We start from the raw sequence: 229,261 nt of genomic DNA on the forward strand, positions 1-229,261 counted from the left end.
CCCAACGCACTGGCGCTCAACGCCATGCTGATCAATGCAGCGCGTTTCGTGGGTCCGCCGCTGGCAGGAGCGCTCATCGCATACAGCGGCGAAGCAGTGTGTTTCCTGGTCACTGCATTTGCATTTTCCCTGTTGTTGTTTGCCTTGATGAAGGTCAAGGGGATGCCCACTGCCCGGGTCGCTGGCAAGACCGGACAGATCTTTCGTGCGGGCCTCACCTACATGTGGGACACGCTGGAAGTGCGTCGGTTGTTGATGGGCGTGGTCGTGGTCAATCTGCTGTCATCCATCTATGCGGTGTTACTGCCTGTGATCACCCGTGAGTCCTATCAAGGCGATGCCACCACCCTTGGCTGGTTGTGGGGCGCGGCCGGAGCAGGGGCGTTCGTGGCCTCGTTCTGTCTGGCGCTGGGCGGTTCGTTGCCTCGACTTGCACGCTTCATCGTGGTCGCTGCCGTGTGCTGCGCATGCGGCCTTGCGGGCTTGGCGCTGAACATGCCGCTGGGTTGGGCCATGGCGGCTCTGGCGATTCTGGGGTTTGGGATCACTGCAAGCAACGTCAGTAGCAACATGCTCTTGCAGAGCCAGGCACCGGCCGAGTTGCGAGGTCGCGTGGTCGCGTTCTACCTCTCCATGCGTTTCGGATTCGAAGCGATTGGCGGTCTGTTTGCGGGGTTGGTGTCGGTCGTCTGGGGAGCCCCGGCGACACTGGGGGCCGCCGGGGTATTGCTGCTGGGCTACATGCTGTTCGATCACTTCTACTGGCGGGCACGCGCGACGCCGCCGACTAGCACTCAGTAGCAGGTTTTGACACAGAGTCGGACTTCGCCTGCTGCCTGGCTGGATCGCCCAGCCACAGCATCAGACAGGTGCCTAGCATCAGAATTGAAGCCACCGCATAGAACGGTCCCGAGTAGGACTGCGTGGCATCCTTGATCAGACCGATCATGAAGGGGCCGACGAACCCGCCGAGGTTACCGATCGAGACGATCAGTGCCAGACCGCCCGCAGCCGCGCGCCCGGTCAGGAACGACGACGGTATTGCCCAGAACGTCGCCTGGAACGACAAAATGCTGGCAACGGCCAGGGCCAGGCTGGCGATCTTCAATACCGGTTGATCGATCAATGCGGCCGCGACCAGTGAAAGCGCGGCTAACCCCAGCGCTCCCACCACGTACGGCAGACGGTGCTTGCTGCCGTTGGCCAGCCGAGCCCAGACAGTCATGGAGACGGCGCCCAGCACATAAGGTAAGGCCGCAACCAGCCCGACAGTGCTGTTCTCCATGCCAAGACTTTTGATGATCTGTGGCATCCAGATGCCGATGCCGATCGAACCGACGATGCAGCAGAAGTTGATGGCCGCCAGCACGAAGACTTTCGGATTGGTCAGTGCGCCGCGCAAGGTGTTGCCATGGCTGGCGCTGATCGAGGCCTGCTCGCTGCTCAATTTGTTTTGCAGCCAGGCCTTTTCGCGCTCACTCAGCCAGCGCGCCTTGGCGGGGGTGTCCACCATGACGAACAGGCAGGCGATACCCAGCAGTACAGCAGGGATCGCTTCGGCGACCAGCAAGAATTGCCAGTTTTTCAGGCCCAGAATCCCGTGCATGTCCAGCAGCCATCCCGAAAGCGGGGAGCCGAAGATATTGGCAGTGGGAATGCCCAGCAGGAACGTTGCCGTGGCTTTCGCCCGCCATTTGCCGGGAAACCAGTAGGTGAAATACAGGTATACCCCCGGCGTAAAGCCTGCCTCGGCAAGCCCCAGCAGGAAACGCATGATGCTGAAGCTGACGGGGCCCGTGGCGAACGCCGTCCCCACCGATATCAGGCCCCAGGTGATCATGATCCGCGCGATCCAGATGCGTGCGCCGAATCGCTGCATCAGCAGGTTGCTGGGGATTTCGAAAATGAAGTACCCGAAGAAGAACAGACCCGCCGCCCAGCCGAACATGGTGGCGGTCAGGCCAAGGTCTTTGTTCATACTGATGGCCGCAAAGCCGACGTTGGTCCTGTCCAGATAGCTGATCACGTAACAGACAAAGATGAATGGAACGATGCGCAACAGAACACGGCGCAGCAGCTTTTCACCTTCAGCATCGGAGAGCGGGGCGGTGGTCATTTTTTCCGGAGTCATGGCGTCACTTCTTTTATCGTTGTTGTAGAGGACTTGTGTGTGGTCTCACATCCGCTTCAGCTATGTGAATACATCTGCAGGCCTTTCACAGGTGCGCGAACCTGCAGGATGGAGCCTGATTCCGATTCGGTGATGAACAGTGTGCGGCCGTCTGGCCCTCCGAAAGCGAGGTTGGTGTTGCTGATGCCCTCGCAAGAGACATAACGCTGGATCGGTTCGCCGACCCTTGAGAGTCGCCAGACCGATCCGAAACCTGTATGAGCGATATACAAATTGCTTTCGTCATCGAGCGCCAGGCCGTCCGGGCCGCCGAGCCCGCCGTGTAACTGCGCGAACACGCCGACCTTGCTGATGATTGAGCCGTTGCCCAGCGGAATGCGCCAAATCTGCTGCGCGCGTGTAACCGCAATCAGCAGGTGGTTGAGTTTAGGGTCGAAGACGATTCCGTTCGGGCTGGGAATGGTATTGATCAGGCAAGTGAGGTTGCCGGCAGCATCCAGTTTGTAGACGCGCCCGGTGGGGTCTTGCAGGCCGGTCTGGCCTTGATCCGTGAAGTACATGTCGCCTGCTGGCGAGAAAACCAGATCGTTCACCCCCTTGAAGCCTTCTGAGCCCGCCGATTCCAGAAACGGTTCGATCTTCCCTGTATGCGGGTCAAGCAACATGATGCCGCGCTTGTAGTCGGTAATGAAAATCCGGCCGTCCTGGTGAATTTTCAGACCGTTCGGCCAGCCGTCGTATTCACTCACCAAAGTCCATTCACCGGTGGGGGAAATTTTGAAAATACGGCCGTAGGGAATGTCCGTGACATAGAGATTGCCCTCTCTGTCGAAAGAAGGGCCCTCCAGGAATGAATCGATAGATTTCCCCTGGCGATTGGCGTCGGCCCATGCCGTGCGGCGTGGGTTGCGAAAGCGCTCAGGCAGGCGAGTGAAAACAGTTGTTTCGGTGGCGGCGGGGGCGGGAAAGAAGCTCATGAGTGCTCCTGAAGCGATCCGGCAGTGAGGGCGCGGAATATTGTTAAAATAGAATTGCATTCCAAAAATAAAGCATTTTTGGAGCGTGCGCGAGCGCTTTTGCAAGCACGTCGTCGCTTGGCACGTTAGGGAAGCCGCTGCGAAGAGGCTCGTCAGATGAAGGTGTTTTTGGAATCTTATTTTGGTAATGCCCTTTGCAGCACCTTCAACCCTGCAAAAGGCGAGACACCTGATCCCAGCCATGGCCTCCACTGAGGAAGCGGAGTTTGATGCGCTCAGTCGTCTCCACTGAAAAATGAGGACGGGTATCGGTCAGCTGTCGTGAACGAACGAGCGGTCCGTGCAGGTCTGCCTGTCGATATGTTCAGCGTCGCCTTCAGGCAGGTAGGGGGCGCAAACGAGTCTGTTCGTGCCTGTCGCATCGTTGATGAGTGACCGGAACGACAGGCTGTGTCGAACGTGCGCGGCGGAATAGTTTTTCTTTAGTGATCGCCAAGTTCTTGTGGTTTGTTGCCGGATTCTGATTTTCGGATAGTGAATTCACGCCAGATCACTGGCATGAACCCACCAGCGAAACTGAGGAAAAACCATGACTTATTCCATTCGCAATTTCGACGACAAAGTCGTTTTGATCACCGGTGGTACGTCCGGTATCGGGCTGGAAACTGCTCGTCAATTCGTCGCGCAGGGTGCGCAGGTGATTGTCACGGGCGTCACCGCTCAGCGCCTGGATGAGGCGCGTCTGGAGTTGGGTGAAAACGCGCTCGTTCTAACAGCCGATCTGCGGCAACCCGAGTCACTGGATGCTGTCATCAGCGAAATCTCCCGACGATTCGGCCGTCTCGATGTCGTTTTCGCCAACGCGGGTGCTGGCAATGCTTCCCCTCTTGAAGACGTGACCGCCGCCCAAATCCACGAGCAGTTCGGATTGAACTTCAGCGGCGCATTTTTCACCGTACAGAAAGCGGCTCCACTCTTGAGCAAGGGCGGCAGCGTGATCTTGACCACGTCCTTTCTCAATGCCGTTGGCACGCCCGGCCTGTCGATATTGTCAGCGACGAAAGCGGCTGTTCGTTCACTGGCCCGCACTCTGGGCGCCGAACTGGCACCCCGTGGCATCCGGGTCAACGCCGTCAGCCCAGGCCCTATCAGCACCCCATTTCACAGCAAGCTGGGGTTGTCTGATTCTCAGCTGAAGGAAGTGGCTGCAGGTATCGAAGCATCCGTACCGCTGGGTCGCTTCGGCGAAGTCGGTGAAGTGGCCAAGGTCGTTCTGTTTCTGGCCAGTGACCAAGCCTCTTTCATCACCGGCGAAGAGATCGTTGTGGATGGAGGGTTGTCACAGTTTTGATCGATGGGACCACCGGTGAAAAAGTCGGTGGTCCCGTCCTATGTGGATATGGAGCCAGGTGCGATGAAGTACACGATAAAAAATGCTTACGCCGGTTTTCCCTCTGTCGATCTTTTGGGCGGGCCGACGCCGCTGCAGCGCGCCGAGAACCTTGAGGCCGTCCTGCGGCGCGAGGGAATCAACGTCGGGATTTATCTGAAACGCGATGACCTGATGCCAATCGGAGGGGGAGGAAACAAGTTAAGGAAGCTTCAATACCATATGGCGTCCATATTGAATAACGGCCAGGACACCGTGATCACTTTTGGCGGCGTACAGTCCAACCACGCGCGACTTACCGCAGCGGTTTGCGCAAGGCTCGGTCTAGAGTGCCATTTGATCCTGTCTCAGCAGGTCGACATCCAGACTGAGGACTATCAGGCGAATGGAAACCTGTGGCTCAACCGCATTTTCGGCGCAAACAGCCATTTATTGAATAAAGGAGAGTCGGCGCCGCTTTTCGCGCAGTCTTTGAGGGACAGGCTGGAACAGCAGGGGAAAAAGGTGGCGGTAATCCCCACTGGAGGATCAACATCGCTTGGAGCCTTGGGTTACGCCGAGTGCGCTGCTGAAATAGCGCGGCAGGCTGAAGCTGACGGCTTGAACGTCAGGAACATTTCCCTGGCCAATGGCAGCAGTGGTACACAGGCAGGCCTCTTGGCGGGCTGGATTGCGCAGGGGAAATCGCCGGATATCATCACTGGCTACGCGGTCATGGCGAACAAGCAAATCACTGCTGACACGACCAGGGAATTGACGCTGTCGACGCTGGACTTGATCGGCCGTGCTCGTTCGTCTGAACCCCTTGTCGTCAACGTTGACGACAATCAGCTGGGGCCTGCCTATGGCCAGGTCACCGAAAGCATGGTCGAGGCGGTGGCGCTGTTAGCCAGAAGTGAAGGCGTTTTGCTGGACCCGGTCTATTCCGGCAAAGCGTTCGCAGGATTGCTTGAGCAGTTACGCGCCGGGGTATACGGCCCTGGCGACGATGTCATTTTTCTGATGACCGGTGGAGTCCCGGGTTTATACGCCTATCAGAGCCTTCTTGATGAGAGATTTACCACCACTGGAGTTCGATGATGCGCGCGCCTCGCCATCTCAATGCACTGCGCGCGTTTGAGGCTGCTGCCAGGCACCTGAGTTTTGTGGGTGCCGCTCACGAGCTGAATGTCACGCCGGCGGCGGTAGGCCAGTTGGTCCGCACCCTGGAAGACAGCTACGGCATACCGCTCTTTCACAGGTATCGAGGAGGGCCGGCGCGGCTGGAACTGACAGCGCCTGCAGTCAAGGCGCTCGCTCAACTTCAGGAAGCGTTCGACATGATGACGAAAGGCGTTGAGGGGCTGCGCAAGGGGGCAGCACCGGCGAATATCACTGTCACGATCACGCCTGCCTTTGCGGACAAATGGCTGCTGAGCCGCGTCGAGCAATTTCAATCGCTGTATCCACAGTTCGAACTGATACTGCACACCGATGGACGCCTGGTCGATCTCGCAGCGCAACGGATCGACCTGGGTATTCGCTTCGGGCATGGGCGATGGACCGGCCTGAAGGCCACGCACTTGATGGAAGACACCTTTTTTCCCGTCTGCAGCCCCGCACTGCTGGAAGGGGATCATCCGCTGACGTCCGCCGAGATGTTGCGCCATCACGTGATCATCCATGACTTTTCCATGAAAGGGACCGCTGCATTTCCCACTTGGGAAAGCTGGCTTGAGTCCGCAGGGCATGAAGTATCTCTTGGGACCCGAGTGCTGAAGATCAATGATTCCGCAGCAGGGCTGCAGGCAGCGATGGCGGGGAGCGGAGTGGCGCTTGGCAGGAGCAGCCTGGTGATGGGAGACCTCAATGCCGGGCGCCTGATCAGACCTTTCGGCCAAGCCCAGTCCAGTCCCTTGGCTTACTACATTGTGCAGATCTCCAGATCCGAGCTTTCGGTGGCTGCCCAGGCTTTCAAGGAGTGGCTGATGGAAACGGCGCGAGATCCATGTCGCAGCGGTCACTTGACCACCAGGCTCAACCCGACAACGACCAGTAACGCGATGTAGATGCGGGCATGCAGTCTGTCGGGGATCTTTCCCGCGAGTGGCAGTGCCAGCCCCACGCCTAGCACGGAACCGACGCTGAGCAATACGAACGCCGGAAGATAGATGTAGCCCAAAAAACCACTGTGTATGCCTGGCGTCTGGAGTTGCCCCATGATGCCGTACATCAACGTGCCTGCCAGCGCCACGGGCAGGCTCAGAGGGTTCGCCAGCGTTGACGCCTGAGCCATGCTCAGGCCGGACCTGCGCAGCATCGGCACCGTCATGACACTGCCACCGACACCCAGCAACGCGGCCACGGCGCCAATGCCGATGCCTTTCAAGGGCACGCCATGCAGTCGCCGCGCGTTAGGGTTTGACGTGTGCAGAAATCCCTTCCGGAACATACAGTCCGCTATGGTCACCGCCAGATAAGCGACAAACCCTGCACGGATTGCGTCACTGGTCATTGCACTGGCCAGCATTGCCCCGGCGACTGCGCCGAGTGCGATGTAACCGCCAAGTGGCCAGATGTAGCCGCCGACCAGTCGACCTGCGCGCCGCTGTCTGACCGTGGCCACCCATGCGCTGACCACCATGACGGCCGTCGATGTAGCGACCGCGATCTGCATGGCGTTGTCACACCCGGCTTCGCCAGGGGCATGGCTGGACATCACCAGGTGGTAGACCAGCGGCACCACGACGAAGCCGCCACCGAATCCAAACAGCACTGTCGTGACTCCGGTCATGCAACCCAGCACTGCCAACAACAAAAGGCTCATCCCGTATCATCCATTGCTCAATGTGAATCGAGCGGGCATCTTATTGCCGCGGTACGAAATGGACTTTCGCGAACGCGCCGACCGTGTTCGCGTTCCGGCCAAGCTTCTGGATCTTGACGATGCGCAACGCTTCTATCTCGCTTCTCGATGCCACCCCACGTCCCGCCGTTGCGATCTGCACCGAGTATGAGTACGGCCATCGCTTGCCGATGCATACTCACCGACGCTCGCAGTTGCTGTACGGATCGAAGGGGGTGATGCAGGTGACAACGAGCCTCGGAACCTGGATCGTGCCTCCGCAGCGTGCGGTATGGATCCCTCGGGAAGTGCCACATGAAGTGCTTTTTCTGGGTGTGACGACCCACAGTCTTTACATCGAACACGCTGAATCCGTGATCGCCGAGGCGCGATGCCGGGTGATCGACGTCAGTGTATTGTTGCGCAATCTGCTTCAGGAGGCGGTGGACATGCCGCTGGAGTATGACGAGGAGGGCAGGGACGGCGCCCTGATCAAGCTGCTGCTGCATGAAATCGAGCGCGCAAATCAGCTGGCTCTGCAGATTACGATGCCGTCGCACGAGCGGTTGCTGGGCATCTGCAAGACCTTCCTGCTGACACCGGACATCAACACCTCGGCGCAGGCATGGGCTGAAGCACTGTTCATCAGTGTACGGACGTTCAATCGGCTCTTCCGGGAACAGACTGGCTTGAGCTTCGGGCAATGGCGGCAACGCGCCTGCGCGATCCTGGCCCTTGCACGGCTGGCCGAGGGGCACAGTGTGACCACCATTGCCATGGAGATGGGGTATGACAGCCCCGCAGCGTTTGCCACGATGTTTCGGCGGGTGACAGGCAGGCCGCCTTCATTCTATCTACCGGCCCAGGACGCGAGGTGATGCCGCCGTGCCGCTTCGTGCCGCGGGAGATCCTCGGGCCGATGACTGCCGGCGGCTTCGCTTGGCGGGATAACGCTGCACTGAGCCAATACGTTAATCCTGCTCAAACGAATCCCTACGCCGGCTGAAAACCATGTCGGCATTGTCTTCAGGCTGATAAACAGGTGTGGCGGCGCGGTACTGGCCTCGGAGCGGCAGATCATGTTCCTGCCGTATGCCATTTTCGCTGAGCAATTTACCGGCATACCTTCCGATACCGACCGCGCGGTCTTCTTCGATGGCCGCCGGCGTGCCGGCTTGGTACCTGTCGCTGCCGTCGCCGCCCGTGTACGTACCTTTCATCATGCGATACCCGTGAACCAGCTCGTGCGCCAGCGAAACGAACGCGTGCTCTTCGTCATTGACGAGGCGAGGTCTGCCGTGGGCATCGATGTCCGGATATTCCGACGGATTCCAGTCGACCACCGCAGACGATCCTTCGGCTTTGCGCCAGCCTGTTTTCCTCGCCAGCGAGGAGGCTGTCCGGTTGTTTTCCTTATTCAAGTCACTGTCTGGAATTCCACGAGCCAACGCCTGGCGGGTGGTGAGCGCTGCTCTGGCAGCGGAGCTTATTTCCGCGCTCGTGACATTGATGCGCAGCGACCGTCCATTAGTGGAGTATCTGGCGATTTCAGCGAGCAGGGTGGAGCCGTTGGGGCGGCTGGCGATTCGTTGCAGGGCAGTCTCAGCCTTCTGAAGGCCTGCCGGGTTGTGAGCCTCGATGCTCACATGCGGAGCGACAGTGCTTTGGATGCGCATGATTTCAGCCCAATGAGGAGGGTTGGAAGTGCCTGCTTGTCGCACGCTGTTGAAGGGGGTTGGCAACCGGTGGTCTGCGCACGCTTCTGCCGGAGGCGTCAGCGCGAGCGATGCAACGCTGTACTGCCTCGACGCAGTGTGCGAAGCGGTCGTACAGATCAACGATCTCGCGCTCGTTCGCCTGAGCAAGATGTTGCTTGGTCCAGACGATAATCTCCTGGGTCTGGGCCACCGCGGCGATCGTGATCGCCGGATTGTGGGTCACGTCCAGATTGGCCTGCAGCAAGTCCGTCAACAACTCCGCGGAAGGCGACGCCGGAAGTTTCAGGCTCGCACTGAATGCCACATACTCCTCAAGAAGCTGGAGGTCGGTGGCGACGCCGCACTTGAGCGTCAACCTGACCTCGCTATCGGGATTTACCGTGGGCTGAGGCTGACCTAATAACCTGAAAAGATGAAGAATGACCCGCTCGTAATCCTGCGCTGCTTTCATCATTGACCTCCGATAAATACGCGTGTGTGGCACGGCCGCTGGATCAGGTTCCATCATCCAGTGTGTGCGCAGCGATATCTGTCGGGGTCAGCGCGAGGCGATTCCGGCCACGCGCTTGGCAAACCACCACACCGTCCATGCCCCAAGCAAGGTGGCGAGCACGGCAAAGGCGAGGATGACATTGCGGATTCCCAACGGTGCAGCCAGCCATGCCACCATCAAGCCGGCAAATGGCTGGGAGGCGTTGTTGAGCAGCGTGATCACACCGACCGTCTTGCCGAAATCCTGAAACGGTATGACGCGCTGCCGGAGCGTGCGCATGTAGACGTTGAACATTTTGTCGAACCCGACGATCAGCAGGAAACCCAGCGCATACCCAGGCAGATTCGGGCTGAGGGCGCAGACGAATGCGCCGATCGCGATCATCGAGTAACCGACACTGCCCAGCAGGCGCAGCGACCACACCTTGCGCGCGAGAAGAAACAGAATCGCGATGGTCGTGACCGCACCGGCCGCTTGCAGCCCGGCGTAATTGTCCTTGCCGGCGCCGTACTGGCCGATGACCATGGCAGCCGAAGTGGCCAGGGTGACGCCGACGATCAGGTTGACGCCCACTGCCAGCGTGATGATCTTCCTCAGCTCGGCGAAGCTGACGATGTGCTGGAACGCGATACGCAAGGGCTGCAGCCAGACATCGTGATGTTGCTCAAAGGCCGGCAGCGTGATCCGGCTCGAACGTTGCCACGCCCGCAGGCTCAGGTCCGCCAGCAGGAACAGGCCGGCGACCCAGAGCACCACCCAATGCCACGCCCAGACTTCGAGCATCAAGGCCGCCAGCACAGGCCCGAGCACCAGCCCGGTCTGGTCGGCGATCTGAGAATAGGACAGGGTCTTGGTGTAGCTGTATTGCTGGAAGATATGTGGCATCACCACTTCGCGCGCCATGATGCCTTGGGTGGTCAACACCCCGCACAGGGCGGACAACGCGATGAGCCAGCCGATGCCGCCCAGCATCCCGTAGAACTCCATCGCCAGTACACAAAGCACTGCTCGATAGACCTGACTGACGTGCAGGATCCTGACCGGCGAGTACTTGTCGCACAGCGCGCCGCACAACGGAAACGCCAGAAACCGCGGCAGCGATTCCACGAAAAAGGCGAGCCCTGCCCACGAAGCGCTGTCGGTCGTCTGGAACACCACCAGCGGCACGATGAATAACAGAATCTGATCCGCCAGCCGCGACAGAAACAGCGAGGTAAAAAAAGCGAGATAATCCTTACGCACATGAACTCCTGTCGTTGAGCGGGCTCGAGGCCTTTGGCTGAGCAGGCTGGCCGGGCGGTTTCGATGATACGCACTCAAGCACGCCACGGCGGCTCGGACTGGAATGACTCCTGCAGCAGGCGCATGAAGTTGCGGGTTCGCTCCGGCAGGCCGTCGCGCTGGTGGGTGAGGGCGACGACATCGGCGTCGGGCAGTTTCCAGCCGGGCAGCAGTCGCACAAGCGTTCCTTGCGCCAGGTCGTGGGCGACGTCCCACTCCGAGCGCAGGATGACGCCGAGTCCGTCGCAGCCCCATTGCTTGATGACGTTGCCGTCATTGCAGCTCAGGAAGGCCTGTACCCGCACGCTTTTGCTGTTTCGACCGCGGTTGAAATGCCAGAGGGTGACGTCTTCGTTGTTTTCCCGCAGGGCGATGCATGGCAGCTCGGCAAGCTGTTCCGGAGATTCGATCGGGCCGTGCCGTGCGATGAACGCCGGTGAGGCGCAGACGTACCGGCGATTGGCTGCGAGGGTTCGACACACCAGGTTCGAGACGCCGAGCTGGCCGATATGGATGACCACATCGAAGCGATCTTCAACTTCCAGCATCGGCTGATCGGACAGGGTCAGGATGATTTCGACTTCAGGATGCAGGGATTTGAAGGCTGCGACCGAGGGCGCGACATACCGCCGGCCGAAGCCGAACGGCGCATTGATTTTCAGTTTTCCGACAAAGCCCCGGCGGCGTTCCTGCAGTTCTTCGAGCAAGGTATCGAACTGCTGTAACAGGCCCGTGCCCCGCGCGCAGAGCAATTCGCCCTCGTCGGTGAATCGCAGTCGACGCGCAGAGCGGTCCACCAGGCGGACGTCGAGTTTCTTCTCCATCAGCTGAAGTCGCTGAGTGACCGCGGAAGGCGTCAGGCCCAGTTTTCGGGAAGCTTCCAGCAGGCTCTTGCTTTCGCGGATGATCAGCAGAAAGCGAATGTCAAAAGCGTCGATCATTAAGAAATACTGAATTATAGAGTGAATGAAGCTAACGTTCAGACCGGTAATTTGCGTCTTAGAATAGCGCCATTACCGGAGAGAACACATGCCCGACCTGACTGAAACCCCCTTGCTGTTATTGGACCGTGACCGGCTGGACGGCAACATTCTGCGCATGCGAAACACGTTGGCACCGTTCGACGTCACGTTGCGGCCTCACGTTAAAACCAACAAATGCCTGGAAGTGACCGAGCGCCTGTTCGAAGGTGCCAAAGGGCCGATTACGGTGTCGACCCTGCGCGAGGCTGAGTTCTTCTTTGCTGCCGGTTACACCGACATCCTGTATGGCGTGGGCATCGCGCCCAACAAGTTCGCCCACGCAGCGCGCCTGCTGGAACAGGGCGCGGCGCTGAAACTGGTGCTGGACAACCTTCAAACCGCTCGCCTGTTGGCTGACTTTGCTCGCGACTGCGACTCATCGTTCGAGGTGTTGCTGGAGGTCGACTGCGATGGGCACCGCTCGGGAATCCCGCCGGATTCTCCGTTATTGGTCGACATCGCCCGGCTGCTCGAAGGAAGCGGGGTAAAGGTCAGCGGCGTCATGACCCACGCCGGAAACGCTTATGACAGCCAGTCTCGTTCGGACATCGAAGCCTTTGCCCGCCAGGAACGTGAGGCCGTCGTCAACGCTGCCGGACTGCTGCGAAAGGCCGGCTTCGAGACACCAATTGTCAGCGTCGGCTCGACGCCCACGGCGCTGTTCGCCCAGGACTTGGCCGGTGTCACGGAGGTCCGCGCAGGCGTGTTCGCGTTCTTCGATCTGGTGATGGCCGGGTTGGGCGTCTGTGACGTGCAGGAGATCGCCGTCTCGGTGCTGACGACGGTCATCGGCCATCAGCCGGAAAAGGGCTGGGTCATCGTCGACGCCGGCTGGATGGCGCTGTCGCGCGACCAAGGGACGGCGAAGCAGCGCGTCGATCAAGGCTATGGCGTCGTTTGCGACCTGTCCGGCCGACCCGTCGCAGACCTGATCGTGACGGCGGCGAACCAGGAGCATGGAATCATCACCTCTCGCTCCGCGAATCCTGCTGCCGTCCAGGCGCTGCCCGTGGGCACTCAGTTGCGGATCCTGCCCAATCACGCCTGTGCGACCGCCGCCCAGCATGCCGGTTATCACGTCCTGGCCGAGGAGCGTCGTGTCGGTTACTGGCCACGCATCTCGGGTTGGTGAATGGGCGTCCGACAGCGCTCGTGGCCCGCTTTAACCCATGGCTGTAACGCATGAAGAGGAAAACATCGATGAAGATCGTCAACTCAAAAGACCTGCCTGTGCCGGGCGGTCATTACTCGCACGGGGTGGTCTCGGGAAACCTGCTGTTCGTGTCTGGACAACTGCCGTTCGACCCCCGCACAGGGACCTTCCCCGAGGGCATGGAAGCTCAGTTTTCCCAGGCCATGGCCAATGTGGAGGCCGTGTTGCACGCGGGCGATGCAACATTGGCAAGCTTGATCAATGTGCAGATCTTCATCTCGGACGTGGCTCACTGGCCGCTGGTGAACGCGTTGTACGCCCAGTTTCTCGGTACCCACAAGCCTGCGCGCGCAATCATTCCCTGCGGCCAGCTGCATCACGGTGCCCTCGTGGAAATCACCGCCGTTGCCGAACGCGTCAACCCTGAACAGGAATCGCTGAAATGACTTCCCCTGCGCTGCGATACACAGGTCCCCTCCAGCCCGCCGCGCCGGTTGAACTGGTGCTGTTCGATTTGCTGACCGCCTTGCTCGATTCCTGGACCTTGTGGAATTCCGTCGCTGGATCAGAGCAGATGGGGCGGACCTGGCGGATGGCGTACCTGAAAGCGACCTATGGCTGCGGCCGTTATCGGCCCTACGAAACGTTGGTGGAGGAGGCTGCGATCGAAGTGGGTCTGGGCCCTCAGGCCGCTGCCCGACTGGAAGCGCGCTGGGGCGAATTGCAGCCGTGGGCAGAGGCCAAAGCCGTGCTGGCAGCGCTCAAACCTGTTTATCAGTTGGGAGTCGTGACCAACTGCTCGGACAGACTGGGTCACATCGCGGCCGACCTGCTGGGTGTGCCATTCGACGTGATCATCACCTCGGAGAAAGCCGGTTTCTACAAACCGGATCCTGCGCCTTATCGGCTGGCGTTGGAAACTGCAGGCGTCGGGCCGGCTCATGCCGTGTTCGTTGCAGGTTCAGCCTATGACCTGTTCGGCACGCAGAAAGCGGGGCTGCCGACGATCTGGCACAACCGCATTGGTCTGACGGCGCCCGAGGGCGCTCCTGAACCGCTGATCACAAGGCCCACTTTGGAGAGTCTGCAAGCGGACCTGGCGAGCATCGCGGTGCAGGCGTAGAACGTACCTCCCGGTCAGCTGTTGAGCGACATCGGTTTTTCGCCGCCCGGCGGCAAGCCAAACACCTTGCGCACGCCGTTCAGGAATGCGCCATAAGGCCGGCCCAGCAAGAGCATCATCAGGGCCGCGCCGAGGGTGCCGCGTACCAGACCGCCGCCCGATGCGCCGCTGAAGGCAATGATGGCTGCGTAGATCGGCACTTGAAAACTCACCAGGGCGATACTGTCCCAGAGCAGCAGGGACGCCCGGCCAGGTCCGGCGCGCTTCATCAGCCAGTCCCGCCACAGGCCGTAAGGCCTGGCGACGGGAATCATCAGCACGGCGCCGAGCAGGCGCGCATGCAGCACCTGATCCCACGTCATGCCGGCTATGAAACGTTCATTGATGATCCCGGTGGTCGTGAAAAACAGGATCAACGCCGTGGTGTCCGCCAGAAACGCGGTCCGACGTGGTGTCCGCTCGGTAGGTGGCTGCAAATTCCGTCTCCTTCTAGTCAGGTGCAAGGCGTCAGGCCGGGCGGAACTCGACCGTGAGGTGGCTGACTTCGTGAACCGGTCTGAGCCGTTCGCGAATGGTGTCGGCGTCAGTGGTCGGCTCGCCGATGACGCTAACGATGGCGGCATGGGCTTGAGGCCCCACCCGCCAGACGTGAAGGTCGGTGATGGTGGCGTCCCCCGGCTGCTCGACCCGTTCGCGAATTTCATCTGCGACGTGCGCATCCGTCTGATCCAGCAGCACGCCTGCGGTGACTCCCATCAACGTCCATGCCCAACGCGCAATCACCAGCGCGCCGACGATGCCCATCACCGGGTCCAGCCAGACCCAGCCCAGATACCGTCCGGCGAGCAAGGCCGCGATGGCCAGGACCGAGGTCAGTGCGTCGGCGACCACATGCACATAGGCCGATTTCAGGTTGTTGTCGTTGTCGTGCGGCGCATGGGCGTGCACGCCATGGCCGTGCTCGTGAGGATGCTCATGGGCGTGTTCGTGAGAGTGATCGTGGCTGTGGCCGTGTCCGTGGCCGAGAAGCAGGGCGCTGGCGATGTTGACCATCAGGCCGACAACCGCAATCGTTGTGGCGGTGCCGAACTCCACGTGCGCAGGCTGCAACAGGCGCACGACGGATTCGACGCCGATGCCCAACGAAACCAGGCCGAGAATCAACGCCGAGGCGAAGCCGCCCAGGTCGCCCACTTTGCCGGTGCCAAAACTGTAGCGCTGACTGCGCGCGTGACGTCTGGCGTAGCCGTATGCGGCGGCGGCGATGCCGAGCGCGCCGGCATGGGTCGCCATGTGGAAGCCATCGGCAAGCAATGCCATCGAGCCGGTCAGGTAGCCGGCAGCGATCTCGCCCACCATCATCAGCACCGTCAGTGCCACCACCCAAAGGGTGCGCCTGGCGTTCTCGTCGTGCGATGAACCGAGAAACACATGGTCGTGCGTGTAATTGAGGCGGGAATCGTTCATGAGTCTTTACCTTCTGCGCTCACTTGGAGTACCGGCGAATGGCTTCGAGCAGCTCTTCCACGCCCTTGGCCCGCGCTTCTTCACTGAGCGCCGGGTCTGCGACGTGGGCCCGCGCATGTTCCTCGATGATTTCTTCCATCAAGCCATTGATGGCGCCGCGCGTGGCGGCCACCAGGTGCAGCGTGCGCGCGCAGTCAAGGTCCGATTCCAGCGCTCGCTCGACGGCCTGGACCTGACCGGCGATGCGTTTTACTCGCTTGAGAAGACTGTCTTTGTTGGCTGCTACATGACCCATCGGATATCCCCTGATTGCTATAGCGACGATCATAGGCATACCCCCTATACCTATGCAATGCCCGCGAGCGGACGTTGACGCGGTTGCGTTCGCCTTTCGGGAGCGTCGATGCATCAAGTTGGAGCAACTTCTCGCTCAGACAGCGACCCGTTGAGGGCGTGCCGCAGCCATGGCTTGTCCTTTTATTCACCTTTCGACACATCAGGACAAGCGACATGTCCAATCGTGACAACGACAAGTCAACTCCAGACAGAGGCTAATAGCTGGTCTGAAAGTGGCAAGTACAGGTGAAAGCGCCCGCGGATGTGGCGTGACAACACCTTGTAGGGGCAACACGCATGGTCACTGGAAAAATCCCTGTCACCGTTATTTCCGGCTTCCTCGGCGCCGGGAAGACCACCCTCGTGAATCATCTGCTCAACCAGAACACGCAGTACCGGATCGGCGTGGTCGTCAACGAGTTCGGCGAAGTCGGCATCGACGGTGAGCTCATCGTGTCGGAGCAGCAGGCCCTGATCGAGATCAACAACGGCTGCGTCTGCTGCACCGTGCGCGCCGATCTGGTTGCCAGCGTCAAGCAGATGCTGAGCCTGGCCGGCGACCGTCTGGATCGGCTGATCGTCGAAACTTCTGGCCTGGCGGATCCCGCGCCCGTGCTGCAAACCTTCCTCGCGGATCCCGATCTTCGCAGCCGGGTCGAGCTTGAGTCGGTCATCACGGTGATCGATGCGCTGCACCTGCACGGCCAGTTGGGCGACGAAATCGTGCGGGAGCAGATCGCGTTTGCCGACACGCTGATCGTCAACAAGGTCGACCTGATCGGCGCCGATACGCTCGCCGACATCAGTGCTCAGGTACGCCTGATCAACCGCACGGCGGCGCTGCTACCGGCCCGGCATTCGCAGATTGCCGTGGATGTACTGCTGGGGACCAGGCGCTTTTCCCTGCCGAACCTGCTGATGATCGAGCCAGACATCCTTGAGGACGAGGGACATGAGCATGAGCACGATGCCTCGATTTCATCGTGCTCGGTGGTGAGCGGCGGGAGCCTGGATCCCGACCGTTTCAATCGCTGGATCAACCAGCTGGTCAACGACCAGGGCCAGCGCCTGATGCGAATGAAGGGGTTGTTGAATTTCTCGAGCGAAGCCCGACGGTTTCACTTCCACAGTGTGCACATGCTGCTGGAAGCCGTCCCCGGACGTCGCTGGGAAGACGATGAGCCCCGAGACAACCGTTTCGTGTTTATCGGTCGGGATCTGGACAGTGAACAGCTGCGCCAGGGATTCCTCGACTGCCTGCACGCTGCCTGAACCTTGAATCTGCCGATCACGCCACGCCTCCAACCACAGGAAACATCCCATGAAAAAGCAAGAAGCCTACACCGTCAGTATCGGTCTGCTCGCTGTGCTGGACACCTACCTGACGGCCACTGTCTGGCCGGTTCCGGTCTGGGTCACGTTCATTGCCTGGGCGTCATTCTTCATCGTCGGCGGCGGCAGCGCCGGTTTCAAGCGCAGCGTCGCGTCGAACCTCACCGGACTTGTGATCAGCTCGCTGGTGCTGCTCGGGATCGCGACGGTCAGTGAAGCGCCGTTCTTCATTGCCATTCTCGTCGGAGCTGGCAGTGCGCTGATGGTTCAGGCGTCCAAGGTCCCGTTGCTGAGCATTCTGCCGGCCATTGTCTGGGGCTTCGCTTCCACGGTCGGCACGACGGCAGTCGCTGGCAAGCCGATGACCACGCCCGGTCTGGAAAACCCTGCGCTGATCGCCGCCGCCGCCCTCATCACCGGCGCGGTGTTTGGCTACGTCTCCGAGCGACTGGGCGACGCACTGACCACTAAACCGACCACGCAACTGGCCTGATCCATTCATCACACACTGGAGCGCTCGATGAAATTACAACACTACCTCGGCGGCCTTGAGAATCTCGGCCCGGTGGCGTTCGAGAAGCAGGTATTCGTTCAGGAATGGGAGAAACGCATCTTCGGTATCCATACCGTGATGATGGCCGAAAGCGCCCATCTGACCGAGGCGCTGCCCAAGTACCCGGTCGACACACTGCCCACGGCGTTCAGGAGCGAGTGGACATGGGCATCGCTGCGCACCGGCGCGGAAGGCATGCAGCCGTTCGAGTACTTCAAGTTTCGCTATTACGAGAAGTGGCTCGGCGGGATTTCGGGGTTCTTTGTCGACCAAGGCTACATCGAGGGCGAGGAGCTGAAGAACCGCGCCGACTTCTATCGCCAGCAGCCCGATGCGCCGCTGCCGGACAAGCCGAGCGCGCCGTTGAAAGAGCAGATCGTGCGGTACCTGCTGGAAGGCGACTCGGGTCTGCGTCCGTATCAGGGCATTGCGTTATTTCAAACGGGCGACGCCGTGACTATCGCCGATCCGGTGGCGGTGGATCACACCCGCCTGCCGGGGTACCTGCGTCATAAGCCGGGCAAGGTCGTCGAAGTGTATCCCGGCGCCTACGCCTACTTCGTCAACACCGGCGCGGACGGCATTGGCGAGCCGATGCCGGTGTACCGCGTGGCGTTCGATGCCGCGGACATCTGGGGTGCCGAGAAGAGCGAACCCAACACGACGATCTACGCGGACCTGTTCGAAGCCTACCTGCAGCCGCCCAAGTGATGCGCCCAGCGCTGAACGCCCTTGATAACAACGGAGCCCTGTCATGAGTCAATTGTTCGATTACGAAAAACAGCGTGAGGCCGAAAGCGCGGCCAAAGTGCGCGCCCTTGAAGCGTTGCTGATTGAAAAAGGCGTCATTGGCAGCGACTCAGTAGACACGGTGCTCGCGCACTTCGAGACCGTCGCCGGGCCTTTCAATGGCGCGAAGATCGTCGCCCGCGCGTGGGTCGATCCGCAGTACAAGGCACGCCTGATCGCCGATACCCCCAGAGCCATTGCCGAACTCGATCTCGCTCAGGGCATGGAGGGCGCCGAAGGTGAGCACATGCTCGCCGTCGCCAACGGCCCGGGCGTGCATAACCTGATCATCTGCACGCTGTGCTCCTGCTACCCGTGGCCGATACTCGGTCTGCCGCCGTACTGGTACAAGGATCCGGTGTTCCGCGCGCGGGGCGTGCGTGAACCGCGCGCGGTATTGCGAGAGTTCGGCGTGCCGGTCAGCGAAGACACCGAGGTCAAGGTGTGGGACAGCAGCGCGCAGATTCGTTGGTTCGTGCTGCCCGAGCGCCCGGCCAATTCGGAGCATCTGAGCGAAGAACAACTGGCGGCGCTGGTCACGCCAGAGTCGATGATGGGCGTTGCGTTAGTCCAGTTGCCCGCCGCCTGAGGATCGTCCGATGTTCACCCGATTCGAAGAGTTCGCCGCCAACAGCATGCTGGGCCACAGGGATTCCCCGCCGCGCGCCCAGGGCCGTCTGCACTTCACTCAGGACTGGCAGCGCAGCCTGTACGGCCTCGCGCTGGCGCTGTCCAAAGCGGGGCATTTCGAGTGGGAAGCCTTTCGCCAGAACCTGATCGGCTCCATTTCCAGCTGGGAACAGTTGCCCTGCGATAACCAGCCACCCTGGGATTACTACGGGCGCTTCCTGGAGGCCTTGATCCAGGTGCTGCAAGAGCACTCATTGCTTGACACCGACGAACTGCAATCGCGCTTGAGCGCATTGAAATCCGACACCCAAAACACTGATTCGAGGAGCATCCCATGAGCAGCACAGTACTGACACACGCCTCCAGCCGCAGCCGTGGCAATCGTCTGGTGGTGACATTCGGATCGATTCTGATGGGCCTCTCGCTGGTCTATCTCGCCGGGTTTTCGCACCTGGAAGTCGTTCATAACGCCGCCCATGACACCCGTCACAGCGCGGGCTTCCCTTGCCACTGATGGACCGATTGCGGAGCACCTGACGCATGTTCAAGCGAATTCTGACCACTGCCTGCTACACCGGCGCCATGGCGGCGCTGCTGCTCACACTGCTGCAAAGTGCGTGGATCTCTCCATTGATTCTGCAGGCTGAGGTCTACGAGTCTGCCCAGACCGCCCATGAGCCGGTGCAAGGGCCGGGTTCGCATGAACACGCTGCAGGTGCGCACGCGCACGAGCACGACACGCAGGCCTGGACGCCGGAAAATGGATGGCCACGCACGCTTTCGACGTTCGGTGGCAATCTGGTGGTCGCGATCGGCTTCGCGCTGCTCCTGAGCGCCGTGTATAACCTGCGCGCCCCGCTCAGGGCCTGGCACGGCATCCTGTGGGGGCTGGCAGGTTATGCGACGTTCTGTCTGGCGCCGGCGGCAGGGCTGCCGCCCGAACTGCCGGGCACGCTGGCGGCGGATCTGGGGTCCCGGCAGGATTGGTGGGGCGCAACGGCACTCGCCACCGCACTCGGTCTGGCGCTGCTGGTGTTCGCCCGTCACTGGCGCTGGCGTGTGGTAGCGTTGCTGTTGATCGCAGCGCCACATCTGTACGGCGCGCCACAGCCTGCGGAGCATCACGCTCTGGCGCCGGACGCGCTCCAGGCGCAGTTCCATGTGGCATCGCTGATGGTCAATGCGGTGTTCTGGATCGTCCTTGGCGGGATGAGCGCCTGGCTGTTTCGCAAGGAGCAATCTGCCGCCGATCAACGCGCCGGGTTGAACGCCCTGACTTGACCGCTGACGCCTGTGTGAATCGCCCGGCAAGTGGCGCTCCAGCGGGCGGACCTGAATAACCAGGTGACTCGCGGCCGATCACGACCGGCCGCACAGGTTCGATTCAGCGTGTTTGCAGGCCATTCGGTTTTTCCACCACTGAGTCAGATAACGAGACGGTACTTGATGCGAAAAATCATCGTCGGCATGGTTCTATTTCCCGGTTTCCAGCTGCTGGACATCGCCGGTCCCAAAGATGCCTTCGCCCAAGTCAAAGTCCTGACCGACGGGGCCTGCGAGTATGAAATGCTCACCGTGGGGACGACCCGCAGCCCCTTGTTGTCCTCCAGCGGACTGACGGTGATACCGGATCGCACGATTTTCGACCCGTGCCCCGAGTTCGACACCCTCATCATGCCGGGCGGGCTGGGCATCTTCGACGTCTACACCGACTCGGCGCTGTGCGACTGGCTCCGCGTGCAGTCCACGCGCTGCCGGCGTCTGGCGTCGATCTGCAACGGAGTGTTTGCCTTCGGCGCGGCCGGTCTGATCGATGGCAGGTCAGTGACCACCCACTGGATGGACGCGGCGCACTTGAGCGAATTGTTTCCCACCGCTCACGTCGACCCCGATCATATTCATGTCAAGGACGGTACGATCTACACCACCGCCGGCGTGACGGCGGGGATCGACCTGTCGTTGCTGATGATCGAGGAAGACTTCGGCAAGCGTCATGCCATTGATGTCGCGAAATACCTGGTGGTTTACCTGAGAAGGGCAGGCGGCCAGTCGCAGTTCAGCCCGCTGCTCGACGTGCAGGGCGATGTCGACTCTCAGGTCGAAGCGGTGCAGGAATACCTGTTGGCCAACCTTGAACTGAACCACAGCCTGGCGTCCCTGGCAGCGCGGGTCCACATGAGCCCTCGTAACCTCTCCAGACTGTTCACCAAGGAAGCGGGCATGCCGCCCATGACCTTTCTGGCCGACGCGCGCATCGACGCGGCGCGCCGGTTCCTGGAAACCACGGAGCAATCCATCAAGGAAATCTCCAACCGTTGCGGTTTTGAAAACGCCGACGGCCTGCGCCGGGTCTTCGTCAAGCGGCTGGGCATCAGTCCTGGCGAATACCGCTCCCGCTTCCGCTCAGGAACGGCGGGGCCTGCGCCTGCCGATGAAGCTCAGTGGGCGATGAGCGAGTGAGTGGCGAGCTGGTTCACCCTGTGAACTGAGGCAGCGCGTACACCGCCCCGGATGACGTGAAGTCGACTTCCCGCGACTCTTTCGATCGGGTACACGCTGTGCTAGCGCCTGAGCCCTTGAAAGACCGGCACGTTGCGTGGTTCATCTTCGATGCCGAGTGCCGGTCTTTGATTAATGCTCGAAGGCCAGCGGTCAACCCGCAGCCTTCTGATGCGATTTGTGTTGTGCCGCCCTGCAACAAGGCCGGTCTCAGCGTCCTCCCTTGATTCGCGCCTCGGTCGTGCCCGCTGCCTCACGCCGTGGGCCTGGCTTCCTGGAACCCATGGTCACGAAGAGGATGCCGCCTGCGATTGCGATCACGCCTGCCGTCAGCGATGGGGTCAGGTGTTCGCCGAGCATGGCCACCGACATCAGCAGCCCCACGATCGGTACGCCGAGCATCGCCGACGCCATGCTGGTGCTGGAAAGCCACATGCTTGCCGCATTCACGGCACAGAAACAGAACGCGGTCGCCAACGGCCCGACGAACAGGATGACCTCCCAGAAAGTGCGTGACCCGTCCCCTGAGAACGGGCCTTCCACTGCGCGGGCGAGTATCAGCAATGGCACCGACGCGACGAGCATTTGCCACGGCGCCAATTGATACGCACTGGAGTCTCCCTTGTAGTAGCGCAAGTGGAGAATGCAGATGGCCCAACAGAGTGACGCGCAGAGCAGCAGCAGATTCGCACGGATGATCAAACCGTTGTTCCAGTCGAGCGCCATCGGATTGAACAGCGCCGCCACGCCGGCAATGCCGAGTAACGTGCCGATCAGTTGGGTGCGAGTGAGTCTTTCACGAAAGAACAGGACGGCGGCCGGCAGTACCCAGAGCGGCGTGGTGTAAGCGAGCACCGCTGAACGTCCGGCCGGAATGTCCGCCATGGCCACCGAGCCCAATACGGTAAACGCCAGCATCTGCAAGAGGCCAACGCTCAAGAGCAGGGGCAAATCCCGGCGAGTCGGCAGGCGCAAGGTGCCGGTGATGAGTTGTAGCGCGAAGAGGCAGGCCGCGCCGGTGACGAATCGACTCGCGGAAAACCAGATGGGCGTGATGTGGGACAGGCCGGTTTTCATCACTGGCCAGTTGGCGCCCCAGATCAGGATGGCGATCAACAGCAGGGCCAGGCCATTGGCTTGCCTGGACCTGAGGTTGAAACCGGTCTGTCCGCCCTGACTGCAGGCTGCCGCGCCGGGACATTGATCGCTTGCGTTCCCCATGATGCTCACCTCATTAGTAGATGAGGCCAGTTTAAATGGTGGGTGTCAGATTATTTCTCTCAAGATCCTTGCAAATCGCCGTAGCGCGATATAAATATTCTTCATAAGCGTCTATCTGGAGAATAAATACCCTATGCATCGTTTGGATCGCACCGATGTGAACATCTTGAATCAGCTTCAGGCTGACGCCCGGATTACCAATGCCGAGCTGGCGCGTGCGGTCAATCTGTCGCCTACGCCTTGTTTCAACAGGGTCAAGGCCATGCAGGAAAAAGGGCTCATTCGTCAGCAGGTGACGCTGCTCGACCCAGAGCCGCTGGGGCTGCACCTGAACGTCTTTATTCACGTCAGCCTGGAGAAGCAGGTCATCGAGGTGCTGGCGCGATTCGAGGCTGCGATTGCCGAGCGCCCGGAAGTCATGGAGTGCTACCTGATGTCCGGCGATGCGGACTATCTGATCAGGGTGCTGGTGTCGTCCATTCAGGCGCTTGAGCGGTTCATTCTCGACCATCTCAGCAAGATTCCCGGCGTCGCGAACATTCGTTCCAGCTTCGCTCTCAAGCAAGTGAGGTACAAAACCGCCTTGCCGCTGCCGCCCAACGGAATGACCCTGATTGAAAAGAGCTGATCGAGTGGTGCGCACGTTTTAACACGACGCTGACCTGGCGTCGCCTTAACGGAGGTGCCAGGGCCGTGGGACAGGTGAGGTGCCAGCGCGTGGGTGGCAAGTTGAAGCGATGGACACGCTGCCCGGATGGCGGACAGCGTGTGAAGGGGGCTGGCTGACTGGCAACCTTACCGGGTGGAAGGTTTCGAGACGTCCAGTCTGAATACCTTGAGCGGCCACTGGACCTTCGACGTTCCTCCGTTGAACAGGCCGACCCGATCGACTTGAGCGGCCGGCAGGTAAATGCGGCCTTGCGGGTCAAATGCGGGGGCGTCTACCCAATGCAGTGCAGGGTCGGAAACGATGCTCTCGATGTTGCCTGAAACGCTGATGCGCTTGAGGGTGTCGGTTGCCAGGTCGCTGAAATAGAAGTTGCCTTGCTTGTCCATCGCCGTGCCGCCCACCGGAGGCAGGTCACGCCAGAACTGAACGCTGGCGGAGAGTGACTCAGGCGCCAGCGCGGCATCGTTGAGCAAGCGTGTTTCAACCTTGTACCACGGGCCTTCGAGCGCGGCGAAGTACAGCCATTTGCCGTCGATGCTGGTTTCCAGCGGGTCGGAATGAACGCGCAGTGCCGTGCCATCAGGCGCTCTGACCACCTTGCCGCTCAGGATGATATCTCTGTCTGCCGGTGCGTGGGTCGCCGGAGTGTTCTCCAGAACCCGGCGCATCGAACCGTTCTTCAGGTCCAGCACAACGATGCCTGGCACGCCTGCGTCGCTCAAGTAAGCATGATCGCCGTTGAAGCGGATGTCATCGATATAGCTGCCGTCTTTGGCGATCGTGGAATCGAGCACGATCACTTTGACCGTTTTGCCGGACTGCACATCGACGACCACAAGCTTTGCGCCGCCGGGGATGACATGACCGCCGAAACCGGTGACGCCGGCATCGACGATCCACAACTGCCCCCGGTCATCCTGATGCAGGGCGTTGACGTTGATGAAACGCTGCGACGCGGGAATCGATGCATCGTCGCTGTTCCAGCGCGCGTCCGGAAAGGCAACGGGCTCGCCGCTGGCATCCAGTCTGGATACCGAAGGTCCCTTCATGCCTGTCCATCTGGGACCTGATACGTAGACCTTGCCGGCGCTGTCGACAGCAACGGCGTTCCATACCGCCTGCGAGGTATGGGCGACCACCTCGAGCGCACGGTCGGCGGTATTGGTATTGGTATTGGTATTGGTATTGGCATTGCCATAAGCGGCGAATACGGTCATGGCCACGGGGACCAGCCAGCGTTTCTTGAAGGTTGTCATCGGCGAAACTCCACTGAAAGTAGAAGACGATGATCGCGGTTCCCGAATATCCTGATAATCACGTGAATACTGGAAAGAATTTCGTCGCTATGAAGAAGATCATCCGTCTGGACGACCTGCACATGTTCGTGACAGCCGCCAAGTTGGGCAGTTTTTCAGCGGCGGCGCGTGTGCTGGACACATCCCCTGCATTCGCCAGTGCGGCCATCCAGCGGCTCGAGGGCCAGCTCGATGTGCGCCTGTTTGTGCGCTCCACCCGGCGTCTGCGCATCTCAGACGAAGGTGAGCGCTACCTGCCTCATGCCGAGGCGGCATTGATAGCGCTGACCAGCGGCGAAAGGGTGCTGGATGAGGGGCGTGGCGAGTTGTCGGGGCCGATACGGCTGTCGATGCCGTCGGATCTGGGGCGCAATGTGCTGCTTCCCTGGCTCGAAGTTTTTCAGGCCGAGCATCCACTGATCCAGCTGCAACTGCGCATCAGCGACAGTGTGGTCGACTTCTTCACCGACCCGATCGATGTCGGCATTCGCTATGGCCTGCTCGCGGATTCAAGCCTGATCTCGCTGCCTCTGGCGCCGTGGAACCGGCGCACGCTTTGCGCGTCACCCGATTACCTGGCCAGGCATGGCGTACCGGAAAACCTGGATGCCTTGGCCCGGCACAACTGCCTGCGCTACGTCATGAGCGAGCAGACCCACGAGCGGTGGACCTTTCATACCCGAAATGGCTTGAAAACCGTGGTCGTGACAGGCGATCGAGTGAGTGATGACGCGGATGTCGTGCGTCGCTGGGCGGTGAGCGGCGCGGGTATCGTTTACAAATCCAGAATCGATGTCATGGCCGACCTCAACGCCGGACGGCTGGTGGAAATCTTCGCGCAGGAAGTGGGTCAGCCTGCTCCCTTGCAGATGGTCTGTGCACACCGTCGCTCGCTGATGCCTGCCGTGCATAAGCTGCGCACATTCCTCGCGGCGCGGTGCAGCCAGTTGCACGATGCCCCGAGCAACAGCCAGGACATCACGCAACCGCCACTGGATCAAGAGGCGGGCTTGATGTAGTTGGCCGTACCGTCGATCCAGTCCTGGCGGGCTGGAGTGAAGACATCGACGTCGACGGTGCCGTCCTCCAGCGAATGAAACTCATGAGGCACGTTGGCCGGAAACACGATCACTTCTCCCGCGCGGACCACGAACCGCTTACCTTGCGAGAAGACTTCAACCGATCCGGCGGTGATCCAGGTGATTTGTTCGTTGACGTGGTGGTGCAAGGGTACGACAGCGCCTTTGGCGAAAACCCATCTGGCCAGCGTGCTCTGGGCGTTGTGAACGGTTTGACGGGTGATACCGGCACCCATGTTCTCCACCGGGATCTGACTGAAGTCGTACAGGTCCGGCACGGCATGCCGGAACGGCGATATCGTCGGTTGCTGGCCTTTTCCGGGCGCATCGGTGATGGACGGTTCAGCCGCGATGGACTGACCGCTCAGGAGAACGAGTGAGGCGAGGAGCGGAAGGGCGAATGCTTTCATGTCGAAACCCAATAAGTTGCTGCAAGCGCCGAGACTGCGGTGGCGCCCGGCGCAATGTTCAAGGAATGGCGGTTAGCCTCACTGCACGAGGTCGAGCACTCGCACGTCCAGCGGGGCGGCCAACAGCGGTTCCGCCGTTTTCAGGAATTGCTGGAAGTGGCCTGAAGCGGCATGCTCATCGAGCGCCTCTTGATCTCGCCAGATCTCGTAAACGATCAGCGCTGTCGAGTCGTCGCGATCGACGTGCAGGTCATACCGAATGCAACCCGGCTCCTGCCTCGAGCGTGGGACCAACGTTTGAAGTGCCTTCAATAACTGCATTTGCGCGCCTTTGACGGCCTGCAGTGTGGCGACCAGGTAGAGCGGTGTGGCTGAGCTGGATTGGCTGTTCATCAGGATGACCTTCCGGCAGGGTGTGTGAGGTGGCGATCAGCGGGCGATCACGATTTTTCCGATGGCTCGGGCGGACTCCAGTCGATCATGGGCAGCCCCGGCGCCTTCTCGGGTAAACGCAAAACGCTGGTCGATCAGCGGCCGTATCACACCTCTGTCGACGAGCGCCGCGACCCTGCGCAGGATGTCGCCATGATGCTTTCGCTCGACGTTGTGAATGATTTGAATGGGCATGAACACCAGATCGAGCTTGAGCCCCTTGAAATGCATGTCGGTCAGGTCATAGGTGTCGTAGCCGATGATGGAAATGACGTGACCTTTGAGTTTTGCGGCTTTGAGCGAATTCTGCAGAACCTTGCCCCCGAAGGTATCGAATACCGTGTCGAAGCCTTTGGAACCGGTAATGCGTTCGCTGTATTGCTCGGGTGTTTCGGCGTTGTACAGCGCGATTTCATCGGCGCCCAGCTTTTGCGCGATGGCCGCCTTTTCGGGCGTTGAGACAGTGGTGGTCACCCGTGCCCCCATGGCCTTGGCCAGTTGAATCGCAATATGCCCCACGCCGCCGGTGCCGCCCTGAACCAGCACATCATCCATCGGCTTGATCGACGCGCGATCGACCAAGGCTTCCCACGCGGTGATCGATACCAGCGGCAGCGCGGCAGCGTCGGCGAAGGACAGCGACTCAGGCTTGAGAGCGATCAGGTCCGCATCGGCCTCCATCTGCTCAGCCAGTGCGCCCGGAATACCGACGACTCCGCCGGCACAGCCATAAACCTCGTCGCCCACCTTGAAGCCGGTCACGCCTTCGCCCACGGCGCTGATGATGCCTGCCACATCCATGTGCAGAACCGCCGGAAAGGTGAGCCCTGCGGTCCCTTCGCTGCCTTGGCGGATCTTGGTGTCGACAGGATTCACACTGGTCGCCTGCACGTCGATGACCACATGGCCGGGCCGGGCCTGAATGTCCGGCAGGTCCATGTCTTCGAAGACTTGAGAGTCCCCATGCCGGTTAATGACGATCGCTTTCATCGTTGCTCCAGAAGTCAGTTCACAATGACTGAAAATTATCATCGAGCAACTGGAACGAATAGGCGATAATCGTTGTGACTTACGGTCCCATTGGTTGCTAATTCATGCTTGATTCCATCGATGACCTGCGGTTCTTCGCCGAGGTCTACGCCAGCGGCTCCATTCGTGCCGCCGCGGAAAAACTCGGCATCAGCCCGGCCGGGGGCAGCAAACGGCTGCTGGGACTTGAAGATCGCATCGGCCATCGCCTGTTCAATCGCACGACGCGCCGCCTGAGCCCGACGACCTACGGCGAACACTTTCACCCCCATGTGCTGACCATCCTCGAAGGCGTCGATGCCGCGCAGCGCGTGCTCGCCAACGATGCCGACATCTCCGGGAGACTGCGTATCACTGCCTCGGCGACGCTGGCGCGCAGTTACCTGTCAGAGGTGGTGAGCAGTTACCTGAATCGCTACCCGAAGGTGTCGGTGGAGCTGGATCTCACAGACCGCATGGTCGACCTGATCGCAGAAGGCGTGGACCTCGCCATTCGCTACGGCGCGCTGGAAGACTCAACCCTTATCGCCCAGCAGATCACGCCCTGCAGACGGCTGGTCTGCGCGTCCCCCGCCTACTGGCGCGACCACGGCATGCCTTCGAGCCCGGCGCAGCTCAGCGCGCACACGGCCTTGATCATCGGGGCGCAGCGGCGTTGGGTCTTCGCCCGTGACGATGTCCAGGAGGCTGTGCGCATGCGAGGACGGTTCGCGGCCAGCATGGGGGAGGTCGTGAAACAGATGGCCCTCGACGGACATGGCGTTGCTTTGCTCGCCGACTGGCACGTTGCCGAGGATTTGAGGGCGGGGCGTCTGGTCGAGGCGCTGGCCGACTGGAGCGTTGAGCCTCCAATCGGCATCTTTGCGGTCTACCCGTCGCGAGAAAACGTTTCGCCTGCCGTGCGCAGCTTTATCGACCACCTCAAACAGCAGGTCAGCGAAAAGCCGCTGACATGACGTACTGGCCGGCCCATTCAGCCCGCGAGTCACCAGGCCTGACCATGCACTGGCTGGCAAGGGCAGCCGGCCGTCCGGCGATCAGACACCCGGTGGGAAATCCGTGGAGAAGGCGAGTTCGCGTTGAGCTTCCAGGTCCGCCAGGCGCTTGCCCATTTGCTGGTGCATCGCGTTGAAAGCGTCACTGCCCAGCGCAATGCGTCGGGGCGCCGGATGCTGGTCGACGCTGTCGATCATCACTCGCACCATTTTTTCGGGATCACCCTGAGGGACCGCGGCGGCGGCCTCGATCATCTTGCGTGCGTGGTTGGCCGGAGAGTCATCGTACGCCGCAAGCGGCGGCGTGAGCTGCGAATTTGCATACCGAAAACGGGTTCGCGCGCTGCCCGGTTCGATCAACGTGCAGCCGATATTGAACGTGGCGACCTCCATTGACACTGCGTCGAGGAAGCCTTCGATGCCCCACTTGGCGGCGTGATACAGCGAAGCGCCAGGAAACACGGCTTGCCCGCCCACGCTCGACAATTGAATGATTCGCCCGCCACCGGCGTCACGCAAATGAGGCAGCGCCGCGCGAATGACCTGCATCGAGCCGATCAGATTGGTGTTGATCTGATGGAAAAGTTGCTCATCCGTCGCTTCTTCGGCAGCCCCGAAAAGCCCGTAGCCGGCGTTATTGACCACAACGTCGATCCGGCCCAGCGCTGCGAAGGCACGGTCGACGACCGGGCGCACGGTCAGCGTCTGGGCCACGTCTAGCTCGGCCAGCCATAAATGTTCAGGGTAACGCGCTTGAAGGTCGGCGACGCTGGACAGCGTTCGCACGGTCCCCGCAACCCGGTCGCCGCGGGTCAACAGCTGCTCAGCCATGATGCGACCAAAGCCGCTGCTGATTCCGGTAATGAGCCATGTACGTTGCATCGGGAGTCTCCTTGGAAAAACAGGATGTTCATTCTAGGGACGAATATTGTCCGATTGATGAGGTATCCTCTCGTTTTCATGCGCGAAAATCTGATATGCACGCTGATCCATTTTCCGACCTGTTGTGGATGATGAATGCCCGGACGGTTGCCTCGGGCGGCCTGGTGGCCGGGGGCAAGTGGGCGCTCGACATTCCCGCTCCGGATAACGTGAAGTTCTGGGGTGTGGCGCGTGGCAGTTGCTGGCTGAAAATCAAGGGTGTCAGAAAGCCCATCCATCTGCAGTGCGGTGAAGTCGTGCTGATGACCGCTGCGCAGCCCGTCATCATCGCAAGTGATCTGAAGGCACCGCGGATGGCGCTGCAGGATTTGCTCAGCTCCCGTCAGGGCGCCATTGCTTACCTGGGCAGCGGTGAAGAGTTTTTCATGATCGGCGGTAACGTTCAGCTGGCTCATGCAAACGCCGATCTGTTGTTGAATGCGCTCGCCGGGCATGTGCATATCAGCGCCGAGTCAAGGCGAGCGCCGACCCTGCTCTGGTTGTTGAACCGGATGATCGAGGAGCGCGAAGAAGACATGCCCGGCGCGTCGGCGGCTTCGTCGCAACTGGCGCATCTGCTGTTCATCCAGATCCTGCGCGCCCATCTCGAAGGGGGAGGGAGGGTCGATCCCGGTTGGCTGAAAGCGGTGAGCGACAAGCGTCTGGCTCCCGCCCTTCGTTTGATTCACAGCGATCCCGGGCGCACCTGGCCGCTGGAGACGCTGGCCCGCGCGTCGGCCATGTCTCGCGCGGCGTTCTCGGCGTATTTCAAAAGTGTCGCGGGCATATCCCCCGTGGCGTATCTGACGGCGTGGCGAATGAAACTGGCCGAGCGAGCGCTGCGCGAGGAGCGGGTGTCGCTCGGCGCACTGGCCGAACGGCTGGGGTATGGGTCCGACAGCGCCTTCAGCAACGCCTTCAAGCGGCTCACCGGTGTTTCACCCAGACACTACCGGAACGCCCACGCAATGGATGGCGAGGCATGATCGAGCGTTGCTCGGTCAACCTTGTCAATCCTGCGTCTCGCAGATACCGAAAAGCATTACGACGCTGAATTCAGCACGAACCTTCAAGACCCTGTTCCCGTCTGGGCGATCATTCACGCAGCACCGCTGTTGCGACGGGCGCAAAGCATCGTTGCGCGACAGGGTCATTCTGGCGAGTCGCACGCTCCTCTACGCTGGCTTCATCGCTGGCGTGCCGCTCCAGGCTTGATCCAGCGAGATTGCTGATACTCAACGGCGCCTCAACTGTCCTGTTGGCGGCGCGTCCGGAAAGCTCGTCACAGGGAGAAGGCGTCCTGATGAATCGCAGAACACTTTACGGTGCGTTGCTGGGTGCGGGAGTCCTGGCCGGGGTTTGCGCGTTGCTGATCCTCTGGCGCCCTGCCATCGAGGCTGTCACCGTCGCACCCACATTCGATCCGCCGCAGATTGCTCGCGGTGCTCGGGTCGCCGAAGCGGGCGACTGCGCCGTCTGCCACACCCGCCCGGGCGGCAAGCACCTGGCGGGCGGTCTGCCGTTAGTGACACCGTTCGGCACGCTGTACACCACCAATATCACCCCAGACGCCGAAACCGGCATCGGGCAATGGTCGCCGGACGCCTTCACCAGAGCGATGCGCAAAGGCGTCGCCCGGGACGGTCACTTTCTCTATCCCGCATTTCCCTATCTGCACTACAGCCAGATGAGCGACGGCGACATTGCCGATGTGTACGCGTACCTCATGAGCGGGCCGCCCGTTCATGCGCCGGCGATGGAAAACCATATGAACTTCCCGATGAACATCCGCCCGCTGGTTGCGTTCTGGAACCTGCTGTTTCTGCATACCGATCCGATCGTCTCAGACCCGGGCCGCAGCGAGCAGTGGAACCGTGGCCGTTATCTGGTGGACGGCGCCGGGCATTGTGCCGGCTGCCATTCGCCGCTGAATTTCATCGGTGCCGAGAAGTCGGGCGAGTACCTCGCCGGCGGCAGCGTTGACGGATGGGACGCGCCGTCGCTGGTGGGGATGGCGGCCCGCGCTCAGCCGTGGACCAGAGATCAACTGGTCGGCTATCTGCGCGGCGAAGTCGTGGCGCAGCACGGTACGGCAGCCGGACCGATGCGACCGGTCAGTCTGAGCCTCCGGAGTCTGCCGGTCACTGATGCCGAAGCGATAGCGGAGTATGTGCTCAGCCTGACCCCGAGCGAGCGCGTCGCCGAGGTGACGGCCGCGCGTCAGGCGCCACCCGCGCAACAGTCGCTCGGCCAATCGCTGTTCACCGGCGCCTGCGCGGGCTGCCATGCCCAGGCGGCACCCATGCGCGTCATCGATGGACGTCCGGGGCTGAATCAGACGTCCGCACTTCGTGCCGCCAGCCCGCGCAATTTCCTGCAGACCGTGCTGCAAGGCATTCCCTCGCTGCCGGGCAAGCCGGGTCCGGCCATGCCTGCCTTTGCGGCGAGCCTGGAGGATGACCAGATCATCGCGCTCGCCGCCTTCCTGCGAGAGCAATCGAACCCTGCCCAGCCATGGCCGGACCTTTCTGCCACCCTCCACGAACTGCGCCAGGAGGCGAAATGACTCACCTGACTTTGAATGTCAACGGTTCTGCCCACACGCTGGACCTCGAACCGGACATGCCGCTGCTGTACGCGCTGCGCAACCATCTGGGCCTTAACGGCGCGAAATATGGCTGCGGCCTGGGCCAGTGCGGCGCCTGCACCGTGCTGGTCAATGACAAGCCGGTGTTCTCCTGCCTCACGCCGTGTGCCGGCATGGAGGGCAAACGGATCCGCACGGTCGAGAGCCTGGGTACCGCTGAGGAACCGGGTGAACTGCAGCAGTCCTTCATCGACAGTCAGGCCGCGCAATGCGGTTACTGCATCGCCGGCATGCTGATGCGGGCGCAGGCGCTGCTTGAGCGCAACCCGCACCCGGACGAGGAGACGATTCGTGCGCACATGGCGACCAACCTGTGCCGCTGCGGTACGCACCTGCGCATCGTCGAGGCAATCAGTCGAATCGCCAGGCGGGAGGTGTCCCATGAGCAACAATGAAGCGGGTTTCGGCCGCCGGGCGTTTCTCAGGGGCAGCACGCTGCTGGTCGCTTTTTCCCTGATGCCCGTTCCCCGGCGTGTGCTCGCCGATACTGAGGTCGATACATTGGGCACGGTGATACTGGCGCCTGATCTGGCGGGCAGTCTGCGCACCAATCCCTACCTCGACGCGTGGATCAGGATCGACCCGCAAGGCATCACGGTCTACACCGGCAAGGTGGAACTGGGAACGGGGGTCAAGACTGCGCTGCTGCAAATCGCGGCGGAGCGACTGGAGGTCTCGCCCAAGGCGATCAACTTGCTGACCGCCGACACCGCGCTGACGCCTAACGAGGGTTACACGGCGGGGAGCCACAGCATTTTCGACAGCGGCACGGCGCTGTTCAACGCGGCCGCGCAGGTTCGCCAGTTGCTGCTGGAATCGGCCGCGCACCGCTGGGGCGTCGACCTGGCATTGCTGAAAACTGTCGAAGCGACCATCCACGCACCGTCGGGCCAGACGATGAGCTACGCCGATGCCGTCGTCGGGGTCGATCTGCATCGCTATGCCCAGCAGCAGTCTCCGGCGATGGCGCCTCAGGCTTTCAAGCTCATCGGGCACTCCATCCCGCGCCTGGACATTCCGGCCAAAGTCAGTGGCGGCGCGGCGTTCGTGCAGGACATGCGGCTGCCCGGCATGCTGCATGCCCGGGTGATCCGTCCGCCGCGTCCTGGCTGCCGGCTGGAAGCTTTCGACAGCGAGGCGATCGCGCAACTGGCCGGTGTGGTCAATGTCATCCGCGATGGCAACTACCTGGCGGTGGTCGCCAAGGACGAGTGGCAGGCAGTCAAGGCGATGCGGCTGGGGTACGAGTCGGCTCAGTGGAGCGGCGGCGAGGCCGTGCCGGAGTCGACCTCCATCCACACGCTTTTGAAACAGCTACCGGCCCGACGTTATCCCATCAGCCATACGGGCTCATCTTCCCCGGGCGGCGCGAAGACTTACCGCGCCAAAACCACCAAGCAATACCTCATGCACGGGTCGATCGGCCCTTCGTGTTCGGTGGCCTGGTTCAAGGACGGCATGCTGACCGTCTGGACCCACACGCAGGGCGTGTATCCACTGCGCGCCGGTATCGCGCAAATGGTCGGCCTGCCGCTGGAAAAGGTGCGCTGTGTCCACGTCGAAGGCTCCGGTTGCTATGGGCACAACGGTGCGGACGATGCGGCGGCCGATGCTGCACTGATTGCGATGCGATCCTCGAATCTGCCGGTGCGCGTGCAGTGGATGCGCGAGCAGGAGAATCTCTGGGAGCCCTACAGTTCGGCCATGGTCACCGAACTTGAGGCGAGTCTGGATGCCAATGGCCGCATCGGGAATTGGGCGTATGAGCTCTGGACCACGCCCCACAACGAGCGAATCGTCAATGCGGGGCGGCTGATTCCGGCACGCCTGTTGGCGCGTCCTTTCGCGTCCGCGCCCTCGGTGCCCATCGCGCAGCCAGAGGGTGACGGTGATCGCAATGCCATTCCGTTGTACGAAGTGGGCGCGACCCGGATCGACATGAATTTCGTGACCCAGATGCCGTTTCGCACTTCCGCCATGCGCTCGCTGGGTGCGCATATCAACATTTTTGCCATCGAAGCCAGCATCGATGAGCTCGCTCGGCAAGCTAGTGTCGATCCCGTGCAGTTCCGTCTCGACCACTTGACCGACCCGCGTGCACGCGCAGTCGTCGAAAAGGCCCGGGACGCATTCGGCTGGCCGGGCAAACCGGCGGCTGTCGGCTCGGGCGTCGGTTTCGCCTTCGCGCGTTACAAGAACATCATGGGCTACTGCGCCGTGGCCGTTCAGATCAACGTTCACCCGCAGACGGGTGAGATCAGCGTCGAACGGGTTGTCACTGCGGTCGATGTCGGCCAGATCGTCAGCCCTGACGGGCTGCGCAATCAGGTGCAGGGCGGCATTGTCCAGTCGATCAGCTGGACGCTGTTCGAGCAGGTCGACTACGACGCTGGCGGCGTGCGCAGCTACGACTGGAGTGGATACCCGATCCTGCGGTTCCCGCAGCTTCCCCAGGATGTACAGGTCCATCTGCTGGATCAGCCTGGCGAGCCGTTCCTCGGCGCTGCCGAGATCGTGCAGGGTCCCATGGCCGCGGCGCTCGGCAACGCCCTGGCCGACGCAACCGGCAAACGCTGCCTCGACTTGCCGCTGAGCCGCGCGCGGCCGGTGGCTTGAGTGGCTGTGAGTCGGGGGTCTGAAGCGGTCATGTCGCGCTGTCGAGAGGGTGCACGCGGCGGCGACCGCGCAGGTTTTTGTACCAGACAGGCTGACAACGTTGGAACCTGCGCAGGAGCGATGTGTCTCAGCGCAATAACCCGATTGGCTTTTGAACTATGACGACTTGGTACAGCAGGTCCCTCGGCACTTCGTCGACGATCTATGCGGCGCTTCATGACTTGAACACGCTGTGTACGCGGATATGCCCCACCGTGACGGTTCCTTACCTGCTGGTCATCGATACGGTGACCGTCGAAACCATCGCTTTTTTTGCACCCGAAGACGCCGCGCTCGGCGTAGCCTTTGGCGCAACGCCTTGCGCGGCGCCGGTCATTGACGGGATTCGGTTCGTGGATCTGGGATATTCGCCGTTGCCGCCGTTCGAACTGCAATTCGGGCACGGCACCCCAGGGCAGTCTGGTGGGGCAGGCGAGGCGGGGGTTGCCGCGTCCAGGGCCTCTGTCCACTGCTGAGAAGAGGCCTGGTCGTCGGCTTTCACCGGCGATCAGGGGGCGCTGCCCGAACCGTTCCGGGCAGCAGGTTTTCAGGTCAGAGCGACCATTTCACCGAGAACATCAGATTGCGCGGGTCGCCATAGACACCGGTGCCCGAGGCGTTGGGGATGCCCTGCCAGTAGCGGGTGTTGAACAGGTTGTTGACGTTGACGCGGCCGTCCCAGTGCTCGTTCAGCTTGTACCCGGCCATCAGGCCGACGATGCCGTAGGCGTCCTGATCCGCAGTGCCCGTTCCAACCCGGTTGAAGGTCTTGCTCTGCGCCAGGACGTCGGCACCGACGCGCCATTTATGCAGCTCGCCCGGCAGTGTGTAGGAGGTCGCCGCTTTGAACAGGTGCTTGGGTTGTTCCGGAGCAAAGAGCTTGCCTTCGTTGTTGTTCGGGTCTTTCTGGAACTGACTCAAGACGTAGGTGTAGGACGCAGAGAACTGCCAGTCAGGCGTCAGCGCACCGCTGATCTCAGTGTCGATGCCGCGACTGCGGACATTACCGGCCTCCGAACAGCTTCGGGCAGGGAAGCCCGGGCAGTTGGCCGAAGTCTGATTGTCGAGCGCGTAGGCACGGTCTTCCTGCTCCAGCTCGAACAGGGCCACCGACGCGTTGAGCGCGCCATTGAAGTACTCACCCTTCAGACCGATCTCGTAGTTCTTGCCGGTGGACGGCTTGAGCACGCTGCCTGCCGCGTCCAGCTCGCTTTGCGGCTTGAAGATCTCGGTGTAGCTGGCATAGGCAGAGTAGGTGTCGTTCAGGTCGTAAATGACACCGGCATAAGGCGTCACTTCGCGCACAGCTTTGTAGTCGCTGTCGCCCTTGAGGTCGTTGTAGTCGTACCAGCTGACACGGCTGCCGATGATCACGTGCAGCGGATCGATCGGGTTCAGGCGCGCCGCGGCGTAGATGCCTTCCTCGGTCGCAGTGTTCTGCACGTTGTACAGGCTGGTGTCGACGTCAGGCTTGGGCACCGAGTGAGTCGGGTTGTAGAGGTCGATCGGCGTGCCGTCGGTCCAGCCGCCCCATTGGTGAAACTTCTCCTGGCGATGGCTGACGCCCACGACCAGTTCGTGCTCGCGGCCGAACAGCTGGAAGGGGCCGGTCAGCGATGCGTCGAGGTTGGTCTGATCGTCGTCGTCGCGATATTTGCCGTGGTACTGCTGGAAACCCAGTCCGTCATAGTTGCCGACATAGCTTGAGAAAGTGTCGGCCTCGGCCCAGATTTTCTGTGCGGCGATCTTCGCGGACCAGCCATTGTCGAAGCGGTGGGTGAGGTCAGTGAACAGGCTGATGTTGTCTTTGTTCCAGTACGACCAGTCGTTGCTGAGGAAGGTCGAACGCTTCAGGTGCAAGTCTTCGCCATTCGGGCCGCTTGGCAATCCACCCCAGTCCGACGTGTTGTCGTCGCGCTGCTTGGATGCGCCGATTGTCCAGGTCGTCGAATCGTTCAGGTCGGCTTCCAGGATGCCGTAAAACGTCTGACGCTGATTTTCGCGAATGTCGGAGAAGCTCTTGTCGTCTTCGTAAGCCGTGACGACGCGCCCGCGCACGGTGCCGGATTCGTTGAGTTTGTTCGAAGCGTCGATCTCGGTGCGATACCGGTCCCAGCTGCCTGCGCTGGTGGTAACGCTGACCTGCGGCGTCGCGGTCGGACGCTTGCGCACCAGGTTGAGCGTCGCCGCCGGGCTGCCGGCCCCGGTCATCAGGCCGGTGGCGCCACGCACCACTTCAACGCGATCGTACATGGCCAGATCGGCACCGGAAATCACGTCTTGCGTGTAGGTGCTGATGCTCGTCGGCAGGCCGTCGTACATGATGTTGTCGATCTTGAAGCCGCGCGACAGGAACTCCTGACGGTCAGACGCGGTTTTGTGCAGCGTCACGCCTGGCGCGTACTTGACCACGTCGTTCAGGTCGTTCATGCCCTGATCTTCCATGCGCTGGCGGGTGATGACGCTGACCGATTGTGGCGTCTCGCGGATCGACAGCGGCAGCTTCGTCGCCGTGTTCATGGAACCCGTCGTATACGAGCCCGTATTCTCGGTCGTGGCCATGCCGGCGATGCCGTAGTCGGCATTGATGTCCACGCTCTGCAATGCGATCTGGCCCTGACCTGCGGCAGCCGTCTGGACCGACGGAACGACCCGCACCGTGTTTCCTTCCATCGCCATGGTCAGCCCGCTGCCCGCCAGCAGCTGCTGCAGTGCCTGCGCGGGCTCAAGGTCGCCGCGAATCATGGGTGCCTGCTTGCCCGCGACGGATCTCGCGTCGAAGACCACCTGCATGCCGCTCGAGCTGCCGACTTGAGTCAATGATGTGGCAAGGGACTGGGCAGGCATATCGAAATGAACAGGTGCAGCGATCGACATCGGGGTGAAGCCGACTGCAATGGCAGTGGCCAGAAGCGAGAAAACTGGGCGGTGCATGAAGAAGCTTCCTGAGGTTCAAAAATCTGCTCAGCTTCCCTGCGGGTGTTGAAAGCGTGCTCCGTCACGCATAGCAAAGCGCCATGGGGGCCGGATGTTAACAAAATTTTCATATATTACAAATGCAAATCGTTCGCGATCAAAAACGGGATAGATTCATATTCGATATGCGGTGCAAGTCAGAGGTACAGCTCACCAGACACCCGCAGTGCCCCATTGCGGCCTATCCAGGGCCTTATCTCAGCGAGGTTGTTGGAGCTGCGGCGGGAATCGCGCCGTCAGGCGTTCACCAGATTGGCGCGTGCCAGGTCGATGAAGGCTCGGAGCGCAGAGGAGGGATTGCGGCGGTTGGCGTAGTAGAGGCACAGGTTGTCCCGAGGAGGGGTCCAGTCTTCCAGCACTCGCTCGAACTCCCCGGCTTCGATCTCGGGAATGACGTCCTGCTCCATGAAAAATCCCAACCCAACGCTCTCCTGAACCACAGCCTTGGCCACGCTCGACTCATCCAGGGTAAGGGGGCCGGTGACATCCAGCCGGGTCGTTTCTCCGTTCTTTTCGAAGTGCCACGGGTAAATCCCGCCGTTTGGCAGACGGATTCGCAGGCAGGGGTGCTTGAGCAAATCGGCCGGTGTATGCGGGCGTCCATGGACCTTGAAGTAGGCAGGCGTGCCCACCACGGCATAGCGCTGGGACTGGCCGAGGGAGACGACGATCATGTCGCTGGGGATCAGATTCGCCGCCCTCACGCCCAGGTCGAACCCGTCGGCGACAATGTCGACCAGGCGGCCTTCGGTCACCAGATCGATGTGCACCTGCGGGTAACGCCGCATGAACTCCAGTACCAGCGGCAGCAGTGCGGCGCGGGCAGCGGTGGCGAATGCGTTGATGCGCAGCACGCCTGCAGGACCGGCGTTGTGGGAGCGGACCGCGTCCAGACCGGCGCGCAGGTCCTGTAGCGCAGGCCCGACGTGCTGAAGAAACAGTTCGCCCGCATCAGTCAGCGACACGCTGCGGGTGGTGCGATTGAACAAACGCGTTTCCAGGCTCGCTTCCAGCTTCGCGATGGTATGGCTCAGCGCGGTGGTCGAAATGTCGAGGTCGATGGCCGCCTGACGGAACGAACATCGGCGCGCAACCGCCATGACGGCGTCCAGTTCGTTGAGGCTCATGCGAGGATCGGGCATGGGATTGTCCTGAAAACCGGGATAGGTCGTTAACGATTGGCCCAGTTGAGCAAATTATCCTGGGAGCGGCAAGATGGATCAGGTGAACCACACATCCATCTGATCCGGGATAAATCGCTTATGAACCTTCAACTTCCTGACGCCCTGCGGACGTATTTCGACATCGGTAACGGCTCGCTGGAGATCACGCCATGAACCTCAACCTGAACGGCAAACGGATTCTGGTCACCGGTGGCACCAAGGGCGTGGGACAGGCGGTCGTGAAACTGTTTAGCGAACAGGGTGCCCGCGTGCTCACGTCAGCCCGTCAGCCGAGCTCCGAACTGCCGGACGAGATGTTCGTGACAGCTGATCTGTCGACGCTCGAAGGTTGCGACGCGCTGGTCGCCGCGACTCGGCAACGCCTTGGCGGGGTCGACGTCATCGTCCACGTACTGGGCGGCTCATCCGCACCCGGCGGCGGTTTTGCCGCGCTTGACGATGAGCAGTGGCAGCGCGAACTGGCCCTCAATCTTCTGCCCGCCGTGCGTCTGGACCGCGCTTTGCTGCCGGACATGCTGCAGCGAAAGGAGGGCGCCATCCTCCATGTGACCTCGATTCAAAGCCGGCTGCCATTGCCAGAATCCACCACGGCGTATGCCGCCGCGAAGGCGGCGCTCTCGACCTACAGCAAAAGCCTGTCCAAAGAGGTGTCGCCAAAGGGTGTTCGTGTGGTGCGAGTGTCGCCGGGCTGGATCGAAACCGAGGCGTCGGTAGCACTCGCCCAGCGTCTGGCCGATCAGGCAGGCACCGACTACGAAGGCGGCAAACGCATGGTCATGGACGCCATAGGCGGCATTCCACTGGGTCGACCTTCGACGCCCATGGAAGTGGCGCAGCTCATCGCCTTCCTGGCGTCGCCTTACGCGTCGTCCATTACCGGGAGCGAATTCGTGATCGATGGCGGAACGGTGCCCACGGCCTGGTAAACATCCCGCACGACCCGGCATGGGTTCAAAAAACGAACCCATGCCCCAGCTCACCTTCCATCCACTCGAGAAACCGTCGCACCCGGGGGAAGCTTGAGTGGGCTTTGGGGAACACCAGGTGATGGGCGGCGACCGGTGCGCTGAGCGATTCGGGCGAGACTTCCACCAGTTCCCCCGAGGCCAGGTATTTTTGCGCCAGCAGCGAGCTTTCCAGTGCGAAGCCCAGCCCATGGCTCGCGGCTTCGAGGGTCATGTAGGAACGATCGAAACTCAGCGCGTAAGGATTCTCCGGGCGTGCCAGACCGTGTTGGGCGAACCAGGCCGGCCACTTCAATAGCGTGGCTTCCGACAGGATCAGGTCGCGGTCAAGCAGATCCGCGGCCTCCCGGACCGGTCTGCGTGCGAGCAATTTTGGCGCTGCCAGTACCGCGAACGTTTCGTTGCGCACGGTGCGCACCTCATAGCTGGGCCAGTTGGGCACGCCGTGACGAATGTCGACATCGATTTTGTCCCGGCTGAAGTGCAGCGACTCATACGAGCAGGAGAGGTTGATCTGGATGTCGGGATGAGTCAGGCGAAAGGCTTCCAGCCGCGGCATCAGCCACAGCAGTCCGAAACTCGGCGATGAGTGCAGGCGCAGGCAATCGAGACTGACGTCGCTGCTTGCGCGTTCGGTGGCCACGGCGAGGCTGTGCAGCAGGCCGGACACCTCCTTGAGGTATTGCTCACCCACTGGCGTCAGGGTCACGCCGCGGGCATTGCGCACGAACAGCTGGCGACCAATCATCGCCTCCAGATTCGCCAACTGATGACTGACCGCAGAAGGCGTGAGGTCCAGCGCTTCGGCCGCTCTGGCGACGTTGCCGAATCGTGCCGTCTGCTCGAAGGCCTGAATTGCCCTCAACGGTGGCAGGGTCGGTGCGGTGTCGGAAGGGGTGGACATACCCGCGAACTCCTTGTTGTTCTTGTTTTCCAGCAGTTTGTATTCAAACACCGCCGGGACAGAGTTGGCGAGGGCTGAAATTTTTTCAGCATCCAATGATTTTTGCGCCATTGCTCGACCTGACCGCGAAGCAGAAGCTGAGCCCATCGATTCCACAGAATCGAACCCATAACAATAATCAGAGGTTTCGCTCATGCTTCTTCAAGGCAAACTCGCAATCATCACCGGCGCCGCATCCGCCCGAGGAATCGGCAGGGCCACGGCGGCCACCTTCGCCCGGCACGGCGCTCACGTGGTCATTCTGGATCTGGACGAAGCCGCCGCTCGGGATGCCGCTGCATCGCTCGGCGAAGGCCATCTGGGCCTGGCTGCCAATGTCGCCGATCAGGCTCAGGTCAACAAAGCGATCGCGCAAGTGATCGAGCGCTACGGCCGCATCGACGTGCTGGTCAACAACGCCGGGATCACTCAACCCCTCAAAACCCTCGACATCGGCGCCTCCGATTACGACCGCGTGCTGGACGTCAGCCTGCGCGGCACGTTGCTGATGTCTCAGGCGGTCATCCCGCTGATGCGCGAGCAATCCAGCGGCAGCATCGTGTGTATGTCTTCGGTGTCGGCGCAGCGCGGCGGCGGGATCTTCGGCGGACCTCACTACAGCGCGGCGAAAGCGGGGGTGCTGGGTCTGGCCAAGGCAATGGCACGTGAACTGGGGCCAGACAATGTGCGGGTGAATTCCATTGCGCCCGGGCTGATCCACACCGACATCACCGGTGGCCTGATGCAGGATGAGCGCCGCCACGCGATCATCGACGGCATTCCGCTGGGCCGACTCGGTGAGGCCCAGGATGTCGCCAACGCGGCGCTGTTTCTGGCCAGTGACCTGTCGACGTACCTGACCGGCATTACGCTGGATGTCAACGGCGGGATGCTGATTCACTGACGACAAGTGGCCGGGCGAACTGCCCGTACTGTTCTGGATCGATGATCTGCCGGGCGACTCGCCTGGCGGTCTATAAAAACAAGAGATCGGACAATCATGATCACCACCATGACGCTCGACGCGGCTTCGACCGTGCGCTCCAACGCCTATCGCAAAACAGCCTGGCGCCTGATGCCGTTTCTCATGCTGTGCTACCTCTGCGCGTACCTGGATCGGGTCAACGTCGGCTTTGCCAAAATGCAAATGATGAATGACCTGTCGCTCAGCGAGACCGTCTACGGGCTCGGCGCTGGCATGTTCTTTCTGGGCTATTTCCTTTGCGAGGTGCCGAGCAACCTGATCCTGCACAAGGTCGGGGCGCGTCGCTGGATCGCCCGCATCATGATCTCGTGGGGCATCATCTCCGCGCTTTTCGCATTCGTCGAAACCGCCTGGCAGTTTTATGCCTTGCGCTTTCTGCTGGGGATCGCCGAAGCCGGACTGGCCCCAGGCCTGCTGCTGTACCTCACTTACTGGTTTCCGTCGTACCGCCGGGCAAAGATGACGGTCCTGTGGTTCGTGGCGATCCCGCTGTCCGGCATGGTCGGCGGTCCGCTCTGGGGCTGGATCATGAACCATTTCGCCGGCATGCACGGGTGGGCGGGCTGGCAGTGGATGTTCGTCCTGGAGGCGGTTCCTACCGTCATCGTCGGGCTGTTGGTGCTGACGTATCTGAAGGATGGCGTGCATCAGGCGACGTGGCTCACTGACGACGAAAAGGCGTTGGTCAACAAAGAGCTGGCGGACGACAACAGCCGCAAGGTGACCCATGCATCACCGCGCGAGTTCATCCGCGACCGGCGCCTCTGGTTACTGGCCTGCATCTACTTCTGCGTGGTGATGGGTCAGTACGCAATCACGTTCTGGCTGCCGACGCTGATCCGCAATGCCGGTGTCTCCGATCCGCTGCACATCGGCCTGCTGACCAGCCTGCCGTACATCTGCGCGATCGTCGCGATGCTGTTGATGGGGCGAAGTGGCGATAAACACCGCGAGCGCCGCTGGCATCTCGTGCTGCCAATGATCGCCGGTGCCATCGGCCTCACGCTGGCGGCGCTGATGGGGGGCAACCTTGTGTTCTCGGTATTGAGCCTGTGTCTGGCCGCCGCCGGTGTGCTCTCGGCCTCGTCGTTGTTCTGGATGTTGCCCACCACGCTGCTGGGCGGTGTTTCCGCGGCGGCCGGCATCGCCGGGATCAACAGCTTCGCCAACCTTGCCGGTTTCTGTTCGCCCTACCTGATCGGCTGGATCACCACCAGCACCGGGTCCAGCGCCATCGGCATGTACCTCATCACTGCAGTGCTGTTTGTCGGCGCGTCGCTGGTGCTGCGCATTCCGGCCGCGTCGGTCAATCGTTGAGTTCAATGGAGTCTTCGCAAATGACGGTTCATGCATCACACACCAGTCTGGCGCCGCTCGCCGAGCGCGCTTACAACATTCGTCGTCATGCGCTGCGCATGGGGCAGGTTCAGGGGCAGGGCTATGTCGGGCAGGCGCTGGGCGCCGCCGATCTGCTGGCCGTCTCGTATTTTCACGCGTTGCGCTATCAGCCGGAAAATCCTGAGTGGGAAGGGCGTGACCGCTTCTATCTGTCCATCGGTCACTACGCGATTGCGTTGTACGCCGCACTGATCGAGGCCGGCGTCATCCCGCTGGACGAGCTGGAAACCTACGGCTCCGACGACAGTCGCCTGCCGATGTCGGCGATGGCCGCGTACACCCCGGGCATGGAAATCACCGGGGGCTCGCTGGGGCACGGACTGGGCATTGCGGTCGGTGCCTGCCTGGGCCTCAAGCGCAAGCAATCCGGCTCGTTCGTCTACAACCTGTTGTCCGACGGTGAGCTGAACGAGGGTTCGACCTGGGAAGCCGCGATGTCGGCCTCGCACTGGAAGCTCGACAACCTGATCGCGATCATCGACGTGAACAATCAGCAGGCCGACGGACGCTCCAGCGAGATATTGGCCTTCGAGCCCATCGTCGACCGTTGGCAGGCGTTCGGCTGGTTCACGCAGCGCGTGGACGGCAACGATCTGCAAGCGCTGGTCACCGCCTTCGATGCCGCCCGCCAGCACACCGGCAGTCAGCCTCGCGTGATCATCTGCGATACCCGGATGGGCAAGGGCGTGGACTTCCTGGAAAACCGCGAGAAGACGCACTTCATTCGCGTCGATGAAAACGAATGGGATATGGCACTGGAACACCTTCGGATCGGGAGCAGCAAATGAGCACAGTCACTACTCCGGCAGGCGCCAAGAAGCGTCTGACCACATCGGCCATGATCGCCTCCATCGCCTCGGAAGGCCAGGCCACCCGCTCTGCACCGTTCGGGCACGCGCTGGCAGCGCTGGCCGAGCAACGCCAGGACATCGTCGGCCTGTCCGCAGACCTCTCCAAATACACCGACCTGCACATCTTCGCCAACGCACATCCGGAGCGTTTTTATCAGATGGGCATGGCTGAGCAACTGCTGATGAGTGCCGCCGCTGGCATGGCCCGCGAAGGCTTCACGCCGTTTGCCACCACTTACGCGGTGTTCGCATCGCGTCGCGCTTATGACTTCATCTGCATGGCCATTGCCGAGGAAAATCTCAACGTCAAAATCGTCTGTGGTTTGCCTGGCCTGACCACCGGCTACGGTCCCAGCCATCAGGCGACCGACGACCTGGCGATCTTTCGGGCGATGCCCAATCTGATGATCGTCGATCCCTGCGATGCGGTGGAAATAGAGCAGGCGGTTCCAGCGATCGCCGCGCACCAGGGGCCGGTATACATGCGCTTGTTGCGTGGCAACGTGCCGGTCGTGCTCGACGAGTACGGCTATACGTTCGAGATCGGCAAGGCAAAAACCCTGCGCACCGGCAACGATGTGTTGATCATCTCCACCGGCCTGATGACCATGCGCGCCCTTGAAGCGGCAGAGAAACTCAGAGCCGACGGCGTCGACGCGGCGGTGCTGCACGTGCCGACGGTCAAGCCGCTGGACGAACAGACCATTCTGGCCGAAGCGCGGAAACCCGGCAGGCTGGTGGTTACCGCCGAAAATGCCTCGATCATCGGCGGGCTGGGCGAAGCGGTGGCGGGATTGCTGATGCGCAACAGCGTGACGCCGACTTTTCGTCAGATCGCACTGCCCGACGCCTTCCTCGATGCCGGCGCGCTGCCGACCCTGCATGACCGCTACGGTATCTCCACTGACGCTGTCAGCGCACGGATCAAAGCCTGGCTTTGAGGCAAACCGGCCCGCGCGGAGCTGCCTGTGTCGGCGGTTCCGCGCACCCGCCACTAAGTCAATGGGTATGCCTGTCGTGGGCGCTGCGGGGTTTGCCGCGCTTGCCTTGAACGCCCCAATATCGCTGCATTTCGAGGAACAGGAACGAGGCGGTCCAAGTAATCAGCACCAGCCCGGTCAAGGCTTCCAGGCCCGTCAGAAACTTCAGCGGCCCTGTGGGCGTGATGTCGCCGAATCCGATGGTGGTGAACGTCGTGAACGAGAAATACACCGAGTCCATCAGACTGCCGTCGTAGTTGCCGGTCAATTGTCCCAGGCTGCCGGATGCATTCATGGCGTAGTACCCCAGCGCGAATATCCAGACTTCAATCGCATGAGCGACCAGCGCGCCCAGCACGCCGAACACCACGGTGAAGCGGTGCCAGAGGTTCAGTCGGGGCATCAGCAGGTTGAGTCGCATCAGGCACTCGTAATGGACGATGACCGCAGTGGTGATGATCAGGACGTTGATCAGGGTGATGAGTATCATGGCAACGCTCTCCGGCAATCACTGAGTGTGCCTCGCCCCGACGGATCGAGCGCGTTAAATCTTGCAACCGGACGGCCGATACATCGGTATGACTCTCTGCTGCTTCAATGCCTGGCTATCGTCCCATGTCCGATCCTACCGCTTCCCCTGTCAGCTTCGCGCAACGCCGCTCAAGTGTCACGATCATCCGCGCATCCCTGTTCAAGTTCGTTGGCCTGCTGACGGGCGTTTTCCTGCTGACCGGTTACCTGCTCGTCTATCTGGCCAATGACCTTGACCGGACCGAGGAGGCCGAAAGCGCGTTCTACACGGAAAAGGCGGTACGGGCGCTTGAGAAGTCCGTCAGCACCACAGTCAAGGACTATGCGTTCTGGGGGGACGCCTACAGACACTTGCATCTTGCCGTGGATACCGACTGGGCCTACGTGAGCCAGAACCTCGGACCGACGCTGTATGCGGACTTTGGATTTCAGGGCGTATTCGTCGTCAATGATGCCGATCAAACGGTATATTCGGTCATTAACGGCGAGCTCCAATCCGTGGACGCCTCCGCTTGGCTCAAACAGTCACTGGCGACTGTTCTGAGCAAGGCGCGGGCTGGCGCGAAAGCGGAAACGCCAACGACCACGTTCGTCAACATCGGCGGACACCCGGCGCTGGTCGGCGCCGCCGCTATCACACCCGGAACAGACCCGGCGGTGGAGGCCGACGACCGGACTCCTTCGGTCCTGCTTTTTATCGACGTGCTGGAAGGCCCGCGTCTGGACGCCATCGGCAGGGACTTCGGTGTGGATCGCCTGCGCGTCGCCGCCCCTGACGAGCTCGGCGGTCGATCCGTTTTTGCACTGGGCGACGACGGCGCTGCCGGCAGCCTACACTGGAATCCACCCGAACCGGGCGAACGGTTGCTCGGGATGGGCTTGCCGATGGTGGGCATCGCGGCGCTGCTGGTGTACCTCATGGCGTGGGCGATTTTGCGCCGTACAACGGCCAGTGCCCAGGCGCTGGATGCCAGCTACGAATCCTTGCAGACCAGTCAGTCCGCCCTGGCGATCAGCGAAGCGCGCTTTCGCGATGTGGTCGAGGCCAGTTCCGACTGGGTCTGGGAAATCGATCGCCAGGGGCGGTTCACCTACCTGTCCGAACGGTTCGAAGGGGTGACCAGATTGTCCAGACAAGCGTGGCTCGGCGCTTCGATGGACGATCTGCTGAGCACGGAACTGGGCTCGGTGTCCCAGTGGTTGAGCATTCCCAATCGTCGGCCGGACATCAGCGTGCAGTGCCGCTTCGTCGACACTCAGGGCCAGCAACGCATCACCCGGCTCTCTGCCAGAGCGATGGGCGAGCTTGGCTTTCGCGGTACGGCGACGGATGTCACCGAGGAGGTCGAATCGCGTCGGCGTATCGAATTCCTTTCCCAGCACGACGCGCTCACTGGATTGCCCAACCGGACTCGGCTCAGGGAGTTTCTGGACGGCAAGCTCAAGACCCTGCCGACGGTCGAGCGCCCGCTGGTCATGCTCAGCCTGGACCTGGACCGCTTCAAGCCGGTCAACGACCTGTTGGGGCATGCGGCCGGCGACGCTGTCTTGAACAAGATTTCCAGCCGTCTGGCCAGCTGTGTCCGGCATGGAGATCTGGTCGCGCGCATCGGCGGCGATGAATTCGTGCTGATCCTGACTGACGTCAGCGGTCAGGATGAGGTCGAGGCCCTTTGCCAACGCCTGATCGACTCTATCGAGCGACCGATCCGGATTGGCGAGCAGGAAGCGTTCGTCAGTGCCAGCATCGGCATTGCCATGGCGCCGACCGATGCCAACGAAGCCACTGAACTGCTGCGTTACGCCGACATCGCCTTGTACGAGGCCAAGTCCGGGGGGCGTAACACCTGGCGTTTTTACGCCGGCGACATGAACTCGAAGATTGTCGAGCGTCGCCGTCTGGAGAGCGATCTGCGTTTCGCGATTAAGCATGGCGAGTTGCGCCTGCACTTCCAGCCACGCTTTCGCATCGCTGACGCGAAAATGGTCGGCGCCGAAGCACTGGTGCGCTGGCAGCACCCGGAACGCGGCCTGATCGCGCCGGATACGTTCATTCCCATCGCTGAAGAAACAGGTCTGATCCTGGCCTTGAGCAACTGGGTCATGGAGTCGGCTTTCCGTTACGCGGCCAGCTGGCCGGAACCGCTGTTCGTCTCGGTCAACCTGTCGCCTACGGAATTCAAGCGGGGCAATCTGGTGGAGCGCGTTCAGCGGGCGCTGCACGATTCGGGGATCGAGCCGTCGCGCGTGGAGCTGGAGATCACCGAAAGCGTCATGCTCGATGATGCGCCCGGCGCGCTGGACGTCATGCGCACGCTCAAACGGCTGGGCGTACGCATCGCCATGGACGACTTCGGCACGGGGTATTCGTCGCTCAGTTACCTGCGCACATTTCCGTTCGACGGGCTGAAAATCGATCGCAGCTTCCTGTCCAGGCTGGGAGCCACCGAAGACGATCGCTCCATTATCGAAGCGATCGTCGGGCTGGGCCATGCGCTGTCGCTGACGGTGACCGCCGAGGGGATAGAAACGCAGGAGCATCTGGCGATGCTCAAATCGGTGCTGTGCGACGAAGGGCAGGGGTATTTCCTCAGTCGTCCGCTGGACACTGATGGCTTCAGCGCGCTGGTGCGTGTGACCGAGAGCGCTGAGTCACCCGACAACGCCTGATCGACGGAGTCATCGGTCGAGACGGACAGGGCAGGCCGCCGAGGTGGCCTGAGTGCAACCTCGGCCGGCCTTACTCTTCTGGCGTCGCCGTCTTCAGGCCTTCGTTGATCAGGACCATGCTTTGCGGCGAAGACAGCGGAATGCCGAGTTCACGCAGACGCCCCAGGACCGTGAACAGCAGGTCGCTTCTCGCACCGCCCACCGAACGCGGGCTGTTGACGTAGCCGCTGACGCTGATGATCACGCCGGTGTTGGTCAGGTCTTTGAAGGTCACCGACGGCGCTGGCGTGTCGAGGATCGCTTCGTGTTCGGTGAACGCATGCAACAGCAGCTCGCGGATTTTCAGCACATCGGTGTCCAGCGGCAGGGTGAGGGAAATCCCGACGACGCCCAACGCGTTGCCCATGGTGACGTTGCGCACGTTCTGCGTGATGAACTGCGAGTTCGGCACGATCACCGTCGAGCGGTCGGACATCTGGATTTCCGTGGCGCGGACATTGATGCGGCGGATGTCGCCCTCGACCCCCGCCAGGCTCACCCAATCGCCGACCTTCACCGGCCGTTCGGTCAGCAGAATCAGGCCGGAAATGAAGTTCTGCACAATGGCCTGCAGGCCGAAACCGATCCCCACCGACAGCGCGCTGACGACCCAGGTCAGGTTGGTCAGGCTGATGTGCAGCGTAGACATCACCACCGCTATGACCAACACGAAGCCGATGTAACCGATCAAGGTCACCAGCGAGGCTTGCATGCCGGCGTCCATGGTGGTTTCGGGCAGCAGTCGCTCGCTGAACCAGCGCTTGAGCACGCGCACGCCCAGCAGCCCGACCACCACGCAAATCAACGCCATCACGATGTCACTGGGCACGATGTTCAAGTTACCCAGCGATTTGGACGTGACGTCGAGTTGCGCGAAGCTGTCGAGCAGATCGCCAGGGCTTGAACCCGAAGGCAGGAAAGCGAGCAGCACTGCAGTGAACAGCAGCAACGTGCGGCCAATTCCCGCCAGTACCGTGCTGGCTTGCGCCTGATGGCGCGGCGACAGACCCAGTGCCGAACCCAGCGCCATGCCACTGGGCTGCCTGGGTGACAGAAGCGTTTCGCAGATGTCACCGAAGCAGGCGATCAGCAGATAGGCAGTGGCCGAAACCACGCTGATCCAGAGCAGCTTGACCGCCAGAAAATACGCCAGCGTCAGGTAGCCGCCCAGCAGCGCCAGCAGACTCAAGCCGGCCCAGACTGCCACGACGAAAGGAATCAGCCCGGCGAAACCGGCCAGCCGTTCCAGCTCGAAGCGACGACGTACCCGGCGGTAACGCACCAGCGCGAAAACGAACACCAGCGAGATCACCAGCGCGGTCAGGCCATTGACCGCAACCGTCAGCGCCAGGCTGCTGGCGATCACACTGTTGATGCGCTCCTGGGTGCCAATGATCATCAGCGCCAGCGCCAGCACGACCGGGAAGCGGCCCATCGCCGTGGCGATTTCGTCGGGAATCTGCGGCAGCCGCCAGGAAGGGTGGGGCAGCATCAGCAACGCCCGGCCCATGCCGACGATGAAGGCGCAGAAGGTGATCAGCGTCTGCACCTGATCGAGCAGATTGACCACGTCGTTGCTGAGCACCGCACCGCTGACAATTCCCCAGCGCAGCAGGGAAGTGGCGGTGGTGATGGTGAGGATGGTCGACAACCCGACGGCCAGTGCCAAAGCGCTTCGACGCAGGCGACCTTCCGGCAGCCAGCGAATCATTGCCCAGATCAGCAAGCGCTCCAGCAACCGCCGCACCACGACCCAGATCAGTACCGCGCCCAGCACGACGCTGAACAGAAACACCCGGTTGCCCGGTGCCAGCGCCGTGTTGAACACCCGGCGCACGTCGGTCAGCAAACCGTTCATGCGGCCCAGATCGTCATCGGTAGGACGAATCAGCGTGGACCAGAACGCCGAGCTCAGCGGGCTGGCGGTCCGGGTGCTGATCTGCGAGTCGAAAAGGCTGCGGCGCAGGCTGAAAATCTGCGTCGCCAGGTCCCGTGCGGACTGGCTCAGCGTGTTTGCCTGACGTTCATCGTTGACCAGCGCGTTCTTCTGGTTGGTCAGGGTCTTGCGCTGGGCGGTCAGGGTCGACGCCTCGTCGGGCTGCACCGGCCCCAGAATGTTGAGCTGATCGTTCAGGTGCTCGATGTCGACGCCTCGCTGCGCGCTCAGCGCATCGGCCTGTTTCTGCACCTGCAAGGCCGCCTGGCGCAAACTGGAGAGCAGGTCATCGTTGGCGTTGCCCGTGACTTTCTGCCGAATCTGATCGAGCTGCTCATTCAGGTCATCCAGGCTCGGCGCCTCGACGGCCGGCGTTGCGCCGTCAGCGTTATCGACCGAGGGCGCCTGCGCAGGCGCCGAGTGAGCAATGGCAGGCGCGATGATGCACAGCAGCAGCGCGAGCAGTCCGGCATAAAAACGGTTGGACGAGACGTGCAGCATTCTCTTTCCTTCTTGCGTTAAGCGGCTCGACCCTGTCCCTGCGCAGAGCCATGAGTGTGAACGTCAGTCGGCGGCAGTCGCCCGGCAGCCCGGGCGCATCATGCGGACGCCAGCGACAGCGGGCGGCCCAGGCCTTTTTCATAGTGCGACAGAAAATACTGCCACTCCACATCGCTCCAGTAGGAATGGCGACGCAACTGCGGAATGTCGTGCCGAGCGGCGCGCAAGGTACTGGCGCGACCGTGGGATTTCTCGAGGTCCAGCAGCGCCAGCTCGAAATCCGGGCCGTGCTCGGTCTCCAGCGTCTTGATGAAAATATGTTTGGAGCGCATGCAGCCGTGCTGCCAGCGGCCCAGGTGCATGCGCGACAGCAGCACGGCAAGCTTTTCCAGGACCTTCAAGTGCTCTTCCTGAGTCAGTTGCGTGCGGGCGCCCTGGTCATACCAGGTGTCCAGGTCCTGAAAGCCGTTGAGGTCTTTGGTGACCAGAACACCGTGCCAGACGCCTTTGACTTTTTCTGCGCCGTAGTAGATCGGCTGAGGGGCGGTGACACCCAGTTGCATCAACCTGGAAAGCGCCCGGCCTTCACGCATGACGGTAGGGCGCCCGAACGGGTATTTCAGACTGCGGAACAGGTGGCCGGTCTGACGCTTCACATACACGGTCTTGCCATCATGGACGACACGCTGAACACCGCTTGTGCCACTGCGTCGCACGTTGGGCTCTTCGACCCACGGACCCGAGGTGCTCCACCAATACGAAAAATCCTGCTCACGTTGGCGCATTGCGCACTCCCGTTTCAAATTATTGTAAATAAATGTTCAGGCTGGTCTGCCCGACCATGGGTGCGAAAGGCGCTCCCGATTGCCCCATTGGCTCACGAAAATCGTCCTCGGCGCCGCTTTATTCAAAGGCTGCCAGCTGCAGCCTCTGCGCTGACTGACCGCTGCGGGCGGTTGAGAGACCATTACCGGCATCAATAGTTGCACGATCTTAAACTGTAACACGGTGTTGCACCTCATCCTCGACTTATCCCCGGCGCAGGACCGGCTTTAGCCGGGAAGGCGTCTGACGCCACGCCGGAAAATCCAGGGGGATCACACCGTCTTCTTCCCGGCTGAAGCCGGTCCTACAACGCGCGTCCTGCGCACACCGCATCCCCGCGTACACCGCGTTCAAACCGTAGGACCGGCTTTAGCCGGGAAGGCGTCTGACGCCACGCCGGAAAATCCAGTGATCACACCGTCTCCTTCCCGGCTGAAGCCGGTCCTACAACGCGCGTCCTGCGCACACAGCATCCCCGCGTACACCGCGTTCAAACCGCAGGACCGGCTTTAGCCGGGAAGGCGTCTGACGTCACGCCGGAAAATCCAGTGATCACACCGTCTCCTTCCCGGCTGAAGCCGGTCCTGCAACGCGCGTCCTGCGCACACCGCATTCTCCGCGCACACCGCGTTCAAACCGTAGGACCGGCTTCAGCCGGGAAGGCCTCTGACGTCACGCCGGAAAATCCAAGGGGGATCACACCGACTTCTTCCCGGCTGAAGCCGGTCCTACAACGTGCGTCCTGCGCACACCGCATCCTCGCGTACACCGCGTTCAAACCGTAGGACCGGCTTCAGCCGGGAACGCGCCAGACGCCATACCGCAAAAATCAAGGCGTCAATGCGCGGTGCTGGCAAATGAGCAGCAGTGCTCAAAATCAGAAAGAATCGGATCCAATAGGGAATTAATTCGCCAGCTAAGGCTCTAGTTCGTGGCGCATGGAAACTCGTCCGTGCGCCAGCCTCACACGTTACAGCGCCGTCTGACGGCGAAGCCAATCCGGACGGCGCTGCTTAATCCACCTGACAGGGATGCAACCTCTTCATGCCAACCACTTCATCGACGACGCCCGCCAGGGGCGAGCTCCTCGCCACGTTTCGTTATGGCAAAGGTTTTTTGATTTTTCTGTTGATCTTCGGCGTTGTCATGCTCGCCATGGCCGGCTTCGTTCTGTACCTGAGCACCATCCTTCCGAACGCAGCTTCCGGGCCTGTCGCCGTGACGACACGAAGCACAGGCACGGTCCAGTTCTCCAGCACCGTGATGCTAGTGTATGCCACCAGCGCGTTCCTGGCGCTCATCGGCATCGGCGCATTCGGTGTGCGTGCGTGGCACAAGAAGATGCGTCTGAGCCAGTACGAGCTGTATGAATACGGCATCGCTGAGACCACTCAGGGAAACACGACTTACCTGCCGTACACCGAGATCGAAGACGTCTACCTGTTCAGCTCGGGTCAGGCGGGTTTCTCCGGGCTGATCACCAATCTGGCTTATCGTCGCAACGCCTCTGAGCCGTTGCGTCGGGTCAATGAAGCGCTGAAGGGGTTTCACGACTTTCAGCAACGGTTCCGCGAGTTGTACCTCAACGCTCGTCAACCGGTGGTGCTGGAGACCCTGCGCGCAGGCGGCAGCGTGACGTTCAACTATGTCGACTCTGCTCAAGTCTGGCGCAAACGCGCGGCCGGCAATTTCCTGGAGGTCAACACGCTGCCGATAGTGGTGTCCCGCGATGCCTTGCAGCTACAGGGCAGCCGCGTGCCGATGTCCATCCTTGGCAGCATCGACCTCAGCGCCTGGAGCGAGAAGGTGGTGATCAACGATCAGTCGGGCAACGTGGTGCTGTCGACCGTAGCGACTGGCATTCTGAGCCTCGACCTGTTCCTCTCCACGCTGACTTTGCTCAAAGACGGCCAGACCCGGGAGCCCTCCCACGCTACGCCTTTGACGGCGTGATCACGGGCTTGAATTGAACGACGGAATCGCGGATCAATGTCGGAACACACCATTTACAGCGTCAAAGGGGAAAGCCAGGAGCTGAAGGCAGCCGTGGCCAGCGCCCGGACGACCTTCAAGTTCTTCTGGCGAGAGTTGTCGTGGGAATCGCGCAGGATCGTCAAGTGCCTGGATCTGGCGGCGGTCAAACTGTCGTTCGCCCTCGACCCGGACGACCCCCAGATACCCGCAGTCGAAAACATGTGGGTAGGTGATGTCGAGTTCGACGGGCAGACCATCACCGGCGTGCTGATGAACGAACCGCGCTGGGCAACGTCACTGCAGGCGTCGGATACGGTGTCGCTGCCCTTCGAGGCCCTCAATGACTGGATGTACGTCCGCAATGGCCACGTCTATGGTGGATTCACCGTGGACGCCCTGCGCGCGGGCATGACCGAGGACGCTCGCGATGAGCATGACCGGGCGTGGGGGCTGGATTTTGGCACGCCGGGCCTCGTACAAGTGGTGCCTGCCGCGGATGATCAGCAACCCTGGCTGCTGTCCCGAAACCTGGACAGCGCAGAGGATCGGCAGACGCTCGCCACTCTGGAACACACCGAACATCCAATGGCGTTGAACATGCGAGAAAAAGTAGAGGAGGGGTTGCAGGAGCATCCGCACGTCATTCACGACTACGATCCAGCGGGCTGGCTGATGCTGCACCGCGAAGTGCTGGCAGGTAATTATCCAGTGGTTGCTGCGCTGCTGCGCCACGGCGCCGATCCGCTGGCACCCAATGTTCATGGGCAGACCTCGCTGGCGCTGGCAAGCGCTGCGGGCTGGCCGCGAATCGTCGCCCTGCTGCAAGGCAACGATCCGGAATACACCGGCCCGGTTCAGTCCCGAGGGTTTCCCCTGTGGCCGATCGGCTTTGCACTCATGGCACTCGGCCTGGGCTGGCTGTACTACCTGGTGATCTACCCGCTGCAGGAGACCTGGGGCGGGCGCTCGGTCGAGATCGCCAGCTCATGGGGTTTCCTCGGCGCGGTCATGGTGTTGGGTTATGGCATCGTATCCGGCACAGGCCCCTGGTACTTCAGGTTGCGCATGCGCACGCCGCAATGGGGCGGCTCGCGCCTGCTGGATCTGATCGCGCTGCTGATTGGCGCGGTTATCGCCTTCACGCTGCACGACCAGCTCCAACATTATGTGATCGGCTTCCACAACAGCACCCGCTAGTGCCACTCAGACCTGTCAGGACTTAGGTTCCTTGGTCCCAAGCACATCGCGAATGCCATCCACCACGTTGCTGTCCTTGATCACGTCGTTCAGCCAGCCTTCCAGCGGCATGTTGCCCCATTTGATCGCGCGCTCGATCAGGTAGGGGACAGGACTTTGCGGCTCGGTCTGTTTGAAGAACTGCGCCACGCCCGCCAGCAGGGTAAACGCCTCGTCGCGGGTCAGCGGGGTTGTGCGCAATGGCGCTGAAGCGGTGTCTTTCACGGTCATCGTCATGGCGCTACCTGAAGTGTTCGGCAGCTCGATCGCGGCCGCAGGTTCGGATGGCGCCTGCGGTGCGGGAGCGTTGAGTTCGACGCCACGGTCTTTGAGCAGTTTTTCGGCGAGTTGCGCGGCACGAGAAAGGATTTCGATCAGCGTGGCGAAGCTCGGTGCCTCATGGCCGAACAGCTGATCGGCAGTGGCTTGCAGCTGACGACAGGCGTGCAGGCTGTCGTTGATTTCAGCCGCCTTGCGCACGAAGTGTTCGGTGTCGGTGAGCACCACCGAGCGCTGGAAGATTTCCGCATTGATCTTGCCTTCTTCCAGCGCGAGGCGCATCGCCTGCTGATTCTGCAAGGCAAGGTTTTCAATGTGACGCGACTCGTCGTAGCGCAACAGGCCGAAGCCGTCGCCCTGGGTAATCGGCAGGCCGCCGACGACATCGGTCAGCGTCGTTTTCAGCCAGGCCAGGCGGGCAGCGCGCTCCTCCAGACCCTCATCGAGCGCCGGGTACAGACCATCCCAGAACTGCCGCAGGATTCGCTCGGCCAGGGTCAGGCCGAAGGTGATGCCCTGGAAATGATATTTGTGCGCCAGCGCTTCACTGAGCCAGGCGACGAGCATCAGGTCCTTGCTCTGCTGAGCGAGTCCCTGTGCAGCCAAGGTGATCGTCAGGTCCCAATCCGATGATTTCAGATCGGTCTGCCAGTCACCCTGGGTAAGGTAATCAGGGTCTGCCCGACGAGCCTCTTTGACGTTGTCGAACAGCGTGGAAAAGCTCAGGTCTTCGCCGCTGCCTCCATTGATCGGCGCTGTGAGTTCGGTCAGTGAAAGGTCGTTGAGAAATTCAGACATGGTCAACTCGGAAATGAATAAAAGAACACCATGCCGATCGGATCGGCATGGTGTTGAACAAGGGCCATCGCCATCGGCGGTGACCCGGGGTGCTTACGCGATTACGCGAAAACCTTGTTGGCGGTACGGTCCCAGCCGCCAGTGACGTTACCGCCACCCTGGCCGTCGGCACGGCTCTGCTGGGTGTAGGTGGTCTTGATCCGCGCGAAGTTGAAGCTGATTTCTTCGATCGGCAGATCGCTCACAGCCTTGTCTTCGCCATTCTGGTTACCACCGGCGATGGCCTTGACCGACGACACCACAACCTCTTCCAGATTGATGGTCAGGTAGGTCAGCTTGTCGCCGCCGGCACGGTTCACGTTCAGTTGGATCTTGGCGATGTGAGTGCCTTTGCAGCAGGCTTCGAACAGCTTCGCGGACGCCTTGTCGACGGCTTTGCGAATGCTGAAATCGCTCAGCGCGACGCGCTCGGACGACGCACCACCCGAGGAACTTGCGGTCGCCGAGGTCGCTTGAGTGGCGCCGTATTCGTAGCCCAGAACTTCGATCCAGTCCTTGTGCTTGTCGTCCAGCACTTCACCTGGAATCCCGTCGATCTGAATATATGCGTCAAATGCCATTTTTTACGTCTCCATTTTCTTACATTTAAGGGCCAGCCTTACCTGCGGCCAGATCTCAGCCCCTTGATTTGACCTCCTTGATCATTCAAGAGAGGTCTGTTGCCGCTGCCTCAGCCTCCGCACGCAGAGGCTCAGGCGCCGGTTCCTTCTGAGCGATACGCGTACTCAGTTGAGCGCGCGCACCTCGATTTCCACCCGTCGATTGGGCTCCAGGCATTGAATGAGTTGCGGCCTTGGCAGCTGCATGTCGCACTTGACCAGCGGTTTCTCGCTGCCTTCGCCTACGGCCTCGACCAGTTCGGCGGGCACGCCCTTGCCGACCAGGTAGGTCTTGATGGTCTGAGCACGTTGCCTGGACACCTGCAGGTTGCCTTGCGGGTCACCCAGCTGGTCGGCGTGACCGGCGATGATGATCTTGCCGATGTTCGGGGTGCTCAGCAGCTTGCCGGCGATTGCGCTCAGCTGGCTCTGGCCCTCGGTTTTCAGGCTCTGGAAGTCAGCGCGGGCAAACGCGAACAGCGTGTCCGACTCAAGGGTGATCGTCTCGATCGAGCGCAGCGACTGCGACAGCAGGCTATTGATGTAATTGCGCGAGCTGGACGTCAGGAACGCGTTGTCGAGGATCCGTGGCACGTCCGGTTCGTGGATCTGATCGCTGTAGAAATTGACCTGGCGACTAGCGAGTTCGTAGTCGGTTCCCGCATTCGGAGCGACCGCGAAGGCTGTCATGTTTTTGCCTGTCTGCCGTGCGATGGCGGGGTACCAGTAATCAGGAATTCTGGCCTTGAGGAACGCCGGGTCTGCCTTCTCGCGTTGCGAGCGCGACAACATCACGTAGGTCTCCAGCGTGGCCTTGCCGAAATCAGCGATCGACTGAGCGCGGTTATCGGCCGGCAGGGCGCGGGGCTCGACGCTGTCGACGCCGGTGACCGGCATCAGGTCCTTGGCGTTGCGTTGATACACCTTGATCGTGGTCAGCAGATACAGCGACCGGGTCAGGTTGTCGGCGGTCGGCTTGAGCATCACGGTTTCAAGGCGGCTGAAGTAGCGGCTGCGCAATACGGGCTCGATTTTGTAACCCTGGTACAGGCCCAGACGCAGGCGCAGCGGAACGCCCTGATCGTGATGCCGCGCGTAGTAATCGGCGGTCCAGAAACGCAGGCGGTCAAGGGTCTGCCAGGACGTGTACTGCTGCGGCGTCGCCTTGTCCTGCGCCGCTGCTGCGGTCAACTCCGCCGACAGCGTTTCGATGGCGGACGCATTGTTCCAGTAGGACCAGCCCCACAGACTGCACAGCAGCAGCGCGACCAGACTGGCGCCGCCCACCCACGCCGCCTTGCGGCGACGCTCGCGGAAATTGGTGGTGTACAGCGCCACCAGATGCTGGTCCGGAATGATGACCTTGCGGAACAGGCTGTTGATGAACAGCGGCTGCGGTTGCGCAGTACCGCTGGCGCTCGCCGGCTCGGCTTCAAAGTGAAAACGCTCACTGACCTGGCGAGTGTGGCCGCCCGGTTCCGGCGCGTCAGCGTCCAGCGCGCTGGTGAAATAGAAGCCGCGCAGCAGCTCCGCGTCCTGGTACGGGTTGGCGCGCAACAGGGCATCGACGAACTGCTGCAGCCTGGGCTTGAGCGCCGCCAGTTCCAGCGGAAAGCGGTAGACGGCGGAGTCCTGCCGAGTGATCTGGATGTCCTGCAATACCAGTTGCTGACTGGCAACTTCCTGCCAGTACCGGGTCAGCTCGTCCATGGCTACGCCAAAGCGCTGACCCCAATCGGCCTTTTCATAATCCTTGTGCGTGAAGGTCTTGCCCATCACCTCGCCACGGGCCACTTCATCCAGTCGCCGGTAAAACGCGCTGAACCCCGGCACCAGGTCGCATTTGGTGAACACCAGATAGACCGGCAGGCGCACTTCCAGCAGCGAATGGGTTTCCTGAATGCGCTCGCGCAGTCGTTTGGCAAGGCGCTCCTGATCCTCCACCGAGCTCTGCAGGATGTCATGAATGCTCACCGTCACGATCAGCCCGTTGAGCGGGCGCCGCTGGCGATGTTGACGCAGCAACTGGAGAAACGCGCGCCACTTGCCGGCTTCTTCCTGGTTGTTCATGTAGCGCCCGGCAGTGTCCAGAAGCACGGCCTCGGAGCTGAAAAACCAGTCGCAGTTGCGCGTGCCGCCCAGCCCGGCGACCCGCACGCCTTCGCGTTCGGCATACGGGAAATTCAGGCCGGACTGATACAGCATGGTGCTTTTACCCGCGGCTGGCTGGCCGACCACCAGGTACCACGGCAGTGCGTACAGCGCGTCCTTGCTGGCGGTGCCGCGGGGCTTGTTGCTGTGCAGGCGGTCGATGCTCTGCAACAGACGTTCGCGCAGCAGGCTGACTTCTTCACGGTCGGCAGGGCTGGCGTTGAGCACCGCCTGATCGGCGTCATCGCGCAGCAGGCCTTCCAGGTTGTGGTGCCGCGACGCGCCCCGATAGAGCAGCCGCACGTAACCGGCAGACAGCAACAGGAACAGACCGATACCCGCCAGCAGGCTGTGCAGGGAATTGAAATCCAGGGCGCGACCGATGGCCCACACGACGAAGATCGTCAGGAAGAAGCAGATCCCCAGAATGTAGGGCTGGTAACGCAAAAAGTAATACTTGATCTTGTTCATACAGACTTCACATCCGGCGCGTCGACAAAACGATCGATGACGTCATAAAGGGGGCATTGGGAGTCAGGAAATTCGGGCGGCCGATGGTGTTCGTCGAAGGTCGCGAAGTTCGCCAGCACGTCATAGGTGCCCGTGCTGGCGTCGTTGCCGGTCAACACGGCGTACAGGCTGTGGGCGCTTCGGGACGGAAAGCAGAACAGCTTTGGACGCATGAAGTCGTCGGCCAGTACGCTGACCTGCGGCGATACCCGGTTCGCACTCAGGCGTGTCAGCCAGTCGACCCACAGATCGGCGGTCGGGTTTTTCAGGCCGCGCTCGGCGGGCAACGGCAGACAGACGCTTGGGGCATCGGTGTGATGCCACGGGCGGCGCAAGGCATGCAGCCGGGTCAGCACCGCATGGGTGATGAACTCGGGGTAAGAGTTTTTCAACGCGTCGCTGATGTCGCGCAGGTTGAAGTTGCGCAGAAACTTTTCATGCACCTGGCGGAACAGCGCGAAGTCCTGACCCTGCAACGGGCGCAGCGCCTTGATTTTTTCGAACAGCAGCGCTGGCTGTTCGCCCTGCACCCCGCGATGCAGCAGCGATTTGATCTGCGCACTGAACAGCTCGCTCAGCGTGAACGGGTTGACCAGACGTTCATTGTCCACTGCCTTGAGCGTCTGGAAAATGAAGAACGGATAGCGCCGCTGACTGGCATCCATCGAGCTGATCAGGCCGCCCAGCAGCCAGTTGCCCGACCGCGCGCGGTAGGAAAAGAAACACACCGGCAGAGGATCGAACAGCGTGCGCCAGTCCTCGCGCGGATGAATCGCCGCCAGCGAATCCTGCAGCCAGCCGTCGAACTCGCAGACCTCGTCAGCGGCGCCATGCAGGCTGACGAAGTCGGCGCTGGCCGGTATTTTCCCGAAGCAACCAATCATCGGCCGCTCCTCAGGTTCAAGGCATGCCGGCTCACTTGGTCCGCCCGTCCGCAACATTGACCGGGGTGTTCAACGCGCTCAGCGCCTTGACGTTGGCAAGGTCGGTCAGCTTGACGCCGCCGTAGTTGCGCACGGCCAGGCTCACCTGACCCTTGGCGGTGCTCCAGCTGAAGCGCTGCTGAATGCCATCCAGATCATCCACACGGGCGCTGTCGTTCATTCGCAGCAAGCCCCAGCGGCCCGGGTAATCGAATACGGTGATGCGCTCGCCGGTCAACGTCACCACATCCAGACGCGCGCCCGGTGCCGTGGTCGTGCCCGGCCAGGAGAAACGGCTCCAGCTGGTTTTGCCGTTGCGGTAATGCTGCTCCTGACCGTCCAGGGTGAAGATGATGTCGGTGAAGTAAGCCGACGGTTCGAGCATGATTTCGAAGCCGTTTTCCTTGTCCGACAGGCTGGCGATCACTTCGCCCAGAGAACTGGCCTTGTCGATACTGTTGACCATGTTCGGATTGACCAACGGTGCAGCCTTGGCACCGCTGCTCATGCCCAGGCCTTCGCCTCCGGAGAGGTTGCCGATTTCGTTGCGCTTGAAGTTCGGCAGCAGGCCCGATTCGGGATCGACGAAACGCTGCAGGTCTTTGACCGAGGCTTCGTTGCGGCTGCCGGCGGCAATCGGGTAGCGGTGCGCCATGACCTGTTCCCATGGCTTGGCGATCTGCTGCGCCCAGGCCTTGGCGATCTGCTGCCCGGCCGGATCGCGCAGGGTTTCCCAGGCGAACTGGATAGGCAGGCTGAACAAACTTTGCAGCGAAGCCGACAGATTTCCTTGACTGGTGTCGACAGTGGTTTCAACGTAGTTGCGTACGTTAGTCACTTCGCTTGGCTGGCCTTCCAGGGTTTCGCTGATCAGCTGCTTGCTGCTCTTGCCCACATCCTGCGAACGCTGGATGTTGTTCATGCGCACCTTGAGCTTGCGCAGTGCCGCCAGATAGCGATCCATGATCGTGCTGTCGGCACCCTCGGAGTTCTGCGCGGCGAACACGCGGGACACCGGTTCGAAGCGTTTCGCCAGGCTGCCGTCGTCCACCGGCGGCAACGGCGAGAGCATCGCCACCGATGACTTCTGCGGATCATCGAACAGCCCGGTCACCTTGCCCCAGAACGTGTCTTGCGGCGTGCTGCCAGGTTGCTGCGTTTCACGCGGGGCAGGCAGGTCCCATTGCGTGTTGTCATTGACCGCCGAGAGCAGGATCTTGACTGGCGAGTTCTGCACGTCACTGAGCAACGATAACTGTTCGGTGGCGTTGGCCATGTCGGTGAAATGCCGAACGCCGACACCGTTGAGCAGAGCGTACCAGACCTGCGCGTAGTCGCGTTTGTAACGCGCCATGAACTCACGCATGAAGTTGGCTTTTTGAACGATGCTGTCGCCGCCCTCGCCATCGAGCACCCAGTCGGATTCGTTGCGCAGATTGCCCGAGACCAGCTTGATCAACTCCGGTTTGACGAAGCCGTCCCAGCCTTGCCGGGTGAAGATGGCCGGCACCGCTTCACTGCCGTAGAGCAATTGGCGGCCGGGCAGTGGCACCAGATCGTTGAGGCTGATGGCCGGGAACTGACGGCTGGATTCCAGCTGCAGGCGAAGGTATTCGCGGTCCACCAGCGAGCTGGAGATCATGAACGACTTCAGGCTCTTGCGCGTGCTGTCGACCAGTTGTTCGTTGCGCGGCAGGGCAGGGGCCTGACCGTTCTTGAGTAACTGCACGTACATCGGTGCGTTGTCCTGGATCACCTGATCGCTGACCGGGCTGGCCTCGGTCGAGGTGCTGGCCCAGGCGACCGGCAGCGCGGCGCTGACGAATTCAGGGTCCGGATGGGCATCGGGCTGCGTCAGCATCAGGTACAGCTTGAGCGAGTTGTACGATTCGATGATCGACGCCACCTGCTGCTCATCCAGACGCCCGAGCATTTCCTCGGACAGCGACAGTCCGCCGGTGGTCGCCGAAAGCTCGGCCGCATCACTGGCGGTCGCACGGTTGCGCAGGGCGGCCATCGCGCCGTCGCGGGTGTTGCCGACAGTGCCTTTGGCCATGCCTTTGAGCCGGTTGCCCGCGTCGCCGGCACTGCGTGGAATGCTGCTCAGCGTCGGTCTGCCTGCGTTGGCGGCGAGATTCTGCACGCCCCGGTCGATCAGTTTCTGGCCCTTGCCGGCTTTACCGGTCGCCTTGCCGGCGGTGGCCGGGAATTCGTTCTGAGGGTCCATCGACTTGGCGAACTCGTTGAACGTGCGCATCTGCATTTGCAGCTTCAACGCCACTGGCTCCAGCGCCTGAGTGCGCAGTTGCTGCAGGTAAGCCGACTCGGCGGCAGCGAAAATATCGTCGCCGCGGTACAGGCCTGCGCTCAATTGCAGCGGCACGCCCTTGGCACGATGTTTTTCGATCAGCGTCAGTTCATCGCGCAGCAGCTCCAGGCCTTCGCCTGCCGCCATGCGCTGGTCACGATCGGGCGCCGCGTTGAGGGCGCTGATTTTCTGTTCGAGCGCTGCGATCCACGCGCGGTTGTTCTGAAATGCCAGCGCCTGCCAGCCGATGAAGGCAAGGCCGGCCAGCGCCGCCAGCGCGATCACGGCAGGGCTCAGCGAGGTATCGCGACCGGTGCGCGACTGGTAGCGGGTCAGATCACGGTCGGCAAAGATGACGCGACGGAAGGTGTCGGTGATGAAGTAACTGCGGTCGCCGACCTTTTTGCCGCCTGCCTCGCAGACGGTCGCAGGCTCCTGGCCCGGCAGCAGCGCGAAGGACTCCGCCAGATCGTCCTCGTACACCTGACTCAGTTGCTGGTCGGTCTGCAACGCGCTGGTGAAATACAGGCCACGCAGCAACAGCGGGCTGCCATGACTGGCCGGTTGGGTGAAATGCTCGAGGAACTGCTCAAGCACGCCCGACAACTCGGCGAAATAATTCGGGAAGTTGAGCAACGCGCTGTTGGCGTCGGCGCCCAGGTGGATCATCTGCGCGTCGACGTGACGCTTGATGCCGTTGTGCAGATTGGCCAGTTTGCTGTCGAGCACGGCGCGCAGGCCGAGGCTGCGGATCTCCGACAGGCCGAACGTCATACCCAGCGGCTGCTGCCGTTCGGTGAGATCCAGGCCGTCGAACGCCTGATTGAAGCCAGGCAGTTGGTCAGTCTTGCTCAGCATCAGGTAGATCGGCGGATTGGCGTCCAGGCAACGCACATACTCTGCGATGCGCGACACCAGCAGGGTGGCCATCTGCGCGCGTTCATCGGCAGTAGCCGCCAGCAGCTCTGGCAGGCTCACCACCAGCACCAGGCCGTTGACTGCCGCCTTCTTGCGCTGCTTTTTCAGCAGTTGCAGGAAAGCGGTGAATTCGCTGGCCGACTGATCGTCGCGAAGGTAACGCCCGGCTGTGTCGATCAGCACCGCGTCGGGGCTGAAATACCAGTCGCAGTGTTGCGTACCGCTGTCGTTGTCGTTCTGGCTGCTGGCAATGCTGGCAGACAGGCCCGAACGGGTGAGCAGGGAGGTCTTGCCAGCCGCCGACATGCCGATGACCAGATACCACGGCAAGTCGTACAGGGCCGAAGAACCGCCGCCGCCCGCGGAGCGGTCGGCACGCAGCATCGCGATGGCGTGCTTGAGCCTGTCTCTGAGCACCTGCTGGTCGCGGAATTCGCCATTGGATTTGAGCGAGCGATCGAGTTCGATGTGCACCAGGTTTTCGAGGTTGCGCTCGATACGGACGCGCTTGTAGTGACGCAGCAAGATGATCAGCGCGTAGAAGGTACTGACGATCAGCATGGTTTCGTGCAACTGCTCACCCGACCACTGCACACGCGGGGCGATGAACCAGCACACGGCCAGGCTTGCCAGCCAAAGCGTGACGATGAGGAACCAGAAGCTTTTTAACGCACGAAGTAATGTTTTCATGTCTTCCTGACTCGGTTACCTGACCATTGCTCAGGCACTGAACAGCTGGCTGATGTGTTCTGACAGTGCGGCGACGTCTTTGCCCAGCAGCCAGTCCAGCGTCAGGTAAACCCCCACGCAGACCAGCGCGATGAGCGCCAGATAGAGCCAGACCGGGACTTCATGGCGCAGCATCTGCGAGACCTGATCAGGCAGCGCCCAGTCGGGCGACAGCGCTTTGGGCGTCTTGCGGTACCGTGCGATGTCCTGACCGAGGGTATTGGCCAGATAGCGCAGCTGATCTTTCTCACTCAGGCCAAACTTGCCTTCGAAGCCCAGTGCCAGGCACAGGTGGTAAACCTCCAGCACATCAAGGTTGTTTTTCACGTCGGCACGCAGCGAGTCGATCTTCTCGAAAAAGCCTTGGCCGGCCAGGTGCACGCCGAAGTAGCGGAACTGCAGGGGCGACAGTTCGAAGTGGCGGCGCAACTCGTTGTCTCCCGAGCGCAGCACGCTTTCATCCAGAAACGCGCACAGCGCGTACTGCGTGTCCTTGACCTGATCGACGCTGTAATCGGCGCTGCGTGCATCACGCTCCAGCTGGGTGAAGAACCCGTCGACACTGGCTTCGAAAGCGCTGATCGACGTCACCTGGCGACCACGACGTACAATCAGCGCCATGCTGATGAAGTCCTTCACCAGATCTTTCAACGTGGGTTTTGCGACAGTGGCGGTCGTTGCGCCTTGCATCACGGCTTCGTTCATTTGAGGACCGCCATCAGTTCAAGCTTGAGATTGGTGAAGGCACTGGGTGCGTAGAAAGAAATGGCCTGGGCACTCATCATGCGTTCGTAGACGCGGCCATGAGGCTCGATGGAGAAGTAGTGGTTGTCCAGCCGCACGGGAATTGCGTTGGGCAGCCGAGTGGAGTGGTTGAGCGTGACGCCGGGCATCGCGCTGTTGACGACCACTTCGATGTCTTCCGGCGAGCCGACCTTGAAGGCCCGAGGCACCAGCTCCAGCAGACTGGAACCGGGCATGTCGGCGTGCACCGAAATATAGAAGTCGGCTTCGGCAAGGCGCGGATCGTGCAGCTGGCCCTGCCAGTACGATGGCTTGGTCTGGGTCAGGTTGATCATGATGCACTGGTTCGGAATGACGTTATCGAGCAGCACCCGGATCATCTCGTCGAGCTTGACCAGCGAGGTCGCCGGATCGTGATGGTCGTATTCGGGGATATCGTTGAGCTCGGTATCCAGAGAGAACGTCAGCAGTCCGCCCGCGAGTTCCGCCAGGAACAGATAAAGACGTTCCGGGTGCAGGCGCGGGTGGGCGAGCAGATGCGCCAGGTTCGGGTACGCACGGTTCACTGTATTGAGCAGCCAGAACAGCGTCACATCGCTGGAGCCGAACTCGGCGATCTGGTCGGCACGTTCGCGACGCCGGCCTGACAGTGCCTTGCTTTTGGATTGCAGCGCGCCGAGCAAGCGTTTGCCCAGACCGATCAGCGTCTCGTGATTGCCCAGGTGCAAGGTGGGATGCACGAAGTGCGTGTCCAGATTGAATCCGCCGATGTTATTGCGCGACAGTCGCGCCACCGGGCAGTAGCTGTAGCCGTCCAGCGTGTCGCCGTCGACCAGCATCACCACGTTCAGCCGCAGGCTGGTGATCTCGTTCTCCAGATCGCCCTCGTTCAGGTCGGGCAGGGTGTCGAACTGCTTGCGAAACCGTCGCGCACTTTTCTGCTCCTGACCGTCCTCGACGTAATTCAGACCGAATGGCTCGGGCAGTTTCAGTGCCGCGTAGACCTTGAAATCATTGCCCTTGAGCAACTCCCTGAGGTCGCGGGCGGCCGGCAACGGGTCGTGCTGGGGTGCATCGAACAGGCTGCCGTCAGGAAACACCAGCTTCAGTCGTTTGAGCTGCAACGAGCCGTTGGCCAACGCTTCTTCATCGATCTGCAGCGTCTGCACGCCCCAGTGAAACGGCGTGCTGCGCAAGGTCGATTCGGCGAGCTGGTGCTGGTGGAACTCGTCCTGATATTGAAAATGCTGCGGCAGAAGGAACATCCCTTCGGACCACATCACACGGCTCTGCTTACTCATGAACGCCTTCCAGGAGTGAATCGAATTTTGATTGCATGCCTTTCTGCGCGGAGTCGACGGCGCTGTCTTGGGCTTTCTGAACCATCGCGTCCTGCATTTTTTGCGCGAGGGTCGGGTTGGCCGCGTCCTGCGGCAGGGCATTGTTTTGGGCGATCTGGGCTTCGGTCGGTGTCTGGCGCAACACATCGGCGCCGCGCACGGCCACCACCTGGTTGTTGTCGACCAGCACGCGCAGGCCATCGGATGAGAACCAGATCCCGTCCTTGCGCAGCGAGTTGGCGTCGAAGGCGACTTTCCATCGGCTGTTTTCTTCCGAGCGGAAGAAGGCGGCAACGCCGACATAGCCGGTGGCCTTGTTCAACGGCCATTGGTTGTTCTGCCCCATGCCCGGCAGCAAGGTGATTTCCTGGCTGTCGAGCAGCGTATTGCCGAGCGCGCGTTGCGGGTCGTCCCACAGGGAGTCGGCGTCGGTGGACGCAAAACGCTCAAGTGCCGTGAGCTGATAGACCCGCAGCACCACCGACAGCGGTTTGCCCGAGTCGTCCGGGTTAAGCTGATTGCCGCCGTCGGAGGTCAGGATCACCTTCTCTTTATCGCCGAACAGCATGTCGCCCGCCCATGTGTCGTCGACGCGCTTGCTGGCCCGGTCGGTGATGCCGCAGGCGGTCAGCGCCATCACCATCGTCAGGACGGTGAAACCCTTGATCCAGCCTGCGCTGGCACGTTCCATGTTGTGCATCTTCATGACTACTACCTATGAATGCTCGAATCAGGTGAGGCGATAGGCGAAGTCGCCGTCGCTGCCCAGTTCGATGTCCAGCCGTTGAATCGGTTTGTCCTGGGCCATGCGTTCGAGCACGTGCTGGGCAAGCTCAGGCATGAGCGTCTTGGACAGAATGTTGTCGATGTTGCGCGCGCCGCTGTCGACCTCGGTGCAACGTGCTGCAATGGCCGCCACCAGCGACTCGTCGTAGCCGAGCACGGCCTGATGATTGCGCTCGAAACGCTTGCGGATGCGCTCCAGCTTCAGGGCGACGATGCGTTGCAGAATCGCGTCCTTGACCGGGTAGTAAGGGACGATGGACAGGCGGCCGAGAAACGCCGGCTTGAACACCTGATTCAACTCATCGCGCAGGCCCTCGACGATTTCGTCAGGCGTCGGTTGCTCGGCCGCGTTCAGGCACCACTGCATGATCCGGTCGGTGCCGGTGTTGGACGTAAGGATGATCACGGTGTTGCGGAAGTTGATCTCGCGACCTTCGCCGTCGTCCAGCACGCCTTTGTCGAAGACCTGGAAAAACAGCTCCAGCACATCGGGGTGGGCCTTTTCGACTTCATCGAGCAGCACGACGCTGTAGGGTTTGCGCCGTACCGCTTCGGTCAGCACGCCGCCTTCACCATAGCCGACATAACCCGGCGGCGAGCCCTTGAGGCTGGAGACGGTGTGCGCTTCCTGATACTCGGACATGTTGATGGTGATCACGTTGCGTTCGCCGCCGTACAGCGTGTCGGCCAGCGCCAGTGCGGTTTCGGTCTTGCCGACGCCGCTTGGACCCAGCAGCAGAAAGACGCCGATGGGCTTGTTCGGATCTTCCATGCGCGCCCGGGAGATCTTGAGGCGCTTGCCGATTTCCAGCAGCGCGTGGTCCTGGCCCAGTACACGCTCGCCCAGAAGTTCCGGCAGGCGCTGCACGGTCTCGATTTCGTCACGCAGCATCTTGCCCAGGGGGATGCCGGTCCAGCCGGAAATCACTTCGCCAATGGTACCGCCATCCACCAGCGCGTGAACCAGCGGCTGTTCGCCTTGAACGGCTGCAAGCTCGGCGCGCAACGCCGAAATCTCCTGGGCATCGGGCGTTTCGCTGACGCTGGTGCGGGCAAGTTGCTCGACCAGTTCCAGCTCGCGTCTCCATTGTTGCTCGAGGGCTTCGCGTTGCTCCCGTGCCACGCCCAGCTCTTCGCCAAGTGCCGCGAGGCGACGAGCATGATCGCTGCCTTTGGCCGCTTCCTGCTGCAATACGGTGATTTCCGCCTCGACGTTTTCAATGAGGCGTTTGCAGTCTTCCAGCGCGCCGGGTTGGGCCGATTGCGCCAGCGCCACCCGCGCACAGGCGGTGTCCAGCACGCTGACCGCTTTGTCCGGCAGTTGGCGTCCGGTGATGTAGCGATTGGACAGGCGGACGGCCTGCACCAGCGCTTCGTCCATCACCGTCACCTTGTGGTGCTCCTGCATTTTGCCGAGCAGGCCACGCAGCATGTGAATGGCTTTGTCTTCGTCCGGTTCTTCGACCTTCACCACCTGGAAGCGGCGGGCGAGGGCGGCGTCTTTCTCGAAATACTTCTTGTACTCCGCCCAGGTCGTGGCCGCGATGGTGCGCAATTCACCACGGGCCAGCGCAGGTTTGAGCAGGTTGGCGGCGTCGTTCTGTCCGGCCTGACCGCCCGAGCCGATCAGCGTGTGGGCTTCGTCGATGAACAGGATGATCGGGTGCAGGCTGCGCTTGGTTTCTTCGATGACCGATTTCAAACGATTCTCGAATTCTCCCTTCACGCCGGCGCCGGCCTGCAACAGGCCCAGGTCCAGGGTGTGGATCGCCACGTCCTTGAGCACCGAAGGCACGTCACCCTGCACGATGCGCAGCGCCAGACCTTCGACCACTGCGGTCTTGCCGACGCCGGCTTCGCCCGTGAGGATCGGGTTGTTCTGCCGACGACGAGTGAGGATGTCCACCATTTGCCGCACTTCGAATTCGCGACCCAGCACCGGATCGATGCGGCCTTCGCGGGCGCTCTGCGTCAGGTTGACGGTGTACTGGTCCAGCGCAGGCGTCTTGCCGTTGCCAGCGAGGGGGCGACCGGCACTCGCCCCCGACGTGCCCAAGGGCTTGGCCAGTCGCGATTCCGGGCTTGATTCGACCAGCGCTGCGAGGTTGACCCGCAGATCGTCGGCGTTGATTTTTTCCAGTTCGACGGCCGAGCCGACCACGACGCGGCGCAGCTCATCGTCGTCCAACAGGGCCTGAATCAGGTAGCCGGTGCGAATCTGGCTCTGACCGAACTCGATCGAGGCCAGCAGCCACGCCTGTTCGATCATGCGGGTGATGTGCGGCGACAGCGCGGGCGTGCGGGTGTTGCCCTTTTTGAAGGTGCCCAGCGCCGTGACCAACTGCGCCTGCAAGCGCTCAGGCATGACGTCGTAATGCCGAAGGATGGCCGGCAGGTCGTTGTCGTTGCCTTCAAGCAGTTGCAACAACAGGTGCTCGACTTCAACGTCGTAATGATGCTCGGAAAGGCACAGTGCGGCGGCGGCTTCTGTGGCTGTACGACTGGTTTCGTTGAGCTTGGCGAACAGCGACTTCAGGTTCACAGGGAGACCCCATCAAAAGGAATATGGAAAACGGCACAGCGGGAAGGCTCGACCTCGACGTCCGGGCGTTTGAGCCAGCCCAGCCAGCCCAGGGCAACGTTGCCTTGACGACCCAGCCGCGCGAGCGGCACGGCCTGGCGCGCGAGGGTGGGCGCGATCTGAAAGTCCAGTTGGGCGCCGACGTAAAAGCGCACCAGTTCCACCAGTTTCCGGTAGTCCTGTGTGCCTGGCTGAAAGCGCTGGTAATCGGCCAGTTGCAGCGGGCCGATGTCGATGCGTACACACGACTGATAATCCCAGACGCGATTGCCCGCCACCGCGCTCTGTCCGAGGACGGCATTCTTGCGACCCAGTTGCGTCCACTGGTTGACATCGAGCTTCAGCCAGCGCCCGGCAAACTGACTCACCTTGAACGGCAGCGAGAAATAAAAGCCGAGCATGGCCTGCAGGTTCAGTGCGTTGCGCGGCTTCTGCGCGAACATCCCGGAGAAGTAGCTGAACAGCTCCCGACGCAACGGCGAGCCATTCGGGCCGAACTTCTGTTTCTGCGCCTGGGGCCCGAAACCCACCAGGTTGAGCAGGTAACGGTCGAAGTTCGACGTGCCGGTGCGCTCGTACTCGATGTAGAACTTGTACTTTTGCCAGGCCTCGTAAAACAGCGTGGTCATGCGATGCGAAAACAGATCGAGAAAAGCGTGCGCAGCGTCGTCGCGGTATTGAATGTGCCGTTCCATCAGCAGTTCGGTGTAAGGACGCGGCAGGACGCCGGACGGGCCGACCAGCCCCATGAACGTCACCTGCACCTCCGACAGTGGCAGGCCGGTGGCCGATACGTTGCCTTCGCGCTCGAACTTCAGGTCGCTGACTTCACTCGCCGGAAAGTTGAGTGACAACTGCGAACGAAAGCGCAGCGGATCTTCATGCGGCCGCGTCTGCAGGTCCATGCGCCCGTTCCTGCTGTAATGCAGGCGGAGCAGGCGCACCAATTGAAAGAACTCGAATCGGTGCGGCTCAGCCCGTGCCTGGTCGATCAGACCAGGGGTTGATCGCCGGTTCGCGGGGGCCATTGGACCACTCTCTTTTCGCGCTGCAAGGTGCGTAGGGTTAATTGGGTAAAGCTGTTGATCGAGCAGTACTGGCCGAAAAAATGGTCCAGCACCATGCCGAACAGGAACACACCGCTGCCGGTGTACTGGCTTTCGTCGAAGGTGAGGGTAATGCCGACGCCGCGAACGAAATTGGGGCGCGGATGGCCGATGCGAGCGACCACCGGCTCGCTGGCGACCGAGACGATGCCATTGATCTGCTTACGGATCGCCGAGGTGTTGCGGTAGTTGTACAGCGACAACAGTTCGAGCAGCACTTCACGGCCTTTGGACACCAGCGACATGTGGTTCAGCGACAGGTGCGAGATCAGCTTCCAGACCACGCCATTGCCCAGCGGCACGCGTACCGAAGCGGTAGGCTTGCGTAGGCAGCGGATGTCCTTGATCACCGAGCTGGCCGGAATGTTGAAATCGCCCCGCTCGCCGCCGAACGGCAGCATCAGCGGCATGTCGCGGTTGCTGCAGGTCAGTTTCAGGCTCAGCGTGTCGTTGCTGGAATTGATCAGTTCAAGATCGCGGTCGACGACCCGGATGAACATGTTCGTGCCATCGTTCTGACGGTTTTGCACCGGGCGACGGCGGGCGATCCAGAAACTGTTGCCTGGCCCTTGATCGGCCCGCGGCTCGAAGAACGGATGGCAGGTCGCAACCTGATCGATGCCGCCGAGTTTCGTGACACGGCGCACGCGATCGATGGACACGACTTCGGCGGACGACTGCAGACGCACATCAGGTGTGACGGCGTATTCGTGCTGTGCGTGGGTCAGCGTGATCGGCTCGGCCTGCTGGCGGAAGAGGTTGATGATCGGCGTGCAGTTGAGCTTGAAGTTGGCGCGCCCGATGTTCTGCGTCAGCCGCGCCAGGCGGTCGTTCAGGTCGTAGTCGGAAAAATAGAAGTTGATCTCGACCTTCTGCAGCGCCTTTCCGGCGAGGATGCGGCCAAACCCGGACAGGTCGAAAAACATGAATTTGTCCGGGAAGGTGAAGTATTCATGCAGCAGGCGATACCCCAGAAACGAGCGTTCGGAGTAATCCACCAGACCTTCGTCCAGCCCATAACCTACGGCTTTGAGCGCGCCGGCCGGCAGCGCCACTTCCCGGCTGCGACCTTCGTCCTCGAAAGTGACCGTCGCCTTGGCGAGGTTGTTGAACAGCAACTCATACAGCTGCAGCATCAACGTGCTTTCGCCATCGAGGAAGAACCGCAGGCTGTCCATTTCCATCTGGCCGAACAGCGCGTCGGTGGTCGTGCCCAGACCGATACGCAGGTGGGCCACCAGATCGGCGCTGTGGCCGTTGAAGGCCGAACGTTCCATCTCGACGAAGGAGGCCTGTTGCACCGCGATTGGCCAGAGCTCCACCGGGTAGCACGTGCGGAATTTGCACACCACACCGTCCACCGGGTTGGCGCGAATCTCGGTATGCCGGGCGACGCGATAGGCTTCAGTGACTTTTTCGTTCTTGCCCATGCTGAACTCGACGATGGACATCGACGGGGTAGGGCGCAGGTAGTGCGGGTACAGCACCTCGAGGAACGACTCGACGATCTCCGGAAACTCGTCGTCCAGTTTTTTGTGGACGCGGGCTGCCAGAAACGAAAACGCTTCGATCAGACGTTCGGTATGCGGGTCTTCACAGTTATCGCCCTCGATGAGCAACCGTGAAGCGATTTTCGGATACTGGCTCGCGAACTCCTGGCCCAAAAAGCGCAGGTGCGACAGTTCCTTTTCGTAATAGGGGAGCAGGTCGTCGAGCATCAGTTGAGGTTCTGTACTTTGTATTCCTGGGTGTTGACCTGCAGCACCGCGTCAAATGAAACCTGACGCGACACATCCTGCAGGCGCAGTACGGCGTCGACCCGAAAGGTCAGCATGCGTTGGCCGGTCTGTTGGGCCAACAATTGTACTTTCACGCTGCGAAAGCGCCGGTCGCCCACTGAAATCGCCTTCTCCAGCTGGCGCTGAATCAGCAGGCGATCCTGCGGGTCGAGCACACTCTTGCTGGTGAAATCGGGCATGCCGTAATCGAGGATCGTGCCGCTCAACTGGGCGAAGCCGTTGAGCTCTTCGGCGACCAGAGACTGGCGAGTGTTCACCAGAATCTCCAGGTCACGGACGATGCTGGCCTTGTAATCGGCCAGCGAACACAAGCGTTGCGATGACGCTTCGATGGATTGGTGCGGACGGTCGTCCAGCAACCGGTCCAGCAGTGACGGCAACAGCTTGTGTTGGCTACTCATATTGCCTCCCTGGCAACGACATCGATCAGCCGCGTGTGGATTGCGGCAACTCTGCAACCAGGCGCAGGGACGCGGTCAGTTCGTCCAGTTGATAGTGCGGGCGCAGGTACGTCACGGCCTTGTAGACGCCCGGCTTGCCAGGCACTTCAAAGACCTCGGCACGCGCTTCGCGCAGCGGGAACTTGGCCTTGGCTTCCTGGCTTGCGGTGTCGTCGAGCAGCACGTAGCTGGACAGCCACTTGTTCAGGAACAACTCGACGTCCTTGCGCGAAGCGAAGCTGCCGACCTTGTCGCGCATGATCGCTTTCATGTAGTGAGCGATACGCGAGGTGGCGAAGATGTACTGCAGCTGTGCCGAAAGCCGCGCGTTGGCGTTGGCGATATCGGTGTTGTACTGCTTCTGTTTCTGCGTCGACTGCGTGCCGAAGAACGCGGCGTAGTCAGTGCCCTTGCAGTGCACCAGCGGAATGAAACCCAGGTCCGACAGCTCTTTTTCACGGCGGTCGGTGATCGCGATTTCGGTCGGGCACTTGAGGGCAATTTCGCCATCGTCGGTCTTGAACGTGTGGGTCGGCAGGCCTTCCACCAGACCGCCGCCTTCGACGCCGCGAATCGCCACGCACCAGCCGTAACGGGAGAACGCATCGGTCACGCGTGTGCCCAGGGCGTAGGCGGCGTTCATCCACAGGTATTTGTTGTGGTCGCGACCGTCGACGCTTTCGACGAAGTTGAATTCCTCCACCGGCGTGGTATCTGGCCCGTACGGCAGACGACCTAACACGTGGGGCAGGGTCAGGCCGACGTAGCGAGAGTCTTCGGAGTTACGGAAGGACTTCCACTTGGCGTATTCGACGGTGTCGAAAATCTTCGCCAGGTCACGCGGGCCCGACATGTCGGTGAACGAGTCCCAGCCGAACAGCTCAGGCGATGCCGCGGAAATGAACGGCGCATGGGCCGCTGCCGCGACGTGGGAAATCTCTTCGAGCAGGTACATGTCTTCCGGGTTGCGGTTGAATTCGTAATCGCCCAGCAGCATGCCGAACGGCGCGCCACCGAAGGTGCCGTACTCTTCTTCGTAGATCTTCTTGAACAGCGCGCTCTGGTCGAATTCCGAGGACGCCTTGAGGTCGCGCACCAGGTCTTTTTTCGAGGCGTTGAGCAGGTGAATCTTCAGCGTGGTGCTGGTTTCGGTCTGATCGACCTGATATTTCAGGCCGCGCCACGATGCTTCCAGCTGCTGAAATTCGCGAGCGTGCATGATCTCGTTCATCTGCTCGGAGAGCATCGAGTCGATTTCGGCGATCCGGGCATCGAGCACGGCAATCAGGTCTTTGCTCGGCGTCATCTCGCCTTCGAGGACCTGACCCACCAACTCACCAATCAGATCGCGGGTGCGGGTGCGCTCGGTTTCGGAACGGGCGACGCGGCTTTCGGAAATGATGCTGTCGAGCAGCGAGGACTGTGGCGCGAAGTTTTCCACTTCAACCAGATCGGCGTCCTGCTGAGCTACGGTTTGTTTATCGTTCATCGTCGAGCTCCTGCTTACTCTTTGGCGTCGGTGGCTGGCACAGCGGCTTCACGGCCGAATTCCTTGCCCAGCGTTTTCAGCTTTTCGGTGTTCTGCAACACGTCCATCAGCAGCTCTTCGAGCTTGTCGTTGCCGCCCATCTTGTTGCGCAGGTCGGCCAGTTTGTTGCGGACCTCCAGCAGCTTGCGCAGCGGTTCGACCTGCTTGACCACGTTCTGCGGTTCGAAGTCTTCCAGGGTGTTGAAGTTGAGCTCGACACCCAGCTGCGTGCCGTTCTTGGCCAGCGTGTTGTCGACCCGATACGCCAGACGCGGCTTGATGCCCTTGAGCACGCCGTTGAAGTTGTCACGGTCGATGAAGATGAACTTGCGGTCCTTGAGCTTTGGCAAAGGCTCCAGCGGATTGCCGGAGAAATCGCCCAGCACGCCGACGACAAAGGGCAGCTCTTTCTTTTCCTGAGCGTCGCCGATGTCCACGTCGTAAGTGATATGAACCCGAGGGGCGCGAACGCGGTCGAGTTTGTGCTGGGTACTTTCCTTCTTCGCCATCGTGATCTCCTGTGCGAGTGACTCGCTGCAATTCGTTTGCGTGTCGGCCCGACGATGAGCCGGCCGCGTTACAGTCCTTCGATCGTCATCAGCAGGCGCTGACGAATCTCATCTTTCATTTCCATGATGCTGTCGTGGCCCACCAGCTCCTCGAAACTGGTGTTGCCGGCGATCTGGGTGCTGCTGCGAATGACCGAGTCGTCCGGCAGCGTCGAGCGCACCGGCGAGCTGATCACGCAGAAGGGCAGGTCGCCGAAATCTTTAAACCGCTCGAAACTGACCGGGAAGCGCAGCCCTTCGAACAGGCGGCCGAGGCCCGGTGATTTACTGATGCAATAGAACAGCACCAGGTAATGCACGACGAAGCGATACAGCTCGGCACTGCTGCGGTTCGGGTCCTTGATGACCTTGCGGAACTGCGCCAGATCGAATGAGTTAAAGCCCACTACCCAGCGCGTCGGGCTGGTGATTCGAATGGTCTGGCCGCTCTGTTCCAGCACCTTGTCGTATTCCAGTGGAAACAATTCGGGGGTGGTGCTGATGAGGTTCAGCGGCACTTCCATTTCATTGACCAATTGGAACGGAGACGCCGCGCCAATTCTGTCGTACAGCTCTTTGAGTTCTTTGAAGTGATGCTGGGTTTCACGACCACTGCTGCGCTGGGCGCCTTGCAGGTATTCGCCAAACAGCGTTTGCGGGCGTATCAGCAATGACAGCGTCGCCAGATAATCCGAAGCCTGCGCTTTGAGCGCGTCGGAAATAGCCCGCGTCTGGCTTCGCAGCTTGATCAATGCTTCTACATCAAACGTCTGAGTCATCGATACATCATCCTTGAACCCTTTCTCCAGACTTGCCGACCAACAACAGGGCAATGAAAGGGCTACACATTTCTCAACCGGCACACCTGCTCGAGAAGTCAGACCGGACAAACAACGTCGCGGAAACTGCGTCGCACAATAGGTGGAAGTGGGGTGCTAGCAAATCGATATTGACTAGCCAGTAGCGTCAGCTCAGGCACCATTTCGCGTAGGAAAGTTCCTACAGACGCCAAGTTTTTCTCGTTTCTGTTACACATCGCAATGATGTCCGAGTGCTACTAGTTACAATTCCGATACACATGAACATCGCTGCAGGCCTTATGAATCAAGGGCTGTGGCGGTTTTTTGGATCCCATAACGATTTGGGAATAAAAGATGAAAAAGGTGAACCGGTTCACCTCGCACGTTACGGATGAGCGCCAACTAAGGGATGACCTTTGTTTTTTGGGGAGGCGTTGATGATGGCAATAGGGGCGGTGGCGAGGCGCTCGGCCGGTCGGACGACAGCCGCATTCGAGTCGAAAAACGAGTGTTGTTGCGAGGTGCGGGTTACGCAGGGATTGGCATCAAGGTATAACGCCGCCATCGAGCTAACTGGTTTTGCGTGTTGGGTTGAAGCCCGCCAGAGAGCTCGTTGAAGCCTCGGCATGGATCGACATCGCCGGGTAGCAGCGAATACGTCACAGGAGTTTTACCCATGCAATGGTTGCGTCGCGTCAGCGCTTTTTTGAGTCGCAAGGAACCTGTTATAGCGTCGCAGGCGAACCGTGTGCAGGAGAACTTGAGCGGGTTATCGGCGTACGAGGTGCGCCAGCCCTTGTCCGTGCCGCCGCCCGGGTGCCCGCCGCTGGGCCGGGAAAATGAGGCATTACGCAGTCGCTATCTGGCGTTCATCGACCACGCTCAAGCGCATTATCCCCAAGCGCTGACCGACGCTTGCCGTGCTCAAGGGCAAGAACTGGCGCAGGCCTTACATTCAAAAGCGCTTGACCTCAGCTACGCCAAAGGGACTGACAATTCTCTGGACATTTACTGGTTCATGCAGTGTGCGGCATTGGTTTCACTGTTTGCCGATGGCGCCGCGTCGGAGGCGTTCAGCCGTTACAGAAAGGACGTGCATGCCTACACGAACAACGAATTGACGCGTGATCAGATCCAGTCTTTTGACCTTTACGTTCGTGCCTTCACCCCTGAACTGCAATCTGGCAACGTGCTGTTGATGCGCGGCATGCAGGACGTCCGGTTGCCCAGTGAGCCCCTCCCTCAGCGTACAGACATGGACGAATTGCTTTCGTTTTTGCCACGCCTTTACCCCAATGGCGTTGCCATCAAAACCTACACGGTCCCCGACGGTACTCATTGGCCTATTTACGCTGCAGTGGTCGAGGATTTTTATCGCGCCGTCGCCAAGGAATGCTGGAATGACTTCGATTACTTAAAACATGGCGCCGGATTGATGATCGAAATTGAACCTTATATCGCCCAGGCGAGCCTGGCCGACATACAGAGCATGTTGACCTGGTGCCTCAGAGGCGAGCGCTTTTGCGATGGGCACAACGGCTCGGTGATCGAAGAGGGCTATGTGCTGAACATCTTGCGCAGGCTTCAAGTGCTGCGTGCCGAAATCAAATGACAGTAAAGCGTCGAGAGCAATCGATGAAGTTCGTCAGTCTCGTTTGTCAGCAGGCGCCCGTCGATGCTTGGTCCAGACATACATCAAGTGTTGCGATGCCACGCCAGCTCAGGTTTTGAGTCGCCTAGCGATAGTTCGAGAGGCTTTCTGGAGGCTGGCCATCCGGTAGCTGGATTTTCAGCCCGCGTGCGATCTGGTCACGGATGTGGTCGGCGATAGCGAGTGCATCTGAATGCTCCGGATCATCTCGATGGAAATCCTCTGCCGGCCAGACAAAGATCTTGAGCCTGTGCAGTTGAGCTTTGTCTTTCTCGACGCCCAACACCACATTTCTCAGAAATTCAAGGTTGTAGAGCAGGCCGGAATACACGGCGTCCCTTGAGCCCGTTTCCAGTCTCGACCGCGTCATGCTGATGGCGTCGTCAATGTAATCGATGGCTTTTTTCAAATTCCAGGTTCCTTGGTGTCAGTCGTGTATTCAAACGCTAGATGGCAGTGCCTCTGTTCCATCCTGGTTTCTGTATCAACAGTTCGTCGAGTTCATGTCGGCGGCATCGGTTTACGAATTCGACAGCGGCGTCCACATCGTTCTGGAAGCATTCGAACGTCTGTTGGTCTATTGCGTAGTACTCTTCGTAATCGGTTAACCGGTTGCTTACCGGAAAAGAGACATAAAATCTGCCGGACTTTTCCTCGATGCCGAGAGAAAAGAATTCTTTGCGGTTTACGTAAGTGTCAGTGAATTTCATACTTGACCTTCATGTTTTGCCACAATGTATCGTGCGACGGTATAAATAGTGCTAATGCGTACCCATGTATTTACTACCGACACGCTAACGCTTATTTAGCCTGTCATCGATCAAATGTGGGGGTTTTTCGTACAATCCAGCTCAACTGTCCTTCGGTACAAAATCCGGTCCGCCAAGTTTATCCCTCACGTGGAGGGCGGTGCGCAGTAAGGGCTCCCATAGGCCAAGACGGCTATTCCAGAGGGCACCAGCCCATCGTAAGTCTCGCATGAGATCCTCTTTCTGTTCTTCCAGGCTTGACTTGAGGTCATTGGCAACAGCACTCAGGTCTATTATTGGGAGCGATGCATAGGGCCCACCTGGCTGCACTTGTTTTTTTGGGAGAAAATAGCGATAGCACCAAACCCAGTCGACCGCCATGGAAAGCGCTCGGTTTCGGTCTGGATAATTAGCGATCAGCTTTAACAAAGCTTGAACGAACATCTGTGGGAGCGCGGTATTGCGAGCTTTGAATTGCGGCATGAAGAGCACGTCAAACGCGACGATAACATTCTGAGGATCATCATGATCGTTCTTGGTTTCGAGAAAATAGAAGGGTTCACCGGCCAGAAATCTGTCGAGTTCATCATTCTGCAGTGCAAGTTCAAGTACGTCGCCTGGTTCTGTGATCATAGAATCCTCTAGAGTGCTTCAGTGGCATACTCGGCCGCAATGATGATCAAACCCAATACAGGGTGTACGGTTATTCCCGGCGCGTAGCAACGCGGACATGGAGCAATGATTGTGTCTATCGGAATGGTGCTCATCAGGTCTAAGCTCGTGTATGGATAGTCGCATTACACGCTTGTAACGCACCATCCTCTTTATTTCTTTGGGTCAAAATTGGAGTGTTACCGAGAGTTCCTGCATAGGGCAGAGTATTCGATATAGCATTTACTTACCGTCCTGGCCATTATTCCTAGACTCGATCCATAACCTCAGCGACTCTGGTTCGCCGCCGGTCACCTCTATCGAAAAATCAGCGTATGCGTCTTCAAGCTCCCCGTACTGTTGAAGATTTCTTTCGGTAAAGCGATACCTGCCAGGTAAAGCTCCTACCTGTATTGGTTCGGATAAGTTTCCCGACTTTGCGAGCTCCAATAACGGTTTCAAATCGGAATGGAGAGCAGCAGCTTCGGGGTCTAATTTTGAATACTTATCAAGTTTGTCTTGTAGATTCAAAGCAGTGTTCCTTAGTTTGGTGATGTTCATTTTTAATTTCCTATGGTGCCTATTTTTTCGGCTGGAGCCCAAAGCCCACGATTCGGTATTAAAAACTGCTTTGCGCCGCCGGTTCGCAGGATGGCTCCGCCCAGTTCGCTTGTCTGTGCAACTTCGCTGATGTAGACCTTTGAGGGCTCCAGTGGTGTAATTTTATAGATGGTATATTTTACTCCCTCACTATTCAACGGCAGACCAAACGCGTCAGCTAATGTTGTTCGAGAACTGGCTGCTCTTTTAAACTCTTCAAGTGAGGTGAAATAGGGCGAGAAGCTAGGCTCAGGACCGCCCTCAACGACGATTTTAATCAAAGGTGAGTTTATAGTTTTCGCTACTGGCAACTCTTTGCCTGATGCGAGCTGCACTCGGACTCGATCATAAATAGTTTTAAATGGTTTTGAGGGGTCTGCCGCTGCCGCTTGGTTGAGATAAGAGCGGCCTTCTGCGGTCGCAAGATATGCATCTATTTCAGCGTTTTGCACGCCAATTGTTTCAAACGTTGAGAATCGGCTTATTTGCTTTTCTACGGGTACAAATACTGGGTCTTGCTTTGCGTAGTATTCCCTCATCGCCAAGAGTTGCGGATCTGGCTCCTTCCACGGCCCTACTTCCTTCATCTGCAAATCCGGCTCGTCCAGAATGGCACGCTCGTTACGCGCCAACCAGTCCGCGAATTTCCTATTCGATATTTCTGCCTGAAGCTTAGCGCTGCGCGTTGCGATGCTATCTAAAGCGCCTGTTACACCTGTCCTAAGCTGACCACGAGTGAGATAGGTCACTATCGCGGTCAGTAACAACAATACGAGTTGTTCCTGCCCTCTGGCTAACTGCCGGGCGGCTCGTTGGGTACGTTCCAAAATTGTTGCCGCAGACGCACCGGTAGGATCAAGTCCAGGTGGTTTCAGACCTTCTTCAGCATGCCAAGCTGTAGTGAGCCCATCCCACAATGTCTCGGCACATGGCTGTAAACCCGCGGCGAAATAACCTGTGATTGACCAGAGACCTAGTGTGGCAAGTATCAAATTGCCTACCTGCAAGCCGATGCTGCCACCGGCTACTGCTCCCGGCAGCGCACCCGCGCCAAAAGCAAGGGAGCCGACTGCGCCTCCAACCGCGCCGCCCACCGCAACGCTTCCCCCCAATATCATCACTACGTCCTGCACCAGCTTGAGCAGCACCGGCAAGATTTCCGTAATGTTGATCGACGCCCACTTGCGCGTCAGGTCGCTCTGCACTATCGGGTAGGAGAGGGCCATCGCCTGGCGGACGTAGTCGATCCGGTGGCCGCCCATGGCGCCATAAGCCTGACTTGCACCGTTACTGACTCGGCGGGTGAAACCGTCCCAGCCGTCATGGGCGCTCTGCAAACCGTGGCTGACGCTCTGGTTCAGTTCGCTGAATTTATGGTCCAGATTTCGTTCGATGTCGTCCCAACTGGGCACGTGGGCTAAAAGATCCATTTACACATCACTGTCCTTGGTTGAGAGCCGGTCGTGGAGACGGGTCGCGATACGGCGAATGACTCGATATCAGGTAGCCACTAGTGCCGGTCAGACCGCTACTTGAACATTAAATTTCCAGAAGCGCTGCATTTTTCTCAAATGCGTTACACTCGGCAATGATGTCATATGGATAGCACTTCTCGCATATAGCCCGTTAATCCGCTGTTATGGCTCGAATTATTCTGCTTTTGCCAGACTGAATATCCGGCAATCTCACCCCAACAGTGAACGGGTGCACTGCGAATGACTTCGCAAAAACCGGTCAGCGGGTTGACATGACACCGCCCGGGAGTGTCTCCTTCCTCGCTTTCGGACACTTGTAACAATTATGAGACTGTGACTCTGTTCGCTTTTCTGGCGCGCTAGTGGCACTTTCACATTGTTTCGCGGTCGCATTGTCCAGCGTGTACGCAGAGCGTCGAAGCGTCCAGACGAATGCAGCCTGCCAGTGGTTTTAATTCATCGTTGTTCGCAGTTCGCCGGCGAATCTTGCGCCGACATATGGATTACACATTCGGGTAGTTAATGTCCTACGAAGCGTTCGGAACAGGGCTACCGGAGTCGGTGCATGTTGCAGTACTGCGCAGTCGGTGAATCAGCGATGGTGCTGCAGGGGTCTTGATCCCTTGTTGCTCGTAACCTGTTGTTGCTGAGCATGGCGGTAGCGTTGTCCCCCATGCCCCAAGGAGATACACATGTCGATGGACCTTGCCGCGTTGCTCTCGCCTCAGAACCGGCGTCTGTTCAAGTTCAACAACCTTGCCAATCCTGAGCAGCAACTGCTCATCGAATCCTTCAAAGGGCGCGAGGGCTTATCGCAGGCCTACAGCTTTGAACTGCTGCTGGTCTGCGAAGATTCCGGGGTTGAGCTCAAGTCCATGATGGGCCAGTTGGTCACCATCGAAATCGAGCTCGCCTCTGGTTCGCCACGTTATCTGGCCGGTTATCTCACGCGCTTCGCCAGCATCGGCAGCGACGGCGGCATGGCCCGCTATACCGCAACGCTGAATCCCTGGTTCTCGATGCTCAAAAACCGCTTCGACACGCGGATTTTTCAGGGCAATACGGTCGAGGAAGTCGTCACCCAAGTGTTCGCGCTTTGCCCGGCGTTCTCCCGCCATGAGTTCCGTCTGACCAAGCCTCAGAAGCGCTACACCTACATCACCCAATACCGTGAAACCGACTTCAATTTCGTCCAGCGCCTGCTGGAAGAAGAAGGGATGTTTTACTACTTCGAGCACACCGCCGAAGGCCACACCATGATCATCTGCGATGACTCCAGCACGCTGGTGCCATTGCCTGAACAGCCGCAGATCCGCTTCCACACCGCTTCCGTCACCGAGACCGCAGACTCCATTACTCAATGGAGCGGCAACCGCCAACTGCAGTCCGGCAAGATCGCCGTCCAGACCTTCGATTACCGCCAGCCGAACAACCGGCTGCCGGTGACAATGAACAGCCTGAACAAGCAGGGCAATGTCGAGAACTTCGAGATCTACGACTTCCCCGGCCAGTACACCCACGGCACCTATGACGAGGGCGAGGCGCTGGTGCGTCTGCGGGTCGAAGCGCTGGAACTCAAGGGCAAAAGCTTCAGCGGCGCGAGCAACTGCCGTGCGATGAAGCCTGGCTACACTTTCGAGTTGTTGCAGCATTACGACCACGATCAAGGCTCGGCCGAAGACCGTCAGTTTCTGCTCATGGGCGTTGAAAGCGAAGGCCACAACAACTACCTCAACGGTCATCCCGCGAGCTACTACAACACCTTCACCTGCGTGCGCAAAAAGATCCCGTTTCGTCCGCAACTGTCCACGCCGCGCCCGACGATTCCCGGCCCGCAGACCGCCATCATCGTCGGTCCGCCCGGCGAAGAAATCTTCACCGACGAATTGGGTCGGGTAAAAATCCAGTTCCACTGGGATCGCAATGGCCAGTACAACGACCACAGCTCCTGCTGGGTGCGCGTCGCCCAATCCGGCGCCAGCGGCGGTTTCGGCAGCATCCAGATCCCGCGTGTGGGTGACGAAGTCGTGGTCGTCTTCCTCGACGGCAACCCCGACCGCCCGCTGATCATGGGCAGCCTCTACAACAGCCAGAACACCCCGCCGTGGTCGCTGCCGGCGAACAAAACGCAGAGCGGGTTTTTGACGCGGTCGATGAAGGGCGACGGCGGCACTGCGAACTTCTTCCGTTTCGAAGACAAGTCCGGCGCCGAGCAGATCATCATGCACGCCGAACGCAACATGGACACCGAGATCGAGGTCGACGAGAGCCATCACGTCGGCGCGAACCGGACCATTACCGTGGGCGGCACTCACACCGAGACGATCAAGAAAGACACGGTGATGAACGTGCAGGAAGGCTCGTTGACGATTCAGGTCGACAACCAGTTCATCCAGGTCAGTGCCAAGCAGCACATCATTCTTCAGGTGGGCGAGAGCAGCATTACGCTGACGCCTGATGGAATCGAGATCAAAGGCAACACGATTTCAACGGTGAGCACTGGTACGACGCAAATCACCGGCGCGCCAGTGCGCGTCAACGATTAAGGTGTGACCGATGACAAGGACCAGCATCTATGACCGCATCTCCGAGCGTCGTCTGGCGCTTGAAGAGGCGGCGCGTGTTGAACAGCAAAACCCATTGCCGGTAGCAGAGCCAGAACCGGAGCCTGAGCCGGTCGTGCCACTGCGCGATGTGCCCAGTCGCTTCAGCTTCGGCGGCTTCGACCTGTCCCTGCCCGATAGTTTCAGATTCCGGGATATACAGACAACCATTGAGCACGATGGCGAACCCGTGGTGCTTACGATCAAGCGACGCGATGTGCGCGAAGGGGCGACGCTGGACGTTCTGCTGCAAGACGCCATGCAGACCTTTCGCAAACTTTATCCTCAGTTGCGGGTTATCCGTGAGCGTGACTGCTCACTGGCGGGCAGTCCCGCGAAAGCCGTGGATTTTCACTTCACGATGGGACATGCAGAGCGACATGGCAGGCTAGTGGGCGGCATCGTTCCAGTGGCTGACGGCCAAACGTCGCAGTGGCTGAGCCTTTCGTGCGTGATTGACCCGGTCAAACCCAGTCTGAGCCTCTGGCTCGTCGATTTCGACAATATGCTCTCAGGCATGGCGACCCGCTGAACCCGATTTACTGATCTCAGGAAAGAATTTCAAATGGACTATGAGTTGCAGGAAGGCAGCATCGCGCTGCCGCAGGGATTTCAAGACCGCACCGTCAACATGTTTGTATTGGGTGCGAGTATCCCGGCCCCGTTGAGCATTACCATTTCGCGCGACAACCTGCTGCCCTCTGAAACCCTCAAAGCCTACGTCGACAGGCAGGTAAAAATGCTCGCGTCCAAGCTGCGTGGCTACACGCTGCTGGGTAAAAAAGCCGTAGCACTGTCGGCCGTGGCGCCCATCGACGGGGTTCAGATCGACGCGTATTACATGAACGAAGGACGACCTCTCTATCAGCGCCAGGCCGCATTCCTCATAGAGCCTGGGCGTGCGCTGATATTTTCAACCACCGCGCAAGCTGACTTCAGCGCGCAGCAGAATCAGGACTGGGACGGCTTGCTCGCCAGCTTCCAGCCCCGCCAGAGCGACCCGGCCGCGCCCGACTCCAGCGAACAGGAGTAACGCTCATGTTCGAAGCTGCCCGGTTCGGCGATGACATTTCACATACCAGCGCCCTTGGAGGGTTTCTCCTCGGCGCTGCGTTGGGTATTGCACTGGTCGCGACCGTCGCCATTGCGACCTTCACGTGCGGGTTCGGCGTCGCGCTTTTGGCGGGTCTTGCAGCAGGCGTCGGAGGTAGCCTGCTCACCGCCGCAGGGGAGGCGATAGGGAGTATGTTCTCATCGCCCTCCGGGACGATCGTGACAGCCTCACCCAACGTTTTCGTCAACAGCCGGCAGGCGGCTCACGTTGCTCTAAGTCTGGGAGCATGTAGCAAACATCCGGGGCCGGTTCAGGTCGCCGAAGGTTCGACAAACGTATTCATTAACAGTACTGCGGCGGCGCGCAAGGGCGACAAGATTACCTGTGGCGCGACCATTTCGAGCGGCTCGAACAATGTGCTGATCGGTGGTGGCACCCAGCGATATCTCCCGGTTGACGATGAAATCCCTGGCTGGCTGCGCACCACTGTAGACATATTGATGGCTGTCGCCGGCGCGGCGGGCGGTATCGCTCAGTTGATCAAGGCCGGCACCCAGGCGGGCATGAAGGCCGTCATGCCATGCGTGATGAAGTTCACTGCGGGCTTTGTCGCGGGCGAGGTCGCCAGTCGTTATGTAGTCGGACCTGCCATTGAACGCGCCGTGGGCGGACTCACGGGTAACCCGGTCGACATGACCACTGGGCGCAAAGTCATTCCGGATGAAACCGACTTCAGCCTGCCGGGACTGATGCCCATCGAGTGGTCGCGCTTCTATGCCAGCGACCTGACCGTGGACAGTGTCCTGGGGCGTGGCTGGGTATTGCCGTGGGAGCAAAACCTGCGTCGCAGTGGCCGATTCGTCTACCTCACCGACAACCAGGGCCGTAGCGTGCCTTTCGTTGATGTTCAGGCGGGAGAGCGGGTCTACAACCCTCATGAACAGGTCTATCTGGTTTGCACAGAGGGTGGGCATTACCTGCTTCAGACCCTCGACAACATCTTTTTCTACTTCGGCGAAGTCCCGGACAACGACACTCGCGTGCCTTTGCAGCGTATCGAGAATGCTCTCGGGCATTTTCTGCATTTTACGCGGACCGTCGACGGTACGCTGACCGACATCAGCGCCACCGGTGGCGTTAGGGTTCACCTGCACTACGACAATCCGTTAGGCCGCCTGACCGACGTGAAGCGTGTGGTCGACAACGAGGCCGTTGAGACGCTGGTCCAGTATCGCTATGACGACAACGGCCAGCTCATCGAAGTCATCAACCGCAATGGCGACTCGATGCGGCGTTTCAGTTACGCCGAAGGCGTCATGGCGACCCACAGCAATGCGTTGGGGCTGAGCTGCAACTACCGCTGGGAAACCATCGACGGCCAGCCGCGCGTGGTCGAGCACTGGACCAGTGATGGCGAGCACTTTCACTTCCGTTACGACTTCAAGCAGCGCACTTCATGGGCGACGGACGTGCTGGACCGAGAGCTGGAAGTCCACTACAACACAGATCATCGCGTCATCGCCAGCCGTGACTACGGTGGCGAACACTACAAGATCGACATAGACGACAGCGGTAATATGACCGGTCTGACGCTGCCGGACGGCAATCGCCTGCAGCTCGAATACGACGACTATTCGCGACTCATCGAGGAAACCGACCCCCTGGGGCGCAGTATCAAATACACGTATCACCATCTGACCACGCTAGTGTCGTCGGTTTCGTATCCAGACGGCAGCGTCTGGCAGGCGCGCTACGACGACAAGGGCAACCTCATCGCCGAAACCGACGCCCTCGGCCACAAAACCGAATACCTCAACAGCGACGACGGCCTGCCGCATACCATCATCGACGCGACGCGCAAGTCTAAATATCTGTGGTGGAATGGCCTGGCTCAGGTCGAGCGCTTTCAGGACTGTTCGGGCAAAAGTACCTTCTACACCTACGACGACCGCGCTCACCTGATCGCTGTCACCGATGCGTTGAATCAGACTACCAGGCTTGAGCGTAAGCCCGACGGCGAAGTACTGCGCATCGATCACCCGGACGGTACTGCCGAGTCTTTTACCTACAACGCCCTCGGCCAGGTGCTGACGCACACCGACGGCAAAGGTCAGACCACGCGTCTGCTGCGAACCGCGCGCGGATTGCCGAGCAGTCGCCAGGACGCCAAAGGCCAACGCATTCGCTACGAGTACGACAAGGCCATTCGCCTCACTGCACTGGTCAATGAAAACAACGCTGCCTATCAGTTCGCCTACGACGCCTCGGATCGCCTGATCGAAGAAAAACGCATCGACAACCTGACGCGCCGTTTCAGCTACAACCTTGGTGGGCATCTGACGCGCGTCGATGAAATCGGCTACGGCGACCGGGCAGAACGACCACAGCGCAGCACCGAATTCGAACGCGATTCGATTGGCCGTCTGCTCGCCAAACTCAATCAGGATGCACGTCAGGATTACACCTACGACGATGTGGATCGCCTGTTGTCGATTGCGCGGCTGCCTACAGCGATCGGCAAGAAACTCGGCATTGGGGAAGAAACGCTCACATTCGAGTACGACCTGTTGGGCCGTCTGATCAAAGAGACCACGCCCCAAGGCGCGCTGGACTACGAATACGATCCGCTGAGTAACCTGACCACGCTGACATTGCCGACAGGCCAGCACCTCAACCATCTGTACTACGGCAGCGGCCACCTGCACCAACTCAACCTCGATGGCCTGCTTATCAGTGACATGGAACGCGATGACCTGCACCGCGAGGTGCTGCGCACTCAAGGCAAGCTCACCAGTTGCTTCGGTTACGATGCGATGGGCCGCAAAGCGTGGCAATTCGCATCGACGATGCCGGCTGACAAGCTCTCGCAGATTCACAATCCCGGCGACAACAGCCTGCTGGTTGAACACGGCCAGAACCCGATTCATCGCCGCTACGAATACGACCCGGCTGGCGAACTGATCCGCACTCTCGACAAACTGCGTGGCGAGATCAAGTACGAATACGAAGCCAACGGCCAGTTGCACAGCCGCGATACGAGCAGACTCGTCGACAGCGAAGAGTTCAGGTACGACGCGGCCGCCAACCGACTGAACTTCAACACCAGCCAGTTCGACCAGGTCAAAGACAACCGCAGCAAGCGCTGGCGCGATCAGGAATATGCCTACGATGCGTGGGGCAACCTGATCGAAAAGCGGGTAGGGCTGAACACGCTGCAGTCCTTCAGCTACGACTGCGAAAACCGGCTCGTGAAAGCTGAAACGTTGGTGAACGGCAAACTGCAAGGCATCGGAACCTACCGTTACGACAGCCTTGGACGGCGCATCGGCAAGACGTCCGAGATAAACGGCCAGACCGAACACAAGCATTTTCTCTGGCAAGGCCTGCGGATGCTGCGCGAAGAAACGCCGTGGCAGAGCAGCCTGTATGTCTACGAGCCGCGAAGCTATGCACCTCTGGCGCGAGTGGACCAAAACGAAGGCGAAGAAGAGAAAAAGCTTTACTACTTCCACACCGACCAGATCGGCACGCCGCTGGAGATGACGGACGTTGATGGGAGCATTGTCTGGCAGGCCACCTACAAGGCTTGGGGTGAGATTGAGGCGCTAGCAGTCAACGGGGTCGAGCAGAATCTGCGGTTCCAGGGACAGTACTTCGACGACGAAACGGGGCTGCACTACAACACATTTCGGTATTACGATCCGCAGGTGGGGCGGTTTATTACGCAGGATCCGATTGGGTTGGATGGGGGCGTGAATCTTTACAGGTACGCCCCTAACCCTGTTAGCTGGATCGACCCATGGGGATGGGCCTTCAAAGGTGTTGATTTTACAGGCTCACCTGATTTGTTTCCCGTGACGGGGAATCAGAAAAACATTGTGTCTATCACTATGCAAGGTGCGAGGGGGAGAGACTTCACACAGGCCTATAAAGAAGCCGGGATCAAAGCATCGGGAGCAGACGATTACACTTGGCATCACCTCGATGATTTTGATCCGAAAACTGGCAAGACAACCATGCAACTGGTTAAAACGTCTGCGCATGAGGCGACCTTCCCCCACGGGGGATCTGTTTCGCAGTTCGAAAAACATTTTGGATTGCCTTCTGGTTCATACGGAACCGCGGATGCAGTTGGTATTTCCCATTCTAAAGGCTGGTTAAAGGGGCGGGCTCCTAAATCCCTCTCATCAACATGTTAAAATAGAGGTTTACTCGATGACAATCCTTCACTTTTCTAAGTCGGGCACAGCAATAGAAGATTTTGATCTTATTGAGTTGCAGAAAGTTATCAGGCATGAACTGCCAGATAGTTTTAAAAAGTTTTTCTTAAAAAATAATGGTGGCGTGCCTGACCGAGATTGGTGGGACAGTGGCGATGAGTATGAACCAATTAGAGTGAAGAAATTTAAATCTGTAGCTGTTGCGGGCGCAGATGACGCCGGGGAAACAAAATATCTAGGCGGCTGTTATCTGGCTATGACGTCTAGAGAGGTTGTGCCTCAAACGTTACTACCATTTGCGATCGATGATGGTGGAAATTTCTTTTGTTTGGATCTGTCCGATGGCAATGTCTGTTTTTACGCTATCGATGCATTTGACTCTGATAGCAGTTTTTCAACTAATCACGCTAGGGCTTATCGATGGTTGGCAGCATCATTTGAAGCGTTCATAAATGGCTTAGTCAATGAGTCCGAGGTGGATATTTAAATTAGATTGGGTCCTCAGCCTGCGCAGTAAATGACTTTATAGCAAAGGCTTTAATTGCCATTCCAATAATTTTAAGGCCGCAAACCCTGCATTGACTTGCAGTCTCGACAACCACCGCGGCGAGATCAAGTACCAATACGAAGCCAACGGCCAGTTGCACAGCCGCGATACGGGCAGACTCGTCGACAGCGAAGAGTTCCGCTACGACGCGGCCGCCAATCGACTGAACTTCAACACCAGCCAGTTCGATCAGGTCAAAGACAACCGCATCAAGCGCTGGCGCGATCAGGAATATGCCTACGATGCGTGGGGCAACCTGATCGAAAAGCGAGTAGGGCTGAGCACGCTGCAGACGCTCGCCTATGACTGCGAAAACCGGCTCGTCAAAGCTGAACGTTGGTGAACGGCAAACTGTAAGGCATCGGAACCTATCGTTACGACACCCTTGGACAGCGCATCGGCAAGACGTCCGAGATAAACGGGCAGACCGAACACAAGCATTTTCTCTGGCAAGGCCTGCGGATGCTGCGCTAAGAAACGCCGTGGCAGAGCAGCCTGTATGTCTACGAGCCGCGAAGCTATGCACCTCTGGCGCGAGTGGACCAAAACGAAGGCGAAGAAGAGAAAAAGCTTTACTACTTCCACACCGACCAGATCGGCACGCCGCTGGAGATGACGGACGTTGATGGGAGCATTGTCTGGCAGGCCACCTACAAGGCTTGGGGTGAGATTGAGGCGCTAGCAGTCAACGGGGTCGAGCAGAATCTGCGGTTCCAGGGACAGTACTTCGACGACGAAACGGGGCTGCACTACAACACATTTCGGTATTACGATCCGCAGGTGGGGCGGTTTATTACGCAGGATCCGATTGGGTTGGTAGGTGGATTCAACCTATATCAATACGCGCCGAACCCGCTCGGTTGGCTGGACCCATGGGGGTGGGCGTGTATCCCGAACAAAATTTCAGGAACAGCTAGAGAGGCGCGTGTAGGCAAAAAGCTGGACGCTACATTTGGCAAAGAAAACGTGCTCCGTGAACGATATCTTAGAGGAGCAGACGGTAAGATTGTGAAAGGCCCCGACGGTACTGCCCGGCGGGTGGATTTCGTGGTCAAACGTAGAGACGGGAGTTGGTCACCAATTGAAGTCACTAGCAAAACGGCAGATAAAACGCTTCAGATAACTAAAGAGTCAGAAATTCGACAGCTAGGCGGCATGTACGTTAGAAATCCAAAAACTAGAGAGTTGATAGAGTTGTCCGATGTCTCGCGATTAATAAGGGTGGAATGATGGTGGATCTTGTAAAATTCAGTGTTCCTTTGCTTTACAGTAGAAACAAAAACCTGGAGTACAAGAGCAATATTATTGAGATGTCGACATCTCTGCTCGGTTTTTTGAAACAGGAAAATCTAATAAAAACGGAACCATTTACTACAAGCGGCGACTTGAAGATGGATTTCGAGCTGAGAGAATCTGAAATTACGCCGGATGGCCTAAAGATGTTTAAGGATGCGATACCTAAGTGGTGGAAGAAGATAGATCAAGGATTGGATAGGTCTGATATCGAATATTTGAAGGCCTCGTTAAAAAAAATTAGGCTGGTAAGCTAGTACATAGATCATCTATATTGGTCACTCAGCAACTGAAGCAGGCACCAATTTCTTGGTGCCTCCTTTGGCTTTTTAAAGGAGTTGAACTACACAGTAGACACCGTAATGGCGGCAGACGGGGTCAAGATTGTGGTAGGCATCTCACAGCTTACTTTGCAGCAAAATTTTGTAAGCCTTCGTTTTTGGCGCTCAACGCTCAATTTCTGATGGGCTGACCACGCAATCTCAGTGACGCCAATCGTTGCATAAGGCACCGGCGGCTGTTCATCAGCGACATGGAACGCGACGACCTGCACCACGAAGTGCTGCGTACCCAGGGCAAACTCACCAGTTGCTTCGGTTACGATGCGATGGGCCGCAAAGCGTGGCAATTCGCATCGACGATGCCAGCTGACAAGCTCTCGCAGATTCACAATCCCGGCGACAACAGCCTGCTGGTTGAACACGGCCAGAACCCGATTCATCGCCGCCACGAATACGACCCGGCTGGCGAATTGATCCGCACCCTCGACAAACTGCGCGGCGAGATCAAGTACGAATACGAAGCCAACGGCCAGTTGCACAGCCGTGACACGGGCAAGCTCGTCGACAGCGAAGAGTTCCGCTACGACGCGGCCGCCAACCGACTGAACTTCAACACCAGCCAGTTCGACCAGGTCAAAGACAACCGCATCAAACGCTGGCGCGATCAGGAATATGCCTACGATGCGTGGGGCAACCTGATCGAAAAGCGGGTAGGGCTGAACAAGCTGCAGTCCTTCAGCTACGACTGCGAAAACCGCCTCGTCAACGCTGAAACGTTGATCAACGGCAAGCTGCATAGTGTCGGCACATACCGCTACGACAGCCTTGGCCGACGTGTTGGCAAGAGGTCCGAAATCGAAGGCCAGACCGAACACAAACACTTTCTCTGGCAAGGCCTGCGGATGCTGCGGGAAGAAACGCCGTGGCAGAGCAGCCTGTATGTTTACGAACTGAATAGCTACGCGCCACTGGCCCGAGTCGATCAACAGGAAGGTGAGGCCGAACAGAAGCTCTATTACTTCCACACCGACCAGATCGGCACGCCGCTGGAAATGACCGACGTTGATGGCAGTATTGTCTGGCAGGCGACGTACAAGGCATGGGGTGAGGTTGAAGCATTCGCCGTCAACGAGATTGAGCAAAACCTGCGTTTCCAGGGGCAGTATTTCGACGACGAGACGGGGCTGCACTACAACACATTTCGGTATTACGATCCGCAGGTGGGCCGGTTTATAACGCAGGATCCGATTGGATTAGAGGGAGGAATCAATCTATACCAATATGCTCCTAGTCCGGTGATGTGGCTAGATCCTGAGGGATTAACGACCTATAACACAATGCCTGGGATTGCTGGCTTTCAAAAGCATCATATTATTCCCCAACAATTTGCGGATCACGCAGTGCTGAAATCTGCAGGGATGAATATTCATGCGTCTAATAATATAATATATATTACCAAAATATGCAGAAAACCATCCGACTCGAACTGTTCATAGAGGCTCCCATCCGGCCTATAATGCAGAAGTTAGAGGTAATTTGAATGAGGTTGAAAGGGTTGGTCGTCAGCAAGGTTGGACGAAGGCGCAATATAAAGAAGCAGTTGATGGTGTTATTAGCGAAAACAGGCAGGGACTACGCAAGGGCGAAATAAAACTGAATAAAAACTCCATTAGAAAAGGGGCGTGTTAGGTGAAGATTCTGGTTCCGATAGATAGTTATCCTGAACGATATTGGCTGTCTTATGATCATAAAAACAGTATTGATCATTTAAAGTTTCTTGAATGCAGTCCGGTGTCGCCTAATGAAGGGCTCACTAAGCTAAGTTTTAAGAGAAAAGTGAGTTTGAAAGATTTTCGGAAGTTTGATTATCTTTTTAGTGATGGTCCAGATGTAGTTAGCTCACGTATTGCGGACCTGATTAGTTCTTCAGATTTTGCCAGTAATGTGCAATTTGTTTCGTGCGAGTTAGCCATAAATGGGGATGTTTATTTAGATTATTTCGTGATTAATTATCTGGTGTCTGAGGTTGCATTTGATATGGACAGGTCTCAGTATAAGCCATTGATAAAATCTGTTCCGGACGGTCCGAAAAAATTTCAATATATAGTATTGAAAGATCGAAAACCAAACAGTGGTATTTTTAGATCTGCTGAAAGTAATAGTCATGTAGTGGTATCTGATGAAGTGGCAGAATTTTTTAAGTCAAATTCTGTGGTTGGTGTAGAATTCGTGTCTGAAAAAGACGGTATATAAAAGACTCGGTTAAACTAGGTGGAGCCATCAAGGACGGATTGAGCGACTCATGGGCTTTTCGGTCTAAAAAGCTGTCGCTTACTACAAGGTTGATGGCGCGTTAGAAAGCTGCCTTATCAAGCCAACGGTCAGCAGCACAGCCGCGGTACCGGCAGGCTCGTCGACAGCGAAGAGTTCCGCTACGACGCTGCCGCCAACCGACTGAACTTCAACACCAGCCAGTTCGACCAGGTCAAAGACAACCGCATCAAACGCTGGCGTGATCAGGAATATGCCTACGATGCGTGGGGCAAACTGATCGAAAAGCGGGTGGGGCTGAGCACGCTGCAGACGTTCGCCTATGACTGCGAAAACCGGCTCGTCAAAGCTGAAACGTTGGTGAACGGCAAACTGCAAGGCATCGGAACCTACCGTTAAGACAGCCTTGGCCGACGCGTCGGCAAAACGTCCGAGATAGACGGGCAGACCGAACACAATCACTTTCTCTGGCAAGGCCTGCGGATGCTGCGGGAAGAGATGCCGTGGCAGAGCAGCCTTTATATCTTCGAGCCCGGCAGCTACGCACCCCGTGCGAGTGGATCAACAGGAAGGTGAGTCCGAACAGAAGCTCTACTACTTCCACACCGACCAGATCGGCACGCCGCTGGAAATGACCGACGTTGATGGCAGCATTGTCTGGCAGGCGAGGTACAAGACTTTGGGTGAGGTTGAAGCGTTTGCCGTCAACGCCGTCGAGCAGAGTCTGCGTTTTCAGGGTCAGTACTTCGACGACGAGACGGGGCTGCACTACAACACATTTCGGTATTACGATCCGCAGGTAGGGCGGTTTAATACCCAGGATCCGATTGGGTTAGGTAAAACTACCTATGTCCAGTTGCGGTTAAACGGAAAAATAACGATGAAAAAGTTTTTCGCCTCCGCGATAAAATGCTATGAAGACGACGAAGTCCTCACCGTCGCTTTGGGAGATGATGCCGAAGATCCGATGACTTTTTTAGTTATCACACGTTTGGACGACGAAGATAATGCTAGCGTAGAGGATGGGATTGGTCTTCTGACAGAACATGCAGAATATGAGATGTCTGGTGCAATATCCGAGGTTATTTTGGGTTTAAATAGTCTTGAAGTGGTGGTCAAGGCTGAATTTAGAGACTTTTTTGGCTGCTCAAGTATTGTTGCAGAGTTTTTACCGCAAAGTGGTGAGCTTTCCATCAACTACCTCAATTTAAGAAAATGGCTACATGATATTTTTGAGGGAAGTAAGGTGGAATGTGTTGTTTGATGAATGAATGAAATATGGAGGCTGATGATTTTGGTTGGCATGAAGATAGCGCTTTAGTTATTTTTGGAAAAATGCAGCTACTTTCCGATGATAGTCAGCTTGGTGTGTCGAAATTGTGGCGGGCAGTGCATGTTGCATTTGTATTCTATTTGGCAAGTCTCTTCGAATGGGCGTTGTTAATACCGATATGGAGGGAGACAATTGATAGGTAAAATCGAATGTCATCTATAAGAATTTTAGTCTTTGTTTGGTGAATGTTTTTTTCTGCTTAATTAAGCGAGGTCAATGGACTGGCGTACAACATAGTGGCATGCATGGCTACAACGGTATCGCGAGCGACACGAACCTCTTGTAAATGCTGATGCTATTCGATCGAAAATGACTAATTAGCAATGGATGAGCAGCTTAGAGGCGCATTCTAATAATCCCGAAATCGCGCATTATAGAGGTGAATTGCGGCTGGTAGAAGCAGGAAAACCGGGTAGGTTGTTGGCCGCAAATGTGTCCCCTGCTAAGGCGTGGGAACATGTCAAAGCGTGGGCGGCGAGTAATGGGTACAGTGCATCGGGATGTGGAGGGTAAATGTTCAGTTACATTACGTTGAATGATTCGAGGGCTGTTGCTAGTGCTAAGCTTGCAATAGGGGAATCTTGCTTAGATTTTTCTGATATTGATTTCGGTCGCTTCAGTGTCGAGCAGCGTAGAGTTTTAGTAGGTTTAGGTATTGGCGGCGATTGCCCACGTCCAAGCCCTAGTATTAACAGTTTGGCGGTATCATCCCAATCATTATTCTTTGATGTTACTACTCAGGCTTCACCCTATCTTATTGCCTCTGAGGATAAAGTAGCTATAACCAAGCTGGTTATCCCAAATGGCTCCTATAGGGCGGAAATTGATGTTTTCTTGGATATTCCATTGCAGCAATTAGAAGGGCAAAATGCGTCCAAGCACATTAAGGATAGTTTTCAATACTCGCAGATACTTACTGTGATAGTGTCAATCACAGCACGCGCTGAATGGCATAATCATACAGAGAATTTTATTCAAAAGCCTGTCTATGAAGGTTATGGGCAGTTTGGGTTTATGTTAGCAAATCTCACGGCAATGGACGGATTTTTAAGAAAAAGATATGGAGATCGTGATATAAATTTAATTGATGAGTTTACAACGACTGAATTAGCAAACGATCTGTTTGACCAAGGTCTGATGGTATTGATTTGGGGGTTGAGTTCTTGGCATTATTTTATTTTCGCGCTAAATTCTGAGCGCGAGAGATGCTCTGTGCCTACTAAGCTGCTCCCTGATCTCAAAGGTTGCTATAAGTTGAGCTCGAGATTTAACGAATTTAGCGTAGTGCGTGGGACTGAACTCAATGACTGGAATCAGTGTAAACAAAAAAAGTGGCCTACTGTTCGCTTGTCTGGAATAGGGGAGAGCTTGAATGTTGAGTTCCATATTAAAAGATTTAACCCGGTTGGCGGCAGCCATGGTCCTGCATATCCTATAATAATAATGTGGCGCTCGGATGATTCTTCTGGTTTGTCGCCGATACTTGAGGTGGATATTGACGATGCGGAATAGTGATACGCATCTAATCGAGGCTGGGGGCTAGTTTTTTAACCACGTCGCTTCTGTTGGCAGGCCAACACCTCAATCACCTGTACTACGGCAGCGGTCATCTATAGGGAGTGAATTCATGGTAGGTGTGGATAAGAACTATATTTTATTTAGTTCAGTAGTCATTGAAATTGCGTCAAAAAAATTTAATGCCGGAGTCAGTCATGAGGAAGCTGAGCCGTTTGTAAAAGCGCTGTATGGAAAATATATTGGCTTAAATTTACCTCAGCCGGATTTGACGTGGATTTCGGCAACGCCCAAGTCAGCAAAAGCTTGGATTGCAGATGAACTGGAGGGTAAGTTCACTAGTTACGGGCCACGCCCTCGTTGGCTCCACGAACCAAGCTGGCGATATCTAGATGGTGTGCCAATGTCATTCGTACACCAGTTCTCTGTCGAGGCTGGAGGGGATGAGTATTATGGTGGTGTCATGACGTATGTTTTTTTTGGAAGGAATTTTATCGGGGGGGAGGATTGGGAACTAGTCGTAAAAATGATTCAACAGGATAAAGATGAGGCCGGCTCCACTTTCCTGTAGTTTTCACTGCGAGAAGAGTTATCCCCCCGGCTAGTCAAGGCCGGTTGTTAGAGGTGATGAATGAAAGAGTTTATGCTTTTTAATTCTGAGGGGGCTGTAGGTCCGTCAGATATTTCTCTATTTGAAAAGTCGTTAGGGTTTACCCTGCCACGCGCATTTATAGATTTATATATCAATCACAATGGCGGCGAACCAAGCAGAAGCTGGGTCATCACAGATAATGGATATGATCCGATGCAGGTTGTGGACTTTAAACCCCTACTTAGTGAAGGGCCGAGAGGTTCATCAGATACTAAGTTCGTCGATGGGTGCTATAAGTTTATGACCGAAAGGCAGGTGATTCCGCACACATTGTTGCCTTTTGCAGTGGATGGTGGCGGTAACTTTTTCTGCTTGGACTTGCTTAGCGGTGCAGTAGTTTTTTACGCTGTTGATAGTTTTCGAGAGGAAATGAGCATGGTCGCCAATCAAGTTGCTGTTCAAAAAGTAATTGCTCGGACTTTCGAAGGTTTTATCGACGAGTTGGAAGAGAATCCTGGTTTTTAGTGCGCACCTGCTCAGGGGACAGTGTTATGAGACGTATCAAGTATCATAAGGGCAATTTCTAAAGAAGTTAGTTTTCGAGCTTGGTCGATCTTATGCTGCCTGCGCTAAGCGCATACGCCATTTAACTTCGCGATTAACAGCAACCTCGCGGCGGTAACTGTTTGTTGACGTGTCTAGAACGCAATCCGCTGCCGTTACGACCAACCGCAAATGGCCTGTATTCCCACACCTGCCAGTTCGACCAGGTCAAAGACAACCGCATCAAGCACTGGCGCGATCAGGAATATGCCTACGATGCGTGGGGCAATCTGATCGAAAGCGGGTGGGCTTATCCAAGCTGCAGACATCAGCTACGACTGCGAAAATCGGCTCGTCAAAGCTGAAACGCTGGAGAACGGCAAACTGCAAGGCATCGGAACCTACCGCTACGACAGCCTTGGCCGACGCATCGGCAAGACGTCCGAAATCAACGGCCAGACCGAACACAAACACTTTCTCTGGCAAGGCCTGCGCATGCTGCGCGAAGAAACGCCGTGGCAGAGCAGCCTTTATGTCTACGAGCCGCGAAGCTATGCACCTCTGGCGCGAGTGGACCAAAATGAAGGTGAGTCCGAACAGAAGCTCTACTACTTCCACACCGACCAGATCGGCACGCCGCTTGTTACGGACGCTGATGGCAGCGTTGTCTGGCAGGCGACGTACAAGGCGTGGGGTGAGGTGGACACACTAGCCGTCTACGAGGTGGAGCAGAACCTGCGTTTCCAAGGTCAGTATTTCGACGACGAGACGGGGCTGCACTACAACACGTTTCGGTATTACGATCCGCAGGTGGGACGGTTTGTAACGCAGGATCCGATTGGGTTAGCGGGTGGGGTGAACATTTACTCGTATGCTGTGAATCCGATTCAAGAGGTTGACCCGCTAGGATGGTGCTCCACCAAATTGGGCCAAAACATGGGTGCAAGAAGCGGAGATGGTATGGCCAACCATCATTTAATACCTGAAGAAATTTTGAAGAATCCACAATATGCCAGAATGTTCGATAAGCTAAAAACCATGGGGTTCGACGGTGATGGAACATCGAATGGGATCTTCTTACCTGGCAGCAAAAAATTGACGCAGCGTATTGACCTCCCAGGGCATTGGTCTAATCATGGTCAATATACAAGGGTTATAGAGTCAAAAGTTGCTAAGCTCAACGAATTGTTTGAAGCTGGAAAACTGTCTGATACTCAGCTGGCATTGGGCATTGGGCATTGGGCATTGGGCATTGGGCATTGGGAAGATCCAGAATTTCGCAAGGGCAGGGCTTGAATCTAACAAATTTGTTGTGGACGCAATTACGGGACGCTTGCTATGAAATTTAATCAAAATAAATACTATGTTTTGCAATACAGCGCGACAGATGACGGGTGTCCCGAAAGTTTGAATGGTTTTTCCAATCATGATAAATTTGAGTGGCGCCCATATGAGCTTTATCCTAAAGAACTAGATATCAAGAATAGCTATCGTCTTGAAGTTTCTGCGCTGGGTATGAGGCTTGAAGCGTTGAGTTTTGATTTTTATCAAGTGGGCGCTACTTATGTCTCGAAAAATTTTCTGAAAGTATGTGATGATTTAAATGCTAGATACAGGGCTATACCTCTAGAAATCTCGCTTGACGGAAGGTCTCGCAAGAATGAGTTTTTTATATTCCTTCCAGGCGAAAGTTTGCCTGTTCTCGATAAGGTTCGTTCGGTCTACGAGGTCTCAAAAGACATCGAAACTGGAAACGTTGTGCAGAGTCCACTGTACCCCGGTGCGGTAAGTATCGACAAGATTGATTCCTTTGTAGTATCTGAAGATGTTGGAAGTGATATTATTCGATGCCAGGAAACACTGGAATTATTTTGTAGCGAGCGATTCCGGCTGGCGGCAAGTGCGCTGAGGGGAATTTCATTTCTTGAAGTGGATGAAAATTATAGGTACGACCCGTGGACGGGTTTCGACGATATATAGCTAGGTGCGTATAAGCTGTCGTCGGGTTTGTTGTTTAAATATAAAATTGGGTGGCCGGATGAAAAACTCGGGCATGAAAACTGCGACAGCTTTTGAAATACCGCTTTGACGATTGCTATGGTTAACGCCCCTTAGCCAAACGAAAAATTTCGCATTCAAGCCTACTGGCGAACTGATCCGCACCCTCGACAAGCTGCGCGGCGAGATCAAGTACGAATACGAAGCCAACGGCCAGTTGCACAGCCGCGATACGGGCAGACTCGTCGACAGCGAGGAGTTCCGCTACGACGCGGCCGCCAACCGACTGAACTTCAACACCAGCCAGTTCGATCAGGTCAAAGACAACCGCATCAAGCACTGGCGCGATCAGGAATATGCCTACGATGCGTGGGGCAACCTGATCGAAAAGCGGGTAGGGCTGAACAAGCTGCAGTCCTTCAGCTACGACTGCGAAAACCGGCTCGTGAAAGCTGAAACGTTGGTGAACGGCAAACTGCAAGGCATCGGAACCTACCGTTACGACAGCCTTGGACGGCGCATCGGCAAGACGTCCGAGATAAACGGCCAGACCGAACACAATCATTTTCTCTGGCAAGGCCTGCGGATGCTGCGCGAAGAAACGCCGTGGCAGAGCAGCCTTTATGTCTACGAGCCGAATAGCTACGCGCCCCTTGCGCGTGTGGACCAAAACGAGGGCGAGTCCGAACAGAAGCTCTACTACTTCCACACCGACCAGATCGGCACGCCGCTGGAAATGACCGACGTTGATGGGAGCATTGTCTGGCAGGCCACGTACAAGGCTTGGGGTGAGATTGAGGCGCTAGTCGTCAATGAGGTCGAGCAGAACCTGCGGTTCCAGGGCCAGTATTTCGACGACGAGACGGGGCTGCACTACAACACGTTTCGGTATTACGATCCGCAGGTGGGACGGTTTATTACGCAGGATCCGATTGGGTTGGATGGAGGGATGAACCTCTATCGATATGTTCTGAATCCTACCGCGTGGATTGATCCGGAAGGGCTGGCCTCCCTCTTTGAGCTAGGCACTTATGGAGAGCTAAATGGCGCTTCTCACGTTGGAGATAATTTGCAAGCTCACGAACTGCTTCGCCACGAGTATTTAGTACAGCAAAATCTTGCGGAAAAGGGATCGCGGCTGGCGGGGAATCCGTCTATCGCACTTGACTTGGATCACCACACGCGTGGGCCGTTGAAGGACACCAGAGGAATAGGTGGGGCTCACTGGCATGAAACGCAGATCCGTGAAAGTCAGGGCTTGGGTCGGAATGAGTTTGCGCCATCGTTGAAACGAGAGTTAGATATTACATCGGGCGCCCTTAGAAAAAGTGGGGTTCCTAGCTCCCGGGTCAAACAACTTAAAAGATTGGCTAAGAAATTTCATAGTGGTCTCAATAAATGCGGATGAGGTTTATATGTTAGAAGTAAAAGAGATTATTACGTGTGTCAATTCGCTTAATGCATCCGGAATAGTTTTTGGTGGCAATGCGGCGCAAGTACATCAATGGCCGTTAAATCCAGATGGTGAACCTCTAATTCTGATAGCCACAGTGGATTGCGCTGCGCTTAGGCGGGAGATAGCGCTTGATAGCATACCGGCCGGCGGCGTGCTCTCGATTTTTTCAACCTACAGCAAAGAAGATTATTTTTTAGATAACATAACCTATTCGGGTGACCTTTCAGAGTTAGAGGCGCTGCAGGCGGGTTATACTTCTGTTGTCTTCGATATGGGCACTAGCACAACGGGAAGCCCAGTTAAAAGCATTCCCAGTGACAGCAAGGAGCTACGCACTAGGGAAATATCCGAGGACGAATTTCCAGTCTTTTCGATGTGCTCGCAAAACACGCCTAAAGGCCTGTTAATTCCTGAGAGCCTAAAAAATAATTATGAATTCATTATGCAAATCTACTCTTCTGATTTTGCAGAGCCCTTTCAGGATGTGTTCTATCTGACAGACGCAGTGGGATATCTTTTCTTAAATCGAGATGGCTCCGGTGATGGTCTTTTCTTCGTTCAAACGGGTTGATCCTGCCTATCTCGATTATTAAGCTATCGAGCCAAACAGTATAGAAAACTTGAGCTGTTAGATGGCATCCTGGATGCGTGTGAGTATATGTCTAACCTCGATGGCCTGCTCATCAGCGACATGGAGCGTGACGACCTGCACCGCGAGGTGCTGCGCACTCAAGGCAAACTCACCAGTTGCTTCGGCTATGACGCCATGGGCCGCAAGAGCTGGCAGTTTGCATCGACGATGCCGGCTGACAAGCTCTCGCAGATTCACAATCCCGGCGACAACAGCCTGTTGGTGGAGCACGGCCAGAACCCGATTCATCGCCGCCACGAATACGACCCGGCTGGCGAACTGATCCGCACGCTCGACAAACTGCGTGGCGAGATCAAGTACGAATACGAAGCCAACGGCCAGTTGCACAGCCGCGATACGAGCAGACTCGTCGACAGCGAAGAGTTCAGGTACGACGCGGCCGCCAACCGACTGAACTTCAACACCAGCCAGTTCGACCAGGTCAAAGACAACCGCATCAAACGCTGGCGCGATCAGGAATATGCCTACGATGCGTGGGGCAACCTGATCGAAAAGCGGGTGGGGCTGAACACGCTGCAGTCCTTCAGCTACGACTGCGAAAACCGTTTGGTCCGGGCTGAAACACTCGCCAATGGCAGACTGGAGAGTGTCGGCACCTACCGCTATGACAGCCTTGGACGGCGCGTCGGCAAGACGTCGGAAATCAACGGGCAGACCGAACACAAGCACTTCCTTTGGCAAGGTCTACGAATGCTGCGCGAAGAAACGCCGTGGCAGAGCAGCCTTTATGTCTACGAGCCCGGCAGCTACGCGCCCCTTGCGCGACTAGACCAAAACGAAGGCGAAGAAGAGAAGAAGCTCTACTACTTCCACACCGACCAGATCGGTACGCCGCTTGAGATGACGGACGTTGATGGCAGCATCGTCTGGCAGGCGACATACAAGGCGTGGGGTGAGGTTGAAGCGCTAGTCGTCAATGAGGTCGAGCAGAATCTGCGGTTCCAGGGACAGTATTTCGACGACGAGACGGGGCTGCACTACAACACGTTTCGGTATTACGATCCCGAGGTGGGACGGTTTATTACGCAGGATCCGATTGGGTTGGATGGAGGGATGAACCTCTATCGATATGTTCCTAACCCGACAGGTTGGATAGACCCTTGGGGGGTGGTGCAAGACAAAGGGTATGGGAGTCTGCAAGTCTGGCCACCAAGTCCCCGCTGTTAGGAAATCCGTTGGTCGGCCATGATTGTCAGGGTTACTTTCCAAAAATGGGTCAATTCAATAAGGTTGAACAGATTGTCGCCGATCCGAAAGCGATCAGAACTTTCAAGCCAGATGGTACCGTCGAAACCATTTTGAGGTCAGAATGAACGAGAAGTCCGAACTATTAGTTGAAAAGCTTCTCGATGAGGTTAAAAGGTCATCTTCCGGTGAGCTAGGACTTCCTTTGAGGCGACTGTTGTGGAGCACAATTACAACAGAGAAGTCAAATGCTGATAAAATAATAATTTTGACGACGCTTGATGTCATATGCGTGAAGCACGCGGGAGCAATCTGGTCTAAAAAGTTTGGGAGTGAAGACGGATTGGTTTCGATCTTGTCAGTTGCGTCTGGTGTCGCTGCGAAAACTATCCCACAACACAAGGCGTTGAGTATCCGGGACGAATTCTATGTATTCGTGGTGGAGGACCAAGAATATGAGGATGATGAATATCCAGCGATGTTTGTCGGCCACGCAGCTGCAAATAGTATCTCGACCGCAATAGATGATTTTTCATTTGATCCTTCTGACCTCAGAAATGACCAGGATCTTGATCCAGAGGCGTTTCAGCCTAGTTATTTAGTGGCTTCTGCTTTTGCCGGTGGCTTAGGCGATGATGGAGACACCGAGCGTCGTCGGCATTTTTGGGAATGGTATCTAAATATCGCTGTTCCGCAGGTTGTCTGAACAAAATTGTTTTTGTTGGACGATTTTGAGGGGAGAAAACTCACCATTTGTCTCGCCGTAGAATAATTGTGATCTAGTTTGTCAGATCCGATATCGCTACGACGACAACTGCTACCTCATCGAAGCAATTAGCCGCAATGGCGACTCGACGCGTCGACTCAGCTAACCCGAACGCGTCATGGCGATCCATAGCAATCCGTTGCGGCTGAGCTGCAACTGCAGCTGGGAAACCATCGGCGGGCAGCCGAGACTTTGGCGGCAGGCGCTACGGCATTGAACTCGACGAAGTTGGCAACATGACCGGCATCAGCCACGATTTCTCCCGCCTGATTGAGGAAGCCGACCCGCTAGGCCGCACTACCACGTACAAGCACCACCTTGGCACCACGCTGATTACCGAGACGACATTTCCGGACCGCGACGTCTGGCAAGCGCGCTACGACGTTGATGGCAACTCCATCGCTGACACAGATGCCCTCGGCCGCTAGACCGATTATCTCAACAGCGACGACGCGCTGTCGTATATCATCCTTCCCCGAACGTTGCACTTCGAATACCCGGGATGGAACGGGTCTGCGCACATCAAAAGCTTTCATACTGTTAAGGCAAAAGGATTATGGCTAATGATTTTCGACTCCGATTATCTTAAACGCGGTGCTTGGGTATGTTTCAGTGTGCTTGTATTTGCCATGATTCTCGGCCTCTCTGTTGTACCGTTCTTCTGGTCTGTCTATTTATTTATTTTTATCTTGAAGCTAAGTTGGTTTCTTTACTTGATCTATTTTTGTGAGAGGTTCACATTTTATCTGTGGTCAGTATTAGCCAGTGTGCAGGGTTTTCTGATCATACCGGCGAGCAGCATGGCCTATTCTATCGCCGCTGACGTATGGGGGGCGGTAAGTGCTGGAGCCTCAATTGCAGGATTGTTACCTGCGGCTTTAGTGCTTCTGGTTTTTTATTTAATTGCTCACACAGAACCGACGTTTCATCCATTTGAATACAGCGGAAACAAGGTGAAGGTGGTGCCGAAAGTTAGCAAGGATTCATCGGCAAGGTATTTTGTTGCTTTGTCGGCTGGTGCATCTACGCTAGCCGCGAGTGTCTTTATTAAATTTTTTGGAGTTTCGGCGGCGGGGGTCATTGGTGCGATTGTTCTAACCATCTGCGCTTTAGTAATTCTTTACCATATGCGTCATACAGTGAGAGCGCTGCGCACTTTAAGCATAAAGCAAAACACCACATCAGTGGCCTACACATTTATGGAGATCGAGGAAATTCGCCAAGCGCGTAGTCGCTGGTGGATCAGCAGATTTTTCAAGTGGGTAGGTTTCCGGCGCAAGTCCCCGAGTGCTTGATTGACGCTGATTCTGGCGCGCAGGTTCATCCGCTGATCGCGTGTTACTGGTTTAAGGAGTAGTTGAAACGATGGACCTCTCGTGGCTGTTTTCTGCACAGAACAGGCGCCTGTTCAAGTTGACCATGGCCCTCAAGGGTGGCCAGGAGCTGTTGCTTGAGTCCTTTGCGGGGAGTAAAGGGCTGTCGACGGATTTCGGGTTTCAGCTTGAACTCATTTCCGATGACACTGGCGTGAAGCTAAAGTCCGCGATTGGGCAGGCTGCGACCATCGAGATGGGACTTGCCTCGGGCGGCCGCCTATCCATCAGTGGTCACGTGGTGAGCTTCGGCAACAATGGCATTGACGGTGACATGTCTCGCTATTCTGCCTACGTGGGATCCCGGCTAGCCGCAATGGCGACCCAACACGTCGATTCAGCTAACCCGAAGGCGTCATGGCGACTCATAGCAATGCGTTGCAGCTGAACTGCAACTGCAGCTGGGGAACCATCGACTGCCAGCCGAGACTTTGGCGGCGAGCGCTACGGCATTGAACTCGACGGAGCTGGCAATATGACCGGGATCAGCCTGCCAGACGGCAACCTACTGCTTTCAAGTCCGTCGATTTCTCCCGCCTGATAGAAGAAACCGACCCGCTAGCCCGCACTAATCACGTACAAGCGCCACCTTGGCACCACGCTGATTACCGAGACTACATTTCCGAAAGGCAGCGTCTGGCAAGCGCGCTACGACGACAAGGGCAACACACTCCCGCCCGACTCAGCACCGCACCTTCCTCAAACACATCCAACCGACCAAACCCCAAACAAAATTGTCCCCTCCACCCGTCGGCGCCAAGGCACTTGCTTGTGAATGTCGTCTCACATCTATACGCGCAGACATCCTGCGCCGTAGACGGGAGAATCGTTATGGCGATTGAAAACAACGGGCCGGAAGCCGCGTATCCTGGGCCGGATGAAAAAAGCCCGGACACGGGCGAAGATCATGATTCGGGGCTTGAGCGCACCAGTTCCGAACCCAAGCAGGGCACTGTCGAAAGACCGGTGGACTGGAATCCGCCGCCGGGTAATCCGGGTTCTGATCAGGATGCTCAGGTCCCACGGGAGAACGGCAGCGCCAGGACAGACAGCCTGATCGATTCCGAGTAGTGCCGCTGTCACCCTCGAAGCCCAGGCATGCACCTGGGCTTTTTATTTGGCTCGTCGGTCAAGACCTAGAGACGATGCCTGTGTTTGCTCAGGCAAGCGCGCTCACAGGAATATTGCGCTGGTGATCTGGCCATCAGCCTTGATACCCCTGTTTGCACATCAGGTGGGCGGGCGGTCTGGGTTGAACGCCTCGACCAGGTATTCGATGACTTTACTCACGCGGGCGGTGTGGCGCAGGTCTTTGTGGGTGACGAGCCAGACGTCGTAGGTCTGCGCGCGGGTGCGTTGCGGCCACACTTGCACCAGCCCGTCGCGTTCGCCCATGGGGATCGGGATTTCCCCAAGCCCGAGCCCCGCTGCGAGCGCGGTGCGCACCAGCAGGCTGCTGTTGGCGCTGGCAACCACGCGTGCGGCTTGAACGGTTTCCTGTGCCAGGTTGTAGCGTTCGCCAGCGTCGACATGGGCCTGGAACCCGACGATGTCATGCCCGGCGAAGCCGCTGCCGATGTGGGGCGTGCCGCGACGGTCGAGGTATTGCTGTGAAGCGAACAGGCCGATTGGCCAGCTGGCGAGGCGTCGGACGAGAAGGTCCGGGTTGTCCGGTTTGATGGTGCGCAGCGCGATGTCCGCTTCACGCTTGGCCAGGTTGAGCATCTCGGTGCCCGCTTTGATTTCCACCCGTACGTCAGGGTACGCGTCATGCAGGCGGGCGACGGCGGGGATCACGAATTCGATGGCCAGCGAGTCCGTGGAGGCGATACGCACGAGCCCGACAGGCCGGTCATCCAGCCCCTCGATGCGCCGCTGCAGTTCATGACTGGCCTGTTCCATCTGCTCCGCGGCGTCCAGGGCGGCCTCGCCTGCGTTGGTGAGCGTATAGCCTTCGGACGTGCGCAAAAACAGCGTTGCGTTCAATGCCTGCTCCAACGCTGCGACCCGTCTGCCCACCGTTGCCTGATCGACATTGAGGGCGCGCGCCGCGCCGCGCAAGGTCGCCACCCGCGCCACTGCCAGAAAGAACCTTGCGTCATCCCAATTCATAGCGTCCACCCCCGCTGCAGATATGCATCGCCAGTATGCTGAATCGCTGCATTATTTCCTATGCCGGTGTGGTTATCCTGAATGCCTTTCACGGGCCGGTGTCACAGCCTGTACCGATCAAATCTATGAGGTGCTCCATGAATTTGCCTGAACGCATTAACTACATTCAGATCACTCAACCCGGCGGCCCGGAGGTTCTGCAACTGGCGCAGACCAACATGCCGGTTCCGGCTGAGCGCGAACTGCTGATCAAAGTCCACGCCGCTGGCATCAACCGCCCGGATGTACTGCAGCGCGCCGGCAAGTACCCGATGAAGCCCGGCATGAGCGTAGTGCCCGGCCTTGAAGTCGCCGGTGAGGTCGTAGGCGTGGGCAGCGCAGTGGCGGATTTCAAGATTGGCGACCGGGTGTGCGCGTTGACCAATGGCGATGGCTACGCCGAATACTGCACCGTCATCGAAACCCAGGCGCTGCCGATCCCCGACGGCGTGGACATGATCCATGCAGCGGCCATACCGGAAACGTTTTTCACGGTCTGGGCCAACCTGTTCGAACTGGGACAGGCGCGGGAGGGCTCGACGGTGTTGATCCACGGTGGCACCAGTGGCATCGGCACGACCGCATTGATGCTCTGCAAAGCACTGGGGATTCGCGCATTCGCCACGGCGGGCAGCGAGGAGAAGTGCGCACAGATCCGCGCCCTGGGCGGTGAAGCGATCAATTATCGCGAGGCTGATTTTGCCAAGGTCATCGCCGAGCGCACCGACAACAACGGCGTCGACGTCATCCTCGACATCATGGGTGGCAGCTATTTCGCGGGCAACGTGGCGTCCCTCGCACGCCGCGGCCGGCTGGTCATCATTGGCTTTCTGGGCGGTGCGTCGGTGAAAGACTTCAATCTGCTGACCCTGCTGGACAAGCAGGCATCGGTCACCGGCTCGATGATGCGTTCGCGCAGCGCGCAGGAAAAGGCCGACGTGGCTCGGGGCGTCAGGAACAACGTCTGGCCGTTGCTGAAAGCGGGTCAGTGCCTGCCGATCATCGACCGTGTCTTCCCGCTCGAAGACGCAGCCGGTGCCCATCAACGCATGGAGCAGGGGGACCACATCGGCAAGATTGTGCTGAAGGTCGTTTGATCCGGACGCATGTTGCCGACGGGACCCTGCGTATCAGCCCCTCAGCGGCCTGAAGAATGCCCTGATTTCCTCTGCCAGCAGCTCAGGCTGTTCCAGTGCCGCGAAGTGGCCTCCACGGGGCATGATTTCCCAGCGGTGGACATCGAAGACCCGCTCGACCCAGCTGCGCGGCGGCATCGGCAGCTCCTTGGGGAAGACAGCCACGCCCAGCGGCGCCGCAACCCGCTCGTCAGCCTTAAACACCAGCGGGTTCTGGCGGTTTTCCTTGTACAGCCGCAGGCTGGCGTCGAGCGTGCCGCCGAACCAGTACAACGCGATGTCGCCGAGCAGCGTGTCCAATGGCACCACGGTTTCAAGGTCGCCTGGGTGATCGACCCAGGCGTGGAATTTTTCAGCGATCCAGGCGGCCAGGCCGGCGGGTGAGTCGGTCAGCGCAAACGCCAGGGTCTGCGGCTTGGTGCTGTGCAGCGCAGCATAGGCGCCTTCGGACGCCGCGAACTGACTGCTGCGGGTGAGGAAGTCCTGCTCCTGCGCGGTCACTGCGTGCGGGCCATCATCGGTGTGCGGCCTGAAGCTGCCGGGAATGTAATTGACGTGCACGCCCGAAAGCATCGCGTGGTTGTCGCGGGCCAGCCACATCGACACGCCCGCCCCGATGTCGCCGCCCTGAGCGCCAAAACGCGTGTAGCCCAAGGTCCTCATCAACGACGCCCAGAGCCCTGCAATCTGCCGGGAACTGACGCCCGGCCGGGCAGGCGCAGGCGAGCAGCCGTAGCCCGGCAGCGACGGCACCACCACATCAAAAGCGTCTGCTGCATCGCCGCCATGGCTGGCCGGATCGGTGAGCAGCGGCAACAGCCGCTCCAGCTCCAGAAAGGAGCCCGGCCAGCCATGGGTGATGATCAGCGGCATGGGCTTGGGGCCGCTGCCGCGCTGGTGTACGAAGTGGATCGGCTGGCCGTCGATGTCGGCAATGAATTGCGGCAACTGGTTGATGCGCCGCTCGACACTGCGCCAGTCGAAGCGCTCGCGCCAGTGACTCAACAGCCGTTGAACGAACGCCGTCGCGGTGCCGTCGTCCCAGCTGTGCGGATCCAGGCCGTCTGGCAGACGCACGCTGCGCAGGCGCCGTTGCAAATCTTCCAGCTGTTCGCTGGGGACGGCCAGGGTGAACGGGCGGATTGGCATGACGATGTCCTGTGCAGTGACCGGATGCGGTGGATGTTCAGGTTGGCTGAATCAACGTTGCTCCACAAGGTTGAGAAAGCGCCGCGTGCGCTCGTTGTCGGGGTTGACGAGGATCTGCTCGGGCGAACCGTCGGCCACAATCTTGCCCGCTTCCATGAACAGCACACGGTCGGCGATATCCTGGGCGAACTTCATTTCGTGAGTCACCAGCAGCATGGTCATCTGCTGCTCGTGGGCAATGGCGCGAATCACCGCCAGCACTTCGCCGACCAGTTCGGGGTCCAGCGCTGAAGTGACCTCATCGAACAGCATCACCTGCGGACGCATCGCCAGCGCCCGGGCAATCGCCACTCGCTGCTGCTGGCCTCCGGACAGCTGCGCTGGCCAGGCGTTGGCTTTGTGGCCGAGCCCCACCCGTGCGAGGTACTGATGGGCGCGCTCGCGCGCCTCCTCGCGGCTGAGCTTCAGCACCCGAAACGGCGCCTCGGTGACGTTTTCCAGCACCGTGAGGTGCGGAAACAGGTTGAATTGCTGGAACACCATGCCGACCCGATGCTCCACCGGCGCCTTCTTCGTGCCAGGCCAGCGCCAGCCCGATGAACGCCCCGGCACCGATGCGCCCGCCACTTCGATGCTGCCTTGCTGGTAGGTTTCCAGCCCCTTGATCAGTCGCAGGACCGTGGATTTGCCCGAGCCGCTGGGGCCGATCAGCGCGACTTTCTGGCCTTGTGGGATGCTCAGGTCCAGATGGTCGATCACCCGGTTGGCGCCGAATTGCTTGACCACCTGTTTGAGGACAATCTGCGGCGCACTCAGAGGTGAGCCGTGTGCGAGATCAGACATGACTGCGCCTTTCGAAGTATTTGAACAAGAGAGAAGTGGGGATGCTGATCGCCAGAAACATCAGCGCCATGACCGTGTACGGTTCGTTGTAGCGATAGGTCATGCCGGCGATCTGTTTGGCCGCCTGGAACAGTTCGGGAATGGTGATCACGGCCAGCAGCGGAGTTTCCTTGAACATGCCGATCAGGTAATTGCCAAGCACCGGCAGCATCGGCTTGAGCGCCTGCGGCAGGATGATGCGCTGCCACGTGGTGGCGGGGTCGAAATCCAGCGCACGCGCCGCTTCCCATTGTCCCGCCGGCACGCCGTCGATGGCGCCGCGGAACGCTTCAGCGATGTAAGCGCCGTAATACAGCCCCAGACCGATCACCCCAGTCGTGATTGCCGGCAACGTGATGCCGGCCAATGGAAAGGCGAAGAACAGCACGTACAGCTGCACCATCAGCGGCGTATTGCGGAAAAAGCTCAGGTACCCGGCGCTCAGGCGACGGACCGCGGCAAACCGCGTGCGTTGGGCCAACGCCAGCAGCAGGCCGACAAGCACGGCGAGCAGAAACCCCAGCACGACCACCTGCACGGTGACCACCAGCCCGTCGAACAGGTCCGGAACGATCGACCAGGCGAATGCGTAATCGAAGTTCATGCAGCCACCCCGCGACGCCACGAGGTCACGCGTTGTTCGTAGCGTCTGACCAGCCAGCTCAGCGGCCAGGCCATGGCGAAATAACACACCAGCACGATGCTCCAGATCAGTGTCTGCTGGCCCAGCGTGGTGATCAGTTGCCCGCCGGAGAAGGTCAGGTCGCTCAGGGTGATCAGCGACACCAGCGACGTGGTCTTGAGCAGTTCCACCAGTTGGTTGCCCATGGGCGGCAGCATGAAGGGCAGCGCTTGCGGCAACACAATGCGGCGGAACGCAGTCAGTGCGTCGAAGTCCAGCGCGCGAATCGCATCGCGCTGGCCGCGACTGACGTTGCTCAGCGCCGAACGCACGATTTCCGAGCCGTAGGCAGAGAACGTCAGGCCAAGCCCGAGAATGCCGGTGACCATCGGCGACAGGCTGATGCCGAACAGCGGCAGGATGAAAAACAGGTAGAACAGCAGGACCAGGGCAGAGATACCGCGCAGGATTTCCACGTACACCGTGGCTATCCAGCGCAGTGCCCGCCAGGGCGACAGGCGCATCAGGGCGATGACGAAGGACATCATCACCACGATCAGTTGCGCGAAAAACGTGATCTGCAGCGTCACCAGTGCGCCGTTGGCAAGCTGACGAGCAATGAAACGTGCCGTTTCCACGGCAGAAGGATCGATGAACATGGCCGTACTCGTGTGGGTCGGGGCCGGATCAGGCGTGCGGATGGTTGAACGTGCCACTGAGGTAGAGCGGACACAGGCGTTCTGTGGGAGTGAGCTTGCTCGGGGCCGCCATCGGAAGAAGACGGACTGCCGGGCTTTGCATTTGCAGTGCATGTCCCGGCCCCTTCGTGAGCAAGCTCACTCCCACAGTGGAGGGTTCGTCAATCCAGCCACTGTCCTTTTGCTGATGGGCCTTAACGGTTGCAGCGTTGCTCGGCGGTGACGTCAGCCGGTGGCAGCTCGTTTTCGGTGTAGCCGTACTTCTGCAGAATCTTCAGCAGCTCGCCAGAGGCGCGCAGTTTGGCCAGTTGCTCGTTGAACGCCTGGGTGAATTCCGGATCGTTCTTGGGCAGGCCGTAGGCGTGGTAATTCCAGGTCGGCTTGCCTTCAGCATCGGGAATCTGGTCGAACGGCAGCGCACGCTCAATGGCCGGGCTGTTGGCTTTCTTGACCAGGCTGATGATCTCCGCATCCGGGAAATACACCACGTCGACGCGATCGGCCTGCAGCGCCGCGAGGGCTTCGGTGTCCTTGTCGAACAGCACGACGTTGCCGGTGGCAATGCCGCTGTCCTTGGCTTCCTGAACCTGATTGCTGCCGGGCTGGGTGGCCAGGCGCGCCTTGCCATTGGCGGCGACGTCTTTGAGGCTGTGCAGCTTGAGCGGGTTGCCGGCCTTGACGATGAAGGCGCCGCCGGAGCGGGTCACCGGGTTGGAGTAGCCGATCACCTTGCAGCGCGCCGGGTTGATGAACAGTCCGGCGCCAATCAGATCGAAGCGGCCTGCGGCGAGCCCCGGTACCAGCGAACCGAATTCGGTGATGGGCGTTTCCACCTTGGTGATCCCCAACTGCGAGAGGATTGCCTGGAGAATCTCGACGTTGGCGCCCACGGTCTTGCCATTGGTGTCGATGTACGCGTAGGGCTGCTCGTTGGCAATCCCGGCGGTCAGGCCATGAGTGCGACCTTTTTCCAGCAGACCGGCGCTGGCGGACGAGGCGAGGAGGGCGTTCAACAGCACGGCGGAGCCGATTAAAGCAGACGGCGATTTAAGGCCTTTCATGGGAATGCTCGAAGTCAGAGGCTGAGGTAAGGGTAGGGGGTCGATGCCAGGTTCAGGGTTTCCAGATGCCGACGTCCTTGGCGTCCACTGCCTTGGGCAGCAGGCCTGCGGCGAAGAACGCGTCGGCGATCTTCTGCTGTTCGCCCAACTGGTCCGCTTTCACAGGCTCCACCTGATAACTGCGGTGGGCGTTGGCGGCTTCCACGGTTTGCACATCAAGGTTGCCCCACAGTGGGCCGAGCACTTGAGCGGCGTCGCGCGGGTTTTTCTTGATCCAGTTGCCCGCTTCCTGAAGCTGCTGATACACAAGCTTGAGCACCTCAGCATGCGCCGTCGCGTAGGCGGTGCTGGTCAGGTAATAGCGTTTGTAACTGGCAAGGCCGGCGCCATCGGCGAGGGTTCGGGTCGGCAACTGGCGCTGAACGCTGGTGAGGAAGGGCTCCCACGTCACCCACGCGTCGACCTTGCCGTTCTCGAAGGCAGCGCGGCCGTCGGCAGGGGTGAGGTACGCCGGCTGAATGTCGGCGAAGGTCAGTCCGGCCTTGTTCAGCGCGGCGATCAGCAGGTAGTGCGTGCCGGCAGCCTTGGTCACCGCGACCTTCTTGCCCTTGAGGTCCGACAGCTGCTGAATGGGCGAATCCTTGGACACCACGATCGCTTGCGCACTGGGCGACGGTGATTCTTCTGCGAAATAGGTCAGTTTGGCCTGCGCGGCCTGGGCAAAGATCGGCACGGTGTCGGCGACATCGGCGCTGATGTCGACATTGCCGATGTTCAGCGCTTCCAGCAGCGGCAGACCGCTGGGGAACTCATGCCAGCTGATGTCGATGTTGTCCTTGGCGAGGGCTTTTTCCAGCGTGCCCTGAGCTTTGAGCAGAGTGATCAGGGTCGACGATTTCTGGTAGCCGATGCGCACGGTTTCCTGCGCCCGCGCCGGGAGGGGCAGTGCAGAGGCCAGTGTAAAGACCAGGGCAATCGCCAGGCCTGCGAGCAACGGACGACGAAGCATCGATGAGGAGCGGTCAGGTGCGAGGTGCATGGTTGAACTCACAATCGGTTGATGGCTGGCTGGCGGTAAGCCATCGATCATAGAGTTCTAAAAAATATTCTTTAAATACCTTATGGCTATTAGCTTATGCAGGCTTGTACAGGTTGGCTGACGCACCGACCTCTTCCCGGCTAAAGCCGGTCCTGCAGACGCTGCAAGTGTGTGGTCGGACCGGCTCCGGGCATTCCCAAATTCCGGCAGGCACAGTCCCTGTAGGAGCGCGCTTGCCCGCGAAGGCTGAGTTCCAGACGCTGCATATCCAACTGATGCTCCGACCTCTTCCCGGCTAAAGCCGGTCCTGCAGACGCTGCAAGTTTGTCGCAGGACCGGCCCTGGGCATTCCCGAATTCCGGCAGGCACGATCCCTGTAGGAGCGCGCTTGCCCGCGAAGGCAGAGCCAGGGATGGGCGATCACGTCATGCGTGCTCGCCTTTTCTGAGCCCAGGCAGGGCGCTTACTTTTCGGCGACTTCGTTGGCCTTTTCAGGATTGAAGCCGTCGAAACTGTCGAACACACCCATGAAGCCCGAAACAGTGGCTTCACGCGCCCAGTCGCGCTGCAGCTCGCAGTACATCTGCACGCGGCTGATCAACTTCACCCCCGCTTGCTCCATGCGACGCAGCGCCGCCTCGTGCGCGGCGACCGACGTACCGCCCACCGCGTCCACTGGCACATAGACTTCGTAGCCTTCCTGAATCGCATCCAGGGCAGGGAAGGTCAGACACGCCTCTGTCCACAGCGCGGTGATGATCAGCTTGCGCCGGCCGAGCGCCTTGACCGCCTGCTTGAATTCGGTGTCTTCCCAGCTGTTGATCGAGGTGCGATCGTACGTCGGCAAATGCCCCAGCACGTCTTGCAGCTCCTGAATCGGCGGCTTGTTGCGGCCGGTCTGGACGTTGACCGTGGAGTGGATGATAGGGAGGTTGTAGTTCAGCGCGGCCTTGGCGACGCTGGTGATATTGAAGACCAGCTCCTGGCGCGACATCGAACGGATCGATGAGACCTGGATCGGCTGGTAATCGATGATGATCAACGCCGAGTTGTCGGGCGACAACAGCTGATCGGTGACGGGATTACGGAGAGTTTCGCTCGCCATTACGAGATCCTTTTTTGTGGTTGTGATGCACGCTTGCGCGGCACTTGGATGGGGCTCTTCCCTGGGCGAAGGTCGCTCGTCAGCGCTGCGGCCAATGGCGACCAGACATTGCGGGTCTGGCGTTACCGGCGACCTCGCTTGAGGAACAACATTGTGCTGTTGCTCCACATGCTCCGGTAGTAGCATTCCGAGGCAAGCTGTGTTGCCAAAAGGGGAACAGTGATTTGGATATCGAAGAGCTTCGCACGTTTGTAGAGGTGGCCGATGCGGGGGGCGTTTCGCCTGCTGCGCTTCGGCTGGGTGTCGCCAAGTCAATCGTCAGTCGCAGGCTGGCCAGACTGGAAACCGAGCTGGGCGTGCAGCTGCTTGCCCGCTCTACGCGCAAAACCGCGCTGACTGAAGCCGGCTCGACGTTTCGGGATTACGCGGCGCGTGTCTGCGCCGAAATGGACGTCGCCAGAGAAGCGATTTTGCCGACCGGTGCCTTGCGTGGCCGCCTGCGTGTTGCGGCGCCGCTTTCTTTTGGCCCGACCCATTTCGCGCCGTTGCTGGCGGAATTGGCCCGGCGTCATCCCGAGCTGCATGTCCAGACCTGCTACAGCGACCGCTTCGTCGACCTCATCGCCGAGGGCTACGACTGCGCGATCCGGGTGGGCTACTTGCAGGATTCCAACCTGATGGCGCGCTGCATCGGGCCGATCAACACCCGGCTGGTCGCGAGTCCGCGCTACGTCCAGACTCACGGTGCGCCGCAGTCGCCGGACGAACTCATCGCCCATGAAGCGCTGATGAAGGGCACCGAAGCCTGGCAATTCATGGACGGCAACAAGGTGATTTCGGTTCGCCCGCAAGGGCGGTTCAAGGCCGACAGTGGTGTGGCCCTGGTCGCCGCGGCGGTGGCGGGGCTGGGCGTTGCCTACCTGCCCGATTGCCTGACTTACGACGGCATTGCATCAGGCACTCTGGTGCCGATCATGACGGCCTATCCGCCGCCGCCTGCGGGTGCGTACGTCGTGCGCCCACCGGGCCAGCATCCGGCACAGAAGATTCGCGTGCTGACTGAACTGTTGATCGAATACTTCGGAGAGTCGCCGCACTTTGCCGCGGATCTGGCTGCCGGGCCCGAGCGTTAAAGAGGACTGTCGGCGAGGGGTGAAGGGCAGAAGCAACGAACGGCCTGGCGGTGAGCGACAGGCCGTTCGGGTCACAAGGGATTGTTTGATGCCCGATATCAGAACAGCAGCTTGAACACTGCGATGACGACGATCAGGCCGATCAGGAAAATGATGCCAACGGTACCGCCCAGAAACTTCAGCATAAAACTTACTCGCGACAAATGGATTCATAATGCTTGACCGTCCGGGCCGCCGCTTGGTTCGGTTTTTTTCCATTCTCCATGCCCGTCCTGAGCGCCACATCGCGTCGGGCTTTAATCTCTTGATCAAGGCGTAAACCATGCAGCGACTGATTTTTCTGGCAGGGATGTTGTTAGGCACGCAAGCGATGGCCAATGGCGCCATTGAACCGGTGGTGAAGTGGACCCTTCTCGATCAGAACGACAAGGCCTATACGCTGGACAGCCAGGCGCACGTGCTGCTCGTGGCGCGGAGCATGTCGGCGGCCAAGCTCGTCAATGCCGCCGTCGGCGACGCCCCTCAGGGATACCTCGAAGAGCGGGGTGTGGTTTACGTGGCGGATATCGAGATGATGCCTTCGCTGGTCAAGATGGTCGCGGTGCCGGCGATGCGCTCGGCCAAATACCGGATTCTGCTCGACCGCGACGGCAGGGTCGCGCGGCAGTACAACGGCGACAGGGACTCGGTTCAGTGGCTGACCTTGCAAGACGGCGCCGTTGTGCAGGAAAAGCGCTTCACTGACGGCGCAGCGCTCAAACAGGCGGTCGCGCAGCAGGCACAGCCCTGATCAGGCACCGACCGCCGCGCGCTCGAAGATCGTCTTCATGTAGCCGGAGATCATCGTTGAATCACCGAAGATCTCCCGCAGGCTGAGCTCGGCGTTGACCAGATGCAAGTGCAGCTGCTCCTGAACCCGGGCTTCGCCATACAGGGAAACGAACGTGCTTTTGCCCGCGTCCTTACCCTGATCCTTGTCGCTGTCGGGGCAGCTGTCTCGCAGATCGTCATACATCTGAAACGCCTGCCCCAGTTCCACGGCAAACACCTGCAACTGCGGCCTGACGCTTTCGGCTGCGTTGCTGATCAGCCAGGCCATGTCAACGATGGCGCCAAACAGAACGCCGGTCTTGAGGTTATTGGTCACGGCAATCTCCTCGGGACTGCGCGGGTGCTGACCGTCGCGCAGGTCCTGAAACTGACCGCGCACCAGGCCTTGCATACCGACGGCATTGGCGGCCAGTTCGACCAGCTGGGTCCGGGTCGCTGGCGCCAGATCGCTGATCGAGGCGATCACCCCGAATGCGCGGCTCAACAGTGCCACGGCGGTGAGGATCGCAACGTCTTCGCCGAACTTCAGATGCACCGTGGGCCGGCCGCGCCTGAGGGCGGCGTTGTCCATGCACGGCATGTCGTCGAGCACCAGCGACGCTGCGTGGATCATCTCCACCGCGCAGCCCAGGTCCAGCCCCGAAGTGCCTTCATGGCCCAGACCCTCGGCCGCGAGCATCAACAGAATAGGGCGCATGCGTTTGCCCGGCGCCAACGTACACTCACGCATGGCCAGGGCAACCAGATCGCGTTCATTGCCACTCTCCGGCAGCAACTCATCGAGTCGCTTCTCGATGGATGCACGTACGTGAGAGAGACGCTCAGTGAAGCTGTGATCAAGGGAAGCGTCTGTGTCGATGGTCATCGGGAGGTGCACCTCAGCCTGTGGCGATTGAACGTAGCGATTGAACGGCGCTACCGGATCCTTTGACCTGCAGCCTGAAATACGCGGAACGACTCAACGTTCCAGCTGCCTGAGTCTGGGTAAAACTTGTACAAAATATGCGTCGATTGGCATTCTTGTACAAGTTCCGTCAGCTAAATGACCACGCCGGGTGCAAAATGATTCAAGAATGTGGGGCTTGTGATGAGTGACAGCGATCTGAGTCGACGCAAAGACGATCATCTGAACATCGTCCTGGACCGCCGTGCAAGCGGTCACGGAGCAAGTACCGGCTTTGACGCCTGGCAATTCGAACACTGTGCGCTGCCTGAACTGGATCTGGCTGCAATCGATCTGCGCAGTGCGCTGGCGGGCAGGCCACTCAAGGCGCCGCTGCTGATCAGTTCGATGACCGGCGGGGCGCAGCGGTCGACCGCCATCAACCGTCATCTGGCCGAAGCGGCGCAGGCGCTGGGCATTGCCATGGGCGTCGGTTCGCAGCGCGTCGGTCTCAGAAGCGGCAACGATCAGGGGCTGACCCGCGAACTGCGGCGCCTGGCACCAGACGTTCCGCTGCTGGGCAATATCGGCGCTGCGCAATTGCTGGAGCGCGACGGGCTCGATCTCGCACGCCGCTCGGTCGACACACTGCAGGCGGACGCGCTGATCATTCATCTCAATCCGCTGCAGGAAGCGGTGCAGACCGAGGGTGACCGGAACTGGTGTGGCGCGCTGGAGGCGATTGGCCGCACCGTTGAAACCGTCGGTGTACCAGTGATCGTCAAGGAAGTCGGCGCGGGGATCTCCGCTGCGGTGGCCCAATCCCTGGCCAGTGTCGGCGTGCAGGTCATCGATGTCGCCGGCATGGGCGGCACCAGTTGGGCGGCGGTCGAGGCCGAACGGGCGGTGTTGCCCGCCGACCGCGCGGTGGCGGCGGCCTTTACTCATTGGGGCATTCCCACGGCCACCAGCCTGCGCAGCGTACGCGAGGCGCTGCCGGGGATGACGCTGATCGCCTCCGGCGGCATCCGCGATGGCGTCGACGCGGCCAAGGCGATCTGTCTGGGCGCCGATCTGGTTGGCCAGGCGGCGGGCGTATTGCGCGATGCGACGCTGTCGACCGAGGCGGTGATCGAGCATTTCGACATCGTCATCCGGCAGTTGCGGATTGCCTGCTTTTGCACCGGGTCGGCGGATCTGACGGCGCTTCGCAACGCGCGCCTGTTGCCACGCGAGCCATGGCGCATGACGCCTCCATGAGCCACTTTGGCGTGGTGGCACCCGCGTTCTACAGTCATTTCCAGACCTTTCAGGCGTTGGCGTCAGCCCTCATCGATCGTGGCCATCGCGTCACGTTCTTTCAGCAGGCCGATACCCGCCGCTGGCTGGCGGACCCGCGCATCGCGTTCCATTCGCTGGGCGCGACCAGCCATCCGCCGGCAAGCCTTGGGCCGACATTGCAACGCGCCGCGGCATCCAATAACCCGTTGCGCCTGCGCGGGGTGATCCGCGACCTGTGCAACAGCACCCGCATGCTGTGCGCCGAGCTGCCCGACGCCTTGCGCGAACGGGGTGTCGATGCATTGCTGTGCGACCAGATGGAAGCCGCCGGTGGCCTGGTTGCTGAGGCGCTGGCGTTGCCGTTCATCTCGGTGGCCTCCGCGCTGCCCATCAACCGCGAGCCACAGATTCCGTTGGCGGTGATGCCGTTCGCCTATGCCGAGGACGAGCGCAGCAGGCGCATGTACGAAGGCAGCGAGCGGGTTTATGACTGGCTGATGCGACCGCTGAGCCGCGTCATCGGTGACGCCTGCCGACAGCTGTCCATCGAGCCGCGCAGCGGGCTTCATGAGTGCCTGTCGCCGTACGCGCAGATCAGCCAGACCTTTGACGGCTTCGATTTCCCGCGAACCCGTTTGCCGGTCACCTTCCATGCCGTCGGGCCGTTGCGCACGCCGGGGCAGCACGCGGCAGGCGAATGGAACATCGATCCCGACCGGCCATTCGTGTTCGCCAGCCTGGGCACGCTTCAGGGCGGGCGCATGGGCATGTTCACTCAGATCGCCAAAGCCTGTGCGCGACTCGACGCCCAGTTATTGATCGCCCACTGCGGTGGCCTCGGCCCGGCGCAGGAACAGCAGCTCAAGCGGATCGGGGCGACATGGGTCACCGATTTCGCTCCACAGCAATGGGCGCTGGAGAAAGCCAGCGTGGCCGTGACCCACGGAGGCCTGAACACGGTGATGGATGCAATCAAGGCACGCACGCCCATGCTGGTGATGCCCATCGGCTTCGATCAGCCCGGCGTTGCATCGCGGGTGGCTTACGCGGGCGCCGGGCTGCAGTTGGGCCGTCGCGCGCGCGCGGGCACGATTCACGAGGCGCTGAGGCGCCTGCTGGACCATCCTCCTGAGCCGCTGCAGCGTCTGGCGGCAGAACTGGATCGGGCCGGCGGCACCGCGCGCGCCGCTGACATCGTCGAGTCGGTGATCCGCAGCGTCGCGCCGGCAGCGGCGCGGGAGACTCCATGACCTACGACCTGATTTTCGCCGGAGGCGGCCTGGCCAACGGTCTCATTGCGTGGCGGCTCAGACAGCTGCGCCCCGAGCTGAATATTCTGTGCATCGAAGAGCAGCCGCACATGGGCGGCAATCACACCTGGTCGTTCCACGCGCAAGACCTCAGTGCCGCTCAGCAGCAGTGGATCGCTCCCTTGGTGGTGCAACGATGGCCTTGCTACGACGTGCATTTCCCCGGCGGCGCGCGACGGCTGCCTTCGGAATACGCCAGCGTCACGTCCGAGCGTTTCGTGCAGGTGATTGAAGCCGCGCTTGGCGACGATGTGCGCACCGGAGAAACGATCGCCGAGGTCAGTCCCCGTTCAGTGCGGCTGGCCAGCGGCGAGACGCTTCATGCCGGCGCCGTCATTGATGGGCGAGGGGTCAAAGGCAGCCCGCACCTGGTGTTGGGCCAGCAGGCGTTTCTCGGCCAGTTGCTGCAATTGCAGGCGCCTCACGGGCTCGAGGCGCCGATCATCATGGATGCGCGGGTGGCGCAGGGCGACGGTTACCGGTTCGTCTACGTGCTGCCGTTCTCAGCCGATACCGTGCTGGTTGAAGACACCCATTATGTGGATCAGCACGTACTGTGCGCCGAGCAACTGCGTCGCCATATCGACGAGTACGCCCAGGCGCAGGGCTGGACCGTCGCCGCGTGCCTGCGTGAAGAGCAGGGCGTGTTGCCCATCACGCTGGCCGGCGACTTCGATCGCTTCTGGGCGCAGGGCCAAGGGCAGCCGCGATCCGGCCTGCGCGCCGGGCTGTTCCACTGCACCACCGGTTATTCGTTGCCCGACGCCGTCAGGCTGGCCGACTGGTTTGCGTCGCAGCGCAATCTGCAAGCGGATGCGCTCGCCGACGGTATCCAGACATTCGCTCGGCAGGCCTGGCGCCGTCAGCGCTTCTATCGCCTGCTCAACCGCATGTTGTTTCTGGCGGGACGACCTCAGGACCGCTGGCAAGTCATGCAGCGCTTCTACCGCCTGCCCGAAGGATTGATCAGCCGGTTCTACGCCGGCCATAGCCGCCTGACGGACAAGCTTCGTATCGTCTCCGGCAAACCGCCCGTTCCAGTGCGCGCGGCGATACGCGCGATGCTCCGTTTCCTGCCCCGCCACTACGAGACCCGAGAATGACCGAAGCGAAGAAAGCCATCGTGATTGGCGCAGGATTTGGCGGCCTGGCCTTGGCCATCCGTCTTCAGGCGGCTGGCGTGCAGACCACGTTGCTGGAAAAACGCGACAAGCCCGGTGGACGCGCCTACGTGTACCACGACGAGGGGTTCACCTTCGACGCAGGCCCCACGGTGATCACCGACCCTACCGCCATCGAGGAGCTGTTCACCCTGGCGGGCAAGTCGATCGAGGACTATGTCGAACTGCTCCCGGTAGCGCCGTTTTATCAGCTGTGCTGGGAGGACGGATCGCGCTTCGATTACGCCAACGATCAGGCCTCGCTGGACCGTCAGATCGCTGCGTTCAACCCGCAGGACGTCGCCGGCTACCGGGATTTTCTTGCGTATTCCAAAGCCGTGTTCCGCGAGGGCTACCTGAAGCTGGGCACGGTGCCGTTTCTGTCGTTCCGCGACATGATCCAGGCGGGTCCGCAACTTGCCCGATTGCAAGCCTGGCGCAGTGTCTATTCGATGGTGTCCAGATTCATTCAGGACGACAAACTGCGGCAGGCGTTCTCCTTTCATTCACTGCTGGTGGGCGGCAACCCGTTCGCCACTTCGTCGATCTACACGCTGATCCACGCACTTGAAAGGGAGTGGGGCGTGTGGTTTCCCAAAGGCGGCACCGGCGCGCTGGTCAATGCACTGGTGAAGCTGTTCGAGGACATCGGCGGGCGCATCGAACTCAATGCCAACGTCGCGGGCATCGACATCGAGGCCAACCGGGCCACCGGCGTGCGCCTTGAGGATGGCCGCCGGATCGCGGCCGACAGCGTCGCCTCGAATGCCGACGTCGTGCACACCTACGCCCGACTCCTCGGTGATCACCCGCGCGGCGTTCAGGAAAGCGCGCGGCTCAAGGGCAAGCGCTACAGCAATTCGCTGTTCGTCATTCACTTCGGCCTGAAGCGGCCGCAGCCGCAGTTGCAGCACCACACGGTGTGTTTCGGCCCTCGTTATCGCGCGCTGATACAGGAAATATTCAAAGGTGATGCGCTGGCCGAAGACTTCTCCCTGTACCTGCACGCGCCCTGCGTGACCGATCCAAGCCTGGCGCCGGCCGGCTGTTCCAGCCATTACGTTCTGTCGCCGGTGCCGCACCTGGGCAATGCGCCCATCGACTGGAAGACCGAGGGGCCGCGTTACCGTGACCGCATATTCGACTACCTTGAAAAGCACTACATGCCTGGCCTGCGCGACGATCTGGTGACATCGCGGATCTTTACGCCAGACGATTTCCAGAGCGAACTGAACGCCCATCTCGGCTCCGCATTTTCCCTGGAACCGATCCTGACGCAGAGCGCCTGGTTTCGACCGCACAACCGCGACGCCAGCCTGCACAATGTGTACCTGGTCGGCGCCGGCACCCATCCTGGCGCCGGGGTGCCAGGGGTTATCGGTTCGGCCAAGGCCACCGCAGGCGTGATGCTGGAGGATCTGCACCCGTGAACGCCCATGACGCTGACGATCAGCACTTGCTTGATCACGCCACCACCAGCATTGCGGTCGGCTCGAAGAGTTTTGCGGCAGCGTCGCGCCTGTTCGATCCCGCCACGCGGCGCAGTGCCGTAATGCTCTATGCGTGGTGTCGGCATTGCGACGATGTCATCGACGGACAGGAAGCGGGGCACTCGGCCACGCTGGTCGGGGATCAGGAAGTCCAGCGCCGACTGGCCGATCTGGTGGCCCAGACCCAGGGCGTTTACGCCGGCCTGCCTGTAGAAACCGAGGCGTTCGCGGCGTTTCGCGACGTGGTCATTCGTCACCGGATCAAGGAGACCTATGCATTGGAGCATCTGGCCGGTTTTGCGATGGATGTTCAACAGCGCCAGTACCGCTGCGTCGACGACACGCTGGAGTACTGCTACCACGTGGCGGGCGTCGTCGGGCTGATGATGGCTCAGGTCATGGGCGTGAGCGACGAACCCACGCTGGACCGGGCATGTGATCTGGGCATGGGATTTCAGCTGACCAACATCGCCCGCGACATCGTTGAAGACGCAAGCGTCGGCCGTTGTTATCTGCCCCAGAACTGGCTGGAGGAGTTCTCGATCCCTCGCGAGCGGCTGGCCGAGGCGCAATACCGCGACGCACTGGCGGTATTGGCGCGACGACTGGTTGACATGGCCGAGCCTTTTTACACCAGTGCCGAGGCAGGCCTGACGTCCTTGCCCTGGCGCTCGGCGTGGGCAGTGGCAACGGCCAGCGGCGTGTACCGCGAGATTGGCGTCAAGGTCCGCAAGCAGGGCAGCAGCGCCTGGGATGCGCGGGTGTCCACCAGCACCTTCGACAAGCTGCGTCTGGTGCTCGCCGGACTCGGGCGTGCGATCAGCTCCCGTGGCCGTCGCTGGCCTGAGCGCAGGGCTGAGCTGTGGCAGCGTCCGCGTCATGCTTCTTCAGAGAGCCGCCATGAAGATCGCGCAGCTGCTTGCGAAGGCTCGACGTAGCGGGCGCGTAGAGAAAACCGAATGATACGCAGCGATCCTTCCCCGACACGGCGTGGTGCATCAGGTGCGCCTGATAGAGCCGCTTGAGGTAGCCGTTTCTGGGCACGTACTTGAGCGGCCAGCGCTTGTGGACCAGCCCGTCGTGCGCCAGAAAATACAGGAAACCGTACGCCGTCATGCCCGCACCGACCCACTCCAGCGGGTGCATCCCTTGTGTGCCAAGGGCAATCAGCACGATGGCAAAGCCTGCGAAGACCACCGCGTACAAGTCATTTTTTTCGAACCAGCCGGTTCGGGGCTCATGGTGGGACCGATGCCAGCCCCAGCCCCAGCCATGCATCACGTATTTATGCGCGACGAACGCGAAGCCTTCCATGCCGATGACCGTGGACAGAAAAACCAGTGCGTTCAACATCATCCGAATCGCTCGAGGGAAACCAGACTATTCAGACCGTCCCGGGCGATGGAACGTTCTGGGTTTATGCGCCGCCGGACCGTCCGGCTCACGCGGGTTCGACCACAAACACCAGGCTGGGCGGCTTGCCCGGAACGTCATCCAGCGTTGCGCTGCGGTGCATGCCGATTTTTTCCAGCACCCGGATGGAGGCCAGGTGGTCGGGCCGGACCACGGCCCAGACACGTTCGATGCCAGGCTGAGCGAACGCTGTCTGCAGGGCGAACCTGCCCAGTTCTGTCGCGTACCCCTTGCCCCACGCATCGCAGGCGAAGCGATAGCCGATGTTGAGCCGCGACTCGCCCAGATAATCGTAATGACCCACGCCGCCGAAACCTGTGAGCCGGTGCGGCGCCGCTTGTTCCGCGATTGCCCACCAGCCGAAGCCGTGCTGCTGCCAGTGTTCGATCCATGTGCGGATAAGGGCATCGGCTTGCGCGATGGACGTCATCGGTCCGGCCGGATTGAAGCGCTGGGTCTCAGGGTCGCTGTAGATGTCGAACAGGCGAGCGGCGTCGCCCGGTTCAGGAGGGCGGTAGATCAGGCGATCACTTGAAACGGGCATGGTATCGGCTCGGCGGCAGCGTGGGTTCACACCGCGCAGTATAAGCCGTGCAGATGCCCCGCGCCCGGACGTATCGCCGGGCACGATGGCAGCCCGCTCGGCCATGCAGGCTCAGTGAGAAGGCTTCACGGTTTTTCGTGGGCCAGTTCGATGTCGGCCGGTGCGACCGGGCGAACGCCGCCTGCGCGAGTGATTGCGTGCAGCACGACGCCGACCAGGAGCAGGGCACCGGCGCGCAGCCAAGTGTCCAGACTCTGCTGACTCAGCAGCAACAGGCAGGAGGCAATACCCAGCACAGGCACCCAGGTCGGTACCCGAAAGTGCGGCGTCTGCACCTTGTCCTTGCGCAACACCAGCACTGCCAGGTTGGTGCTGATGAACACGAAGAGCAGCAACAGCACGACGGTCTGCGCCAGAGTGGCCAATGAACCGGTCAGCGTCAGGATCACCGCCAGCACCGAGGTGACCAGGATCGCCACGCCGGGCGTGCGTCGCGTCGGCAGCACGTACGTCAACGGCCCCGGCAGCAAGCCCTGACGCGCCATGCCGTACGCCAGTCGGCTGGACATGATCATCGTCAGCAACGCGCCATTGGCCACGGCGACCAGAGCGATGAAGGCGAACAGACGAGGCGGGATGCCCAGCCCCGACGCTTTCACCACCTCCAGCAACGGCGCCGAAGAGTGGAGCAATTGCTCGACAGGCATGACAGCCGCGGCGGCGATGGCCACGCCCATGTAGATGGCACCGGCGATCAGCAACGCACCGAACAGCGCTCGCGGATAGGTGGTGCGCACGTTGCGAATCTCTTCCGCCAGATTGGCAGACGTCTCGAAACCGACGAACGAATAAAATGCCAGCAGCGCTGCACTCAGCACCGCGACGGCGGGGTTGATGCCGGTCTTGAAGGTCAAGGCCCTGCCCAGGTCCGCTTCACCCGAGCGGAAAAACCAGGCCGCTGCGAATATCACGATCAGCAGCCCGGAGATTTCGATCAGCGTCATGACCAGATTGGCCGACAGCGATTCCTTGATCCCGCGCGCATTGAGCAGCGCGATCACCGCCAGAAACGCCAGCGCCGCGTAATGAGGCGAAACCTCGATGAACGGCGACAGATAGTCACCTGCGAAGGCCAGAGACAAGCCGGCGGCGCTGGTCACGCCCGCAGCGAGCATGCAGAACCCGACAAGAAACGAAATCAGTGGCGATTTGAATGCCTTGCCGGCGAACACTGCCGAGGCGCCGGCGTGAGGATATTTGGTGACCAGCTCGGCATAGGAGCCGGCGGTTAGCAAAGCGAACAACAAAGCAATGAGCAACGGCACCCAGACCGCGCCGCCGACCTGGCCGGCGATGGTGCCCGCCAGCGCGTAAACGCCTGCACCCAGCACGTCGCCGAGGATGAACAGCAGCAACATGGGGCCTGAAACCGCCCGCTTGAGTGCTGATGAGGATTGACTGATTGCGCTCGCCATTGCTGCTCCTTGCTCTTCGTCTGGTCCGTGATCGGGGTCGCCAACGCGTTGCACCTCACCTCACGGCTATTCAAAAGATCGTAGGGGCGCAAGAAGATTCAGGACATTTTTCAAACCCTGGACCACGGACGGTCTCGTTGTAGCCCAGGGCTGTGGGCAGAGTCGCAGGCGTATTGCTGCAAAAAGATGACTGCTGGCGCGGGTCTGACCTATCTTTTCAAAGGATCGGCTCAGACGACCACGGGCAGAGCGCCCACACGCAGTGTTCTTTCAGAGGTTGAATATGCTCGGGCTTCATGCATGCAGACTCCTGTGTATGGCGGTCACGTTGCTGGCGCTGCCGGGCTTTGCGCTGAGCGAGCAGGCGTGCGATCACCTGAAAGCCACCGGCAACGCCGAGTACCCGCCATATCTGTGGCGCGATCCCCACGACTCCCAACGCCTGATCGGCGCCAACGCTGACCTGATCAAACATCTGGGCACGCTGTTGGGGCTGCGGATCGACGTCGTTTACGGCGGGCCGTGGTCTCGGGCGCAGGAAGAGGTGAGGGCGGGACGTATCGACATGCTCGCCGGGTATTTCGTCACGGCCGATCGTGAGCAGACGCTGAATTTCGTCAAACCGGCGTTCCTGTTCACGCCCAGCATGGTATGGGTCAGGCGCGACGAGGCCTTTCCCTATCATCAATGGTCCGACCTGACAGGGCGCAGCGGAGGAACGCTGGTCGACAACAGCTTCGGTCAGGCCTTCGATGACTACGCCAGGGCCAATCTGTCGCTGGAGGAGGTGCCCACCGCCAGCCAGGCATTTCAGAAGCTCATCCTCAAACGCAACGATTACGTGATCTTCGAACAATTTCCCGGCATGGCGCTGGCCAGGAAGCTGGGCATTGAAGCCGATGTCGTTGCGCTCGAGCCGCCGATCAACAGCGAAGGGCTCTATCTGGCGCTGTCAGCCAAGGCACCCTGCATCTCGGCGTCGCTGCGCAAACAGATCAGCAGCGAGATGCAGAAGATCGTCGCAGGCCCGCTGGCGCAGGATCTGGTGAAGGCCAATCTGGCGCTGTGGAACGCCCAGCAGCAGGCAGGTCTGAACCCTTGAAGTGTCCGGCATGGCGTGGTTCAGGCACCCTCGCAGTGCGCAGGAACCGACTCGGGCAACGCGCCTTGAATCAGAACGGCGAAGGATGCGATGGCTTCATCCATGGCGTAGCGACCTCGGACCAACGCGCCCGCCAACGCCTCGCCCGCGCCGACCAGGCCGGTGCAGCGTCGCTCCAGTTCCTCCTCTGAAACCCCCGCGTGGGGTTTCAGCACGGCCATGAACATGTGCACGCAGTTATCGAGCAACTCCTGAAAAACCGTGGCCTTCTCCTGACTGCCCGCCAGCGCGGCGCCCACCGCGTGAAACTCGTCGGTGTTGTCGGCGGCGCACTGTATGTAGGCGCTGGCCAAGACCTGTGCGGTCTCTTGCAATGACCGCTTGCCGCTGGACATGGCGTCACGGAACGCCGCGACGCGTTCGGTATCGATCCATTTGTATAGCTCGATCAGCAGGCTGGAGCGCGTGGGGAAATGATCGTAGACCACCGGTTTGGAGACGCCGGCGCGGATCGCCAGATGGCCCAGCGTCAGCCGGTCTGCGTCTTCTTCGCGCACGATCAGTAGGGCGGTGTTCAGCAGTTGTCGCCGCCGCTCGGTTTTTGAAAGCCGCCGCGATGATGGCTGAGCGGTGATGTGTTTGCTGTCTTTTTGCACGGCATCTATCCCGAATTACTAAAACCTACCAATGGTAGGTTACGGCGCTGAAGGGCCGTGTTAGGGTACCTACTACTAGTAGGTTATTACTCAGAAAACAAGGAGAACAAACGATGTCCTTGCATCCGATTCTACTGATGGGCGGTTCTGGCGCCATTGGCCACCAGACCGCACGAGCGTTGCGAGCCGTGTATCCGGACGTGCCATTGCTGATCGGCGGCCGCGACCATACCAAGGCCGAGCAGGCCGCTGTGCAGATGGGCGGCGCCGAAGGTGTGAAGATCGACCCCGGCGCAGACGATCTCGGCCTGGGCGAGCGTCGCATCAGTGGCGTCGTGGTCTTCTACATGGATCACGCCCTCGCCGGTTTGCGTTATGCGCAAACGCGTGGCATCCCGCATTTGAGTATCTCTTCCGGCGTGTTCGAAATCGCGCCGGAAATCGCCATGTACATGCACCGGCCTGACGCTGCCGCCATCGTGCTCGGCTACGAGTGGATGGTCGGCGCAACGACGGTCTCGACCCTTGAACTGGCGCGGGCGTTCGGTCGCGTTACTGACATCGCGATCCACGCGCTGGTCGACGAGCAAGACACGGGCGGCCCCACCGTCGCCAGCGATTTCGAGCACCTCAACCGCATGCTGCCTGCCGCGCTGACGCGTCGCGATGGCGTGTTCGGATGGCGCGAAGGGGAGCAGGCCAACGTCAGCTTTGAGGCGGTGGACGGTACGCCGATCCAGGCGTCCGGGTTTTCGTCCATCGACGTCACCGGCCTCGCTGCCGCGACGGGCGCTGCCAACGTGCAGTTCAATCTGGCGACGGGCGTGAGTTCGAGCCGACGGCAGGGCGGAACGATGTCGACCGAAATCATCATCGAGTTGGCGGGTGAAGACCTGCAGGGTAAACCGCTGAGCACGCGTCACGCGGTGGTGCACCCGGCGGGTGCCGCGGCGCTGACCGGCCTGAGCGTCGCCATGGTGCTTGAGCGTCTGCTGGGGCTGGACGGCCAGCCGGCAATGCCCGCGGGCCTGTATTTCCCCTATCAGGTATTGAACGCAGACAGGTTTCTCAAGCGTCTGACACAAGAAGGCGGAGCGCTGCGCGCGCTCTGAGCGCGCCTGCTTCCTTGGGCGCGGTCGGCGCGCTCGCTGGCCGTGGTCCTTGACCCGCCGCCGCGCACCGCGTCTGGATGACCGCTGAGCCCACGCCGCGAGCCGAAGCAGCGCGCACGAGTCAGTCGGTTCGAGCCCTGCGTGGAGAGGGCTTCGACCGCGCGCTCGCGTCAGCCGCAGCGCGGGCAGCGTTTTCGGGCGGTGACTGAACGCTGGTCGGAAACGCTTCGCGGTAGAAGGTTTTCAATGTATCGACGAACTCCTCCGCCAGCCGGGTGCGGGCAGCCATGGCCGGCCAGATGACGTAGGTCGGGAACAGGATGTCGGGCGCGAAGGGCCGGATCGCGATCTCGCGGTGACGGTAATCCTGAGCCACCAGTGGGTGGGCGAGGGTGATGCCCATGCCCAGCGCCACCATCTCGCAGTTGATCGCGCTGTATTGCGCCTCGACCGCCATGACCCGCTCGACGCCCGCCTGTTCGAACAGCCCGTCGACCAGTGAGCGCGTGCCATCGCCGTGGCAGAGCGAGACGAAGGTTTCGCCTTCGAGATCGGCGAAGGTGATCTGCTCGCGGCCTGCCAGCGGGTGAGCGGCGGGCAGAACGCACACCGCCGGAATCATCGCCAGCAACTCGATCTGCTCGCTGCTGACATCGCCGGGGTGGACCACGATGCCGATGTCGCAGAACTGCGATTTGACCCACTGTTCCACCGTCGGTGAGGAGTTCACGTGCAGCGACACCGTCAATTCGGGGCGCGACTGGGTGAAGGTCTTTAAGACTTTGGGGATCACGCTGAGCCCGGTGGAAGGCACGGCCGCCACCCGCAAACGGCCGGTGCCGAGATTGCGGATGTTCTTCGCCGACAGGCGCAGGCTGTCCATGCCGACATACGCGCGCTCGACTTCCTGGAAAAACGCCTGGCCTTCTTGCGTGGGGATCAGTCGCACCCCGGCACGCTTGAACAGCGTCAGTCCGGTGCTCAACTCCAGCTGTGAAATGAGCCGGCTGACATTGGGCTGCGAGGTGTACAGCACCTCGGCCGCCGCGGTCATGGAACCCAGCCGCATGACGCTGCGGAACGCTTCGATCTGTCTCAGGTTCATGGTGCCTTCCATATCAAATATGAATAACTAATCCGCATATCCGTATTTGACCATATGGGAGGGGCCTCGCAATACTCGGGTCAGCCATTCATAGCGCACATGAAGATGCGCCACCCCGCGATGGATTCGCCGGGCGCATGCACCGTGCATGCATGGCTCCGGTTCAGGCCGGAGCGACTGACGCATTGTTCGATCTGCCCCATGCACTTCGGAGATAGTCTGTGATTAGCCTTAACTCGTCCCCCGCAGCACAGCCGTTTCGTCCTTTCAACCGTCTCGCCGTTGCCGTCAGCCTGACGCTCGCCGGCCTGTGCAGCAGCCCGGCGTTCGCCGAACCCACGCTGTACGTCGCAGGCGTTGGCGGTTCCACCGAGCAGATGTACAAGACCAAGGTCATTCCGGCTTTCGAAAAACAGCACAACGTCAAAGTCGTCTACGTCGCCGGTAATTCCACCGAGACGCTGGCCAAGTTGCAGGCGCAGAAAGGCCGTCAGCAGATCAACGTGGCGATGATGGACGACGGTCCGATGTACCAGGCGTTGCAGATGGGCCTGTGCGAGAAGCTCAGCGACGCGCCGGTGTACAAGGATCTCTATCCGCTGGCGCGCTTGAGCCCTGAGGCCACCGGCATCGGTGTGGTCGCCACCGGCATCGGCTACAACGAAGAGGCGTTCAAGAAGCGTGGCTGGGCAGCACCGGATTCGTGGGAAAACCTCACCGATCCGCGTTACCGGCAACTGCTGGGCATGCCTCCGGTGACCAACACCTACGGGCTACACACGCTGGTCGAAATGGCCCGCCTTCGCGGGGGCGGCGAGAAGAACATCGACCCCGGCTTCAAGGCCCTGAAGGATGAGATCGGCCCGAACGTGCTCGCCTGGGTGTCGGCGCCGGGGGAGATGGACGGCATGATGCAGAACGGCGACGTGGTCATGGCGGTGTATGGCAGCGGGCGTGCCGTGGCGCTGCAAGGCACCGGGTTCCCGCTGAAATTCATTTACCCCAAGGAAGGTGGAATCGCCCTGCAGGTTGCCGCCTGCAGCGTGACGCCAAACGCCCAGTCAGAGCTCTCCCAGGCGTTCATCCAGTACGTGCTTTCGCCTGAGGTTCAGCAGATTCAGGCGCAGGAAAACGGCTTCGCTCCGGTCAATCAGACCGTCACCCTGACCCCCGAACTGGCCGCGCGGATGCCGTATGGCCCGGAGAAGGTCAACGCGCTGATCAAGGTGGACTGGGACACGATCAACCAGCAGCGCGGCGAGTGGACGACCCGCTGGAATCGCACCGTCGAGCGTTGATCGCGATGGCTGATCGTTGATCGGGCCTGGCCCGGTCACTCCGATAACCTTTCTGGAGACGCAGGTTCGCCTGCGTGGCACGCCCATGGCATTCCTCACACTCGAAGGCATCGTCAAAGAGTACGGCAGCTTCAAGGCCATTGACGGTCTGAATCTGGAAGTCCGGCATGGCGAGTTCGTCGCCTTGCTCGGCCCGTCCGGCTGCGGCAAGACCACCACCTTGCAGTCGATTGCCGGTTTCGTGCAGCCCACCCATGGGCGAATCATTCTCGACGGCCGGGACATCACCCACGTGCGGCCTGAGCAACGCGGGCTGGGCATCGTGTTCCAGAGCTACGCACTGTTCCCGCACATGACCGTTGCGCAGAACATCAGCTTCGGCCTGGAAATGCGCGGCGTGGCCAAAGCCGAGCGCGCCAGGCGGATCGACGAGGCGCTGGATCTGGTCCGGCTCGTCGGGCTGGGTGATCGTTACCCCAAGGCGCTGTCCGGCGGGCAGCGTCAGCGGGTCGCCATTGCCCGGGCACTGGCCATCCGGCCGAACCTGTTGTTGCTCGATGAGCCGATGTCCAACCTGGACGCCAAACTGCGCGAAGAGATGCACATCGAACTGCGGGCGATCCAGCGCGAGTTGGGCATCACCACGATTCTGGTGACCCACGATCAGGTCGAAGCGATGACCATGAGCGACCGCATCGCGGTGATGCAGAAGGGCCGGATCGTGCAGATCGACACGCCGTTCGAGGCCTACGAGCGGCCGCATTCGCCATTCGCCTCGGCGTTTCTGGGCAAGACCAATGCCTTTGCCGGCGCCGTGCAACTGCGCAACGAACGTTGCTGCCACGTGCAGGTGCACGACACGCTGCTGCACGTGCCCCATGAAGATCGCTCACTGGGCAACGACGTCAATGTCTATATCCGCCCGGAAAAAGTGCGCCTCACGCCAGTCGGCGGCGGTCGTCTGAGCGGGCGGATCCGCGTGCGGGTGTTCCTCGGCAATCTCTGGCTGATCGCTGTGGAAAGTCGTCTGGGGCTGGTGCATATGACTCAGCCGAACCTCGGCGCGCCGCCGCCGGAAGAGGGGACCGAGGTCGGTCTGGACTGGTCGGACGATGATCTGCGCCTGCTCGATCGGGAGGTCGCCCATGGTCAGGTATGACGCCGAACGCGTGGGCGCTGCACCCTGGATGCTGAGCGGGCCGGCGCTGCTGGTCTTCGGCGCGCTGCTGCTGGCGCCATTGCTGCTCACCGCCGTGTTGTCGCTGAACCTGTTCAGTGACAGTGCCGGCGTGATGCCAGGCTACAGCCTGGGTAACTACGCGGAGGTTTTCAGCGACAATTATTTTCACGAAATCTTTCTGCGCACCGGCGCCATGGCGCTGGCCGTGACGGTGCTTTGCGTACTGCTCGGCATTCCGGAGACCATCATCATTGCGCGCATGGCGCCGCGCTGGCGTTCGCTGTTCTTGCTGGTGGTGCTCGGTCCGCTGCTCATTTCGGTGGTCGTGCGCACCCTCGGCTGGGCCATTCTGCTGGGCAACAACGGCCTGATCAATGATGCGCTGCAGGCGTTGGGCATCGTCGATCAACCGGTGCGGATGCTGTTCACCCAGGTCGGCGTGATCATTGCGCTGACCCACGTGCTGGTGCCGTTCATGGTCATCGCGGTCTGGGCGACGTTGCAGCGCCTGGACCTGCAGGTGGAATGGGCGGGGCTGTCGCTCGGGGCATCGCGCCTGACGGTGTTCCGCCGGATCATCCTGCCGCAGATCATGCCCGGCGTGCTGTCGGGGTCGATCATCGTCTTCGCTCTGGCGGCGTCGGCCTTCGCCACGCCGGCGATCATCGGTGGCAGACGCTTGAAGGTGGTCGCGACGGCGGCTTACGACGAGTTCCTCGGCACCCTCAACTGGCCCCTCGGCGCCGCCATCGCGATGCTCCTGCTGCTGGCGAATCTGATCATCATTCTGGGTTGCAGCAAGCTGGCCGAGCGCCGCTTCAAGCAAGTGTTCGAGTAAACCGCCATGCACAAGAACGGATTTTTCTCGCTGTTTTTCCACACCGCGTTCGTCATCTTCATTGTCGCGCCGCTGGTGGTGGTGATCGCCATGGCGTTCACCAGCAAAGGCTACCTGTCATTGCCCACCGATGGCCTGTCGCTGCGCTGGTTCAGCGCGCTGCTCGACAATCAGGAAATGATCGACGCGTTCACCCTGTCGATCCGGCTCGGGCTGGCGTCGGCCACCCTGGCGGCGTTGCTCGCGATCCCGGCGGCGCTGGCGATCAGTCGCTACGACTTTCCGGGGCGCGGCGCAGTGACGGGTTTTCTGCTCTCGCCGCTGATGATTCCCTCGGTGGTGCTGGGCATCGCGTTTCTGCGCTTCTTTTCGCTGGCGCAGATCGGCGGGTCGTTCTGGGCGCTGACGCTGACCCACGTGATCGTCGTGTTGCCCTATGCGCTGCGCCTGACCCTTGCCTCGACCATCGGCCTCGAACGCGATATCGAGCAGGCCGCCATGTCGCTGGGCGCCAGTCGCTGGACGGCGTTCTACCGCGTGATCCTGCCGCGCATCCGCACCGGTGTCGTCGGCGGCTGGATGCTGGCGTTCATCCAGAGTTTCGACGAACTGACCATGACGGTGTTCGTCGCCACGCCCGGCACAACCACGCTGCCGGTGGCGATGTACAACCAGATTTCGCAGACCATCGATCCGTTGATCACGGCCGTTTCCACGGTGCTGATCATCGGCACGCTGCTGTTGATGCTGATACTCGACCGCTTGGTCGGACTTGACCGGGTTCTGATCGGAGAGGGCAAATGAAGCCGCACATGCAGGGCGACACACACTCGGACGTCATCGTCGTCGGCGGCGGGCTGGTGGGCACAGCCGTCGCGTACGGCCTGGCACGGCTGGGCACTGACACGGCGGTGCTCGATCAGGGCGATGACGCCTTTCGCGCCTCGCGAGGCAACTTCGGTCTGGTCTGGGTGCAAGGCAAGGGCCACGACTTGCCGGATTATTCGCGCTGGACGCGTTCGTCCGCGACGCGCTGGGCCGGGTTCGCCCAGGCGCTGCTCGCGGACAGTGGCATCGACGTTCAGCTCAGGCAGCCCGGCGGTTTTCACATGTGCTTCAGCGACGAAGAACTCTCCGAACGTCAGTCGCGCCTGCGGTCGTTGCAGGACGCGCTGGGCGATTACCCCTTCCAGATGCTCGACGCCGCTGACCTCAAAGCGCGTCTGCCGCTGATCGGCCCGGCGGTGGTCGGCGCCAGTTACACGCCACAGGACGGCCACGTCAATCCGTTGAAGTTACTGCGCGCGCTGCACACCTCGGCGCAAGCCAAAGGCGCCCGGTTTCACAACGGCATGCAGGTGGAGCGGATTGACTGCGCGGCAGGCGAGTTCAGCGTCACGGCGAGCGGGCGCCGGTTCACGGCATCGCGCATCGTGCTGGCCGCAGGGCTTGGCAATCCCGGACTGGCGCGTCAGGTCGGCCTGCACGCGCCTGTCGCGCCCAATCGCGGGCAGGTGCTGATCAGCGAGCGGGTCCGGCCGTTTCTCGATTACCCCACGATCAACGTGCGGCAGACCGACGAAGGCACGGTGCAGCTGGGCGACTCGATGGAAGAGGTGGGCTTCGATGACAGCACCTCCACCCAGGTGCTCGCGGCGATTGCCCGGCGCGGGGTGTCGACCTTTCCGCTGCTGCGTGACGTGCGCCTGATCCGCGCCTGGGGCGCCTTGCGCGTGATGAGCCCGGACGGCTTTCCCATTTATCAGCAATCGGCCGCTCATCCCGGCGCTTTCGTGGTGACCTGCCACAGCGGTGTGACCCTTGCCGCCGCCCACGCGCTGCGCATCGCTCCGTGGATCCTGGGCGGCGCGATGCCCGATGAACTGGGCGTGTTTACCGGCGAGCGTTTTCTGACTGACAAGGTGTTTTCCCATGCGCACTGATCCGCTTTTCACACCGGTCGCCAGCGAGGTCTGCTCGACGCGAACCGTGGCCCTGACCTTCAACGACCAGCCACTGAATGTCCCGGCGGGCAGCAGCGTTGCTGCCGCGCTGCTGATGTCCGGCATCACCCGGTTTCGCGGCACGCCGGTGAGCGAATCGCCCCGTGCGCCATATTGCATGATGGGCGTGTGCTTCGAATGCCTGGTGGAAATCGACGGCGTTCCCAACCGTCAGAGCTGCCTGATCGAGGTCGTCGAGGGCATGCGCATACGTTCACAGGAAGGCGCCCGCGACCTGATTTTCCAACCGGTCAGCGTGCTGGCTCTCGAGGTGCAGTCATGAGCGTTATCAACGTCGATGTCGCGGTGATCGGCGCTGGCGCCGCGGGCATGTCCGGGGCGGTGGCGCTTGCCGGTCTGGGCCTTGAGGTGGTTTTGCTGGACGAGCAGGGCAGTCCTGGCGGACAGATCTACCGCGGGATCACGCTGGCGCCGTTGTCCCGGCGCGACATGCTCGGCACCGATTACGCCCATGGCAACACCCTGGCGCAGGCGCTGGCTTCGTCCACCGTGCGCTATGAAAAAGGCGCCGCGGTGTGGCAGGTGACCCGTGATCATCAGGTCAGTTATCTGCGCGACGGTCGCCTGCACACCTTGCAGGCCAAGGCAGTGCTGTTGGCGACGGGCGCGATGGAACGGCCTTTCCCGATTCCCGGCTGGACCTTGCCCGGCGTGATGAGTGCGGGCGCCGCGCAGATTCTGCTGAAGAGTTCAGGCCTTGCACCGTCCGAACCCGTGGTGCTGGCCGGCTGCGGCCCGCTGCTCTATCTGCTCGGCTGGCAGTACTTGCGTGCCGGCGTGCCGATCAAGGCACTGGTCGATACCACGCGGCCCGAAGACTACTGGCGTGCGCGCCGTCATCTGTTCGCCGCGCTGCGCGCCTGGCCTTATCTGCGCAAGGGCCTGGAGCTGATGCGCAGCCTGCGCAGCGCCGGCATCGCGCATTACACCGGAGCCGAGCAGCTGGCGGTCGAAGGCAGCGACGCGGCGAGCGCGCTGACGTTCAGCGTGGCCGGCAAAACCCGACGCATCCAGACCCGCTGCGTGCTGTTGCATCAGGGCGTCGTGCCGAACATTCAGTTCAGCCAGTCGCTGCGGGCTCGACATGACTGGGACGACGAGCAGTTGTGTTTCAGCCCGGTGGTCGATGCCTGGGGAGAGCTCGACGTGCCAGGCATCTTCGTGGCCGGTGACGGCGCCGGCATTGGTGGGGCTCAGGCGGCTGCGTTACAGGGCGAACTGGCAGCGTTGGCGATCGCCGCACGGTTGCACCGCATCGATGAACAGCCGCGCGACGCCCGGGCCGTGGCCCTGCGCAGCGGCCTGGAAGCCAACCTCAGAATCCGGCCGTTCCTCGACGCGGTGTACCGCGCCAAAGACGAAAACCGTATTCCTGCGGACGAGGTCATGGTCTGTCGCTGCGAAGAAGTCACCGCAGGCGAGCTGCGCAAGTTCGTGGCGCTGGGCTGCTCGGGGCCGAATCAGGCCAAATCGTTCGGCCGCTGCGGCATGGGACCTTGCCAGGGGCGCCTGTGTGGCTTGACCGTGACCGAGGTCATCGCCCAGGCGCGCGGCGTGTCGGCGCAGGACGTTGGCTATTACCGGATTCGCCCGCCGATCAAGCCGATTACCCTGGGAGAGCTTGCCGGTGAGTAAATCGAGTGCGCAGCAGCGTGACGTGCTGGTGATCGGTGGCGGCATTCATGGCCTGAGCACTGCGTTTCATCTGGCGCAGCGTGGGGTCACCGTCACGGTCCTCGAGGCCGACTACTGCGGGCGCCACGCGTCCGGCGTGAATGCTGGCGGGGTGCGCACCCTCGGGCGTCACGACGCTGAGATCCCGCTGGCGTTGTCTTCCCGTGCACTTTGGCACCAACTCAAGCACACGCTGGGCGACGACGGCGGCTTCGTGCCGAGCGGCCAGTTGAAACTGGCGGAAAACCAGGCCGAACTGGACGAGTGCCGCGCGCGGGTGCAGCACCTTCAGGCGCTGGGCTTCACTCACGAGACACTGATCGATGACCGGCAGGTGTTCGAGATCATTCCCACCGTGGCGCGGCACGTGGTCGGTGGCATCTGGGTCGAGGCCGACGGCTACGCGGTGCCCTACAAAGCTGTGACGGCGTTTCGTCTGGCCGCCGAAAGGCTCGGCGTGCGGGTGCTCGAAGGCACGCCGGCGCAGCGCATCGAGCAACGCGGCAGCCGGTGGCAGGTGAACACAGAGCGCGGCCTGTTCAGCGCCGAGCATCTGGTGATCACCGCAGGCGCATGGGCCAGTGAACTTGCGGCGCAGATCGGTGAGGCGGTGCCTGCCCATCCGGAGGGCCTGATGCTGATGGTCACCCACCGTGTCGCGCCGTTCTGCGGGCCGGTGCTGGGTGCGACCGGCCGCTCGCTGTCGTTCAAGCAGTTCGCCAACGGCACCGTGGTGATCGGCGGCAAACTCATCGGCTCGCTGGACTTTGCAGCGCGTCACGGCGAAGTCGACATGGCGCGCCTGGGCACCAGCGCGCGCACCGTCACCGACCTGTTCCCGCACTTGAAGCATCTGGGCGTCAATCGTGTCTGGGCCGGCGTCGAAGCGTTTACCGCAGACGACCTTCCGGTCATTGGCGCCAGCCGCAAAGCCAGCAATCTCAGCTATTCGTTCGGTTTCTGCGGCAGCGGATTCCAGATGGGCCCCGGCACGGGCAAGCGTCTGGCCCAGCAGATTCTTGGCGAGCATTCCGACATTTCCCTGGACGCCTTCGACATCGGCCGCTTCACCGTAGTCACCGGCGCGTCGGCCGCTTTTCCTCAACCCGCTATTTCCATTCCCAACCCTCAGGAGTTCCCATGCTGGACATCACCCGAATCGAAACCAACCAACGCATGAGCCGTGTCGTACAGTGCAACGGCTTTACCTTCCTCGGCGGGCAGACCGCCACGGACCGCACGCTGGACATCAAGGGCCAGACGGCGCAAGTGCTGGAGAAAATCGACAATTATCTGGCCAAGGCCGGCCTGGACAAGACACGCATCCTCAGCGCGCAAGTCTGGCTTTCGGACATCCAGGCCCATTTCGCAGGCATGAATGAAGTCTGGGACGCCTGGGCGCCGGAAGGGCATGCACCGGCGCGTGCGACTGTCGAGGCGCGACTGGCAGCGCCTGAATTGCTCGTCGAAATCACCGTCGTGGCGGCGGGCTGAGAGGCTCCGGGCAGCCCGCCGCACAGGGCTGCCCGTCTCCGACGTCGACTCCGGGTCGATTCATCGGCCCGCTCGACGCCCTCCACAAACGACTGAACTGTTGCGCGGGTTCGGGGCCTCAACTTAACCCCAGCATGCGGAGACCGTCAGATGAACAACGATCAATTCAATCAATACGATGCCGAACGCCTTCACCAACGCGTCGCGGCCGAACTCGGCCTGACCCCGGACGAGCTGAAAACCTGGATGATCAACGACATCGAGCGCGTGACCGAAGGCGGCGAAGAAGTGGGCCACATGGTGGTGTTCCGCGAATCCACCCCGGCGGACATCCTCGACAAAGTCCAGCACAAGCAAAGCACGTTCACAGCCATGACCGGCGTGATCAAGCCTGACTGAACGGGCGTCGGCCTCAGGGCGACAGCAGCGACGAAAACAGCTCTGACTGCGTGTTGATGCCCAGCTTGCTGTAGATGTGGCGGCGATGGGTTTTCACCGTGTCTACCGAGATCACCAGCAAGTCCGCGATGCGCTTGCTCGAGTGGCCGCTGAGCATCAACTGACAGATATCGAACTCTCTGGGCGTCAACGCCGTGCGCAGCGTTTCCAGACCATGATGCGACGGCGCGCGCAGCGGTGGCTCGGCCTGCGGGCTGTGGGCAATGTGCTGGTCGATCAAGGCTTGCATCCACGGCTGAAACAGCGCCAGGTGCGCGACTTCATCGTTGCTGATGGACGTGCGCGAGCCAAACGACAGACAGACCAGGCGGCGTTCATCGATGCGGCAGTTGAACTGGATTTCGTCGGCCACCACGTTGAGGTGGAAGTAGCGCTGGTAATAGTCGGTCTGCTCGAAGCAGTCGGGGGCCACGTCGCGCAGCTGAAACAGCCCGCTTTGCGCCTGCTCGCAATTGACCCGGTAAAACGGATCGATCAGATAAATGCCGCGCAGATAGTCCTGAAACAAGGGGTCCGGACCGCCATCTTCGGCAGGCGACTCGTCCAGCAGGTAAGGCCGCCCGTCTTCGAACAGCAGCGCGACCCAGTTATCGAAGTGCAAGACGTCGCTCACCCTTCTCACCACCGTCTGCCAGAAGTTCGGCTGGCCGATGGCGCCAATCAGAATTCCAAACGTTCGATGCCAGGCAATCTCCTGCAGCGTCGGCGTCATTGTCACTCCTTGGGATTACCCTTGATGTGTGATTACCCCTCGGGCGGCGGGCATTGATAATACCCTACGGAATGAGGCCGGCAGCAGCCGGAATTTTGTGGAGAGCCATGCATGAATGTAGAACTTGCCCAGGTCACCGGCCGCGACGGGGATGTGCCGTACAACCTTGCGCGCACCCTGGCGCTCATCGAAGCCTGTGCCAGCGACACCGAGCTTCTGGTGTTGCCGGAAACCTACCTCACAGGATTTCCCACCCGCGATAACGTCGCCCACCTTGCCGAGCCGCTGGACGGGCCGATGCTGGCGCAGGTCCATCAGGCGGCGAAGGCGCGTAACATCGCCGTCGCCGTAGGTTTTGCCGAGGTTCATGAGGGCCGGTACTTCAATACCACGGTGCTTATCACCCCCGAGCACGGTGTCGCGCTGCATTACCGCAAGACGCATCTGTGGTCGGGCGAGCGTGATGTCTTCGAAGCCGGCGACCGGATGTCCACGGTGTTGTGGCGGGGCGTGCGTGTGGGCTTGCTGATCTGTTACGACATCGAGTTCCCCGAACCTGCGCGCGCCTTGGGGCAACTGGGTGCGCAACTGCTGCTTGTCACCAACGGCAATTTTGACCCCTACGGGCCGACGCACCGCACGTGTGTGATGGCGCGGGCGCTGGAAAACCAGGCATTCGCCGTGATGGTCAACCGCGTCGGCGCAGGCGATGACAACCTGGTGTTTGCCGGTGGCAGTGCGGTGGTCGACCCGTTCGGCGACCTGTTGGTCGAAGCCGGCCGTGACGAAGCCACGCTGCGATTGACCCTGGACATGAACCTGCTGGCCAAGGCCCGCGAGCCCTACATCTACGATCGGCATCAACGCATGCGCCTGCGTGGCGAGGTCATCGAAACCGGCGAGCGCCGCGACCTGCTGATTTCGCCCTGAGCCTGATTGCCGTCGTTACCGAGCACCGCAGCGGGCGCGCCCTGCGCACGCTGCGTCGAATAATTACAAGCTGTTCACTTCTTGCCACTGCCCACTATCCGGCTCGCCTCGTGCGAACGACTAAAAACATCATCGGAGACGCTAATGGCTCATTTGAAACGCACGTTGTCACTCGGCACCCTGGTCATCTTCGGCGTTGGTCTGATGACCCCGATCATTGTCCTGGGCACCTTCGGCATTCTCGCGCAGTCCAGCGACGGGCACGTGCCCATGGCGTACCTCGCCGCGCTGGTGGCGATGCTCCTGACCGCCATCAGCTACGCGCACATGGCCAAGGCTTTCCCGGTGTCGGGCTCATCGTATACGTACGTGAGAAAAGCCATCGATGCGCGACTTGGTTTCATGACCGGCTGGGCGATCCTGCTGGATTACCTGTTCCTGCCCATGGCGATCTGGCTGATCGGCACCGCGTACCTGAACTCGGCATTCCCGGCGGTGCCGCCGTTCATCTGGTTGTTGGCGTTCATTGCGCTGACGACGGTGATCAACATCCTGGGGCTGAAGATCGCCACGGCCGTCAACGTGCTGCTGTTGCTGGTGCAGGTGCTGATTCTCGCGGCCTTCATCGCGCTCTGCATTCACTACACCCTGGGAGATCCTTCCAGGCCACTGTTCACCCTGACGCCGTTCGCCAGTGGCGGCGTGCAGTGGTCGATGATCATGAGTGGCGCGGCGATCGCCTGTTATTCCTATCTGGGTTTCGACGCCGTGAGTACGTTGACCGAGGAAACCCATGACCCGGAGCGCAACATGCCACGGGCGATTCTGTGGGTGACGCTGATTGGCGGGCTGATTTTCGTCGGCACTTCCTACGTGGTGCAGGTCGCTCAGCCCTCGCTGCAGTTTGCCAATGTCGATTCGGCGGCGTACGAGATCGCGAAGAACATCGGCGGCGATGTCTTCGTGTCGATCTTCCTCATCGGTCTGGTGATCGGCCAGTTCACCTCGGGCATCGCCGCTCAGGCCAGCGGATCGCGCCTGCTTTACGTGCTGGGTCGGGACTCGGTCTTGCCCAAGGGCTTCTTCGGCTATCTGTCGCCACGCTTCGGCACGCCGGTCGGCTGTATCCTGCTCAGCGCGGTGGTTGCATTGCTCGCGCTGAAGATGGACGTGACAACCTCGACCTCGTTCATCAACTTCGGCGCGTTTCTGACCTTCATCCTGGTCAACTTGTCAGTCATCTTCCATTACTGGATCGGGCAAAAGCGACGCGGCCTCAAAGCACTGGTTCTTTACGTCCTGCTGCCGCTGGCGGGGATGGCCGCGGACCTGTGGCTGATGTTCAGCCTGGACGCCAACGCCGTCGAACTGGGCCTGTCGTGGTTGGCCATCGGCTTCGTTTACCTGACCTACCTGACCGGTGGGCTGCGCCGTCAACCGCCGGAGCTGACGCTGGAAGACGCCATCTGAGAGAAGACAGTCGGGCGGTAGGTCGGTGCTGACCGCTTACCGCCCGCGTGGTGCGGGTGCGACAGGACGAATGCGCAGGTTCAGTGACAGGCTGTCGACTGACCTGCGCATTTGTCTTTTCATGCGTCTGCGAACAGGGCGCTGAGTTTTCGGGCGGCTTTGTCGAACGCCAGCTTCATCGCTTCGATCACTTCATCGTCGTGCTCGAACGAGATGTAAATGCGCCCATAAGGGGAGGGCATCATCAGGACACCGGCCTCGCGCAGTGCCAGGTGCAGGGCTTTGCTGAAGGCAGGATTGGCAACACGCGATGCCTGTTCGTAGGTGACCGGTGCAGTCGCGGCACGCCAGATGCCAAAGACATTGCCATAGCCGCTGGTGGTCACCGTGATGCCTTGGGCTTTGAAAAGGCTTTCCACGGCGGCGCGCAACGCTTCGCCACGCTGGATCAGTTGCGCATAGTCGCTCTGATCCAGTAACGCCAGGGTGCTGCTCACCGCAGCGCAGGCCAGCGGGTTGCCACTGAAGGTTCCCCCTCGCGCCACGCGCCCTTCCTCGAACCCCGCAAGGATGTGCGGCTTGCCGACCACCGCCGAGACCGGCACGCCGTTGCCGATGGCCTTGCCGACGCTGGCCAGGTCAGGGTCCAGTCCGTCCAGCAGTCCGGCCAGGCCAGCGTGCAGGCGAAAGCCCATCAGCACTTCATCGCAGATCAGCAGGGCGCCGTGTGCGTGGGCGATCGCCTGTACGTGTTTCAGGTAACCCGGCAGCGGCATGATACAGCCGGCGTTCGCCAGCATCGGCTCCAGTATCACCGCGGCAATGTCGGCGTCCTCGGCGAACAGCCGCTCGACATCGTCGAAGTCGTTGAAGCGCAGCAAGGTCGTGCGTGGGGTGGAAGGGCGTTCGCCGTCTGCGAAATGCGCTTCGTCGGAGGTCACGTTGCCGAAACTCACGTCGTCGAACCAGCCGTCGAAACCGGCGGCCATCTTGGCGATCTTGCCGCGACCGGTATAAGCGCGCGCCGCCCGACAGGCCAGGTGCACCGCTTCGCTGCCGGAGTTGGTGAACATCACTTTCGTCAACTGGCCGGTGTGCGCCGCCAGTGCAGTGGCGGCCGCATGTTCGCGCACGTGAGCCCAGGAGGGCGCTGCGCTGTCGCCGAGTGCCTCGGTCACTGCGGCGTTGACCCGGTCATCGGCGTGGCCCAGCAATACCGCGCCAAAGCCCAGCGCGGTATCGATGTACCGGCGCCCGTTGTTGTCCCAGAGCCAGGCACCCTTGCCCTTGCGAATAAACAGTTTCTCGCCGTTCAGCTCCGGCAGGATGCGCGCGGCACTGGATACATCGCCCACTAGATTAGCCATTCTCAACCTCTGAAATCCGGACAGTAGTGCGCCGTCCGGGAATGGCCCGGAAGGCAGCATGTGACATTCAATGCGTCCAGAGGGACGCGATTACCGATTTATTGTTGTTTGACCTTGAGCTTCTCATTGCGCCGGCGCAGCACCTCCAGCGTGAGCAGCATCAGCACGGACAGCACGACCATGATGGTGGCGACCGCGGCAATGTTCGGGCTGATGTTTTCCCGAATGCCGGCAAACATCTGCAGCGGCAGGGTGCGTTGTGAGGGGCTGGCGAGGAACAGCGTCACCACCACCTCATCGAACGAGGTGGCGAAGGCGAACAGCCCGCCTGAAATGACCCCCGGCGCAATCAACGGCAGCACCACCCGAAAGAACACCGTCAGCGGCGGTGCGCCAAGGCTGGCCGCCGCGCGACTGAGATTGGTGTTGAAGCCCTGCAGGGTGGCGTTGACGGTGATGACCACGAACGGCACGCCGAGCATGGCGTGGGCCAGCACCAGGCCCAGGTAACTGTTGAGCAACTGCAGTCGGGCGAAGAAGAAATACAGCCCGACCGCGACGATGATCAATGGCACGATCATTGGCGAAATCAGAAAAGCCATGACCACGCTCTTGAAGCGGAAGTTGCCACGACACAGACCCACCGAGGCCATGGTGCCGAAAATCATGGCCAGCAGCGTCGCGCCCGGGGCGATGATGAAACTGTTGCTGAACGCTTGCCGCCACTCCGCGGAGGCCATCAACTCCTGATACCAGCGCAAGGAAAACCCGTCCATGGGGTAGGTGAGGAACGAGGATGCGTTGAACGACAGCGGAATGATCACCAGGATCGGCACGATCAGAAACAGCAGGATCAGAATCGAGGCAGACACCAGCCCGAAACGGGCGAGTTTTTCGGCAGGGGATGCGTAGGGTTGCAGCATGTCGATTACCTCGCCTGAGTCGTGTTGGTGAGCTTGCCGTAAACACCGTAGAGCAACAGGGTGGCGATCAGCAGCAGGCTGCCCAGGGCGGAAGCCATGCCCCAGTTCACGGTTTTATTGGTGTAGAACGCGACGAAATAACTGACCATCTGATCGGCTGCGCCGCCGACCAGCGCCGGGGTCACGTAATAGCCGATGGCGAGGATGAACGTCAGCAGTCCGCCGGCGGCCAGTCCTGCAAAGGTCTGCGGCACGTACACGCGCCAGAACGCCACGAACGGGTGGGCGCCCAGCGAAATGGCCGCACGCACGTAATTGGACGGGATGCTTTTCATCACGCTGTACAGCGGCAGAATCATGAACGGCAACAGCACGTGGGTCATGGCGATGATCACGCCGGTGCGGTTGAACACCAGTTGAAGGGGGGAATCGACGACACCGAAGAACATCAGCGTGCGATTGATCAGCCCGTCCGATTGCAGCAGTACGATCCACGCCGCCGTGCGTACGATCAATGAGGTCCAGAACGGCAGCAGCACGCAGATCATCAGCAGATTGCTTTTGCCTTCCGGCAGCGTTGCCAGCCAGTACGCAACGGGAAACCCGAGCAGCAGGCAGAGCACCGTGACGATGGCGCCGATGTAGAACGTACGGGCGAAGATATCGACGTAGATCGACTGGTTGGCATCCGCCTTCACGAGGCTGCCCGAGGCCGGGTCGATGCGATGATCGAGCGAGGCCAGCAGGTAATAAGGCGTCAGTTTGGCCGAAGCCTGTTTGAGTGCCTTCCAATAGGTGAGGTCGCCCCAGGCTTTGTCGACGTCGATCAGGGCCTGGCGTTTCGACGCGACGTTTTCATCTGGCAGCTTGCGCAACGTCTTGGTGATGACCGCGCGGTAGTCGGGAATTTCATAGCTCAGGCGTTTGCTCAGCGCCAGAATCTGACCGTTTTCCCTGGCGTCGGCCAGGTCCTTGATCAGCGCGGCGTAGGTGCTTTCATCCGGCAGGGCATTGCCCTTCCATGCGCTCAACGCGGTAGTCGTGGCCGGCATGGCCAGGTTCACGTCAGGGTTGTCGACACTGCGACTGAGCATCGTGCCGATCGGGAACGCGAAGCACACCAGCACGAACAGAAACAGCGGGGCGATCAACGCCAGCGATTTGAGCGTATACGCGCGTCGGGACCGTTTCAGCTTCGCCATCAGGTCGGCGCTGTCCTCGTCGTGCTGCAGCACAATGGCACTCTGGCTCATGATCGGCACCTCAGTGAGCAAGGACGTCGAGCGCACGGATGTGCTCGGGCGCCCATGCGAGGGAAATGCTGCTGCCCACGGTCCAGCCGGGGTCCATCCGGGTCGCTGGCAGCTTGATCATGAAGTCGGGCTGGCCAGCGATTTCGGTGATCATGCGCACGTGGTCGCCCAGGTAGATGTATTCGCGAATGCGCGCGGTCAACGGCGTGCTGCCGGCGGGGCTGACGAGGACCCGTTCAGGGCGGATGCACAGGGTCACGGACTCACCCGGCTTCGCGGCGGTGACGGTGATGGCCTGCACCACGCTGCCGTCCTTCAGGCGTACGCTGGAGTGGCTGGCATCCTGCGCAAGCACCGTGCCGTTGAGCGTGTTGTTCTCGCCGATGAATTGCGCGACGAAGGTTTTCGTCGGGTTTTCATAAATGGCGGCGGGGCTGTCGATCTGCTGGATCACGCCATCGTTGAACACCGCCACACGGTCGGACATCGTCAGCGCTTCGCTCTGATCATGGGTGACATACACCACGGTCAGGCCCAGCTGTTTGTGCAGGTGCTTGATCTCCAGCTGCATGTGTTCGCGCAGCTGTTTGTCCAGCGCGCCGAGCGGTTCGTCCATCAGCACCAGCTTGGGCTCGAAGACCAATGCGCGAGCCAGCGCGACACGTTGCTGCTGACCGCCGGACAATTGCGCCGGATAACGCTTGGCGAAGGCTTCAAGCCTGACCATGTCCAGCGCGCGACGGACTTTTTCCGCACGCTCGATGCGGTTCATCTTGCGCACCGACAGCGGAAACGCGAGGTTTTCCTCGATGGTCATGTGCGGAAACAGCGCGTAGTTCTGGAACACCATGCCGATGTCGCGCTTGTGCGGCGGCAGGTTGTGCAACGGCTTGTCTTTGAGAAATATCTCGCCCTGCGTGGGCGTTTCGAACCCGGCGAGCATCATCAGGCTGGTGGTCTTGCCTGAGCCGGAAGGGCCGAGCAGGGTGACGAACTCGCCTTCCTTGATGTCCAGGTTGAGGTCTTTGACGACGGGGCGGAAGCCGTCGTAGGTCTTTTGAATATTCTTGAAACTGACCAGATGCTGCATGTCGCGGCCTCATTCAGGGAGTAGGCAGGGTCTGTCGTCGCTGCTCATCTGCCTGTTCCCGCAAAATGAAGAGCAATCCGTGGTCGCACTTCGCGAGCGACGCGAGGTGGCGATCCTTCAAGTGTGAAGCCGCCGCCCTGAAGCGGGCGGCGGCGAATCGAGCGTTACTTCTGCGCGATCCAGGCGTTGAAACGCTCGGTCAGCGACTCGGTGTTGTCGACCCAGAACTCGACGTCCAGCGGCAGCGCCGCGGCCAGGTTGTCCGGAGTGGTGGGTAGATCGGCCTTCAGGTCCGCAGGCACCAGGTCATTGGCTTTCTTGTTGGGCAAGCCGTAGGCAATGAACTTCGGCAGTTTCGACAGGTTTTCCGGCTTGCTTGCAAACGCAATGAAGTCCATCGCGGCGGCCTTGTTCTCGCTGCCCTTGAGCACGGTCCAGGAGTCGATCGCCGAGACACTGCCGTTCCAGAGGAACTGGAAGTGCTTGCCTTCGTTGCGGTTGAAGCCGGTGATGCGACCGTTGTAGGCCGAGCTCATGACCACGTCGCCGGCTGACAGCATCTGCAGTGGCTGGGCGCCGGCTTCCCACCAGACGATGCTGGATTTGATGCTGTTCAGCTTGTTGAAGGCGCGGTCGACGCCTTCGGGCGTGCGCAGCACCTTATACACGTCTGCAGGCTTGACGCCGTCCGCGATCAGGGCGAATTCCAGGGAGTATTTCGGGCCTTTGCGCAGGCCACGTTTGCCGGGGAATTTGCCGGTGTCGAAAAAGTCGGCCCACGAGGTCGGCGCGGTTTTCAGTTTGTCGGCGTCCCAGGCCACGCCGGTGTTCCACACGATGGCGCCGACCCCGCAGTCGTTTACCGCTTCAGGAATGAAGTCGGCCTTGTTGCCGATCCTGGACCAGTCGATTTTTTCGTAGAGCCCGGAATCGCAACCCAACGCGAGGTCTTCGGCCTCCACTTCGACAACGTCCCAGTTCGGGTTGCCCACTTTCACCTTGGCGTCGAGCACCCCAACGCCACCGTCCCAGCTCTGGTCGAGGACTTTCTTGCCGGTCTGCTCGCCAAACGGTTTGAAGAAAATCTCCCGCTGTGCGTCCTGGAAGTTTCCGCCCCAGGACACGATGGTCAGGTCGCGAGCGCTTGCAGACTGGGCGACGGCCAGCCCGGCAACGGCAAACGCGAGAGCGGCTAGAGCGTGGCACGGCTTGTGCTTCTTGTGCATTTGAAACCTCGACGCAGATGATGGGTGTGTGGGTGGTAAAAATATTTACCACTGCGAAATCTGCGAAGCAAGTTTTATTTGCTGGCGCCTTCCTGAAATCCGAACTGCCTGCGTTCGGTAAGCGATTGATTTTCCTCGCCCGACACCCGATATTCACCGGGGCCATCTTGCGCGACTTGTTAGCCGCGCTTTTTGCGTGGCGCGCCCCGGGCACATCGCCCCGTCATGGCTTGTTACTTTTGCGCTTGTCAGCCGAGCCGTGTTGGTGCGAAATACCCAGCACGGTGCGCCGCTGGCCGTTCATTCCGCCTTGCCGCCTGCATATCCAGACGCCGCACGCCGTACCGGGCAGCGTTCATTCGAGGAAAAATCCGTGACCGATACACCGGCGATCAGCCGCAACCCCCACGCGCCGGAAGAGCCGCCTGAAGAGCCGATCACCCCTGAAGACAGCGCCTCGGTGGGCGAGCGCCTCAAGGCCCTGCGCCAGAGTCGCGGTCTTTCGATCCGTGGCCTGGCCGAGCTGGCGGGCGTACCGCATGCCACGTTGTCGATCATCGAACGCGACAAATCCAGCCCTTCGGTGAGTATCCTCAAGCGCCTGCTCAAGCCGCTGAATGTCACCCTCAGCGTGTTTTTTTCGGATTCGGCGGTGGTCGACCGCGCGGTGTTCTACAAAGCCAGCGAACTGGTCGAACTCGCGGACGGCAAGATGCTGTCGTACCGGCAAGTGGGCGCGAACCTGGCCAACAGTTCGATGATGATCCTGCACGAGCGCTACGAACCCGGTGCCGACACCGGCCAGGAAGGCGAAGAGCTTTACTCTCACGAAGCCGAGGAGGGCGGCATCATCATCGAAGGCCGGCTGGAAATGACCGTCGGCGATGAGGTGCGCGTGCTGTCGCCCGGCGACGCCTATTATTTCGACAGCCGCTTGCCACACCGCATGCGCAACCCGTTCGATGAAGTGTGCGTAGTGGTCAGCGCGGTCTCGCCTCCGACCTTCTGATGCTCTCGGCCCATGCTCATGCCCACGGCTGAGCCTTGAGCCGGTCTTCCAGAAAATCACGGAACACCCGAATGCGCGGGCTCAAGTGTTTCCGGTTCGAATAGATCAGATAAATCGGCTCCTGGTCAGGCACGCTGAAGTCAGTCAGCAGAGGGATCAGACGGCCCTCGCGGAGATCGGCGCCGATGTGAAACTGCGCCAGCCTGACGATCCCTGCGCCGCTCAAGGCCATTTCCCGCAGCAGGTCACCCTGCGAGAACACGGCCTTGGGCGTGATCGGCACCGTGCGGATCACGCCCTCCGGGCTGAGGAATTGCCAATTGTTCCACGCACTGTGAAAGCCGAAATTGAAGCAGTCATGCCCGAGCAGGTCGTCAGGCCGGGTTGGCGTTCCCCGGCGCGCCAGATACTCCGCTGACGCGCACGTGACCCACGCGCTTTCCCCGATTTTGCGCGCGACTCTCGAGGAGTCGGGCAGGCCGCCGCTGTGAATGGCGATGTCCAGACCCTGATCGAACAGGTCAACGTATTGCGGGCCAACCTGCACATCGACGGTCAAGCCGGGGTAGGCCGCCAGAAAGTCAGGCAGCCAGGGCAGGATCTGATGCTTGGCGAACGTCGTCATCGTGTGGATACGCAAGGCGCCGCTCACGCGGTCCGGGAACGCGTGCGCCAGCGAGTCGGCCTCGGCCATGGCATTGATCACCGCCCGCGCGCTCACCCGGTAGGCTGCACCTTCGTCGGTCAGTGTCAGGGTTCGGTTGCCACGCTGGAACAGTCGCACCTGCAGCCGGTCCTCGAGCCGCGTGATCAGCTTGCTGATGGCCGAGGGCGTCAGGCCGTTGGCCCGTGCAGCCGCTGAAAAGCTGCCATGTTCAGTCGCCCACATAAAGGCCAGCATCTGAGAATAATTGTCCATTTGCACGCTCGTGACAGGCTGCGATGGTCACGCAGCCTGCCAGCAATCAACCCTTCGAACAACCGGCTCGCCCTGCGCTCCGGACGCAGATATCAGCGAATGAACTGCTGAATATAGTCGTCCGGCAAGCCCAGCGAGGCGTAATGCTTGCGCGCCGCTTCCAGCTTGGTGAACACGTCTTCGTAGCCCACCGCGACACCTTGCGGATCGACGTAGGTGTAGCCGCCCTGGACGTGAAACCAGGTAATCATTTCATCGACGCCTTCAGGCACGAACAGGGTGTGGGTTTCGCCCGGCGGTTCGTAGGCAAACGAACCCTGTTCGGCGACCCAGTCGTGCTCCAGGTAATACCAGCGGCCCTTCAGCACCAGCGCATGAACGCCGCCGCTGTGACGATGGCGGGACAGCACACCGCTCTGACGGACGCGCAGCAGGTTAATGTAGTAACCGCCGGTGGTGCTCAGCAACAGTGGCTTGAAAGACACCGATGCGGTGACCGGCACCCAGAGCGCGTCATCTTCCAGCCAGTCGGTCAGGACGCCGGGGTGAACCATGTCCGGCGTCATGAACGGCACTTGTGGCAGTTGATAGGGAATCGCGAGTTCGTCTGGCTTGGTGGGCGTGCTCATCGGTCTGCTTCCACGGTCGATTATCGAAAGTCCCGGCGACTTGAATGGCCGGGTCGAGAACAGAGTAGGCCAGCAACGCCTTCGGGAGAACCGTCCGGCGGGCACAGTGGCTGTGAACCTACGTCACAGCAGAAGGGCTGATCAGGTTATGGGTTTGCCGGATGAGCGCAGCCAGCGAGCGGACAGATACAGCGCTAGCTCAGGCCCGCCCCCGGCTTTCCTGGACGATCCTTCCGGCATCGCGTCCCGGCGGCAGGCCAAACACCTTGGCGTAATCCCGGCTGAACTGTGTCGGGCTTTCATAACCCACCTCATACGCGGCGGCCGTTACGCTTCTGGCGCTGCCCACCATCAACGTGCGGGCCTGAAGCAGGCGCACGCGTTTTTGATATTGCAACGGACTGAGCGTGGTCACGGCCTTGAAGTGGCGATGAAACGCCGACACGCTCATGGCCGCGCGCTGCGCCAGATGCTCCACCCGGAGCGGCTGAGCGAAGTCCCGGCGAATCCACTGAATCGCCTTGTTCACGCGTGCCATGGCGGTGTCCGGTGCCGCGATTTCCCGCAGCATCCAGCCGTGCGGGCCCTGCAGGACGCGAAACAGGATTTCGCGTTCATAGGCCGGCGCGAGCGCCGTGATCGCATCGGGATCGCCCATCAGGCGCAACATGCGCACCCAGGCGTCCATCAGTTCCGGGGTCACTGCCGCCACCGAGAAACCGGGGTCGCTGTCGTGGCGTGCGGCAGGTTCAGGCAGGTCCGCGAGCAACGTCGCGAGGATCACCGGATCCAGCGTGAGGCTGACCGCCAGATAAGGTTCACCGGTCGCAGCAGGGTGCACCGTGCCGATGGCCGGCAGTTCGATGGACATCACAAAATAGGTGGCCGGATCGTAACGCAGGGTCCGGTCGCCCACCGTCATGCTCTTACTGCCTTGCAGAATCAGGTTGATCATCGGGTCATACACCGCAGCCAGCAGGTGTTCCGGGATCTTCCCCTGGACCATGGCGACACGCGGTATGCCGGTCTCGGTGAGACGGTTCTCAGCGGCGGCAGTCAGTGTACGAAGTTCATTCAGTTGATTTTCCATGGCCGCCATGCTGACGGCTGCGTGAGCACAGGCGCAAGTGAAAAGCAGAAACAGGCAGGATCGGAGCAGGAACGGCTGCGTTCGCCTGCGCCGATACGCCTACCGTGAACGCTCTTTCAGCAACCCTCGTGGAGAGCATCATGGGCGTCATCGTCATTACCGGAGGCAGCCGTGGCATCGGTGCCAGCACCGCCAGACTGGCGGCCCAGCGCGGCATGGGCGTCATCCTGACGTACAACGATCAGCCAGAGGCGGCGGCAGATGTCGTGCGCAGCATCGAGGACGCCGGTGGCCAGGCCGTCGCGCTCAAACTCGATGTCGCCGACACCGGCAGCTTTGCAGCTTTTCGGGCAACGCTCGTCGGCACATTGAACAAGCATTGGGGCGTCGACAGCCTGACCGGGCTGGTCAATAACGCAGGTTACGGGCTGTTCAATCCGCTTGAATCGGTCACCGAGGCGCAATTCGACGGCCTGTTCGACGTGCACCTCAAGGGCCCGTTTTTCCTCACGCAGGCCTTGCTGCCGTTGCTGGCGGAGCAGGCCAGCATCGTCAACCTCACCAGCGCCACGACGCGGGTGGCCACCGCTGGCGTCGCGCCGTATGCGGCGTTCAAAGGTGGACTGGATGTCCTCACCCGGTACATGGCCAAGGAGTTCGGCGAACGACGCATCCGTGCCAATGCCGTTTCACCGGGCGCCATCCGCACCGATCTGGGTGGCGGACTTACAGACGAATTCGAAGCCTTGCTGGCTTCGCAGACGGCACTCGGCCGTGTCGGCGAGCCCGATGACGTGGCGCGTGTCATCGTCATGTTGTTGAGCGAAGAGGGCGCGTGGATCAACGCGCAGACCCTGGAAGTCGCGGGCGGCTACATCATCTGATAGCAAGGGGAAACACATGCTGGATCATATTTTTCTGACGGTCAGCGACATCGCCCGATCCGTTGGATTTTACGAAGCGACGCTGTTGCCGCTGGGCATCACTGCCCGGCTGGATTACGACGGCAAGGATGGCCCACCTGACCATCCGGACCTCAAGGGCTTCGGCGCAAACGGCCGCATGTTCTTCTGGCTGCGCGAGGGCGTGGTGGAAGGCCGCGCCGCTCACGTGGGGTTCATCGCCGACAGCCAGGCGCATGTGCAGGCCGCCTATGCCGCCGCCATGGCGCACGGTGCTATGGACAATGGCGCGCCCGGCGCGCGAGTGCATTACGACCCGGATTATTACGCCGGCAATGTGCTTGACCCGGACGGCTATAGCCTGGAATTCGTCTACAAGAAATGGCAGCACGGCGCATGAGTACATTGCCGGCGAATCCATTCGCGCCTCCGGTGGCGTTCGGGGCGTGGGCTATTGATCGCGGTTGGTTGATCGAAGCAGAGGCTAGTCGAAGCAAAGGCTAATCGAAGCAGAGCCGAATTCGAGCAGGACCACAGGCAAGGTAGCTGACTGGCCAGCGTCAGGCAGAACGTCTGGCCAGTCTGGGCGCTGAATCAGGAACCGCTGCCGGAGCGAGTGCCGGAAGTGCCAGTGCTGTCGGAACTCGATCCCGCGCCGGACGGTGTTTTGTTGCCCGGGCTTGAATTACCGCCGCTGCCGGCCTCACCGCCGGAGCCTGGCAATGCGGTGCCATTGGTGTTGGCGCCGTTGGTGCCACTTGGGCGCGAGGAACTGTCAGACGTCGAACCGCTGGTGCTGCTGCCACTGGAAGTGCCCGAGCCGGTGCTGCTGGTGGCGGCCATCAACGGCATTGACAGCGCGCAGGTCAAGCCGGCGATAGCGAATGCAAAACTCATCTTGTTTTTCATCTAGTAAGCCTCTTCGCAAGAATGAACAGAGGTCAAAGCTGGCAGGGTTGCCAGTTGCTCTCAGTGTGTGACTCATGGGGTGTGCAGAAGAGTTTGTAAAAATAAATAATCCGCGATGAACGGTCGGGTGCCAGCGTTATGAGCAAATGTTTCCCTGCGTCGAAAAAAACCGTGATTGATATATGCACCACTGATCAACTAGAGTTGCGGGTACTCACCGATATCAGGAGCTACACATGTCCCGCCTTGCCGAATTCCGTAAACTTGAACAGCAGCTCGCCGCGCAACTGGCCGAGCTTGAAACGCTGAAGAACGATTCCGGCCTTCAAAAGGAGATCGAGTTCGAAACCAAACTGCGTAACTTGCTGGGCGAGTACAACTTCAGTCTGCGCGAAATCGTCAGCATCCTCGAGCCGCAGTCCGGCAGCCGCAAGGGCGCACCTGCAGTCGCCGAGAAGTCCACGCGCAAGGCGCGTTCGGTCAAGGTCTACAAAAACCCGCACTCGGGCGAGCTGGTGGAAACCAAAGGTGGCAACCACAAGACGCTGAAAGCCTGGAAAGCCGAATACGGCAGCGCCGAAGTGGAGTCCTGGTTGTCCAAGTAACGCCAAGGCATTCGCCATCGCTTCGAGGACAACAGTCCCCACGATGTAAAATCTGCCAATGGCAGTTGCAAAAGAGGCGCTCCAAAGAGCGCCTCTTTTTTGCCTGATCGATGGCGCGCGTCCATCGAGCGTGCATCGCGCGCAGGGATGCCCTGCGTCCCTTTCTCCCCTCGAACTTTTGCAAATAAACCGTTCGTCTTCCGGTGCATTCTCGGACGAAATTATCCGGTTCTGGCTGCCTCGAAACTCCTGATACATCAGCCCTGCGTCTTTTTAAGTCGCCAATCAATATTATCGAGGAGTTCAATCATGACCCATTGCATTCGTCATCTGGCGCTTGCCGCAGTCTGCATCTTCAGCAGCGTGAGTTACGCAGCCGAAGAACCCAGCGTCACGCTCGATCGTCCTGGCGCGGGGGTGAAGCAGATCAAGGAGGGCGATAACGTGCCTGATGAATATCAGCGCGAGAGCCTGGCGCTCAAGGATTGGCAACAGCGTCACCTGAGTGCGCCGGGCAAGAATGAGCAATGGGTGGAGATTCAGGATAAGTATGCGCTGGTCAATATTCCGACCGGTACCATCAAGCAGATGGTCGATAAATCAAAGGTCAAGCCGTAAGCCGACTGTTTGCGTTCCGAACGCCTTGCCCAATAAGGGCAGGGCGTTCGGCGGCAAAGAACTGTTGAATCAGTTAGCGGCATTACCACCGTGGGCTTTGGCCAGGGCCTTGGCTTGTTCAAGGTGCGCTTTCAACTTGGGCAGCGTCGCAGTGGCGAACGCTTTCAGGTCGGCATCCTTACCATTGGCAGCTTCTTCTTCGAACAGTTTGATGGTCGCTTCGTGAGCATTGACCTGGTTATTGGCGTACGCCTGATCGAACGACTTCGCGCTGCGCAATTCAAGAATCATGGATTTTGCCTTGTCCATTAACTGCGCGTGAGTCGACACTTCGAGCTTTTTGGAATCAGCCAGCGACTTCAACTTCTCGTTGGCGGCGGTGTGGTCTTTCACCATCATGTCAGCAAACGATTTCACGTCAGCCGAGGTGCCTTTTTCCTGCGCCAGTTTACCGGCCTCGACTTCGGCCACGCCTTTGGCTGAGGCATCTTCAACGAAGTCGTCGCTGTCCTGAGCGGCATAGACGGCTTGAGCGCTCAAGGCAATGGCAAGTGCAAGTGCGGAAGTCTTGATGAAATGGGCCATGGGTTCGTTCCTTCTCTGATGTTGTTTTATAGAGGATGGTTTGGGCAATGATTGCCTTCATGATTTCGGACTTGGCCTTGGCGCGTTCGTTCAGCGTTTTTAGCGCAGGGCGCGTGCGCAACGCTGCGACAGGGTGACCTGACGTTTGCATGCCTGCTTATCGACTGCTCGTCCTGTTCGCGCATGAACTGAATGAACTTCGTCAATGGCCACGCATTCTCAAGAGGACACAGAGCACTTATGACCCTTCGCTGCTTGAGGTCGTTATAGGTAATGACGGGATGCAGTGGAAAAAGGTCTGACACCATGCGATCAGCAGCAGAATGCCAGGTGGGAAAAAATGTCTGCGTAGCGTTTCGACCCCGGTATGCAAAAGCGTGTGGAATATGAAAACCGTTCTGATCGTTGACGACGAATATCTGATCGCCGACATCCTCAGTTTTGCCCTCGAGGATGAGGGCTTCATGACCGTTACGGCCACCAGCGCGTTAAAGGCGCTTGAAATATTGGGGCGTGAGCGCCCGGACCTCATCGTCACTGACTTCATGATGCCCGGCATGACGGGGCTGGAATTTGCCGAGCAGGTCAAACAGAACGCGGCCTATTTTCCGACACCGATCGTGTTGATGAGCGGCGCGCAGGCGCACTTGGGCACGGCACGGCCGGATCTGTTCCTGGAAGTGTTCGAAAAGCCGTTCGATATCGCTGCGATGGTCGCCAGGATCAAGTCATTGCTGCATTCCTGACGCCCATCGCAACGCCATGCGTTCAGCCTTTACTGTGCTCCTGAGAAGTGGGGCCTTTCACGATGCCTCTCGGGCCGTAGAGGCCCCAGACGATCCAGCCTGCCACTGGCAGCGCAAACACCAAAACGATCCACCCCAGCTTCGTCGCCGCCGTTTTCTGGCTGCGTGACACGCTGTAGGCGATCCATGCATCGATCAAAAGGACGACGATCAGGACGCCCAGATTAAATATTGTCATTTCCATCACAGAGACCTCCGCAGGTTGAGATACCTGTTGAGAGTCGTCGAACGTTCAACGGTTTGAAATACCGGCAGCCATGCTGACAAGCGGCCGCCGCGTCGCCGTATCCACCTTGCCGCCCCGGCAGATTTCCGGACCAATAAATGGAACTCGCCTCAGCACTTGCTGCCAAATTGCCACTAGTGCTCCTCAGAGGCGAGTTCCATGCTTGAATCCCGTGCCGTTACGCTCCTCGCAACCTTCGTCGATGAACTGGCGTACACCGTCGCGCCGCTGGATTTCACGGCACTTTTGTATTTGCGTGACCGCGGCTACGTGGACGTTTCCATTCAAGGGGGCAGTGTGGTTGCGAAGCGTACCGCTCAGGGTAACCGGTTCGTCAGCGACAGAACGTCGGTTCGCGCGGCGAGACGCAACAGCTGATGCACGTTAGACCTCGACCCAGGAGCCGCGCCCACAGCGGCGCGTCCGAGGCGGGATCACGTCGTGCCCAGCGATTCACGGGTGGCGACGGTATGGTCCACCAGTCGAATGCTGTTGCGACCGCCGCGCTTGGATTCGTACAGCGCGGCGTCGCTCTGTTCGATCAACGCCGCGAGACTGGCGGGCGGCTGCACGAACAGATTGGCGCCGATGCTCAGCGTGACCGGCTCCGGCGTGCTGAACCCCTGCGACGCGGCTTTGTGAAACTGCTCGCGTAACGTGTTGCACAGTCCCAGAATGCGTTCGCTTGAGGCGTGGCTCAGCAGGATCACGAACTCATCGCCGCCCAGTCGCGCCGCCAGTGAGCCTTCGGGCAACACCGCGCGAATCATCTCGCTCAGGGCGATCAACAAACGATCGCCTGCGGTGTGGCCATACAGGTCGTTGACCGGCTTGAAATTGTCGATGTCCAGCAGCAGCAACGCGCCAGGCCGGTCGGCACTGACGTCTTCCAGCAGGCGCGGCGCCCGGACCTCCAGCGCGCGGCGGTTGTACAGCGCTGTCAGCGGGTCGCGAGCGGCCAGGCGCGCAATGCGTTTTTCCCGCCGATAGCGCTCCGAGCCTGTCATCGACAGCGCGATGAGCATGATGGCAATGGCGCCTTCGACCAGCGAAATCTGGATGATCTCGCCACGAAATGCCGCCAGGTCAATCAGCGTGCCCGGCACCACGGCCGTCACTGCCTTGGCAAAGTAGAAAATGCCGTGGGCGAGCAACACGTAGCGCAACTGCACCGCGCCCTCGCTCAGCGAACGGCCATGGGGCCGCAGAAGGAAACTGGCGCGCAGCATCAGCAGTGTGATCAACAGCGAATTGGCGACCAGCATGACTTTCGACCACCAGGGCTGGTCCGGCAGAAACAGCAAGCCGAGCCAGACCACGAAGATCAGGTACCAGGCGCGTGACAGCCGCGCTTCGGTAAAGCGCGCCACGCCCAGCAGGAACAGAAAGTGGGCCGTCACCAGCAAGCCGTTGGCAAACCAGATGCCGATAATCAGAATGCCGCTGCTGCGTAACAGCGCCAGCACGCAGCCGACGCTGATCGTGGCGAACCCGGCGCTCCAGAACAGCAGCGACGGCTCGCGGACATTGCGCCATTCCACTGCCAGATACAGCGCGGCGGCTGCGGCCAGGGCGATCGAGAGGGTCAACATCGTGGTGGGATCGAGCGCCATAGACTGCCTGGTTAATCTGCTGTGCGGTAAAAAGTGGCGATTGTAAGCGTTTAGGCAAGATTTTCGGAGGGTCCGTTTGTCTCTTCATTGATCCCCTGCAAGTGCCACCGGAACATCAGATAGAATGATGCACCTGTCCGGCCAGGTGCGATCCGGAGCGCAAGCGAGGCGGCATTGATCGAGCGAAGAGAGTTCAGCGGATGCATGAAGGGCAAGAACCTTCGTTATCTGGATCAGAAGAAACAGCCAGTGGCGCAGACCCGAGCGGGCTTCCTCCTGCTCGAGCATTTTTCACTGCCGGCCTTCACCCAGGCGCTGGATACCATCGTCACGGCGAACCTGCTTCGCCCCAAGCTCTTTTCGTCCCGCACGTTCGGTCTGCAGGACGGCGAGGTGACCAGTGATCTGGGTCTGATCATCCGCCCTGACGCGCGGCTGGATGCGCTGGCCCTCAGAGAGCTCGACCTACTGGTGATCTGCGGCGGCTATCGGACCGAACTCAAGGCCAGTGAAGAGCTGATCCATCTGCTGGTGAGCGCCGCGGAGCTTGGGCTCACCCTCGCCGGTCTGTGGAACGGGGCCTGGTTTCTCGGTGCCGCGGGCCTGCTCGAAGGTTACCGGTGTGCCATTCATCCCGAGCACCGGGCAGCGCTGGCCGAAATCTCCAAAGGCGCACGCGTGACCAGCGAAGCCTTTGTGGTGGATCGCGACCGCCTGACCGCCTCCAGCCCGGCAGGGGCTTTCCACATGGCGCTCGAGTGGATCAAAGGGCTGCACGACAAGGCGTTGATTGAGGGCATCGAAGACATTCTTTCCTTCGAAGAGTCGCGCTACAGGCGCATCAAGCCCACCCGTCACCTGTCTGTCAGCGCGCCACTGCGCGAAGTCGTCAATCTGATGGATGCCAACCTGGAGGAGCCGCTCGAACTGGAGCAACTGGCCGCTTACGCAGGGCGTTCCCGGCGACAGATCGAGCGCTTGTTCAAGGAACAGCTGGGCACCACACCCCAGCGCTATTACATGGAACTGCGCATCACCGAAGCGCGGCGTCTGTTGCAGCACACCGAGCTGTCGCAGGTTGAAGTGCTGGTCGCCTGCGGCTTCGTCTCGCCCAGTCATTTCAGCAAATGCTACAGCGCCTACTTTGGCTATCGGCCCTCAAGGGAAACGCGTCTGGTGAAGTGATGATACGGCGGGCAGGAATCAGCCGTATTCGTTGAGGGGGTTGCTGCGCAAGCGTGTAGGCTTGGCGCAGTCTGGATCGTGAGAGTATTGATGAGTGAAATGAGCACCAAGATCATTACCGTCGAAGGTCATGCCGCTCTGAAAAAAGAGCTGGATTACCTCTGGCGCGAACATCGTCCGGACATCACCCAGAAGGTGACATGGGCGGCTTCGCTGGGTGACCGCAGCGAGAATGCGGACTACCAGTACAACAAAAAGCTGCTGCGCGAGATCGATCGCAGGATCCGTTACCTGCGCAAACGTCTTGAGGACATGCGCGTCGTCAGCTATTCACCCGAGCAGGAAGGCCGGGTGTTCTTCGGCGCCTGGGTGGAAGTCGAGGACGAAGAGGGCGAGACCAAGAAGTTTCGCATCGTCGGGTATGACGAGATCTACGGGCGCATGGATTACATTTCCATCGATTCACCCATGGCCAGGGCGCTGCTGAAGAAAGAGGTCGGCGACGAGGCAGCGGTGCCCGTTCCCGCAGGCACCAAGCTCTGGTGGATCACCCACATCGAATACCCGAAATAACCCCCAAGCTCGGCAGGGCGGCCGCGCCGGCACTCACGGCCCGGACGCGCCGCCCTTGCGCAATCAACCTTCCCGAAGCACGGTCAGCGGACTTGCGTTGAGCGCCCGGCGCGTGCCGAATACGCCCGCGCCGCCCACCAGCAGTGCGCCGACCAGCGGCAGCAGCAGTAACCAGACGTGCGGGTGCCATTGCAGGTTGAAGGCATAGCGGTAGAGCGCGAAGCTCACCAGCTCGCACCCCAGTGCAGCCAGCACGCCACTGACGGCGCCCAGCAGTCCGAACTCGATGCGTCGCGCTTTGGTCAGCAGCGCGCGGTTGGCGCCCAGTGCCCGTAGCAGCGCGCCTTGGCGGATACGCTCGTCGAGCGTCGCCTGCAACCCGGAGAACAGCACCGCAAGGCCTGCCGCCAGCACGAACAGCAGCACGTACTGCACGGCGAGTGTGACCTGATCGAGAATGCTGCGCAGTTGCTCGAGCAACGCCTCGACCTGAAGGATCGTCACGGCCGGGAACGCCCGCGACAGTTCAACGATCTGCTGATCGTTGCCCGGCGCAAGATAGAAGCTGGTCAGGTAAGTGGTGGGGACATCCTCGAGGGTGCCCGGCTGGAAGATCACGAAGAAATTGGGCTGGAAGGTGTCCCATTTGATGTCGCGCAGGCTGGTGACCTTGACCTCTCGACTGACCCCGCCAATCACAAACCCGAGGGTGTCGCCCAGCTTCATGTTCAGGCTCGCGGCCAGCTTGGCCTCCACGGAAACGCCCGGCGTGACGCCCTCGGCCGGCAGTTGATCATTCCACCATTGGCCTTGGGTGATGCTGTTGCCTTCCGGCAATCGTGACGACCAGGTCAGGTTGAGGTCACGCTGGGTCGCGTTTTCGCCACGGGAATCCTTGGTGACGAACTTGCTCACCGGTTCGCCGTTGATGGTCATCAGGCGGCCCGGAATCATCGGGTACAGCGGCGCGCTGTGGCTCGACAGGTGGCCCATGCGCTCAGCGAAGTTGTCCTTGTCGTTGGGCAGGATGTTCAGCGCAAAATAGTTCGGCGCGTCCTTGGGCAACTGGTTTTGCCAGGTGTCGAGCAATTCGCCGCGCAGCAGCGCGATCAACCCCATCGACAGCAGGATCAGACCGAACGCCAGCGATTGACCGGCCGCCGCCATCGGGTGGCGCAAGAGTTGGCCCAGGCCCAGGCGCCAGGGCAAAGAGGCGCCGGCCAGCAAACGGCGAAGGCTGCGCAGGGCCAGCAGCAGGACCGCGCCAAGCACCAGCGCGGCAATCACGCCACCGCCGAGCAGGGCGAAGGTCAGCACCAGGTCCAGACTCAAGCGCCACATGATCAGGCCCAGTGCAAGCAGGGCCGCGCCGTAGACCAGCCAGGTGCTCGCAGGAATCGGCAGCATGTCGCGGCGCAGCACGCGCAGCGGCGGCACGCGCCCGAGCGCCGCCAGGGGCGGCAGGGCGAAACCGGCGAGGGCGACGAGCCCGGTGCCGATCCCTGCGAGGGCCGGCAGCCAGCCGCCGGGAGGCACGGCAGCGGGCAGAAGACTGTCGAGCAGGTAAAACAGGCCAAGCTGGGCGAACCAGCCGAGCAGGGCGCCGACCACACTCGCGGCAATGCCGAGCATGGCCAGTTGCAGGCTGAACAGCAGCAACGCTTCACTGCGCGATAATCCGAGGCAGCGCAGCAGCGCGCTGGCATCGAAACGCCTGACCGCGAAGCGCGCCGCCGAGAGGGCCACTGCGACGCCCGCCAGCAGTACCGCCACCAGACTCGCCATGTTCAGGTAACGCTCGGCCTTGCCGAGCGCGCCGCCGATCTGCTGATTGCCGTCGCGGGCATCGTCGATCTTCTGGTTCGGCGCCAGGCCTGGTTCCACGGCCTTGCGGTATGCCGCGAGTGCCTGCGGCGTGCCGCGCCAGAGGTCCCGATACGTCACGCGGCTGCCGGGCTGCACCACCTTGGTGGCCTCAAGGTCAGCCATGTTGATCATCACCCGCGGCGTCAGGCTGTAGAAATTACCCGCACGATCCGGCTCGTAGGTGAGCACGCGGGTCAGCTTCAAGGTCTTGGAGCCGACGTCGATGCTGTCGCCGACCTTGAGCTCCAGCGCCACCAGAACCCGCGCCTCGGCCCAGGCTTCACCCGGCTGCGGCTCGCCGCCGCTGACCTCCGGCTGATACGGCGCCTCGGCGCTTTTCAACTCACCGCGCAGAGGGTAAGCCGCGTCGACGGCCTTCACGCTGGCCAGTTGAATGCCGCTGTCGGTGGCAACGACGCTGGAGAAAATCACGATGTGCGAATGATCGAGCTTCAGCGCAGTGCCTGCCTCGATCTGTTCGGGTTTGGCCGGCGTGGAACCGCCAAGGATGAGATCGGCGCCAAGGAACTCGGTGGCGCGCAGCAGCATGGCGCTGTTCAGGCGCGCCCCGAAATAACCGATGGCGGTGCTCGCTGCGACCGCAACGACCAGGGCGAAGAACAACACCCTCAGTTCCCCGGCGCGGGCATCGCGCAGAAGCTGGCGGACGACAAGACTGAGCAGGCGGGCGAACGGCAGGCGTGCCATCAAGGCTCCAGAGGGGCGGCGAGTCGGCCACCTTCAAGTCGAATCAGGCGCCGGCAACGATGGGCCAGGCGTTCGTCATGGGTCACCAGCACCAGGGTCGTATTGCGTTCCTGATTCAACTCGAACAACAGGTCGCTGATGCGCTCGCCGGTGTGGCTGTCGAGGTTACCGGTGGGCTCATCGGCAAACAGCACGTCGGGATCGGCGGCGAAGGCACGGGCGATCGCGACCCGTTGCTGCTCGCCGCCGGACAGCTGGCGTGGCGTGTGGGTCAGGCGTTGGCCCAGCCCGACCCGCTCAAGCAGGTGTCGGGCGCGATCCCTGGCGTCCTTGCGACCTTCCAGCTCCATGGGCAGCATCACGTTTTCCAAGGCATTGAGGCTGTCGAGCAACTGAAAGGACTGAAACACGAATCCCACATGTTCGGCACGCACCCTGGCGCGCTGATCTTCATCGAGCTCGCTCAGGTTGCGGCCCGACAGGACCACCGAGCCGGCGCTCGGCAGATCCAGGCCGGCCAGCAGGCCCAGGAGGGTGGACTTGCCCGAACCCGATGCGCCCACGATGGCCAGCGTGTCGCCCTTGTTTAGTTCCAGGGAGAGTTCGTGCAGGATGGTCAGGTCACCTTCGGTGCTCGGGACCACTTTGCTGAGGTGCCGGGCACTGAGAATACTTTCGCTCATGGAGAATCCGATGCGTGCGTGGTTTTTAAGTGCTGGCCTGGGTTTGCTGCTGTTGTCTCAAGGAGCGATGGCAGGCACGGTGCTGATCGTTGGCGATAGTATCAGCGCCGCTTTCGGCCTGGATACCCGCCTGGGGTGGGTCAGTCTGCTGGAGCAGCGCCTGGCGGATCAAGGTTACAAGGACAAGGTCGTCAATGCGTCGGTCAGCGGCGACACCAGTGCCGGCGGCCAGGCGCGGCTGCCGGCGCTGCTTGCAGCGCATAAGCCGGATCTGGTGATCCTCGAACTGGGCGGCAATGACGGCCTGCGCGGCCAGCCGCCGGCGCAATTGAAACAAAATCTTGCATCGATGATCGACAGCTCGCGGGCCGCCGGTGCGCAAGTGCTGTTGCTGGGCATGCAGATTCCACCCAATTACGGCGCCCGCTATACCGATGCGTTCAAGCAGGTATACGCCGACCTTGCGGCCGAGAAGAAGGTCGCGCTGGTGCCGTTCATGCTGGAAGGCGTAGGCGGCCATCCCGAGTACACCCAGGCCGATGGCCTGCATCCGGCGGCCAACGCTCAGGGCAAATTGCTCGAAAACGTCTGGCCGCAGCTAAAACCGCTACTTTAAAGGGCTGCAGGCCTTTTCTGGACGGGGGCTTTCGGCTAATGTGGCGCCCCCGAACTGGAGCCCCCGATGCCGCGCCGTCCCGCCTGGTCACTTTATGCCTATCAACTGATCGAGCCTGACGAGCAGCTTGACCTGTTCGCCTGCCAGGAAGTGCTTGTGCATCTGGTCGCGCGGCAGCTGGAACTGGCAGGTTCCGCCGACCGTACGCTGTGCGGCACGCTGTTGCCCGCTCAGCCGCGCTGGTCGGGGGTCGAGCAGGCGATTTACCAGGACGAGCGCCTCTGTCCGCTGTGCCGCGCGATCATCGATGCGCAGCGACGCGGGATGCACCCCATCTGGCCTGAACTCGAAGCAGGCGTGTAAGCCGTCGCGCCCACTCCCGAAGCCGTTGGCGCGCGTGTACAATCGCGCTCATTCAAGCCTCCCGTTTACCCAAGGATTCCCGGATGTTGTCGCGCATTCCAGCTTTCGCCCGCTGTCTGTCGCTTGCTGCACTGTGTGCGGCCGGCCCTGTTTCTGCTTTGGAATTCCCGTTGCCGCCACCGGGCGAGGACATCATCGGGCAAGTCCAGACCGTGACCGCCCGCTACGAAGACACCTTCGCCGATCTGGGCACCCGTTACGATCTGGGCTATCTGGAAATGATCGCGGCCAACCCGGGTGTCGATGCCTGGCTGCCGGGCGCCGGTACTCAGGTGGTCCTGCCGACGCGTTTCATCCTGCCGCCGGGCCCGCGCGAGGGGATTGTCATCAACCTCGCCGAGTACCGTCTGTATTACTACCCGAAAGGACAGAACGTGGTGTACACGTTCCCGCTGGGTATCGGCCGCGAGGGCTGGGGTTCGCCGGTGTCCACCACCAAAGTCACGGCCAAGACGCCAAACCCGACCTGGACGCCACCCGCGTCAGTCAAGGCCGAGCACGCCGCAGACGGCGACATCCTGCCCAACGTTGTGCCGGCAGGTCCGGACAACCCGCTGGGGCCGTTCAAGTTCGGCCTCGGCCTGCCGGGCTACCTGATTCACGGCTCCAACAAGAAGTTCGGCATCGGCATGCGCACCAGTCACGGCTGCTTCCGCATGTACAACAACAACGTACTGCAAATGGCGGACATGGTGCCGGTGGGCACCACGGTGCGGATCATGAACGAGCCGTACAAGTTCGGCATCAGCGGCGGCAAGGTCTATCTCGAAGCGCACACGCCGCTGGACGAAAGCGGCAACCCTTCGGTGGTCGACAAGCACACGGCCGTCATCAATGCGTTGCTCAAGCGTGAAGACCTGGCCAATAACCTGCGCATCAACTGGGATGAAGTGCGTGACGTGGTCGCCGCCGAAGACGGCATGCCGGTGGAAATCGCGGTGCCTGGCACGCCGGCGCCGGTGGTCAGCAGCGCGCCGGTGACCTTGCAGTAACGACGCGGCGCTCCAGGCCCGGCTATCAGGCTCCGCAGCGGAGCAGGGTGGTCGGGCTTTTTGATGCCTGGGCGCGTCATGCAGGCAATAAAAAAGCCGACCCGTAACCGGGTCGGCTTTTTAACAATCCCAAAGGGACTATTACTTGCGGCTTGCCTTGTCCAACATGCGCAGAGCGCGCTCGTTGGCTTCGTCAGCAGTCTGCTGAGCTTTCTGAGCAGCAGCCAGAGCTTCATCAGCCTTGCGATAGGCTTCATCAGCACGAGCTTGTGAACGAGCGGCTGCGTCTTCAGTAGCAGTCAGACGAGCTTCGGTTTCTTTGGATGCGCTGCTGCAACCGGTAGCCAGAACTGCGGCCAGGGCCAGAGCAGAGAATTTCAGAACGTTGTTCATCGTGTTCCCCTTAAAGGACTTCTATCAAGTTAGTCATCTCTCGAAAGTGAGAAAATGACCGGCGTACATAGTACCCATTGTTTGTAGTAAGTAAACGGACCCAACGCAAGAACTGCATAAAATTCTTTGCTTTGAAAGTGTTCCGAGCGACTCCTCACGTTTTTTATCGCAAAAAACCATCGCTGTCAGGCGCAGTCGCCTGCCAGGGATTCGGGCGCAGTCGGTGACGCTTAAATGTGCCCATGGGTGCCGAAGTCGGTCCGCAGTGCCTGATCAAATCCCGAATAGGATTACATCGAATCGCAGGCGACCTTTTTTGTATAGACGATGATCGTTACAGGCGCATCCTTGACTGTGTTTTTAGTGACTTTGCCGTGAGAAGGGCGTCTCAATGGACATTCGTCGGCGACGTCAGGTTCAACCGAAAGAGCGGTCAGATGTGCGGCAGCGCATTTGCTGTTGATTCCCTTGAGCAGATTCGACAATGGTGCCTACTATTTGCAGGTGCTCATTTGTTTGAGAACAGCAAAGCTCTTCTCGGTGTCCAAACAGGCACAGGGTGGCGTAGAGGTTCCTTCGCCGGACAAACATCGGTAAGGTAGGGGTCAAAATCCAAGACCCGCGAGGAGTAGTGATGAGCGAGGCGTTGTCCATCCACCATGACGAGACCGGTCACCAGTTCGAGGTGAACATTGACGGTCATCGTGCCTATCTGACGTATATGGACCTGGGGAAACAGACCCTGGATATCTATCGCACCTTCGTCCCCAATGCATTGCGTGGACGCGGTATTGCAGCGGCACTGACCGAAGTGGCGCTCGATTATGCGGACAGCATGGGCTACACCGTGATCCCGTCGTGCTCGTATGTGGAACGTTACATGGAGCGCAATCAGCGTCAGGCCGCAAAGATCTGACCTGAGACTGAATGAAAAACGCCGAGCATCTGCTCGGCGTTGTCGTTTCTGGCGTCCGGATCAGCCGCGCTGGCGCTTGGGCAAGACGTCCTTGAGCTTGGCGTGCATGCTGCGCAAGGTTTTCTCGGTGCTGTCCCAGTCGATGCAGGCATCGGTGATCGACACGCCGTATTGCAGATCGGCCAGATCTTTGGGAATGGCCTGGCAGCCCCAGTTCAGGTGGCTTTCGACCATCAGGCCGATGATCGACTGATTGCCTTCGAGAATCTGGTTGGCGACGTTCTCCATGACCAGTGGCTGCAGCGCCGGATCCTTGTTGGAATTGGCGTGGCTGCAATCGACCATGATGTTGGCCTTGATCTTCGCCTTGTCCAGCGCCTGCTCGCACAGGGCGACGCTCACCGAGTCGTAGTTCGGCTTGCCGTTACCGCCGCGCAGCACTACGTGGCCGTAGGCGTTGCCCTTGGTGGTGACGATGGACACGCCACCTTCCTGGTTGATGCCCAGGAAACGGTGCGGATTGGAAACCGACTGCAGGGCGTTGATCGCGACGGTCAGGCCGCCATCGGTGCCATTCTTGAAGCCGACGGCGGAGGACAGGCCCGAAGCCATTTCGCGGTGGGTCTGGGATTCGGTGGTGCGTGCGCCGATGGCCGACCAGCTGATCAGATCCTGCAAGTACTGCGGGGAGATCGGGTCCAGTGCTTCGGTGGCGGTCGGCAGGCCTTTTTCGGCCAGATCCAGCAGCAGCTGACGACCGATGTGCAGACCGTCCTGAATCTTGAAAGAGTCGTCCAGATACGGGTCGTTGATCAGGCCTTTCCAGCCGACAGTGGTGCGCGGTTTTTCGAAATACACGCGCATGACCAGATACAACGTGTCGGACACCTCGGCCGCCAGCGCTTTCAGGCGGTCGGCATATTCGTGGGCGGCCTTGATGTCGTGGATCGAGCACGGCCCGATCACGATGAACAGGCGGTGATCCTTGCCATCGAGAATGTCGCGGATGACTTCGCGGCCCTTGCTGACAGTGGCTTGCGCGGCTGCAGTGAGCGGAATTTCGCGTTTGAGCTGATCCGGAGTGATCAGTGTCTCGTTGGAGGCAACGTTGAGGTCGTCAATCGGTAAATCAGCCATCGTGTTACTCATCAGGTCACGGATGCTGGCCGCCAGCGTCCCCGTGCGGCGGAGCCGAGCATTAAGGAGCGCAACGGGGGAGCGGAACCTTAGCGCGTTCGCCGGTACTTCGACAATGGGTAATGGCCGCTTTCGACCAACAAACAGGGCTTTGCAGGGCGCACCGGGCAACCGGCCGCCGCGAATGACCGGAATTTGCAAAGCTGGCCTCCGGCAGAGATATAGTGTGCAGCCTGAAACGGGGGAATCACGTGGATCAATTGCAACTGACAGACTTCGACGTCGATCGGCAGCTGTTGTCATTGCCGGGGACGTCGCTGCTGATTTTCACCAGCATCGGCTGTGCCAGCTGCCGTTGGGCGCGGCATCATCTTCCCGAGCTGAATCTTCCCATCGAGCGAATAGCCTGGATCGACGCCGAAGAAAACGGCGGTGCGGTAGAGCGCTATGGCGTGTTTCATCTGCCAGCGATGTTTGTCGTGCGTGACGGCGAGTTCTACGGCGCGTTGCGCACGCAGATCGCTGCCGACGCGATCATCCGCGGCCTGGATCAGGCACTGTCCGGCGAACCTGACGAATTACCATAAGGGGCGTCCATGAACGAAAGCACCACCCAACCCCGTATCGGCATCATCGGCACCGGCGCCATCGGCGGTTTCTATGGCCTGATGCTTGCGCGCGCAGGCTATGACGTGCACTTCCTGTTGCGCAGCGAGTTCAGCGCTGTCTCGCAAAACGGCCTGCGCGTGGACAGTCAGGTGCATGGTCTGCTGACGCTGGAGAATGTTCAGGCGTACGCAAGCGCTGCCGACATGCCGCCTTGCGACTGGCTGCTGGTGGGGGCCAAGACCACCGGAAATGACGGCGTCGCTCCTGCGATTGTCCAGGCGGCTGCGCCCGGCGCCAACGTCTTGCTGCTGCAGAACGGCCTTGGCGTGGAGGACGATCTGCGGGGGCTGCTGCCGGATTCGCTTCATCTATTGGGTGGATTGTGCTTTATCTGCGTCCACCGCAGCGGCCCGGGCGCGATCGTTCATCAAGCGTTCGGCGCCGTGAACATCGGCTATCACAGCGGCCCGGCCGAAGACGCTGCCGAAAGCCTGCGTCGGGTGGAGCAGGGCGCGGCGTTGTTCCATGCCGCGGGCATCGAGTCGGTGGCGATGGACAACCTCGACAAGGCCCGTTGGCAGAAACTGGTGTGGAACGTGCCTTACAACGGCCTGTCGGTGCTGTTGAAGGCGAGCACTACGCCGTTGATGGCCGATCCCGACAGTCGTGAACTGATTCAAGGTTTGATGGCCGAAGTGGTTCAGGGCGCCGAGGCCTGCGGGCATTCGCTGCCGCCGGGCTACGCGCAACAGTTGTTCAGTGTGACCGGGCAGATGCCGGATTATCGACCGAGCATGTACCACGACTACGTCGAAAAGCGCGCGCTGGAGCTGGAAGCGATCTACGCCAGACCACTGGCCGCAGCGCTGGCGGCGGGTTGCGACATGCCGAAGATCCGGGCGCTGTATCACGCGCTGACGTTTCTTGACCGCAGCAATCGTTGAGCGCACGGCGCAATAGAGGCAGGGCAACGCTGTCGTTGAACTCAGCCGCATAAGGGAGATAACCGATGGCCAATGATCTGAGCATGAAAACCGCCGGCGGGAAATTGGTGCTGGCCATTTCTTCACGCGCGTTGTTCGACCTTCGGGAAAGCCATGCCATTTACATGGCTGATGGCGTCGCGGCCTATCGGCAATATCAGATCGATCACGAAGACGAAGTGCTGGAGCCCGGCGACGCGTATCTGCTGGTGGAAAAGCTGCTGAGCCTCAATGCCAGCCTTCGACAGTCCCGCGTCGAAGTGATTCTGGTGTCGCGTAACAGCGCCGACACCGGGCTTCGCGTATTCAACTCGATTCAGCACTACGGCCTGGACATATCGCGCGCCGCGTTCGTGGGCGGCCGCAGCCCGTTCCCTTATCTGGCGGCGTTCGGCAGCCATCTGTTTCTCTCGACCCACGCCGAGGACGTGCGCAGTGCGCTGGATGCCGGTTTTGCGGCCGCGACCATCCTCTCGGGCGGAGCGCGACGGGCCGCCACCGCCGAACTGCGTATCGCGTTCGACGGCGACGCGGTGCTGTTTTCCGATGAGTCGGAGCGGATCTACCAGTCCGGCGGCCTGGAGGCGTTTCAGGCGAGCGAGCGCGAAGCTGCGCGCCAGCCACTGCCCGGCGGGCCGTTCAAACCGTTTCTGGCCGCCTTGAACCTGCTGCAGAGGGAATTTCCCGAAGAGTCTTGCCCGATTCGCACGGCGCTGGTCACTGCCCGGTCTGCACCGGCCCATGAGCGAGTGATTCGTACCCTGCGCGAATGGGACATCCGTCTGGATGAGTCGCTTTTTCTGGGGGGGCTCGAGAAGTCGGCGTTTCTGGAGGCCTTCGCGGCAGACGTTTTTTTCGACGATCAGCCGGGGCACTGCGAAAAAGCACGAGAAGTGGTCGCCACCGGCCATGTGCCTCACGGCATCAGCAATGAGCTAAAACCTTGAACCTTTAGACCCGAAAGCTGTATCAAGCCGGCCGATTCGTCGTCTCGCTGCTACGCTCAATCGTGACTGCGCCTGTGATGGCTGCCTGGAGGTCACATGATCCGCTCGATGCTGTACGCCACGGACCTCGGTCTTTATGCGCCTTACGTGCTGCAACATGCGCTGGAACTGTCGAGGAATTTCAAGGCAGAGCTTCACGTCATTCACGTGGTCGAGCCCATGGGCCTGTTCGCCGAGTCCGTCTTGCAGAGCTATCTGGCTGAGGATGTGCTCCGGGAGTTGCAGAACGAAGGCATGAATACCGTCATCGATGGCATCGAGTCCCGGGTGCTGCGCAGCTTTCGCGAGGAAATGGGCAAGGACAACAAGGATCTCGAGTTGATCTGCAGCCTGCGCGTGGTTCAGGGCGATCCATCCAATGTGATACTCGAACAGGCGCGCAGAATGCGCGTTGATCTGCTGGTTGTCGGCAGCCACAGTCACGGCGCTCCGGGGGATACGCCGATCGGCCGTACGGCGGCGCGAGTGCTGCAGCTGTCCGAAGTGCCGGTTTACATGGTTCCGATGGTGCAAAGCCACTCTGGCGCATGAGCGTGGGGGAGCAAAACGTTGCCTGCTGAAAAAAGCAGCGTGCCATTACCGTTCAAAAGTGATAAAAAGTTCTAGCTTTGTCTTCCTGACCATTAATCCAGTTATATACCGTTGCTGATGCCCGTGGCGTCTTCCGGCTTTGAGGGATACATATGAAGCTTCAACAATTGCGCTACATCTGGGAAGTGGCGCACCACGACCTCAACGTTTCAGCCACGGCGCAGAGCCTGTATACCTCGCAGCCAGGTATCAGCAAGCAGATCCGGTTGCTCGAAGACGAGCTGGGTGTCGAGGTTTTCGCCCGCAGCGGCAAGCACCTCACGCGTGTGACGCCAGCCGGGGAACGGATCATCACCACCGCAGGGGAAATCCTGCGCAAAGTCGAAAGCATCAAGCAGATTGCGCAAGAATTCTCCAACGAGAAGAAGGGCACGCTGTCCATCGCCACGACGCACACTCAGGCACGCTACGCGCTGCCGCCGGTGATCAGCAATTTCATCAAGCAATACCCCGATGTGGCGCTCCACATGCACCAGGGCTCGCCCATGCAGATTGCCGAAATGGCCGCAGACGGCACGGTGGATTTCGCCATCGCGACCGAAGCGCTGGAGTTGTTTGGCGATCTGGTCATGATGCCGTGCTACACGTGGAACCGCTGTGTGGTCGTGCCTCAGGGACATCCGCTGACCAAGGTGCCGAAGCTGACGCTGGAAATCCTCGCCGAATACCCGATCGTGACCTACGTGTTCGGTTTCACCGGTCGCTCCAAGCTCGACGAAGCGTTCAGCCATCGCGGCCTGACGCCGAAAGTGGTGTTCACCGCTGCCGACGCCGACGTCATCAAGACCTACGTTCGACTGGGGCTGGGTGTGGGTATCGTCGCGAAAATGGCCGTTGACCCCAAACTCGACAGCGACCTGGTCGTCCTCGACGCCAGCGAGCTGTTCGAGGCCAGCATCACCAAGATCGGCTTCCGTCGTGGCACGTTCCTGCGCGGGTTCATGTGCGATTTCATCGAGAAATTCGCCCCGCACCTGACCCGTGAGGTCATGGCCAAGGCCATCCAGTGCCACAACAAGCAGGAACTCGAAGAGCTGTTCGAAGGGGTCGTGCTGCCGGAGCATTGACAGCCGGCAGACGCAAAACCTGCATGAGCGCGCTGGCCCGCGATCGCTGACTGTCAGTCACCTGAATGTGACCGTTGCAGCGCAATCGCGGGCCAGCGCGCTTCTGTATCAGGTCTGTGTCGAATCAGGACTTCGTAATCAGGTTCCCGGCGTGCAGCCCGCATTCCTTCTGCGTGGCTTCTTCCCACCACCAGCGACCTTCGCGCTCGTGCTGATTCGGCAAAACCGGGCGGGTGCAGGGCTCACAGCCGATGCTGATGAAGCCGCGCTCGTGGAGGCTGTTGTAAGGCAACTCCAGCATGCGGATGTAGTTCCACACGTCTGCACTGCTCATCTGTGCCAGTGGATTGAATTTATACAGGGTGCGCTCGGGCGTCGAAAAGGCGCTGTCGATCTCCACCGCTGCGACGTTGTTACGGGTGCTCGGGCTCTGGTCGCGGCGCTGACCTGTCGCCCAGGCCTTGACGCTGCCGAGCTTGCGACGCAGCGGTTCGATCTTGCGCACGCCGCAGCATTCGCCATGGCCGTCCCGGTAGAAACTGAACAGGCCCTTTTCCTTGACGAACGGCTCGAGCTTTTCCCGATCCGGGGAGACGATGTCGATGGCAATGTTGTACTGCTCGCGGACCTGATCGATGAACCGGTAGGTCTCCGGATGGAGACGTCCGGTGTCCAGGCTGAAGACTTTGACGTTCTTGTTGAGCTTCCAGGCCATGTCCACCAGCACGACGTCTTCGGCGCCGCTAAAGGAGATCCACAGCTCATCACCGAAGTGCTGGAAGGCGAATTTGAGAATGTCCTGCGCGGACTTGTTGGCGTAGGTCGCGGCAATGTCGTCGACGTCGAAAGGGTGGCTCATCAGGCGGCTTCCTAATCATGGGCGGCGCTTAAGCGCTCGTAATGGCGCAGATGGTAACAAAAACCTTCCGCCCTTTGCCTGAAACCTGCGTTCGCCCGCTGTTCGCCACGCCGAGAAAGCGTGCCTGGCCGCTGCGTAATCTGCCCATGCACACGGAACGGGTGACTGCACGGCAGCCCCCGTTCCTGCGTCACTCAGCTATTTTTTAATGTCCTCGCTCCAGACGTCATACAAGTTCGACGGTGCATCCAGTTGCACTTCGAAACTCAGACCATGCAACGTGTCTCGCGCCGCCAGTTGATAGTTGGGCGCGAACAGCGGAATGAGAAACGCCTGATCGACGGCGCGCTGCTGGATCTGATCCAGTATCGGTTGACGCTGCTTGAGGTCCGAGGTGGCGCGCGCCTGATTGATCAGCCCGGTGATCTGTTCATCGGGCTGAGCCACGCTGCGGTACAGAAAACCGGTGGCGCCAAGCACATCACGCAGCGACAGCGCCGTGTCGGATGGGTTGAGGGTGTTGGGGTAGATGTGCCACGAACCGTCAGCCGTGGACTTGACCCATTCGCCGGTACTGATCAGGCGCAGATCCAGGTCCAGCCCCAGATTCTTGCGCACGGCCGCCTGTATCTGCTGGATCAGCAGGTCACGGTTGTCACGCACGTAGGTCTGCGGATAGCCCACCTCGACGCGCAAGCGCTGGCCGTCGCGGGTGCGATAGCCTTCAGCGTCGCGGCCGGTCCAGCCGGCTTCGTCGAGCAGCTTGTTGGCACCGGGGACGTCGTTGCCCCAGGTGTTGACCAGAGCGTTGTTGTAACCGGTGTTGTCCGGGCCGATGTTCGACCACGCGCGCGGCACGGTGCCCAAGTAAATGTTGTTGACGATGGCCGCCAGATCGAAGCCGTCACGCAGGGCGCGGCGCACCCGGATGTCATCGGTGGGCGCCTGGCGGTAATTGAGGTTGAGCGTGAATGAGGTTTCCGCCGACGGACCGGTCAGGAACTGGAAGCCCTCGGCGTGCTCGAAGAGCGCACGATCGGTGGGCTGCACGCCTTCGATGAGGTCCACTTGCCCCGAACTCAATGCTCCGGCTCGTACGGCGTACTCGGGCAGGAAGCGATACGTGACGGCGTCCAGGTACGCCGGTCCTTGATGCGCGGCATACGCCGGCGGCCAGTGGTAATCGGGGTTTTTCACGAACCGGGCTGACTGGCCGCGGTTGTACTGATTGAAGATGAATGGCCCGGTGCCGACCAGGTTCGGGCCGCCCTGGCAGAGATCGCCTCCGGCCGCGAGGGTCTTGGGCGACAGAAAGCCCAGTTTGACGCTGGACAATGATTCGAGCATGGCCGAGTCAGGCTTGCTCAATACGATGCGCACCTGATGCGGATCGATCACTTCGGTGCGATCGTAATACTCCAGAAAGGCCGCGGCGTTGGCGGTGTGCGCCGGATCTTTGGTGTAGTCCAGGTTGGCCTTGACCGCGGCGCCGTCGAACGGTGTTCCGTCGGTGAAGGTCACGTCATCGCGCAGGATGAAGGTGTACTCGCGGCCATCGGGCGAAACGCTCCAGCTTTTCGCGAGCCACGGGGCGAAGCTGCCGTCCGCCTGTTTGCCGATCAGTGAGTCGACGTAATTGCGAATCACCAGAAAGGCGTTTTGCTGAGAAGAGTTGTGAGGGTCGAAGCAGGCGGGTTCGGTGGTCACGCCGAACGTCACCTCGCCGCCAATGCGCGGTTGCAGCGTCGGCTTCTGGCTGGCGCCGTTGCTGGCGGCCGAGGCCGGCGGTGAGGCGTTGTTGTCGCAGGCGCACAGCAGCGGGGCGGCCACGATGGCCAGGCAGAGCAGGGAACGGTGAGCTTTCATGGTGTCCTTATCAAGCGGCGGGGTGCGCGCTCAGTAGTTGCCGGGTGTAGGGGTGAGTGGGTGCTTCGAACAGCGGGCCGACCGGGCCTTGCTCCACCAGTTGGCCCTGATGAAACACCAGGACCCGGTCGCAGATGTGGCGAATCACATCCAGATCATGGGAAATGAACAGCAGAGCAATGCCGCGGCTGGCCTGCAGTTCGCCAATCAGGTCCAGCACTTGTGCCTGCACGTACACGTCGAGCGCGGAAACCGGTTCGTCACAGATGATCAGCGCAGGTTCGGCGGCCAGGGCGCGGGCGATTGCAATGCGCTGCCGTTGGCCGCCCGACAAGGAGCGTGGGTGACGATCGAGGAAGTCGGCATTGAGCCCGACCTGTGTCAGCAATGCGCTGGCCTGCTGGCGGTGCTCGCCGCCGGGCAGCAGGTTTTCGGCGATGATCTGCGCCACGGTGTAGCGCGGATCGAACGAGCTCAGCGGGTCCTGCGGAATGTATTGCATCTGCCGGCGCAGAGGCCGGCGTTGCGCTTCCGGCACGTGACTCCAGCGTTGACCGAGCAGATGCACGCTGCCGCTGTCGGGCGCCAGCAGGCCGAGGACGATGTTGGCGCACGTGGTTTTCCCTGAGCCTGACTCGCCGACGATGCCCAGCACTTCGCCCGCGTTCAGCGTGAACGATGCGCTGTGCAGCGCAGTAAACGCCTGACCCTGCCGGCCGAAGCCGCGACGTCGATAGGACTTGCCGACGCCCTCCACCCGCAGCACTTCCCGGGGCTCGGCGGGCAGGCGCGGCGGCAGCGGATCGCGCTCGATCACCAGCGGACCCTGCTCCCGGGCTCCGGGTCGCACCCGTGCCGAACTCAGGCGGGTACCACGAGACGCTGCGCCAGGACTGGCGGCCAGCAACTGACGGGTATAAGCATGGCGCGGTTGTGTCAGCACCTGCTGCACGCTGCCGGAATCCACCACTTCGCCGTTGTGCATCATGTGCACCCGATCGGCGATCTGCGCCACCAGGTTGAGGTCGTGACTGATGATCAGCAGCCCGGCCCCCTGAGCGACACGCTCGGCCAGCACGGCGATCACCTGCCGTTGCACGCTGACGTCCAGCGCCGTGGTGGGTTCATCCGCGATGATCAGCCGTGGACCGGCGGCGATGGCGGCCGCAATCAAGGCCCGCTGACGCAGGCCACCGGACAATTGATGGGCGAACTGAGTGCTGCGCCACTGCGGATCGGGAATTCCGACCTGGCGCAAGGTATTGAGCACCTGCTGCCCGCGCGCTGCGTCATTCAGCATCCGATGGGTGCGCAGCACTTCGCCGGTTTCCTGCCCGATGGTACGCAGCGGGTCAAGCGACACCAGCGCGTCCTGCATGACGAGGCCGGCAAAGCGGCCCCGAAGCTGTCGCCAGTCCTGAAGGTTGAAACGCAAGGCGTCACGGCCGTCGATCTGCAGGCGCCTGGCCTGAACCTGGGCATGTTCGCCCGCCAACCCCAGCAAACTGCGCGCCGTGAGGCTTTTGCCGGAGCCGGACTCGCCGACCAGGGCCACGCATTCGCCCGGATGAATCCGCAGGTTCAGGCCGCGTACCAGCGGCGCGCCGTGATTGACATCGGCGAAGCTGATGCGCAGATCCTCGACGTCGACCAGAGGAGCGCCCGGTTCACTCTCCACTCGTGCGCTCATGCTGGCTGCCTCCCTTCGAAGCGGCGCTGGCAGTAGCTGCCCAGCACGGTAAAGCTGATCACGGTCAGGGTGATGGCAAGACCGGGAAACACGCTCGGCCACCAGGCCACGCGCAGCACATCCCGGCCCTCGGCGAGCATCACGCCCCATTCCGGAGTCGGCGGCTGCGGGCCCAACCCCAGAAAGCTCAGGCCTGACACCGCCATGATCGAACTGCCGATGTCGATGGTCGCCACAATAGGAATCGCCATCAGCACGTTGGGCAGCAAATGGGTGACGAACGTCTGCAGGCGGGAACGCCCGTAGAGCACGGCGTGACGCACGTAATCCGCCTCGCGCACCAGCAGGGTCTGGCTGCGCACCAGCCGGCCGAATTTAGGAATGCCGGCGATGCCGATCGCCACCGCAACGTTCATCAGTCCCGGGCCGATCAGCGCAATCACCAACAGCGCCAGCAGAACGCTCGGAAACGCCGAAAGCACATCGAACAGGCGCGAGGCAACCTCGTCCAGCCAGCGATTTTTCATGCCCGCCACCAGGCCCAGCAGGGTGCCGATGACGAGGCTGATGAGCATTCCCGACAGTCCGATCAACAGGGAATAGCGCGCGCCGTAGACCACGCGGGCGAAAACGTCCCGGCCCAGCCGATCGGTCCCGAACCAGTGAGTCGTACTCGGTGCTTGCAGGCCGACGCTGACATCGCCGGCCAACGGATCGTAATGAGTGATCCAGAAGGGCAACGCCAGCACTACCGCCAGAACCAACAGGAACAGGCAACTCACGGTGATGGCCAAGGGAGGGCGGTTGAAGTGGCGCGCGGCGACACGACTGTCGAGCACCGCATCGGCAGCAGCGGCCAGCGTTGAGGAAGGCAGGGTCATTGGGTTCTCAGCCTCGGGTCAATGAACAGGTAGGCGACGTCCAGCAGGGTCGAAATCACCACATAAATGAACGCGGCCAGCAGCACCACGGCCAGCACCACCGGCACGTCCTGGCTGGTGATCGCGTTGAGCGTGATGGTCCCAAGTCCCGGGCGGCCAAAGACCTTTTCGGTGATCACGGCGCCGCCCAGCAGACCGCCGATCAACCAGCCGCCGAGGGTGACGATGGGTAGCAATGCATGGCGTAATACATGACCGGTGCGCACTTGGGTTTCGCTCAGGCCCCGTGCTCGAACTGTCGTGACGAACGGCTGCTCCAGTGCTTTTTCCATGGCCTCTCGCAGCACCTGCGCGAGAATGCCGGCGGTGGGCAGCGCCAGCGTGATCGCCGGGAGTACCAGCGCATTGAAGCCATTGGCTCCAGAGACTGGAAAGAATCGCCAGTGGAAGGAGAACGCCATCAGCAGCAGAATGCCGATCCAGAACACCGGGGTGGAGGTGAGCACGAGCTCCAGCAGCGAAGCGACTCGTCTGCCCACAGCGCTGCGTCCGGCCGTCAGCAGCGCCACGCCGACCGCGAACAGCGTCGCGATGACCCCGGCGGCCACCGCCAGCTGCACCGTCGGCCAGAGTTGCGAGTGCAGCACACTGCTGACCGACTGACGCATGACGTAAGACGTGCCCAGGTCCCCGTGCAACAGGCGCGCGATGAAATCCAGATATTGCTCGGGCAGGGACTTGTCGAGCCCCCATTCAGCCGCGATGGCCTCGCGCAAGCCGGGGTATTCATTGTCGCCAGCGAGGATGTCGGCAATCTTGCCGGGCAAAGAGTGGAGCGCCACGAAGGCGGCGCTCACGCTCAACCAGAGCACCAGCAGGCTGCTGCCCAACCGGACCAGGACGTTTCGCCACATAAAGAATCCATCCCAAAGTCTCGTCAAGGTCATGACGAGGGTTGATGATTATTCAATAAATGAATATTGGGAGGATCCTATATGCAGGAAAGTCAGGACGTCCAAGTCCGTTTAAGCATATTTTTAGAATGAGAAATGAGGATGCCAGACGTCAAGGCGGCGGCTTTGACGATTCTGGCGTCCCCTTCAGAAGGGCTTCAGTAAACAGAAAGGGTGGATCGAGGCGCTGCAGTTCGCAGCACCTGGCCAATCGGTTACAGGGCTTCCAGCGTCTTCAGCAGCACCCGGACCTTGGTCATGGATTCCTGGTATTCGGCTTCCCACTGCGAGTCGGCCACGATGCCGCCGCCACCCCAGCAGGCGATCTGACCGTCTTGAGCCAGCAGGCTGCGGATGGCGATCGAACTGTCCATCTCGCCGCGCACGTCCAGGTACAGCAGTGAGCCGCAGTACAGCGCGCGGCGGGTGGGCTCCAGTTCATCGATGATCTGCATTGACCGGATCTTCGGCGCGCCGGTGATCGAGCCTCCCGGAAAGCTGCCTGCGATCAGGTCCAGCGCGTCGTGGGCATCGGCCAGTTCGCCCGTTACGGCGCTGACCAGATGGTGCACGTTGGGATAGGTTTCCAGGCTGAACAACTCCGGTACTTTCACCGAGCCAATGCGGCAGCTGCGGCCCAGATCGTTGCGCAGCAGGTCGACGATCATCAGGTTTTCCGCACGGTCTTTCGGGCTGCGCAGCAGCTCTTGCGCGTAAGCGGCATCTTCGGCGGCGTCCCGGCCCCGTGGCCGCGTGCCCTTGATGGGGCGCGTTTCGACCTGACGATGGCTGACCCTGACGAAGCGTTCGGGCGACAGGCTCAGCACGGCATTACCCCCCGGCAACCCGAGGTAACCGGCGAATGGCGTCGGGCAGGCCTTGCGCAGGGCGCCGTAGGCCGACCAGGGATCGCCCTGGTACGCGGCCCGAAAGCGTTGCGCGAAATTCACCTGATAACAGTCGCCCGCCTGAATGTAGGCGTGAATGCGCTCGATGGCACGACGATACTGATCGGCGTCGATATCGGCCGCAAACGGGGCGCTCAGCTTGAATGAAGCATCGTGTTCAGCTGCAGGGCCGGTAAACAGGCCGATCAGTCGCTGGCGCTCGGCGGCATCGAGAGCCGGATGGAAGACCAACTGGCTGGTGCGCGTCTGGTGATCGCTTATCAGCGCCCACGGGTAAAGACCGAGCCGGGCGCCTGGCAGATGCAGGTCATCGCTGGCGAGCGACGGAAGTGGTTCGAGCAAACGGCCAAAATCATAGGCGAGATAGCCGATCAGGCCACCTGCGAACGGCAGCGGGCTGGAGTCTGGCAACGCCGCGTCTCCCAAGCCTGCCAGTGCGCTTCGCAGGCGCTGGAGAAAGGCGTCACCGTTCTCACCGTCAGTGGGCACGAACGTCTCCAGCGGCCAGGCACTGAGGATATCGAAGCGCCCGCGATCGGCCTCGGGGCGCCCGCTGTCGAGCAGGACGGCGCCGGGAGCGTGCCGGATCAACGCAAAATAACCGGTCGGATCGACCTGATAAGTGATCGGGTGTAGGGAACAGGTTTGCATGTGTGGCAGATCAGTCGTGGTGCGCGGAGGGCGATTGTAGTCCCGCGGCGGTTGCAGTCCTAGGGGCTTGTCGGCGCCCGGCAGGCAAAGGGCGCCTGCCGGGCACTGTCCTCAGACGTGCCCGAACAGATCCTGAACGAACTTCACGCGTTGCTCTGGGCTTTCATGACGACCTTCAGCCGCCAGTTGCTCCAGGCGTTGCTCGACAGCGACGGTACGGTGCGTCAATCCGCAGTCGTTGGCGATCTGAATGTTCAGCCCCGGGCGGGCATTCAGTTCGAGAATCAAGGGGCCGCGCTCCTGATCGAGCACCATGTCCACCCCGATGTAGCCCAGACCGCACAGCTCGTAGCACTCCGCCGCAAGCTTCATGAAACCGTCCCAGTTGGGCAGTTGCACGCCGTCCACCGCATTGGTGGTGTCGGGGTGCTTGCTGATGATGTTGTTCAGCCAGGTACCCCGCAGGGTCAGCCCTGTCGCCAGATCGACGCCCACACCGATGGCGCCCTGGTGCAGGTTGGCCTTGCCGCCGGACTGGCGGGTGGGCAGGCGCAACATGGCCATGACCGGGTAGCCCATCAGCACGATGACGCGAATGTCCGGAACGCCTTCGTAGCTGATGCTTTTGAAGATCTGGTCGGGGGTGACCCGGTATTCGATCAGCGCCCTGTCGCGGTGTCCCCCCAGTGAGTACAGACCGGTGAGAATGCTGGAGATCTGATGCTCGATTTCATCGTGACTGATGATGCGCCCGGACACCGTACGAAAGCGCTCTTCGAAGCGGTCGGCAATGACCAGAATGCCGTCGCCGCCAGCGCCTTTTGCCGGCTTGATCACGAAGTCGCTGCGGCCACCGATGATCTCGTCGAGCTTGTCGATTTCCTTTTCGGTGGAAATGATGCCGTACATCTCGGGCACGTGAATGCCCGCAGCGATCGCCCGCTCCTTGGTGATGATCTTGTCATCGACGATGGGGTAGAGGCTGCGCTTGTTGTACTTGAGCACGTAGTCGGCATTGCGCCGGTTGATGCCCATGATCCCTTTGGCTTCCAGTGCCTTCCAGGTTTTCCACCAACCGATCATCTGACGTTTTCCCGTTCGGCGTCTTCCTTGAGAAAGGCCTTGAAGCGGATCAACTCGGTCAGTCGATAGCCGCGATAACGCCCCATCGCCAGCATGAAGCCCACCAGGATCAGCAGGACGGCCGGGAAGGTGAAGACGAAATAGATGAACTCCGGCACGCTCATGATGATGTGGGCCAGGGACGCTGCGAACAGGGTGCCGATGGCGACTTTCATCGCGTGGCCGCCGCCGCGCTCTTCCCAGGTGATCGACAGGCGTTCGATGGTCATGGTCAGAATCACCATCGGGAACAGCGCCACCGACAGGCCGCGCTCGAGCCCCAGCTTGTGGCTGAACAGGCTGATGGCCGCGATCAGCACGACGACGAAGGTCAGCACCACCGACAATCTGGGCAGCATCTGCAGCTTCAGGTGCTCCAGATACGAACGCAGCGAAAGGCCCAGCGCGGTGATGATCGTGAAGAGGACGATGCCGAAACCCAGCTGGGTTTCGCGGAACGCCAGGGCGATCAGCACCGGTGTGAAGGTGCCCAGTGTCTGCAGGCCGATGAGGTTGCGCAGAATCAGGATGACCAGCACGCCGATGGGGATCATGACCATGATCATGAAGGTCTGCTGAGTCTGCAGGGGCAGGCCGTAAAGCGAGTATTCGAGGAAGTCGGCGTCAGTGCTTTCGTCGGTCAGCTTGGCCAGCCGGATGGCGTTCATTTCGCTGTTGTTCAGGCTGAAATTCACCGTGGCTTTCTTGCCGCCTTCCACCGTGATCAGGTTATCGTCGCCGATCCACCACAGCAGGCGGTCCTGAGGCAGGCCGGCCTCGCCGGTTTCAGGATTGAAATACAGCCAGTCCTTGCCATTGAAACTGCGCAGCCAGAGTTCCGGGGTCTGCGGCTGGTCTGCCACCAGACGGATTGTGTGGACTTTCTCGACCGGCACATGGGCGATGGACAGCAGGATTTCGGTGATGCGTGCCTTGTTCTGCACCGACGTGTCGCCTGCCAGCAGCAGCTTGACGTTGTCGTCGCTCAGATTGTTGACACGCTTGATGGCTTCGCTGACGAAGGTTTCGACGTCGGCCGAATGCTGGCGGATCGGCGCGAGCAGGGCGTCGGCGGCAATCTTCTCAGGCCCTTCGACGGCGATGCTGTCGCGAAAGATCGGCCCTTTGACCTTGGCTTTTTCGCCGCTGTAGCGCTTGGTCAGCACCAGGCGATAGTAAAGCGTCTGGTTGCCGGTGGCGCGTCGGGCCGACCAGGTGACCTTGCGGTTGCCGTCGGCGCGGTTGACGTTCACGCCGTAATTATTGGAGATGAAGCTCTCATTGAGGCTGATGTAGTCGCGCGACAGCGGCGGCACGTACATCTGGATTTTCACGGAGTCTTTGGGATTGGCGATGAACTCGACTTTGGCGTCGATGTTCCAGAGGTCGTCGGTTTCGTCTTCGGTCACCGGGATGCCGAGCACCAATATCTGATAGGCCGTGATCGCAATGCCCAGTGTCACGAGGGTCGCGATCAGGATTTTCAGATGGAGGGTAAGAGAGCGCATGTCGTTACTCTGCGGTTTGAGCATCAGTGACGCAGGCAGGCTTGCCGGCTGCGTATTTCAGGCTTGGGTCGACCAGTGCATTGAAGTGCCTGAGGGCGTCGGCGCCAATCAAAAGCGGATATTGGAATGCACTTCGGTCGGTCAAGTTCACTTCTATGTTTCGTAAAGCAGCGCCCATGCACACATCCAGGCTGATGACCGGCCTTGAGGTGTACTTCTTCTCGTCATCGGGGTCGATGTCGCCGGCGCGGCGCTTGATCTTGCTGACCCGCGCCAGTGGTCGCTCGATGGGGTGCTCGTGAGCGTCGTCGATGGCCAGGTAAAAACGCACCCACGATTCCCCGTTGCGCTTGAAGCGCTTGATGTCGCGGGCGCTGAGGGAGGCGGTTTTTGCCCCGGTGTCCAGTTTGGCGGCCACTTGCAGGTCGATGTCGGCCAGCTCGGCGTACTCGTTCAGGCCATAGACGGTCTTGTCTGCGCCAAGGCTAAGACCCGGCAAATACAGGCATAAAAGGAAGAGAAGAGGGTGACGGCTCATAGGTCCTGGCACGATGAAGGTAAACGAGGAGCAGATTGGACGTCGGCTCGGGGTTCTGGTTGGGCTCAGGGCCGCGGCCTGCATTGACGTCGCGTGCTGCGTGCAATGGCAGGCGGTGCGGTCGGCATTCTAGCATGATGGTTTCATGGCGCCAGTGAAGGGGCTTGCGGACGAGATGGGTAGGAAGGGACGACATGCGCTGTGGTTATTAGACGATTGTCGACAATCTATAAAATCACTTTGACGATAGGGTGCGTCTTCGCTAGCTTTGGCGCCATTCATTCAAAAGGTGTCGACAATGTCAGATGCGCTCGAGGTCGTCACGGAGTCTTCGCTGGACACCGAAACGCTGTCGGAGAATGTCTTCCGGCGCATTCAGGCGGCCATCGTCAGGGGCGACATTGCGCCGGGCAGCAAGATTTCAGAGCCTGAGCTGGCGCGCACTTACGGCATCAGTCGCGGGCCATTGCGCGAAGCGATTCACCGCCTGGAAGGGCAGCGCCTGCTGGTGCGTGTTCCCCATGTCGGCGCACGTGTTGTTTCGTTGAGCCATGCCGAACTGGTGGAGCTGTACGAAATTCGCGAATCCCTCGAAGGCATGGCGTGCCGACTCGCTGCGCAGCGCATGACCGCCGAGGAGGTCGACGAGCTGCGCCGGGTGCTGGAGACCCACGAACGCGACAGCGCGTTTCAGGCCGGTGTCGGCTATTACCAGCAGGAAGGGGATTTCGATTTCCATTACCGGATCATTCAGGGCGCACGCAACAGCACCCTGACGCAGATGCTGTGCGGCGAGCTGTATCAGCTGGTGCGGATGTACCGCATCCAGTTCTCGACGACGCCCAATCGTCCACGACAGGCATTCACCGAACACCATCGCATTCTCGACGCCATCGCCGAGCGTGACGGCGAGCTGGCTGAACTGTTGATGCGCCGCCATATCGGCGCCTCCAAACGCAACATCGAACAGCACTATCAAGCGGCTACTGCCCGAGGTGAACAATGACTTCAAGAACGACTCCCGGCCAACGCTTCCGTGACGCCGTCGCCAGCGAGCATCCGCTGCAAGTGGTCGGGGCGATCAACGCCAATCATGCGCTGCTTGCCCAACGCGCGGGCTTCAAGGCGATTTATCTGTCTGGCGGCGGGGTCGCTGCAGGTTCGCTGGGGTTGCCGGACCTGGGGATCACTGGGCTTGATGACGTGCTGACCGATGTGCGCCGGATCACCGACGTCTGTGATCTGCCGCTGCTGGTAGACGTAGACACCGGTTTCGGAGCGTCGGCGTTCAACGTCGCGCGCACGGTGAAATCGATGATCAAATTCGGCGCGGCGGCGATGCATATCGAGGATCAGGTCGGCGCCAAGCGCTGCGGACATCGTCCCGGCAAGGAAATCGTGTCGCAGCAAGAGATGGTCGATCGCATCAAGGCTGCCGTGGATGCGCGCACCGACGACAGCTTCGTGATCATGGCGCGTACCGATGCGCTGGCCGTTGAAGGGCTGGAGTCGGCGCTGGACCGTGCTGCGGCATGCATCGAAGCGGGCGCCGACATGGTCTTCCCCGAAGCCATCACCGAGCTTGAGATGTACAAACTGTTCGCCTCACGGGTCAAGGCGCCGATTCTGGCGAACATCACCGAATTCGGTTCGACGCCGCTGTTCACCACCGACGAGCTGAAATCGGCTGAAGTGGCCCTGGTGCTCTATCCGCTGTCGGCTTTTCGGGCCATGAACAAGGCCGCGGAAAACGTCTACAACGCGATCCGTCGCGACGGCACCCAGAAGAATGTCGTCGACACCATGCAAACCCGCATGGAGCTGTATGAGCGCATCGACTATCACGCGTTCGAGCAGAAGCTCGATGCGCTGTTTGCGCAGAAGAAGGGCTGAATGTATATCCCATTTCTGTAGGCGTGAGCTTGCTCGCGATGGCGGTTGTTCAGTCTGGCATCCATGTCACCTGGCCAGACCCCATCGCGAGCAAGCTCACTCCTGCAAGGGACCGCAATCATCAACCCCGAATTGCCGATTCCCTGAACAACTACAAGACTGGAGACAGCAATGGCTGAAGGAAAAGTATTGAGTGGCGCTGGCCTGCGTGGCCAGGTGGCCGGACAGACTGCCCTGTCCACCGTGGGTCAGGCCGGAGCCGGGCTGACGTATCGCGGTTACGACGTTCGCGAGCTGGCCGCGGATGCGCGTTTCGAGGAGGTCGCCTGGCTGCTGCTGTACGGCGAATTGCCGACTCGCGCCGAGCTCGACGGTTATCTGAAAAAACTGCAGGGCCTGCGCGATCTGCCTCAGGCACTCAAGGAAGTGCTGGAGCGCATTCCCGCCAATACCCACCCGATGGATGTCATGCGCACCGGTTGCTCGATGCTGGGAACGCTGGAGCCCGAAACCGGGTTCGATCAGCAGCGCGAGGCGACCGACCGGCTGCTGGCCGCGTTTCCGGCGATCATGTGCTACTGGTATCGCTTCAGTCACGATGGCAAGCGCATCGACTGCGTAACCGATGAGGTCTCCATCGCCGGCCACTTCCTTAAACTCTTGCTGGACAAGAGCCCCAGCGAACTGCACCGCAAGGTCATGGACGTTTCGCTGATTCTGTACGCAGAGCACGAATTCAACGCCTCGACGTTCACCGCGCGGGTGTGCGCTTCGACGCTGTCGGACCTGTTTTCCTGCATCACCGCAGCCATCGGCACGCTGCGTGGCCCGCTGCATGGCGGCGCGAACGAAGCAGCGATGGACATGATCGAGAAGTTTTCGTCTGCCGAGGAGGCGACCCAGGGGACGCTGGCGATGCTGGAGCGCAAGGACAAGATCATGGGCTTCGGCCACGCGATCTATAAGGACAACGACCCGCGCAACGAGGTGATCAAGGGCTGGGCGAAGCAGCTTGCCGATGAAGTGGGCGACACCGTTCTGTTTCCGGTCTCCGAAGCCATCGACAAGACCATGTGGGAGCAGAAGAAGCTGTTCCCCAACGCTGATTTCTACCACGCCTCGGCCTATCACTTCATGGGTATTCCGACCAAGCTGTTCACGCCGATTTTCGTCTGCTCACGCCTGACTGGCTGGGCCTCCCACGTGTTCGAGCAGCGTGCCAACAACCGCATCATCCGCCCCAGCGCCGAGTACATCGGCGTCGAACAGCGCAAGTTCGTGCCAATCGAACAACGCTGAGAATGGTGCAAGCGCCTGCCTCGACCCTACAGAAGGCGGCATCAGGCTTCCGCCCTTTGAAACAAACCGTGACCGAGTCCTGACAATGAACACTGAATATCGCAAACAGCTGCCCGGCACCTCGCTCGACTTTTTCGACGCCCGCGAGGCGGTCGATGCGATCAAGCCAGGCGCCTACGCCACATTGCCTTACACCTCCCGCGTGCTCGCCGAAAACCTGGTGCGACGCTGCGCCCCGGCGACCCTCGACGCCTCGCTCAGCCAACTGATCGAGCGTCGTCGCGATCTGGATTTTCCCTGGTTTCCGGCGCGCGTGGTGTGCCACGACATCCTCGGCCAGACTGCGCTGGTGGACCTCGCCGGGCTGCGTGACGCCATCGCCGACAAGGGCGGCGACCCGGCCCAGGTCAATCCAGTGGTGCCGGTGCAGTTGATTGTCGATCATTCGCTGGCGGTCGAATGCGGCGGTTATGACCCGGATGCGTTCAGCAAGAACCGGGCGATCGAAGACCGTCGCAACGAAGACCGCTTTCACTTCATCAACTGGACCAAGCAGGCGTTCAAGAACGTCGAAGTGATCCCGCCGGGCAACGGCATCATGCACCAGATCAATCTGGAGCGGATGTCGCCGGTGATCCAGACCCTCAATGGCGTCGCGTTCCCGGACACGCTGGTCGGCACCGACAGTCACACGCCTCACGTCGACGCGCTGGGCGTGATCGCCATCGGCGTCGGAGGGCTGGAAGCGGAAAACGTCATGCTCGGGCGCGCCTCCTGGATGCGCCTGCCGGACATCATCGGTGTCGAACTGAGCGGCCGCCCGCAGCCAGGCATTACCGCCACTGACGTGGTGCTGGCACTGACCGAATACCTGCGTCAACAGAAAGTCGTGGGGGCCTACCTCGAGTTCTATGGGGAAGGTGCCCGCGCATTGACCTTGGGCGACCGCGCCACTATTTCCAACATGGCGCCGGAATACGGCGCAACCGCGGCGATGTTCTCCATCGATCAGCAGACCATCGACTACCTCAGGCTCACCGGTCGTGACGAGGCGCAGGTCAGGCTGGTCGAAACCTACGCCAGAGAAACCGGGCTGTGGGCCGATGCCCTGAGCAGCGCCGAGTACGAACGCGTGCTGCATTTCGATCTTTCCAGTGTCGTGCGCAACATGGCTGGGCCATCCAATCCCCACGCCCGCGTGGCCACCGCGGACCTTGCCGCCAAAGGCATCGCCAGCGCCTGGGAACAGACACCGGGGCTGATGCCGGATGGGGCCGTGATCATCGCCGCCATCACCAGTTGCACCAATACCAGCAACCCGCGCAACGTCATCGCCGCCGGTCTGCTGGCACGCAATGCCAACCGGCTGGGGCTGACCCGCAAACCCTGGGTGAAGTCGTCGCTGGCGCCAGGCTCCAAGACCGTGGCGCTGTACCTGGACGAAGCGGGGCTCACTGCCGAACTCGAGCAGTTGGGCTTCGGCGTCGTGGCCTTCGCCTGCACGACCTGCAACGGCATGTCCGGTGCGCTGGATCCGGTGATTCAGCAGGAAATCATCGACCGTGATCTCTACGCGACCGCCGTGTTGTCGGGCAACCGTAATTTCGACGGGCGCATTCACCCGTATGCCAAACAGGCCTTTCTCGCCTCACCGCCACTGGTGGTGGCTTACGCGATTGCGGGCACGATTCGCTTCGACATCGAGAAGGATGTGCTGGGTATCGGCGCCAATGGCAAGGAAATCCGCTTGAAGGACATCTGGCCAGCCGACGAAGAAATCGATGCGGTGGTCAAGGCATCGGTCAAGCCTGAGCAGTTCCGTCAGGTCTACATCCCGATGTTTGCCATCCACGAAGACACCGGTCCGAAAGTCGAGCCGTTGTATGACTGGCGGCCGATGAGCACCTATATCCGCCGTCCGCCGTACTGGGAAGGCGCGCTGGCCGGCGAGCGCACACTGCAGGGCATGCGGCCGCTGGCAGTCTTGCCGGACAACATCACCACCGATCACCTGTCGCCATCCAACGCGATCATGCTCGACAGCGCGGCGGGCGAGTACCTGGCGAAAATGGGCCTGCCCGAGGAGGACTTCAACTCCTACGCCACACACCGGGGCGATCACCTGACCGCGCAACGTGCGACGTTCGCCAACCCGAAACTGTTCAATGAAATGGTTGTGGAAGGCGGCAAGGTCCGGCAGGGCTCGCTGGCACGCATCGAGCCTGAGGGCAAGGTCACGCGGATGTGGGAGGCCATCGAAACCTACATGGAGCGCAAGCAGCCGCTGATCATCGTCGCCGGTGCCGACTACGGTCAGGGCTCCTCGCGGGACTGGGCGGCCAAGGGCGTGCGGCTGGCAGGCGTCGAGGCGATCGTCGCCGAAGGTTTCGAACGTATCCATCGCACCAACCTGGTCGGGATGGGCGTGTTGCCGCTGGAATTCAAGCCGGGCACCAATCGCACCACGCTGAACATCGACGGCAGCGAAACCTTCGATGTGATCGGCGAGCGCACACCGCGGGCCGCCTTGACCCTGGTGATTCATCGCAAGAGCGGCGAGCGCCTGGAAGTGCCGGTCACTTGTCGTCTGGACACCGGCGAGGAAGTCTCGATCTACGAAGCGGGCGGCGTGTTGCAGCGTTTCGCCCAGGATTTTCTCGAGTCTTCCGCGGTGGCCTGACCGGTTTGCCGACATCGTCTGAGGCGACGTCGGCGGCCCTTATATAGGAAAAGAGTTCATGGCTCATACAGCGCAAATCAGGATCCCCGCGACGTACCTGCGCGGCGGCACCAGCAAAGGCGTGTTTTTCCGGCTGCAGGACCTGCCCGAGGCGGCTCAAGTGCCCGGCCCGGCCCGCGATGCCTTGTTGCTGAGAGTGATTGGCAGTCCCGACCCATACGCCAAACAGATCGACGGCATGGGCGGCGCGACGTCGAGCACCAGCAAAACGGTGATCCTGTCCAGAAGCACGAAGCCTGATCACGACGTCGATTACCTGTTCGGTCAGGTGTCGATAGACAAGCCTTTCGTCGACTGGAGCGGCAATTGCGGCAACCTGTCGGCCGCCGTCGGCCCCTTCGCGATCAGTAACGGCCTGGTCGATGCAGCACGCGTGCCGCAAAACGGTGTGGCCATCGTGAGGATCTGGCAGGCGAACATCGGCAAGACGATCATCGCCCACGTGCCGGTCACTGACGGCGCGGTGCAGGAAACCGGCGATTTTGAGCTGGACGGCGTGACCTTTCCGGCGGCCGAAGTGCCACTGGAGTTCATGGACCCTGCGGCGGAGGAAGAGGGCGCCGGTGGCTCGATGTTTCCCACGGGTAATCTGGTTGACGATCTTGAGGTGCCAGGCCTGGGCACGTTCAAGGCGACGATGATCAACGCGGGGATTCCGACGATCTTCGTCAACGCCCGTGACATCGGCTACACCGGCACCGAGTTGCAGGACGCGATCAATGCCGACCCTGACGCGCTGACCCGGTTCGAAACCCTTCGCGCCTACGGGGCTGTGCGGATGGGGCTGATCGATCACGTCGATGAAGCCGCCAGACGGCAACACACGCCCAAGGTCGCGTTCGTGGCGCCACCCTTGGATTACGTGTCTTCCAGCGGCAAGGCAGTGACGAAGCAGGACACTGACCTGCTGGTGCGGGCGATGTCGATGGGCAAGTTGCACCACGCGATGATGGGCACCGCAGCGGTGGCGATCGGCACCGCGGCCGCGATTCCAGGAACGCTGGTCAACCTGGCTGCCGGTGGCGGCGAACGCAGCGCCGTGCGTTTCGGGCACCCGTCCGGCACCCTGCGCGTTGGCGCCGAAGCCGCGCTGGTCGAGGGTCAATGGCAGGTCAAGAAAGCCATCATGAGCCGCAGCGCGCGGGTGTTGATGGAAGGGTGGGTTCGCGTGCCAGGCGATAGCTTCTGAGTTTTGCTTTTTGCTGCAGGAGCGCGCTTGCCCGCGAAAGCGTTCTGTCAATGACAAATGCGTGACTGACACGACGCATTCGCGGGTAAGCGCGCTCCTGAGATTTGAAGAGCGCTATTTGAACCGTCGCTCGACGCCTTTCTCCACCAGCACCTTCGCCGAGATTTCTTCGACCGAGAAATGGGTGGAGTTGATGTTCGGAATGTTTTCCCGGCGGAACAGGTTCTCCACTTCACGCACTTCGAATTCGCACTGGGCGAAGCTGGAATAGCGGCTGTTGGGTTTGCGCTCGTGGCGGATCGCGGTCAGGCGGTCCGGATCGATGGTCAGGCCGAACAGCTTGTTGCGGTGCTGCTTGAGCGCGGCCGGCAACTGCAGGCGCTCCATGTCGTCTTCGGTCAGTGGGTAGTTGGCCGCGCGAATGCCGAATTGCATGGCCATGTATAGACAGGTAGGCGTCTTGCCGCAGCGCGAGACGCCCACCAGAATGATGTCCGCCTTGTCGTAATAATGGGTTCTGGCACCGTCGTCGTTGTCCAGCGCGAAGTTCACCGCTTCGATCCGCTCCATGTAATTGGAGTTGTGACCGATGGAGTGAGATTTACCCACCGAATAGGAAGAGTGTGAACTAAGCTCCTGCTCCAGCGGGGCCAGGAACGTCGAGAAGATGTCGATCATGAAGCCGTCAGAGGTCGCCAGGATCTCGCGGATGTCCTGATTGACGATGGTGTCAAAGATGATCGGACGCACCTCGTCCTTTTCGGCCGCCTTGTTGATCTGCTGGACCATGGCCCGCGCCTTCTCGACACTGTCGATGTAGGGCCTCGTGAACTTGTTGAAGGTTATGTTTTCAAACTGCGCTAGCAGGCTCTGGCCAAGGGTTTCGGCAGTGATGCCGGTGCCGTCGGAGATAAAGAAAGCGGATCGTTTCATTTGCGCCCTGGGCCTTAAGCTGGTGACGATTCTTGGATATCATAGGCGGGCTTGCGAGCCATGACTGGCCGCATTCTACCTTTTTTCAGGGTACTGTTTTCAAAGGTACGGATGTCAAAGGTACAGATGTTCAGGATCCAGACCACCCGTGCGCAGAATCCGCTTTTCCTGTGGTTCCAGCACCAAAGCTTTTCCCAACAACAAATCGGTTAGTGGAGAGATCACCTTGGTAGAGTACGTAGTTTCCCTCGATAAGCTCGGCAAACATGATGTTGAGCACGTGGGGGGCAAGAACGCATCCCTCGGCGAGATGATCAGCAACCTGGCGGGCGCAGGCGTTTCCGTTCCCGGTGGCTTCGCCACTACAGCTCAGGCCTATCGTGATTTTCTTGAGCAGAGTGGTCTGAACGATCAGATTCACAAGGCACTCGATGCCCTTGATGTCGACGACGTCAACGCGCTGGCAAAGACCGGCGCGCAGATTCGTCAGTGGATCATGGAGGCCGAATTCCCCGAGAAGCTCAATGCCGAGATCCGTGCCGCCTTCGCCGAGTTGTCGGCGGGCAATCCGGACATTGCCGTTGCCGTGCGTTCTTCCGCCACCGCTGAAGACCTGCCGGACGCCTCCTTCGCCGGCCAGCAGGAAACCTTCCTGAACATTCGCGGCGTCGACAACGTGATCCGCGCGGCGAAAGAGGTATTCGCCTCGCTGTTCAACGATCGCGCCATTTCGTACCGCGTGCATCAGGGCTTCGATCACAAGCTGGTTGCCCTGTCTGCCGGCGTGCAGCGCATGGTCCGCTCCGAAACCGGTACCGCAGGCGTGATGTTCACGCTGGACACCGAATCCGGTTTTCGTGACGTGGTCTTCATCACCGGCGCCTACGGCCTGGGCGAAACCGTCGTTCAGGGCGCGGTGAACCCCGACGAGTTCTACGTTCACAAGAACACCCTTGAAGCCGGTCGTCCCGCGATCCTGCGCCGCAACCTGGGCAGCAAGGCGATCAAGATGATCAACGGCGAAGAAGCCAAGGCCGGCAAGTCGGTCAAGGTCATCGATGTCGACGCTGCTGACCGTGCGCGTTTCTGCCTGACCGATGAAGAAGTCAGCAACCTGGCGCGCCAGGCAATGATCATCGAAAAACACTACCAGTGCCCGATGGACATCGAATGGGCCAAGGACGGTGACGACGGCAAGCTTTACATCGTACAGGCCCGTCCTGAAACCGTGAAGAGCCGCACCTCGGCGAACGTGATGGAGCGCTACCTGCTCAAAGAGAAAGGCACCGTTCTGGCGGAAGGTCGCGCCATCGGTCAGCGCATCGGCGCCGGCAAGGTGCGCATCATCAAGGACGTGTCCGAGATGGACAAGGTTCAGGCCGGCGATGTGCTGGTCTCGGACATGACCGACCCGGACTGGGAACCGGTGATGAAACGCGCCAGCGCCATCGTCACCAACCGTGGCGGACGCACCTGCCACGCGGCGATCATCGCCCGTGAACTGGGCATTCCTGCCGTCGTCGGCTGTGGCAATGCCACAGAGCTGTTGAAAGACGGCCAAGGCGTCACCGTGTCCTGCGCCGAAGGCGACACCGGTTACATCTTCGAAGGTGAGCTGGGCTTCGACATCAAGCAGAACTCCGTCGACGCCATGCCTGAACTGCCGTTCAAGATCATGATGAACGTCGGTAACCCTGACCGTGCCTTTGACTTCGCTCAGCTGCCAAACGCCGGCATCGGCCTGGCGCGTCTGGAATTCATCATCAACCGCATGATCGGCGTGCACCCCAAAGCGCTGCTGAACTACCCGAACCTGCCGCTGGACATCAAGGAAAGCGTCGACAAGCGCATCGCCGGTTACAACGATCCGGTCGGGTTCTATGTCGAGAAGCTGGTGGAAGGGATCAGTACGCTGGCCGCAGCGTTCGCGCCGAAAAAAGTCATCGTGCGTCTGTCGGACTTCAAGTCCAACGAGTACGCCAACCTGATCGGCGGCAAGCTTTACGAGCCGGAAGAAGAGAACCCGATGCTGGGCTTCCGCGGTGCGTCGCGTTACATCAGCGAAAACTTCCGCGACTGCTTCGAACTCGAGTGCCGCGCCCTCAAGCGCGTGCGCAACGAGATGGGCCTGACCAACGTCGAGATCATGGTGCCGTTCGTGCGCACCTTGGGCGAGGCCAGTCAGGTGGTCGATCTGCTGGCCGAAAATGGTCTGGCCCGTGGCGACAACGGTCTGCGCGTCATCATGATGTGCGAATTGCCATCCAACGCCCTGATGGCCGATGAGTTTCTCGAGTTCTTCGACGGTTTCTCCATCGGTTCCAACGACCTGACCCAGTTGACCCTGGGCCTGGATCGCGACTCCGGGATCATCGCGCACCTGTTCGATGAGCGTAACCCTGCGGTCAAGAAGCTATTGTCCAACGCCATTCAGGCCTGTAACAAGGCTGGCAAGTACATCGGCATCTGCGGTCAGGGTCCGTCCGACCACCCGGATCTGGCCCGCTGGCTGATGGAGCAGGGGATCGAAAGCGTTTCGCTCAACCCCGATTCGGTGCTGGAGACCTGGTTCTTCCTCTCCGAAGAGCAAGCTCCAACGTGACGTAAATCGAGTAAGATGCTGGCCCGTTTTGCCGGGCCGGTTTCTGAAGAAGGGCGGTCTTGATGAGTCCGCCCTTTTTCATGCCCTTTTTTTACCTGACAGGTTCACCCCGTGGACAGCCCTGGCGTGCTATTGCGGGCGTGGCCTTCTTCCGAATCAAGCAAGAGCAATATGCAAAGCAGCAGTCACCTCTTTCCAGTGGCCTTGATCAGTGCCGAGCGACGCGGCGATCTGATCGAGGACGTTTATCGCCTCAAACCCGGCAACAGCATGGATTTCACGGTCGAGCTGGCCGTGACGCGTCTGGGTCTGGTCGCCGATCCGGATGTGCGCGGCGTGCCCGTGATCCTGCTGCACGGCAGTTTCTCCAACCGGCGCTTCTGGTATTCGCCCAAAGGCATCGGTCTGGGCGCCTACCTGGCGCGGGCGGGGTACGACGTGTGGATCCCCGAAATGCGCGGGCATGGACTGTCGGCGCGCAACGAAGCGTACCGGCATAACCGTGTCGCCGATTACGCGCGCTACGACTTGCCCGCCATTGCCGCCTTCGTCGCCGAGCAGAGTGGCCAGACGCCGCACTGGATCGGCCACTCGATGGGCGGCACGACATTGGCGGCCGCGCTGGGCGGGCACTACATCGGCGTCGATCAGGTTGCGTCCGCTGCGCTGTTCGGCAGTCAGATCACTCGCAGCTACTGGCCGCTGAAAGTGCCGCCCATGCAATGGGGCGCGCGGCTGTTGCTCAAACGCTTCGAGCACGTCTCGGGGCCGCGTTTCAAACGCGGGCCCGAAGACGAGCCGATGGGTGTCGTGCTGGAAAACATGCGTTGGCACGGCCTGTTCGGGCGCTTCGGTGACAAGAAGGAAGACTGGTGGTCAGGCCTTCGACATGTGCAGGTGCCGCTGCTTTGCGTGGCCGGGGCAGGTGATCATCAGGATCCGGAGTGGGCCTGTCGCGAGTTGTTCGAGCAGTTTGGCTCGCCCGACAAGACATTTCTGAGCCTGGGGCGCGCGCACGGTTTCAGCGAGGATTTCGGTCATGTGCAGATGCTGGTCAGCAAGGCGGCGCAGGCTCAGGTCTGGCCGCGCGTGGCGGACTGGCTGAGCCGCAACGTTCCGCAGGCGCAGGCTGAATCAACGCTGAACGTGTCGCTGACTTCCTGAATCCTGACGAGCAAAGCGTTTCTATACGGGGGCGTTGCCGCTAAGCTACCTCCAGTTGAGTGGTTATACGGCGTGATTCAGGACAAAAACTCGTCGGTCAGGTTTTTGTTCTATATAAGGAAGCATTGTGGGCCTGGCCGCGGTCACACCAGCGTGCCGGTCGAACCCGCTGCGATGGCAATCCTTGAGAATCAAGCCCTTCACTGACAGGAGTTACCCCATGCACTACATCACTCCGGATTTGTGCGACGCCTATCCTGATCTCGTTCAGGTGGTTGAGCCGATGTTCAGCAACTTTGGTGGTCGCGATTCATTCGGGGGCGAGATCGTCACCCTCAAATGTTTCGAAGACAACTCACTGGTGCGTGAGCAGGCCGAACAGGACGGCACGGGCAAGGTGCTGGTGGTCGATGGTGGAGGCTCGCTGCGCTGCGCGCTGTTGGGCGACATGCTGGCGGAAAAAGCTGCCAGAAACGGCTGGGAAGGCATGGTCATTTATGGCTGCGTGCGCGATGTGGATGTACTGGCACAGACCGATCTGGGTGTGCAGGCGCTGGCCAGCCATCCGCTCAAGACCGACAAGCGCGGGCTGGGCGATCTGAACAAAGTGGTGACGTTCGGTGGCGTCACGTTCCGCCCCGGCGAATATCTGTATGCCGACAACAACGGCATCATCGTATCGCCCAGCCCATTGAAAATGCCGGACTGACCGGCGTGCTCGTTCAACGCATGGCAAGGACAGTGAATGTTCGATGAAACAAACGCGCAGTGGGGGCTGGTGCATGCTCTGGTGCTGGATGGAAAAGGCGGGGCGCGTTCAATCGCACGAACCGAACTGGATTGCCTGCAACTGGAGCCACAGGAAAGCGTGTGGCTTCACTGGGACCGCAGTCACCCGCAGACCCAGACGTGGCTGCGTACCGCCAGCGGCCTGAGCGAGTTCGTCTGCGACCTGATGCTCGAGGAGAACACGCGGCCGCGACTGTTGCCATTGCCGAATAATGAGTTGCTGCTTTTTTTGCGTGGCGTGAACCTCAACCCCGGCGCCGAGCCCGAAGACATGGTCTCGGCGCGCATCTTTGCCGCCGCCCAGCAGGTCATTTCGCTGCGGCTTCGCTCGCTGCGCGCCACCGATGAACTGATCGACCTGCTCAATGAAGGCAAAGGGCCGAGAACCGCTTCCGAACTGCTGGTTTATCTGGCCCAGCTGCTCACTGACAAGGTCCAGGCCGTCGTCAGCGAACTGACCGAACTGGTCGATGACATGGAAGAGCGCATCGATGCCGACGAGCGGTACATGCCGGAACATGGCAACATGGTGCACATCCGCCGAAGGGCTGCGGGCATGCGTCGCTTTCTGGCGCCGCAGCGCGAGATTTACGCCCAGCTCACGCGGAACAAGATTCCCTGGTTCGTCGAGGATGACGCGGACTACTGGAACGAGTTGAACAACAGCCTGACGCGCTATCTCGAAGAGCTGGAACTGACCCGCGAGCGAGTGGGACTGGTACTCGAAGCCGAAGACAGGCGCTTGAACGAGCGCATGAACCGCACGATGTATCGCTTCGGAATCATCACCGGCATCTTCCTGCCGATGAGTTTTCTGACCGGCTTACTGGGCATCAACGTCGGCGGCATTCCGGGCTCGGACAATCCATACGGATTTCTGTTTGCCTGTGCATTGATGGTCGTCGTCGCGCTGGGGCAAATGTGGCTGTTCAAACGGCTGCGCTGGGTGTGAGGCATAAAAAAGCTGCGCTGTCATGCATCGAGTGTGTGACTCCTGCAGACTGGCCTGCGTCTTCCAGTGACATTACGTGAGGTGCCTATGCACGACCCGTTTGAAGAATCACTGCGAGACATGCTTAATTCTTCGTCCGCCAGCCGGGACGATGACGCGGTTCTGGGGCGCGTGTTGAAGACCGCGAACCGCCAGGTCGGAGCAGGTGATCTGTTCGGCCTGCTTGGTCGCTGCACTCAGGCATTGATGATTGCCGTGAATAACGGCTCGGCTCACGTTTCACCTGTTTCCCGTCGCAAGACGATTGCCGGTACTGCTTTCTCCGGTGCTAAAGACAAGGCTGACTGAATATGGAATTGGATCTCTGGACACAGAGCCTGGTTACCGCAATGACTGCGTTGTGGACCAAAGTCGCGAACTTCATCCCGAATCTTTTCGGCGCGCTGGTGGTGGTTCTTCTGGGGTTCGTCGTGGCAAAACTGCTCGACACCCTGTTGTCCAAGCTGTTGGCGAAACTGGGTCTGGATCGCCTGATGGGCGGCACCGGCCTGACCAAACTGATCAGCCGCGCGGGCATTCAGGTCCCGATTTCGACCCTGATCGGCAAGATCGTTTACTGGTTCGTGCTGTTGATTTTTCTGGTGTCGGCGGCAGAATCGCTGGGGCTTGAACGCGTATCTGCGACACTGGACATGCTCGCTTTGTACCTGCCGAAGGTCTTCGGCGCAGCGCTGGTGCTGCTGGTGGGCGTGCTGCTCGCGCAATTGGTCAATGGCATCGTGCGCGGCGCTGCTGAAGGCGTCGGGCTGGATTATTCGGCGGGCCTTGGGCGAATCGCCCAGTGGCTGGTCATTATCATCAGTATTTCCGTGGCCATCAGCCAGCTCGAGGTCAAGACCGACCTGCTGAACCACGTGATTGTGATCGGATTGATTACCGTTGGTCTGGCCGTTGCGCTGGCGATGGGCCTGGGCAGTCGCGAAATCGCAAGTCAGATTCTGGCAGGTATTTATGTGCGGGAGCTGTATCAGGTAGGGCAACAGGTGCGTATTGGAGAGGTCGAAGGGCAGATCGAAGAGATTGGCACGGTGAAGACCACCCTGCTGACCGATGAAGGCGAGTTGGTGTCATTGTCCAACCGGATCCTTCTCGAGCAGCGAGTGAGCAGCCGCTGAACCGGCAAATCTGCTAATGTATGCCGCCGCAAAATCCCGGGACGCCCGGGACGCGGCGGACATTTATCCGACTGTCGGCACGACTTGTTTTGAATAAACCCCAATCGCTCTCTCTGCGTTACGACCCCCGCGAGCTCTCTGACGAGGAGTTGGTCGCGCGCTCGCACGCCGAGCTGTTCCATGTAACGCGCGCCTACGAAGAGCTGATGCGGCGCTACCAGCGGACACTTTTTAACGTCTGCGCGCGCTATTTAGGGAACGATCGCGATGCTGACGATGTCTGTCAGGAGGTGATGCTTAAGGTGTTGTATGGATTGAAAAATTTCGAGGGAAAATCGAAATTCAAGACTTGGCTCTACAGCATCACCTACAACGAATGCATCACGCAGTACAGGAAGGAGCGGCGAAAGCGTAGATTGATGGACGCTTTGAGCTTGGACCCTCTCGAGGAAGCGTCGGAAGAAAAGGCGCCAAAACCCGAAGAGAAGGGCGGACTCGATCGCTGGCTCGTGCATGTGAACCCGATCGACAGGGAGATTCTGGTGCTTCGATTCGTCGCAGAGCTGGAATTTCAGGAGATCGCAGACATAATGCATATGGGCCTGAGTGCCACGAAAATGCGTTACAAACGGGCACTCGATAAATTACGTGAGAAATTTGCAGGCGTTACCGAAACTTAACTCGGAGCAAATATCTCTAACGGGCAGGCAAGTTCTGATAGACTTGCCGATGAGTTGTCCCTCGATAAGAGGGACTGCTTTACAATCACCAGATGGGGATTTAACGGATGAAACTGAAAAACACCTTGGGCTTGGCCATTGGTACTATTGTTGCCGCAACTTCGTTCGGCGCGCTGGCACAAGGCCAAGGCGCAGTCGAAATCGAAGGCTTCGCCAAGAAAGAACAGTTCGACAGCGCTCGTAATTTCAAGAATGACGGCAACCTGTTCGGCGGTTCTGTTGGCTACTTCCTGACCGACGACGTTGAATTGCGTTTGGGCTATGACGAAGTGCACAACGTCCGTAGCGACGATGGCAAGAACATCAAGGGCGCGAACACCGCTCTGGACGCTCTGTACCACTTCAACAACCCGGGCGACATGCTGCGTCCGTACGTCTCGGCTGGTTTCTCCGATCAGAGCATCGGTCAGAACGGCAGCGGCGGTCGTAACCGTTCCACCTTCGCCAACATCGGCGGCGGTGCCAAGCTGTACTTCACCGACAACTTCTACGCCCGTGCTGGCGTTGAAGCTCAGTACAACATCGACCAGGGCGACACCGAGTGGGCGCCAAGCGTCGGTATCGGTGTGAACTTCGGCGGCGGCTCCAAGAAAGTCGAAGCAGCACCAGCTCCAGTGGCTGAAGTGTGCTCCGACAGCGACAACGACGGCGTCTGCGACAACGTCGACAAGTGCCCTGACACCCCGGCCAACGTTACCGTTGACGCCAACGGTTGCCCGGCTGTTGCTGAAGTCGTTCGTGTTGAGCTGGACGTGAAATTCGACTTCGACAAGTCGGTCGTCAAGCCAAACAGCTACGGTGACATCAAAAACCTGGCTGACTTCATGAAGCAGTACCCACAGACCACCACCACTGTTGAAGGTCACACTGACTCCGTCGGTCCTGACGCTTACAACCAGAAACTGTCCGAGCGTCGTGCAAACGCCGTTAAGCAAGTTCTGGTTAACCAGTACGGTGTTGGCGCTAACCGCGTAAACTCGGTTGGCTACGGCGAATCCCGCCCAGTTGCTGACAACGCAACTGAAGCTGGCCGCGCTGTTAACCGTCGCGTAGAAGCACAAGTAGAAGCTCAAGCTAAGTAATTAGCCCGCGCTTCACGAAAAACCCGGCTCAGGCCGGGTTTTTCTTTTTCTGAGTTTCTTAAACGCTGTCGTTTTCAATCGACAGTGCCCCAAGTCCCACTGCTCTGAATCAACACTCTCAGCGTTTGGTGTCCTAATTCAACGGCGCGTCAAGATGATGTTCGACGCCGCGCGGATGAGCGCCTCGCCCATCGGCGCGACGCGTCAGTCATCAAGCAAAGGGGTTCGCATTCAGTGCTTGAGCAACCACAGCCACAGCAGCAGATTCAGCAGCAGCGATACCAGTGCCACGCTGCGCCAGACCTTCACGGGTTCGCGTTCCAGCAATGGTCTGGGCCGAGGGTTCGCGGTCGCAAGTTCGCCGTCACGCAATTCCAGCAGCCACTGTTCGGCGGTTTCGAAACGTTTCTCGGGACTGGCCTGAAGCGCGCGATCCAGATGATTTTCCAGCCAGAAAGGGATGTCCGGGCGGTAGCGGCTGACGGGCACCGGATGACCATAGCGACGGCGCTGGAAGGCTTCGATTTCGCCGTATGGATAGTGTCCGGTAAGCAGGAAATACAACGTCACGCTTGCCGCATACAGATCAAGCGCCGCCGTTGGTTCAGCGTTCTCGAACGCTTCCGGGGCGATGAAGCTGGGTGTGCCAGGCACTTCGCCCTCGACGCGGACGGACAGGCCCGGGCAATACGCCAGGCCGAAGTCCAGAATACGCAGGCCGGCGCGCTCTTCGAGCAACAGATTCTCCGGCTTTATATCCCGGTGGACGATATTACGACGGTGCAGTAGCGCAATAGCGCCGATCAGGTCCCGGGCCAGACTGAGCCAGCGCGACACTTCCATCGGGCCTTGTTGCGCATAGGTTTGCGCCAGCGTCTGACCCGGATATTCACGCATGACGTAATACAGGTGCTGCCTCTCGGGCAGCGGGTGAAGGTCCGGAAAAAAACGTCCCGCGACACGGCGCAGAAACCACTCTTCGAGCAGCAATGCCTGGCCGGCGTTGTCCTCTTCAGCGCGGCGCTGCGGCAGGGTCTTGAGGAGCCAGCATTGCTGCTGGCTGTCACGCACGCGATAGATCAGTGATTGCCGCGAATCGCCGAGCCGCTCCTCGATGTACCAGCCTTCGAAGCATTGCCCCGGTTTCAGCGTGGGCGGCACCGGCCATTGCTGCAGTTGAAGCAGGGTATCGCCCAATCCGTCCCTGCCCAGTCGGTCGACCTGGATCAGCAGGGCGGTGGCATTGTCCGGGCTACCGGCAAGGTGCGCGGCGCTGACCAGCGTGCGCGCGGCCATGTCGAGATCATCCTGCTCGCGGAGAATCGAGGCAATCCGCTGGTCATTCAGCGTGGACCATACGCCATCGCTGATCAGCAGTAGCCGCTCGCCCTCGCGCAGTTCGCCTTCCAGATAGTCCATGACCACGAACTGATCCAGGCCCAGCGCGCGCTTGAGAACATGCTGCATGTCGGGTTGCTCCCAGACATGATCTTCAGTGATGCGCTGCAGGTGGCCCTGATGCCATCGGTAAACCCGGCAGTCACCGACGTGGGCGAGGGTGAAGCGCCGACCGCGCAGCACCAGGGCGCTGGCGGTGGTCATCAGCCCGTTGGCCAGCAGCCAGCGATTCTGCGCCAGCAACAGACGGTCCAGTGCCTGCGCGATGCCCCAGGTCTCCGGGGTTGCATAGTAATCCAGCGCAAGCGCCTGCAAGGTCGAACGTGAGGCCAGCCCGCCGTCTGCGCACTGGCTGACGCCGTCAGCGAGGGCAAACAGATAACCCTTGCTGGCGGCGAGGGCAGGAACCGGCGTCACCATCCGGGTAGCGTCCTGATTTTCCGACCGTGGACCGCGGCTGCTGAACTCCGCGCAGCGCACTGTCAGACCACTGCGGACGGCGGCCTCGAGGCCGACAGGCTGGTTCATCTCAGGCGGCCTCTGATCACACCCGCGCGGCGGTCACAGCCGCCGATCCCCAGGTTGTTCTCCAGCGGCGCTTGACGTTCATCAGACCGAACCAGGCGAGAACGCCGAGCAGGGCAAACAGCCACAGGCCCAGCTGGTAGTCGCCGGTGTTCTGCTTGATCGCGCCCAGTCCTGCTGCGAGCAGGAAGCCGCCGATGCCACCGGCCATGCCGATCAGACCGGTCATTACGCCGATCTCTTTGTGAAAGCGCTGCGGCACCAGTTGAAACACCGCGCCGTTGCCAGCGCCCAGCCCGAGCATGGCGGCAACGAACAAGGCCAGAGCCGCCCAGGAACTCGGCAGGTGGAAGCCTACGGCCGCAATGCAGATCGCTGCGACCGCGTACATGCCCGACAAGGTGCGGATGCCGCCAAAGCGGTCGGCCAGTGCGCCGCCCAGCGGGCGCATCAGGCTGCCGCCGAAGACGCACGCCGCGGTGTAATAGCCAGCCGTAACCGGGCTCAGGCCGTACTGGTCGTTGAAGTAGCCGGGCAGGGCGCTGGCCAGGCCGATGAAGCCACCGAAGGTCACGCTGTAAAAGAACATGAACCACCAGCTGTCGCGATCGCCCAGGGCCTTGAAGTAATCCTTCATGGATTTGGCTTTGGGCCGCTGCGGGGCATTTTTCGCCATCAGCGAGAACGCGATGAGGGTCAGCAGTAGTGGCAACGCGGCAAAGCCGAACACGTTGCTCCAGCCGAACGCTGCCGCCAGCGCCGGCGCGATCAGGGCGGCGAAGACGGTGCCCGAGTTGCCGGCACCGGCGATGCCCATGGCTTTGCCCTGATGCTGCGGCGGGTACCACTGCGAGGCGAGCGGCAGCGCTACGGCGAACGAGGCGCCGGCCATGCCGAGGAACACGCCCAGCAGCAACGCTTGCTCATAACTGTGAATGCCCAGTTGCCAGGCGCAGAGCAGGGCGAGAATGACGATGACTTGGCCAATGATCCCAGCGGTCTTCGGCGAAAGCTGGTCTGCCAGCATGCCCATGAGGAAACGCAGGAACGCGCCCGCCAGAATGGGCGTTGCGACCATCAGGCCGCGTTGCTGGGTGGTCAGCTGCAGGTCGGTGGCGATCTGCACCGCCAGCGGGCCAAGCAGGTACCAGACCATGAAGCTCAGGTCGAAATACAGGAACGCTGCGAACAGGGTCGGTTTGTGGCCGGCTTTCCAGAAGCTTGTATTCATCTCATACCTCATCTGCAGAATTTCGTTGCCGGTGCGGGCGATACGTGCACCGCTACGGGTCAGGTCATGCAGGTGAAGCACCGGCTCGGCGCTCCACCCGGCCCGTTGCTACGGGCCAAAAACGAAAAAACGTCGCAACCCGGTCCGCTTGCGCGAAGGGGGGTGCGACGTCTTTGTCGTGAGTGGGGCAACCGCCGTTGGCTACCTGTAAGATCTGTAAAGCAAGGAGCGGGCCAGCCGTCAGCCCAGTAACTCGCTCATGGCAATGATCTGCTCGGCGACCTGAATCAGTTTCTGTTGCCGGCTCATGGCCTGGCGCCGCATGAGGGTATAAGCCTCTTCCTCGTTGCAGTGCTTCATTTTCATCAGCAGGCCTTTGGCGGTTTCGATGCGTTTGCGCTCGGCCAACTGCTGATCGCGGGCGTGCAGTTGCGCCCGCAGGTCCTGATCGCTTTCGAATCGCGCCATGGCCACGTCCAGAATCGGCTGGAGGCGTTGGGCGTGAATGCCTTCGACGATGTAGGCGCTGACCCCGGATTTGATCGCCTGGCGCATGACGCCGGGATCATGCTCATCGGTGAACATGACGATGGGCCGGGGCAGGTCGCGGGTCACCAGCACCACCTGCTCCATGACGTCGCGGCCGGGCGACTCCGTGTCGATGAGGATTACGTCCGGGCGCACCGCCTGCACCCGTTCGGGCAGGTCGATGATCAGGCCGGATTCGTCGATCACCTCGAAACCCGCTTCCACAAGCGCGGCTTTAAGACGACCGACTTTCTTGGCGGTGTCGTTGATCAGCAGGATACGCAGCATGCCGGCATCCTCCTCAAAGGTCCGCGACGACAGGTGCGGCGTCTGCCAGCGCATGCAGTTTGAAGCTGCGTGCGTAGCCGGCCGGGTCACTGCCGTCCCAGATCTTGCCGTCGATCAGCTGGCTGCTGCGCATGGGCGAGTCCGGGACCTCGATACCCAGCGCCGTGGCCGCCTCGCGATACACATCGAGCTGCTGGACCGTTTTCGCGACGCCCAGATAGTCCGGATCTTCGCGCAGCAGGCCCCAGCGGCGAAACTGCGTCATGAACCACATGCCATCGGAGAGGTAGGGCAGGTTGACCTGACCCTGGCGGTGGAAGCTGACGGCATGATGATCGGTCCAGCGATTGCCCAGGCCGTCGTCATACTCGCCCATCAGCCTGGATTCGATGGCCTCGGCGGGCGCGTTGACGTATTCGGCAGCGCTGAGCAACTGCGCCGTGCTGCGTCGATTGTCCATGTTCTGTTCAATGAAGCGACTGGCCTCCAGCACCGCCATGACCAGCGCGCGGGCGGTGTTGGGGTATTGCTGGACGAACTCCAGGCTGCAACCGAGGACTTTTTCCGGATGATCCGGCCAGATCGCTTGTGTCGTGGCGAGGGTAAAGCCCAGATTCTGGCTCACCGCCTTGGCGCCCCACGGCTCACCGACACAGAAACCGTCGATCCGGCCCGCTTGCAGGTGTTCGACCATCTGCAGCGGCGGGACTACCACGCTGTCGACGTCGCGCAACGGATGAATGCCCTGGCTCGCCAGCCAGTAGTACAACCACAAGGCGTGATTACCGGTGGGAAACGTCTGAGCGAAGGTCAGTTTTGAATCGCTTTGGTGCGTCCACCGGTCCAGTGCCTCAGGAGTGATCACGCCTGCATCCTGCAAGGCTCGGGAAAGATTGATGCTCTGGCCGTTCTGATTCAGCCCCATCAGCACGGCCATGTCCCTGGCCTGACCGCCCAGGCCCAGATGCGCGGCGTAGACCAGCCCATACAGACTGTGTGCGGCATGCAGTTGGCCGCTGACCAGTCTGTCCCGCAGGCTGGCCCACGAGGGCTGCCGATGCAGGTTGATGTTCAGGCCATATGGCTGGGCGAATCCCTGGGTCGCAGCCACCACCAGTGAGGCGCTGTCGGTCAGCGCCATGAAGCCCACGTCGACGCTGTTCAGTTCCGGGGCGTCGCTGCCATTGACCCAGGCCAGCGCGGTGTTGAACGGATCTTTCATACTTTGGGTCCCGCCTGAGACTGGTTGCGCGCCCGGCGCAGCCCAATCTCCATAAAAAAACGTCGCTTCGCCCAGACCTTGGCCGGGGCAATAACGACGTCGTTGTCAGGGGCCTCGTTCCGCTATTGGAGCGAGGCAAGTACAGGCCTTGAAGCAATCGATATGCCAGCGATCGGCGAACCACCCGGTAAAGTTATCCAGATGCCTCGCGCATCGACGGCGTGGGCGTCTATAATCGGCCGCTGAATTCAGCCGCAATCGAGCCGCGCCCGCCCATGTATAACCTGGCCCGCCAGTTACTGTTCAAACTCTCTCCGGAAACCTCCCACGATCTGTCCCTGGACCTGATCGGCGCGGGTGGTCGTCTGGGCCTCAACGGCCTGTTCAACAAAGCGCCGGTGCAATTGCCGGTGACGGTCATGGGCCTGCAGTTCCCCAATCCGGTGGGGCTGGCGGCCGGGCTGGACAAGAACGGCGCGGCCATCGACGGCTTCGCCCAACTGGGCTTCGGTTTCGTCGAGATCGGTACCGTGACCCCACGTCCGCAGCCCGGCAACCCGAAACCGCGGATTTTCCGACTGCCTCACGCCGAGGCGATCATCAACCGCATGGGCTTCAACAACCTGGGCGTCGATCACCTGATCAGCCGGGTTCAGGCGGCCAGATACAACGGCGTGCTGGGTATCAACATCGGCAAGAACTTTGACACACCGGTCGAGAGGGCGGTGGATGACTATCTCATCTGCCTGGACAAGGTCTACGCCCATGCCAGCTACGTCACCGTCAACGTCAGTTCGCCGAACACGCCCGGCCTGCGCAGCCTGCAGTTCGGCGACTCGCTCAAGCAGTTGCTCGAAGCGTTGCGCGTGCGTCAGGACACATTGACCCAGACCCACGGCAAGCGCGTGCCACTGGCGATCAAGATTGCGCCAGACATGAGCGACGAAGAAACCGTACTGGTTGCCAGCGCGTTGCTGGAGTCGGGGATGGACGCGGTCATCGCGACCAACACCACCCTCAGCCGCCAGGGCGTTGAAGGCCTGCCTCACGGTGACGAGGCGGGCGGTCTGTCGGGCGCACCGGTACGCGAGAAGAGCACGCACATCGTCAAGGTGCTGGCCTCCGAGCTGGGCGGCAAGTTGCCGATCATCGCAGCGGGCGGGATCACCGAAGGCAAGCATGCGGCCGAGAAGATCGCGGCGGGTGCGAGTCTGGTGCAGATCTATTCCGGTTTTATCTACAAGGGGCCGGCGCTGATTCGCGAATCGGTGGACGCGATTGCGGCGATGGCTGGGTAAGTGTCTCAGGATGTCCGCGGGCGGGAAGCCCGGATGTGAGAGAGGGGTTCCGTATGGAACCCCTCTCGGGCTTGAGCCCGCCGCCCGGATGGGGCGCGCATGGTTGATTGATGTCGAATCGGTTTGTCGAAGAAACTTTTAGTCGGATTGTCCTTTGGTTGTGACTTGACTGATGTTGAGTGTCAGCCGACCGCGTGAAGTTCGTTGAGTCTGTGGATACCCGCAGTGCCGGTCATACCGTCCCAGTTGTCGCCGCGTCCTTCTCGCCAGCCGTTGATCCAGGCTTGGCGCACTGACGGTAGAGTAAAGGGGCAAAGCTCACGGGATTTACCAGTTACGCCGTATTGATATCCGCGCGAAAATGCTCTTTCCAACGGATCACGCTTAAGTCTTCTCATAGGGTGTTGCCCTCGTTTGTTGACTGTTATGTCCCTGGAGACCTCATGTCGAGGTCAGGCAGAAGTCTTCTGCCTTTGAATGCCCGCTGCCGGCGTCACGGGCGTGGTGCCGTCGTCGTTGCGGCGACGGCCTGAGGTGATTTCTAACCAATGCCCGAGATGCTGTGAATGACCGTTTTGTCATAAGAACGTAACTATTGAGGCATTAAGACCATAAGCGCCAGCGCATCTGGCGCTGCATTTTTTTCGCAAGGCCCCTGAATCGTGGCCTGTAGGCAGAAGCGCGAGTGTTTCTCAATGCCAGCTGCTGGCGGTTTGCAGTCAGGCATCAATCGACGAAGGGTCGGCGATGTGACTTTTTATTGCCGCCGTTGTCGTGCTGAATACTGGTTTTTTAATATCAGATGTCGGCTGGTTTCTGGCCGACGGATTGTCGCCACCGAAATGTATCGGGGCGCCGGATGGGCACAATGTATGTGCCGCGCAGGCGATCTCCACGAAAGACGTCTGTTTGAATCGGGCCGGACAATGCGTTGTCCTGCCACTCATAGCCAAGGCTCTGGAATACTCATGTCGGACCGTTACGAACTTTTCCTCACCTGTCCCAAAGGCCTTGAAGGCCTGCTCGCTGAGGAAGCCACTGCCCTTGGCCTCCAGGAAACCCGCGAACACACCTCGACCATCCGCGGCAGCGCCGACATGGAAACCGCCTACCGGCTGTGCCTGTGGTCGCGTCTGGCAAACCGGGTGTTGCTGGTGCTCAAGCGCTTCCCGATGAAAGATGCCGAAGACCTTTACCACGGCGTGCACGACATCGAGTGGGCCGATCATCTGGAGCCGGACGGCACGCTGGCGGTCGAGTTCAGCGGCCATGGTTCAGGCATCGACAACACTCACTTCGGCGCCCTGAAGGTCAAGGACGCCATCGTCGACCGCCTGCGCACCTCCGACGGCTTGCGCCCTTCGATCGACAAGCTCAACCCGGACCTGCGCGTGCATTTGCGTCTGGACCGAGGCGAGGCAATTCTGTCGCTGGACCTCTCTGGCCACAGCCTGCACCAGCGCGGCTATCGTTTGCAGCAGGGTGCGGCGCCGTTGAAAGAGAACCTGGCGGCGGCCATTCTGATCCGTTCCGGCTGGCCACGAATCGCCGCCGAGGGTGGCGCGCTGGCCGACCCGATGTGCGGCGTCGGCACCTTCCTGGTGGAAGCAGCGATGATCGCGGCCGATATTGCGCCTAACCTCAAGCGCGAGCGCTGGGGGTTTTCCGCCTGGCTGGGCCATGTGCCGGCGCTGTGGCGCAAACTGCATGACGAAGCGCTCACCCGCGCCGAGGCAGGTCTTGCGAAGCCGCCGTTGTGGATTCGTGGTTATGAAGCCGACCCTCGCCTGATTCAGCCCGGTCGCAATAACGTCGAACGCGCCGGTCTGTCTGACTGGATCAAGATTTACCAGGGTGAAGTCGCCACCTTCGAGCCGCGCCCGGACCAGAACCAGAAGGGTCTGGTGATCTGCAACCCGCCGTACGGTGAGCGTCTGGGTGACGAGGCAAGCCTGCTGTACCTCTATCAGAACCTCGGCGAACGCCTGCGTCAGGCCTGCCTGAACTGGGAAGCGGCGGTGTTCACCGGTGCGCCGGATCTGGGCAAACGCATGGGCATCCGCAGCCACAAGCAATACGCGTTCTGGAACGGCGCGCTGCCATGCAAGCTGCTGTTGATCAAAGTGCTGCCGGATCAGTTCGTCACTGGCGAGCGCCGTACGCCTGAGCAACGTCAGGCTGAGCGTGAGCAGGCGGCCTATGATCAGACGCCGGACGAGCCGCAAGCGCGCCAATTCAACAAGAACGGCAACCCGATCAAGCCTGCCCCCGCACCTGCACCGGTCATCGAGCAGCCGCGTCTGAGTGAAGGCGGGCAGATGTTCGCCAATCGCTTGCAGAAGAACCTCAAGGCGCTGGGTAAATGGGCCAAGCGCGAAGGCATCGATTGCTACCGCGTCTACGATGCGGACATGCCGGAATACGCCATGGCCATCGACCTATATCACGACTGGGTGCATGTGCAGGAATACGCGGCGCCCAAATCCATCGATCCGGAAAAAGCCTCGATTCGCATGTTCGACGCACTGGCAGCCATTCCCCAGGCGTTGAACATCGACAAGAGCCGGGTGGTGGTCAAGCGTCGTGAGCGCCAGAGCGGCACCAGACAGTACGAACGGCAAAGTGCGCAGGGCCAGTTCCAGGAAGTCAACGAAGGTGGGATCAAGCTGCTGGTCAACCTCACCGATTATCTGGATACCGGGCTGTTTCTCGATCATCGCCCGATGCGCATGCGCATCCAGCGGGAAGCGGCGGGCAAGCGTTTTCTGAACCTGTTCTGCTACACAGCAACCGCCAGCGTGCATGCCGCCAAGGGAGGCGCACGCAGCACCACCAGCGTCGATCTGTCGAAAACTTACCTGGACTGGGCGCGGCGCAACCTGTCGCTCAACGGTTTCTCCGACAAGAACCGTCTGGAGCAGGGCGACGTGATGGCGTGGCTCGAGACCAGCCGCGACGAGTACGACCTGATCTTCATCGACCCGCCGACCTTTTCCAACTCCAAGCGCATGGAGGGCGTGTTCGACGTGCAGCGCGATCAGGTGCAGTTGATCGATCTGGCGATGGCGCGACTGGCGAGCGGTGGCGTGCTGTATTTCTCCAACAACTTCCGCAAGTTCCAGCTCGAAGAGAACCTCACCGAGCGCTATGCCGTGGAGGAGATCACTTCGCAGACCATCGATCCGGATTTCGCGCGCAACGGCAAGATCCACCGCGCGTGGAAGATCACTGCACGCTGAATCGATTGCGCGGAAAAGATGGTGTCATTGCTGCCTGATGACGCCAGTCTCCGGTGCTGACAGGCGACACGCTGCACTAGGCAAACTAATGGCGAATAGCTATAAGTGAAGCTCGGACACGTGTCGCGGCAACCGCTGTGGCGTCATGAGTTTTTGTATATGTCGTCTAACCGGGCAAGCGTCAAGATTCTTGGCTTGATCAGTGAGGACACCTCTTCGTGGGCGGTTGCCGTGCTCGTCTTTTCCGCGGGCGCGTTATTGACGGGGCTGGTGGCGTTGATGAACGTCGAGTTGTACCACCGTCAATTGCAACAGCGCTTCGAACTGCTGGCCAGCGAGCGCGTCAGTCGGATTCAGGACCGGCTCGACGGGCAGATTCGTCGTCTCGACAGTCTGCGCCGTTTCTTCGTGTATTCCGATGCGGTTTCGCAGGAGGAATTCGACGGCTTCGCGCGCCCGCTGCTGGTTTTCACCCAGGCCTATTCATGGGCACCACGTATAGATGGCCGCGACCGACAGTCGTTTGAAGAGGCCTTGCGTGCAGCCGGCCAACCCGACTTTACCGTGCGCGAATTCGACGCTGCCCGAGGGTGGAAGGAGGCAGCGCCGCGCCCGGTCTATTTTCCCGTGCGCTTTACCCAAAGCCGCAGCACAGTGGCAGTGCCGTTGGGCTTCGATGTCAATTCCGAGCCGGTGCGCCGGACGACGCTGGATCGGGCACAGCAAACCGGCAGCATGGCGGCGACCGCACGCATGGACCTGGTCGGGCTGGAGGCGCAGAACCGCAGCGGCATTCTACTGGTCGCGCCGGTACTGTCGCGGGTTCGTGCCGGAGCCGATCCGGCAAACCGGCTGCAGGGCTTTCTGCTCGCGGTGATCAGCATGCGCACGATGATGACCGAAGGTCTGCCGTCATCCGATCAGGACAACCTGACCCTCAGCCTCGTCGACATGACAACGCCACAGACGCCCGAATTCTTGTTCCAGTCCGCCAGTCCCGCCGCGGCCAGTGGTTTGCGACTGAGTCAATGGATGAGTTTCGCTGGCCGGAGCTACCGGCTGGATATCCGTCCCACACCGGTGTTCATCAACGCTAACCCTTCTTCGACCGACAGCCTGGTGATCCTCGGAGCGCTGCTCAGTTTCATGCTCAGTGCGTTGCTCTATTCACTGATCAGCCAGCGCCAGCGCGCGCTGCGCATGGTCGAACAAAGCACCGGACAATTGCGACAACGCGAACTGCAATTGCGCAGGGCACATGGTCAGCTGCGCAACGTGCTCGATGCGGCGACCCAAGTGGCGATCATTGCCACTGACCTGAACGGCCTCATCACGACCTTCAATATCGGTGCGGAAAAAATGCTCGGCTACAGCAGTGCGCAGGTCTGCGGCCGTCTGACGTTGCGCCAGTTGCACCTGCCCGGCGAGCTGGCAGAGCATGTGGATGAACTGAACCTGCGCTACGGACGCGAAGTGAAGACATGCGAAGCGATGCTCGTCGAAGCCTTCGAGGAGCACGGACATCAGACCCACGACTGGACGTTCGTGAGGCAGGACGGCTCCCATCTTCAGGTGAACATGCAGGTCAGCCCGGTACTCGATGAACAGGATCAATGGATCGGTTATCTGGCGGTGTGCCTGGACATCACCGAACGCAAGCGCGTTGAGGAAGAGCTGCGCACGATGTCCGTCACCGACGCGCTGACCGGAGTCTACAACAGGCGCTATTTTCAGGAGCGGTTGCAGGCTGAACTGCTCCGCGCGGAGCGTCATGGCGGCGTGTTTGCAGTGGTCATGCTGGACATCGATCATTTCAAATGCATCAACGATCAGTTGGGGCATGCGGTCGGCGACCATGTGCTGCAGGCGATCTGCAGCCGGTTGTGTCACCGTTTGCGCCGCAGTGACGTGTTCTGTCGCCTGGGCGGTGAGGAGTTCATGGTGTTGTGCCCGGACACCGACAGCGATCAAGCCTATGGCCTGGCCTGTGAATTGTGGGCCGCGTTGCGGTCCAAGCCGGTCGACGGCGTGGGCAGGGTGACGGCCAGTTTCGGCATTGCCAGTTGGCGCGAAGGCGAGGGCGGTGATGCGTTGCTGCTGCGCGCGGACTCGGGCGTCTATGCAGCGAAGATGGGTGGGCGGGACCGGGTTGAGCCGGAGCTGGCCTGACGTCCCGGGCAGAGTGTTGATCCGCCAAGGGAGGCTGCCCGAGGGCGGCAGCCTCCTGTCCGGCGTCAGTCGTTGATCCTGATCCTTCTGCGCAACAACGCGCGGTCAGGCACTCATCGTGGGCGGCAGATCCATCAGTTTGTCGAGGGTGATCGGCAGGTCGCGGATGCGTTTGCCGGTCGCATGGGACACCGCGTTGGCGACGGCGGCCGCCAGCCCGGTGATGCCGATTTCACCGATACCCCGAGCACCGAACTCGTTGAGTTCGTAATCCGGATAATCGAGCAGAATCACATCGATTTCAGGCTGGTCGGCATGCACTGGCACCACGTATTCGGCGTAATTGTTATTGACCGGCATGCCGTCGCGCTCGTCGAAATCGGTGGCTTCGAACAGCGCCATGCCGACGCCCATGACAATTGCCCCCTCGACCTGATTAAGCGAGGTTTTGTGGTTGATCACCTTGCCGACGTCGATGGCGCTGACCACCCGCGCGACCCGCAGCCGGGAAATGCCCGGGTCCCAGCGCACCTCGACGAAGTGCACGCCAAACGACCGGAAGGAGTGTTTGCTGGTGTCGTTCATGCCGGTTATGGCTTCACCGAAGGCGCTGGACTGTTTCTGCGCTTTGAGCACATCGGCGATGGCGAATGACTTCTCGCCACTTTTGATCTGCCCTTGCTCGAAACTCACCTGATCGGGCTTGCTGCCGGCGAACACGCCTTTGGGTGCCGTGGAGAAGGCTTTCAGCTGGTCGATGGCCTGGCGTGTGGCTTCAGCGATCGCGGGCAGTACGCTTGCCGTTGCCCAGGATCCGCCGGACACCGGCGCAGGCGGAAAAGACGAGTTGCCCAGTTCGACTTCGATCTTGTCCAGGGCAATCCCGGTGAGGCTGCTGACCACCTGCGCGATGATCGTGTACGTGCCGGTGCCGATGTCCTGAACGCCGCAGATGGCGTAGGCCGTTCCGTCGGCGCGCAATAGCACCTGCGCCTCGGCCGGCGTGCGGTAAGCGTCCCAGTTACAGGCCGCCATGCCGTATCCGATGATCTCGGTGCCATCCTTCATCGAACCGGGCCTGGGATCGCGTCGACTCCAGCCGAAGCGTTCGGCGGCCTTGTCGATGCACTCCTGCAGGTGATTGCTCGACCATGGCAGGTTCTGGCTCTCGTCGTGCTCGGAGACATTGAGCTTGCGGAACGCCAGCGGGTCCATGCCAATCTTGTCGGCCATTTCATCCATTGCCGATTCCAGTGCGAACAGCCCGGGCGCGGCACCTGGAGCGCGCATCGACGTAGGCGTGCCGCGGTTGACCTCAATGGTCTTGTGCGTGACCAGCACGTTGGCGCAGCTGTAGAGACTCTTGGTCGAGGTGCCGCAGTTTTCCTTGTAAGGATCGGTGAACGACGTCGTGTTGATCGACTCGTGCCGTACCGAGACCAGCTTGCCCTTGTCGTCGGTGGCCAGGCGCATGCGCTGCCGGGTTTCCGGCCGGTGCCCGGTGGTGGTGAACATCTGTGCACGGGGCACCACCACTTGCACGGGTCGGTCGAGGACTTTGGCGGCGCCGCAGGCCGCAACCGAGTGCGGCCAGATCCACAGTTTGCTGCCGAAACCCGAGCCAATGAACGGCGCGCGCACTTCGACTTTCTCCGGCATCAGGCCGAAAATCTTCGCCAGCGAATTGCGATGCGCAACCACCCCTTGGGACGCTTCGTAAACGATCAGTTTGCCGTTGTCCCACTGCGCCACGGTGGCGTGCATTTCCATCGGATTGTGGGTTTCCACCGGCGTCGAGTACGTGGCGTCGATGCTGTGCGCGGCGCTGTCGAAGGCTGCACCGGCATCGCCCCGGCTGTGGTTCGGGCTGCCGTCTTGCAACTGGCCGGCTTTGAGGCCCTGCTCAAGATTGGCGACGGCGGAGGCCTTGCTGTAGCTGACCTTGATCTTGTACGCCGCCGCCCGGGCGTGCTCGAACGTGTCAGCGACGACCAGCGCAACGAATTGCCCGGCGTAGTAAACCGTGTCGTCTTCGAAGGGCAGACGGCTTTCGTCGGACTTGGCGGCCTTCAGAATCTGCGCGAACGACATCGGCAGGGCCGAGTTGTGGTACAGCGAAGGGAAGTTGCCGTGGTGGAAAATCTCCAGCACGCCCGGCGATTTGCGCGCCGCGTCCAGATCCAGTGCGCTGATCTTGCCACTGGCGACGGTGCTGAACACGCCGTAGCCGTAAGCCATGTTCTTCAGATGATGGTCGGAGGCGTACATCGCCGTGCCGGTGACTTTGCGTCGCCCGTCGATACGGCGAGGGGCCGATCCTATCATTGCGTCAGTCATGTGCGGATGCTCCATTCATAGGGCGGGCAATCAAGCGGTCAGGCTGCCGAGATTGCGCACGATAGCCTGCTGCCCCAGCGCAATCTTGTAAGCGTTGTGACGGTAAGGGCGGGCGCCTTGCATTGCGATGGCGGCGGCCTTTTCCATGTTCTGCGGCGTCAGGGTCGCGCCTTTGAGCGCACGCTCGGCTTCCTGCGCGCGCCAAGGGCGGGTGCCGACGCCGCCCAGTGCGATCCTCGCGTCACGCACGGTGTCACCGTCCATGACCAGAATCACCGCGCTGGACGCCAATGCGAACTGGTACGAAGCCCGGTCACGCAATTTCAGATACCCCGACTTGCTGCCCGCCAGCGGCGCATCGAGCACCACATGGGTGATCAACTCATCGTCTTGCAGGGCGTGCTCTTTCCAGGGCGTGGAACCGGGCAGCAGATGAAAATCGAGGAAGTCGATGCTGCGCTTGCCCTTGGGACCCTGCACCTCGACTCGGGCGCCGATTGCCGCCATGGCCACGCACATGTCCGAAGGGTGGGTGGCGATGCACTGATCGCTGGTCCCGAGCACGGCGTGCACGCTGCGGTTATGGCCGTCGATGGCTGCGCACCCCGAGCCAGGCTCGCGCTTGTTGCAGGCCGAATGACCGTCGCGGAAATAGTTGCACCTCACCCGTTGCATGACGTTGCCGGCGGTGGTCGCCTTATTGCGCAGCTGCGTGGTCGCGCCGGACAGCAGCGCCTGCGACAGCACTGGGTAGTGCTCGACGATGTGCGGGTGATGGGCCAGGGTGCTGTTGGTCACCAGCGCGCCGATGCGCACGCTGCCATCTTTCTGCACCTCGATCTGCTTGAGGGACAGATGATTGACGTCGATCACCTGATCGGCGGGCATCACGTCCAGCTTCACCAGATCGAGGAGGGTGGTGCCACCGGCGAGAAAGAAGGCGGTCTGGCTTTTGGCGTGGGTGGCGACCGCCTGTTCGACGCTGCCGGCGCGTACGTAATCGAGGGCTCTCATCAGGTCACCTCCTGCAACTTGATCCGCGCGCTTTGAATTGCGCTGAGGATGTTCTTGTACGCGCCGCAGCGGCAGATGTTGCCGCTCATGGCTTCGCGGACGCTGTGATCATCGCTGCCGATGTTCTTGTCCTGCAACATCGCGACGGCGCTCATGATCTGGCCCGAGGTGCAATACCCGCATTGATACGCGTCGTGTTCCCAGAAGGCTTCCTGCACAGGGTGCAGCTTGCCGTTGCTGGCCAGGCCTTCGATGGTGGTGATTTCATCGCCTTCGTGCATCGCGGCCAGTGACAGGCACGAATTGATCGAAGTGCCGTTGACGTGCACGGTGCACGCGCCGCACTGGCCGTGGTCGCAGCCCTTTTTGGTGCCGGTGAGTTGCAAGCGGTCACGCAATACGTCGAGCAAGGCGGCATTGGCCGGAAGGTTCAAGGTGTGCGTCTGGCCATTGACCTTGAGGGTCATGCGCCGCTCGTCTTTGGCCGGTGGGGCGGTGTCATCGGGGACGGCGGCCTGGGCCTCCAGGGCCTGGGTCCACATTGGAGCGGTGGCGGCGGCAAGGCCGGATACCCCGATCGATTTCAGGAAGTTTCGGCGCGAAGGCGCGGTGAAGGACTTGAGGTCCGATTCTGTTTCTTTTTTATCAGGCTGATCGGTCATGGACGGGTTCCTCGTCAACATTGAACCAGGTCTGCGCGCCGACGGTGGGCAGTGCGCAGTCACGAACGGCAGTGGATGCTTCAAGCCGCCAACGATAACCAATCGACGGGCTGAGCATTCTTTTGAATATCTACATACACTTTCGAATTATTTTCATTAATGCGCGTGGTGGCTGTGGGCAGCGGTCGCACATGAATGTGTCGCGTCAGGAAGAACGGGGCCTGTGGGGCAGGGCCGCAGGTGTGTGACCTGCGCCTGCGCGATTGGTTGCGGGTTTTTTCGCCTGGTGCAGAACACAGAATGTTACGAAGGGACCGGGTCAGCGCGCAGTCGGCGCCGGCCCGGTGACTCGTCGATCAGGCGGCTGAAGCTTCTTCCTTGAGCGTGGCCATGTCGATGACGAAACGGTACTTCACATCGCTTTTGAGCATGCGCTCGTAGGCTTCGTTGATGTCCTTCATCTTGATCATCTCGATGTCGGAGACGATGCCGTGGCGAGCACAGAAATCCAGCATCTCCTGTGTTTCCTGAATCCCGCCGATGAGCGACCCCGCCAGACTGCGGCGCTTGAAGATCAAGTTGAACACCGATGGCGACGGGTGCGGATGCTCCGGAACACCGACCAGGGTCATGGTGCCATCGCGCTTGAGCAGGCTGAGGAACGCGTCCAGGTCGTGGGGCGCTGCAACGGTGTTGAGGATGAAGTCCAGGCTGTTGACCTGAGTGGCCATTTCGTCAGGGTTCTTCGACACGATCACTTCATCGGCGCCCAACCGCAGGCCGTCTTCACGTTTGTTCGGCGAGGTGGTGAACAGCACCACGTGAGCGCCCATCGCGTGGGCGATCTTGACCGCCATGTGGCCCAGACCGCCGAGGCCGACCACGCCGACTTTCTGGCCGGGACCGACCTTCCAGTGATGCAGCGGCGAGTATGTGGTGATGCCCGCGCAAAGCAGCGGCGCAACGGCGGCGAGATTGTCGCTGTGGGAAATCTTGAGAACGAACTTCTCTTTTACCACGATCTTGTCAGAGTAACCGCCAAAGGTATTTTCGCCACCAAAGACCGGCCCGTTGTAAGTGCCGGTGAACCCGCGTTCACAGTACTGCTCGTCACCCTCGGCGCAGGACGCGCACTGCTGACAGCTGTCGACTATGCAGCCGACACCGGCGAGATCACCGACCTTGAAGTTCTTCACGTTGGCACCGACTGCCGTGACTTTGCCGACGATCTCGTGGCCCGGCACCGAAGGGTACAACGTATTGTTCCATTCATTGCGCGCCGTGTGCAGGTCCGAGTGACAGACGCCGCAGAACAGGATATCGATCTGTACGTCGTCGGCGCCCGGATCGCGGCGCTCGAACTGGAACGGCGCGAGTCGGTCGGTCGGTTTCTGCGCGGCGTAGCTGTAAGTCTTGATCATTTTCCGATCATCTCCAGTGTCAAAAGGGAACGTGGACGCGCTATGAAAGACAGGCGAGGGCAGGCAAAAGTCAGTACTGAATGGAAAACCTGCGATGCCGGTCGGTCTGACAAAAGTGCCTGTGGTTTCTTTCATTCCGGGGGCAATCTGCCGATAACGGACAGACAGTCACGTGAAATGTCGTGAAATCCCGTTTTTTCGTCGTTAATAGGCAGTTAAAACGAATATGGCGCTTGCAACCATCTGTCAGACCCCATGAAGATAGCCCAGTCTCACGCTGGCAATGGAGCGCCTATGAATTCTCATGTCTCGACCCCCAACGGGTGCTCGTCATTCACTGGCGGGCAAGCGTGTGACCCTGTCAGCGAAGGGGTGGAAGTTGCGCCGTCCATGATTGACGAAAACTCTCTGGAAACACTGTTGCGGACGGCCAGGCTGGCGGCTCCGGATCTGAGCTGGGCCGCCTATCGTGCCAACCAGCATATGCACCTGCTCGGGCAGGGCGATGCATCGACCGAGTGGCCGGCACACATTCCCCGCGAGGGCTTCGATGCATTCTGCCGCGACCATGGCCTGCAACGGTGGGTAACGGGGCACGGCGAGGCGCCGCTGGGCTGGCTGCTGACGCCGGAGCGCGAAGCGGGCAACCCTCTGCTGGCGCAATTGGCGGGCAAGCTGGGTCTGCGTCTGCAGACCGACGCGCTGGCGCGGGCCCAGGCCACTCAGCGGGTGCTGTACCAGATCACCTACCTTGCCAGCTCGACCCGTGACCGCTCGGCCTTCCTGCAAGGTGTTCACGAGCAGCTGTCGACCCTGATCGACGCAGAAAACTTCTACCTGGCGCTGTACGAAAGCCACAGCGGCAAGATCACGTATCCGTACTACATCGACATCACTGACGTCGACGCGCTGGAGGCCGAAACCCACGAGTTTCTCGATCCGGAACGGCTGTCCATGACCGGTTATGTGCTGACCACCGAACAACCGCTGTTCGTCGATTCTGCCGCCATCGAACGCGCGCAGGCGCAGGACAAGTTTCATTGCGTCGGGCATCGCCCCGAGTTCTGGATGGGAGCGCCGCTGAAAAACGCATCCGACGACGTGTTTGGCATGCTGGCGATGCAGGTCTATGACCTCGAACGGGTCTACAGCGTCGAGGATCAGGAGCTGTTTCTGGTGGTGGCGCGCCACGTCGCAATGGCCCTGGACCGTATTCTGCACCGTGCCCAGCTGGAAGAGACTGTGGCGCGGCGGACACTGGAATTGTCGCGGCTCAACGATGCGCTGCGCAGCGAGGTGGCCGACCGGGAACGCGCCGAGCACCTGCAAAGTGCGTTGTTCCAGATCGCGGAGCTGTCCAGTCAGCCGGGCGACATGGCTGATCTGTTCAAGAGCCTGCACGGGATCGTCGGCGAGCTGCTGTTCGCCCTCAATTTCTACATCGCGCTGTTCGACGACGCCACGGGCGAGGTGACCTTTCCCTATTATGTCGACGAACGCCTGGTGGTGCGGCCGAATCCGCGCCGCGGCGAACGCGGTTTCACCGAGTATGTGATTCGCCAGCGCCGTCCGTGCCTGATCGACAGCGTCGAAGCGCGGCGCCTTGAGACCAATGGCGAAATAACCATTCAGAATGAGATCAACCGCTCGTATTCCTGGCTGGGCATCCCGTTGTTCGAGGGCGATGTCGTGCGCGGCGTACTGGCGGTGCAGAGCTATTCGGCCGACGTCAGCTACTCGCTGCGCGATCAGGAGCTGCTGACCTTCGTATCCCGGCACATCGACACGGCGTTGTCCCGCCGCAGCGCCGCGGAGGCCGTGCATACCGCCAACCTGCGGCTGGAGGCGCGGGTTCAGGATCGCACGCGCGAGCTCGATGTTGCCAACGCCAAGCTGCAGCACGAGAACGCCCATGACTCGCTGACCGGGCTGCCGAATCGCAGCCATCTGCAACAGCGTCTGCAGATTGCCTGGGAGCAGTTCTGCAACAATGACGAAGAACTGGTGGTGATGTTCATTGATCTTGACCGTTTCAAGATGGTCAACGACAGCCTCGGCCATCATTCGGGTGACCAACTGCTGATCCAGGCGGCCGATCGTCTGCGCAGCTGCATGCGCGAAAGCGACCTGCTGGCGAGGCTGGGCGGCGACGAGTTCGCGGTCCTGGCGTATTCCGCGCCACCGGACGTCACCGTGGCCATCGCCGAGCGCATCCTGCTGGCCTTCGACGTGCCGTTCCATATCGACGGCCATGCAGTATTTTCCTCCTGTAGCATCGGCGTGGTCGGCGCCGATCGGCAATTCCATCACGAGCCCGCGGACCTCTTGCGTGACGCCGACACGGCCATGTACCGGGTCAAGAATGCCGGGCGCGACAGCTATGCAGTGTTCAACCAGGAAGTGCGCCGCGAAGTGTCCGACCAGATGGAGCAGGAAACCGCGCTGCGTAACGCGCTCAAGCGCACCGACGAGCTGCTGCCGTATTTCCAGCCGATCGTCGACGTGGCCACCGGCAGGATCCTTGCCCTGGAAGCGCTGATCCGTTGGCGACAGGCGGACGGCCGGGTGATCGCGCCCGGGCATTTCCTGCCGGCGCTGGAAGGGCTGCGGCTGATCGGCCGGCTGGATTTCTACATGCTTCAGCAAGTGGTCGCGATGCTGGCGCAGCCCGATCACGCGCACTGGCCGACCGTTCACGTGAACTGCTCCAGTTACAGCATCAGCCGCCCCGAGTTCGCCGGCGAGGTGCTGGGCCTGCTCAGTCAGCATGGCGTCGCGCCGTCGCGCATCTGTCTCGAGCTCACCGAAGGTGCGCTGGTGGCTGAGCCAGAGCTGGCGCGCCAGGCCATGAAGCATCTGGCCGACAACGGCGTATCGGTGGTGCTCGACGATTTCGGCGCAGGCTTCTCGTCACTCAGCTACGTGCATCAGTACCATTTCAGCGGCCTGAAGATCGACAAATCCTTCACCCTGGAGTTGACCACCAGCTCTCGCAGCCGGGCGATCGTCCGCGCCATCGTGCGCATGGCTGAATCGCTGGGGCTGACCGTGGTCGCCGAAGGCGTCGAAGACGCGGCAACCTTGCAGTTGCTGCGCGAAATGGGCGCCGGGCAGGCACAGGGTTATTACTTCTCGATGCCGGTGCCGCAGGAGAGACTGGACCTCAGTACGCTGCAATGACACCCGCTGTCCGGTCCGTATGGGTGAGGGCGGCGAGCTGACTTGCGCATGCACTGACATCGCGCTGCCGTTCGCTTGGCAAGTCTGGAGGCGGCCTACTCGGAACTCCGCTGTGTCGCCCGGACGCCGTTCGGGCTGATGGGCGAAGCGCGTGAAGAGCCGGCGGGCGGCCTCAGGGCTGGACGCTTTCCAGTCCTGTACACCCTTGTTAGACTCCCGACCATGTCAGATTCCAACGCTCAAAAACCCGATGCACCGGCCATGCCGACCTTCGCTTTCTGCCCGGTCATCGCCGCGCTCGAAGTGATCGGCGAGCGCTGGGTCATTCTCATCCTGCGCGATCTGCTGCGTAACCCCACACGGCGTTTTCAGGACCTGCAGGATTCGCTCAAGGGCTGCGCGCCCAGCACATTGTCCACTCGGCTGAAATCACTGGAAGCTCACGGTCTGATCGAGCGGCGCCAGTATGAGCAGCATCCGCCGCGCCTGGAATACCTGCTGACCGCCAAGGGCCGCGAGGTCGGTCCGGTGGTGGCATCACTGCGCGACTGGGGCCTGCGATTGCAGGCCCTCGATCCACCCCAGTGACGGTCCGGGCTGATCCGAGCCTGGCACGCCGCGACATTCGTCTGCTCTTGCGCTGCCCGCACAAAGACCGGCTACGCTGATTTTGCAGCGCGACGGCATGTTCTCTGAAACATGGTTTTCCTCGACGGCTGAAATGGAGTTCTATCTTCTCGGGGGAAGACCATGCAAGGGTGTCGCTCTGTACGCCAGGCGCTGTGCGCGCTGTCGACGATGATGTGTGTCTGTGTCGCCACCGCGGCCGAGCAACAGCTGACCAGTATCGGGTCGTTGACGATGGTCGGCGGCAAGATCAAGCAATGCTCGCTGGGCTATCGAACCTACGGCACGCTGGCCGCCGATCAGAGTAACGTGGTGCTGGTCCCAACCTGGCTGACCGGGCGTACCGCCGACCAGATCGACATGATCGGCCCGGGCAAGCTGGTCGACACTGACCGCTGGTATGTCATCGCCCTGGATGCGGTGGGCAACGGTGTGTCGTGCTCGCCCTCCAACAGCAAAAGCAATCCGCGCCTGAAGTTTCCTCAGTTTGGCATCCGGGACATGGTCAAGGCCCAGCATCGTCTGCTCGCGCTGAACCTTGGGATCGACCACGCCCACGCCATCGTCGGCATTTCCATGGGCGGCATGCAGGCGCTGCAGTGGGCTGTGATGTACCCCGATTTCGCCAGCAACATCGTCACCATCGTTGCCACGCCGCAACCCACCGCCAGTGATCTTCGCGCCTGGAATGCCGAGATCGCGGCCATCGAGGGCACGCCTGGCTGGAATGGCGGCGACTACGTGCCGGGCACGCCCTTCAGGCGCCTGACGGCCCTGCACACCGAGTCCTTGTGGACGCCGGAACACGTCGCGGCCAAGGCGGTGGCGAGCAAACGACCCAGTGCCGACACGCTCCACGGCACGCAGACCAGCCAGAGCTTCAGCGCGGTTGACTGGTACCGGCAATTGCAGGCCATGACGTCTTTCGGGTTGGCCCGCGACGGCGACATGGCGGCGTTGGCCGGGAAGATCAAGGCGCGCCTGTTGATCGTGACGTCCGAGCAGGATCGTCTGGTCGATCCCGCGCCTTCCAAGGCATTGGCGGCACAGACGCGGGCGAAGCTGCTGGTGCTGGACAACGACTGCGGGCACATGGCACCGGCCTGTGAGCCGGGCAAGGTCGATCGCGCGCTCAAGGCCTTTCTCAAGTGACGACGCCCGGCAGGTGAGCGGCAACGCCTTGCGCCGGGCGGCCATTACCTGCCGCTGTTGGGCAAGTGGGCGCTGCTGCGATCGGCCGGTCCGCTTCCCGCGCCGCGCTGCAGCCCTTGTCGCGCATATGTTCCAGAGGATGTAACAGAATGTGGCATCCGTTTTGCTGTCACTCCGTTTGCATCGACAACCTGGATAAGGAGGTGAAAGATGATTATCGGTAACAGTGCCATCCAGCACTTCGTGTCGAAGGTCGTGGCTCACACGCACCTGGACCCGACGGACAAGGATGCGTACAACACGGCAGTGGCCGGCGCCTCATCCGCCCCGGTCGCGGCGATCGCGGGCAGCACGGACAGCGCGACTCAGGGCAGTGCCGACGACAAGCAGGGCTACGACGAGTCTTTCGCCAAAATGATGGTGAACCTCAAGGCAGCGCTGGCCAACACCACCGCCTCGGTGTTGGACGACGATAAAGCGGCTGCGGCCGCGGCATTTTCATCCAGCACTGACAAGCAGGTCGCGGCGTCGGACAGTGTCGTGAAAACCGTCTCCGACGGCATTGCCGCCAGCGACAGCGCAGCGGGTGCATCGAGCGTGGGTTCGGCCAAGGATCAGTTCCTGGCCTACATGAACCAGACCGATGCCGAAAAGGTGCGTCAGCAGCTGACCGGCGTGAGCAAGGAAGAGTACGACAACATGACGCCGGAGCAGCAGGCGGCGGTGGACAAGAAAGTTGCCGAGCTGCAAAAGCAGAAGCAGGAGCAGCAGATCGCCGAATCTGAAGTGAAAACCAGGATTGCGATGGCCAAGGCCGAAATGGCCTGAGGCGCTGTGCGTCAGTGGAAGTGCTGGGTAAAAGAACAAGGGGCAGCGGTGTAGACCGGCTGCCCCTTTTTTTGTCTGAACGCCGTGTACCGGTAAGGCCGCGGTGCCGGAAAGTAGGATTTATCCGGGAATGCGATGTAGTCGGGGAATGCGTCGTAGGACCGGCTTCAGCCGGGAAAAGGGCGGTGTGGTCACCCTCGATTTTGCGGTGTGGTCACCCTCGATTTTGCGGCGTGACGCCCGACGCGTTCCCGGCTAAAGCCGGTCCTACGGTTTGAACGCGGTCCGCCCAGGAGATACGGTGTGTCCGGAGCGCGCGGTGTACCACGGGAAACGGCGGCGCACCCGGCAAATGCGAAGTGCTGGGGAATGCGTCGTAGGACCGGCTTTAGCCGGGAAGGGGCGGTGTGGTCACCCTCAATTTTGCGGTGTGACCACCCGCTATTCTGCGGTGTGACGCCCGACGCGCTCCCGGCTGAAGCCGGTCCTACGGTTTTAACGCGGTGCGCCAGGAGATACGGTGTGTCCGGAGAGCGCGGTGTACCACGGGAAACGGCGGCGCACCCGGCAAATGCGAAGTGCTGGGGAATGCGTCGTAGGACCGGCTTTAGCCGGGAAGAGGGCGGTGTGGTCACCCTCGATTCTGCGGCGTGACGCCCGATGCTTTCCTGGCTGAAGCCGGTCCTACGGTTTTAACGCGATGAAGGAGATCAGCAGCGCGCTACTGTACCTGATGCCGGTACGGCAGATCCGGGCCCACGCGGGTGCAGGTCACGGCCGCAGCGGCGACGGCGAAGTTGAGCATTGCGGTCAGCGTTTCGCGATCCAGCGACGGCAGGCTTGCCGGGGTGTCGAGTCCGCGCTCGGTCAGGAAGGTGATCAGCGCGGCCTGAAACGTGTCGCCCGCACCGACGGTGTCGGCTGTCTTCACGTCGCGGGCGGGGACCGACCAGTCGCCCTGTTCGCGCGTGAAGATGCTGGCACCCTCACGCCCCCGGGTCATGATCACCAGCTGGCAGTTGTGCTGCAGCCAGCCTTTGGCGATGTCCTGGGCGGGGACATCCGGATATAGCAACTCCAGATCTTCATCGCTGACCTTGATGATGTGGGCGTGCTCGGCGAATTTCGCCACCTGGCTGCGCCACAGCTCAATGCTTGGCGCAGGGTTCAGGCGCACGTTGGGGTCGAAGGTGATCAGGCGCTGGCCGCTTTCACGTTGCACCAGCGTCAGCAAGGCATCGGCCACCGGCTGCACCACCAGCGAGAACGAACCGACGTGCAGGCCGCGCACGTTGTCGTCCAGCGTCGGCAGTTGCTCCACGGTCAACAAGCGGTCGGCGCAACCTTCGCCACGAAAGTTGTACTGCGGCGAGCCGTCGGCGCCGACCGCGACCATCGACAGCGTGGTGGGGGCGTCGAAATGCAGCAGGAAATCGTTGCGGACACCTTCGGCTTCCAGTACGGCCGCCAGGCGCTTGCCAAGGAAGTCGGTGGAAATCCCGGCAAAGAAACCGGCCTCCACACCGAGCCTGCGCAGGCCTACTGCAACGTTGAACGGTGAGCCTCCGGCGATGGCCTGATAGCCGATTTTATTGAGTTGCGCGCTCGTGTCCGGTTGACTGAAAAAGTCGAACAATGCTTCGCCACAGACCAGGTACATAGTTGCTCCGTTAGGGCAGACGCCTGTGCGTCAGAGGCCCTGCAATTGATTGCGATAATGCTGATACACCGCCTGGTACGCCGCCACGTGTTCAGCCACGGGCCGGGTTTCGCTGGCCGGGTCGAGGCTGACGCAGCGTTCGCACAGTGCCTGTAACGACTCGTCAGCGCCATCGGTCTGCGAGCGGCACCAGGCGGCCTGAATGGCGGCGCCCAGCGCGGCGGCCTCGCTGCCGGTGGTGCAGACGACCGGGGTGTCCATGATATCAGCGACAATCTGCCGCCAGATTGCGCTCTTGGCGCCACCGCCGATCAGGCGGATGTTCGCGCTCTGGATGCCGCTGTCACGCAGCAGGTCCAGGCCGTAACGCAGGCCGAACGTCGTGCCTTCGACCACGGCGCGGCACAGGTTGGCCTGATTGAGATTGGTGCTGTCCAGCCCGACGATGCTGCCGGTGGCGTGGGGCAGGGCAGGCACGCGTTCGCCATTGAGGAACGGCAGCATCAGCACGCCCTGCGCACCGATCGGTGCCGACGCGACGGCGGCGTTGAAGGCGCCGATGTCCAGGGTGAACAGCTCGCGGACCGCGCTGGTCGCGTTGGTCAGGTTCATCGTGCAGATCAACGGCAACCAGCCGCCGGACGAGGAACAGAAGGTTGCCACCGATGGCTGCTCGCTGACATTGCCTGCGTCGGCATAGGCGTAAACCGTTCCCGACGACCCCAGGCTCATGGTGATCAGGCCGGGCGCGATGTTGCCGGTGCCGATGGCCCCCATCATGTTGTCGCCGCCGCCGCTCGAAACCAGCGCCTCGGGATTGAGCCCGAGTCGCTCGGCAATCGCCGGCAGGATCCTGCCGACCGGCTGGTGGGACTCGATCAGCTCTGGCAGTGCGTTGACCAAGCGGCCGCTGGGGTCAATGTGCTGCAGGATGTCGGTGTCCCACTGACGGGTGCGGACGTTGAAATAGCCGGTGCCCGACGCGTCGCCGTATTCACTGGCACAACGGCCCGTGAGCCAGTAATTGAGAAAGTCGTGGGGCAGCAGAATCTTGTCGATGCGCGCAAACAGCTCGGGAAACTGCTCTTTGGTCCACAGCAGTTTGGACACGGTGTAGCCGGGCGCGATGGCGATGCCCAGACGTTCAAGCGAGCCCGCTTCGCCGCCGAGGTAGTCGAGCAGCCGGTCGTTCTCCGGCGCCGATTCAGTGTCGCACCACAATTTTGCCGGGCGCAGCACCTGGCCCCGTTCGTCGATCATCACCAGGCCGTGCTGCTGCCCGGAGACCCCGATGCCTTTGATCTCGGCACCGGAAATGCCGGCCTGCTTCAACGCCGCCGCCGTGGCCTGCTCGAACGCGTCGAGCCACTCCTGCACTTCCTGCTCGCGGCGCCCGTTGGCACCGCTGATCATGTGATGAGCGCCCGAGCCTTCGCCCAGAACCTTGCCGCTGCTGGCATCAAGGACAATCGCCTTGGTGCCTTGGGTGCCGCAATCGATGCCGAGAAACATGTGTCACCTCAGACGGTTTTCGCCAACAGATTTTCCAGGGTTTGGCTGACGCCCAATTGCTTCAGGCTGTTCAGGTTGTGCTCGAAGGCGGCGACGAATTCGACGGATTTCGGAATGGCCGCGCCGAAGATTTCCTCGACTTCGAGCAGGCGTTGCGTCACCAGCACATCGTCGACGACCAGCGCTTTGCAGAAATCGGCACGCGGATCGACAACCTTGTACTCGACGCCGTTCTCACCTTTGAAATCGCGATTCTGGTTGCCTTGCAGGTACAGCGCCCAGGCTGCGACCACCAGCGATGCCCGTTCCAGATTGCCCTGGTCGACGATCAACCGGTTGATGGTCGGCACGGTGAATTTCGGGAATTTCGACGAGCCGTCCGAGCACACGCGCTCCAGCTGGTCGGCAATGGCCTGATTGGAGAAGCGGTCGATCAGGGTCTGTTTGTACTCGGTGAGGTCGATGCCTGGAACCGGTGCGAGTTGCGGCGTGACATCCAGGTCCATGTAGGTGCGGATGTAATCGACGAACAGCGGGTCGTTCATGGTTTCGTGGACGAAGCGATAGCCCTTCAGCGCGCCGAGGTAGGTCAGCGCCAGGTGACTGCCGTTGAGCAGCTTGATCTTCATTTCTTCATACGGCGTCACGTCGTCGGTGAACTGCACGCCGACTTTTTCCCACGCTGGACGGCCGTTGACGAACTTGTCTTCCAGCACCCACTGCACGAACGGTTCGCACACCACCGGCCAGGCATCGTCGATGCCCTTTTCGTCATGCAGCTGCAGGCGATGGGCCGTGCTGGTCATGGGCGTGATGCGGTCGACCATGGCATTGGGGAAGCTGACGTTCTCGGCGATCCAGTCATGCAGATCGACATCGCGCTCTTTGGCAAAGGCCAGCAGCGCCTTGCGGGTGACCGCGCCGTTGTGCGGCAGGTTATCGCAGGACATCAGCGTGAACGCCGGCGTGCCTTCTGCACGGCGTTTGGCAAGCGCCGCGCACAGGTAGCCGAACACGGTTTTCGGCGTGGCGGGGTGCTCAAGATCGTGCTGAATCTGCGGCAGGTGACTCATGAACTCGCCGGTGCTGTCGTCGATGCAGTAGCCACCTTCGGTGATGGTCAGCGAGACAATGCGGATGTCGGGGCTGGCGAGCTTGTCGATCAGCGCCAGGTCGTTGTCGGTGGACATCAGCATCTGGCTCATTGAGCCGATGATGCGGGTTTCGGTGTCCGGCGTATCGCCCAGCTCGAACAGGGTGTAGAGAAAATCCTGGCCCTTGAGCGCCTCGAAATTGGCCCGGTCTTCTTCGCGCAGGCTGACGCCGCAAATGGCCCAGTCCAGCCCTTCGCCGCTCTTGTCGTTGGCACCGAGCGACATCAGCGCATCGGTATAAAACGCCTGGTGGGCGCGGTGAAAGCCACCGACGCCAATGTGCGCGATGCCTTGGCGACGGTCTTCAAGGGCGTAGGCGGGCAGGGCAATGCCCGGGCCGAGGTTCGACAGATTCTGCTTGTTCAGTTTCATGATGAGTTCCCGAATTCCTGATGCGGTAGATCTCGACTCAGGCGGCAGCCTGCAGGGCTTTGCCGATGACCTGGCCCTGAGCGTCGAACAAGTGGCAATGCGCGCTATCCAGATGCAGGTTCAACGTTTCGCCGTACTGGCTGGCCATGTCGCCGCGGATGCGCATGGTCAGCGCCTCCCCGGAGGCGGTGCGCACGTGGCAGAACGTGTCACTGCCCAGACGCTCGCTGACGTCAGCCACCACTTGCAACTGACAGTCACCGGCGTTGGCCAGCTCCAGATGTTCGGGACGGATGCCCAGCGTCACGGCGTCGCCGACACTTTGCTGAGCGTTGGTGAACGGCAGATTGATCCGGGCGCCGGCGTCGAGGGTGACTTCGCAGCCCGTGGCGTCGACCCGGCTGACCTTGCCCTTGAGAAAGCCCATTTTTGGCGTACCGAGGAAACCGGCGACGAACAGGTTGGCCGGATGGTGATACAGCTCCAGCGGCGAACCGACCTGTTCCACCCGGCCGCCGTTGAGCACGACCACTTTGTCGGCCAGGGTCATGGCTTCGACCTGATCGTGGGTCACGTAAATCATCGTCGCTTCCAGCTCTTTATGCAGGCGCGACAGTTCCAGGCGCGTCTGGACCCGCAGCGCGGCATCGAGGTTGGACAGCGGTTCGTCGAACAGAAAGATCTTTGGATTACGCACGATGGCGCGGCCGATCGCCACGCGCTGACGCTGCCCGCCCGAGAGCTGTTTGGGTTTGCGTTCCAGCAGCGGGCCGAGTTCGAGAATGCGCGCGGCCTCGGCGACCTTCTTTTCGACCTCGGCTTTTGGCGTGCCCGCAAGATCGAGGGCAAACGACAAATTCTTGCCCACGGTCATGTGCGGGTACAGCGCGTACGTCTGGAACACCATTGCCAGATCGCGCTTGGCCGGCGTGACTTGAGTGATCTCGCGACCATCGAGCTCAATGCTGCCGCTGGTGACGTCTTCAAGGCCGGCGATCAGGCGCAGCAGCGTGGATTTGCCACAGCCGGACGGACCGACGAAGACCACGAATTCACGGTCTTTGACGTCCAGGTCGATGCCTTTGATGATCTGGTGGCCGTCGAAGCCTTTTTGCAGATTTCTGATTGTCAGGTTAGCCATGTGGGGCTCCAGTTTTTGTTCTTCAAAAAACATCAGTGGTAGGAACGCGTTTGGCCGCGATTGCGTTTTTCCAATCACCCCTATGCGTTGCTGGACCAACGCAATCGCGGGCAAGCGCGCTCCTACACAGTAGATATTGCTTCGCTCGGCTTATTTCACCGCACCAAACGACAAGCCGCGGACCAGTTGTTTCTGGCTGATCCAGCCAAAGATCAAAATCGGCGCACAGGCCAGGGTCGACACCGCTGAAAGCTTGGCCCAGAACAGACCTTCAGGGCTCGAATACGAGGCGATCAGTGCCGTCAGTGGCGCGGCGTTGGACGAGGTCAGGTTGAGCGACCAGAACGCTTCGTTCCAGCACAGGATCAGTGAGAGCAGGGCGGTTGAGGCCAGGCCGCCTTTGCAGATCGGAATCAGCACCTTGAAGATTTCCTGACGGGTGCTCGCGCCATCCAGCCGGGAGGCCTCGAGGATTTCCCCGGGAATGTCCTTGAAGTAGGTGTAAATCATCCAGACCACGATCGGCAGGTTGATCAGCGTATAGATCACGATCAGCGCGATGCGCGAGTCCAGCAGGCCGAAGCTCTTGGCCAGCAGGTAGATCGGCATCAGCACGCCCACAGGCGGCAGCATCTTGGTGGACAGCATCCACAGCAGCGTGCTCTTGGTGCGCTTGGTCTCGAAGAAGGCCATCGAATAGGCAGCCGGCACCGAAATCAGCAGGCACAGGATCGTTGCACTGAATGAAATCAGCACCGAGTTCCAGGCAAAGTGGAAGTAGTCGCTGCGCTCCTGAATGTGCAGGTAGTTTTCCAGCGTGGGCGTGAAAATGAACTGCGGCGGCGTGGCGAACGCATCGATCTCGGTCTTGAAGCTGGTCAGGACCATCCAGAAGATCGGGAAGAAAATCAGCGCCGCGATCAGCCACGACAGCGTGCCGAGCAGCACGCTTTGCAGGCGGCGGGATTGTTTGAGCGTCATCATGACCTTGCCCTCAAGACTTGTCGGTGAG

General features: G+C 60.4%; 208 protein-coding genes and 7 pseudogenes (2 of these 215 only partly in view). 119 read left to right on the top strand and 96 right to left on the bottom strand.

Translation table 11 applies throughout. From position 1 onward, the window contains the following. A protein-coding gene (locus BMZ10_RS01085) for an MFS transporter (protein WP_093458220.1) crosses the window boundary here: on the top strand, nt 1-801 show its 3' portion. Its footprint begins 447 nt before the window's first position; only the last 801 of its 1,248 coding nucleotides appear in the window; the start codon falls outside the window, past its left edge; its stop codon occupies nt 799-801. Here the strand turns inward: BMZ10_RS01085 and BMZ10_RS01090 are convergent. Together BMZ10_RS01090 and BMZ10_RS01095 are read right to left on the bottom strand one after the other, a co-directional pair. Continuing rightward, nucleotides 788-2,131 carry an MFS transporter gene (locus BMZ10_RS01090; RefSeq protein WP_093458221.1) on the bottom strand — a complete coding sequence of 448 codons (1,344 nt, stop codon included), beginning with the start codon at nt 2,129-2,131 and terminating at the stop codon, nt 788-790. The two genes, BMZ10_RS01085 and BMZ10_RS01090, sit on opposite strands and share 14 nt — an antisense overlap. A 56-nt stretch (nt 2,132-2,187) precedes the next feature. Beyond that, a complete protein-coding gene (locus tag BMZ10_RS01095) occupies nt 2,188-3,108 on the bottom strand; it encodes an SMP-30/gluconolactonase/LRE family protein (protein ID WP_093458222.1) in 921 nt (306 codons plus the stop codon). 589 nt (nt 3,109-3,697) lie between these two features. On the opposite strand from BMZ10_RS01095, the gene BMZ10_RS01100 reads away from it, so the two are divergent. The 3 genes from BMZ10_RS01100 (at nt 3,698) to BMZ10_RS01110 (ending at nt 6,546) form a co-directional block, all read left to right on the top strand. Continuing rightward, nucleotides 3,698-4,459 carry an SDR family oxidoreductase gene (locus BMZ10_RS01100; protein ID WP_093458223.1) on the top strand — a complete coding sequence of 254 codons (762 nt, stop codon included), beginning with the start codon at nt 3,698-3,700 and terminating at the stop codon, nt 4,457-4,459. A 63-nt stretch (nt 4,460-4,522) separates the two neighbouring features. After that, the gene (locus BMZ10_RS01105; protein WP_093458224.1) at nt 4,523-5,578 is read left to right on the top strand and encodes a D-cysteine desulfhydrase family protein; all 1,056 of its coding nucleotides are present in this window, start codon (nt 4,523-4,525) and stop codon (nt 5,576-5,578) included. Continuing rightward, nucleotides 5,578-6,546, top strand: coding sequence for a LysR substrate-binding domain-containing protein (locus tag BMZ10_RS01110; protein ID WP_093458225.1), 969 nt, complete (start codon nt 5,578-5,580; stop codon nt 6,544-6,546). The genes BMZ10_RS01105 and BMZ10_RS01110 overlap by 1 nt, the downstream gene beginning before the upstream one ends. On the opposite strand, the gene BMZ10_RS01115 is transcribed toward BMZ10_RS01110, so the two are convergent. Continuing rightward, on the bottom strand, nt 6,498-7,304 hold the full coding sequence (locus BMZ10_RS01115) for a sulfite exporter TauE/SafE family protein (RefSeq protein ID WP_093458226.1): 807 nt from the start codon (nt 7,302-7,304) through the stop codon (nt 6,498-6,500). The two genes, BMZ10_RS01110 and BMZ10_RS01115, sit on opposite strands and share 49 nt — an antisense overlap. Before the next feature lie 119 nt (nt 7,305-7,423). Between BMZ10_RS01115 and BMZ10_RS01120 the strand changes: the two genes are divergently transcribed. Next, the gene (locus BMZ10_RS01120; RefSeq protein WP_093458227.1) at nt 7,424-8,200 is read left to right on the top strand and encodes an AraC family transcriptional regulator; all 777 of its coding nucleotides are present in this window, start codon (nt 7,424-7,426) and stop codon (nt 8,198-8,200) included. A 93-nt stretch (nt 8,201-8,293) separates the two neighbouring features. Here BMZ10_RS01120 and xopG read toward each other — a convergent pair whose 3' ends face one another. The 4 genes from xopG to BMZ10_RS01140 form a co-directional block, all read right to left on the bottom strand. Next, the gene (gene xopG / locus BMZ10_RS01125) at nt 8,294-8,998 is read right to left on the bottom strand and encodes a XopG/HopH/AvrPtoH family type III secretion system effector (protein ID WP_093458228.1); all 705 of its coding nucleotides are present in this window, start codon (nt 8,996-8,998) and stop codon (nt 8,294-8,296) included. 4 nt (nt 8,999-9,002) lie between these two features. Beyond that, a complete protein-coding gene (locus BMZ10_RS01130) occupies nt 9,003-9,491 on the bottom strand; it encodes a type III secretion system chaperone family protein (RefSeq protein ID WP_093458229.1) in 489 nt (162 codons plus the stop codon). Between the two features lie 87 nt (nt 9,492-9,578). Continuing rightward, nucleotides 9,579-10,775, bottom strand: coding sequence for an MFS transporter (locus BMZ10_RS01135; protein WP_093458230.1), 1,197 nt, complete (start codon nt 10,773-10,775; stop codon nt 9,579-9,581). A 74-nt stretch (nt 10,776-10,849) separates the two neighbouring features. Continuing rightward, nucleotides 10,850-11,755, bottom strand: coding sequence for a LysR family transcriptional regulator (locus BMZ10_RS01140; protein ID WP_093458231.1), 906 nt, complete (start codon nt 11,753-11,755; stop codon nt 10,850-10,852). An 88-nt stretch (nt 11,756-11,843) separates the two neighbouring features. Here BMZ10_RS01140 and BMZ10_RS01145 point away from each other — a divergent pair, with 88 nt between their 5' ends. The 3 genes from BMZ10_RS01145 to BMZ10_RS01155 all read left to right on the top strand — a co-directional run bounded on the left by BMZ10_RS01145 (nt 11,844) and on the right by BMZ10_RS01155 (nt 14,112). Then, on the top strand, nt 11,844-12,968 hold the full coding sequence (locus tag BMZ10_RS01145) for an alanine racemase (RefSeq protein ID WP_093458232.1): 1,125 nt from the start codon (nt 11,844-11,846) through the stop codon (nt 12,966-12,968). A 68-nt stretch (nt 12,969-13,036) separates the two neighbouring features. Beyond that, the gene (locus BMZ10_RS01150; RefSeq protein WP_093458233.1) at nt 13,037-13,435 is read left to right on the top strand and encodes a RidA family protein; all 399 of its coding nucleotides are present in this window, start codon (nt 13,037-13,039) and stop codon (nt 13,433-13,435) included. Then, entirely contained in the window at nt 13,432-14,112 is a 681-nt protein-coding gene (locus BMZ10_RS01155; protein WP_093458234.1) for an HAD-IA family hydrolase, read from the top strand. Before BMZ10_RS01150 ends, BMZ10_RS01155 begins: the two co-directional genes overlap by 4 nt. A 14-nt stretch (nt 14,113-14,126) precedes the next feature. Here BMZ10_RS01155 and alaE read toward each other — a convergent pair whose 3' ends face one another. Genes alaE through BMZ10_RS01170 form a run of 3 tightly spaced genes read right to left on the bottom strand, consistent with a single transcriptional unit; the run spans nt 14,127 to nt 15,874 of the window. Next, complete coding sequence (gene alaE / locus BMZ10_RS01160) at nt 14,127-14,588, bottom strand: L-alanine exporter AlaE (protein ID WP_256214283.1); 462 nt, start codon at nt 14,586-14,588, stop codon at nt 14,127-14,129. A gap of 31 nt (nt 14,589-14,619) precedes the next feature. Further along, nucleotides 14,620-15,579 carry a CDF family Co(II)/Ni(II) efflux transporter DmeF gene (gene dmeF / locus BMZ10_RS01165; RefSeq protein ID WP_093458236.1) on the bottom strand — a complete coding sequence of 320 codons (960 nt, stop codon included), beginning with the start codon at nt 15,577-15,579 and terminating at the stop codon, nt 14,620-14,622. A 19-nt stretch (nt 15,580-15,598) separates the two neighbouring features. After that, nucleotides 15,599-15,874, bottom strand: coding sequence for a metal/formaldehyde-sensitive transcriptional repressor (locus BMZ10_RS01170; RefSeq protein ID WP_093458237.1), 276 nt, complete (start codon nt 15,872-15,874; stop codon nt 15,599-15,601). A 338-nt stretch (nt 15,875-16,212) separates the two neighbouring features. Between BMZ10_RS01170 and BMZ10_RS01175 the strand changes: the two genes are divergently transcribed. The 8 genes from BMZ10_RS01175 to BMZ10_RS01210 all read left to right on the top strand — a co-directional run bounded on the left by BMZ10_RS01175 (nt 16,213) and on the right by BMZ10_RS01210 (nt 21,679). Further along, nucleotides 16,213-17,187 carry a CobW family GTP-binding protein gene (locus tag BMZ10_RS01175; protein WP_093458238.1) on the top strand — a complete coding sequence of 325 codons (975 nt, stop codon included), beginning with the start codon at nt 16,213-16,215 and terminating at the stop codon, nt 17,185-17,187. Nucleotides 17,188-17,236: 49 nt separating this feature from the next. Continuing rightward, nucleotides 17,237-17,740 carry a DUF1097 domain-containing protein gene (locus tag BMZ10_RS01180; RefSeq protein WP_093458239.1) on the top strand — a complete coding sequence of 168 codons (504 nt, stop codon included), beginning with the start codon at nt 17,237-17,239 and terminating at the stop codon, nt 17,738-17,740. Between the two features lie 27 nt (nt 17,741-17,767). Then, nucleotides 17,768-18,511 carry a nitrile hydratase subunit beta gene (gene nthB / locus BMZ10_RS01185; RefSeq protein WP_093458240.1) on the top strand — a complete coding sequence of 248 codons (744 nt, stop codon included), beginning with the start codon at nt 17,768-17,770 and terminating at the stop codon, nt 18,509-18,511. Nucleotides 18,512-18,554: 43 nt separating this feature from the next. Further along, nucleotides 18,555-19,178 carry a nitrile hydratase subunit alpha gene (gene nthA / locus BMZ10_RS01190; protein WP_093458241.1) on the top strand — a complete coding sequence of 208 codons (624 nt, stop codon included), beginning with the start codon at nt 18,555-18,557 and terminating at the stop codon, nt 19,176-19,178. A gap of 10 nt (nt 19,179-19,188) precedes the next feature. Then, entirely contained in the window at nt 19,189-19,557 is a 369-nt protein-coding gene (locus tag BMZ10_RS01195; RefSeq protein WP_093458242.1) for a nitrile hydratase accessory protein, read from the top strand. Then, nucleotides 19,554-19,733: a CbtB domain-containing protein gene (locus BMZ10_RS01200; protein WP_093458243.1), complete on the top strand. Its 180-nt coding sequence runs from the start codon at nt 19,554-19,556 to the stop codon at nt 19,731-19,733. Before BMZ10_RS01195 ends, BMZ10_RS01200 begins: the two co-directional genes overlap by 4 nt. Before the next feature lie 26 nt (nt 19,734-19,759). Then, a complete protein-coding gene (locus tag BMZ10_RS01205) occupies nt 19,760-20,500 on the top strand; it encodes a CbtA family protein (protein WP_093458244.1) in 741 nt (246 codons plus the stop codon). Nucleotides 20,501-20,665: 165 nt separating this feature from the next. Continuing rightward, nucleotides 20,666-21,679 (top strand): GlxA family transcriptional regulator, encoded by a 1,014-nt coding sequence (locus BMZ10_RS01210; RefSeq protein WP_093458245.1) that lies wholly within the window; start codon nt 20,666-20,668, stop codon nt 21,677-21,679. Nucleotides 21,680-21,928: 249 nt separating this feature from the next. On the opposite strand, the gene BMZ10_RS01215 is transcribed toward BMZ10_RS01210, so the two are convergent. Continuing rightward, nucleotides 21,929-22,939, bottom strand: coding sequence for a DMT family transporter (locus tag BMZ10_RS01215; RefSeq protein WP_093458246.1), 1,011 nt, complete (start codon nt 22,937-22,939; stop codon nt 21,929-21,931). Nucleotides 22,940-23,072: 133 nt separating this feature from the next. Here BMZ10_RS01215 and BMZ10_RS01220 point away from each other — a divergent pair, with 133 nt between their 5' ends. Next, a complete protein-coding gene (locus BMZ10_RS01220; protein ID WP_093458247.1) occupies nt 23,073-23,567 on the top strand; it encodes an Lrp/AsnC family transcriptional regulator in 495 nt (164 codons plus the stop codon). Between the two features lie 167 nt (nt 23,568-23,734). Here the strand turns inward: BMZ10_RS01220 and BMZ10_RS01225 are convergent, their stop codons facing one another. Next, entirely contained in the window at nt 23,735-24,865 is a 1,131-nt protein-coding gene (locus BMZ10_RS01225; RefSeq protein ID WP_093458248.1) for an L-dopachrome tautomerase-related protein, read from the bottom strand. Between the two features lie 98 nt (nt 24,866-24,963). Here BMZ10_RS01225 and BMZ10_RS01230 point away from each other — a divergent pair, with 98 nt between their 5' ends. Continuing rightward, nucleotides 24,964-25,923: a LysR family transcriptional regulator gene (locus BMZ10_RS01230; protein WP_093459863.1), complete on the top strand. Its 960-nt coding sequence runs from the start codon at nt 24,964-24,966 to the stop codon at nt 25,921-25,923. Here the strand turns inward: BMZ10_RS01230 and BMZ10_RS01235 are convergent. The 3 genes from BMZ10_RS01235 to BMZ10_RS01245 all read right to left on the bottom strand — a co-directional run bounded on the left by BMZ10_RS01235 (nt 25,902) and on the right by BMZ10_RS01245 (nt 27,815). After that, entirely contained in the window at nt 25,902-26,393 is a 492-nt protein-coding gene (locus tag BMZ10_RS01235; RefSeq protein ID WP_093459865.1) for a cupin domain-containing protein, read from the bottom strand. The genes BMZ10_RS01230 and BMZ10_RS01235 overlap by 22 nt on opposite strands. A gap of 78 nt (nt 26,394-26,471) precedes the next feature. Beyond that, nucleotides 26,472-26,786 carry a putative quinol monooxygenase gene (locus tag BMZ10_RS01240; RefSeq protein WP_093458249.1) on the bottom strand — a complete coding sequence of 105 codons (315 nt, stop codon included), beginning with the start codon at nt 26,784-26,786 and terminating at the stop codon, nt 26,472-26,474. 36 nt (nt 26,787-26,822) lie between these two features. Beyond that, nucleotides 26,823-27,815, bottom strand: a complete 993-nt coding sequence (locus BMZ10_RS01245; RefSeq protein WP_093458250.1) for a zinc-dependent alcohol dehydrogenase family protein — start codon at nt 27,813-27,815, stop codon at nt 26,823-26,825. Between the two features lie 104 nt (nt 27,816-27,919). Between BMZ10_RS01245 and BMZ10_RS01250 the strand changes: the two genes are divergently transcribed. Beyond that, on the top strand, nt 27,920-28,810 hold the full coding sequence (locus tag BMZ10_RS01250) for a LysR family transcriptional regulator (protein WP_093458251.1): 891 nt from the start codon (nt 27,920-27,922) through the stop codon (nt 28,808-28,810). Nucleotides 28,811-28,891: 81 nt separating this feature from the next. On the opposite strand, the gene BMZ10_RS01255 is transcribed toward BMZ10_RS01250, so the two are convergent. Beyond that, entirely contained in the window at nt 28,892-29,731 is an 840-nt protein-coding gene (locus BMZ10_RS01255) for an SDR family oxidoreductase (protein WP_093458252.1), read from the bottom strand. Between the two features lie 11 nt (nt 29,732-29,742). Between BMZ10_RS01255 and BMZ10_RS01260 the strand changes: the two genes are divergently transcribed. The 5 genes from BMZ10_RS01260 (at nt 29,743) to BMZ10_RS01280 (ending at nt 35,548) form a co-directional block, all read left to right on the top strand. Beyond that, entirely contained in the window at nt 29,743-30,756 is a 1,014-nt protein-coding gene (locus BMZ10_RS01260) for an AraC family transcriptional regulator (protein WP_256214285.1), read from the top strand. Between the two features lie 317 nt (nt 30,757-31,073). After that, on the top strand, nt 31,074-32,336 hold the full coding sequence (locus BMZ10_RS01265) for a cytochrome c (RefSeq protein WP_093458254.1): 1,263 nt from the start codon (nt 31,074-31,076) through the stop codon (nt 32,334-32,336). Next, on the top strand, nt 32,333-32,812 hold the full coding sequence (locus tag BMZ10_RS01270; RefSeq protein WP_093458255.1) for a (2Fe-2S)-binding protein: 480 nt from the start codon (nt 32,333-32,335) through the stop codon (nt 32,810-32,812). The genes BMZ10_RS01265 and BMZ10_RS01270 overlap by 4 nt, the downstream gene beginning before the upstream one ends. Then, nucleotides 32,799-35,033 (top strand): xanthine dehydrogenase family protein molybdopterin-binding subunit, encoded by a 2,235-nt coding sequence (locus BMZ10_RS01275; RefSeq protein ID WP_093458256.1) that lies wholly within the window; start codon nt 32,799-32,801, stop codon nt 35,031-35,033. The genes BMZ10_RS01270 and BMZ10_RS01275 overlap by 14 nt, the downstream gene beginning before the upstream one ends. Before the next feature lie 254 nt (nt 35,034-35,287). Next, on the top strand, nt 35,288-35,548 hold the full coding sequence (locus BMZ10_RS01280; protein ID WP_093458257.1) for a hypothetical protein: 261 nt from the start codon (nt 35,288-35,290) through the stop codon (nt 35,546-35,548). Between the two features lie 76 nt (nt 35,549-35,624). Here the strand turns inward: BMZ10_RS01280 and BMZ10_RS01285 are convergent, their stop codons facing one another. Further along, nucleotides 35,625-38,006: a TonB-dependent siderophore receptor gene (locus BMZ10_RS01285; RefSeq protein WP_093458258.1), complete on the bottom strand. Its 2,382-nt coding sequence runs from the start codon at nt 38,004-38,006 to the stop codon at nt 35,625-35,627. A gap of 278 nt (nt 38,007-38,284) precedes the next feature. Beyond that, nucleotides 38,285-39,190 (bottom strand): LysR family transcriptional regulator, encoded by a 906-nt coding sequence (locus tag BMZ10_RS01290; protein ID WP_093458259.1) that lies wholly within the window; start codon nt 39,188-39,190, stop codon nt 38,285-38,287. 191 nt (nt 39,191-39,381) lie between these two features. Here BMZ10_RS01290 and BMZ10_RS01295 point away from each other — a divergent pair, with 191 nt between their 5' ends. Further along, entirely contained in the window at nt 39,382-40,158 is a 777-nt protein-coding gene (locus BMZ10_RS01295) for an SDR family oxidoreductase (RefSeq protein WP_093458260.1), read from the top strand. Between the two features lie 25 nt (nt 40,159-40,183). Here the strand turns inward: BMZ10_RS01295 and BMZ10_RS01300 are convergent, their stop codons facing one another. Then, nucleotides 40,184-41,101 (bottom strand): LysR substrate-binding domain-containing protein, encoded by a 918-nt coding sequence (locus BMZ10_RS01300; protein ID WP_093459867.1) that lies wholly within the window; start codon nt 41,099-41,101, stop codon nt 40,184-40,186. 193 nt (nt 41,102-41,294) lie between these two features. Between BMZ10_RS01300 and BMZ10_RS01305 the strand changes: the two genes are divergently transcribed. From BMZ10_RS01305 to BMZ10_RS01320, 4 genes are all read left to right on the top strand, one after another. Then, entirely contained in the window at nt 41,295-42,044 is a 750-nt protein-coding gene (locus tag BMZ10_RS01305; protein ID WP_093458261.1) for an SDR family NAD(P)-dependent oxidoreductase, read from the top strand. 96 nt (nt 42,045-42,140) lie between these two features. Continuing rightward, the gene (locus BMZ10_RS01310; RefSeq protein WP_093458262.1) at nt 42,141-43,442 is read left to right on the top strand and encodes an MFS transporter; all 1,302 of its coding nucleotides are present in this window, start codon (nt 42,141-42,143) and stop codon (nt 43,440-43,442) included. A 20-nt stretch (nt 43,443-43,462) separates the two neighbouring features. After that, entirely contained in the window at nt 43,463-44,311 is an 849-nt protein-coding gene (locus BMZ10_RS01315; RefSeq protein ID WP_093458263.1) for a transketolase, read from the top strand. Further along, nucleotides 44,308-45,315 carry a transketolase family protein gene (locus BMZ10_RS01320; protein ID WP_093458264.1) on the top strand — a complete coding sequence of 336 codons (1,008 nt, stop codon included), beginning with the start codon at nt 44,308-44,310 and terminating at the stop codon, nt 45,313-45,315. Before BMZ10_RS01315 ends, BMZ10_RS01320 begins: the two co-directional genes overlap by 4 nt. 58 nt (nt 45,316-45,373) lie before the next feature. Here the strand turns inward: BMZ10_RS01320 and BMZ10_RS01325 are convergent, their stop codons facing one another. After that, a complete protein-coding gene (locus tag BMZ10_RS01325; RefSeq protein WP_093458265.1) occupies nt 45,374-45,844 on the bottom strand; it encodes a potassium channel family protein in 471 nt (156 codons plus the stop codon). 125 nt (nt 45,845-45,969) lie between these two features. On the opposite strand from BMZ10_RS01325, the gene BMZ10_RS01330 reads away from it, so the two are divergent. Further along, a complete protein-coding gene (locus BMZ10_RS01330) occupies nt 45,970-48,555 on the top strand; it encodes a bifunctional diguanylate cyclase/phosphodiesterase (protein ID WP_093458266.1) in 2,586 nt (861 codons plus the stop codon). A gap of 70 nt (nt 48,556-48,625) precedes the next feature. On the opposite strand, the gene BMZ10_RS01335 is transcribed toward BMZ10_RS01330, so the two are convergent. Both BMZ10_RS01335 and BMZ10_RS01340 read right to left on the bottom strand, forming a co-directional pair. Further along, nucleotides 48,626-51,031, bottom strand: a complete 2,406-nt coding sequence (locus BMZ10_RS01335; RefSeq protein WP_093458267.1) for a DUF3772 domain-containing protein — start codon at nt 51,029-51,031, stop codon at nt 48,626-48,628. A 98-nt stretch (nt 51,032-51,129) separates the two neighbouring features. After that, nucleotides 51,130-51,816 (bottom strand): lipopolysaccharide kinase InaA family protein, encoded by a 687-nt coding sequence (locus tag BMZ10_RS01340; RefSeq protein WP_093458268.1) that lies wholly within the window; start codon nt 51,814-51,816, stop codon nt 51,130-51,132. A 1,084-nt stretch (nt 51,817-52,900) separates the two neighbouring features. Here BMZ10_RS01340 and BMZ10_RS01345 point away from each other — a divergent pair. Further along, complete coding sequence (locus tag BMZ10_RS01345; RefSeq protein WP_093458269.1) at nt 52,901-53,809, top strand: hypothetical protein; 909 nt, start codon at nt 52,901-52,903, stop codon at nt 53,807-53,809. 36 nt (nt 53,810-53,845) lie between these two features. Then, a complete protein-coding gene (locus tag BMZ10_RS01350; RefSeq protein ID WP_093458270.1) occupies nt 53,846-55,027 on the top strand; it encodes a DUF2314 domain-containing protein in 1,182 nt (393 codons plus the stop codon). 15 nt (nt 55,028-55,042) lie between these two features. Here BMZ10_RS01350 and tssA read toward each other — a convergent pair whose 3' ends face one another. From tssA to BMZ10_RS01425, 15 genes are all read right to left on the bottom strand, one after another. After that, entirely contained in the window at nt 55,043-56,143 is a 1,101-nt protein-coding gene (gene tssA, locus BMZ10_RS01355) for a type VI secretion system protein TssA (protein ID WP_093458271.1), read from the bottom strand. Nucleotides 56,144-56,244: 101 nt separating this feature from the next. Continuing rightward, nucleotides 56,245-56,763 (bottom strand): Hcp family type VI secretion system effector, encoded by a 519-nt coding sequence (locus BMZ10_RS01360; RefSeq protein ID WP_093458272.1) that lies wholly within the window; start codon nt 56,761-56,763, stop codon nt 56,245-56,247. 165 nt (nt 56,764-56,928) lie between these two features. Next, entirely contained in the window at nt 56,929-59,424 is a 2,496-nt protein-coding gene (gene tssM / locus BMZ10_RS01365; protein WP_093458273.1) for a type VI secretion system membrane subunit TssM, read from the bottom strand. Then, nucleotides 59,421-60,347, bottom strand: a complete 927-nt coding sequence (tagF, locus tag BMZ10_RS01370; protein ID WP_093458274.1) for a type VI secretion system-associated protein TagF — start codon at nt 60,345-60,347, stop codon at nt 59,421-59,423. Before tagF ends, tssM begins: the two co-directional genes overlap by 4 nt. 31 nt (nt 60,348-60,378) lie before the next feature. Then, on the bottom strand, nt 60,379-64,302 hold the full coding sequence (locus BMZ10_RS01375; protein ID WP_093458275.1) for a type VI secretion protein IcmF/TssM N-terminal domain-containing protein: 3,924 nt from the start codon (nt 64,300-64,302) through the stop codon (nt 60,379-60,381). Nucleotides 64,303-64,332: 30 nt separating this feature from the next. Further along, on the bottom strand, nt 64,333-65,046 hold the full coding sequence (icmH, locus tag BMZ10_RS01380) for a type IVB secretion system protein IcmH/DotU (RefSeq protein WP_093458276.1): 714 nt from the start codon (nt 65,044-65,046) through the stop codon (nt 64,333-64,335). Continuing rightward, nucleotides 65,043-66,386: a type VI secretion system baseplate subunit TssK gene (gene tssK, locus BMZ10_RS01385; RefSeq protein WP_093458277.1), complete on the bottom strand. Its 1,344-nt coding sequence runs from the start codon at nt 66,384-66,386 to the stop codon at nt 65,043-65,045. Before tssK ends, icmH begins: the two co-directional genes overlap by 4 nt. Further along, entirely contained in the window at nt 66,379-67,116 is a 738-nt protein-coding gene (gene tssJ, locus BMZ10_RS01390) for a type VI secretion system lipoprotein TssJ (RefSeq protein ID WP_177182067.1), read from the bottom strand. Before tssJ ends, tssK begins: the two co-directional genes overlap by 8 nt. A 39-nt stretch (nt 67,117-67,155) precedes the next feature. Then, nucleotides 67,156-69,753 (bottom strand): type VI secretion system ATPase TssH, encoded by a 2,598-nt coding sequence (gene tssH / locus BMZ10_RS01395; RefSeq protein WP_093458278.1) that lies wholly within the window; start codon nt 69,751-69,753, stop codon nt 67,156-67,158. Further along, complete coding sequence (gene tssG / locus BMZ10_RS01400) at nt 69,750-70,820, bottom strand: type VI secretion system baseplate subunit TssG (RefSeq protein WP_093458279.1); 1,071 nt, start codon at nt 70,818-70,820, stop codon at nt 69,750-69,752. The genes tssH and tssG overlap by 4 nt, the downstream gene beginning before the upstream one ends. Further along, a complete protein-coding gene (tssF, locus tag BMZ10_RS01405; protein WP_093458280.1) occupies nt 70,784-72,616 on the bottom strand; it encodes a type VI secretion system baseplate subunit TssF in 1,833 nt (610 codons plus the stop codon). The genes tssG and tssF overlap by 37 nt, the downstream gene beginning before the upstream one ends. Further along, entirely contained in the window at nt 72,616-73,098 is a 483-nt protein-coding gene (tssE, locus tag BMZ10_RS01410) for a type VI secretion system baseplate subunit TssE (protein ID WP_093458281.1), read from the bottom strand. The genes tssF and tssE overlap by 1 nt, the downstream gene beginning before the upstream one ends. Nucleotides 73,099-73,123: 25 nt before the next feature. Further along, the gene (gene tssC, locus BMZ10_RS01415) at nt 73,124-74,626 is read right to left on the bottom strand and encodes a type VI secretion system contractile sheath large subunit (protein WP_093458282.1); all 1,503 of its coding nucleotides are present in this window, start codon (nt 74,624-74,626) and stop codon (nt 73,124-73,126) included. 14 nt (nt 74,627-74,640) lie between these two features. After that, a complete protein-coding gene (tssB, locus tag BMZ10_RS01420; RefSeq protein WP_093458283.1) occupies nt 74,641-75,174 on the bottom strand; it encodes a type VI secretion system contractile sheath small subunit in 534 nt (177 codons plus the stop codon). A 68-nt stretch (nt 75,175-75,242) separates the two neighbouring features. After that, nucleotides 75,243-75,992, bottom strand: coding sequence for a hypothetical protein (locus BMZ10_RS01425; protein WP_093458284.1), 750 nt, complete (start codon nt 75,990-75,992; stop codon nt 75,243-75,245). A 697-nt stretch (nt 75,993-76,689) separates the two neighbouring features. Between BMZ10_RS01425 and BMZ10_RS01430 the strand changes: the two genes are divergently transcribed. Beyond that, nucleotides 76,690-77,625, top strand: a complete 936-nt coding sequence (locus tag BMZ10_RS01430) for a DUF6508 domain-containing protein (RefSeq protein WP_093458285.1) — start codon at nt 76,690-76,692, stop codon at nt 77,623-77,625. Between the two features lie 124 nt (nt 77,626-77,749). Here BMZ10_RS01430 and BMZ10_RS01435 read toward each other — a convergent pair whose 3' ends face one another. The 4 genes from BMZ10_RS01435 to BMZ10_RS01455 form a co-directional block, all read right to left on the bottom strand. Next, nucleotides 77,750-78,073, bottom strand: coding sequence for an immunity protein Tsi6 family protein (locus BMZ10_RS01435; protein WP_093458286.1), 324 nt, complete (start codon nt 78,071-78,073; stop codon nt 77,750-77,752). Between the two features lie 442 nt (nt 78,074-78,515). Further along, nucleotides 78,516-79,046 carry a hypothetical protein gene (locus BMZ10_RS01445; protein WP_093458288.1) on the bottom strand — a complete coding sequence of 177 codons (531 nt, stop codon included), beginning with the start codon at nt 79,044-79,046 and terminating at the stop codon, nt 78,516-78,518. A 261-nt stretch (nt 79,047-79,307) separates the two neighbouring features. Beyond that, complete coding sequence (locus BMZ10_RS01450) at nt 79,308-79,625, bottom strand: hypothetical protein (RefSeq protein ID WP_093458289.1); 318 nt, start codon at nt 79,623-79,625, stop codon at nt 79,308-79,310. Nucleotides 79,626-79,627: 2 nt separating this feature from the next. Continuing rightward, nucleotides 79,628-81,094: a DUF6861 domain-containing protein gene (locus BMZ10_RS01455; RefSeq protein WP_093458290.1), complete on the bottom strand. Its 1,467-nt coding sequence runs from the start codon at nt 81,092-81,094 to the stop codon at nt 79,628-79,630. 737 nt (nt 81,095-81,831) lie between these two features. Between BMZ10_RS01455 and tssI the strand changes: the two genes are divergently transcribed. The 25 genes and pseudogenes from tssI to BMZ10_RS01580 all read left to right on the top strand — a co-directional run bounded on the left by tssI (nt 81,832) and on the right by BMZ10_RS01580 (nt 105,892). After that, nucleotides 81,832-83,685, top strand: a complete 1,854-nt coding sequence (gene tssI / locus BMZ10_RS01460; RefSeq protein ID WP_093458291.1) for a type VI secretion system Vgr family protein — start codon at nt 81,832-81,834, stop codon at nt 83,683-83,685. A gap of 10 nt (nt 83,686-83,695) precedes the next feature. Then, a complete protein-coding gene (locus BMZ10_RS01465; protein WP_093458292.1) occupies nt 83,696-84,274 on the top strand; it encodes a DcrB-related protein in 579 nt (192 codons plus the stop codon). Nucleotides 84,275-84,307: 33 nt separating this feature from the next. Beyond that, the gene (locus BMZ10_RS01470) at nt 84,308-84,775 is read left to right on the top strand and encodes a DcrB-related protein (protein ID WP_093458293.1); all 468 of its coding nucleotides are present in this window, start codon (nt 84,308-84,310) and stop codon (nt 84,773-84,775) included. Nucleotides 84,776-84,780: 5 nt separating this feature from the next. Further along, on the top strand, nt 84,781-88,995 hold the full coding sequence (locus BMZ10_RS01475; RefSeq protein ID WP_093458294.1) for an RHS repeat-associated core domain-containing protein: 4,215 nt from the start codon (nt 84,781-84,783) through the stop codon (nt 88,993-88,995). 16 nt (nt 88,996-89,011) lie between these two features. Beyond that, nucleotides 89,012-89,503, top strand: a complete 492-nt coding sequence (locus BMZ10_RS01480) for an SMI1/KNR4 family protein (protein WP_093458295.1) — start codon at nt 89,012-89,014, stop codon at nt 89,501-89,503. 103 nt (nt 89,504-89,606) lie between these two features. After that, a pseudogene (locus tag BMZ10_RS27925) lies at nt 89,607-90,793 on the top strand (RHS repeat domain-containing protein); the annotation flags it as partial. Continuing rightward, nucleotides 90,790-91,113: a hypothetical protein gene (locus BMZ10_RS01495; RefSeq protein ID WP_256214286.1), complete on the top strand. Its 324-nt coding sequence runs from the start codon at nt 90,790-90,792 to the stop codon at nt 91,111-91,113. The pseudogene BMZ10_RS27925 and the gene BMZ10_RS01495, both read left to right, overlap by 4 nt. Before the next feature lie 266 nt (nt 91,114-91,379). Beyond that, nucleotides 91,380-92,460, top strand: a pseudogene (locus tag BMZ10_RS27930) (RHS repeat domain-containing protein); the annotation flags it as partial. Nucleotides 92,461-92,516: 56 nt separating this feature from the next. After that, a pseudogene (locus BMZ10_RS27935) lies at nt 92,517-92,633 on the top strand (hypothetical protein); the annotation flags it as partial. Continuing rightward, the gene (locus BMZ10_RS27940; protein WP_256214416.1) at nt 92,587-92,826 is read left to right on the top strand and encodes an AHH domain-containing protein; all 240 of its coding nucleotides are present in this window, start codon (nt 92,587-92,589) and stop codon (nt 92,824-92,826) included. The pseudogene BMZ10_RS27935 and the gene BMZ10_RS27940, both read left to right, overlap by 47 nt. Continuing rightward, nucleotides 92,827-93,390: an imm11 family protein gene (locus tag BMZ10_RS01510; RefSeq protein WP_093458297.1), complete on the top strand. Its 564-nt coding sequence runs from the start codon at nt 92,827-92,829 to the stop codon at nt 93,388-93,390. It abuts the gene before it with no gap. 105 nt (nt 93,391-93,495) lie between these two features. After that, a pseudogene (locus BMZ10_RS01515) lies at nt 93,496-94,243 on the top strand (RHS repeat domain-containing protein); the annotation flags it as partial. 1,011 nt (nt 94,244-95,254) lie between these two features. Next, a complete protein-coding gene (locus BMZ10_RS27350) occupies nt 95,255-96,253 on the top strand; it encodes a hypothetical protein (RefSeq protein ID WP_143070240.1) in 999 nt (332 codons plus the stop codon). Between the two features lie 115 nt (nt 96,254-96,368). Continuing rightward, nucleotides 96,369-96,827, top strand: a complete 459-nt coding sequence (locus BMZ10_RS01525; protein WP_093458299.1) for a hypothetical protein — start codon at nt 96,369-96,371, stop codon at nt 96,825-96,827. A gap of 60 nt (nt 96,828-96,887) precedes the next feature. After that, nucleotides 96,888-97,373, top strand: coding sequence for an SMI1/KNR4 family protein (locus tag BMZ10_RS01530; RefSeq protein WP_093458300.1), 486 nt, complete (start codon nt 96,888-96,890; stop codon nt 97,371-97,373). 206 nt (nt 97,374-97,579) lie between these two features. Beyond that, nucleotides 97,580-98,687 (top strand): annotated as a pseudogene (locus BMZ10_RS01535) (RHS repeat-associated core domain-containing protein); the annotation flags it as partial. A gap of 42 nt (nt 98,688-98,729) precedes the next feature. After that, nucleotides 98,730-99,371 (top strand): hypothetical protein, encoded by a 642-nt coding sequence (locus BMZ10_RS01540; RefSeq protein ID WP_256214288.1) that lies wholly within the window; start codon nt 98,730-98,732, stop codon nt 99,369-99,371. A gap of 160 nt (nt 99,372-99,531) precedes the next feature. Next, nucleotides 99,532-100,797: pseudogene (locus BMZ10_RS01545) on the top strand (RHS repeat domain-containing protein); the annotation flags it as partial. A 7-nt stretch (nt 100,798-100,804) separates the two neighbouring features. Further along, nucleotides 100,805-101,416 (top strand): DUF1963 domain-containing protein, encoded by a 612-nt coding sequence (locus BMZ10_RS01550; protein WP_093458301.1) that lies wholly within the window; start codon nt 100,805-100,807, stop codon nt 101,414-101,416. A gap of 93 nt (nt 101,417-101,509) precedes the next feature. Continuing rightward, nucleotides 101,510-102,607, top strand: a pseudogene (locus BMZ10_RS01555) (RHS repeat domain-containing protein); the annotation flags it as partial. A gap of 199 nt (nt 102,608-102,806) precedes the next feature. After that, nucleotides 102,807-103,388, top strand: a complete 582-nt coding sequence (locus BMZ10_RS01560; protein ID WP_093458302.1) for an Imm5 family immunity protein — start codon at nt 102,807-102,809, stop codon at nt 103,386-103,388. 296 nt (nt 103,389-103,684) lie between these two features. After that, nucleotides 103,685-103,876, top strand: a complete 192-nt coding sequence (locus tag BMZ10_RS01565) for a hypothetical protein (protein ID WP_093458303.1) — start codon at nt 103,685-103,687, stop codon at nt 103,874-103,876. 135 nt (nt 103,877-104,011) lie between these two features. Beyond that, nucleotides 104,012-104,743 carry a hypothetical protein gene (locus tag BMZ10_RS01570; protein ID WP_093458304.1) on the top strand — a complete coding sequence of 244 codons (732 nt, stop codon included), beginning with the start codon at nt 104,012-104,014 and terminating at the stop codon, nt 104,741-104,743. Nucleotides 104,744-104,813: 70 nt separating this feature from the next. After that, nucleotides 104,814-105,209 carry a contractile injection system protein, VgrG/Pvc8 family gene (locus tag BMZ10_RS01575; RefSeq protein ID WP_093458305.1) on the top strand — a complete coding sequence of 132 codons (396 nt, stop codon included), beginning with the start codon at nt 104,814-104,816 and terminating at the stop codon, nt 105,207-105,209. A gap of 443 nt (nt 105,210-105,652) precedes the next feature. Then, on the top strand, nt 105,653-105,892 hold the full coding sequence (locus BMZ10_RS01580) for a hypothetical protein (protein WP_093458306.1): 240 nt from the start codon (nt 105,653-105,655) through the stop codon (nt 105,890-105,892). A 159-nt stretch (nt 105,893-106,051) separates the two neighbouring features. Here BMZ10_RS01580 and BMZ10_RS01585 read toward each other — a convergent pair whose 3' ends face one another. After that, on the bottom strand, nt 106,052-106,933 hold the full coding sequence (locus tag BMZ10_RS01585; RefSeq protein ID WP_093458307.1) for a LysR family transcriptional regulator: 882 nt from the start codon (nt 106,931-106,933) through the stop codon (nt 106,052-106,054). Nucleotides 106,934-107,070: 137 nt separating this feature from the next. On the opposite strand from BMZ10_RS01585, the gene BMZ10_RS01590 reads away from it, so the two are divergent. Beyond that, nucleotides 107,071-108,069, top strand: coding sequence for an NAD(P)H-quinone oxidoreductase (locus BMZ10_RS01590; protein WP_093458308.1), 999 nt, complete (start codon nt 107,071-107,073; stop codon nt 108,067-108,069). 33 nt (nt 108,070-108,102) lie between these two features. Here the strand turns inward: BMZ10_RS01590 and BMZ10_RS01595 are convergent, their stop codons facing one another. The 7 genes from BMZ10_RS01595 to BMZ10_RS01625 all read right to left on the bottom strand — a co-directional run bounded on the left by BMZ10_RS01595 (nt 108,103) and on the right by BMZ10_RS01625 (nt 114,664). Continuing rightward, nucleotides 108,103-109,257 (bottom strand): epoxide hydrolase family protein, encoded by a 1,155-nt coding sequence (locus BMZ10_RS01595; protein ID WP_093458309.1) that lies wholly within the window; start codon nt 109,255-109,257, stop codon nt 108,103-108,105. Between the two features lie 51 nt (nt 109,258-109,308). Next, nucleotides 109,309-110,100 (bottom strand): amino acid ABC transporter ATP-binding protein, encoded by a 792-nt coding sequence (locus BMZ10_RS01600; RefSeq protein WP_093458310.1) that lies wholly within the window; start codon nt 110,098-110,100, stop codon nt 109,309-109,311. Then, entirely contained in the window at nt 110,093-110,743 is a 651-nt protein-coding gene (ehuD, locus tag BMZ10_RS01605; RefSeq protein WP_093458311.1) for an ectoine/hydroxyectoine ABC transporter permease subunit EhuD, read from the bottom strand. The genes BMZ10_RS01600 and ehuD overlap by 8 nt, the downstream gene beginning before the upstream one ends. Beyond that, the gene (gene ehuC, locus BMZ10_RS01610; protein ID WP_093458312.1) at nt 110,740-111,420 is read right to left on the bottom strand and encodes an ectoine/hydroxyectoine ABC transporter permease subunit EhuC; all 681 of its coding nucleotides are present in this window, start codon (nt 111,418-111,420) and stop codon (nt 110,740-110,742) included. Before ehuC ends, ehuD begins: the two co-directional genes overlap by 4 nt. Before the next feature lie 233 nt (nt 111,421-111,653). Then, nucleotides 111,654-112,520: an ectoine/hydroxyectoine ABC transporter substrate-binding protein EhuB gene (ehuB, locus tag BMZ10_RS01615; RefSeq protein ID WP_093458313.1), complete on the bottom strand. Its 867-nt coding sequence runs from the start codon at nt 112,518-112,520 to the stop codon at nt 111,654-111,656. A 52-nt stretch (nt 112,521-112,572) separates the two neighbouring features. Further along, nucleotides 112,573-113,559: an aliphatic sulfonate ABC transporter substrate-binding protein gene (locus BMZ10_RS01620; RefSeq protein WP_093459876.1), complete on the bottom strand. Its 987-nt coding sequence runs from the start codon at nt 113,557-113,559 to the stop codon at nt 112,573-112,575. Between the two features lie 463 nt (nt 113,560-114,022). After that, entirely contained in the window at nt 114,023-114,664 is a 642-nt protein-coding gene (locus BMZ10_RS01625; RefSeq protein ID WP_093458314.1) for a hydrolase, read from the bottom strand. 224 nt (nt 114,665-114,888) lie between these two features. On the opposite strand from BMZ10_RS01625, the gene BMZ10_RS01630 reads away from it, so the two are divergent. Both BMZ10_RS01630 and BMZ10_RS01635 read left to right on the top strand, forming a co-directional pair. Beyond that, a complete protein-coding gene (locus BMZ10_RS01630) occupies nt 114,889-115,797 on the top strand; it encodes a LysR family transcriptional regulator (RefSeq protein WP_093458315.1) in 909 nt (302 codons plus the stop codon). A 322-nt stretch (nt 115,798-116,119) separates the two neighbouring features. Then, a complete protein-coding gene (locus tag BMZ10_RS01635) occupies nt 116,120-116,587 on the top strand; it encodes a hypothetical protein (protein WP_093458316.1) in 468 nt (155 codons plus the stop codon). Here the strand turns inward: BMZ10_RS01635 and BMZ10_RS01640 are convergent, their stop codons facing one another. Continuing rightward, nucleotides 116,588-117,493 carry a polyprenyl synthetase family protein gene (locus BMZ10_RS01640; RefSeq protein ID WP_093458317.1) on the bottom strand — a complete coding sequence of 302 codons (906 nt, stop codon included), beginning with the start codon at nt 117,491-117,493 and terminating at the stop codon, nt 116,588-116,590. It lies immediately after the preceding gene. A gap of 222 nt (nt 117,494-117,715) precedes the next feature. Here BMZ10_RS01640 and fni point away from each other — a divergent pair, with 222 nt between their 5' ends. Genes fni through BMZ10_RS01665 form a run of 5 tightly spaced genes read left to right on the top strand, consistent with a single transcriptional unit; the run spans nt 117,716 to nt 123,690 of the window. Then, entirely contained in the window at nt 117,716-118,771 is a 1,056-nt protein-coding gene (gene fni / locus BMZ10_RS01645; RefSeq protein ID WP_093458318.1) for a type 2 isopentenyl-diphosphate Delta-isomerase, read from the top strand. Further along, complete coding sequence (locus tag BMZ10_RS01650; RefSeq protein ID WP_093458319.1) at nt 118,768-120,042, top strand: glycosyltransferase; 1,275 nt, start codon at nt 118,768-118,770, stop codon at nt 120,040-120,042. The genes fni and BMZ10_RS01650 overlap by 4 nt, the downstream gene beginning before the upstream one ends. Then, a complete protein-coding gene (crtY, locus tag BMZ10_RS01655; RefSeq protein WP_093458320.1) occupies nt 120,039-121,205 on the top strand; it encodes a lycopene beta-cyclase CrtY in 1,167 nt (388 codons plus the stop codon). Before BMZ10_RS01650 ends, crtY begins: the two co-directional genes overlap by 4 nt. Then, the gene (locus BMZ10_RS01660; protein WP_093458321.1) at nt 121,202-122,692 is read left to right on the top strand and encodes a phytoene desaturase; all 1,491 of its coding nucleotides are present in this window, start codon (nt 121,202-121,204) and stop codon (nt 122,690-122,692) included. The genes crtY and BMZ10_RS01660 overlap by 4 nt, the downstream gene beginning before the upstream one ends. Then, complete coding sequence (locus BMZ10_RS01665; RefSeq protein WP_143070241.1) at nt 122,689-123,690, top strand: phytoene/squalene synthase family protein; 1,002 nt, start codon at nt 122,689-122,691, stop codon at nt 123,688-123,690. The genes BMZ10_RS01660 and BMZ10_RS01665 overlap by 4 nt, the downstream gene beginning before the upstream one ends. Here BMZ10_RS01665 and BMZ10_RS01670 read toward each other — a convergent pair. From BMZ10_RS01670 to BMZ10_RS01680, 3 genes are all read right to left on the bottom strand, one after another. After that, on the bottom strand, nt 123,572-124,108 hold the full coding sequence (locus tag BMZ10_RS01670; RefSeq protein ID WP_093458322.1) for a sterol desaturase family protein: 537 nt from the start codon (nt 124,106-124,108) through the stop codon (nt 123,572-123,574). The genes BMZ10_RS01665 and BMZ10_RS01670 overlap by 119 nt on opposite strands. Nucleotides 124,109-124,193: 85 nt before the next feature. Then, nucleotides 124,194-124,709 carry a GNAT family N-acetyltransferase gene (locus tag BMZ10_RS01675; protein WP_093458323.1) on the bottom strand — a complete coding sequence of 172 codons (516 nt, stop codon included), beginning with the start codon at nt 124,707-124,709 and terminating at the stop codon, nt 124,194-124,196. 125 nt (nt 124,710-124,834) lie between these two features. After that, nucleotides 124,835-126,184 (bottom strand): APC family permease, encoded by a 1,350-nt coding sequence (locus tag BMZ10_RS01680; RefSeq protein WP_093458324.1) that lies wholly within the window; start codon nt 126,182-126,184, stop codon nt 124,835-124,837. A 316-nt stretch (nt 126,185-126,500) separates the two neighbouring features. Here BMZ10_RS01680 and BMZ10_RS01685 point away from each other — a divergent pair, with 316 nt between their 5' ends. Beyond that, a complete protein-coding gene (locus tag BMZ10_RS01685; RefSeq protein WP_256214289.1) occupies nt 126,501-127,286 on the top strand; it encodes a substrate-binding periplasmic protein in 786 nt (261 codons plus the stop codon). Nucleotides 127,287-127,306: 20 nt separating this feature from the next. Here the strand turns inward: BMZ10_RS01685 and BMZ10_RS01690 are convergent, their stop codons facing one another. Then, on the bottom strand, nt 127,307-127,942 hold the full coding sequence (locus tag BMZ10_RS01690) for a TetR/AcrR family transcriptional regulator (protein WP_177182022.1): 636 nt from the start codon (nt 127,940-127,942) through the stop codon (nt 127,307-127,309). A 113-nt stretch (nt 127,943-128,055) separates the two neighbouring features. On the opposite strand from BMZ10_RS01690, the gene BMZ10_RS01695 reads away from it, so the two are divergent. Continuing rightward, entirely contained in the window at nt 128,056-129,054 is a 999-nt protein-coding gene (locus tag BMZ10_RS01695) for a saccharopine dehydrogenase (protein WP_093458326.1), read from the top strand. A 121-nt stretch (nt 129,055-129,175) separates the two neighbouring features. Here the strand turns inward: BMZ10_RS01695 and BMZ10_RS01700 are convergent, their stop codons facing one another. Further along, entirely contained in the window at nt 129,176-130,159 is a 984-nt protein-coding gene (locus BMZ10_RS01700) for a LysR substrate-binding domain-containing protein (RefSeq protein ID WP_093458327.1), read from the bottom strand. Between the two features lie 221 nt (nt 130,160-130,380). Here BMZ10_RS01700 and BMZ10_RS01705 point away from each other — a divergent pair, with 221 nt between their 5' ends. From BMZ10_RS01705 to BMZ10_RS01750, 10 genes are all read left to right on the top strand, one after another. After that, a complete protein-coding gene (locus BMZ10_RS01705; RefSeq protein ID WP_177182023.1) occupies nt 130,381-131,457 on the top strand; it encodes an ABC transporter substrate-binding protein in 1,077 nt (358 codons plus the stop codon). 85 nt (nt 131,458-131,542) lie between these two features. Then, nucleotides 131,543-132,616 (top strand): ABC transporter ATP-binding protein, encoded by a 1,074-nt coding sequence (locus BMZ10_RS01710; protein ID WP_093458328.1) that lies wholly within the window; start codon nt 131,543-131,545, stop codon nt 132,614-132,616. Next, nucleotides 132,603-133,475 (top strand): ABC transporter permease, encoded by an 873-nt coding sequence (locus BMZ10_RS01715; protein ID WP_093458329.1) that lies wholly within the window; start codon nt 132,603-132,605, stop codon nt 133,473-133,475. The genes BMZ10_RS01710 and BMZ10_RS01715 overlap by 14 nt, the downstream gene beginning before the upstream one ends. Before the next feature lie 6 nt (nt 133,476-133,481). Further along, nucleotides 133,482-134,279 (top strand): ABC transporter permease, encoded by a 798-nt coding sequence (locus BMZ10_RS01720; protein WP_093458330.1) that lies wholly within the window; start codon nt 133,482-133,484, stop codon nt 134,277-134,279. Continuing rightward, nucleotides 134,276-135,418, top strand: coding sequence for an NAD(P)/FAD-dependent oxidoreductase (locus BMZ10_RS01725; protein WP_256214290.1), 1,143 nt, complete (start codon nt 134,276-134,278; stop codon nt 135,416-135,418). Before BMZ10_RS01720 ends, BMZ10_RS01725 begins: the two co-directional genes overlap by 4 nt. Continuing rightward, nucleotides 135,408-135,761 (top strand): (2Fe-2S)-binding protein, encoded by a 354-nt coding sequence (locus tag BMZ10_RS01730; RefSeq protein ID WP_093458331.1) that lies wholly within the window; start codon nt 135,408-135,410, stop codon nt 135,759-135,761. The genes BMZ10_RS01725 and BMZ10_RS01730 overlap by 11 nt, the downstream gene beginning before the upstream one ends. After that, on the top strand, nt 135,758-137,134 hold the full coding sequence (locus BMZ10_RS01735) for an FAD/NAD(P)-dependent oxidoreductase (protein WP_093458332.1): 1,377 nt from the start codon (nt 135,758-135,760) through the stop codon (nt 137,132-137,134). Before BMZ10_RS01730 ends, BMZ10_RS01735 begins: the two co-directional genes overlap by 4 nt. After that, entirely contained in the window at nt 137,127-138,353 is a 1,227-nt protein-coding gene (locus tag BMZ10_RS01740; protein WP_093458333.1) for an NAD(P)/FAD-dependent oxidoreductase, read from the top strand. Before BMZ10_RS01735 ends, BMZ10_RS01740 begins: the two co-directional genes overlap by 8 nt. Further along, nucleotides 138,317-138,667 (top strand): RidA family protein, encoded by a 351-nt coding sequence (locus tag BMZ10_RS01745; protein ID WP_371265931.1) that lies wholly within the window; start codon nt 138,317-138,319, stop codon nt 138,665-138,667. The genes BMZ10_RS01740 and BMZ10_RS01745 overlap by 37 nt, the downstream gene beginning before the upstream one ends. 150 nt (nt 138,668-138,817) lie before the next feature. Beyond that, complete coding sequence (locus tag BMZ10_RS01750; RefSeq protein WP_093458335.1) at nt 138,818-139,066, top strand: hypothetical protein; 249 nt, start codon at nt 138,818-138,820, stop codon at nt 139,064-139,066. 13 nt (nt 139,067-139,079) lie between these two features. On the opposite strand, the gene BMZ10_RS01755 is transcribed toward BMZ10_RS01750, so the two are convergent. Then, a complete protein-coding gene (locus tag BMZ10_RS01755) occupies nt 139,080-139,838 on the bottom strand; it encodes a helix-turn-helix transcriptional regulator (protein WP_093458336.1) in 759 nt (252 codons plus the stop codon). Nucleotides 139,839-139,949: 111 nt separating this feature from the next. On the opposite strand from BMZ10_RS01755, the gene BMZ10_RS01760 reads away from it, so the two are divergent. Both BMZ10_RS01760 and BMZ10_RS01765 read left to right on the top strand, forming a co-directional pair. After that, nucleotides 139,950-140,768, top strand: coding sequence for a carbon-nitrogen hydrolase family protein (locus BMZ10_RS01760; protein WP_093458337.1), 819 nt, complete (start codon nt 139,950-139,952; stop codon nt 140,766-140,768). A gap of 144 nt (nt 140,769-140,912) precedes the next feature. After that, nucleotides 140,913-142,238: an APC family permease gene (locus BMZ10_RS01765; protein WP_093458338.1), complete on the top strand. Its 1,326-nt coding sequence runs from the start codon at nt 140,913-140,915 to the stop codon at nt 142,236-142,238. A gap of 119 nt (nt 142,239-142,357) precedes the next feature. Here the strand turns inward: BMZ10_RS01765 and BMZ10_RS01770 are convergent, their stop codons facing one another. The 5 genes from BMZ10_RS01770 to BMZ10_RS01790 all read right to left on the bottom strand — a co-directional run bounded on the left by BMZ10_RS01770 (nt 142,358) and on the right by BMZ10_RS01790 (nt 148,097). Then, the gene (locus tag BMZ10_RS01770) at nt 142,358-143,605 is read right to left on the bottom strand and encodes an aspartate aminotransferase family protein (RefSeq protein WP_093458339.1); all 1,248 of its coding nucleotides are present in this window, start codon (nt 143,603-143,605) and stop codon (nt 142,358-142,360) included. A gap of 98 nt (nt 143,606-143,703) precedes the next feature. Then, a complete protein-coding gene (locus BMZ10_RS01775; protein ID WP_093458340.1) occupies nt 143,704-144,528 on the bottom strand; it encodes an ABC transporter permease in 825 nt (274 codons plus the stop codon). Between the two features lie 5 nt (nt 144,529-144,533). Then, nucleotides 144,534-145,802, bottom strand: coding sequence for an ABC transporter permease (locus BMZ10_RS01780; RefSeq protein ID WP_371265932.1), 1,269 nt, complete (start codon nt 145,800-145,802; stop codon nt 144,534-144,536). Next, nucleotides 145,792-146,871 carry an ABC transporter ATP-binding protein gene (locus BMZ10_RS01785; protein ID WP_093458342.1) on the bottom strand — a complete coding sequence of 360 codons (1,080 nt, stop codon included), beginning with the start codon at nt 146,869-146,871 and terminating at the stop codon, nt 145,792-145,794. Before BMZ10_RS01785 ends, BMZ10_RS01780 begins: the two co-directional genes overlap by 11 nt. A gap of 164 nt (nt 146,872-147,035) precedes the next feature. After that, a complete protein-coding gene (locus BMZ10_RS01790) occupies nt 147,036-148,097 on the bottom strand; it encodes an ABC transporter substrate-binding protein (protein WP_093458343.1) in 1,062 nt (353 codons plus the stop codon). Nucleotides 148,098-148,470: 373 nt separating this feature from the next. Here BMZ10_RS01790 and BMZ10_RS01795 point away from each other — a divergent pair, with 373 nt between their 5' ends. Next, nucleotides 148,471-149,106 (top strand): cupin domain-containing protein, encoded by a 636-nt coding sequence (locus tag BMZ10_RS01795; protein ID WP_177182024.1) that lies wholly within the window; start codon nt 148,471-148,473, stop codon nt 149,104-149,106. 16 nt (nt 149,107-149,122) lie between these two features. Here BMZ10_RS01795 and BMZ10_RS01800 read toward each other — a convergent pair whose 3' ends face one another. The 3 genes from BMZ10_RS01800 to BMZ10_RS01810 form a co-directional block, all read right to left on the bottom strand. Then, complete coding sequence (locus BMZ10_RS01800; RefSeq protein ID WP_093458344.1) at nt 149,123-150,025, bottom strand: LysR family transcriptional regulator; 903 nt, start codon at nt 150,023-150,025, stop codon at nt 149,123-149,125. 92 nt (nt 150,026-150,117) lie between these two features. Then, nucleotides 150,118-150,654: a 2,4'-dihydroxyacetophenone dioxygenase family protein gene (locus BMZ10_RS01805; RefSeq protein WP_093458345.1), complete on the bottom strand. Its 537-nt coding sequence runs from the start codon at nt 150,652-150,654 to the stop codon at nt 150,118-150,120. 199 nt (nt 150,655-150,853) lie between these two features. After that, a complete protein-coding gene (locus tag BMZ10_RS01810; protein WP_093459886.1) occupies nt 150,854-151,744 on the bottom strand; it encodes an AraC family transcriptional regulator in 891 nt (296 codons plus the stop codon). A 140-nt stretch (nt 151,745-151,884) separates the two neighbouring features. Between BMZ10_RS01810 and BMZ10_RS01815 the strand changes: the two genes are divergently transcribed. From BMZ10_RS01815 to BMZ10_RS27625, 5 genes are all read left to right on the top strand, one after another. Next, the gene (locus BMZ10_RS01815; RefSeq protein WP_093458346.1) at nt 151,885-152,628 is read left to right on the top strand and encodes an SDR family NAD(P)-dependent oxidoreductase; all 744 of its coding nucleotides are present in this window, start codon (nt 151,885-151,887) and stop codon (nt 152,626-152,628) included. A gap of 16 nt (nt 152,629-152,644) precedes the next feature. Further along, complete coding sequence (locus tag BMZ10_RS01820) at nt 152,645-153,046, top strand: VOC family protein (RefSeq protein ID WP_093458347.1); 402 nt, start codon at nt 152,645-152,647, stop codon at nt 153,044-153,046. 231 nt (nt 153,047-153,277) lie between these two features. Next, complete coding sequence (locus BMZ10_RS27620) at nt 153,278-153,559, top strand: hypothetical protein (RefSeq protein ID WP_177182025.1); 282 nt, start codon at nt 153,278-153,280, stop codon at nt 153,557-153,559. A gap of 232 nt (nt 153,560-153,791) precedes the next feature. Continuing rightward, on the top strand, nt 153,792-154,160 hold the full coding sequence (locus BMZ10_RS01830; protein WP_093458349.1) for a histone-like nucleoid-structuring protein, MvaT/MvaU family: 369 nt from the start codon (nt 153,792-153,794) through the stop codon (nt 154,158-154,160). A gap of 309 nt (nt 154,161-154,469) precedes the next feature. Then, a complete protein-coding gene (locus tag BMZ10_RS27625) occupies nt 154,470-154,778 on the top strand; it encodes an RcnB family protein (protein ID WP_177182026.1) in 309 nt (102 codons plus the stop codon). A 69-nt stretch (nt 154,779-154,847) separates the two neighbouring features. Here BMZ10_RS27625 and BMZ10_RS01840 read toward each other — a convergent pair whose 3' ends face one another. Next, nucleotides 154,848-155,363 (bottom strand): DUF4142 domain-containing protein, encoded by a 516-nt coding sequence (locus tag BMZ10_RS01840; protein ID WP_093458351.1) that lies wholly within the window; start codon nt 155,361-155,363, stop codon nt 154,848-154,850. A gap of 386 nt (nt 155,364-155,749) precedes the next feature. Here BMZ10_RS01840 and BMZ10_RS01845 point away from each other — a divergent pair, with 386 nt between their 5' ends. Further along, nucleotides 155,750-156,109: a response regulator gene (locus BMZ10_RS01845; protein ID WP_093458352.1), complete on the top strand. Its 360-nt coding sequence runs from the start codon at nt 155,750-155,752 to the stop codon at nt 156,107-156,109. A 22-nt stretch (nt 156,110-156,131) separates the two neighbouring features. On the opposite strand, the gene BMZ10_RS01850 is transcribed toward BMZ10_RS01845, so the two are convergent. Continuing rightward, the gene (locus tag BMZ10_RS01850; RefSeq protein ID WP_093458353.1) at nt 156,132-156,353 is read right to left on the bottom strand and encodes a PLD nuclease N-terminal domain-containing protein; all 222 of its coding nucleotides are present in this window, start codon (nt 156,351-156,353) and stop codon (nt 156,132-156,134) included. A 201-nt stretch (nt 156,354-156,554) separates the two neighbouring features. On the opposite strand from BMZ10_RS01850, the gene BMZ10_RS01855 reads away from it, so the two are divergent. Continuing rightward, entirely contained in the window at nt 156,555-156,773 is a 219-nt protein-coding gene (locus BMZ10_RS01855; protein ID WP_093458354.1) for a hypothetical protein, read from the top strand. A gap of 56 nt (nt 156,774-156,829) precedes the next feature. Here the strand turns inward: BMZ10_RS01855 and BMZ10_RS01860 are convergent, their stop codons facing one another. Then, nucleotides 156,830-158,008, bottom strand: a complete 1,179-nt coding sequence (locus tag BMZ10_RS01860; protein ID WP_093458355.1) for a GGDEF domain-containing protein — start codon at nt 158,006-158,008, stop codon at nt 156,830-156,832. A 174-nt stretch (nt 158,009-158,182) separates the two neighbouring features. Between BMZ10_RS01860 and BMZ10_RS01865 the strand changes: the two genes are divergently transcribed. Both BMZ10_RS01865 and greB read left to right on the top strand, forming a co-directional pair. Next, the gene (locus BMZ10_RS01865; RefSeq protein WP_256214292.1) at nt 158,183-159,193 is read left to right on the top strand and encodes a GlxA family transcriptional regulator; all 1,011 of its coding nucleotides are present in this window, start codon (nt 158,183-158,185) and stop codon (nt 159,191-159,193) included. A 99-nt stretch (nt 159,194-159,292) separates the two neighbouring features. Then, complete coding sequence (gene greB, locus BMZ10_RS01870) at nt 159,293-159,766, top strand: transcription elongation factor GreB (RefSeq protein ID WP_093458357.1); 474 nt, start codon at nt 159,293-159,295, stop codon at nt 159,764-159,766. Nucleotides 159,767-159,829: 63 nt separating this feature from the next. Here the strand turns inward: greB and BMZ10_RS01875 are convergent, their stop codons facing one another. Next, a complete protein-coding gene (locus tag BMZ10_RS01875; protein ID WP_093458358.1) occupies nt 159,830-162,340 on the bottom strand; it encodes an ABC transporter permease in 2,511 nt (836 codons plus the stop codon). Next, the gene (locus BMZ10_RS01880; protein WP_093458359.1) at nt 162,340-163,023 is read right to left on the bottom strand and encodes an ABC transporter ATP-binding protein; all 684 of its coding nucleotides are present in this window, start codon (nt 163,021-163,023) and stop codon (nt 162,340-162,342) included. Before BMZ10_RS01880 ends, BMZ10_RS01875 begins: the two co-directional genes overlap by 1 nt. A 10-nt stretch (nt 163,024-163,033) precedes the next feature. Here BMZ10_RS01880 and BMZ10_RS01885 point away from each other — a divergent pair, with 10 nt between their 5' ends. From BMZ10_RS01885 to BMZ10_RS01895, 3 genes are all read left to right on the top strand, one after another. Continuing rightward, nucleotides 163,034-163,639 (top strand): arylesterase, encoded by a 606-nt coding sequence (locus BMZ10_RS01885; RefSeq protein WP_093458360.1) that lies wholly within the window; start codon nt 163,034-163,036, stop codon nt 163,637-163,639. A 66-nt stretch (nt 163,640-163,705) separates the two neighbouring features. Next, nucleotides 163,706-164,002, top strand: a complete 297-nt coding sequence (locus BMZ10_RS01890; protein WP_093458361.1) for a hypothetical protein — start codon at nt 163,706-163,708, stop codon at nt 164,000-164,002. An 83-nt stretch (nt 164,003-164,085) separates the two neighbouring features. Further along, nucleotides 164,086-165,054, top strand: coding sequence for a L,D-transpeptidase family protein (locus BMZ10_RS01895; protein ID WP_093458362.1), 969 nt, complete (start codon nt 164,086-164,088; stop codon nt 165,052-165,054). Between the two features lie 141 nt (nt 165,055-165,195). On the opposite strand, the gene oprI is transcribed toward BMZ10_RS01895, so the two are convergent. Then, complete coding sequence (gene oprI / locus BMZ10_RS01900; RefSeq protein WP_003199355.1) at nt 165,196-165,447, bottom strand: outer membrane lipoprotei OprI; 252 nt, start codon at nt 165,445-165,447, stop codon at nt 165,196-165,198. A 634-nt stretch (nt 165,448-166,081) separates the two neighbouring features. Between oprI and BMZ10_RS01905 the strand changes: the two genes are divergently transcribed. Further along, a complete protein-coding gene (locus BMZ10_RS01905) occupies nt 166,082-166,363 on the top strand; it encodes a GNAT family N-acetyltransferase (RefSeq protein WP_093458363.1) in 282 nt (93 codons plus the stop codon). Between the two features lie 60 nt (nt 166,364-166,423). Here BMZ10_RS01905 and BMZ10_RS01910 read toward each other — a convergent pair whose 3' ends face one another. Continuing rightward, complete coding sequence (locus BMZ10_RS01910; protein ID WP_093458364.1) at nt 166,424-167,500, bottom strand: 3-deoxy-7-phosphoheptulonate synthase; 1,077 nt, start codon at nt 167,498-167,500, stop codon at nt 166,424-166,426. Between the two features lie 251 nt (nt 167,501-167,751). Here BMZ10_RS01910 and BMZ10_RS01915 point away from each other — a divergent pair, with 251 nt between their 5' ends. The 5 genes from BMZ10_RS01915 (at nt 167,752) to cysB (ending at nt 171,757) form a co-directional block, all read left to right on the top strand. Then, complete coding sequence (locus tag BMZ10_RS01915; RefSeq protein WP_177182027.1) at nt 167,752-168,087, top strand: YbbN family protein; 336 nt, start codon at nt 167,752-167,754, stop codon at nt 168,085-168,087. A gap of 9 nt (nt 168,088-168,096) precedes the next feature. After that, nucleotides 168,097-169,053, top strand: a complete 957-nt coding sequence (locus BMZ10_RS01920) for a putative 2-dehydropantoate 2-reductase (RefSeq protein ID WP_093458366.1) — start codon at nt 168,097-168,099, stop codon at nt 169,051-169,053. Between the two features lie 83 nt (nt 169,054-169,136). Continuing rightward, on the top strand, nt 169,137-170,039 hold the full coding sequence (locus BMZ10_RS01925; protein WP_093459889.1) for a 5'-nucleotidase: 903 nt from the start codon (nt 169,137-169,139) through the stop codon (nt 170,037-170,039). Nucleotides 170,040-170,135: 96 nt separating this feature from the next. Continuing rightward, nucleotides 170,136-170,630, top strand: a complete 495-nt coding sequence (locus BMZ10_RS01930) for a universal stress protein (RefSeq protein ID WP_093458367.1) — start codon at nt 170,136-170,138, stop codon at nt 170,628-170,630. A gap of 152 nt (nt 170,631-170,782) precedes the next feature. After that, nucleotides 170,783-171,757: an HTH-type transcriptional regulator CysB gene (gene cysB, locus BMZ10_RS01935; protein WP_093458368.1), complete on the top strand. Its 975-nt coding sequence runs from the start codon at nt 170,783-170,785 to the stop codon at nt 171,755-171,757. Nucleotides 171,758-171,881: 124 nt separating this feature from the next. On the opposite strand, the gene BMZ10_RS01940 is transcribed toward cysB, so the two are convergent. The 9 genes from BMZ10_RS01940 to BMZ10_RS01980 form a co-directional block, all read right to left on the bottom strand. Next, the gene (locus tag BMZ10_RS01940; protein ID WP_093458369.1) at nt 171,882-172,616 is read right to left on the bottom strand and encodes a phosphoadenylyl-sulfate reductase; all 735 of its coding nucleotides are present in this window, start codon (nt 172,614-172,616) and stop codon (nt 171,882-171,884) included. 198 nt (nt 172,617-172,814) lie between these two features. Beyond that, on the bottom strand, nt 172,815-174,482 hold the full coding sequence (locus BMZ10_RS01945) for an ABC transporter substrate-binding protein (RefSeq protein ID WP_093458370.1): 1,668 nt from the start codon (nt 174,480-174,482) through the stop codon (nt 172,815-172,817). Between the two features lie 10 nt (nt 174,483-174,492). Next, nucleotides 174,493-176,172 carry a nickel ABC transporter ATP-binding protein NikE gene (gene nikE, locus BMZ10_RS01950; RefSeq protein ID WP_093458371.1) on the bottom strand — a complete coding sequence of 560 codons (1,680 nt, stop codon included), beginning with the start codon at nt 176,170-176,172 and terminating at the stop codon, nt 174,493-174,495. Further along, complete coding sequence (locus tag BMZ10_RS01955; RefSeq protein WP_093458372.1) at nt 176,169-177,053, bottom strand: ABC transporter permease; 885 nt, start codon at nt 177,051-177,053, stop codon at nt 176,169-176,171. Before BMZ10_RS01955 ends, nikE begins: the two co-directional genes overlap by 4 nt. Next, the gene (locus BMZ10_RS01960) at nt 177,050-177,967 is read right to left on the bottom strand and encodes an ABC transporter permease (RefSeq protein ID WP_093458373.1); all 918 of its coding nucleotides are present in this window, start codon (nt 177,965-177,967) and stop codon (nt 177,050-177,052) included. The genes BMZ10_RS01955 and BMZ10_RS01960 overlap by 4 nt, the downstream gene beginning before the upstream one ends. Before the next feature lie 254 nt (nt 177,968-178,221). Beyond that, the gene (pabB, locus tag BMZ10_RS01965) at nt 178,222-179,565 is read right to left on the bottom strand and encodes an aminodeoxychorismate synthase component I (protein WP_093458374.1); all 1,344 of its coding nucleotides are present in this window, start codon (nt 179,563-179,565) and stop codon (nt 178,222-178,224) included. A 111-nt stretch (nt 179,566-179,676) separates the two neighbouring features. Further along, nucleotides 179,677-180,645 carry an alpha-L-glutamate ligase-like protein gene (locus BMZ10_RS01970; RefSeq protein ID WP_177182068.1) on the bottom strand — a complete coding sequence of 323 codons (969 nt, stop codon included), beginning with the start codon at nt 180,643-180,645 and terminating at the stop codon, nt 179,677-179,679. Further along, nucleotides 180,645-182,195, bottom strand: coding sequence for an osmotic stress tolerance membrane protein RloB (locus tag BMZ10_RS01975; RefSeq protein WP_093459891.1), 1,551 nt, complete (start codon nt 182,193-182,195; stop codon nt 180,645-180,647). The genes BMZ10_RS01970 and BMZ10_RS01975 overlap by 1 nt, the downstream gene beginning before the upstream one ends. A 4-nt stretch (nt 182,196-182,199) precedes the next feature. Next, nucleotides 182,200-182,733 carry a retropepsin-like aspartic peptidase RloA gene (locus BMZ10_RS01980; RefSeq protein WP_093458376.1) on the bottom strand — a complete coding sequence of 178 codons (534 nt, stop codon included), beginning with the start codon at nt 182,731-182,733 and terminating at the stop codon, nt 182,200-182,202. 298 nt (nt 182,734-183,031) lie between these two features. Between BMZ10_RS01980 and BMZ10_RS01985 the strand changes: the two genes are divergently transcribed. The 5 genes from BMZ10_RS01985 to prpF all read left to right on the top strand — a co-directional run bounded on the left by BMZ10_RS01985 (nt 183,032) and on the right by prpF (nt 189,854). Next, complete coding sequence (locus BMZ10_RS01985; RefSeq protein WP_093458377.1) at nt 183,032-183,739, top strand: GntR family transcriptional regulator; 708 nt, start codon at nt 183,032-183,034, stop codon at nt 183,737-183,739. After that, nucleotides 183,736-184,626, top strand: coding sequence for a methylisocitrate lyase (gene prpB / locus BMZ10_RS01990; RefSeq protein WP_093458378.1), 891 nt, complete (start codon nt 183,736-183,738; stop codon nt 184,624-184,626). The genes BMZ10_RS01985 and prpB overlap by 4 nt, the downstream gene beginning before the upstream one ends. A gap of 171 nt (nt 184,627-184,797) precedes the next feature. Then, a complete protein-coding gene (gene prpC, locus BMZ10_RS01995) occupies nt 184,798-185,925 on the top strand; it encodes a bifunctional 2-methylcitrate synthase/citrate synthase (protein ID WP_093458379.1) in 1,128 nt (375 codons plus the stop codon). Between the two features lie 85 nt (nt 185,926-186,010). Further along, nucleotides 186,011-188,605 (top strand): Fe/S-dependent 2-methylisocitrate dehydratase AcnD, encoded by a 2,595-nt coding sequence (acnD, locus tag BMZ10_RS02000; RefSeq protein ID WP_093458380.1) that lies wholly within the window; start codon nt 186,011-186,013, stop codon nt 188,603-188,605. A gap of 58 nt (nt 188,606-188,663) precedes the next feature. Then, complete coding sequence (gene prpF / locus BMZ10_RS02005) at nt 188,664-189,854, top strand: 2-methylaconitate cis-trans isomerase PrpF (protein ID WP_093458381.1); 1,191 nt, start codon at nt 188,664-188,666, stop codon at nt 189,852-189,854. Between the two features lie 114 nt (nt 189,855-189,968). Here the strand turns inward: prpF and BMZ10_RS02010 are convergent, their stop codons facing one another. Then, nucleotides 189,969-190,787 (bottom strand): posphoenolpyruvate synthetase regulatory kinase/phosphorylase PpsR, encoded by an 819-nt coding sequence (locus BMZ10_RS02010; protein ID WP_081566090.1) that lies wholly within the window; start codon nt 190,785-190,787, stop codon nt 189,969-189,971. Nucleotides 190,788-191,013: 226 nt separating this feature from the next. Between BMZ10_RS02010 and ppsA the strand changes: the two genes are divergently transcribed. From ppsA to BMZ10_RS02050, 8 genes are all read left to right on the top strand, one after another. After that, entirely contained in the window at nt 191,014-193,389 is a 2,376-nt protein-coding gene (gene ppsA / locus BMZ10_RS02015) for a phosphoenolpyruvate synthase (protein WP_093458382.1), read from the top strand. Between the two features lie 171 nt (nt 193,390-193,560). After that, on the top strand, nt 193,561-194,553 hold the full coding sequence (locus BMZ10_RS02020; RefSeq protein WP_093458383.1) for an alpha/beta fold hydrolase: 993 nt from the start codon (nt 193,561-193,563) through the stop codon (nt 194,551-194,553). Between the two features lie 220 nt (nt 194,554-194,773). Beyond that, a complete protein-coding gene (gene rraA, locus BMZ10_RS02025) occupies nt 194,774-195,262 on the top strand; it encodes a ribonuclease E activity regulator RraA (RefSeq protein WP_093458384.1) in 489 nt (162 codons plus the stop codon). Nucleotides 195,263-195,298: 36 nt separating this feature from the next. After that, nucleotides 195,299-196,294 (top strand): zinc transporter ZntB, encoded by a 996-nt coding sequence (locus BMZ10_RS02030; protein ID WP_093458385.1) that lies wholly within the window; start codon nt 195,299-195,301, stop codon nt 196,292-196,294. 87 nt (nt 196,295-196,381) lie between these two features. After that, a complete protein-coding gene (locus BMZ10_RS02035) occupies nt 196,382-196,642 on the top strand; it encodes a CrfX protein (RefSeq protein WP_093458386.1) in 261 nt (86 codons plus the stop codon). Between the two features lie 2 nt (nt 196,643-196,644). Next, nucleotides 196,645-197,469, top strand: coding sequence for a mechanosensitive ion channel family protein (locus BMZ10_RS02040; RefSeq protein ID WP_093458387.1), 825 nt, complete (start codon nt 196,645-196,647; stop codon nt 197,467-197,469). Nucleotides 197,470-197,558: 89 nt separating this feature from the next. After that, a complete protein-coding gene (gene sigX, locus BMZ10_RS02045) occupies nt 197,559-198,149 on the top strand; it encodes an RNA polymerase sigma factor SigX (RefSeq protein WP_093458388.1) in 591 nt (196 codons plus the stop codon). Between the two features lie 107 nt (nt 198,150-198,256). Further along, entirely contained in the window at nt 198,257-199,291 is a 1,035-nt protein-coding gene (locus tag BMZ10_RS02050) for an OmpA family protein (RefSeq protein WP_074749765.1), read from the top strand. Between the two features lie 231 nt (nt 199,292-199,522). Here BMZ10_RS02050 and BMZ10_RS02055 read toward each other — a convergent pair whose 3' ends face one another. From BMZ10_RS02055 to BMZ10_RS02070, 4 genes are all read right to left on the bottom strand, one after another. Further along, nucleotides 199,523-201,217, bottom strand: a complete 1,695-nt coding sequence (locus tag BMZ10_RS02055) for a bifunctional protein-serine/threonine kinase/phosphatase (protein WP_093458389.1) — start codon at nt 201,215-201,217, stop codon at nt 199,523-199,525. Between the two features lie 16 nt (nt 201,218-201,233). Beyond that, complete coding sequence (locus BMZ10_RS02060; RefSeq protein ID WP_093459894.1) at nt 201,234-202,445, bottom strand: nitrate/nitrite transporter; 1,212 nt, start codon at nt 202,443-202,445, stop codon at nt 201,234-201,236. A gap of 240 nt (nt 202,446-202,685) precedes the next feature. Further along, nucleotides 202,686-203,261, bottom strand: coding sequence for an ANTAR domain-containing response regulator (locus tag BMZ10_RS02065; RefSeq protein ID WP_093458390.1), 576 nt, complete (start codon nt 203,259-203,261; stop codon nt 202,686-202,688). Between the two features lie 13 nt (nt 203,262-203,274). Next, nucleotides 203,275-204,483 (bottom strand): CmpA/NrtA family ABC transporter substrate-binding protein, encoded by a 1,209-nt coding sequence (locus tag BMZ10_RS02070; RefSeq protein WP_093458391.1) that lies wholly within the window; start codon nt 204,481-204,483, stop codon nt 203,275-203,277. Nucleotides 204,484-204,758: 275 nt separating this feature from the next. On the opposite strand from BMZ10_RS02070, the gene BMZ10_RS02075 reads away from it, so the two are divergent. Further along, nucleotides 204,759-205,781, top strand: coding sequence for a quinone-dependent dihydroorotate dehydrogenase (locus BMZ10_RS02075; protein WP_093458392.1), 1,023 nt, complete (start codon nt 204,759-204,761; stop codon nt 205,779-205,781). Nucleotides 205,782-205,963: 182 nt separating this feature from the next. Here BMZ10_RS02075 and rmf read toward each other — a convergent pair whose 3' ends face one another. Beyond that, nucleotides 205,964-206,179, bottom strand: coding sequence for a ribosome modulation factor (gene rmf, locus BMZ10_RS02080; protein ID WP_010223328.1), 216 nt, complete (start codon nt 206,177-206,179; stop codon nt 205,964-205,966). Between the two features lie 570 nt (nt 206,180-206,749). Between rmf and rlmKL the strand changes: the two genes are divergently transcribed. After that, complete coding sequence (gene rlmKL / locus BMZ10_RS02085) at nt 206,750-209,020, top strand: bifunctional 23S rRNA (guanine(2069)-N(7))-methyltransferase RlmK/23S rRNA (guanine(2445)-N(2))-methyltransferase RlmL (protein ID WP_093458393.1); 2,271 nt, start codon at nt 206,750-206,752, stop codon at nt 209,018-209,020. Between the two features lie 159 nt (nt 209,021-209,179). After that, nucleotides 209,180-211,189: a diguanylate cyclase gene (locus BMZ10_RS02090; protein WP_093458394.1), complete on the top strand. Its 2,010-nt coding sequence runs from the start codon at nt 209,180-209,182 to the stop codon at nt 211,187-211,189. Nucleotides 211,190-211,294: 105 nt separating this feature from the next. Here the strand turns inward: BMZ10_RS02090 and BMZ10_RS02095 are convergent, their stop codons facing one another. From BMZ10_RS02095 to BMZ10_RS02110, 4 genes are all read right to left on the bottom strand, one after another. After that, entirely contained in the window at nt 211,295-213,526 is a 2,232-nt protein-coding gene (locus tag BMZ10_RS02095) for a xanthine dehydrogenase family protein molybdopterin-binding subunit (protein WP_093458395.1), read from the bottom strand. Nucleotides 213,527-213,556: 30 nt separating this feature from the next. Next, entirely contained in the window at nt 213,557-214,540 is a 984-nt protein-coding gene (locus tag BMZ10_RS02100; protein WP_093458396.1) for an FAD binding domain-containing protein, read from the bottom strand. Next, a complete protein-coding gene (locus BMZ10_RS02105) occupies nt 214,540-215,202 on the bottom strand; it encodes a (2Fe-2S)-binding protein (RefSeq protein WP_093458397.1) in 663 nt (220 codons plus the stop codon). The genes BMZ10_RS02100 and BMZ10_RS02105 overlap by 1 nt, the downstream gene beginning before the upstream one ends. A 356-nt stretch (nt 215,203-215,558) precedes the next feature. Then, a complete protein-coding gene (locus BMZ10_RS02110) occupies nt 215,559-216,623 on the bottom strand; it encodes an NAD(P)-dependent alcohol dehydrogenase (protein WP_093458398.1) in 1,065 nt (354 codons plus the stop codon). Between the two features lie 390 nt (nt 216,624-217,013). On the opposite strand from BMZ10_RS02110, the gene BMZ10_RS02115 reads away from it, so the two are divergent. The 4 genes from BMZ10_RS02115 to BMZ10_RS02130 all read left to right on the top strand — a co-directional run bounded on the left by BMZ10_RS02115 (nt 217,014) and on the right by BMZ10_RS02130 (nt 222,410). Further along, nucleotides 217,014-219,803 (top strand): sensor domain-containing phosphodiesterase, encoded by a 2,790-nt coding sequence (locus BMZ10_RS02115; RefSeq protein ID WP_256214296.1) that lies wholly within the window; start codon nt 217,014-217,016, stop codon nt 219,801-219,803. A gap of 222 nt (nt 219,804-220,025) precedes the next feature. Then, the gene (locus tag BMZ10_RS02120; protein ID WP_218147160.1) at nt 220,026-220,391 is read left to right on the top strand and encodes a winged helix-turn-helix transcriptional regulator; all 366 of its coding nucleotides are present in this window, start codon (nt 220,026-220,028) and stop codon (nt 220,389-220,391) included. A 162-nt stretch (nt 220,392-220,553) separates the two neighbouring features. Beyond that, nucleotides 220,554-221,582: an alpha/beta fold hydrolase gene (locus BMZ10_RS02125; protein ID WP_093458401.1), complete on the top strand. Its 1,029-nt coding sequence runs from the start codon at nt 220,554-220,556 to the stop codon at nt 221,580-221,582. 210 nt (nt 221,583-221,792) lie between these two features. Beyond that, nucleotides 221,793-222,410: a hypothetical protein gene (locus BMZ10_RS02130; protein WP_093458402.1), complete on the top strand. Its 618-nt coding sequence runs from the start codon at nt 221,793-221,795 to the stop codon at nt 222,408-222,410. Between the two features lie 721 nt (nt 222,411-223,131). On the opposite strand, the gene BMZ10_RS02135 is transcribed toward BMZ10_RS02130, so the two are convergent. From BMZ10_RS02135 to BMZ10_RS02160, 6 genes are all read right to left on the bottom strand, one after another. Further along, a complete protein-coding gene (locus BMZ10_RS02135; protein ID WP_093458403.1) occupies nt 223,132-224,070 on the bottom strand; it encodes a carbohydrate kinase family protein in 939 nt (312 codons plus the stop codon). Between the two features lie 30 nt (nt 224,071-224,100). Further along, nucleotides 224,101-225,582, bottom strand: coding sequence for a xylulokinase (gene xylB, locus BMZ10_RS02140; RefSeq protein ID WP_093458404.1), 1,482 nt, complete (start codon nt 225,580-225,582; stop codon nt 224,101-224,103). A gap of 8 nt (nt 225,583-225,590) precedes the next feature. After that, nucleotides 225,591-227,108 (bottom strand): mannitol dehydrogenase family protein, encoded by a 1,518-nt coding sequence (locus tag BMZ10_RS02145; RefSeq protein ID WP_093458405.1) that lies wholly within the window; start codon nt 227,106-227,108, stop codon nt 225,591-225,593. Between the two features lie 37 nt (nt 227,109-227,145). Then, entirely contained in the window at nt 227,146-228,249 is a 1,104-nt protein-coding gene (locus BMZ10_RS02150) for an ABC transporter ATP-binding protein (RefSeq protein WP_093458406.1), read from the bottom strand. A gap of 150 nt (nt 228,250-228,399) precedes the next feature. Then, complete coding sequence (locus BMZ10_RS02155) at nt 228,400-229,233, bottom strand: carbohydrate ABC transporter permease (RefSeq protein ID WP_093458407.1); 834 nt, start codon at nt 229,231-229,233, stop codon at nt 228,400-228,402. Between the two features lie 10 nt (nt 229,234-229,243). After that, nucleotides 229,244-229,261, bottom strand: the 3' portion of a protein-coding gene (locus BMZ10_RS02160; protein WP_093458408.1) for a carbohydrate ABC transporter permease. The gene runs 915 nt beyond the window's last position; the window shows 18 of its 933 coding nt (coding positions 916-933); its start codon lies off the right edge, out of view — the gene reads right to left on this strand; its stop codon occupies nt 229,244-229,246.

It is taken from the genome of Pseudomonas sp. NFR16, from assembly GCF_900108875.1.
Taxonomy (GTDB): Bacteria; Pseudomonadota; Gammaproteobacteria; order Pseudomonadales; family Pseudomonadaceae; genus Aquipseudomonas.

Excerpts from the sequence above, each read along its gene's own strand:
- BMZ10_RS01090 (WP_093458221.1), bottom strand. The coding sequence starts at position 2,131 with ATGACTCCGGAAAAAATGACCACCGCCCCGCTCTCCGATGCTGAAGGT.
- BMZ10_RS01095 (WP_093458222.1), bottom strand. The coding sequence starts at position 3,108 with ATGAGCTTCTTTCCCGCCCCCGCCGCCACCGAAACAACTGTTTTCACT.
- BMZ10_RS01100 (WP_093458223.1), top strand. The coding sequence starts at position 3,698 with ATGACTTATTCCATTCGCAATTTCGACGACAAAGTCGTTTTGATCACC.
- BMZ10_RS01105 (WP_093458224.1), top strand. The coding sequence starts at position 4,523 with ATGAAGTACACGATAAAAAATGCTTACGCCGGTTTTCCCTCTGTCGAT.
- BMZ10_RS01110 (WP_093458225.1), top strand. The coding sequence starts at position 5,578 with ATGCGCGCGCCTCGCCATCTCAATGCACTGCGCGCGTTTGAGGCTGCT.
- BMZ10_RS01115 (WP_093458226.1), bottom strand. The coding sequence starts at position 7,304 with ATGAGCCTTTTGTTGTTGGCAGTGCTGGGTTGCATGACCGGAGTCACG.
- BMZ10_RS01120 (WP_093458227.1), top strand. The coding sequence starts at position 7,424 with ATGCGCAACGCTTCTATCTCGCTTCTCGATGCCACCCCACGTCCCGCC.
- xopG (WP_093458228.1), bottom strand. The coding sequence starts at position 8,998 with ATGCGCATCCAAAGCACTGTCGCTCCGCATGTGAGCATCGAGGCTCAC.
- BMZ10_RS01130 (WP_093458229.1), bottom strand. The coding sequence starts at position 9,491 with ATGAAAGCAGCGCAGGATTACGAGCGGGTCATTCTTCATCTTTTCAGG.
- BMZ10_RS01140 (WP_093458231.1), bottom strand. The coding sequence starts at position 11,755 with ATGATCGACGCTTTTGACATTCGCTTTCTGCTGATCATCCGCGAAAGC.
- BMZ10_RS01145 (WP_093458232.1), top strand. The coding sequence starts at position 11,844 with ATGCCCGACCTGACTGAAACCCCCTTGCTGTTATTGGACCGTGACCGG.
- BMZ10_RS01150 (WP_093458233.1), top strand. The coding sequence starts at position 13,037 with ATGAAGATCGTCAACTCAAAAGACCTGCCTGTGCCGGGCGGTCATTAC.
- BMZ10_RS01155 (WP_093458234.1), top strand. The coding sequence starts at position 13,432 with ATGACTTCCCCTGCGCTGCGATACACAGGTCCCCTCCAGCCCGCCGCG.
- dmeF (WP_093458236.1), bottom strand. The coding sequence starts at position 15,579 with ATGAACGATTCCCGCCTCAATTACACGCACGACCATGTGTTTCTCGGT.
- BMZ10_RS01170 (WP_093458237.1), bottom strand. The coding sequence starts at position 15,874 with ATGGGTCATGTAGCAGCCAACAAAGACAGTCTTCTCAAGCGAGTAAAA.
- BMZ10_RS01175 (WP_093458238.1), top strand. The coding sequence starts at position 16,213 with ATGGTCACTGGAAAAATCCCTGTCACCGTTATTTCCGGCTTCCTCGGC.
- BMZ10_RS01180 (WP_093458239.1), top strand. The coding sequence starts at position 17,237 with ATGAAAAAGCAAGAAGCCTACACCGTCAGTATCGGTCTGCTCGCTGTG.
- nthB (WP_093458240.1), top strand. The coding sequence starts at position 17,768 with ATGAAATTACAACACTACCTCGGCGGCCTTGAGAATCTCGGCCCGGTG.
- nthA (WP_093458241.1), top strand. The coding sequence starts at position 18,555 with ATGAGTCAATTGTTCGATTACGAAAAACAGCGTGAGGCCGAAAGCGCG.
- BMZ10_RS01195 (WP_093458242.1), top strand. The coding sequence starts at position 19,189 with ATGTTCACCCGATTCGAAGAGTTCGCCGCCAACAGCATGCTGGGCCAC.
- BMZ10_RS01200 (WP_093458243.1), top strand. The coding sequence starts at position 19,554 with ATGAGCAGCACAGTACTGACACACGCCTCCAGCCGCAGCCGTGGCAAT.
- BMZ10_RS01205 (WP_093458244.1), top strand. The coding sequence starts at position 19,760 with ATGTTCAAGCGAATTCTGACCACTGCCTGCTACACCGGCGCCATGGCG.
- BMZ10_RS01210 (WP_093458245.1), top strand. The coding sequence starts at position 20,666 with ATGCGAAAAATCATCGTCGGCATGGTTCTATTTCCCGGTTTCCAGCTG.
- BMZ10_RS01215 (WP_093458246.1), bottom strand. The coding sequence starts at position 22,939 with ATGGGGAACGCAAGCGATCAATGTCCCGGCGCGGCAGCCTGCAGTCAG.
- BMZ10_RS01220 (WP_093458247.1), top strand. The coding sequence starts at position 23,073 with ATGCATCGTTTGGATCGCACCGATGTGAACATCTTGAATCAGCTTCAG.
- BMZ10_RS01225 (WP_093458248.1), bottom strand. The coding sequence starts at position 24,865 with ATGACAACCTTCAAGAAACGCTGGCTGGTCCCCGTGGCCATGACCGTA.
- BMZ10_RS01235 (WP_093459865.1), bottom strand. The coding sequence starts at position 26,393 with ATGAAAGCATTCGCCCTTCCGCTCCTCGCCTCACTCGTTCTCCTGAGC.
- BMZ10_RS01240 (WP_093458249.1), bottom strand. The coding sequence starts at position 26,786 with ATGAACAGCCAATCCAGCTCAGCCACACCGCTCTACCTGGTCGCCACA.
- BMZ10_RS01245 (WP_093458250.1), bottom strand. The coding sequence starts at position 27,815 with ATGAAAGCGATCGTCATTAACCGGCATGGGGACTCTCAAGTCTTCGAA.
- BMZ10_RS01250 (WP_093458251.1), top strand. The coding sequence starts at position 27,920 with ATGCTTGATTCCATCGATGACCTGCGGTTCTTCGCCGAGGTCTACGCC.
- BMZ10_RS01255 (WP_093458252.1), bottom strand. The coding sequence starts at position 29,731 with ATGCAACGTACATGGCTCATTACCGGAATCAGCAGCGGCTTTGGTCGC.
- BMZ10_RS01265 (WP_093458254.1), top strand. The coding sequence starts at position 31,074 with ATGAATCGCAGAACACTTTACGGTGCGTTGCTGGGTGCGGGAGTCCTG.
- BMZ10_RS01270 (WP_093458255.1), top strand. The coding sequence starts at position 32,333 with ATGACTCACCTGACTTTGAATGTCAACGGTTCTGCCCACACGCTGGAC.
- BMZ10_RS01275 (WP_093458256.1), top strand. The coding sequence starts at position 32,799 with ATGAGCAACAATGAAGCGGGTTTCGGCCGCCGGGCGTTTCTCAGGGGC.
- BMZ10_RS01285 (WP_093458258.1), bottom strand. The coding sequence starts at position 38,006 with ATGCACCGCCCAGTTTTCTCGCTTCTGGCCACTGCCATTGCAGTCGGC.
- BMZ10_RS01290 (WP_093458259.1), bottom strand. The coding sequence starts at position 39,190 with ATGCCCGATCCTCGCATGAGCCTCAACGAACTGGACGCCGTCATGGCG.
- BMZ10_RS01295 (WP_093458260.1), top strand. The coding sequence starts at position 39,382 with ATGAACCTCAACCTGAACGGCAAACGGATTCTGGTCACCGGTGGCACC.
- BMZ10_RS01300 (WP_093459867.1), bottom strand. The coding sequence starts at position 41,101 with ATGTCCACCCCTTCCGACACCGCACCGACCCTGCCACCGTTGAGGGCA.
- BMZ10_RS01305 (WP_093458261.1), top strand. The coding sequence starts at position 41,295 with ATGCTTCTTCAAGGCAAACTCGCAATCATCACCGGCGCCGCATCCGCC.
- BMZ10_RS01310 (WP_093458262.1), top strand. The coding sequence starts at position 42,141 with ATGATCACCACCATGACGCTCGACGCGGCTTCGACCGTGCGCTCCAAC.
- BMZ10_RS01315 (WP_093458263.1), top strand. The coding sequence starts at position 43,463 with ATGACGGTTCATGCATCACACACCAGTCTGGCGCCGCTCGCCGAGCGC.
- BMZ10_RS01320 (WP_093458264.1), top strand. The coding sequence starts at position 44,308 with ATGAGCACAGTCACTACTCCGGCAGGCGCCAAGAAGCGTCTGACCACA.
- BMZ10_RS01325 (WP_093458265.1), bottom strand. The coding sequence starts at position 45,844 with ATGATACTCATCACCCTGATCAACGTCCTGATCATCACCACTGCGGTC.
- BMZ10_RS01330 (WP_093458266.1), top strand. The coding sequence starts at position 45,970 with ATGTCCGATCCTACCGCTTCCCCTGTCAGCTTCGCGCAACGCCGCTCA.
- BMZ10_RS01335 (WP_093458267.1), bottom strand. The coding sequence starts at position 51,031 with ATGCTGCACGTCTCGTCCAACCGTTTTTATGCCGGACTGCTCGCGCTG.
- BMZ10_RS01340 (WP_093458268.1), bottom strand. The coding sequence starts at position 51,816 with ATGCGCCAACGTGAGCAGGATTTTTCGTATTGGTGGAGCACCTCGGGT.
- BMZ10_RS01345 (WP_093458269.1), top strand. The coding sequence starts at position 52,901 with ATGCCAACCACTTCATCGACGACGCCCGCCAGGGGCGAGCTCCTCGCC.
- BMZ10_RS01350 (WP_093458270.1), top strand. The coding sequence starts at position 53,846 with ATGTCGGAACACACCATTTACAGCGTCAAAGGGGAAAGCCAGGAGCTG.
- tssA (WP_093458271.1), bottom strand. The coding sequence starts at position 56,143 with ATGTCTGAATTTCTCAACGACCTTTCACTGACCGAACTCACAGCGCCG.
- BMZ10_RS01360 (WP_093458272.1), bottom strand. The coding sequence starts at position 56,763 with ATGGCATTTGACGCATATATTCAGATCGACGGGATTCCAGGTGAAGTG.
- tssM (WP_093458273.1), bottom strand. The coding sequence starts at position 59,424 with ATGAACAAGATCAAGTATTACTTTTTGCGTTACCAGCCCTACATTCTG.
- tagF (WP_093458274.1), bottom strand. The coding sequence starts at position 60,347 with ATGATTGGTTGCTTCGGGAAAATACCGGCCAGCGCCGACTTCGTCAGC.
- BMZ10_RS01375 (WP_093458275.1), bottom strand. The coding sequence starts at position 64,302 with ATGAAAACATTACTTCGTGCGTTAAAAAGCTTCTGGTTCCTCATCGTC.
- icmH (WP_093458276.1), bottom strand. The coding sequence starts at position 65,046 with ATGAACGAAGCCGTGATGCAAGGCGCAACGACCGCCACTGTCGCAAAA.
- tssK (WP_093458277.1), bottom strand. The coding sequence starts at position 66,386 with ATGAGTAAGCAGAGCCGTGTGATGTGGTCCGAAGGGATGTTCCTTCTG.
- tssJ (WP_177182067.1), bottom strand. The coding sequence starts at position 67,116 with ATGGAACGTGCCAGCGCAGGCTGGATCAAGGGTTTCACCGTCCTGACG.
- tssG (WP_093458279.1), bottom strand. The coding sequence starts at position 70,820 with ATGGCCCCCGCGAACCGGCGATCAACCCCTGGTCTGATCGACCAGGCA.
- tssF (WP_093458280.1), bottom strand. The coding sequence starts at position 72,616 with ATGCTCGACGACCTGCTCCCCTATTACGAAAAGGAACTGTCGCACCTG.
- tssE (WP_093458281.1), bottom strand. The coding sequence starts at position 73,098 with ATGAGTAGCCAACACAAGCTGTTGCCGTCACTGCTGGACCGGTTGCTG.
- tssC (WP_093458282.1), bottom strand. The coding sequence starts at position 74,626 with ATGAACGATAAACAAACCGTAGCTCAGCAGGACGCCGATCTGGTTGAA.
- tssB (WP_093458283.1), bottom strand. The coding sequence starts at position 75,174 with ATGGCGAAGAAGGAAAGTACCCAGCACAAACTCGACCGCGTTCGCGCC.
- BMZ10_RS01425 (WP_093458284.1), bottom strand. The coding sequence starts at position 75,992 with ATGACTCAGACGTTTGATGTAGAAGCATTGATCAAGCTGCGAAGCCAG.
- BMZ10_RS01430 (WP_093458285.1), top strand. The coding sequence starts at position 76,690 with ATGCAATGGTTGCGTCGCGTCAGCGCTTTTTTGAGTCGCAAGGAACCT.
- BMZ10_RS01445 (WP_093458288.1), bottom strand. The coding sequence starts at position 79,046 with ATGATCACAGAACCAGGCGACGTACTTGAACTTGCACTGCAGAATGAT.
- BMZ10_RS01450 (WP_093458289.1), bottom strand. The coding sequence starts at position 79,625 with ATGAACATCACCAAACTAAGGAACACTGCTTTGAATCTACAAGACAAA.
- BMZ10_RS01455 (WP_093458290.1), bottom strand. The coding sequence starts at position 81,094 with ATGGATCTTTTAGCCCACGTGCCCAGTTGGGACGACATCGAACGAAAT.
- tssI (WP_093458291.1), top strand. The coding sequence starts at position 81,832 with ATGTCGATGGACCTTGCCGCGTTGCTCTCGCCTCAGAACCGGCGTCTG.
- BMZ10_RS01465 (WP_093458292.1), top strand. The coding sequence starts at position 83,696 with ATGACAAGGACCAGCATCTATGACCGCATCTCCGAGCGTCGTCTGGCG.
- BMZ10_RS01470 (WP_093458293.1), top strand. The coding sequence starts at position 84,308 with ATGGACTATGAGTTGCAGGAAGGCAGCATCGCGCTGCCGCAGGGATTT.
- BMZ10_RS01475 (WP_093458294.1), top strand. The coding sequence starts at position 84,781 with ATGTTCGAAGCTGCCCGGTTCGGCGATGACATTTCACATACCAGCGCC.
- BMZ10_RS01480 (WP_093458295.1), top strand. The coding sequence starts at position 89,012 with ATGACAATCCTTCACTTTTCTAAGTCGGGCACAGCAATAGAAGATTTT.
- BMZ10_RS01495 (WP_256214286.1), top strand. The coding sequence starts at position 90,790 with ATGATGGTGGATCTTGTAAAATTCAGTGTTCCTTTGCTTTACAGTAGA.
- BMZ10_RS27350 (WP_143070240.1), top strand. The coding sequence starts at position 95,255 with ATGTTCAGTTACATTACGTTGAATGATTCGAGGGCTGTTGCTAGTGCT.
- BMZ10_RS01525 (WP_093458299.1), top strand. The coding sequence starts at position 96,369 with ATGGTAGGTGTGGATAAGAACTATATTTTATTTAGTTCAGTAGTCATT.
- BMZ10_RS01530 (WP_093458300.1), top strand. The coding sequence starts at position 96,888 with ATGAAAGAGTTTATGCTTTTTAATTCTGAGGGGGCTGTAGGTCCGTCA.
- BMZ10_RS01540 (WP_256214288.1), top strand. The coding sequence starts at position 98,730 with ATGAAATTTAATCAAAATAAATACTATGTTTTGCAATACAGCGCGACA.
- BMZ10_RS01550 (WP_093458301.1), top strand. The coding sequence starts at position 100,805 with ATGTTAGAAGTAAAAGAGATTATTACGTGTGTCAATTCGCTTAATGCA.
- BMZ10_RS01560 (WP_093458302.1), top strand. The coding sequence starts at position 102,807 with ATGAACGAGAAGTCCGAACTATTAGTTGAAAAGCTTCTCGATGAGGTT.
- BMZ10_RS01565 (WP_093458303.1), top strand. The coding sequence starts at position 103,685 with ATGACCGGCATCAGCCACGATTTCTCCCGCCTGATTGAGGAAGCCGAC.
- BMZ10_RS01570 (WP_093458304.1), top strand. The coding sequence starts at position 104,012 with ATGATTTTCGACTCCGATTATCTTAAACGCGGTGCTTGGGTATGTTTC.
- BMZ10_RS01575 (WP_093458305.1), top strand. The coding sequence starts at position 104,814 with ATGGACCTCTCGTGGCTGTTTTCTGCACAGAACAGGCGCCTGTTCAAG.
- BMZ10_RS01580 (WP_093458306.1), top strand. The coding sequence starts at position 105,653 with ATGGCGATTGAAAACAACGGGCCGGAAGCCGCGTATCCTGGGCCGGAT.
- BMZ10_RS01585 (WP_093458307.1), bottom strand. The coding sequence starts at position 106,933 with ATGAATTGGGATGACGCAAGGTTCTTTCTGGCAGTGGCGCGGGTGGCG.
- BMZ10_RS01590 (WP_093458308.1), top strand. The coding sequence starts at position 107,071 with ATGAATTTGCCTGAACGCATTAACTACATTCAGATCACTCAACCCGGC.
- BMZ10_RS01595 (WP_093458309.1), bottom strand. The coding sequence starts at position 109,257 with ATGCCAATCCGCCCGTTCACCCTGGCCGTCCCCAGCGAACAGCTGGAA.
- BMZ10_RS01600 (WP_093458310.1), bottom strand. The coding sequence starts at position 110,100 with ATGTCTGATCTCGCACACGGCTCACCTCTGAGTGCGCCGCAGATTGTC.
- ehuD (WP_093458311.1), bottom strand. The coding sequence starts at position 110,743 with ATGAACTTCGATTACGCATTCGCCTGGTCGATCGTTCCGGACCTGTTC.
- ehuC (WP_093458312.1), bottom strand. The coding sequence starts at position 111,420 with ATGTTCATCGATCCTTCTGCCGTGGAAACGGCACGTTTCATTGCTCGT.
- ehuB (WP_093458313.1), bottom strand. The coding sequence starts at position 112,520 with ATGAAAGGCCTTAAATCGCCGTCTGCTTTAATCGGCTCCGCCGTGCTG.
- BMZ10_RS01620 (WP_093459876.1), bottom strand. The coding sequence starts at position 113,559 with ATGCACCTCGCACCTGACCGCTCCTCATCGATGCTTCGTCGTCCGTTG.
- BMZ10_RS01625 (WP_093458314.1), bottom strand. The coding sequence starts at position 114,664 with ATGGCGAGCGAAACTCTCCGTAATCCCGTCACCGATCAGCTGTTGTCG.
- BMZ10_RS01635 (WP_093458316.1), top strand. The coding sequence starts at position 116,120 with ATGCAGCGACTGATTTTTCTGGCAGGGATGTTGTTAGGCACGCAAGCG.
- BMZ10_RS01640 (WP_093458317.1), bottom strand. The coding sequence starts at position 117,493 with ATGACCATCGACACAGACGCTTCCCTTGATCACAGCTTCACTGAGCGT.
- fni (WP_093458318.1), top strand. The coding sequence starts at position 117,716 with ATGAGTGACAGCGATCTGAGTCGACGCAAAGACGATCATCTGAACATC.
- BMZ10_RS01650 (WP_093458319.1), top strand. The coding sequence starts at position 118,768 with ATGAGCCACTTTGGCGTGGTGGCACCCGCGTTCTACAGTCATTTCCAG.
- crtY (WP_093458320.1), top strand. The coding sequence starts at position 120,039 with ATGACCTACGACCTGATTTTCGCCGGAGGCGGCCTGGCCAACGGTCTC.
- BMZ10_RS01660 (WP_093458321.1), top strand. The coding sequence starts at position 121,202 with ATGACCGAAGCGAAGAAAGCCATCGTGATTGGCGCAGGATTTGGCGGC.
- BMZ10_RS01670 (WP_093458322.1), bottom strand. The coding sequence starts at position 124,108 with ATGATGTTGAACGCACTGGTTTTTCTGTCCACGGTCATCGGCATGGAA.
- BMZ10_RS01675 (WP_093458323.1), bottom strand. The coding sequence starts at position 124,709 with ATGCCCGTTTCAAGTGATCGCCTGATCTACCGCCCTCCTGAACCGGGC.
- BMZ10_RS01680 (WP_093458324.1), bottom strand. The coding sequence starts at position 126,184 with ATGGCGAGCGCAATCAGTCAATCCTCATCAGCACTCAAGCGGGCGGTT.
- BMZ10_RS01685 (WP_256214289.1), top strand. The coding sequence starts at position 126,501 with ATGGCGGTCACGTTGCTGGCGCTGCCGGGCTTTGCGCTGAGCGAGCAG.
- BMZ10_RS01695 (WP_093458326.1), top strand. The coding sequence starts at position 128,056 with ATGTCCTTGCATCCGATTCTACTGATGGGCGGTTCTGGCGCCATTGGC.
- BMZ10_RS01700 (WP_093458327.1), bottom strand. The coding sequence starts at position 130,159 with ATGAACCTGAGACAGATCGAAGCGTTCCGCAGCGTCATGCGGCTGGGT.
- BMZ10_RS01710 (WP_093458328.1), top strand. The coding sequence starts at position 131,543 with ATGGCATTCCTCACACTCGAAGGCATCGTCAAAGAGTACGGCAGCTTC.
- BMZ10_RS01715 (WP_093458329.1), top strand. The coding sequence starts at position 132,603 with ATGGTCAGGTATGACGCCGAACGCGTGGGCGCTGCACCCTGGATGCTG.
- BMZ10_RS01720 (WP_093458330.1), top strand. The coding sequence starts at position 133,482 with ATGCACAAGAACGGATTTTTCTCGCTGTTTTTCCACACCGCGTTCGTC.
- BMZ10_RS01725 (WP_256214290.1), top strand. The coding sequence starts at position 134,276 with ATGAAGCCGCACATGCAGGGCGACACACACTCGGACGTCATCGTCGTC.
- BMZ10_RS01730 (WP_093458331.1), top strand. The coding sequence starts at position 135,408 with ATGCGCACTGATCCGCTTTTCACACCGGTCGCCAGCGAGGTCTGCTCG.
- BMZ10_RS01735 (WP_093458332.1), top strand. The coding sequence starts at position 135,758 with ATGAGCGTTATCAACGTCGATGTCGCGGTGATCGGCGCTGGCGCCGCG.
- BMZ10_RS01750 (WP_093458335.1), top strand. The coding sequence starts at position 138,818 with ATGAACAACGATCAATTCAATCAATACGATGCCGAACGCCTTCACCAA.
- BMZ10_RS01755 (WP_093458336.1), bottom strand. The coding sequence starts at position 139,838 with ATGACGCCGACGCTGCAGGAGATTGCCTGGCATCGAACGTTTGGAATT.
- BMZ10_RS01760 (WP_093458337.1), top strand. The coding sequence starts at position 139,950 with ATGAATGTAGAACTTGCCCAGGTCACCGGCCGCGACGGGGATGTGCCG.
- BMZ10_RS01765 (WP_093458338.1), top strand. The coding sequence starts at position 140,913 with ATGGCTCATTTGAAACGCACGTTGTCACTCGGCACCCTGGTCATCTTC.
- BMZ10_RS01770 (WP_093458339.1), bottom strand. The coding sequence starts at position 143,605 with ATGGCTAATCTAGTGGGCGATGTATCCAGTGCCGCGCGCATCCTGCCG.
- BMZ10_RS01775 (WP_093458340.1), bottom strand. The coding sequence starts at position 144,528 with ATGCTGCAACCCTACGCATCCCCTGCCGAAAAACTCGCCCGTTTCGGG.
- BMZ10_RS01785 (WP_093458342.1), bottom strand. The coding sequence starts at position 146,871 with ATGCAGCATCTGGTCAGTTTCAAGAATATTCAAAAGACCTACGACGGC.
- BMZ10_RS01790 (WP_093458343.1), bottom strand. The coding sequence starts at position 148,097 with ATGCACAAGAAGCACAAGCCGTGCCACGCTCTAGCCGCTCTCGCGTTT.
- BMZ10_RS01800 (WP_093458344.1), bottom strand. The coding sequence starts at position 150,025 with ATGGACAATTATTCTCAGATGCTGGCCTTTATGTGGGCGACTGAACAT.
- BMZ10_RS01805 (WP_093458345.1), bottom strand. The coding sequence starts at position 150,654 with ATGAGCACGCCCACCAAGCCAGACGAACTCGCGATTCCCTATCAACTG.
- BMZ10_RS01810 (WP_093459886.1), bottom strand. The coding sequence starts at position 151,744 with ATGGAAAATCAACTGAATGAACTTCGTACACTGACTGCCGCCGCTGAG.
- BMZ10_RS01815 (WP_093458346.1), top strand. The coding sequence starts at position 151,885 with ATGGGCGTCATCGTCATTACCGGAGGCAGCCGTGGCATCGGTGCCAGC.
- BMZ10_RS01820 (WP_093458347.1), top strand. The coding sequence starts at position 152,645 with ATGCTGGATCATATTTTTCTGACGGTCAGCGACATCGCCCGATCCGTT.
- BMZ10_RS01830 (WP_093458349.1), top strand. The coding sequence starts at position 153,792 with ATGTCCCGCCTTGCCGAATTCCGTAAACTTGAACAGCAGCTCGCCGCG.
- BMZ10_RS27625 (WP_177182026.1), top strand. The coding sequence starts at position 154,470 with ATGACCCATTGCATTCGTCATCTGGCGCTTGCCGCAGTCTGCATCTTC.
- BMZ10_RS01840 (WP_093458351.1), bottom strand. The coding sequence starts at position 155,363 with ATGGCCCATTTCATCAAGACTTCCGCACTTGCACTTGCCATTGCCTTG.
- BMZ10_RS01845 (WP_093458352.1), top strand. The coding sequence starts at position 155,750 with ATGAAAACCGTTCTGATCGTTGACGACGAATATCTGATCGCCGACATC.
- BMZ10_RS01850 (WP_093458353.1), bottom strand. The coding sequence starts at position 156,353 with ATGGAAATGACAATATTTAATCTGGGCGTCCTGATCGTCGTCCTTTTG.
- BMZ10_RS01855 (WP_093458354.1), top strand. The coding sequence starts at position 156,555 with ATGCTTGAATCCCGTGCCGTTACGCTCCTCGCAACCTTCGTCGATGAA.
- BMZ10_RS01860 (WP_093458355.1), bottom strand. The coding sequence starts at position 158,008 with ATGGCGCTCGATCCCACCACGATGTTGACCCTCTCGATCGCCCTGGCC.
- greB (WP_093458357.1), top strand. The coding sequence starts at position 159,293 with ATGAGCACCAAGATCATTACCGTCGAAGGTCATGCCGCTCTGAAAAAA.
- BMZ10_RS01875 (WP_093458358.1), bottom strand. The coding sequence starts at position 162,340 with ATGGCACGCCTGCCGTTCGCCCGCCTGCTCAGTCTTGTCGTCCGCCAG.
- BMZ10_RS01880 (WP_093458359.1), bottom strand. The coding sequence starts at position 163,023 with ATGAGCGAAAGTATTCTCAGTGCCCGGCACCTCAGCAAAGTGGTCCCG.
- BMZ10_RS01885 (WP_093458360.1), top strand. The coding sequence starts at position 163,034 with ATGCGTGCGTGGTTTTTAAGTGCTGGCCTGGGTTTGCTGCTGTTGTCT.
- BMZ10_RS01890 (WP_093458361.1), top strand. The coding sequence starts at position 163,706 with ATGCCGCGCCGTCCCGCCTGGTCACTTTATGCCTATCAACTGATCGAG.
- BMZ10_RS01895 (WP_093458362.1), top strand. The coding sequence starts at position 164,086 with ATGTTGTCGCGCATTCCAGCTTTCGCCCGCTGTCTGTCGCTTGCTGCA.
- oprI (WP_003199355.1), bottom strand. The coding sequence starts at position 165,447 with ATGAACAACGTTCTGAAATTCTCTGCTCTGGCCCTGGCCGCAGTTCTG.
- BMZ10_RS01905 (WP_093458363.1), top strand. The coding sequence starts at position 166,082 with ATGAGCGAGGCGTTGTCCATCCACCATGACGAGACCGGTCACCAGTTC.
- BMZ10_RS01910 (WP_093458364.1), bottom strand. The coding sequence starts at position 167,500 with ATGGCTGATTTACCGATTGACGACCTCAACGTTGCCTCCAACGAGACA.
- BMZ10_RS01920 (WP_093458366.1), top strand. The coding sequence starts at position 168,097 with ATGAACGAAAGCACCACCCAACCCCGTATCGGCATCATCGGCACCGGC.
- BMZ10_RS01925 (WP_093459889.1), top strand. The coding sequence starts at position 169,137 with ATGAAAACCGCCGGCGGGAAATTGGTGCTGGCCATTTCTTCACGCGCG.
- BMZ10_RS01930 (WP_093458367.1), top strand. The coding sequence starts at position 170,136 with ATGATCCGCTCGATGCTGTACGCCACGGACCTCGGTCTTTATGCGCCT.
- cysB (WP_093458368.1), top strand. The coding sequence starts at position 170,783 with ATGAAGCTTCAACAATTGCGCTACATCTGGGAAGTGGCGCACCACGAC.
- BMZ10_RS01940 (WP_093458369.1), bottom strand. The coding sequence starts at position 172,616 with ATGAGCCACCCTTTCGACGTCGACGACATTGCCGCGACCTACGCCAAC.
- BMZ10_RS01945 (WP_093458370.1), bottom strand. The coding sequence starts at position 174,482 with ATGAAAGCTCACCGTTCCCTGCTCTGCCTGGCCATCGTGGCCGCCCCG.
- nikE (WP_093458371.1), bottom strand. The coding sequence starts at position 176,172 with ATGAGCGCACGAGTGGAGAGTGAACCGGGCGCTCCTCTGGTCGACGTC.
- BMZ10_RS01955 (WP_093458372.1), bottom strand. The coding sequence starts at position 177,053 with ATGACCCTGCCTTCCTCAACGCTGGCCGCTGCTGCCGATGCGGTGCTC.
- BMZ10_RS01960 (WP_093458373.1), bottom strand. The coding sequence starts at position 177,967 with ATGTGGCGAAACGTCCTGGTCCGGTTGGGCAGCAGCCTGCTGGTGCTC.
- pabB (WP_093458374.1), bottom strand. The coding sequence starts at position 179,565 with ATGCAAACCTGTTCCCTACACCCGATCACTTATCAGGTCGATCCGACC.
- BMZ10_RS01975 (WP_093459891.1), bottom strand. The coding sequence starts at position 182,195 with ATGCGCTCTCTTACCCTCCATCTGAAAATCCTGATCGCGACCCTCGTG.
- BMZ10_RS01980 (WP_093458376.1), bottom strand. The coding sequence starts at position 182,733 with ATGAGCCGTCACCCTCTTCTCTTCCTTTTATGCCTGTATTTGCCGGGT.
- BMZ10_RS01985 (WP_093458377.1), top strand. The coding sequence starts at position 183,032 with ATGTCAGATGCGCTCGAGGTCGTCACGGAGTCTTCGCTGGACACCGAA.
- prpB (WP_093458378.1), top strand. The coding sequence starts at position 183,736 with ATGACTTCAAGAACGACTCCCGGCCAACGCTTCCGTGACGCCGTCGCC.
- prpC (WP_093458379.1), top strand. The coding sequence starts at position 184,798 with ATGGCTGAAGGAAAAGTATTGAGTGGCGCTGGCCTGCGTGGCCAGGTG.
- acnD (WP_093458380.1), top strand. The coding sequence starts at position 186,011 with ATGAACACTGAATATCGCAAACAGCTGCCCGGCACCTCGCTCGACTTT.
- prpF (WP_093458381.1), top strand. The coding sequence starts at position 188,664 with ATGGCTCATACAGCGCAAATCAGGATCCCCGCGACGTACCTGCGCGGC.
- BMZ10_RS02010 (WP_081566090.1), bottom strand. The coding sequence starts at position 190,787 with ATGAAACGATCCGCTTTCTTTATCTCCGACGGCACCGGCATCACTGCC.
- BMZ10_RS02020 (WP_093458383.1), top strand. The coding sequence starts at position 193,561 with ATGCAAAGCAGCAGTCACCTCTTTCCAGTGGCCTTGATCAGTGCCGAG.
- rraA (WP_093458384.1), top strand. The coding sequence starts at position 194,774 with ATGCACTACATCACTCCGGATTTGTGCGACGCCTATCCTGATCTCGTT.
- BMZ10_RS02030 (WP_093458385.1), top strand. The coding sequence starts at position 195,299 with ATGTTCGATGAAACAAACGCGCAGTGGGGGCTGGTGCATGCTCTGGTG.
- BMZ10_RS02035 (WP_093458386.1), top strand. The coding sequence starts at position 196,382 with ATGCACGACCCGTTTGAAGAATCACTGCGAGACATGCTTAATTCTTCG.
- BMZ10_RS02040 (WP_093458387.1), top strand. The coding sequence starts at position 196,645 with ATGGAATTGGATCTCTGGACACAGAGCCTGGTTACCGCAATGACTGCG.
- BMZ10_RS02050 (WP_074749765.1), top strand. The coding sequence starts at position 198,257 with ATGAAACTGAAAAACACCTTGGGCTTGGCCATTGGTACTATTGTTGCC.
- BMZ10_RS02055 (WP_093458389.1), bottom strand. The coding sequence starts at position 201,217 with ATGAACCAGCCTGTCGGCCTCGAGGCCGCCGTCCGCAGTGGTCTGACA.
- BMZ10_RS02060 (WP_093459894.1), bottom strand. The coding sequence starts at position 202,445 with ATGAATACAAGCTTCTGGAAAGCCGGCCACAAACCGACCCTGTTCGCA.
- BMZ10_RS02065 (WP_093458390.1), bottom strand. The coding sequence starts at position 203,261 with ATGCTGCGTATCCTGCTGATCAACGACACCGCCAAGAAAGTCGGTCGT.
- BMZ10_RS02070 (WP_093458391.1), bottom strand. The coding sequence starts at position 204,483 with ATGAAAGATCCGTTCAACACCGCGCTGGCCTGGGTCAATGGCAGCGAC.
- BMZ10_RS02075 (WP_093458392.1), top strand. The coding sequence starts at position 204,759 with ATGTATAACCTGGCCCGCCAGTTACTGTTCAAACTCTCTCCGGAAACC.
- rmf (WP_010223328.1), bottom strand. The coding sequence starts at position 206,179 with ATGAGAAGACTTAAGCGTGATCCGTTGGAAAGAGCATTTTCGCGCGGA.
- rlmKL (WP_093458393.1), top strand. The coding sequence starts at position 206,750 with ATGTCGGACCGTTACGAACTTTTCCTCACCTGTCCCAAAGGCCTTGAA.
- BMZ10_RS02090 (WP_093458394.1), top strand. The coding sequence starts at position 209,180 with ATGTCGTCTAACCGGGCAAGCGTCAAGATTCTTGGCTTGATCAGTGAG.
- BMZ10_RS02095 (WP_093458395.1), bottom strand. The coding sequence starts at position 213,526 with ATGACTGACGCAATGATAGGATCGGCCCCTCGCCGTATCGACGGGCGA.
- BMZ10_RS02100 (WP_093458396.1), bottom strand. The coding sequence starts at position 214,540 with ATGAGAGCCCTCGATTACGTACGCGCCGGCAGCGTCGAACAGGCGGTC.
- BMZ10_RS02105 (WP_093458397.1), bottom strand. The coding sequence starts at position 215,202 with ATGACCGATCAGCCTGATAAAAAAGAAACAGAATCGGACCTCAAGTCC.
- BMZ10_RS02110 (WP_093458398.1), bottom strand. The coding sequence starts at position 216,623 with ATGATCAAGACTTACAGCTACGCCGCGCAGAAACCGACCGACCGACTC.
- BMZ10_RS02115 (WP_256214296.1), top strand. The coding sequence starts at position 217,014 with ATGATTGACGAAAACTCTCTGGAAACACTGTTGCGGACGGCCAGGCTG.
- BMZ10_RS02120 (WP_218147160.1), top strand. The coding sequence starts at position 220,026 with ATGTCAGATTCCAACGCTCAAAAACCCGATGCACCGGCCATGCCGACC.
- BMZ10_RS02125 (WP_093458401.1), top strand. The coding sequence starts at position 220,554 with ATGCAAGGGTGTCGCTCTGTACGCCAGGCGCTGTGCGCGCTGTCGACG.
- BMZ10_RS02130 (WP_093458402.1), top strand. The coding sequence starts at position 221,793 with ATGATTATCGGTAACAGTGCCATCCAGCACTTCGTGTCGAAGGTCGTG.
- BMZ10_RS02135 (WP_093458403.1), bottom strand. The coding sequence starts at position 224,070 with ATGTACCTGGTCTGTGGCGAAGCATTGTTCGACTTTTTCAGTCAACCG.
- xylB (WP_093458404.1), bottom strand. The coding sequence starts at position 225,582 with ATGTTTCTCGGCATCGATTGCGGCACCCAAGGCACCAAGGCGATTGTC.
- BMZ10_RS02145 (WP_093458405.1), bottom strand. The coding sequence starts at position 227,108 with ATGAAACTGAACAAGCAGAATCTGTCGAACCTCGGCCCGGGCATTGCC.
- BMZ10_RS02150 (WP_093458406.1), bottom strand. The coding sequence starts at position 228,249 with ATGGCTAACCTGACAATCAGAAATCTGCAAAAAGGCTTCGACGGCCAC.
- BMZ10_RS02155 (WP_093458407.1), bottom strand. The coding sequence starts at position 229,233 with ATGATGACGCTCAAACAATCCCGCCGCCTGCAAAGCGTGCTGCTCGGC.